Genomic DNA, 230,167 nt, shown 5'->3' with positions numbered 1-230,167 from the left:
CAGGCGGCGCGGGCCGCTCGCCGGGTCGAGGGTGCGGTCCGCGCGGACGTTGGGGTCCACGACGAGCACCGAGTGGCGGGCCGCCGCCCGGGCCGTCGCGAGGACGCCCGCGCGGGCCGGGGCCACGACCGCGGCCAGACCGCCCGCGTACACGGCGGAGAAGTCCCCCGGCCGGACCTCGACGGAGCCCAGCGCGAAGGTGGCGGTGTCCTGGAGGTGGAAGTGGTAGCGCGTCCCGTCCGGCGCCGGGTCCGCGACCGCCAGCGCGGTCGGCCGGGGGGAGTGCCCGCAGCGGCCGAGCTCCACGCCGGAGGAACGCAGCCGCCGTTCGTTGGCGCGGCCGAACGCGTCGTCGCCGAACGTGCCGGCGAACACGGTGCGCACCCCCAGCCGGGCCAGCCGCACCGCCACGTTCGCTGGCGCCCCTCCGGGGCGCGGCAGCAGCGCGCCGCCGGGCTCCGGCACGAGGTCGGTCAGGGCCTCGCCGACGACGAGGACCGGGGCCTCACCCGCCCGGACGGCACCGCTCACGGACACACCACGATCTTGCGGCCCAGGCCGGCCGCGAACCGCTCCATGGCCTCGGGATACCGCTCCAGCGGCAGCCGGTCGCTGATGAAGACGGCCGGGTCGAGGACGCCGGAGGCGAAGAGGGCGGCGGCCCGCTCGAAGCTGTGCAGCACGGCCATCGAGCCGGTGACGGTGATCTCCTGGTTGTAGATCCGGTACGGCTCGATGACGGCGGTCGTCGCGTAGTCGGCCACGCCGAACTGGAGGAACGTACCGCCCTTCGCGACCCGGCCCAGACCGTCCTGGATGGCCGCGGCGTTGCCCGTCGCGTCGACGACCACGTCCCAGCCGCCGTCCCGATCCAGCGCGGCGGCCGTCGCGGCGGTGCCGGAGACCCCCAGCAGGTGCGCGGTGGCCAGGCGGTCGGGGTTGACGTCGACGACGTCGACGGTGGCGGCCCCGGTGCGCTTGGCCAGCTCCAGCATCATCAGCCCCATGGTGCCCGAGCCGTAGATCAGCACCTGCGCGCCGAGGGTGCCGCTGAGCACGTCGTAGCCGCGCACCGCGCAGGACAGCGGCTCGATCAGCGCGGCGTCGCGGGCGTCGACGTGCTCGGGCAGGCGCACACAGTTCGCGACGGGCGCGACGGCGTACTCGGCCGCCCCGCCCGGCACGGTGACCCCGATGGCCGCCCACCGGTCGCAGAGATTGCCGCGGCCCGCGCGACAGAAGCGGCACTCGTGGCACGGCAGCGAGGGGTCGACCGCGACCTGGTCGCCGACGGCCAGCTCCGTCACCTCCGCGCCGAGCGCGACGACCTCGCCCGCGAACTCGTGCCCCGGGACGATCGGCAGGGTGGGTGCGAACTCGCCCCGCAGGATGTGCAGATCGGTCCCGCACAGTCCGCACGCGGCCACCGCGACGACCACGTCACGGGGTCCGGGCGCGGGGTCGGGGAGCGAGGTGACCGACACCTTGCCGGGCGCCTCGACGATCGCTGCCCTCATTTGACGGCTCCAAGGGAGAGGCCCTGGACCAGCTTGTCCTGGGCGGCGAAACCGGCGGCGAGCACCGGCAGGGACACGACGACCGAGGCGGCGCACAGCTGGGCGAGGAACAGGCCCTGGCTGGTCACGAACCCGGTCAGGAAGACGGGCGCGGTCTGCGCGGTGACCCCGGTCAGGACCCGGGCGAACAGCATTTCGTTCCAGCTGAAGATGAAGCAGATCAACGCGGTGGCCGCGATGCCCGGCGCGGCGACGGGCGCGACGATCCGGACCAGGACCGTCGGCAGCCGTGCCCCGTCCACCTGCGCCGCCTCGATGATCGACACCGGTACGTCGGCCAGGAACGACTGGAGCATCCAGACCGCGATCGGCAGGTTCATCGAGGTGTACAGGACGACCAGGAGCCAGATGTTGTCGAGCATCCCGGCGTTCTTCGCGAACAGGTACACCGGCAGCAGACCGGCCACCGCCGGCAGCATCTTCGTGGACAGGAAGAAGAACATCACGTCGGTCCACTTGCGGACCGGCCGGATCGACAGCGCGTACGCCGCAGGCAGCGCGAGCACCAGCACGAGCAAGGTGGAACAGACGCTCGCCGTCGTCGAGTTGATCAGCGGTGGCCAGGGATCGACGCCCCCTCCGGCGCCGAAGAACGCACGGTACGCGTCCAGGGTGAGGGCCGCGCCCAGCGACGGCGGACTGGTCGCCGCGTCCGGCTCGGAGTGCAGCGAGGTCAGCACCATCCAGGCGGCCGGCAGGCAGAACAGGATTCCGGCGCACCAGGCGACCAGACCGAGCCGGGCCGAGCGGCGCCGGGCCCGGCGGGCCGCCGGGGGGAGCGCGTGACGCGTGGCGGGGGGCACGGGGGCGAGCACGGTCATCGGCGGTTCACCTCTTCGTCGAACAGGGACGAGACCACCCGCAGCGCGAACGTGGCGATCACGATCGTCCCGATCACGACGAGCACGCCGGCCGCCGAGGCCAGTCCGTACTCGTGGGCCTGGTAGAACGTCTGGTAGATGGTGTACGGCAGGTTGGCGGTGCCGAGGCCGCCCGAGGTGATGGTGAACACCGCGTCGAAGTTCTGCACGATGTGGATCGAGCCCAGCAGCACCCCGAGTTCGAGGTAGCGGCGCAGGTGCGGCAGGGTCACGTAGCGGAACATCTGCGGTCCGGACACCCCGTCGAGCCGCGCCGCCTCCATCACCTCCTGCGGCCTGCTCTGCAGCCCCGCCAGCAGGATCAGCATCATGAACGGCGTCCACTGCCACACCAGCGCCGCGACGACGGCGAGCAGCGGCATGTCCGAGATCCAGTCGGGCTGCGCGGGTGCGCCGTCGCCGAAGAGCCCGGCGATCCAGCTCCACGTCCCGTTGAGGAGTCCGTACTCCGGGTTGTACAGGGCGTGCTTCCACAGCAGCGCCGCGGAGACCGGGACCAGCAGGAACGGCGTGATCATCAGGGTGCGGACGATGCCCCGGCCGCGGAAGGTCCGGTCCATGAGCAGCGCGAGCAGCAGCCCGAGGAGCACGGACGCCAGGACCACGCCGACGGTCAGGACGACGGTGGTGAGGACGGACTCGCGCAGGGCGGGATCGGTCACCACCGTCCGGTAGTTCGCGAACCAGCTGAGCCGCCGGGCGTCCGGGTCCAGCGAGTTCCAGTCGAAGAGCGAGATCACCAGTGTGGCCACGAAGGGCAGTTGGGTGACGCAGATCAGGAACACCAGGGCGGGCAGCAGGGGCGCGCGCGTCGCCCACGCCACCGCCCGGCCCGGGCCCGTGGCGCGCCTCGCCGGCCCGGCGGGCCGGGGCCGGCCCGCCACCGGCGGCGGGGCGTTCACGGTGGTGCGCGCCGACGTCGTCACCGGTACTCCTCCGCGACCTTCTCGGCGAGCGCCTGGCCCTTCGCCAGGGCCTCGTCGACGGACTGACGGCCCGCGATGGCGGCGCTGATCTCCTGCGAGACCTTCGTGCCCAGGTCGGTGAACTCGGGGATGCCGACGAACTGGATGCCGGGCGCGGGGCGTTCCTGCACGCCCGGGGCGTCCGGACGGGCGGACGCGATGGCCCGCAGGGTCACGTCGGAGAAGGCCGCCGACGCCTCCTTGTACCGAGGGTCGCGGTAGGTGGACGCCCGCTTGCCGGCCGGGACGTCGGCCCAGCCGACCTGCTCGCCGACCAGCCGCTCGTACTCCTTGCCCGAGGCCCAGGAGATGAACTTCCAGGCGCTGTCGGACTTCTTCGATGCCTTCTGGATGCCCCAGGCCCAGGTGTACAGCCAGCCCGAACTCTCCGTCCGGTCGACCGGGGCCTGCACGTATCCGATCTTCCCCCGCACGGGGGAGTCCTTCGCCTCCAAGGAGCCGGCGGCGGCGGTCGCGTCGTACCACATGGCCGTCTTGCCCTGGGTGAGGCTGTTCAGGCACTCGGCGTACCCGGCCTGGGGAGCGCCCGCCTCGCCGTGCTCGCGCACCAGGTCCACGTAGAACGAGGTGGCCTTCCTGAACTCCGGCGCGGTCAGCCGGGGCTGCCAGTCCTTGGTGAACCAGGTGCCGCCCATGGTGTTCACCACGGTCGTCAGCGGGGCCGTGAGCTCGCCCCAGCCGGGCAGCCCCCGCAGACAGATGCCCTTCATCCCCGGCTTCGCGCCGTCCACCTGGGCCGCGAGGCCGGCGACCTGCTGCCAGGTCGGGCGTTCCGGCATGGTGAGGCCCTTGGCCGCGAAGACGTCCTCGCGGTACATGAGGAAGGACGACTCGCCGTAGAACGGCTCGGCGTACAGCTTGCCGTCGGCGGCGGTCAGGGACTTGGTGAGCGGCGGCAGGACGTCCGCCTGGTCGAAGGCGGCGTCCCGGGCGACGTACGTGTCGAGGGCGTGCAGCCAGCCGTTCTTGGCGTAGACGGGCACCTCGAAGTTGCTGACGGTCGCCACGTCGTACTGGCCGGCCTGGTTGGCGAAGTCCTGGCTGATCTTGTCGCGGACGTCGTTCTCGGGCAGCACCGTGAAGTTGACCTGGATCCCGGTCTCCTTGGTGAAGTGCGCGGCGGTCAGCTTCTGCAACTGCACCATCTGCGGGTTGTTCACCATGAGGACGTCGAGGGTGTCGCCGTCGGCGGACGAGGCGCCGCCGGCCCCGCTGCAGGCGGCGAGGAGCGCTCCGGCGAGGCCGACCGCCGCGACGCGGACGCCGAGGGCACGCCGTCGGCCGCGGGACAGGTCACGGGGAGGACGGGGAGGACGGGGGACAGGCATGGCGGACTCCTGCGAGTGGCTGCTGCGGGTGACGGGGAGGGGTGAAACGCATCGGATCGGATCTGAACGGAACACAAGGGAAGGAAGGGGAACGCAGTTGAACGGATCGGAAGGATGTGCAACGAAACGGAATGGATCGGATCAGGTCGGACCGGAACCGAATCGGTGAGGGCGGCGGTGACCGCTCAGACCCGGATGACCTGCGGGCCGAGCAGGGAGTAGCGGTGTGCCTCGGTCGGCGACAGGCCGGTGTCGGTGACGATCGCCTCGACGTCCCGGACCTCCGCGAACCGACAGAACCCGGTGACGCCGAACTTGGTGTGCGCGCCGACCAGGACCTGGCGCCGGGACCCGCGCACGGCATGCCGTTTGACCTCGGCGACCGCCGGGTCGGGGGTGGTGAGGCCGTGCTCCCGGGAGATGCCGTTGGCGCCGACGAAGCACAGGTCGAGGACGAGGCCGGCGAGCGTCCGGGACGTCCAGGGGCCGACCGTCGCGAGCGTCCCGGGCCGGAGCCGGCCGCCGAGCAGCAGGACCGTGGCCCGCTCCGCGTCGCTCAGGGCGTGCGCCACCGCGAGGGAGGCGGTGACCACGGTCAGCGGGCGGTCGCGGGGGAACGCGCCGGCGATCAGCAGCGGGGTGAAGCCCTCGTCGACGAAGACCGTCTCCGCGTCGCCGAGCAGCCGCACGGCCGCCTGGGCGATGCGCTTCTTCTGCGGGACGTTGCGGGTGGTGCGCTCCACGAGGGTCGTCTCGAAGCCGGCGCTCTCCACCGGCCGCGCGCCCCCGCGACTGCGGCGGACGAACCCCCTCCGCTCCAGCGCGCGCAGATCGCGGCGGATCGTCTCCCGGGCGACGGAGAACTGTTCGGCGAGCCGCGCCACCTCCACGGCACCCGACCCCCGGATGATCCCGAGGACCCTGCGTCGTCGCTCCTGGGTGTCCACGCCGTCGCCACCGCACCTTCCACCAGCCTTGTGCATCATGCCCGTTCGGGCCCGGTGGGATGTTTGTACTCGGGCTCCGGCAGCACTGACCAGGCTGTTCGAGGCGCGCTTCCTGCCCGTTCCTGCCCGCGCGCCCGACGGTGTCCGCGCAGGTCACGACGGTCGCGGTGGGTGGCGCGGGGCGTCGTGCCGCCCGTTTGCGGGGGAACGGCGCCCACGTGGTGCCCGGTTGCCCGAACGGGCAGGCGGACGCCGCCGCGCGTTCTGGGCCATTCTGCCGATGTGCGCCGGGCGGCCCGGGCCCGATCATGGTGCGGCGTCGGGCCGTTCAGGCGATCCATGAGGCCCCGGAAGCCCGACCCGGGACCTTCCCCGCCACGAGAGAAGGAGTGCGCTGTGACATCGGAGGAGCGGCGCCGGGCGATCCTGACACAGGCCCGGCACGAAGGCGTCGTGCAGGTGACGGCTTTGGCCGCGGGTTTCGCGGTCTCCGTGGAGACGGTACGGCGCGACCTGCGGATCCTGGAGGACCACGGGATGGTACGGCGCACGCACGGCGGCGCGCATCCGGTGGAGAGCGCCGGGTTCGAGACGACACTGGAGGCCCGGACCGCCCGCCACGTGCCGCAGAAGATCCGGATCGCGCGGGCCGCCGCCGGACTGCTCGGGGCGGCGGAGACCGTCTTCGTGGACGAGGGGTTCACCCCGCAGCTCATCGCTCAGGAGCTGCCCGAGGACCGCCCGCTCACCGTCATCACGGCCTCCCTCACCACCGCCGGCGTGATGGCCGCGCGCGACCGGGTGCAGGTGCTGCTGCTCGGCGGCCGGGTGCGGGGCGGGACGCTCGCCACGGTGGACCACTGGGCCACCGAGATGCTGGCCGGCTTCGTCGTCGACCTCGCCTACATGGGTGCCAACGGGATCTCCCGCGAGTACGGGCTCACCACCCCGGACCCCGTTGTGGGCGAGGTGAAGGCCCAGGCGGTGCGCTCGGCCCGGCGCCGCGTCCTGGCCGGGGTCCACACCAAGTTCGGGGCGGTCGGCTTCTGCCGGTTCGCCGAGGTCCGCGACTTCGAGGCGATCGTGACCGACACCGCACTGCCCGCGACGGAGGCGCACCGCTACTCGCTGCTGGGGCCGCAGGTGATCCGGGTGTAGCGGGTGCCAGGGGGCCTCGGCCGCCCGCGGGGGTGCTTGCGGGGGCGCCCTGTGGCGCGTCCTCGGGGCTGCCCGGAGAGTGCCCCCGGGCAGTGCGGGGCCGGTCAGACGGCCGTGACGGCGTAGGCCCAGCGCGGGTTCGGCTGCAGGGGCAGCTCCGGCACGGGTTCGTCCGGACGGCGGCGCCGGTCGAGCGCCCGGGCGATGCCGAGCAGCTCCCGTGCCTCGGCCTCGGCCGCCGGGCCCTCGGCGCCCGCCGCGACGGTACGGGCCCGCCGCAGCCACGCGAGGCACTCGGGCGAACAGCAGGGCCGGAGCCGTTCGGTCCGGCCGATCGTCCGGCCACGGGGGAAGCGGCAGCCGGAGCGCCTGCACCTGCGATCGATCATCGACTGTTCCAATCCGTCAGGCTGGAGGAGAGCGCGAACTCGGGCCCGTGCCGGGCCGGGTGGCGGCCGGGGCGGGGCGCGGGGGTGCCGGAGGGTGCGGCGACGGCGGGCCCGGGAGCGCGCCGCGGCGGCGCCGTACCTCGTGCGCACCGCGGGGTCGTCGTACTCGGCGAGGCGGCGGCGCCCTCGCCCGCCGCGTGGCGGCGGAACATCCGGGGCGGCCCTCGGCCGTGACCTCAGCGTAACGCACACCCGCGGGTCCGCATCCCTCGCTCAACGGGCATATCCATGGCTCTGGTTGGTTAGGCTGTACGGCGCCCGGGTCCGACGCATCGGGCAACTCGACGCATGAGGAGCGCATCCCATCGCCGCCACACCCCGCCTGGCCGAACTGCTCCGCCGGCATCGGCAGTCGGCCCACCTGACGCTCGAACAGCTCGCCGAGCTCTCCGGTGTCAGCGCCCGCACCCTCTCCGACGTGGAACGCGGACGGAGCAAAGGCCCCCGGCACCGTACCGTCGTCGCCCTCGCGGACGCCCTCGCGCTCGACCCGTCCGCCCGGAGGAGGCTCGTCGAACTGGCCCGCGACGGGCGCCTCCAGGACCGGTGGGCCAGCCCCACCGGCCTGTGCGAACTACCTCCGGGCGTAGGCGACTTCACCGGACGCGACAGCGAACTCGACTGGACGGAGCGGCTCTTCACGGACGAGCGTCCGGAGGACGATGCCTTCGCGGGACTCGTCACCGGGCCCGCCGGTCTGGGCAAGACCACGTTCGCCGTGCACGTCGGGCACACCCTGCAACCGCACTTCCCGCACGGAGTGTTCTTCGTCGACCTCTTCGGCATGTCCGCCCGCCCGCTGCCCCCGGAACAGGCCCTGGCGACGCTGCTCGGCGCCCTCGGCGTCCCCGAGCAGCAGATCCCCGCCGACCCCGGTGAGGCCGCCGCCCTGTACGGGGCGCGGCTCGCGGAGCGGCGCGTGCTGGTCGTCCTCGACAACGCCGCCTCGGCGGAACAGGTCCGCCCGCTCCTGCCGTCCGGCGGCCGGGGCCGGGCCCTGGTCACGAGCCGCCGCCTGCTGGGTGGCCTGGCCGGGGTGCGCCGCCTCGGCCTGGGCCCGCTGCCCCTGGCCGACACCACCCGGCTGCTGGCCGGCATCACCAGCGACCGGGGTGCCCCGGACGCCGCCCCGGTGCTCGGCCGGCTGGCCGAACTGTGCGGGGGGCTGCCGCTCGCCGTGCGGATCGTCGGCAACCGGCTGGTCAGCCGCCCCGCGTGGAGCGCGGCCGATCTCGTCCTGCGGCTGTCCGACGAGGAGGGCCGGCTCGACCAGCTGAAGGCAGGGGACCTGCGGATCGCCACCGCCTTCGGCATGTCGTACGAGCAACTGGCTCCGCCCGCACGCCGGATGTTCCGTCGGCTGGCCCTGCTCACGGGTCACGACTTCGACCCCGCCCTCGCCTCGGTCGTCGCCGGGACCACCGTCGAGGACGCCTGGGACGTGCTCGACGAACTCATCGACCTCGGCCTGCTCCAGGACACCGGGGCGGGCCGCCACCGCTTCCACGACCTGGTCGGACTGTTCGCCCGCGAGCGGCTCCGGGCCGAGGACCCGGCACCCGAGCGGGAGGCGGCCGCCGCGCGTACGACGTCCTGGCTGCTGCGGATGGCCACCACTGCCGGGCGCTGGTTCGAATCGGCCGACGGCCGCCCCCGGCGGCCCGACGCCGACCTCGTCGGGCTGACCACCGAGGAGGCCGCCGACCAGTGGCTGCGCGCCAACGTGGACAACTGGCTGGGCGCGCTCGCGACGGCGGCCGGCGAAGGCCGCCACGCCGACGTCCTGGAATGCTCGGAGGCACTCCACTGGTACTCCGACCGCTGGATGCACGCGGCGCACTGGCACGAGGTCTTCACCCGCGGAGTGGACGCCGCCGTCGCCCTCGGCGACCCGGTCCGGCAGGCCCACCAGCTCAACTCCCTCGCCTGGGTCCACCTGCTGCCACGGGACGACCCGCGGACCGCACTGCGCTACTCGGAGGAGGCCCGGGTGCTCGCCGAACGCGCCGGATCGACCGCCCAGCGCGCCGCCGCGCTCCACAACGCCGGTGGTGCCCTGCGCCGGCTGGGGCGGCTCGACGAGGCCACCGAGGCGGAGACCCGGGCGGCCGAGTCGTTCCGGGCCGTCGGCGACCTGGACTCCTACTGCCAGTGCCTCGGCGCCCTCGGCACCTGCCTGCGCGACGCGGGACGGCACGCCGAGGCGCTGCGGAGCTACCTCGACCTGTCCGCCCTGGTCGCCGATCCCGAATCGGGCGTGCGGCCGAGCGTGGCGACGCTGATCCGCCCGATCGCGCTGGCCCGTGCCGGCGAGTGCCTGGGCCTGCTCGGACGCCGCGCCGAAGCCATCGCGCGGACCGAGGAGGCGATCGACCTGATGGAGGGGGCCCGGCTGCCCGTCCCGCAGGCCACCGCCCTGCGGACCCTGGCGTCCCTGCTGGCCGAGGACGGCCGGGCAGCCGAGAGCGGACGCGCGTACGCCCGGGCGGCCGAGGTGTTCGACGCGATCGGCGACGCGGAATCCGCCGACCGCTGCCGCGATCTGGCGGCCCCGGCCCCCTGACCCACCGCGTCCCGCTCCCGGTGCCGGTGCCGGTGCCGGCCGCGGCGGACACCGGCACGCGGATGCCGGCGCGCGCAAGTTCTGCGTGTTGTTCTGCGTGGTCCCCGAGCGGCCCGGCCCGTTGACTTGAGGCACCGGACGGGCCTGTGGACGGCGCGTCCCCCACCCCCGGGAGGGCGCGTGTCGACCATCGGGAACATCGTGCTCGTGCACGGCGGCTTCGTCGACGGATCGGGCTGGCGGGGCGTCCACGCCGAGCTCGCCGGGGACGGATTCCACGTCCGGGTCGTCCAGAACCCGACGCTCTCGCTCCGCGACGACGTCGCGGCCACCCGGGACGTGCTCGACGCGCTCGACGGCCCGGCCGTCCTCGTGGGGCACTCCTACGGCGGGGTCGTCGTCACGGAGGCGGGCATCCACCCGAACGTCGCCGCCCTCGCGTACGTCGCCGCCTTCGCCCCCGACCGCGGCGAGTCCGCCGGAACCCTGCTCGCGGCCCCGCCCCTGGACGCTCCGCAGCCGCCGCTGCGGACCCGGCGGGACGGCGCACTGCTCCTGGACCGCGACCGCTTCCACGAGGCGTTCGCGGCCGACCTGCCCGCTCGGCGGACGGCGTTCATGGCCGACGCGCAGGTCCCCTGGGGCGTGGCCGCCGTCGGCGGTGTGGTCACCGAACCGGCGTGGCGGCACCGGACCAGCTGGTACCTGGTCGCCACCGAGGACCGCGTGATCCCGCCGGCCGCCCAGCGGGCCATGGCCCGCCGCGCCGGCTCCACCGTCGTAGAGGCCATCGGCAGCCACGCCCTCCACGTCGCGCAGCCGGCCGCGGTCGCGGACCTCGTCCGCGAGGCCGCCGGCTGCTGAGCGCGCTCCCCCTTCCAGGGCCCCCGGGCGCCGCCCCGTCCCGCCCGGCCTTCTCCCCGCCACTCCTACCGTCGCTTGCAGGTGAACCATGATCGACCTCACCCGGATGACCTCCCCCCTCACCCCCGCGGCGGCCGCCATCGTGTCCGCCGCCGGATCGCCCGCTCCCACCGCGGCCGGCCCCGCCTCCGCGATCCCGGCCGGACAGCCCGCCGGGCTCGTCGGGCGCGCGGCCGAACTGGCCCTGGTCGACAGGCTCCTGACCGAGGCGACGACACGCAGCGCCGCCCTGTTACTGACCGGCGCCGCCGGAGTCGGCAAGAGCGCGCTGCTCGACACCGCCGCCCGCCGCGCCGAAGCCCGCGGCTTCCGAGTCGTACGAGCCGCCGGGGCACGCTTCGACCGGCACGTCGGCTACGCCGGCCTGAACCAGATCCTGCTTCCGCTCGCCTCCGAGCTCGACCTCCTCCCGGCGCGGCAGGCCCGCACGCTCCGCGCCATCCTGGGACTCGTCCCCGGCGCTCCGGACGAACTGCCCGCCGTCGCCCACTCCCTACGGGAACTGCTGTTCCGCGTCGGCGGCGCCCGCGGCCCGCTGGCCCTGATCGTCGACGACTTCGCGTGGCTGGACCGCCCCAGCGCCGCCGTCCTGGGGACCGTCGCCCGGCAGACCGGCATCGCCAGCCTGGCGATGCTCGCCGCCTCCCGCCCGGACCCGGCCCTGCTCTGCGAGACGGGCGCGCGCACGCACGAACTGGCACCCCTCGACCGGAAGTCGGCCGCCCGACTCGTGGCCGAACGATCCCCCGACCTGACCCCCACGGTTCGCCGCAGGCTCCTCGCGGAGGCCGGCGGCAACCCCCTCGCACTGCTGGAACTCCCCGCGTCGCTGAGCGTCGCGCAGCGCACCGAGCGACGCGCCCTGCCCGCGCTCCTGCCGCTCACCGATCGCCTGCGGACCGCCTTCGCCGAACGGGTCGGAGCCCTGCCGGAACCCACGCGCAGGCTGCTCCTCCTCGCCGTCCTCGACGATACGGGGGACCTGCGCACCCTGTCCCGGGCCTGCGGCGAACCGGGCACCCCCGCCGCCCTGGCACCTGCCGAGAACGGGGGGCTCGTCCGGGTCGACGCCCACGCCGGCCGTCTCGTCTTCGGGCACCCGCTGACCCGGTCGGCCGTCATGGAACTCTCCACCGGCGCCGAACGCCGCTGGGCCCACCGGACGCTCGCCGAGGTGCTTCCGGACGGATCGGCCGGCCGCGCCCTGCACCTGGCGGGCGCCACCGTCGGACCCGACGAGCGGGTGGCGCGCCTCGTGCACGACGCGGCCCACACCACCCTGCGCCGGGGCGACGCCGCCGGCGCGGTCGCCGCCCTGCTGCGGGCCGCCGAACTCAGCGGCTCCGACACCCGCAGGGGGCGCAGGCTCGCCGAAGCGGCCTGCCTGAGCGCCACCGCCACCGGCGACCTGCGCACCGCACGCGTACTCCTGGACGACGCCGCGGCCCTCGATCCATCGGGCGCGACGTCCCCGGCCGCGGCGGCGGCCGCCGCCGGTGAACTCCTCCACCGTGACGGCGACGCGGACGGCGCCCACCGGCTGCTGGTCGGCGCCGTCACCGGTCATGTCCCGGCGACCCCGGCCGACGCGGTCATGCTGCGCGAAGCCCTCCACATCCTGCTGGCGGTGTGCGCGGCCGACGGACGCCCCGAGCTGTGGCAGGCCTTCGACACCGTCCTCGGTCAGGCCGCCCCGCACGTCACCGACCCGCTGCTGCCGCTGCTCCGGGCCACCATCGGCGATCCGGTGCACGCGGCCCGGCCCGAACAGGCCCGGCTCGACCGGCTCGTCTCCGGGCTCCACCAGCAGGCCGATCCCACGCTGATCGTCCGCGTCGCAGCCTGCGCCGGCTACGTCGACCGGCTCCCCGACTGCCGCGCCGCCCTGCGGCGCGTCGTCGACGCCGGCCGCGGCACGGGGCCCGTGGCCGCGGCCGTACCGGCCCTCCTGCTGCTCTCCGACGATGCCTACGCCACGGGGCGTTGGGACGAGGTCGCGGAACTCACCGAGGACGCGCTGCGCCGCTGCGCCTCCCACGACGACCGGCTCCAGGCCTGGAACGGGCGCGTCCACCAGGGTCTGCTCGCCGCCGCCCGCGGCGATGACGAGGGCGCCCGGGGCGTCGCCGACCGCCTCGCCTCCTGGAGCAACCCCCGCGGCCTCGGCGCGCTGCGCGTCCACTCCGCCCACATCAAGGCCCTGTCCGCGCTGGGCCGCGCCGACTTCGAGAGCGCCTACCGGCATCTGGCGCCGTTCGTCCCGGCCGGGTGCCCCGCCCCGCACGTCCCGCACCTCCTGCGGCTGGTCTGGGACTTCACCGAGGCGGCGACTCGCACCGGCCGGCACGCCGAGGCGGCGGTCCTCCTGACCGGCCTGCGGGACGCGGGTGTCCCCGCCCTCTCGCCGCGGCTGGAGATGACCGTACGGGCGGCGACCGCGCTGGCCGACCCGAACGGCGTCGACCGCACGCTGTTCGACCGGGCCGTCGCCACCCCCGGGGCGGAACGCTGGCCCTTCGACCTGGCCCGGATCCGCCTGGGCTACGGCGAGCGCCTGCGCAGGGCGCAAGCGTCCGTGGCGGCCCGCCCCCACCTGGAGGCCGCCCTGAGCACCTTCGAGCGGCTGGGCGCGGTCCCGTGGAGCGCCCGCGCCGCGGGCGAGCTGCGGGCCAGCGGCCAGGCACCCGTCCCGGCCACGGCCACCGCGCGGGCCGAGGCGCCGCTCACCCCGCAGGAGTGGCAGACCGCCCAGCTCGCCGCCACCGGCCTCAGCAACAAGCAGATAGCCGCCCAGCTCTTCCTCTCCCACCGGACCGTGGCCGCCCACCTGCGCGGCGCGTTCCGCAAGCTGGACATCACCTCGCGCGGCGCCCTGCGCGACGCTCTGGGCGGTCTCCCCACCCCGTCCGGGAACGCCCCGGACACCGGTAACCGTCCTTTCTAGGTCATTCGGTCGAAGCCGGCCCAGGCCACCGCCGCCTACCGTGGAACGACCGGGAGACCCGCGACGCGCCACCCGCGCGGCGGCCCCGTCCATGCCGTTCAGTGCCGGACAGCGCTGCAGGAGAGAGGCGAAGGACGTGCGAAGGATGACCTGGCGGGACCTCGCCTGGCTGGCCGAGGCGGCCGACGCCCCGGCAGCGTGCCTGAACGCGTGGGCGAGCGACCCCCGCGCGCCCTACCCGCTGTCCACCGGCCGCGTCTTCGACGTCGTCTCGGTCGACCAGCGGGTCGGCATCGAAGCCTTCGACCAACTGCTCCGAAAGGGCCGGCCCTTGGGGCCCGTCGTGCTGGACCACCGGGCCCGCCGGACGGGATTCCTGCTGCCCCCGGACAGCCGGGCCGACTTCACCCGCCGGCTCGCCCGCGGCGCGGGCGCGGTCCCCGCGGTCCGCTATCTGGGGCAGGGCTCCGTGCTGGTCGTCCCGGGCCCCCGGTCCGCCTGCGACGACCGCTACGCGTGGTTCCGCGCCCCGGCTCCGCAGGCACCGGCCGGCCCGCTGATCCCGGTCGCCCTGGCCGCCGCGCTGCTCGCCGCCGTGGAGGCACTGGGCTGCGCCGATCGGCTCGGCGAGCCCTCCGGCCACGCGTCCGCGTCCGCTCCGCGCGGTCCCGAAGGGGTGTGGGCACGGGCGGGCTGAACCGCCGCCGCGGGGAGGCACCGGCGGCGCGTCCGGGCTATAGGTCATTCTGCCGAAGCACGCCGTGCCGGAACGGGGCTAGCTTCTCACCTGCCCCACAGGGCACTTCCCCACCACAGGAGCCAGGACATGAGCCCCTTGAAGAACGTCGTCCTCGTGCACGGCGGTTTCGTCGACGGATCCGGCTGGCAGGCCGTGCACCGCATCCTCACCCGTGAGGGATTCCACGTCGGCGTCGTGCAGAACCCGACCCTGTCGTTGGAGGGCGACGTCGCGGCCACCCATCGGCTCCTCGACTCCCTGGACGGACCGGCCGTGCTGGCCGGGCACTCCTACGGCGGTGTCGTGATCACGGAGGCCGGGCTGCATCCCAAGGTCGCCGCGCTCGCCTACGTCGCGGCCTTCGCGCCCGACAAGGGCGAGTCGGTCGGCACCCTGAGCGCCGATCCGGAGCCGGGCGCACCCGTCCCGCCGATCCTGCCGCCGCGCGACGGCGTCCTGCTCCTCGACCGTGACCGGTTCGCCGAGGCGTTCGCGGCGGATCTGGCGCCGGACGACGCGCGGTTCCTGGCCGACGCGCAGGTCCCCTGGGGTGTCGAAGCCGTCAACGGGGCGGTGGGGGAGGCCGCTTGGCGGATGAAGCCGAGCTGGTACCTGGTCGCGGGCGAGGACCGGATGATCCCCCCGCAGGCCCAGCGTGCCATGGCGGAACGGGCCGGGGCCGCCGTCACCGAGGTCCCCGCCAGTCACGCCGTCCACGTGTCGCGTCCCGAGGCCGTGGCCGAGCTGATCAGGCGGGCGGCGCACGCCCGGTCCTGACCGGGTACCCCGCCCCGGACGGGGACCGCGTCTCACGGCGGGGCGATCCGGGTGAGCGCGTCCCGCAGCCCCGCCCGCGAGGTGATGTGCAACTTGGGGAAGACGTTGCGCAGATGAGCCGCGACGGTACGGGGGGACAGGAACAGCCGGGCGGCGATCTGCTTGTTGGTGAGCCCGGTCGCCGCGAGCTGGGCCACCTGCCGCTCCTGCGGGGTCAGCGGCGCCCCGCCTTCCTTTGGCGCGATCACGCTCGTGACCTGGACTCCGCTCGCCCGGAGCTCGTTGGCCGCGCGGGCGCACCACGGCTGGGCCCCCAGCCGTCTGAACGTGGACAGCGCGGCCTCCAGATGCGACGCGGCGGCCCCGCCCGCCTTGGCCCGGCGCAGCCGCTCCCCGTACGCCAGGCAGACCCGCGCCCAGTCGAACGGCCAGCGTTCCGCGCCGGGGGCCGCGATGGCCGCCTCGAACAGCGCGTCGGCGGCACCGTCGGTGGCGACCATGGCCGCGGCGGCGTCGGCCATCATGGCGAGCCGAGGAGAGAGCGACGGGACGGCTGACGCCCTGATCGCCGCGATGTGCTCGGCTGCCTCCGTCTGGTGCCCGGTGCGGGTCGCCGCCTCGGCGAAGTCCCAGAACAGCCACAGCGTGTGCGGCATGGGCGCGGGCAGCCGGCCCGGTGCGCCGAGTGCGCGCAGCTGCCGGTAGGCCCTGTCGAAATCGGCGTCACCGAGCGCGGACAGCGCCCGGATGTGGGAGGCGTACACGTGGAGCGCTCCGAGCCCCCGGGGGGTGCCCCAGCGGTCGATCCGGTCGGCCGTCCGGGTCGCCTTGGCGTCATCGCCGCGGGCGGCCGCGTGGAGGCCCCTCAGGTACTGCCCGGAGCAGCCGAGGAGGTGGTAGTCGTGTTCCTCGCACCAGCGCAGTGCGGCGTCGGTGAGCTCGGGCAGCTCCTCCCACTGGCCGCTGGTCCAGGCGTCGTTGGCGAGCAGGAAATGGGCCTCGATGGCGGTGGCGACGGCGCCTCCGTCGCGCCCGCCGTCGGCGACGCGGCGGAGCGCGCTGCGGCAGTGGGAAAGGCGGTCGACGTAGGTGCCGGCGATGGCGGTGCGCACGATGCGCCGGGGGTCCGTCTCGCGGGTGAGGCCGTGGATGAGGACGTCCAGGACGTCGATCACGGCCGGTGAGGTGCGGCCCGGGTCGCCGAAGGCGCCGCGCAGCACGTTCAGGAGCGGGTCGGGGGTGCGCCGCAGGACGTCCGAGACGGAGCTGTCGAACGCCGGCCAGTGGTCGGCGCGGCCGCTGAAGAAGCACACCATGAGCAGGGTGTGCAGGGCCTCGCGCAGAATGTAGTCGTCGGCGCCGCCGGCGTGGGCGTGGGTGCGGATCGCGCCGGCCAGGAGCCGGTGGGCGGTGTCCGCGTCGCCGTCGCCGTTCAGGAGCCGGCTGGCCGCCGCGGTCGCCGCGGCCAGCGAGTCCGCGCCGACCGGGTCCGCGGAGCGCGCGTGGTCCAGCAGGGCGTGTACGTTGCGCAGGTCGCCGGTGATGTTGGCGCCGAGGCACGCCGCCTCGGCGAGCATGCGGGCCTTCGTGGTCCCGGAGCCGCTGAGTTCGGAGGCGCGGAGCAGGGCGGTGAGGGCGCCGACGGCGTCGCCGCGCCGCAGGGTCCGGTAGGCCACGTCGTGCAGGAGGACGGCCACCTCGTCGTCGGTGCCGACCGCGGCGGCGGCCAGATGACGGACCCGGCGCTCCGAGCCTTCGGGGAACTCCTCGGCGAGGTCGAGGTGCAGGCGTCGGCGTTCGGCGGCGGTGGACAGCTCGATCACGGCGGAGCGGGTCAGCGGGTGCCGGAAGACCAGCCGGCCGGTGGTGGCGTCCACTCGGACCAGGCCCGCGCGCTCGGCCGGCCCGAGCCGGGCGAGGACGTCCGGGCCGTCGACGGCGCGCTCCAGGACGTGCAGGTCGCCGGGGCCGTCGAGGACGGCGAGCAGCAGGAGTTCCTGGGTGGGGCGCGGCAGGGCGGCGACCCGTACGGAGAATATTCTCTGCAGGCGCTCGGACAGCGGCAGCACGGCCGGCAGCGGTCCGCATTCCGTCTGCTGGGCCTCGTTCAGCGGTACGGGGAGTTCCAGGAGTGCCAGCGGGTTTCCGGCGGCTTCGGCGACCAGGCGCCGCCGGACTCTGGCCGCCATGGCGGGGAAACGATCCGCCACCAGGGCGGTCGCGGCCTCGTCGTCCAGGGCACGCACCTCGTGGGTGGGGATGCCGGTGCTGCTCAGAAACGATTCGTCACCGGTTCTGGAGGCGGCGAGCAGGACCGGGGAACCAGAGCGGGCCTGGCGGGCCACGGTCCCGAGCACCATCGCGCTGGGGCGGTCGAGCCAAGCAGGGTCGTCGATGACGAGCGCGAGGGGCTCGCCCTCGGCGGCGGCGAGAGCGAGCAGGGCGTGCACGGCGTTGGAGATGGCGAGGAGTTCGGGCGGCTGCTCGTCGGACAGACCCTGGACGGCCTTGAGTGTCGCCGCCTGCCGGGCCGGCAGGCGCGGGACCGCCGCGGCGAGCGGCTGCAGGAGCTGGGCGAGCCCGGAGAAGCCGAGGCGCTGCCCGAACTGTGCGCCCGCGATCCGAACGACGGTGTATCCGGACCGGGCGGCCCGCCGCGCCGCGGTGTCCAGCAGGGCGGTCTTGCCGACACCGGCCTCGCCCGTCAGCATCAGCGCGGTGCGCGTCGAGCCCGGGGCGAAGAGGTCGGAGAGGAGGGCGAGTTCGGCGGCCCGACCGACGAGACGGTCGGCGTCCGGCGCGAAGTCCGGTTCCGTGGAAGGCTCCTGATGGTTCGGCGTCGATGGCTCGGAGCGCTGCATGGCGGCCATCCAATCAGCTTGAGCCGGATCGAGGGCATGGCGGAAGGGATTTCCGGGACGCGTGGCTGCGGGGCAGTGAACCGCGATGTCTCCTGGCTGCGAGGCGGGTGGTGGGATCGGTGAGGCGGGTCTTCCCCAGCTCGCCGAATCCTACCGGAGGAGGAGTGTTCACTGAATGTTCGTGACTCATTCGTCTTATGTCCATGGGGTGTTCATGAATCCCGGGACGCGGACGCGCGGACCCGTGCAAGCGGTGTGGGCGAGCGGTGCCGGTGTCGACGCGGCGGCAGCCCGATTCAGCTCCACCACCGTGGTCCGGTCCAGCCATTCGACGCCCACGCCACCCGCCCCGGCGTCCTCCTGGGGGAACATCTCGCGCAGCAGCACCCGCCGCCCGCGTCCGTCCGCGGGTGCCGGCGTCCCGAGCGCCTTGAACCGCGTGCCGGGTGTGAACACCACCCGCAAGGGGCCGTACGGATCGACCCAGTCCGTACGCCGGCCGGTGAGCGACCAGGCGACCAGCCCCGGGCCGGGGGCCGCGAGCGCCGTGGGGGACGCCGACGCGCTCCAGAACCCGTGGTCCACGACGGCCGGGGCGTCCCGGTAGCCCCGTGCCAGCGCCTCGCCGACCTCGGTCCGTACCGCCACCGGCCCTCGATGGGTCGGCAGCCTGCGCAGTCCGGACGCCACGCACCGGGCGAGCGCCAGATGGGCGCCGGGCCACCCCTCGATCAGCGGCGGTTCCACCCGCTCCCACTCGCCGGTGAGGTACAAGCGGACCGCGGCCAGGTCGGCGAGCACGTCGACGGCGCCGCCCCGGCACCCCTCCCGCCAGGCCCACTCGACCGGAAGCATCTCGTCCACCTCCGCCATGGCCCGCCGGAAGCGGGCCCCGTACCGCTCCAGGAGCCGCAGCCGGTCCCGGGCCAGCCCGCGGCCGCCGTGCGTGACGATCCGGGCGGTGGCGCGCGGCGCGGGATGGGGCCGGACATCTGGAGCGCCCCCGGGACGGGGAGCAGCGATCGGCGGGGGTGTGCCCGCCTCCTGGCCCAGGGGCCGCTTCGTCCCGTTCATCGCGTCGCCTCTTCCTGGGATTCCTGGGCGCGGAGGGTGGCGGAAGCGGCTGCCCCGGCGCCGGAGGCCGTTTCGACGACTGTAGGAACGCCGCCCCGGGACGCGGCAGGCGCACGGCGCGGACCCGCGCGAACGGGCACTCCATCCTTCCTCCTCGGGCCCGGATCGCCCCGGCCGGCCCCGGACCGGCCGCACCGCGTGTAGGCCAAGCCTCCCCGACGAGACAGCAAGAAGTGTCGAAGCGCCTGAAAAATCCGAACTCCAGCTGGGTCATTTGACCGAAGCCACACCACCGGTCATGGCCGTACGGTGCCGATGTAGCCCGAAGCCCACGCTCGGGCCCGTCGCCCCGCCGACGGGGCCGGTGCGCGCGCGTATCGGTTCTCTCCTGAGGATTGCTGAAGTGACTCTGACTGTGACGGAAACTCAGACAACGGGACTGGCAACCGCGTTGGCCGTTCCGATCCGAGTCGCCCTGAGGGCGAGCGACGCCATTCTGGAACACGCGGCCGGCGCCTATCTCGCGTCGCGTTCAGGGGTGCGCATCGTCCCCCGTGACGGACTCCCCGACGCGGACGTCTCGGTCCTGCTGCTGCACTCCCTGAACGACGACTGGATACGGGTGCTGCGGCAGGACGCGGCGCGCGCCGGCGGGCGCCCGGTCCCGGTCGTGGCGATGGCCGACAGTGTCAGCGAACAGCACCTCGCTCTCGCCGTCGAGTACGGCCTGACCAGCTTCCTCTACCGGAGCGCCTCCAGCCTCGACCAGCTCCTCGACGCCACCGTCGAGGCCAGCTCCGGCCGCAGCCGCTTCCCCGACGAGCTCGTCGGCCACCTGATAGCCGAACTCGCCCACCAGCAGCGCCGACTGACGATGTCCCAGTTCGCCCGTCGAGGTGGTCTCGCCCCCCGTGGCATCGAAGTGCTGCGGATGCTGTCCGAAGGGCTGAACACCCTGGAGATATCCGAGCGGATGAGCTACTCCGAGCGCACGATCAAAGGCATCATCCACGAGGCCGTGAAGCAGTTGAACTGCAAGAACCGGACGCAGGCCGTGGCCCGTGCCGTCCGGGCGGGCATCCTCTGAGCCCGCTTCCCCTACCCATGGACGTCCAGCGAACGGTGCATCACATGAACGGGACCATGCTCAGAGGCGCCGCGGTGACGGCGTCCGCCCTCACCGCGTTCGGCTTCGCCGCCGCTCCCGGCGGCGCCGCCGAACCGGCACTCCTCAGCCACTACTACGACTCCGGTACGGAGATCGTCCCGACGCCCGGGACGGCCTGCGGCCCCGGCGGCGACGCGATCAGCGGCAGGGCGACGTTCGGGACCCGGGCCGGTGACGTGTGGCGGGGCACGACGGCCTACACCTACTGCCTCTACCCGGAGGCCACCCCCGGCCGCTACCGCTATGTCGGCGTGGAGACCCTGACCGGCTCGGCCGGCGCGTGCGGCCGGGGCACGTTCACGTGGATCGGCCGGGGCTCCACGACGGAGGGCGGCACCTGGCACATCGCCGTGGGCTCGGGCACCGGCGACCTGACCCGGGCGCGGGGCAGCGGCACGAACACCGCGACGACCAGTCCGACATGGGAGAACTACGGCACCTTCAGCGGCGTGTTCTCCTGCTGAGCCACGCGAACCCGCCGCCGTTCGGCCGCGTCACCCGCCACCCGCCAGGGCCTGGCAGCGGAGGGTCGCCTCGGTGTCGCCGACGGTCTCGAAGACCCCGGCCGCCCGCGCGTACGCGGCACGGCTCTCGGCGGTCCGGCCTTCGGCCGCCAGCAGCGAGGCCAGCAGCTCCAGCGCGCCGGCCTGCCGGAAGTCGGACATCTGGAGTGCGTCCATGGCGTCGATCCCGTCGACGAGGGCGCCGATCGCCTCCGCCCGTCGCCCGAGCTCGCCCAGACAGCGCCCTCTGCGCAGCAGCACCACGGACCGTGAGTGCGCGGCGATGCTCGGCGTCATCCCCGACCCAGGATCGTCCAGCAGGGCCAGCTGCTCCCGGCACCGCTCCAGCGCCTCGGTGTGCCGTCCCTCGTCCAGGAGGCAGTCGGCGATGTTGCCGAGACACTGCACGTAACAGTCGGCGTCGCCGACCGACTTGAACATGTCCGCGGCCCGCGCCGAGGCGGCACGGGACTCCTCGGTCCGGCGGAGCAGCCGCAACGCCCAGGCGGTGTACGCGTGCGCCCAGGCGATCTGCGCGGTGGCGTCGGCCCGGGTGGCCAGCTCCCGCGCCTCGGCCGCGTACCGGAGCACGCCGTGCGGCGCGCTCGGCGGCACCCACTGAACCCAGGCCAGATAGTTCAGCTGGGCCGCCTGCTGTTCCAGGTCCCCGAGGGCGTCGGCGGCCTCCGCGCCCCGCGTGAACACCTCCTGCCAGTGCGGCCCGTGTGCCCAGCGCTCGGAGAACCAGTGCATCGACTCGGCGCAGTCGAGGACGAGCGCGTACTCTCCGCGCGCGGCCGCCGCCCGCATCGCGCCCAGCCAGTTGTCCACGTTCGCCCGCAGCCACCAGTCGGCCTCCTCCTGCGACGAAGGCCCGGGCCGGTCGGGCTCCGCGACGTCGTGACCGGGCTCGAACCACCGCCCGGACCGGGTGGCCGTCGCGAGCAGCCAGGTCAGGACCCGGCCGGTCAGCGCCTCGCGTTCGGCCTCGCTCTCCTCCTCGCGGAGCCGTTCGCGGGCGAACAGCCGTACCAGGTCGTGAAAGCGGTAGCGGCCCGTGCTGCTGTCGTGGAGCAGGCCGAGGTCGACGAGTTCGTCCAGGGCTTCCCAGGCGTCCGCGTTCGACACCCCTCCGGCGACCGCCGCGAGCGCGACGTCCAGATCCTGCCCCGGCACCTCCGCGAGCCGCCGGAACATGCGCCGCGCGGACTCCCCCAACTGCTCGTACGACATGCCGAAAGCGCGCGCTATCTTCAGGTCGCCCGCCTTGAACTGCTCCAGCCGGTGGTTCTCGTCGGCCATCCGGGCGGCAAGCTGGGCGGCGTCCCAGCCGGGCCGGCTCAGCAGCCGGTTGCCGATGATGCGGAGCGCGAGCGGCAGCCCGCCGCACAGCTCGGCGAGCCGGGGGAGGGCCGACCGCCCTTCGCCCGTCGAGCGGTCGCCGAGGATGCGGGCGAGGAGTTCCGTCGACTCCGCGGGCAGCAGCGGGCCGAGCACGAGCCTGCGGACACCCTCCAGGCCCGGCAGCAGGCGCCGGGTGGTGATCAGCACCCGGCCGGGGCCGCCCCCGGGGAGGAGCGGCCGGACCTGCTCCTCGGCGGAAGCGTTGTCCAGGACGATCAGGACCCGCTTCTCGCGCAGCCGCGCCCGGTACAGGGAGGCCCGCCCCTGGAGATCCCCGGGGATCTGCCGCTCCGCGACCCCGAGGGCGCGCAGCAGGAGGACCAGGGTGTCGCCGGCGGTCAGCGGCTGCGGGGCCGACCCGTGGAGGTCGACGAAGAGGACGCCGTCCGGGAAGCTCGCGCCGATGGAGTGGGCCGCGTGGACGGCGAACGAGGTCTTGCCGAGCCCGGCGGATCCCGTGACGAGCCCCGTCACGCCGACCCCGGGCGAGCCGGTGCTGCGCACCAGCTCGTTCACCCAGTCGATTTCACGCGCCCGTCCCGTGAAGTCCGATACTGGTCCGGGCAGTTCGCACAGGGCGACCGGGTGCTTCCGGTGGTCCCGCAGGCGTCCCTCGCGGGCCAGCTCGACGAACTGCTTCCGCGTCTCCTCGTCCAAGGCGAGGGCGTCCGTCAGGGCGGCCACGGTCCGCTGCTGCGGGCCCTTGCTCTGCCCGCGTTCCATGTCCGAAAGGCTGCGGGCGCTGACGCCGGACGCCTCCGCCAACTGCTCCAGCGTCAGGCGTGCCGCGCGCCGATGTCCGCGCAACACCTCAGCGAATACTGGTCGTTGTGAAATGGAGCACCTCCCTCTCCGCGGGGCGGAGCGCGCCCGCCGAACGGATGAATCTGCGGGCAAGACGTTAGAATCCGGGCGGGCTCCGTCGCTTCCGTCATGTGACGTACGCCCGGCCGGACACGTCGTTCGGCGCGGCTCGGGCGCGCTGCGTGAGGGGATGCGATCGACCTGTCCGGCGCCGAAGGCCGCGGCACCCTGATCGGCCGGGCCCCGGACCTGGCTCGCTTCGACGCCCTCCTCGCCGAACTTCCCCATCATGGCGTTCCGTCGGCGTTGGCGGGTGCGCCGGGAGCAGGGAAGGCGGCGCTGCGGGCCGCCGTCACCGCCCGCGCCGAAGCCGTCGGCGTACGGGTCCTGGTCCGCCACTCGCTCGTGCGGTCGGCGGTCGTGGAGCTGTCGACCAGCGCCGAACGGCGCGGTGTCCACCGGGCGCTGGCGGAAGCCTGGGCGACCGTGACGGAACAACGGGCTCGGCACCTGGCGGAGGCCGCGGACCTCAGCGCCCGCCGCGGCGACGGCCCCGACACCGGGTCGGCGCTGGTTCGCGCCGCCGAACTGAGCCCGGAGGGCGCCGCGTACGCCCGGCGACCGGCGGAGGCGGCGTACGTGGGGGCGGACCTCACCGGTGACGTGCGCGACGTACCGGCCCTGCGGGAGGACGCCCGGCAGGTCTTTCCCGACACGAGGTCTCCGGCGGTCGCCGTCGCCGCCGCCCTGCACCTGCTGAACGCCTACGGCGACCTCGACACCGCCCACCGCCTGCGGACCACCTTCGCCGATCCGGCCAGGGCCCGCCCCGAGGACTGGGCCCGGCTCGACGCCGCCGTGCTCACGCTGCCCGGCACGTCGGACCCCGTCCGGATCGTCCGGGTCGCGACGGCCGGCGCGTACGCGGACCGTCGTGCCGGCCTGCGTGCACGCCGCGTCCGGCGAGTACCCGGCGGCCCGCGCCGTCCGGCCCGGCGCTGACACCGCAGCAGTGGGAGATCGCCCCTCCGGCGGCGTCGGGCCTGACGAACAAACAGATCGGGGAGTGGCCGGGGCTGTCCCCGAGGACCGTGTCGACCCGTCTCCACCCGCTCTTCCCGAAGCGGGGCATCACCACCAGGGCGGCCCTGCGCGACGCGCTGCAGCCGCTGGCCGGCCCCACGGCCACCGGCCCGGTGGGGCCGTGAGCCCCCTGGGCCGCCTCGGCCGCCGTGGGCGGTGGTGCGGACCGACCCGTCGACCTGGAGGGCGAGGACGTCGGGCGGGCACGATGGCCGGTGGGGCGAAGTCGACGCGGGCGCGGGCGAGGGCGAGGCCGTCGACGTCGAGGGCGGCGGTCAGCGCGCCCTCGACGCCGTCGCTGTCGTCGCCGTCCTCACGCTCCCCGCTCGGTGCCCACCACACGCAGAGCGGCGAGTACCAGCGCACGGGTCACGGTCACGATCTCACCGATCCGCACCTGCTCCCGGGGGCCGTGCGCGAAGCGCACGTCACCGGGGCCGAACTGCAGCGTCGGGATGCCCGCCCCCGCGTACAGCCGCAGATCGCTCCCGTACGGCGCGCCCCGCTCGGGCGGCCCGGGCCCGCCCGTGACATCGGCGCACGCGCCACCTACCAGGGCGGCGAGCGGGTGCCCGGCGGGCAGCCGCCCACTGGCGAACTGCCCACCGGGCCACGTCACCACGGCGGGACGGGAACGCAGCCACGGGTCCGCCGCGCACGCCTCGGCCACGCACGCCTCCAACTCGGCACGCGCCCCGGCCGGGTCCTCGCCGAGCCGCACTCCGAGGCGGCCCTCGGCCACCAGCAGATCGGGCACGCTGCTCGCCCAGTCGCCGGCCCGGACGGTGCCCACCGACAGCGGGTACGGAACGGGGTACCCGGCCATCAGCGGGTCGGCGCGGGTGTTGCGGCGCTCCTCCAGCCGGGCGAGCGCGCGGTGCACCGGCAGGTACGCGTCCACGGCGCTCACCCCCTCGTAGGGCGTGCTGCCGTGGGCGGCCCGACCGGGCACGGCGACGCGGAACGTCAGCGCTCCGGCGTTCGCGGTCATCAGGGCACCACCGGTCGGCTCCGTGATGACGCAGGCGTCCCCGGTGTGACCGCGCTCCAGGGTGCCGAACGCCCCCAGCCCGCCGTCCTCCTCGCTCACGACGAAGTGCGCCGCCACCTGGCCGCGCAGCCGCACGCCCGCCGCCCGGATCGCGGCCAGCGCTCCGAGGATCGCCACCAGGCCCGCCTTCATGTCGCACGCCCCGCGGGCGTACACGACATCACCCGCGACCCGGGGCCGGAACGGATCGCCCTCCCACCGAGCCGGGTCCCCGGGCGGGACGACGTCCACGTGGCCCTGCAGGATCAGGGTCGGACCGTCGCCCCGCCGCGGTGTGCCGCCCACCAGACCCCACGCCTCGGTGCGCGGGGCCTCGCCGCCGGGGAAGCCGGGACGGGCGCGCAGCGCGGCCAGGTCCATGGACCACAGGTCCACATCGAGACCTCGCCGCTCCAGATGCCCGGCCAGGACGTGCTGCAGATCGGATTCGGCGGCGCTTCCGGTCACGCTCGGGACGACCAGGAGCTCACGCAGCAGTCGCGCGACCTCCGCCTCGTCCACGGCGGCCAGGGCCGCAGCCTCCACCGCACTCACCCCTGCCGCCATCCGTCCGCCCCTTCCGCTCGCCCACACCGTCGGCCACCGCTCACCACCGTCTGCCCTCCGGGCATCCCGGTCAAGACCGTCAGCCGACGCCCTTCAGGCGCACGGGTATCCGGCGCCAGCCCATCGCGATGAAGGAGGCCACCTGGCGCAGCTCGCCCGGGTCGACGGCCAGGGCCACGTCGGGGAAGCGTTCGAACAGGGCGGGCAGCATCGTCCGGGCCTCCATCCGCGCCAACGGAGCGCCGATGCACCGGTGGACGCCGATGCCGAACGCCAGATGGTCCTCGCCGCCGCGCGCCGCGTCGAAGGCATGCGCGTCAGGTCCGTGCCGGTGCGGGTCCCAGCCGGCGGCACCGTAGGTCGTGATGATGGCGTCACCGGCCGGGATGGTGACCCCGGCGATCTGCAGATCCGTCACCGCGAACCGCAGCGGCACCGCCGACAGCGGCGGATGGACCCGCAGGGTCTCCTCGATGACGGCGTCCCAGTCGGTCTCGCCCGCACGGACCGCCGCCAGCTGCGCAGGGTCCCGCAGCAGGGCCACCGCCGCGTTGCCGATCAGGTTGACCGTCGTCTCGAAGCCCGCGCCGATGACCAGCAACATCGTGTTCATCACCTCCTCGTCGGTCGGGCCGCCCTCGGTGTCCCGGGCCTTGAGGAGGTCGCTGGTCAGGTTCTCACCGGGGTGCTCCGTCCGGTACGCGATCAGCGCCGATCCCAGCGCGGCGACCTGACTCTCGATCAACTTGCCGTGTTCCGGGCCGGCGTCCGGCGTCCCCACGATCGTGGCCATCAAGTGGCGGATGTCGCCCAGCAGATGGTCGGGCACGCCGACCAGCTCGCAGATGATCCGCAACGGCAGCGGATAGGCCAACTCCTCGATCAGATCGACCTCCTCGTCCGGACGGGCGGCGAGACCGTCCATCAGTTCGGTGGTGATCGACTCGACCCGGGGGCGCAGCAGCTCGGTGCGCCGGTGGGTGAAGCTCGGCGAGGCCAGGCTGCGCAGCCTGGCCCGCTGCGTTCCGTAGGTGGCGAGCATGGAGTCCACCGCCGACCAGGTGTAGATCCACCACCAGGAAGGGTTGTCCGGGTACTGGGGCCAGAGGTTCCAGTGCCGCCGGGCGTCCCGGCTGACGTTCGGGTCCAGGATCAGAGTCCGCAGGACCTCGTGCCGGGTGGGCGCCCAGGCGGGCAGGCCGCCGGGCAGTTCCACGGGGACGATCGGACCGAGGTCCCGCAGCCGGGCGGTCTCGGCTTGGATGTCGGCACCGACCGGGTCGATGACGATGCGCTCTCTCGTTGTCACGAGGATCTCCAGAGGGTTCGCGGGAGCGGAACACGAGGGGCGGCCGCGGCCGTCGGCGCCGGATTCGCCGCTCAGTACACAGCAGGAACACGCGCCGTCACAGGCCGGGACGAAGTCCCTGCCCGAACCGCCCCGGATTGATTGCTCGCTCGTACGTCGGCCCTCGACGAACAGCCGCCGCATCGGCTCGGGGAAGATGTCACTGATGCTCCGGGAGGCGCTGAAGCATGCCCGCGCCCTGTCGCCGTGCCCGCGGCCCCGAGGTCCTGAGGCCCCGGCGGTCTGCCGCCCTGACGCATCGGGCGACCTGTCTGCCCGGTCGGACACCCCGCCCCCAACATCCTCAGTGGGCCTGCCCGCTCGGCCTAGATTCGGGGTCGTGCCCCAGCTCAGCTCGCATCCGGCGGGCGGCGGGCATCTCTGAAAGGGAACCCATGCGTCTGATGAAGGCTCTCTCGGGATTCGGCATCGCCGGGCTGCTCACCGCCGCCGGCGTCGCCATGACCGCGACCCCGGCGGCAGCCGAGCCCCCGCGGAACTCCTACGTGGCGACCTACTGGTCCGGCACCTCGCAGGGCGCGCAGACTCTGTGCGGCATCGCCCGCACGTCGTTCGCCGGCGGGGACCCGAGCGGCTACTACTGGTGCGACAACCTCCGGCAGGAGGGCGGCAGCTGGGCCATGAACCTGTGGGTGCGCCGCTGACCCGTCGCTGAGCGCGGGCGCCGCCCGCGCCCACCGACCCGGCAGACCCCGGCGAGCCCGCCGACCGTCGAGGCGGCCGGGGAGGATCTCGGCGAGCCGCCGTACCTGTCCGGCATCGATCCGCGCTCCTCCCGGAGCCTCCTCGCGCTTCGATCGGCGACCGGACAGGATCGCCGGGGCGTGACGAAGACGCCGAGTCCAGGTCTCGCGAGGAGGCTCCCGACGGCAGCCACGGACACCGAACGGGCCCGCGGAAGAAGGCTCGCGCCGCCACTGGCGCGGAGTTGCCGGTGGCGCCCCGGGATTCCCCTTCGCCCGACAGGGCGGCACAGGTGTACGAATCGGCCCGGGCGGTCGAGGCCGTCGGCGTCGGCATCAACCTGCTGCCGCACGCCGTCCGCGAGCTCTCCGAGCTCGGGCTCGCCCGCGAGCCGGCTTCGGTCGCGCTCCCACCGCAGCGCCTGAGCTACCGCGACCGTACGGGCGAGAGGCTGTGGGAGGAGCCGCTGGGAACCGACCCGCTATCACTGGCCGCTGCCGCCAACGGTCCTGGTGTTCTCGTACCGCATCCGCAGGTACGGGACCGGATGCCGGGTGGCACGGCCGCCCGCGCGTACGGCGCCTCAGGTCCCGCCCCACAGGGGGACCGCGTCGAGGGGGTCGTTCTTGCTGGTGTCGATGGTGCCGTCGGGCCGGTTGTAGACGTCGTCGGCGAGGGTGGAGCCAGGCGTCCAGTCGCCGGCGGTGTTGCGTTCGGCGAGTGGGACCTTGGCTTGCTTCATGCCGGTGTCGGGACCGGCGCGCAGGCTGTGGCTGGTGACCTTGAGCCCGTTGATGACGGACACCTCGGCCGCGGCGGCGCGCGCCTTGACCATCTCGTTCACGGCGCGGCCGGTCAGGAACAGCTTGCGGACCTTCGCGTCGGTCCGCCGTTTCAAGTTCCCGATCTTGGTCAGGGCGCGGAAGAGCGGCTTGTCGGGCAGGTGGGCGGCTTCGCCGCCGGCCGGGTTCTGCTCGGTGGCGCTGGGCTCGCGCAGTTCGCGGAGGTCGGCGAGCCAGGCCCGGACCCGGGTGACGATCCGGGTGAGGTAGGCGAGCAGGGAGTCCGGACTGCAGGGAACGTGCGCGGCGTGGGCCTTGCCGCTGCCGCGCTCCATCAGGTGGCCGAAGTACTCGGCGAGGTTCGCCGTGGTGGTGGTCGGCTGCGCGAGGCGGCCGTTCTGCTTGCACCACGCTGCGTACCGTCTGCGGGTGGTGTCGAGGTGGTAGCGGGTGTTGCGCGCGCCGCGGCCGTCGAGCCGGTCCTTCACCGCGGCCGAGAAGGTCAGGTCCTGCCTGGTGAAGGCCGGCACATCCCCCGCACGGGGTGGCAGTTCGCCGTCGAGGAGGAGGGTGTGCCGGGGCACCCGGAAAGCGGGCCCGACGGAACCGGCACCGCCCGGCGCCGGTTCCGCCCCGCCGACCGGTTCGGCGTCGATGAACCGCTACTTCGCCGACTTCATCCCCGCAGCCGTACGGGTATCTCCTGCCAGCCAACCGCAATGAATGACGCCATCTGGCGCAGCTGTTCCGGCTCGACGGCCAGGGTCATGTCCGGGAAGCGGTCGAAGAGGGCGGGCAGGACCGTGCGGGCTTCCATCCGGGCCAGCGGCGCGCCTATACAGCGGTGGACTCCGACGCCGAATGCCAAGTGATCATCTGCGCCCCGAGTGGCGTCGAAGAGGCCGGCGTCGGGACCGTACTTGTGCGGGTCCCACCCAGCCGCACCGAACGTCGTGATGATGGCGTCCCCGGCCGGGATCGTCACGTCTGCCACGGTCACATCCCGCACGGCGAACCGCAGTGGCATCGCGGCCAGGGGCGGATGTGCTCGAAGCGTCTCCTCGATCACCGCGTCCCACTCCACCTTGCCCTCCCGGACCTTCACGAGCTGGTCCGGGTCGCGCAGCAGGGCCACGATCGCGTTGCCGATGAGGTTCACCGTCGTCTCGAACCCCGCTCCGATGACCAGCATCAGCGTGTTCATCAGTTCTTCCTCGGTGAGCGGCGCCCCCTGATCGTCCCGGGCCCTGATCAGCTCAGTGGTCATGTCGTCGCCCGGGTTCTCGGTCCGGTATGCGACCAAGGCATTCGACAGGAATTTACGCTGTTCGTCTATGAACACAGGGTCGTCGGCGCGGATGACGGCGTTCATCAGCTTGCGTATGGGGCTGAGCAAGTGGTCGGGCACGCCGAAGAGCTCGAAGATCACCCGCATCGGCAGCGGATAGGCAAGGCCCTCGATCAGGTCGACGACCTCGTGATCTCGGGATTCCAGGCCGGTCAGCAGTTCAGCAGAGACCTCATCGACGCGGGGGCGCAGTGCCTCGGTGCGCCGCTTGGTGAAACTGGGAGCAACCAGGGCACGCAGCCGGGCGCGATAGTCGCCGTAGGTCGCAAGCATGGAGTCGACGGCACACCAGGACCGAAGCCAGCCCCAGTTGGGATGCTCGGCGAACTGCGGCCACAGGTTCCAGTGCTGACGGGCGTCTCTGCTGACGTCAGGATCGAGGATGAGCGCCTTCAGAGTGTCGTAGCCGGTTGGCGCCCAAGCGGGGATGCCGCCGGGCAGTTCCACAGGTACGACGGGGCCCAAGGCACGTAACCGGGCGGTTTCGGCCAGGATGTCGGCCCCGGTGGGATCGAGGGTGATGCGGTCGGTCGAGGCCACAAGGTCTCCAGGCAGCTTGATTGGTTTGGAAGGTGGGAGCTGATTCGCCCTAGCCCTGTCGCCAGTACACATTGCGAGCCAAGGACGTCCCAGGGTGAGCGCCGAACGTGTGCCTCAACCGCCCTGCCGACTGCACGGTCGGGCGATGGACTGGGATGAGGGAGATCGGCGAGAAATCTGGCATGACCGGGGGCCAAGCGCCAAGAACGGCATGGCCGAGCTCGCCGGGGTCGGATGCGAGAAGCAGTGCCAGCGGTTCCTCCTCAGTCATCCATTGCGGATGGCGGGCGTGACGTTCTTCGACGAGGCAGTCCTTCAACACCCCAAGCGACGGCTGAACGTCGCCTTCTTGCGGTGCTGCGGCCCGATGCGCAGGGCATCCTGGGGAATGTGGGCGTCAGGACGCCGTCGGAGAGGCGCCCTGGGTGACCGCGCCGGCGTCCGCCTGGTGGCACACTCCGCAACGTCTACCTCGGCCGGCCCACCCCTGATTCCAGCCGAAACGCGCCACAGGAAGCCGAATCCAGCTGTAGCCGCGGAATGACCCTCGCCTGACGACTGACCGGATGAGGCCGACCGATCTGGTGGCCGGCCCGCCAGAGGGCACGAATCTAGCTCCGCATATCCGGATTCAATTGCTTCGCTTCAACCCGCAGACGGACAGCGGATACTCTGAGAGATTCTCCGTTCACGACAGATGGCTCTCCGCGCTGCTGCTCAGTCTGGTGCAGTCCAGGGCCTTCCACTGAAAACCGTCTGCAAGGAGAGCGTTGTGGGCATTGAGATTCGGACTCAAGTGGACCCTCCCGGCGCTGACGCAGATGATCCCAGGCCTCAAGTCTCGCTGGATTGCCTATTTTCGATGTGCGGACGTCAGGGCTCCGCATGGAATGCGGTGACGGCATCCGCACCCAAGTATGCCCCCCCACTTCCCGATGGGGAACCGACTGTGCCCTTCTGTGCTCCACGGATCGGATGACGCGTCAGTCGGAAGGAAGGCGTAGTAGCTTTTCTTTCGAACCATTCGGACCAGAGAAGTGAGGGTAAATGAAGATGAAGCGAGCACTGGCTGCGCTGGGGCTTACGGGAGCGGCTGTCGTCGGGACCCTGGCGATGACCGCGACTCCGGCCGCGGCCTCGTATAACGAATACATCGGGACCTACTCCACGTGGGGTCAGTGCCAGTCCAATGCCAACTGGTGGAACGAGCATGCGCTTCAGGGCCACTACTACTACTGCGCTGCTCGCGAAGCCGGCGGTGTAAATCTGTGGCGAAACGTGCAGTAGCCAGTGGCGGTCCGCTGAGCTATTGCTGAGCTAGGCCGTCTCTTCCGGATCTTGGTTCCGGCGGGCTTCGCCCGCTGCCGCCCGCGCACATATTGGCGAGATGGACAAAGCCGAGGCGAGCGGTCAGGTGTGGAGGGACGAGGTCCGAGCGCGTCCGACGGCTGAGCAGGATCGGGATGCTCCGGCCCGGCTTGTCGAGGCGGACGCGGACTCCTTCGAGGTTGATCTGTACGAGCGCGCAGCAGATCCCCAGGTGTTACTGATCGATCGCGCCCAGAGGTCGCAGGCAAGGGTGCCCACAACCGGCTGCGGAAGTGGGCTGCCCACGGCACCTGGGAGAAGGTCTTCACGGCGTTGCTCGCCGGGGCCGACGCCGAGGGCGACCTGGACTGGGTCGTCGCGGTCGACTCCACGATCGTGCGGGCACATCAGCACGCCGCCGGGGCCCGTCAAAACGGCCCCGGCCGGCGAGCCGGACGACCATGCCCTCGGACGGTCCCGCGGCGGGCTGGCCACCAAGATCCATCTCGTTGCGGACAGTTGCTGCCGCCCGCTCGCTCTCGTCCTCACGCCCGGCCAGGCCGGTGACGCGCCCGCATGTCCCAAGGCTATGGCCCGCTTACGGGTGCCCCGGCCGGCCGGCCGGCCCAGAACCACACCGGAGAGGGTGCTGGCGGACGAGGCATATTCGTCCCGCGCGATCCGCACCCATCCCCGTCGACGCGGGATCCAGGCGGTGATCTCGCAGCCCGCCGACCAGGCCGCGAACCGCAAACGGCGCGGCCGCCACGGTGGCCGTCCGCCGGCCTTCGACCGCGAGGCCTACAAACAGCGCAACACCGTTGAGCGGTGCAGCACGGTCACGATCTCGCCGATCCGCACCCCCTCGTCACCTGGTGTCTCATCCCGCATTGCCATCTCCGAGGACCGTGACACACGGACCGTGGCGAAGGTTGACTTGGGGCATGGAGATATCCCTGATCGGCCGTGAGTCCGAGATGAGGACGCTTGCGGACTTCCTGGCCGACATCCCCCGCGCCGGCGGAACCATGGTGGTACTGGGGGATCCGGGGGTCGGCAAGACAGCCCTGCTCACGGAGGCCGCCGGTCGGGCCGGGGCCGGGCGGATGAGCGTGCTGCGAACGGTCGGGGTCGAGTACCGGGCCGAGACCGGATACGGCGCGCTGCGGCAACTGCTGACGTCGTCGCCGGCAACGCGGACGGCCGCTGTCCGCAGCCCCGCCCTCGCAGCGGCGCTCGGCTTCCAGCACGGCACCATCACCGGCGATCTCGGGCACGAACGGCTGGCGGACGAGGTGGTGTCGCTGCTCGCGGATCGTGCCGGCGGGCGATCCGTGCTCCTCGTCGTCGATGACGCGCAGTGGCTGGACCGGGCCAGCGCGGACGTCCTGGCCAGGGTCGCCCGCCTCTTGGCCCCCGGCATCGGGATGCTGACCGCGGCCCGCGCCGCGCATGAGAGCTTCTTCGACCACACCGGACTCCCGCTCCACGAGGTGGGCCCGCTCGACGCGGCCGCAGCGGAGGGGCTGCTGGTCAGCCGCTACCCGGCGCTGGCGCCCCGGGTCCGGCAACGCCTGATGGCCGATGCCGAAGGCAACCCGCTGGCATTGCTGGAGCTCCCCACCACGCTCACCGGTGTCCAACTGGCGGCAGCGCACGCACTACCCCCGCGCCTGCCGCTCACCCAACGCCTGCGGGCCGCGTTCGCCTCTCGGATCAGTGCCCTGCCCGCTGCCACCCGGCACCTGCTGCTCGTCGCGGCGTTGGAAGGCAGCGGCAACGCGCACGTCGTCCGCCGGGCCGTGGCGGGCAGGTGCGGCATGAAGTACTGGGCCGCCGCCGAACGGAGCCGACTGGTGCACACCGACGAAACCACCGGGCGTCTGGAGTTCCGGCACCCGTTGATCCGATCCGCCGTCGTGGAACTCTCCACCGGCGAGCAGCGCCGCAGTGTGCACCGTGTGCTCGCGGAGGCATGGACCGGAGTTCTGGAACAGCGGGCCTGGCACCTCGGCCGTGCCACGGTCGACCCCGACGAGCAGGTCGCCGCCCTCCTCGAGGAAGCCGCCGAGCTCAGCGCCGGACGGGGCGACGGGCCCAGTGGAGTGGCGGCGATGGTACGTGCGGCGGACCTGAGCCCCGACGGGTCCGCGCGGGCCCGTCGGCTCGCCAAGGCCGCCTACCTCGGAGCCACGCTCACCGGGAACCTGCGCGACGTCCCGCGGCTGCTCGGCGTCGCCCGGCAGGCAGCTCCCGGTCCTGACTCCCTGCCCGCCGCCGTCGCCACGTCGATCCACCTGCTGAACAGCTACGGCGACATCGACACCGCGCACCGGGTGCTCAGCGGTGCGATGGACGCGCATCGCCCGCGGCACGACGTGGTGGACGCCACGCTGTCGGATGCCCTGTTCACCCTGCTGATGGTGTGCTTCTACGGCGGCCGGGCCGACCTGTGGCCGGCCTTCGATCAAGCGCTGGCGAAGCTCACGTCACCACCGGAGCTGCTGGAGGTGACCCGAGCGACCTTCGGCGACCCCGCGCGCGCCGACGCCGGGGCACTCGCCCGTCTGGACGCCGAGGTCGGATCGGCGCTGGCCGCGGCCGACGCCGTGCAGGTCGTGCGGGTCGGTATCGCGGCGTCGTGCGTCGACCGCCTCGGCCCTCTGGAAGCATCTCTGCGCCGCATCGGTTACGGCGAGCGGGCATCCGACAACGTCTTCCCCGCCATCCAGGCGCTCGTGCTGCTCTGCCACCACGCCTGGTTCGCGGGCCGGTGGGACGAACTGCGCGGCGCCGCCCGCGACGCGCTGGAACTGAGCGAGGAGTACGCGTACACGCTGCGTTCATGGCCCGCGGCCTACCTCGTGGCCAACGTGACTGCTGCCAGGGGTGACTTCGCCGCCGCGCGCCGCTCGGCGGACCGGATGGACCAGTGGGGAGGGACCCGCCGTGCGCACACCGTCCGCCACTACGCCGCGCACGTCCGCACGCTGATCGCTTTGGGCGAGGGAGACTTCGAGTCGGCGTACCAACACGTGACCTCCATCGCGCCCGCCGGGTCCTTCCCGCCGTTCAACCGGATGGCTCTGTGGGTGCTTCTGGACACCGTGGAGGCAGCGGTACGCTCCGGCCGCCACGACGCGGCGCGGCGCCATGTGCACGCGGCCCGTGAAGCGGGTCTCGAACGGACGTCGGAAAGGCTGCACTTCGTCCTCCTCGGCGCCGAGGCCCTGGCCGCCTGCAGTGACGCGGAAGCCAAGCTGCGCTTCGAGGCCGCCCTGTCGGTGGAGGGCCGTCAACGCTGGCCGTTCGAACTCGCCCGCATCCATCTCACCTACGGTGAGCGGCTGCGCCGCGGCCGTGCACCCGCGCAGGCGCGCGGGCATCTCACCATCGCCGCCGAGACGTTCACCGGACTGGGTGCGACACCCTGGGCGGACCGCGCCCACAAGGAACTCCGCGCATGCGGAGGTTCGGTACGCGGGGCAGGAGCCGGAGGAAGGGGGAGCGCTCTCACCCCTCAGCAGCGGGAGATCGCCCACCTCGCCGCAGCGGGGCTGACCAACAAGCAGATCGGGGAGAGGCTCTTCCTCTCCCCGCGCACTGTATCGACGCACCTCCACGCGGTGTTTCCCAAGCTCGGTATCAGCTCACGCGCCGCCCTGCGCGACGCGCTGGCCTCACTCGAACGCATCTGAACCGGACCGGCGCCTACTCCGCCTCCTGCTCCGGGGCCCAGGTGCCCTCGACGGGGACGCTTGCCGCCGCGGCGATCCGGTCACGGGAGGCAAGTCGGCGGCGCGCCCTCGCCGGGGGGACTCCGGGACCCGTGACGGACGCTTCGCGGGCGGTGCTGCGCAGAACTTCTGCGTGCTCTTCTGCATGGTCCACACCGCGTCGGGTGGCTTCACTGGAGGGCATTGGACAGGCGCTGGGCCTGTCTCAGGGCGGCGGGAGTGAACATGGTCGGCATCAGGAACATCGTGCTGGTGCACGGAGGGTTCGTGGACGGCTCGGGCTGGCAAGGCGTCCATGAGCAGCTGACCTCGGACGGCTACCGGGTGCACGTCGTGCAGAACCCGACCCAGTCGCTGGCCGGTGACGTGACGGCCACGCACCAGATCCTCGACGCCATCGACGGACCGGCCGTGCTGGTCGGACACTCCTACGGCGGCGTCGTCATCACCGAGGCCGGCAACCACCCCAACGTCGCGGCCCTCGTCTACGTCACCGCGTTCGCCCCGGACAAGGGCGAGTCGGTCAACACCCTGATCGCAGACCCGCCGCCCGGCGCACCGGTGCCGCCGATCCTTCCTCCGCGGGACGGGGCCCTGTTCCTGGACCGGGCCAAGTTCGCGGATTCCTTCGCCGCTGACCTGCCCGCCGCCCAGGCCGCGTTTCTGGCCGACTCCCAAGTCCCCTGGGGAGTCGCGGCACTTGAAGGCGCCGTCTCGGAGCCGGCCTGGCGGACCAGGCCCGCCTGGTACCTGGTGGCCACCGACGACCGCATGATCCCGCCGCCCGCGCAGCGCGCCATGGCCGAGCGGATCGGCGCCGTCGTCTCCGAGACCCCCGGCAGCCACGCCGTCTACGTCTCCCGGCCCGCCACGGTGGCCGCCGTCATCACCCAGGCCGCCGAAGGCCGGGACGACAACGCCTGACGCCCCCGCCACCATTCCCTTGCCCCCGGACGGCACCCTCCGTCCCGGGCGCACCGTTGTCCAGATGAGAGAGATGCCCATGCCATCCCACCCCACGTTCACCCGCCGAAGAGTCCTGGCCACCGGGGCTGCCGCCGCGGCGTCCGCCGCGGTCCTCACCCCGCATGCCGCCACAGCCGCCGGCAGCCACGACGCACCCGGCCGCAAGCCGACGATCGTGCTGGTCCACGGCGGCTACGCCGATTCGTCCTGCTGGAACGCGGTCATCCAACGCCTCCAGAGCAAGGGTTACGACACGATCGCCGGATCGAACCCGCTGCGCGGCATCCCCACCGACGCCCCCTACATCGCCAGCCTGCTGGACTCCGTCGACGGGCCCGTCGTGCTGGTGGCGCACTCCATGGGCGGCACCGTCATCACCAACGCCGCCGCCGGCAAGGACAACGTCAAAGCGCTGGTCTACATCGCGGCGTTCGTCCCGGACGTGGGCGAGAGCCAGGCCGATCTGATCGCCAAGTTCCCCGGCAGCGAGGTCCAGGCGGTGAGCGTCCCGGTCCCGTACACGAAGGCGGACGGCACCACCGGCACCGATCTGTATCTGAGCAGGGACGGCCAGGCAGCCTTCGCGGCCGACCTCTCCCCGTCCGAGTTCCGCCTCCTTCAGGCCACCCAACGCCCCTTCGACGTGGCCTCCTTCACCTATCCGACGCAGGCCGCCGCATGGCGGACGATCCCGTCGTGGGGGCTGGTCGCCGGCCGCGACCGGACGATCCCGCCCGCGACCGAACGCTGGATGTACCAGCGGGCCCGATGCCGCAAGATCGTCGAGGTACCGTCCTCGTCGCACGTCGCGATGATCAGCCACCCCAGAGCCACCGCGCAGCTGATCGAGGAAGCGGCCCGCGCCACCCGGTGACCACCCGGCTCCGGCCCGCACCCGGGCCGGAGCCCGCATCCGCGCGGCCCACGACACCGGAGAGGAACCGACCGGCGAGCCGGGCGATCCGCTGATCCGGGCCGCCGCGAGGGACCTGGCAGCGTTACGCCGAGGTCCTGATGACCGGTTTCGGTCTGGCAACGGGCCCAGCGGCGCACACGACGGCCATGACGGACGGCCAGGTGCGGCGCACCTGGCCCAGCCCCACCAGCTCAGCATCACCTTGAGGAAGTGCCGGGTCTGGGCGACGGCGGCCCGCACCTCGTCGCGCCCGCGGGCCACCGTACCCCGGACGGGCATGGATCGAGGTCCGCCCGGGCCGGGTGCAGACGGTGCCACGGTCGGTGGCCGCGGCGCCGACGCGACGGAGGATCAGCGGTTCTCTTCGGCGGCCTGCTCGATGAGGCGTTCGACGACCTTCGGGTTGCTGATCATGACGATATGCGAGGCGCCCTTGACCTCGACGACGTTCTCGGCGCCGGCCCGCCGGTACTCCCATCGCTCGATGGCGGGCGGGATGGCCTTGCCGGCGACCACGCCGTAGGAGGGGCTGGTGCGCCATGCGGCGGGGCCGGACGACTCGCCGAAGGCGGAGAGGGCGAACGGCCGCTGCCCGGCGAACATCAGCTGGGCCTCCGTGCGGGAGACGTCGGCGGCAGCGCCTCGACGTTCGGGTTTCCGGCCGCCGCGTTGGTGATCACCGCGCCGCCGTAGGAGTGGCCGACGATCACGATCGGCCCCTGGACCGAGGCGAGGACGCTGCGGATGTAGATCGAGTCCTGGGCGATGCCGCGCAGCGGGTTCGCCGGGGCGATGACCGGACAGCCGTCCTTCTGCAACCCCGAGATGACTCCGTTCCGGTCGGACGCGTCGGCGAAGCCGCCGTGCACCAGCACGATCGTGGGCTTGGGCGGGCGCGGGCGCGGGTGGCGGTCGTCGGCGGCGACCGAGGCCGCAGGGGCCAAGGTGGCGAACGCCGCGGCGCCGGCCAGCGTGCGGGCGGCGGCGCCCGGAGCGAACTTGCGGTTCCCGCGCGGGGATCTCACCGTGTTCTCCGTGCTCGGGGGTGGCCGCCGCCGGCAACACCGCGGCCGACGGCGGTTGAAGGCCCCGCATCCGCCGCCCGGCCATGCGGGGCCGGGCGGATCGGTGCCGGAGCACGCGGCCGAAGGCCGCGGTCAGCCGTTCGCGGCCTTCTTGATCAGGTCGGCGACGACCTCGGGCCGGGACACGTAGATCGCGTGGCTGCCCGGGGTCTCGGCCACGGTGGCGCCGATGCGCCGGGCCATCGCGGTCTGCGCGGCGGGCGGGATCATCCGGTCCTCGGTGACGTGCAGGTACCAGCTGGGCTTGGTCTGCCAGGCGGCCTTGGTCACCGTGCCACCGAGGGCGTCGAGTCCCCAGGGCACCTGGGAATCGGCCATGAACGCGGCGTCCTGGGCGGAGACGTCCGCGGCGAATGCCTCGGCGAACCGGCCGCGGTCCAGGAAGAGGGAGCCGTCCACCGGCGGCAGGATGGGCGGCTGTGGCCCGTCGGCGGGGAAGCCGCCCAGCAGCGTGTCGACGGATTCGCCCTGGTCGGGGGCGAACGCCGTGACGTAGACGAGGGCTTCGACCTTGTCGTGGTTGCCGGCCTCGGTGATGACCGCGCCGCCGTACGAGTGGCCGACGAGGACGACCGGGCCGGGAATGTCGTTGAGTACGCCGCGGGTGACGGCGACGTCGTCGGCGAGCGACTTGGTCGGGTTCTGCACGATCCGCACGTCGAAGCCGTCAGCGGTGAGCACGTCGTACACGCCGCGCCAGCCGGCCCCGTCGACGAAGCCGCCGTGGACAAGAACGATGGTCGGGCTCATGGTTCCTCCTTGATTGTCGGACGCGGGCGACGCTACGGACCGGCGTCCGGCGGTGAATCCGTCAGACGACTGAGCCGGTCAGGCGCCGATCCCGGATCCTCGTACATGGTGCCGACAGGCGACGCACCCCGTAGGGTCACCACGTGCCTGAATGGATAACGAGCAGAGCCCTGGTGGGGCGTGCGCGGGAGCTTGGCGAGTTGCGCGTCTTCCTGGACGGCGTGGCGAAGGACGGCGGCTGCCTGCTGCTCGTCGGCGAGGCGGGAGTGGGCAAGACCTCGCTCCTGGCGGTCGCCGCCGACCACGCCGCCGCAGCCGGCATGCGGGTCCTGCGGGCGTCCGGTGTCGAGTTCGAGGCGGAGGTCGGCTTCGCCGGCCTCCATCAAGTGGTGGCTCCCCTTGCCGCCGAACTGGCCGCGCTCCCAGCCCCGTCGCGGCAGGCGATCAGCGTCGCCGTGGGCCTGGCCGAGGGGGCCGCGCCGGACCGGCTCGCACTGACGAACGCACTGCTCACCCTGCTGTCGGAGGCTGCCGGCCGGGACGCGTTGCTGGTGGTCGTCGACGACCTGCAATGGCTCGACCATGCGAGCGCCGTCCTGCTCGGCACTCTCGCCCGCCGCCTGGCCGGGTCGCGCATCGGGCTGCTCGGCGTCGTGCGGACCGGCGAGGGCGGCGTGTTCGAGGACGCCGGACTCCCAGAGGTCACCGTCGGACCGCTCGCCGCCGCCGACGCGACGGCACTCCTCACCGAGGCATTCCCCGAACTCCCTCCCCGTGCCGCCCAGCAGGTGATCGCAGAGGCACAGGGCAACCCCCTGGCACTGATCGAGCTCCCGGCGCACACCGGGCCCGGCGACGCCGACCCCCCGTTCGGCCGCACCCCCGTCGGCCGGCGCCTCCAACTGACCTTCGCCCGGCGGATCCAGGGACTTCCCGACCGGACACGCGCCCAGCTGCTCCTCGCCGCGCTCGACGGGTCCGGCGCCCTGTTCCCGGAGATCGCGCCCGCCGACCTCGAACCGGCCGAACACGCCCGGCTGATCCACATCCATCCGCTCACCCGGAGCATCCGCTTCCGGCATCCGCTCACCCGCTCCGCCGTCGTCGAGCTGTCGACCCAGGAAGAACGCCGCGACGTACACCGGCAGCTGGCGGACCGGCATCCGGCCGACTCCGAACGCCGCGCCTGGCACCTCGCCGAGGCCGCATCCGCGCCGGACGAACACATCGCCCAACTGCTGGAGGAGGCCGCGCTCAGGACGAAGCGGCGCGGCGACCCGGTCGGCGCCATCGGCCTGTTGCTACGCGCGGCCGAGCTGAGCCCGGGACCGGACGCGCACCACCGCCGGGCCATGTTCGCGACCTACCTCGGCGCCGACGTCACCGGGGACCTCACCGACCCGCGGGCGCTCGTCGCCCGACTCCCCGGCCAGGGCCACACGGTGACGACCGCCGTGGCAGCCGCGGCCTACATGGTCAACAGCGGCGGCGACATCGACACGATCCACCGCCTCCTGCTCGGTGCGCTGCGCAACGCCGCCCGGCCGATCGCGGCCTGGGACGCCCCGCTGAGCGAGATCGTCTACGTCATGCAGGCGAACTGCGCTTTCGGGTCCCGCGCCGACCTGGTGGGCGACTACCGCGCGGCGCTCGACCGGATCGGCCTCGCGCCTCCGGGCATCCTCGACCTGCTGGGGAACACGTTCCTGGAGCCCGCGCTCCGGGCCGGCCCCTCACTGGCCGCACTCGACGAGGCGATCGCCGGCATCGGTGAGCAGGCCGACCACGCCCACGCGGTGCGCCTGGGCATCGCGGCGCTGTACGTGGACCGGCTCACCGGATGCCGGACCGCGCTGTGGCGGGTGGTCGAACACGGCCGGGCCGGCGGGGCGATCGCGTCCGCGATCAAGGCGTTCGCGCTCCTGGGGTTCGACGGCGTGCTCAGCGGCGACTGGGACGCCGTCCTCGAACTGGCTGACGAGGGCCTCGCCTTCACCACCCGGCACCACTACCGGCTGCTCGGCGGCTTCCTGGAGTACGCCCAGGCGATGGTCGCCGCCGCCCGCGGCGACCGTGAGACCGTCCGGCGCCTCGCCGACGGCCTCGTGGCCTGGGCGGCACCGAACAGTGTCGGCTTCGTGCTCCAGCTCGCCGCGCACGCCAAGGCTGTCGACGCCCTGAGCCACGGGGAGTTCGAGTCGGCCTACAGGCACGCGGCCGAGATCTGCGCACCGGACATCGTGCCCACGCACAAGCCCGCGGCGCTGTGGGTCCTCCTCGACCTCGTCGAGGCCGCCGTCCGCGCCGGCCGCAGTGCCGAGGCACGCACACATGCCGACGACATCCGAAACTCGGGCGTCGCCGAGATCTCGCCGCGCCTGGCGATGGTGGCAGCCGCAGTGGAGGGGATGACCGCCCCGGACCCTTCGTTCCGTGAGGCGTTCGACGCCGCGTTGGCGACCCCGCGAGCCGACCGCTGGCCGTTCGCACAGGCACGGATCCGGCTCGCCTACGCCGAACGACTGCGGCGCGCCAAGGCCCAGTCCGAAGCCCGGCACCACTTGGCCAACGCCCTCGACACGTTCGAGCGGCTCGGTGCCGCCCCCTGGGCAGCGCGGGCGCGAACCGAACTCCGCGCGACCGGCACGCCCTCCGCGCACCCAGCCCCCGGGCCGGCCACCGCGCTGACCCCGCAGGAGCGCGAGATCGCCGAGCTCGCCGCCACGGGCCTGACGAACAAGCAGATCGCCGCACGGCTCTACCTCTCACCACGCACCGTGAGCAGCCACCTGTACCACGTCTTCCCCAAGCTCGGCGTCACCTCGCGAGCGGCCCTGCGGGACGCCCTCGCCCACTCGCCGCTCTCGCCCGACTGACGAAAGCCGAGATACCGGGCAGACCTGCCGGGCAAGGCCCTGCCTTCCTGCCCGGCACCCACCGCGATCACCCGACCGAGACTCCCGTTCGACGAACCGTCACCAGCGCCAGCACCCTCGACGGACCGTGACGGCGCGGCCGGCGCACTCAGCGGCTGGGGAGCGTAGAAGGAGCATGGGCGGCGCCGGGCCCGCACTGCACGGCCGAAGACCGGCGATTGTGCTGCGGTCAGGGTGTCGTTGGCGACCAGGACGTCGTCGTCGGCAGCCGCGGTCAAGCCAGACCCCGCGAGACGGGCACGTCGACGAAGGTGCCGACGGTCCGCCGAAGAGCGGGTCCGGTCACCTCCATCTGTGCTCGCCGCCGTGGCAGCCGTACAGGCCGCAGGTGAGCGGCTCGTCGTCGACGTCGAGCGCGGTCTCACCGGTGCGGCGGGGCAGAAGCACGATCCGGTACGGGCCCCCGGTCTTCCACAGCGCCCACCCATCACGGCCCGATGGCCGCGCGCCGGCGGCTCCGTTCCGGGGCGTACGGTCACGCCTCTGTGCCGGTCGCGGGCCGGGGCTTTCGAAGGCTGATGAACTCCTTGGCCCGCTCGACGCGTGAGCGGTGCGGGCCGCCCGTCGTGGTGCACCGGGCGTCAGCGCCCTGGCCGCAGCCGGGACAGGCCATCTCGTACACCCGCCACGGGGGCGGCGGCTTAGGTTGGTTCCGCTGCCGTTCCCTGCGTGCGTCGATGATCGGCCGGAGCCGCTCGTCATGGGGCACGTGCCGCACCTGACGGGTGTGGCTCACGTTGTCGACGACGCGCTCCTGGCCGCTGCCCGCTCGGCAGCGTGGACAGCTGGTTTTGATCCAGTGCCGCCGCGCGACCGCCGACCCGGCACTCCTGGGGCTCGGTCTCCCGCCTGCGGACGCCGAGCTGCTGGAGACCGGGTGGTCCGTCGTACGCACCGCCGACGTCGACGTCCTGCGCCCCTGAGAACCCGCTCATCGAACGGAAGGAAGCACGCACACCCCGTGCTCGACGTCGAGAAGCACTCCATGGAGATCTGGACTCTCTACGGCCACCACCGACTCGGCCGGACCTTCGACCTGCCGGAGCTGGACGGCTGGGCCTGGGACATCCCTCGTAGGCACGGGGTGCAGATCACAGGACTGAGCGAGTACGGCGTCGGACCGGGCGAGCACAGCCGGGGAACGCCCATGCGGCCGGGCCTGGTGATCGGCTACGGCACAGTCCGGCCGCGGCAGATGACCCTGCCCCCACCAGCACTCTGCTGGTGGTCGCCGGCCTGCCCCGGCCGGGGAGTGGCTGGCCCGCCTGCGAGAGCACACCGACAAGCCGGTCAAGTACCTTGTCCTGTCGCACTACCGCGCCGTACGCGTCCTGGGTGCGAGCGCCTTCGACGCCCAGGTCGTCATCGCCCACCACCGAACCCGTGACCTCATCGCCGAACGCGGCCGGCAGGACAGGGCTTCGGAACTCGGGCGCATGCCACGGCTGTTCAAGGAGCCCGGCTCCGTCTCGCTCAGCTGGTGGGGCTGGGCCAGGTGCGCCGCACCTGGCCGTCCGTCATGGCCGTCGTGTGCGCCGCTGGGCCCGTTGCCAGACCGAAACCGATCATCAGGACCTCGGCGTAACGCTGCCAGGTGTCGGGCGCGATGTCGTGGGTGCGGTCGGCCACCGCACCGACCATGTACAGAAAGGCGTACACGTCGGCGGCGGCGAAGTCTCCACGGACCGCGCCGGCCGCCACGGCGCGCTCCGCCAGGCCCTCGACGAGCCGGGCGAGATCGTCGCGCATCCGGGCGACCGGCTCCGCCTCCACGCTCGCGTTGGCGAGGACGACCTCCAGCGCCTGGTCTCCGGCCCGCCACCGCGCCGCCTCCAGGAGGTAGTGGCGCAGGGCCTGTCCGGGGTCCGGCTGCTGTGCGGATGCCGAGGCGAGGTGGAGGAACGTGGTGAACCGTTCGGTGAAGAGGGCGTCGATCAGCGACTGGAGGTCGGGGAAGCGCCGGTATGTCGTGGCGACGCCGATGCCTGCCTCGCGCGCGATCTCGTTCAAGGGCACCGTGGCCTGACGCCGCGCGAACATCCGGGCGGCTGTCCGCATGATGAGTCGGCGGTTTCGTTCCGCGTCCGCTCGCAGTGGGCGGTCCGTCTCCCGGGTCACACGGGGACGCTTTCCGTCGCCGCGTGCCGACGCAGGCGTCCCGCCAGCAGCAGCAATCCCGTGACGGCGCTCCACAGCAGCCAGGAGTAGACCCCGCCGCGCTCGAAGGCCCCGGCCGTGCTCGGCGACACGCCCACCAACGCCTCGCTCAGCAGACCCAGGACGCCCACCGCCACGCTGCAGGCGCGGTACACCGGCGGCAGCCCCAGATTCCGCAGAGCGCCCGCCAGAATGGCCACCGAGTTCGCGCAGAGGATGCCGACCGCAGCGGCTCCGCCGTGGATGAAGAGGCGGTAGTCCGGGCCGTCCGCGGAGCCGTGGAACAGCCCGACCAGCACCATGGCCGCACCGTGCGTGACGGCCAGGGCGACGAAGACGCGACGGGCACGCCCGGTGACCAGGCGGGACAGGAGCACGATGCCGGTCGCGAACAGTAGCCCTTCGAGCGCGAACGACGCGTTCATCAGAGGATGCAGCGGAGAACAGAGCTCACGGCCCTGGAACTTCGCACCGCAGTCGGGCACGCCGAGATCGCTGATGTAGTTGGCGGCGTAGCTGTAGGGCGGAGCGGTCCAGGCGGCCGCGGCGACCGCCTCGGCGGCGATCCACTGCACCGTGTTCACCACCAGGATGACCGCTCCCAGTGACAGGAAGGCATGGCGCGACATTCGACCTCTTCTCGTCAGGTCCTTGGAGCGATCACCCTACCCCTAAGTGGATTGATTAATCCACTTAGGGGGTGGGGCGGACCATCCTGGGCGTGTCACCAAGGCAAGGCCGGCACTCGGGAGGGGTGCGCGGCCGCGCTGGCCGGCAGGTGCCGGTGCCTCCCACGGAACGGCGTCCGTTCGACAGGTGCTTGGAAGACGACTGACAGGGCTTCGACAGCTTCTGTCGGCCAAGCTCGGGAGGAACCGATTCCCCAGCGATCCCGACGGGTCCCCACCGAGGAGCCGCCGCACGGGCCTGTACGCCGTCCTCGGCGTGGACGCGGCCGCCGTCCGGTACTGCGCCGCGACCTGTCGGCCAGATCCGTGGCAGCCGCGGAAACGGCCGTCGAACCGAAGCGACAACAAGAAAGCGAACTGACCGTGGAGCGAGCAGTGCCCGTCCTCGCCCGTACCGGGATCACCGTGATCCCGGTACGGCGCTCCGTACCCGCCCGCGACGGCGGGGCCTCCGCCGTCGCGGCCCCGCCCGCCGGACCCTCCGGTGCCGGCCCTGGTGGGTCCGGTGCCGCCGTGCCGACGCTCACCGAGGAAAGCGCTCGGACGCAGGGCGTCGATGTCACGATGCCCGGCGCGACCGCCACCAGCGACGCCTACCGGAAGTCCCTCCAGGTCTCGATCGACACGAAGGGGAACTGACATGCGCAGGGTCGAGCACGTGATGGGGTTCCCGGTGTCGCTGCGGATCGACGACGCGGACGTGCCCGAGGGGGTCGTGGACGGGGTGTTCGCGTGGCTGAGGGAGGCGGACGCGCGGTTCAGCCCGTTCGACCCCGACAGCGAGGTGTGCCGCCTCGACCGGGGGGAGACCGGGCCGGACGGCATGAGTGCGGACCTCAGGGAGGTGCTGGAGCTGGCGGAGCGGTACCGGGTCGAGACGGGGGGCGCCTTCGACGTACGGCTGCCTGGGCGGGGGCTCGATCCCTGTGCCGTGGTGAAGGGGTGGTCCGTACAGCGGGCGGCGCTGCTCCTGCGGGAGGCGGGGGTCCGGAAGTTCTGCCTGAACGCGGGGGGTGACGCGGTCGTCGCCGGGGGGCCCTGGCGGGTGGGGATACGGCATCCCGAAGCCGCGGACCGGATGTGCGTGGTGCTGGAACTCACCGACGCGGCGGTGGCCACCTCGGGACGGTACGAGAGGGGGGACCACATCGTCGACGGGCGTACGGGGTTGCCCGCGACGGACCTGCTGAGCCTGACGGTCGTCGCCCCGACGCTGACCGAGGCGGACGTGACGGCGACCGCCGCGTTCGCACTCGGCACGGAGGGCATCGCCTGGGCCGCCGGGCGGGCCGGCTGCGAGGTGTTCGCCGTCGACGACCGCCGGCGGGTCCGCAGGAGCAGCGGCCTGCCCGTCTACCGGACCGGGGAGTCCGAGGGAGCAGAGGACACCGGGGGGCCCGAAGAGATCGCGGGGAGATCCGGGAGATCCGGGAGATCCGGGAGATCGAGGGGACCAGGCGGGCAGATGTGACGGAACTCGACCTCCCCGCGGCTCCGCCCGTCGTTCCGGAATCCGGGCCGACGCCCGCGTCGCCCCGCGTTCTTGCGGGAGCGGCCACCGGCTTACCGGCCATGGCGGACCGCGCACCCCGCGTGAGCCGTCGCTCCCTCCTCGCCGCGAGCGGCGCAGGCGCCGCCGCCGAGGAGACCTCGGAGGCCGTGAACGAGGGCGAGCCGGAGTTCGAAGGCCCGATCCCGAAGCTCCCGCCGGACAGCAAGACCACCTCACTGCGCGGCGCGAAACGACCTGCCCCGTACCATCAACGCCACGGACCCCTTCTGCTCCGGAGACACGGCGGCGGACGGCCTGCTCGCAGTGGAATGGACCGCACCGACGCGACCCGGCCGATCCGGGCGTCCATCAGGACCGCCGTCGATCTGGACGCCTTCAACCCGGGACGTCGGGGCAACCCGCCGCCCGGCCCGGCCCGTGCTTCGCCATGATCGGCGACGCTGGGGACCGGACTCGGCCCCACGGCGCGCGGTGGCGGCTGCTGTCGCTTCCTCAGCAGGGGCGGAAGGAACTGATCTTGTCGTTGATCCACCAGGGAAGTGTGGCCCACCATTCCCAGGGACCGATCCGGAACTCCAGCCCACCGTAGCCGGGGTGCTCGTAGAAGCAGATGGAGTAGGACGAGTCGTTGACGATCGAGGAGACCTGGTCCTGGTACTGACCCATGTTCGAGTTGACGTTGGGCATGTGGAAGGGGAGGGAGTAGCCGCCGTAGTTGTCGTCCCGCCGGAGACACAGGCTGCGCCCGTCTCCCATGCAGCCCGCGGCATCGGCGGGGGACGCGTTCACGAGGACACCGGCCGAGGCGGCGAGGACGGAGGCGGCGCCGAGCAGCGCCAGCCGGGACTTGAGGTGCGAGAGGACGGAAGTCCTGCCTTCGACGCTGGAGCGCATGACTGCCTTTCTGCCGAGGTGCTGTCCGCTTGCCCGTACCTGACCAGTACGGGCAAGCGGACAGAGTGGAGAGGCCTGCTCCGGGCCGGTCGGGCATGACGGGTCCGGAGCGCGTGCTGTCGTACGGATCCGCTCCGGTCAGCAGGGGCGGTAGGACGAGATCTTGTCGTTGATCCATCCGGGGATCGTGGCCCACCATTCGCCGGGGCCGATCCGGAATTCGAGGCCGCCGTAGTTGGCGTGCTCGTAGAAGCACAGGTGGAGGTCGGTGCTGTTGCCTATGGAGGACACGCTGTCCTTCGCCGGGCCGGTGAGGTTCGCGATCTGCGAGGGCGCACCGCCGGGGTACACCGGGATCGAGTAATTGGGGTTGGCGTAGATGAAGACGCCGGACAGGGCGCCGGCCGGAGCGGTGGTCGCCGCAGCAGCCGTGGGCGCGGTCGCCACCAGGCCCGCCGACGCCGCCAGGACTCCCACGGCACCTGCCGTGACCACACGCTGTCGGAACTTCCTCAACAGTGGCATGAACGTGTCCTTTCCTTGCGGGCAGGAGCCCGAAGCGAAGCGCATCGGACCCAGGGGGCGGGCGTGTGCCATGGCGCGATGCTGCATGTTCTTGCTGAAAGCATCGGAAAGAATTTTCTCCAACCGGAGCCAGGAAGACAAGAGTTCGGACTGAGGTTCGCCGTCGACACTGACGGCCGGACGTGCCGGCCTGGTCCACGAGTCGTAGGGCGATGCGAGACCCGGGCCGGAGTGGGCGGTCCGCCAGAGGGAGCCGGCCGGCGAGGTGGCGACCGCGATCAGGTCACGGACCGCCTCGGGGGCAAGTGGAGCCCGGCCGCGGTGCACGGCGGCGATGACGATGTCGACGAAGTCGAGGGCGGTGAGCTCGAAAGCGCGCAGCCCTTCGGAGGTCACTCCGCGGTCCAGGCCTCGACGCCCACCAGGACGTCGACACCATCAGGGCACTTCTGCCCGACGTGGACGACGAGGCGGTCGACCTGGCGTTCGGCGAACGCGCCGAGGCGTTCATCCCGATCTTCCGCGAGCAGCGCGCGGGTCCGACCCGGCGATCACGGCCGCCGTCATGTACCGCGTGGTCACCGACGGCGACACCGGGCAGGTCCGGTACTGCAGCGGCCCGGACGGTGAGGCGATCCCCCGTGTCAAACGGCTACGTCACCCCGTCCCCGCTCTCCGGAGCGGGGACGTCGACTTCCTGACCGACTTCGCCATGGATCCCATGGGGCGGTGGCGCCACGTCGACAGCGACAAGGGCAACAGGATCGTGCGGTACGTCATCGACGTCGAGACCGGCGTGTTGACGCCCACCGGACGGGAGTCTCCCCAGCCCGCCCTGGACATGGTGGTGCTCCGTGGTCCACGCCCGGCCGTTTGAGGGCCGCCGCGCCCAGCGGCGCACGGGAAGCCTGCCGATGCCTCAACGGCGTTGCGGCAGGCATCCGGTCACACGGTGCCCGGCAGAGCGCCGAGCTGCTGCATGAGCGAGAACAGGTTCGCCACGCCCCAGTGCTCGGTGATCTTTCCCTCCCGGACCCGCATGGCGTCCACGGTGTCGAAGCGGATGCGCCGGCCGGTGGGCGCGATACCGAAGAACTCGCCCCTGTGCGTGCCGTGGTAGGTCTTGTAGGTCGTCACCAGGTCACCGTCGGCCGCCTGCCAGTGGATGTCCGCACGGAAGTCGGGGAATGCCTGACGGAGCACCTGATAGAGCTCGCGCGCGCCGGCCTTGTCGGGAGTCCGGCCCGGCTGGGGCGTGTGGTCCAGGAAGTCGTCGGCGAACAGCTCGTCGAAGAGGGCGAAGTCACCACCGCCCTGCACCTCTTGGGTGTTGCGGCGGACGACGGCCTTGGCCGCCGCACTGAGATCGTTGTCGCTCATGCGGATCCTTCTCGGACAGGCGCGCTCGCGTGGTACGCGGGTCGACAGCGGAGTCGGTCACGGGGCGGGGCCCCGAGGGTGAGTACCGTACCGGTCGCTCAGCGTGACGGACGTGTTCCGACATGCGCCTCGGCGTCAGCGACCTCGGAGAGACCGCTCCGTCGACGGGTGCCGGTGCGCCGGAGGGCGGGCCGAGCGGACCGGCCGCCCGGTCGTCAGCCTTCGGACTCCCGTTGGGTCCGCAGTGCGACGACCTGCATGTCCAGCGCGAACTCGAAGCGTTCGTCGAAGGTGCCGGTGTTGACGTAGGTGGCGGCTTCGCGCAGCGCCGGGTAGGCGGGGTCGTCGAACACCGTGGTGTCCTCGGGGGTCGAGAGGGACTGGGCCTGCTGCTCCTGGGTGATGCCGAGGATGAGGTAGAAGAGGGTCCAGTTCGCCCAGGCGGCGGTGCGGGGTGGGAAGCCGGCGTCGAGGAGGGTCTGGATCATCGTGTCCGCGAACCGGTAGGTGTTCGTCTCCGTCGTGGACAGGCCGGCCAGCAGGCGGGCCGCGTCGCGCCGGGCGAGGATCGCCCCCCGGCACCAGCGGGCCAGAGCCCGTACGCGGTCCTCCCAGGGGCGGGGCAGGGCGGCCGTGTCCAGGTCGGCGAGGACGGCGTCCGACATCAGCACCAGCAGGCGCTGCTTGTTCTCCACGTGCCAGCGCACGGTGTTGTGCTGAACGCCGAGGCGGTCCGCGACGGCGCGCATCGTCACCTTCTCCAGCCCCTGCGCGTCCAGCACGTCCAGTGCCGCGTCGACGACGGCCGTCCGGCTGATGTTCATGGTGCCCTTCTCTGCCGTGCCTCGTACCCCGCGGGCAATATACAGCGCCATCGCGCCACCTCTTGTCCAATGGACAAGAGGTGGTTATTGTCCATTGGACAAGAGAGAGGAGGACGAGATGGTGAGTGGCCTTCAGTCCCTCCGGGATCCGTCCGCCGAAGCGACTTCCGCGCGCGAGATGCGGGTGTTCGTGCGCCAGGTGCGGTGGGAGGCCGACGGTGTCGTCTCGGTCGACTTCGCCCGCCCCGATGGGCAGCCGCTGCCCCCCTGGCGGCCGGGTGCCCACGTCGAGCTGGCGCTGCCGACGGGCGTCGTGCGGCAGTACTCGCTGTGCGGATCCCCGCAGGACCGCTCCGCGTACCGCATCGGGGTGCTGCGCGAGCGTGCGAGCCGGGGCGGATCCGAGTACGTGCACGCCTTCCTGCGGCCGGGGCAGAGCGTGCGGTTGCGCGGCCCGCTCGACAACTTCGACTTCCGGCGGGAGGAGTCCTACCTCTTCGTCGCGGGAGGAATCGGCATCACTCCGATTCTGGCGATGGTCCGGCAGGCCGCCGCGTGGGGCCTGCCCTGGAAGCTCCTCTACGGCGGCCGGACCGCCGCCTCGATGGCGTTCACGGACGAGTTGAGCACCCATCAGAGCAGGGTTCACCTGTACCCCAAGGACCGGACGGGCCGGATTCCGCTGGCGCAGTGGTTGGACCGTCCGCGCCCCGGCACCGCCGTCTACGCCTGCGGACCCGAGTCACTGCTCGGCGCGATCGAGGAACGGGCCTCGCACTGGCCGCCCGGGTCGGTCCGCCTGGAACGGTTCAGGGCACGCCCCAAGCCGCCGCGCGACAACATGGACGTCGAGGTCGTGTGCGCCCGCTCGGACCGCACAATGCTCGTACCCGCGGACACGAGCATCCTCTCCGCACTCCAGCACGAGGGCCTGCCCGTGACGGGCTCCTGTCGCGAGGGCGTCTGCGGCACCTGCGAGACACGGGTGCTCGAAGGTGAGCCCGACCACCGCGACGACATCCTCACCGCCGAGGAACGGGCGCACGGCGACCGCATGTACCCCTGCGTGTCCCGGGCGCGGAGCCGGCGCCTGGTGCTCGACGTGTAGGACGCACACGACTCGAATCCCCGGAAGGGCCGCCATGAGCATCAGCCTGGAACGCGGCGTCCGCACGGCCGCCGACGACTACACCCCCCTCTCCATGGACCGCGTACGCGAGGTCATCGGACACCCGCCACCCTTCATCGCCGACAAGAAGGACACCCGCATCGGCGAGTTCACCGCCCGCTTCATCGCGCACAGTCCCTTCTTCTGCCTCGCCTCCTCCGACGAGGCCGGGAACCTCGACATCAGCCCCAGGGGCGACCCGCCCGGCGCCGTGCGGGTGCTCGACCCGTGGACCCTGGCCATCCCCGACCGGCCCGGCAACAAGCTCGCCGACACCTTCGAGAACCTCACCCGCAACCCGGGGATCGCCCTGGTCTTCCTCGTCCCCGGGCTGCGGGAGGTCGTCCGGGTGAACGGGACCGCCTTCATCAGCGACGACCCCGATCTGCTGCGCGCCCTCGGTGCCGACGGCAAGCCGGCCGTGCTCGCCATCGTCGTGCGCGTACAGGAGGTGTTCTCCCAGTGCGGCAAGGCTCTGATCCGCTCGCGGCTGTGGGACGGCGACGCACGACGCCTGGCCGAAGCCGTCCTGCTCGGCGGCGACTTCTACACCATGACCGTGGCAGAGAACGCCGCCAAGATGGCCGAGAACCTCGGCGACCAGCTCGGCGAACTCACCGAGATCGCCGAACACCACTACCGCACCACGCTGTACTGAGGCCCCGTGCCGGCTCCCGGTAGCGGTCAGTGATCTCCTCGGCCTGGCCGGCCGGCAGTGGACCGCCGTGGTCCGAGGCCCGGCCGTCGGCCCGGTCCAGAAAGTGCGAACGGACACCGTCGGCGTCCTTCCCGGCAGACGGCGCACACGGCCGGGGACGTGGTGGTGTTCTGACTCCTGTCGGCGGCCCTTGATCTGCGACGCTGCCGCCTATGCTGAAGTGGCCCACAACGGGGCGGAGTTGCCCCGCCGCGCAGCCGTGGTTGCCGGTCGAAGGTGCTGGGGCGCCGGTAGGGGCCACAGGCAGGCGGGGGAGGATTCACCGTGATCGGACGTACGGAGACGGTCGACGGGGGCGTCGAGCTGACCCGGGCCGCGCAGGCCGGGGACTCGACCGCGCTGGGGCTGCTGCTCGAGGAGCACCGGGCAGGTATGCGCGCCGTGGCCCTGAGCATCCTGGGCCCGGGCCCCGACGTCGACGACGTGGTCCAGGACGCGGCCGTGGTCGCCCTGGTGCGCATCGCGGAGCTACGGGATCCGCGGGCCGTCGGGCCATGGCTGCGGATGATCGTCCGCAACCGGTGCCGGACGCTGCTGCGCGGCGTCGTGCCTGTCGGGTCCGTCGACGCGCTCCACCCGCGGCACCCGGATCCCGGCCCCGAAGAACTGCTCGATCGCCACGCCATGGGGGACTGGGTCTGGGAGGCGGTCGAGGAACTCCCGGATACGCTGCGACTGCCACTGGTGCTGCGCCACTTCACCGACGGGGTCACCGCCTACGACCGCATCGCCCAGGTCTGCGGCGTACCGGTGGGAACGGTCCGCAGCCGGCTGAACCAGGCACGGGCCAAGCTGACCGGAGCCCTCGCGGCCACGGCCGACCGGGCGCACGGCGATGCCCGCACGCGCACCGCGGAGAGCTGGGACGAAGCCCGCCACACCCTGGACGAGGCCGTCGCCGGGCACTTCGGCCGGGTCCTTGCGCAGGGCTGGTCCCCTGAGGTCGCCCTGATGAACGGCCGCACCCGGTTGGGCGGGACTGATCTGCTCACCCGCGGTATGGAGGGTGATCTGGCCGCCGGCGTGCGCCAGAGGCCGGTGAACGTCGCCGCCGGGCGGACCCTGACGGTGTGGGAGATGGACCTGCTCAACCCGGCCGACGACCCCGACCACTGTCCCGAGTCCGTGGCCTGGGTCATGACCCGGACGGGCGGCAAGGTGACGCAGCTGCGCCTTTTCCATCCGACTCCGCTCAAACGGCCCGCCATGCCGGAACGTCCGACCGGCTGAGCCCCGGACCGGCCGCGGACTGTATGACGCGCGTCACAGCCCTGCGATCGAACTTCTCCTCCGCCCCCGCGTCTAGTCGGTGTCATCGCCCCACCACACAGAGCGGGAACACTCCATGGCACCTCTCCACGGGCCCCTGGCCGAAGGCGTCCACACCCTCAAGCTGTCGGACGTCGTCCTGCGCTACCACGTCCACGGCACGGGACCGGTGTGCCTGGCGCACCCCGGCGGTCCCGGCATCGACTGGGAGTACCTGCGCGTTCCGGAGCTGGAGCGGCACCTGACCATGGTCTACGTCGAGCCGGCCGGAACGGGCGGATCCACCCGCCTGTCCACCCACCCCCACGGCTACACCCGCGAGCTCTACAGCCGCCATCTCGCCGAGTTGATCGCGCAGTTGCCGGTCGACAGGGTCCACCTGCTGGGCCACTCGCACGGCGGTTTCGTCGCCCAGTACCACGCGGTGCACCGCCCGGAGAGGCTCGCCGGGGTGGTGCTGTACGAGAGTGCCCCGGTCACCGGGGCCGAGCACGGCGAGGAAGTCGCGCGACAAGTCGGGGAGTTCGCCGCCCGGCATGCCGGCCGCCCGGAACTCCCCGCCGTGATGGCGGCCTTCGGGTCCGTCCCGGCGATCGGCGACGACGCGGCGATGGTGGCAGCCGCCCGGGGGATCGTGCCCGCGTACGTCGCGGACTACTGGGCGGACCAGCCCCGTTGGAACCAGTTCCGCCAGGCGCTGCGGGCGACGTACATCTCCGGACGCGACGAGCACGGCCGTCCCGACCTGTTCGACGACCGCGAGGCGCTGGCCACCCTGCGGCTGCCCGTACTGGTCGTGGTCGGCCGCCATGACGTCGTGTGCGGGGTCAGGTGGGCCGAGGAACTGCACAAGCTCATCCCCGGCGCCCGGCTGCTGGTCCTCGAACACAGCGGTCACTTCGGGCACCTGGAGGAACCCGACCTGTTCGCTCGCGGGGTCGCCGCCTTCGTCACCGGCTGCCGCTGACCCCTGTCACGCCGCCTGATGACCATCCTGAGCGGGGAAGGAAACGCCGGCGACCGGCCCACCCGGTCGTGCTTCCAGGCCGTGATCATCGGCTCGATCGACGCCCACTGCTCGTCCGCCGAGTCACTCGGGTACGGCTCTCTCCTCACGCTCCGCACCTCGGCATGGACATGCCCTTCAGAGGTAGCTCACGCCGGTCAGCTGTTCGGCCTCCGCCCAGAGCCGATGGCCCGTCCCGGGGTCGCCCGCTTCGGCACCGATCCGGGCCTCCCTCACGTCGCGGCCACGCATCTCCTGGTAGCCGGAGGGACCGAAGAACTGTCCGCCTCGCACGTCGGGCGCGGTGGCGGCATGGAGCAGCGGCGACGAGCGCCGGCACCTCTTCGACCTCGCCCGCGCCGCCCGGCGCCCGGTCCGAGCCCATCCCCACCGCAGCGCCGAACGCGTCCCGGAGAGCACCCGGCGCCTGCTGCATGTCCTGGCCACCCCCGGCCCGGTGCTCGGCCGCCACCTCGACGTCCTCGCCTGGAACCCGCTCGCCGAAGCCCTGCTGGGCGATCCGGCGGACCGGCCCCCGGCGGATCGCAACACGGTCTCGGTCCTGTTCCGGGAGCCCGAGGCACGCATGCTCTGCCCGGGTTGGGAGAACATGGCCCGCCAGTACGTGGCGATGTTGCGCGCCGCCGTCGCCGATGACCCGGACCATCCGCGTGCCATGGCGCTCGTCGGCGAGTTGAGCATCCACAGCGCCGCCTTCCGGCGCCTGTGGGCCAGGCATGACGTGCGGGAGAACGTCCATGGGACCACGCTGTTCCAGCACCCCGAGGTCGGCGGAATCACCCTCGACTGGGACACCTACCCCTTGCCCGGCGATCCTGGCCCGGTCCTCCTGGTCTTCACCACCGAACCCGGAACCACGGATGCGGGGCGCCTCCAGCTCCTCGCGTCACTGTGGGCGACCCGCGACACAGCCCCCCGACGGTCTGCGGCCGATGAGATTCGCCGGCAGCCCGCGTGAGCGAGGTGCGGCCTCATCCGTCCGTGGCAGGACATCGTTGAGAACCACCAGGAAGAACTGCGCTCGATGCCAACGGGCCGCGGCGGCACGTCTCATCGGGACGAAGGCCCCCGGATGACACCAGGGTTCCCGCGAGGTCTCCGGTTCTCGTACTCACGGCGGGCCGGTGGGCGGTGCGACGGCGAGGGGTCGTAGCGCCTTGTGCACCGTCCCGGTCGCGGCGCCGTGACGGAACACCGTGATGGGAGCGTCGAGTTCGCCGATCACAGAGAGCGTTTCGCCGTCGTGGGTGCAGGCGAGGTGGGTGAAGGCGAGGTGGCGGGGCCCGGTGCCGGGCGGCAGAGCCTCCTCGCTGACGCGCTCGTCACCTGACATGGCGCTCTGGGGCCCCTGTATCGACGTTCGTCCAGGGCTTGTGGCCCCGGCATGGTGTCTCCATGCACCCCCGAGCCCCCAACTATGGTGTCCCACCACATACGCCACCGACCTGCGCGTTTCTACGGTGTGGCGACACGAACTCGTCCCCGTCACCCCGCTCGGAAGTGGTGCACATGGCCGCCGCAACTCCCGCCCCCGCGTCCCCCACACCCCCCGGCTCGCTCAAGCGCATCGTCGCCGCGAGCCTCATCGGGACCACCATCGAGTGGTACGACTTCTTCTTGTACGGGTCCGCCGCCGCGCTGGTCTTCAACAAGCTGTTCTTCCCCGGGTCCGACCCGCTCGTCGGGACGCTGCTCTCGTTCCTGACGTACGCCGTCGGGTTCGCCGCGCGGCCGCTCGGGGCGCTCGTGTTCGGACACTACGGGGACCGGCTCGGGCGGAAGAAGCTGCTCGTGCTGAGCCTGCTGATGATGGGCGGGGCGACGTTCGCGATCGGGCTGCTGCCCACCCACGCCACCGTCGGGTCCGCCGCGCCCGTGCTGCTCACCGCGCTGCGGCTGGTGCAGGGATTCGCGCTCGGCGGCGAGTGGGGCGGCGCCGTGCTGCTCGTGTCGGAGCACGGGGACGCCAAGCGGCGCGGGTTCTGGGCCTCGTGGCCGCAGACCGGCGCGCCCGCCGGGCAGCTGCTCGCCACCGGGGTGCTGTCCGCGCTCACCGCGCTGCTCTCGGAGTCCGCGTTCACCTCGTGGGGCTGGCGGGTGCCGTTCCTGCTCTCAGGCGTCCTCGTGATCGTCGGCCTGTGGATCCGGCTGTCCGTCGACGAGTCGCCCGTCTTCAAGGCCGCCCTCGCCGCCGCCGAGGAGCGCAAGGCCGACTCGTCCGCCACCACCCAGACCGAGAAGATGCCGCTGGTCGCCGTGCTCCGGCACCACTGGCGTGACGTCCTGATCGCCATGGGCGCCCGGATGGCCGAGAACATCTCGTACTACGTCATCACCGCGTTCATCCTCGTCTACGCCACCACCCAGGTCGGCCTCACCAAGCAGACCGCCCTCAACGCCGTCCTCATCGGCTCCGCCGTCCACTTCGCCGTCATCCCGCTCTGGGGCGCGCTCTCCGACCGCATCGGCCGCCGCCCGGTCTACCTGATCGGCGCCGTCGGCGTCGGCCTGTGGATGTTCCCCTTCTTCGCCCTCATCGACCGGGCGACCTTCGGCAGCCTGCTGCTCGCCGTCACCGTCGGCCTCGTCCTGCACGGCGCGATGTACGCACCGCAGGCCGCGTTCTTCTCCGAGATGTTCGCGACCCGGATGCGCTACTCCGGCGCCTCCATCGGCGCCCAGTTCTCCTCCGTCGCCGCCGGAGCCCCCGCCCCGCTCATCGCGACCGCGCTCCTCGCCGACTACGACAGCTCGACCCCGATCGCCCTCTACGTGATCGCCGCCGCGCTCCTCACCGTCGTCGCCATCGGCTGCGCCCGCGAGACCCGCGACCGCGACCTCGGCGACGTCACCGGCGAGGCCGCCGCCCGCACCGCGGGGCCGGTCCGCGCCGACGCCTGACGCGTACGGCGAAGGGCCCCGTTCCGGTCGTACCGGAACGGGGCCCTTCGCCGTACGCCGACCGCGTCAGGGCTTCTGCGGCTTCTCGCAGATCACCTTGTCGCGCGGCGTGTAGTGGGTGTTGTAGCTCTCCCGCTTGACCTCCTGGCCGCCGTTCTTGAAGACCCGCTCGACCTTGATGTCGAAGCCCTCAAGCGGCTCCTGCACCTCGCACTTGGCGCTGGAGTCGCGGCGCTCCTTCGGCTGCGTGATGTTGGTGCGCGGGCCCGCGACCGCCTCCACCGAGTCGTACTTCTTCGTGCCGAGGAAGCTGACCGTCACCGACTTGTCCGTCGAACTCGCCTTGATGTAGATCGGCTTGCCCGAGTCGTTGCGGAACTTCAGGTCCAGGGTGCCCCACGCCACCGTCGCCTCCCGGCCCGCCGGGTAGCGCTCGATGTAGAACGAGTGGGCGCCGTGCTCGACCGGCTTGACGCCCGCGAAGAACAGCGCGTTGTACATCGTCGTCGCCACCGCCGAGACACCGCCGCCGGGCGCCTTCTGGTACTGGCCGTCCATGATCATGGTGCCGTCGACGAAACCGTTCTCCTTGGTCCGCTCGCCCACCGTGCGGTTGAAGCTCCACACGTCGCCGGGCTGCACCACGGAGCCGTTGATCAGCTCGACCGCGCGCCCGATGTTGGTCGTACGGTACGGGGCGGACGGGAAGTTCACCGTGAACGTCGACATCTGCTCGGTGATGCCCTGCGCGGCCAGGCTCTTCGAGGTGACCTTCGGCTCGGTGACCTTGGTCGTGACCGCCGCGGTACGGGCGGTCGTGCCCTGCTTCGTGAGCAGCGGCTCCACCGCCTCGCCCAGCGCGTCCGCCGTGACCTCGCGGCCCGCGCGGCCCTCGCGCTCCACGACCACCTTGCCGTCGCGGACCCCGAGCTGCGCCTCGACCGGGGCGCCGGTGAAGGTGCTCAGCGGACGGGCCACGTCGGGATCGCGCATCAGCGCCTTGGCGTCGAGGGACGGGGTGAGCCGGCCGTTCGCCGCCTTCACGTCCAGGTGGTCGCCGAGCGTCGCCGCCGGGATCGACAGTCGCTTGTCGCCCGCCGTGAGGGTCACCGGAGCCGAGACCGCCGGGTCCGCGAACTCCTTCACGAACCGCGACACCTCGGCCTTGCCGACCTTCGGCTCGGTCACCGAGACCGGCAGCACCACGGGGGCGGCGCCCGACGGGGCGACCCCCGTCTCGCCGCCCGACCCGACGGCGGGGCCGGTGCCCGGGTAGGCGGCGCGCAGTGCCTCGACGGCCTTGTCGGTGTCCAGCTTCCGGCCCTCGCGGGGCTCGGTGACGACCGGCTTGCCGTCCTTGAACGCCACCGACCCCTCGCGTACGGCACGGTCGTGCTTCTTCGCGGTCTCCGCGACCGCCGCCCCGGCCTTCGTCGCGTCGAACGAGACCACCGGCTCGACATCGCGACTGCCGGAGGAGAACAGCCGGCCGATCACCGTGAACGGGTCGCGCGCCGGGTCCGCCGCGCGCTGCGCGGTGGCCGCCACGTCGACCGTCAGCCCGGCCGCGGCCGGGTCCACCGTGGCCCGGGTGTCACCGATGGTGACCGGGATCGGCGCCTTCCAGGCGTCGGGGGCCGAGGCGCTGAGCCGGGCGGCGGCCTCGGCACGGCTCAGGCCGCCGATGTCGACGCCGTTCACCTTGGTGCCCGCGGATATGTCGTCACCGGCGGTGACGAGCCCGGCGACGTACAGTCCGCCGGCGACGGCCGCGACCACACCGGTCGCGATCGCCGCCGTGCGTATGTGGCCGCGGCGCCCGTGGGAGCCCGCGGCGGCGGTGCGGTCGTTCGTGGAGCGGCGCACACAGCCTCCCGGTGCGGTGAGGAGTCGGATGACTCGACGGAAAGATTCGGAAAGATTCGGCAAGATTCGAACGGAGCCGACGGAGCGGACAGGGCTCGACAGGCTCGGTCGGGGGCCGTGACCGGCCCTCCGGACGCCCTCGGACGCCGCCGCCCCGAGACAGGGGGCGCCCCGGAGATCCCCGGGGCGACATGACGCCGCCGGGGTGCGGGGCATCTCTCGACCGTACGCCGAATGGGGGTGAAAGATCCAGATGGTCCCATTTATTACTGCGGTGACACTCCTCTCACCTGCCCCGGAGCCGACGGATTAAGGTGGCCCGGTGCCCCCGCCCCCCACCGGCCCCCAGGCCCCGACCGCCCCCACCGGCCCCACCGGCCCCGCGTCCGTCGACCGCGCGCTCGCCATCCTCGACGCCGTCGCCGACGCCGACCGGCCGCTCGGGGCCAAGGCGCTCGCCAGGACCCTCGGCTGCGCGCTCTCGACCGTCTACCACCTCACCGGCCCGCTGATCGCACGCGGCCATCTCGCCCGTACCCCCGAGGGGTACGTCCCCGGGCCCCGGGTCCCCGCCCTGCACCGCGCCTACCAGCGCCACCACGGCCTCGGCGGCGGCCCCGTCGCCGAACTGCTCGGGCACCTGCGCCGCACTGCCGGGGCGGAGGCGTACTTCACCGCCTACCGCGACGGCACCATCACCGTCGTCGACACCACCGCGCCGCTCACCGACACCGGGCACCCCTTCACGCCGGGCCCCGAGGCCCGCGCCCACGCCACCGCGCACGGCAAGGCGCTGCTCGCCGAACTGCCCCGGGCCGCCCGCCGCCGCTACCTGGACGACCACGGCATGGCCCGCTTCACCGACCGTACGATCACCAGCCCCGAGCGCTTCGAGGCGGAGCTGGCCCGGGTGCGCGAACGGGGCTTCGCCGTCTCGGTGGGGGAGGCGGACCCCGCGTACACCTGCCTCGCGACCACCCTCCCGCCCCCGCCCCCGGACCCGAGCGGCACCGCCCACGGAGGCGCACCCGCCCCCGGTGCCGTGCTCGCGCTGTCGCTGTCCCTGCCGACCGGCGACTTCCGGCGGCGGCACGGCGAGCTGCGGGCCGCCCTCGCCCGCGCCGTACCCCTCTTCACCGCCGTGATCCCGACCCCGCGGCCGTGATCCCCGATCCCGCCGCGTGATCCCGACCCCGCGCCCGCGATTCCGACCCTGCCGGAATCCCGCGCCGCAGCGGTGGCCGGGCGGCGGTCCTGCCGCCACCATGGGCGCATGATCTTCATCGCCGTACGTTTCACCGTCCGCCCCGAGCACGCCGACGGCTGGCTCGACCGCGTCGCCGACTTCACCGCCGCCACCCGCGCCGAGCCCGGCAACCTGTTCTTCGACTGGTCGCGCAGCGTCGACGACCCGCACCAGTTCGTGCTCCTGGAGGCGTTCCGGGACGCCGAGGCGGGCGCCGCGCACGTCGCCGCCGACCACTTCAAGGCCGGACTCGCCACCATGGGCGAGGCCATCGCCGCGACCCCCGAGATCATCAACGTCGAGGTCCCGCAGCAGGGTTGGGGCGAGATGGGCGAACTCGCCCGCTGAACCGGGCCCCCGGCCCCGGCCGCCCCGGCCGCCGCACCCCCGGCTGCGGGTGCGCCGCCCCGCCGTACCCGCGAGACTGGACGGACACGACGTTCCACGTCTGCGCCGTCCACGCCGCCCTGGCGTGCCACGGCGTTCCGCGTCGGAGGGGGCGTCCACGATGCCGCTGCGACAGCCGTCCGGGACCGCGCCACCGCGCCGCTGGACGGTCCTCTATCTGCTCTTCGTCGCCTGCGTCACCGTGGCCTACCTCCAGGTGCCGTCCCGGCACACCGTGCTGTGGGCGCTCATCGGGCTCAGCGGTGTCGCCGCGCTGCTCACCGGCGTCCGGCGGTACCGGCCCGCCCGCCGCTGGCCCTGGCTGGTGCTGGCCGCCGCCAACGTCACCTTCGTCGCCGGGGACACCGCGTACAACGTCCTGGAAGCCTTCTTCGGCGAGGACCGGCCGTTCCCGTCCGTCGCCGACGCCTTCTACCTCGTCACCTACCCGCTCTTCGCGATCGGCCTGTACGGGTTCATCCGCCGCCGCGCCGCCGGGCGGGACCTGGCCGTCGCGCTCGACGCGCTGATCCTCACCTCGGGGCTCGCGCTGCTCTCCTGGGTCAACCTGATCACCCCGCTGGCCACCGACCCCTCCATGTCGTGGATCCAGAAGACGATCTCCATCGCCTATCCGCTCGGCGACGTACTGATGCTGGCCATGCTGGCGCGGCTGCTCGTGCCCGGCGGACTGCGCTCCCGGGCCGTGCAGTACCTCACCGTCGGCACCTGCGGGATGCTCTTCTCCGACGTGGCGTACGGCCTCCAGCAGGTGCGCGGCACCTGGGAGGTCGGCACCCCGTGGGACCTCGGCTGGGTGGTGTTCTTCACCGCCTGGGGCATGGCCGCGCTGCACCCCTCGATGACCGGCCTGACCGAACTGGCCCCGGAACCGGCGCCCGGCATGGCCGAGCGGCGCCTCGTGCTGCTCGCCGTCGCCTCGCTCATCGCGCCCGTGCTGCTCCTTTTCCAGTCACTGCGCCAGGCCCCCGACCACGACATCGGCGTGATCGCGATCTTCTCCGCGATCATGTTCCTGCTGGTGCTCGTACGGCTCTGGGGCATGATGGCCGACCATCGCAGGGCCGAGGCGCGCGAGCGCAGCCTGCGGGTCGCCGCGGCCTCGCTGGTCGCCGCCCTGAGCCCGCGCGAGGTCGCCGCGGCCGTCGAGACCGCCGCCGCCACCCTGTTCGGGCCCGGGGCCGCGCACCAGATCATGCTGCTCGCCCGCGACCGGCGCGGCCGGCTCGCCGCCGTGTCGACCGGGCGGCGGCCGTGGCACGTCCAGGTCACGGAGCTGACCGCGCCGGGCGGACCGCCGTGGCCCGAACTGCTCGCCCAGGGCAGCCGGTTGCTCCCGGCGGGCGCCGGGGAGACCCCCCGGCCGGGGCCGGTAGGACCGCCAGGACCGGCCGAACCGCCGGGACCGGCCGAAGCCCCTGCCGCCGGACCGACCGACCCGCCCACCCCCGCCCGCCTCGACCCCGCCCTCGCCGCCGCCGTCGCCCCCGAGACCCACGCCCTGCTCTGTCCGCTCGCGCTCCCGGCGCCCGCCGGGGACGAGCCGCTGCTCGGGGTGCTGCTGCTCGCCGGGACCGAGAAGAAGCTCGCCGAGATCGCCGGGCCCGCCCAGTCGCTGGCCTCGCAGGCCGCGCTCGCCCTGGAGCGGTTCGGGCTGAGCGAGGAAGTCAGCCGCCGCACCAGCGAGGCGTACTTCCGCACCCTGGTGCACAACACCTCCGACGTCATCCTCATCGTGGACGACGACGACACCGTCCGGTACGCGAGCCCCTCGGCGGAGAGCATGTTCGGCCACGCCCTGCTCCCCGGCACCCCGCTCACCGAACTCCTCGCCCCCGGCGACGCCGCCGGCGCCCTGCGGATCCTCGCCGACGTGCGGGCCCGGGGGAACGCCGACGCCCGCGACGACTGGAAGCTGCGGCACGGCGGCGCCGCCGACCTGGAGGTCGAGGTCCGGTGCAGCGACCTGCGGGCCGAACAGACCGTGCACGGCCTGGTGCTGACCCTCCGCGACGTCACCGAGCAGCGGAAACTGGAGCGCGAGCTCACCCACCGGGCGTTCCACGACTCGCTCACCGGACTGCCCAACCGGGTGCTGCTCCTGGAGCGGATCGAACGGGCGCTGCTGCGCGGCCGCCGCGAGTCCACCCTCACCTGCATGCTCTTCGTCGACCTCGACGACTTCAAGGTCGTCAACGACACCATGGGCCACTCGGTCGGCGACGAGCTCCTGGTCGCCGTCGCCCGGCGGCTCGGCGCGGTGCTGCGGCTCACCGACACCGCCGCCAGGCTCGGCGGCGACGAGTTCGCCGTGCTGATCGAGGGCGCCAGGGAACCCGGCGACGCCGAGGCGCTGGCCGCCGAGATCGTCCGTACCCTCAGCCGGCCCTTCCAGCTCACCGACGGCGCCGTGTCGGTGTCCACCAGCGTCGGCGTCGCCACCGTCCTCGACAGCGCGCACGCCGAGGAACTCCTCGGCCACGCCGACCTCGCCCTGTACGCGGCGAAGGCGGCCGGGAAGAAGCGCTGGCGGCGGTTCCGGCCGGAGCTGCACTCGCGGCTCGTCGACCGGCACGAACTCCAGGCGGGCATGGACACCGCCATCGCCGAGCACGCCTTCGCGCTGCGCTACCAGCCGATCGTCGAGGTCGACGACGCCTCGCTCGCCGGGTTCGAGGCGCTGATCCGCTGGCCGCACGCGCGGCGCGGGATGGTGCCGCCCGACCAGTTCATCGCCCTCGCCGAGGAGAGCGGCCACATCATGCCGCTCGGCGCCTGGGTGCTCGACCACGCGGCCCGTGACATCGCCCGCTGGCAGCGCGCCAGGCCCCGGACACCCGCGCTGCGCGCCAGCGTCAACGTGTCCGCCCGGCAGTTCCGCGACCCCGGGCTGCTCGACGTGGTCCGGCGCACCCTGCGCACCACCGGGCTCGCGCCCGGCTCGCTCGTCCTGGAGCTCACCGAGTCGGTCCTGATGCGGCGCGACGAGCAGATCGGCACCACCATGCGGGCCCTGAAGGACCTCGGGGTGTCCATCGCCATCGACGACTTCGGCACCGGGTTCTCCTCGCTCAGCTACCTCCGCGAGTTCCCCATCGACGTGCTCAAGGTCGACAAGACCTTCATCGACGACATCACCACCGACCGGCAGCAGGTCGCCCTCGTCGAGGGCATCGTGCGGATCGCGGAGATCCTCGGCCTCCAGGTCGTCGCGGAGGGCATCGAGAACGAGGACCAGCGGGCCCTGCTCGCCGACATGGGCTGCCGCTTCGGGCAGGGCTATCTGTTCGCCCGGCCGATGACCGCCCACCAGGCCGAGACGTTCCTGCACCGGACGCCGCCGGCCGTCGACGGGCGGCGGCCGGGACACCTCGACGGGCGGCGCCCCGCCGCCCCCGCCGTCACCGCCACCCCCGCCGGGGCGGGGGCCACCGCCTCCACCGCCTTCTCCCGTTCCGCCGCCGCCCGGGCCAGGAGCGCGGGCCCCGGGCGCACCGCCGCGCCGTCCCACGCGTCGGCCGCCGTCGCCGCCCGCAACGCGCCGCGCTGGCAGGACCTGGAGCGGCTCAAGCGGACCAGCCCCATGTGCGACGCCGTGATCGACGCCGTCGACGGGCGGCGGCTGCGGGTCGGCGACCACTGGCTGATCGACTTCGCGTCCTGCAACTACCTCGGTTTCGACCTCGACCCGGAGATCATGGCCGCCATCGACCCGCAGGTCCGCGCCTGGGGCACCCACCCCAGCTGGTCCCGGCTGATCGGCAGCCCCCGCCTCTACCCGCGCATCGAGGAACGCCTCACCGAACTCCTCGGCGCCCCCGACACCCTGCTGCTGCCCACCATCACCCTGATCCACCAGTCGGTGATCCCGCTGCTCGCCGCGGGCGGCCGGGTGTTCGTGGAGGCACAGGCGCACCGCACCATCTACGACGGCTGCGTCGTCGCCCGCGGCCAGGGCGCCGAGCTGCGCCGCTTCCGCGCCGACCAGCCCTGGGAGCTGGAGCGGATGCTGCGCGAGACCCCGGCCGGAGTGCCCCGGCTGGTCTGCATGGACGGCGTCAACAGCATGACCGGCAACTTCCCCGACCTGCGCGGCACCGCCGGGATCTGCCGCCGCCACGGGGCGCTGCTGTACGTGGACGACGCGCACGGTTTCGGGGTGATCGGGGAACGCGGTCCGGGCGAGACCAGCCCGTACGGCGCGCGCGGCAACAGTCTGGTGCGGCACCTCGGCGAGAGCTACGACGGGATCGTCCTGGTCGGCGGCTTCTCCAAGGCGTACTCGTCGCTGCTCGCCTTCCTCGCGGTGCCGCGCCGCCTCAAGGACCACCTCAAGGTGGCCGCCGCCCCCTACCTGTACTCCGGTCCCTCGCCGACGGCCTCGCTGGCCACCGCGCTCGCCGGGCTCGACGTCAACGAGCGGCGCGGCGACGCGCTGCGGGCCGACCTGCACCGCAAGACGGCGCTCGTCCTGGACCATCTGCGGGCCCTCGGCGTCGCCACGCCCAACACCGACGGGCTGCCGATCGTGGAGATCCCGCTCGGCGACGCCGCCGATCTGACGGCGGTCGCCGGATATCTGTGGGACCGGGGGATCTATGTGACCCTCGCCGGCTATCCGCTGGTGCCACGCGACCGGGTGGGCTTCCGCATCCAGCTCACCGCCGCCAACACGGACGAGGAGATCGGTCAGTTGAACGACACACTCACCGGGCTCGCCCACCGCTTCCCGCTCCAGCGCCCGTTGTCCGTGACGGGCGCCCCGCCGCGACCGGGGGAGTCCCGGTGACCGGCCCCGAGGTCCGGCACAACCAGGACGCCGACTGGGACGCCTGGCCCGTCGCCGCCTATCTGGCCGAGAACTACCGGGAGTTGCACCACATCGACCGAGGGGTGATCACTCACCACTCCGGCTTCTACCGCCGCTTCCCGCCCGGCGGCCTCGCCCGCACCCTCGAACTCGGCGCGGGCCCCAACCTCTACCCGCTGATGCTGGCGGCCGCCGCCAGCCGTCACATCGACGCGCTCGAACCCGGCGCCGCCAACAGGGAGTATCTGTACCGGCAGTTGACCGGCGGCCCCGACGCCTCCTGGCAGCCGTTCTACCAGCTGTGCCGGGCCCTCGACCCGGCGCTCCCCGCCACCCTCGACGAGGCCCTGGGCCGGGTCCGGGTGGTGCGCGGCGACGCCGAGGACCTGACCGACGGCGGCTACGACGCGGCCTCGATGAACTTCGTCGCCGAGAGCGTCACCGAGGACCCCACCGAATTCACCACGCTCTGCGCCGCGTTCACCCGCGCGGTACGGCCCGGCGGGCACCTCGTCGCCGCCTTCATGGAACGCATGCCGAGCTACCGCATCGGCGAAGGCCCGTACTGGCCCGCCCTCCCCGTCGACGAGGCCGTCCTCCACGAGGTGTTCGGGCCGCTCACCACCGACCTGCGGATCAGCCGCCTCGCGAAGGACCGCACCCTTCCGGAGTACGGCGACACCGGCATCCTGCTGCTGACCGCCCGCCGCCCGCCGTGACCGGCCCCGTGACGGTAACCGCCTCAACCCGCCTCCCGCTCCGGTCCCGCACCCACGGCGTGTAGTCGGCGAGCGACGATCCCGGCGTCCCGTCGTACAGGTTGTGGTCGAACGCCCACAGCAGATCGCCCAGTCCGCAACTGTCGAACTGGTGGAACGCCGCCGCCATCACGCCCGGCCGGTACGCCGCGACCTGCTGGCCCGCGCTCTCGCCGTCGATGTGCCGGAAACCCTCCGCCCGGGCCACCGCCACCACCCAGCGGGCGGAGGACCAGGCGCGGACCGTGGCGTCGGACGCGGTCGGCAGCCGGGCCGGGTCGGCCGGGGAGCAGCCGTTGTCGACCGGACTGCCGGTGCCGTCGACCAGCGCGGTGGTGACGACATGGACCCGGTCGCCGTGCCCGATCAGGCCGAGGACACGGAACAGGCCGATGCCGCGCCCGATCAGCCGGGCCGTGTGGTCGTCGTCCAGGTGGTGGGAGACGGCCCTACGGTAGTCGGACGGGTAGTAACCGGCGCCCGGCACCAGGACCTTGAGCTCGGCCCGCGGCGCCAGCTCGCCGAACAGGCCGAGCTGCCAGTCGACGGCGTCGGCCAGCTCGCCGAGGTACCACTCGTACCAGCGGGTGACCTGGTCCTCGCCGAACGGCGCGCCCCGGTAGGTGGTTTCGCCGGGCCGCCAGCCCGGGTACGGGCTCGCCGCCTGGGCGTGCGGGTCGTACGCCCAGAACGAGCCGGTGGCGCGGCCGTCCGACACCGCACGGGGATAGCCGAGTTCACCGTTCTCGTCGATGCCGACCCGGATCGCCGCGACCCCGTCCAGGCCGATCCGCTCCGCGACCCGCCGGACGTAGCGGCCGACCTCGTCCCGTACCGGGGCGCTGAACACGATGTTCGGCACGGCCGTCGAGGTGTCCCCGTACTGGTCGCGCCACACCGACTCCGGGTAGGCGTCGGCCAGCCAGTCCGGCGGATGGTTCAGACCGAGCCCGGCCTCCACCTCAAGACCGGCGTCCCGGAAGGTCCGCAGCCGGTCCCTGACCTCCCGCGCGTACCCCTCGTCGTACACCCCCCGCTCCGGCTCGAAGCGGGCCCAGTCGATCTGCAGATGCGCGATCCGCAGCCCGTGCGCGTACTCCTCGGCGGCCCGCTCCGGCGCCGTCTGCAAGGTGCCGAACCGGTGCCCGGGCCCCGCCGCCGCCCCCGCCGTCCCGCCGCCCCCGACGGCCTGCCGGAACACCCCGAACCCGGCCGCCACCAGCGCGAGCACGGCGAGCACCACCAGCGCCCCGGTCAGCCCGGCGGACCAGGCCCGCCGCCGCCCCGCGCTCATGGCAGCAGCTCCCGGTACAGGGCCGCGTACCGGGCGGCGAACCGCTCCGGCCCGAAGCGCTCCTCGACCGCCGCCCGGCCCCGCTCGGCGAGCACCTCCCACGACCGCGGCTGACCGAGCAGCCACGCCAACTGCTGTCCCGTGCGCCGCGCGTCGCCCGCCGGGGCCCGCAGCACCGCGTTGCCGAAGTCCGCGAACTGCGGCAGATCGCTCAGGATCACCGGCCGTCCGGTGGCCAGCGCCTGGAGCACCGTGAACGGGATGTCCGCCTTGCCGCCGATCGTCGTCGGCGGGAACAGCAGCACGTGCGCCGCCGTGATCAGGTCCCGCATGTCGTCGACGTAGCCGCGCACCTCGACCGCCCGCAGCCCCGCCGCCGAGGCCCGCTCCCGCAGCGCCGCCGCCAGACCGTGCCGGTCCTGCCCGGGCCGCCCGCGCATCGCGAGCACCAGCCGGAACTCCGCCCCCGCCCGCACTGCCTCGGCCGCCGCGTCGATCGCCGTCTCCGCGCCGCCCCCCGGATCGTGATGCCCGGCGTACAGCACCATGGGCAGTCCGGCGGGCCGCGGCCGGGACGGCCAGCGCTCCAGCGGGAGCATCGGCGGGATCACCCGTACATCCCCGAAGTCCGCGGCCCGCAGCCGCCGCGCCATCGACTCCGAGAGCGCGACCGTGGTGCCGAGCGGCCGGGTCCGCGCGAGCAGCCGCGGGTCCATCACCCCCGGCACCGTGTGCACCACGGGCCGCGCGCCGAGCAGCACCGGCCGCAGCCAGGAGAACGCCGGGAACGTCCGCCCCACCGTCAGGAACGCGTGCACCAGATCGCAGCGGCGCGCCGCCACCGCCCCGGCCAGCGCCGCCTGCGCCCGCTCGGGCAGGTGCGGCATCCCGTCCCACGACAGGATCCGTACCGCACGCCCGCCAAGGCCGTACGGCGGCGGCCGGCCGCGCCGGTGCGGCCACTGCGCGAACCAGGTGAACTCGACGTCGGGCAGCGCCCCGAGCACGTCCGACGCGAGCCGCACATCGGCGCCGTCCGCCCCGTCCAGCGGACTGCTGGTCAGGAGGAGGACGCGGGGCCGCCGCGGGCTGACACTCATCCCGGCCCCACCCCCGTGCCCACCGCGGCCCGGACCGCCGACAGCGGCGGCACCGGCGGCAGCTCGTACAGCGCGAGCGTCCCGTAGGTGTGCCCGCGCACCGCGAACAGCAGCCGCGCGCCGGCGGTGAGCTGCCGCACCTCGTTCACCGGCGAACGCCCGTACCCCTGCTCGATCACCTTCCACGGCACGATCAGATAGTCGGCGCGGTGCGCGGCCCGTTCGGCGGGCGTGACCCAGTGGCCGAGCCGGTAGCGGTCGCTCAGCGCCCAGGAGGTCACGCCCCTGGTCTTCTGCCCGTCGACGGTCACGATGCCGCTGCCCGCCGGGACGTGCGCCCGCAGATAGGCGCTCAGCTTCACGAACCCGTCGTCCGGTGTGCCGCGCTCCCGCGCGTACACGACGGCGGGCGCCACCAGCGCCGCCACGATCACGGTGACCATCATGGCCCGCGGCGCGGGCCGGGCGCGCGGCACCCGTACGGTCACCGCGAGCGCCACCAGGTTCGGCACGAACAGCAGGTACAGCGCCTGCTCCTCCAGGGTCCCGATGCCGAGCGCGTAGCCGAGGGTGACGATCGCCGAGGCGTGGAACAGCGCGAGCAGCCGGTACACCGGCTCCCGGCGGCGCAGCAGCAGCACCAGCGCCACCGGCGTCAGGGCGAGCAGCAGGTAGGTGGTCGCGTAGCCGGGGAGTTCGGCGGCGAGCCGCCCGGCGAGCGACGGTGTGCCGGGGGAGTTGAACCCGGTCTCCTGCGTGATCCCGAGGAGCCGCCGCAGGCCGTACGTCTTCTCGTCCCAGAACTGCGGGAAGTGGCCGGATCCCGCCACCACCGACACGTACACCGCGTACGGCACGACCGTGCCGCCGAGCGCCACGGCGGTCAGCCGGCGCGGCGGGCCCCAGCCGAGCAGCAGCGCCAGGAGCAGCGGCAGGACGGTGATGAGCGTGGAGTGGTCCTTGGTCAGGATCGCGAGGCCGAACAGCAGCCCGCCGAGCAGCGCGCGCGGCCGGTCCCGGCCGGACGCCCCCGGGCGGCACAGCGGGATCAGCACCAGGAGTCCCGCGAGCACCCACATCATGGTGCCGGTCTCCAGGAGCACCCGGTTGTTCTGCCGGATCGCGAACTGGTCGAGCGCGAAGACCAGTCCGGCCACCGCCCCGGCCGGGACCGACCGCACCCGCGCCACCAGGACCACCAGGAGCGCCGCCGTCACCCCCGCGAGCAGCGCGTTGAGCACCCGGAGCGAATGCACCTCGGCGATCACGTCCTGGTGCTCGCCGACCAGCCGCATCCAGCCCGCCTCCAGATAGAAGAAGCCGGGCGGATGCAGGAAGAACAGCCCTTCGCTGGTGCTCGGGAAGCCGCCGTGCCCGGCGCTGCGGCCCAGCTCCTGGTAGATCAGCTCGTCGACGAACACATCGCCCGCCCGGCGCACCAGGACCAGCCGCAGCGTCACCGTGAGCACCGCCGCGCCGAGGGCGTACCCCCACAGCGGCACCCGGCGGGCCGGCCGCCGGTGCGTGGGTGGCGGTTCCGCCGGGCGCGGGGCGGTGGTCCCGGCCACCGGCGGGGCCTCGGAGCGGCTCATGACGCACCTCCCGGCGCCGGGCTCGCCGCCCGTCGCGGCAGCGCCGCCCCGGCGGGCAGCGCGTACACCTCGGGGACCAGCGGGACCGTGCCGTCCGGGAAAAGGCCGGGGAACTGGGTCCGGTAGCCCCGCAGCAGCTCGGCCTTGGCGTCGAGCCGGTCGTCGAACCGGCCCTCCCGCGCACCGGCCCCTGCCGAGGCCCCGGCCCCCGCCCCGATCGCCGTCCCGGTCCGTGTGTTGTACGGAAAGTCGCTGTAATAGAGGACCGGCAGCCCGGTCAGCTCGGCCGCCGTCCGCACCAGGAGATGGTCCGCGTGCCCGCCCACCCCGAGCGGCGCGAACAGCACGCCACGGCCCGGCGCCAGCAGGTCCCGCACGGTGTGCGTGACCAGGCGCAGCGTCCCCGCGTCCCGGGGCGAGATCCCGCCACGGACCAGATGCAGCCGGTACGTGGGGTAGATCTGGCCCAGTTCCGGCACGAGCCGCGCCGCCCGGCGGCGCACCGCGCCCGGCGCCGGGTCGCGGCGGAACAGCCCGTCCACGAACCCCGCGTGGAACCGGGCGACGCCCAGCCGCCCAAGCACCGCCCGGTCCTCGGCGCGCCGCTCCGCGTACAGCTCCGCCGCGTCCACCGCGCCGCACAGCCGCAGGAAGCGGCGGGCCGACAGGGTGTACGGCGGCGGCCCGGCCTCCGTGAACACGGTGAGGACCGTCACCCGCACCGGGAGCGCGGCACGCGGATCGAGCAGGGCGGTGAGCAGCGCGCCGCAGGAGAGGACGGCGTCGTCCGGATGCGGCGAGAGCACCAGGACCTCACCGGGGGCACCGGCGCCGGCGGCCCCGGCCGCCCGGCGCGGCGCCGCGAGCGCGGTGACCGCGGCGAGCGTCCCGGCCGCGGTCAGCGCGGCGACTGGGGTGTCTGCCATGGCACTCTCCGCTCCTTCCGGGGCCGCCGCGGCCGGGCGGGGCCCTCCACCAGACGGCGGGTCAGCGCCAGATAGCGGCCCGTCATCTCGTCCCACGTGTAGTGCTGCGCGGCCAGCCCGGCCTGCCGCCCGAGCCGTCGCCGCAGCGCCGGATCAGCCGCCAGGGCCCGCATCCGCTCGCCGAACGCCGCCGTGTCGAACGCCGGTACGGCCACGTCGCCGCCGCCCCGCATCCAGCGCAGCGCGGGCAGGTCGAAGTGCAGTACGGGCTTCCCGTACGACATCCCTTCGAGCGCGACCAGACCGAAGGTCTCGTGCCGCGACGGCAGCACCAGGAACGCGCTGTCCCGCAGCAGCCGCCGCTTCAGTTCCTCGTCCGCGTACCCCACCCAGCGCACCCCGGGGCCGAACTCGGCGAGCCGCTGCGCGAGCCGCCGTTCCTCGGCGGCGGTGCCGCTGCCCGCGAGCACCAGTTCCATCGGCGGCCGGGTGGTCGCGTAGGCGTCGAGCAGCAGGTCGAGCCCCTTGACCCAGGCGTCGATCCGGCCCAGGAAGAGAATCGAGTCGCCGCTGCCGAGCCGGGCGTCGTCGAGCTGCCGCGGCTCCACCCCGTTGGCGATCACCTGCACGTCGGCGTGCGGGCTGAGCCGCTTCACCGCCGAGGCGTCGGCCTCGTTCAGGACCACGATGTGCCGGTAGCAGCGCAGCCCGATCCGCTCCACCAGGAAGAACGGCACGTGGTAGCGGCGCCACAGCGCCTCCGCGCTGCGACCCTGGTCGATCCCGACCACCGGGGCGCGCGACACCAGCGGCAGGAAGCTCGTCGAGAACGGCGGCGTGAAGCTCTCCAGCCACACGTCGTGCGGGATCCGGCGGGCCGCGAACGGCAGCAGCGCGAGGAACAGCAGCTGCCCGGCGCGCGGCCCCGCCCGGCACACCGGCAGCCGCACATAACGCACCCCGCCGCGCAGCTCGCTCCCGGCCGAACGGCCCGCCGTCACCACGGTCACGTCGTACTCGGCGGCCAGCCGCCGGGCCAGCTTCTCCACCACCAGAGCGCCGCCGCCCCGGTAGTCGGAGTTCTCGGCGTCGTCGTAGATGGACACCACCACCCGCTTGCGGGGCGGGTCGTCGGGCGGCTCCGGTACGGGGCCGGGACCGGCGCCCAGGACCTGCGCGAGCGCCCGTTCCGCGAGCTCGGCGGGCGGCCGTTCGCCGTCCAGCCGCACCACCCGGGGCAGCCGCGCCGCCCAGTCCCGGTGCCGGGCCCACCACACGGCGGGCGAGCCGGTCCGCCGCTCCCAGCCGCGCCCCGTCAGCGTGCCGGGCCGGGTCTCCGGCAGCAGGGTCAGGTCGTAGCGCCCGGCGAGCGCCGCGAACCGGCGGGCGGCCCCGTGCCCCGGCGGCAGATCGAACTTCACCAGACCGTCCAGCGGCCCCCGGTCGGTGAGCAGCACGCTCGGCCGGCCCCGGGCCACGACCGCCAGGCCGAGCCGGGCCACCCGGAGCCGAAGCGCCAGCTCACCGGCGTCCAGCAGCCCATGGGCACGGCGGAACCACGATCCCCGGCGCTCGGGACGCGTGGCCCGCCGGCCCGGTCCGCCCGGTTCCCCCGCATCCCTCACCCGTGGGGGAACCGGGAACCATCGGCACAGCACACAGCCGTAGCAGTGCACGGTCGCCACCGCGAAACCCCGCCGCCGCAGCAGCGCGGCGAGCGCCCGCACCAGGGACGACTTCCCGGTGTGGTCGGGGCCGGAGACGGCGACGAGAAGTCCCGTACGAGGACGAGGGCGGGTACGGATACCCGTACGGGTCCGGGCCTGGGCAGCGGCGACGGTGCGGGGGCCGGGGCTGGCGCTCGGGCTCGGGTCGCGGCGGGGGCCGGGTGCCGGGTCGCCGGGGGTCCTGGTCACGGCACCGCCCTCCGCCGTACCCGCTTGGTGATCACCAGCGGCACCCGGAGTCCCGCCTCGCGCACGGCCGCCCGGGCTCGGCCACGGGCCAGCAGATGCCCCGCGTGCTCGGCCCCGGCCCGCAGCGAGGTTCCGACCGGCAGCGGCAGCGGGAGCGGTACCGGCTCGCCCCGGTCGAGCCGGTCCACGGCCTCCCGGGCACACGCCAGGGCCCGGTCCGCCCCGTCGGCCCAGCCCTCGCGGGCCGCCTCGGCGCGCGCCTCGGCGATCAGCCCGGGGCGGGCCAGGGCGCGGAGCGCGAGGAGTTCGGACAGGTCGAAGGTCAGGTTCTGGAACAGCGCGTGGGCCAGCCAGATCCGCAGCCGGTCGGCGGGCGGCGGGACGAGCCATAGGCCCTCGGTGGTGGGCACCGCCCGGTCGAAGAGCCGCTCCGCCGGGACCACCGGCACCCCGAACCAGCAGACCGCGCGGTGCAGATGGGCCGCGGGTCCGGTCGGCGGCGCGAGCAGCACCTTGCTGGAGCGCTCCAGCCAGTAGGTCTCCCGGCGGACCGACCAGCCCGCGAGCGCGTCCTGCGCCCGCCGCCAGGAACCGGCGGGCACCACCAGGTCGAAGTTGCCGTACACGTAGTCGCCCGACAGGTCCGCCTTGATCAGCACGACGGGGACGCCCGCCGCGTCGAGCCGGGCCGTGGCCTCGGTCAGCCTGCGGCGGAACAGGGCGGTGGCCGCCGCCACTTCGGTGCCGGTGGCGGCCAGCCGGTCCGGGTAGGCACGGGCGAGGACGCCCTCGACCTGGTTGCGGCGGGCGAGCGCCAGAGCGGCCCCGAGCTCCGCGTCGGTCGCCGGACCCGGGCGCCCGTGCCAGACCGCGTCGAGCAGGATCCGTGCCGCCGGATCGCCGGGCCCGTCGTGTTCCCCGGGCCCGTCGTGTTCCCCGGGCCCGCCGTGCTCCCCGGGTTCCGTGGACGGCGCCGCCGTCTCGCCGGTCGGGTCGCTGCGCCGCCCGAAGAACCACCGCAGGACGACCGCGGTGACCGCGAGCGCCACCCCGAGCCAGGCCACCGGCAGCGGCCGCAGCAGGACCAGGGCGGCGGCGACGCCGAGGAACCACAGCGCGGTGACGGGGACGGCGAGGCGCGCGCCGGATCCCGCCCCGGCACCGGCACCCTCGTCGCCGTGGAGACCGAAGCCGTACCGGCGCGCGTGGCGCACGGTGAACAGGGCGAGCGCCGCGAGCGTGCCGCACATCCCGCCGACCGCCATGCCGAGGACCCCGGCCGCCGACCAGCCGGCCGCGAGCCCGGCCACGTACCCGAGCAGCCCCGCGATCAGCGGGCGCAGGCAGCCGTAGTCGTTGACGGCCTGGCAGAAGGTGACGAGCAGGGTCAGCGCGCCGAGCGCGAGACCGGTGACGGCGGTGAGCGTGAGCAGCGTGCCGACCTGGTCGTACCCGGCGGGGAAGACCCGGTCGAGGATGCCCTGCGGGACGGTCGCGGCGATCGCGGTCAGCGGCACGGCCACCGTGAGGTACATCCGCAGCGCCGCGCCCGCGAGCGGGGTGCCCGCGCGGCGCCGGGACAGCGCGGGCAGGAACGCGATCGACACCGCGCCCGCGAGGAACAGCGGCACCCGGCCCAGCATCACGGCGGCCTGGTAACTCGCCGCCGCCGCACGGTCGGTGGGCAGCACCGCCACCAGGATCACGTCGACCGCCGCCATCAGCGCGACCACGCCCTGCAGCGAGGCCACCCCGACCGCCCGCCGCCACAGCGCGCGGTTCGCGGTCGTCGCGAGCCAGGCGTCCGGGCGGGTCACCGGACCGTCGGCGGCCGGACGCCCGGCAGCAGGGCCGCGGCGCGGCCGGAAGAAGGCGTACGGCAGCACCGCCACCGCGAAGGCGGCGAGCGCCCCCGGCGCGCCGAGGCCGAGCACGGCGACGAACAGCAGGCCCACGGCCAGTTTGAGGACCGCCTCTGCGGTGGTCAGCAGGCCGAGGGTGCGCAGCCGTTCGGTGCCCTGGAGCCAGCCGGCGCTGACCCGGGTGACATAGATGAGGAAGGTCGCCGCGGCGACCACGAGCGCCGTCGGCGCGCTCGCGAACTGCCCCGCCACCGTGGCCACCACCAGCGCCGCGAGCAGCCCGCCCGCCACCCCGGTGACCACGGCGAACCGCACCGCCTCGGTCCGTTCGGCCTCCGACCGGGCCCGCGCCAGGGCCTGCGCCAGCATCCACGGCACGGTGACCACGGCCACCGCCGCCGCGCACACCACCAGGCCCTGCCCGGCGGCGAACACGGCGTAGTCGGCCACGTCCAGGAGCCGGGTGAGCGCGAGCGCGTACGCATAGTTGAGGACACCGACCGTGACGGCGGCGGTGGCGATCCAGCGCGCCCCGCGCACCGCCGTGACCTCGTCCGGCGGGACGGGCGCGCGGCGGGCGACGGGCGCGGCGGAGGTCATGACCCGTTCGCCTCCGGGCCGGTCGAGGGTGTCCGCGCGGTGTCCGTGCCGCTGCCGCCGCCGCTGCCGCTGCCGGGTGCCGTGCCGGGTTCCGGCACCGGTGCGGGGTCCGTGAGGCGCCGGGACGGCCCGCCCACCAGGACGTCCCGGGCCCCGGCCAGGGTGACGGTCGCGTCGGCGACACCGAGCCGGGCGAGCGCGGTGAGCGCCTGGACCTCGTCGCAGCCGTGCAGCAGCACCTGGAACGCGTCGCCCTCGCGGTGCCAGGTGTCGGTCTGGCGCAGCGCGTCGCGGGCGGCCCGCTCGGTGGCGTCGGCGTCGGGCGGGGTGAACCGGGACAGCACGGCGAGGTCGTTCGCCCCGCGCCGGGACCGCCGGTGCCGGTGCACCCGGTGCACCTCCTCCAGGACGACCTGGGCGAGGCGTTCGGCGCTGGCGTCCCAGGAGAAGGCCGCCGCCCAGGCCCGGCAGCGCGCGGCGGCCCGGGCGCGGGCGGCCGGGTCGGCGAGTTCGCCGAGCGCCGCCGCGACGCCGTCGACAAGTCCGGTGACGAGATCATGGGTGCGGCCCTGGGCGGTCCCGGTACGTGCGGGGTCGCCGATCAGCCAGCCGTTCACGCCCGGCTGGATCGCGTCCCGCAGCCCCGGCACGTCGTACGCGAGCGCGGGCGTGCCGACCGCGTTGGCCTCGATCACGGTGAGGCCCCAGCCCTCCGCCGCCGACGGCACCACCGTCAGCCAGGCCCGCCGGAACAGCTCCGCGCGCCGCGCGTCGCTCACATGGCCGTGGAAGGTCACCGCGTCCGCCACCCCGAGCCGCCCCACCAGCGCCCGCAGCGCGGCCAGTTCGGGCCCGTCGCCGCACAGGTCGAGCCGAAGCCCGGGGAACCGCTCGCGGAGCGCGGGCAGCGCCCGTACCAGCAGGTCCACCCGCTTCTGCGGCACCAGCCGGCTGACCACGGCCAGCGTCGGCGGGTCGGCTGCCGAGGGCCGGTCGGAGGCCGCGGACGCGGGGGTGCCGTCGGGGGCCGCCGGGGCACCGGCCGGGCAGCCGTTGGGCACGATGTGCAGCGGGTTGCCGAAGCCGAGTTCACGGCGGGCCCCCTCGCGGGTCGACGGCGACACCACGACGATCGGCCGCCCCCGGTAGACCCGGCGGCTGACCTGCTTCTCCAGGACCCGCCCGACGGCGCTCAGCGGGCCCCCGAAGCGTACGGCGAACTGCTCCTGGTGGACGTGGTGGATGACGCACAGATCGGCGGTCCAGCGCGGGGTGAACAGCGGCGAGAAGAACGGGATGCCGTTCTGGAAGTCGAGCACGGCGTCGTAGCCGTGCCGGTGGCGCAGCAGATGACCGGCCGCCGCCGCGTACACCCCGAAGGTGCCGCCGCCGCGCACGATCCGGATGCCGTCCCGGACCTCGCGCGCCGCCGCGCCCGGATAGCGGGCCGACACGAACGTGACGTGCGCCCCGGCCGCCGCGAACCGGCGGGCGATCTCGTGCGCGTACGCCTCGGCGCCGCCCGCCTCCGGATGCCACGGGTCACGCCAGTTGAGGAAGGCGATGTCGAGGCGGGCGAGCCGGTCGAGGGCGGTTCCGGCGCCGGGAACGGCGTCACCGGCGGGGCCAGGGGCGGGGGCGGTGCCGGGGGCGGGCTGGTGGGTCACGGAGTTCATCGGTGCTCACCTCGCCAGCGAGATCCGCAGCAGATCGGCCATCGAACGCAGCCCGTCGCGCCGCGCCGAGAACGTGGAGCCCGCCCGGTCCGTCCACTCGACGGGCACCTCGACGACATCACGCCCGGCCTTGACCACCTGGGCGAGGAGTTCGACGTCGAAGGCGAAGCCGTCGACGTGGCAGTCGCGGACGATCGAGCGGGCCAGCGTCCCGGGGAAGAACTTGAACCCGCACTGGGTGTCGGCGATCTCCGGCAGCGTGAGCCGCGCCAGCGAGCGGAACAGCGCGCCGCCGCCCCGGCGCAGGGTGCCCTGCTCGACGGCGAGGTGCGCGCCCGGCGCGTGCCGGGAGGCGATCACCGCGCCGTGGCCCGCGCGCAGCAGCCGCATCACCCGGTCCAGGGTCTCCACGGGCGTGGCGTTGTCGGCGTCGGCGAAGCCGATGAACCGGGCCGCCGAGGTCTCGATGCCCCGGCGCACCGCCGCGCCCTTGCCCCGGTCGCCGCAGCCGATCACCTGGAACCCGACCCGCCCGGCCGGGCCCGCGGGCCCGTCGGCGGTGAAGGCGTCCAGGGCGTCGAGGGTGCCGTCGACGCTGTTGTTGTCGACCACGACGACGGCCGACGACCAGGGGCGGTCGGCCAGGAAGCGCAGCGTGGCGGCGACGGTGCCGGGCAGCCGTCGGCGTTCGTTGAACGCCGGGATGATCAGCTCCAGTTCGACCGGCGGCCGGGTCAGCGAGCGCGGTGCGGGAGCGTGCGGGTGCGCGGTGGTCATCGCGCCTCGCCTCCTCGGAGGGGGGCGCGGCGCGGAGCGGGTCGCGCGGGGATCAGGGCGGGGATCAGGGCGGGGACGAGCCTGGCGGCGGGGCCGGTCGCGGTACGGGACGCGGTACGAGGTGCGGTACGGGCCCTGGGGCCGGTCGCCGGGCCGGGTGCCGGATCAGGTCCGGCCGCTGGTCCGGCCGGGCTCGCGGCGCGGCGCCGCCCGCGCGCGGTGTGCGTCCGGGCGGCGCGGGAGCGCCTGCGCCGGGGTGCGCAGCGCGGCCGGGCGGCCCCGACGCGGCGACGGCACAGCCGGGCCGCGTCGCGCACGCGGTCGGAGGCACGCCGGGCGGGGTGGACCGGGTGCCCCGGACGCGCCACGGCGGCGGCCGGGCCGTAGCGGGAGGTGCGGGTGCACGGCGAGCGGCGGCGCGCGTCGGCGGACGGCCAGTCGGTCACCCGGCGCAGCGGATGCGGGGCGGGTGCCACCGGCGCTCGGCTGATGGGGAGGGAGGTCATGACGCGCCTCTTCCGACAACCGACCCTGCCGAGGGTCTGTGGTGGGCGAGCGTGCCTCGCCGTGCGCGAAGCACTGACTTCCACCCTTAATGCCGGGTATGTCCCTTGTCAACCTCTGGGGCCGGGCCGTGATCCCGACGGGCCCCTCCCGACGGCCCGCCGGACGCGCCGCCCGCCGTCCCGCCCCTCACCCCGCCCGGAGCCGTACGGCGGGCCGCATCCGCTGGAGCATCGTGTGCGGGCGCTCCTCGATCAGGGTGCCCAGGATGCGGCCGCCGTCGCGGAGCGTGCGGGACGCCGACGGGCCCTGGTGGCGCGGGAGTTCGAGACTCGGGACCTCCGCGATCCGCAGACCGTAGTGCAGTGCGTGGGTGACGAGCTCGGCGCCCAGCTCCACCCCGTCCGGACGCAGATCGAGCAGACCGACGAACTCGCGCCGGAACGCGCAGAACCCGTACCAGAGATCGGTGAGCCGCTGCCCGTACAGCTGCCGGGCGAGCCGCAGCAGCGCGCGGTGGCCGAGCCGCCGTACCAGCGGGTAGTCGGCCGGGTCGCCGCCCGCGATGAACCGGGAGCCCTTGACGAAGTCGAAGCCGCTCTCCAGATAGTGCAGGTAGTGCGGGATCTCCTGCGGCGACATGCTGCCGTCGGCGCCCATCAGGACCAGATGGTCCCCGGTCGCGGCGAGCAGCCCGGCGTGCGGCACCTCGCCGCGTCCGGTGTCCCAGGGGCCCAGCCTGCGCACCCGCACCCCGTCCGGCGCGGCCCGCCCGGCGCCGCCCGCACCCCCGCCGACCAGGACCACCTCGCGTACCGCCCCGGGCAGCCGGGCGAGCAGCCAGTCCGGATCGCGGTCGCCCGGCCGGATCGTCACCACCAGGCTCGCCGTGGTGACGGCGGCGGGGGCGGCACCCGGCCGGCCGGGCAGCCGGTCGGTGGCGCGGCGCAGCGGATGCGGCTCGCCGTCGCGGGGGTTCTCGGGGCCGGTCATGGGGCGTCCTCCGGGAGGTGCGGAGTTCCGTTTCCGTGGACGACTTTCAGGATCCGGCGCGCGCCGCCCCCAGGTCAAGCGCCGCCGACGGCGCCCGGCGGCCCGTCCGCCGCTCCGCCCGCCGCTCCGTCCGGCGGGGCGGGCCGCGGTCCTGCGGCGGCCACCGCCCGGGAATACAATTCCGGACATGGCCGGGCGCATCGAGGACTACGCCCTCATCGGTGATCTGGAGACCGCGGCCCTCGTCGGACGCGATGGCTCCGTCGACTGGTGGTGCGCTCCCCGGTTCGACTCACCCGCCAGTTTCGCGGCCCTGCTCGGCGGCCCCGAGCACGGCCGCTGGCTCCTCGCACCGGTCGGCAACCGCCGTTGCGGCCGCCGGGGTTACCGAGGCGACACCCTGGTCCTCGACACCGTCTGGGAATCCGTCGGCGGCACCGTGCGGCTCACCGACTTCATGCCGCCGCGCCGACGGGGCGGCCCGTGCCTGGTGCGGATCGTGGAGGGGATCGCCGGACGGGTCGAGATGCGGGGCGAGTTGAGCGTCCGCTTCGACCACGGCGGCGTCGTGCCCCGCACCCACGCGCCCGACCGGCGCACCGTCGTCAGCGTCGCCGGACCCGACGCGACCCGGCTGCACTGCGGACCCGGCGCGGGGGAGCCGGACGTCACCCCGGCCCGAACCCGCTTCGCGTTCCCGGTGGAAGCCGGGCAGCGGGTCGTGTTCACGCTCGGCTGGCACCCCTCGCACGCCCCCGCGCCCCCGCTGCCCGACGCGTCCGCCGCCCTCGGCGGCACCCTCGCGTTCTGGACCGACTGGGCGGCCGGCCTGCGCTACGAGGGGCCCGCCAGGGACGCCGTGATGCGCTCCCTGATCACCCTCAAGGCCCTCACCTACGAGCCGACCGGCGGGGTCGTCGCCGCCGCCACCGCCTCCCTGCCCGAGCACATCGGCGGCCGGCGCAACTGGGACTACCGCTTCTGCTGGCTGCGCGACGCCACCTTCACGCTGTCCTGTCTGCTGCGCGGCGGCTACCGGCGCGAGGCCGCCGCCTGGACCGACTGGCTGGTGCGGGCGGCGGCCGGTGACCCGGCCGACCTGCAGCCGCTGTACGGGGTCGCCGGACAGCGCCGACTCCCGGAGACGCACGCCGACTGGCTGCCCGGCTACGAGAACTCACGCCCCGTCAGATTCGGCAACGCCGCCGCGGCCCAGTTCCAGCTCGACATCTACGGCGAGGTGCTCGGCACCCTCTACTCCGCCGTCCGCGCCGGGGTCCCGATCGACGGCCAGGTGTGGGAGCTGATGGCCGCGCTCCTGGACCACGTCGCCGAGCACTGGCGCGAACCCGACGAGGGCATCTGGGAAGTCCGCGGCCCGCGCCGCCAGTTCGTCCACTCCAAGGTGATGGCCTGGGTCGCCGCCGACCGCGCGCTGCGGCTCGCCCGGGTCGCGGGCCTGCGCGGCTCGGCCCGCCGCTGGCAGGCGCTGCGCGGTGAACTGCGCGCCGACATCTGCCGGTTCGGCTGGAGCGACGAGCGCGGCGCCTTCACCCAGTACTACGGGAGCCGCCGGGTCGACGCGACCGCCCTGCTGATCCCCGTGCTCGGCTTCCTGCCCGCGACCGACCCCCGCGTCCGCGCCACCGTCGACGCCATGACGGGCCTCACCGACCGAGGCTTCCTGCGCCGCTACGACGAGGCGCCCGACGGCGAGGTGCACGAGGTCGACGGCCTCGCGGGCGCCGAAGGGGCCTTCCTCGCCTGCACGTTCTGGTACGCCGACGCGCTCGCCCTGACCGGCCGCCCGGCCGAGGCCCGTACCGTCTTCGAGCGGGTCCTCGACGTCCGCAACGACGTCGGGCTCCTTGCCGAGGAATGGGACCCGGCGGCGGGCCGCCAGCTCGGCAACATGCCCCAGGCGCTGAGCCATGTCGCCCTGGTGAACACGGCGTTCGCGCTCGACGGGACCCGCCGCAGGACCCGGATCACCGCCCAGGCGCCCGCCCGCCGCCCGGCCCTGGCCTGACCGCGCCGCCGGCGCCCCGGCGCCCGCCAGGGCCACCGGCCGCCCCCCGGAGGACCCCCGGGCCACCGCCCCGCACGGTCACCGAACGTCACTGATCGCCACCGGACGCCACCGCGCGCACCCCCGCCGGACCCCGGCCCGCGACCCCGGCCGCCCGGGCATCGTCGTTCGGGTGACTCCAGCGGGCGCCACCGCGCCCGGCGGGGTCGAATCGAGCCATGGCACCCTTCGACAGGCCCCGTACCGACGGCTCGCCGCCGCGCATCGACGCCGCTTCCACGTGGTGGTACGCCGCCGTCGCCGGAGAGGCCGCCGGATCCTTCAGCGCCCGTGTCCGGATACGCATGCGGCGGGTCAGTCTCGCCGCGATCATGCTCCTCACCCTGGCCTACGCCGGACTCGTGCTCGCCACGACCGGCCGCCGCTGGGGCGACGCCGCCGTCGCCGGGCGGCTCACCGACCCGGCCGTCGCCCGCTTCCTGCGCGACCACCCCTCGCTCCAGGGCCTCGGCACCCTCTCGCTCGCCCTCGTGCTGCTGCTCGTCGTCGCGCTCGCCGTGCTCCGCAAGCGCTACGCGGCCCTCACCGCCGCCCTCGGCAGCCTCGCCGCCGCCCTGGTCGCCGCCGAACTGCTCCAGCGCTACGCCCCGGGCCCCCGCTTCCTCGACGCCTCCGGCGTCGCCGTCGAGAGCGGCTTCCCCAGCAGCCCCGCCGTCCTGGCCCTGGGCCTCGCCCTCGCCCTCGGCCTGGTCGTGCCGTTCCGGCTGCGCGGCGTCGCCGTCGGCCTCGGCGCCCTGTGGGCCGTCGCCCTCGGCGGTCTGAGCGTCGCCACCGGCCGTCACCGCCCCGGCGACGTCATCGCCGCCGACCTCCTGGTGCTCGCCGTCTTCGCCGCCACCGTCGCCCTGCTCGCCCGCCGCGGCAAGGTCCGCCCGGCCTCCCGGCGCGGCCTGCCGCCGCAGCGCCTCCTCGTCCTCGTCCCGCTCGCCCTGCTCGCGCTCGGCGGGCTCGCCCTCGGCGGCTGGCTGCTCACCGGCTGCCTGCCCGGCGCCGGACCCTTCCCCGTCGAGCTGCCCAGGACCGCCCACCGCTGCGGCCAGGCGCTCGCCGCCGGGACCGGCGCCGCCGTCGCGCTCGCCCTGCTCGGCCTGCTCCGCCACGTCGACATCGACCCGGGCCCCGCCCCGTACCGGATCTCGCACCCCGTTCCCGAGGACCCCTTTCCCGAGGACGCCGATCACGAGATATCTTGATGTCGAGCAATCTTGAGACGCAGACGCAGACGTGGAGCGGAGCACATCCGGTGACTGACTCGACCATCATCTACACGCACACTGACGAGGCGCCCGCGCTGGCGACCTACTCGTTCCTGCCCGTGATCCAGGCGTACGCCTCGACCGCCGGCATCAACGTCGAGACGCGTGACATCTCGCTGGCCGGGCGCATCATCGCCTCCTTCCCCGAGCGTCTCGAGGAGGGCCAGCGCATCGCCGACGCCCTCGCCGAGCTCGGTGAGCTGGCCAAGACCCCCGCGGCCAACATCATCAAGCTGCCGAACATCTCGGCCTCGATCCCGCAGCTCAAGGCCGCCATCGCCGAGCTCCAGGCACAGGGCTACGCGCTCCCGGACTACCCGGACGACGCCCGCACCGACGAGGAGCGCGACATCCGCGCCCGCTACGACAAGATCAAGGGCTCGGCCGTCAACCCGGTCCTGCGTGAGGGCAACTCCGACCGCCGCGCGCCCGGCGCCGTCAAGAACTACGCCAAGACCCACCCGCACCGCATGGGCGCCTGGACCTCCGAGTCCAAGACCGAGGTCGCCACCATGGGTGTGAACGACTTCCGCTCCACCGAGAAGTCGGCCGTCCTGGCCGCCGCCGACACCCTGCGCATCGAGCACGTCGCCGCCGACGGCACCACCACCGTGCTCCGCGAGTCCGTCCCGGTCCTCGCCGGTGAGGTCGTCGACGCCTCCGTGATGCGCGCCGCCGCCCTGCGCACCTTCCTCGCCGAGCAGGTCGCCCGCGCCAAGGCCGAGGGCGTGCTGTTCTCCGTGCACCTCAAGGCCACCATGATGAAGGTCTCCGACCCGATCATCTTCGGCCACGTCGTGAAGACCTTCTTCCCGGCCACCTTCGCCAAGTACGGCGAGGTCCTCGCCGGTGCCGGCCTGTCCGCCAACGACGGCCTCGGCACCGTCCTCAAGGGCCTGGACACCCTCCCGCACGGTCTCGGCGACGAGATCAAGGCGTCCTTCGACGCCGAGCTGGCCGACGGCCCGGCGCTCGCCATGGTCGACTCGGACAAGGGCATCACCAACCTGCACGTGCCGTCCGACGTCATCGTCGACGCCTCGATGCCGGCCATGATCCGCACCTCCGGCCACATGTGGGGCCCGGACGGCCAGGAGGCCGACACCCTCGCCGTGCTGCCGGACAGCTCCTACGCGGGCGTCTACCAGGCCGTCATCGAGGACTGCAAGGCGCACGGCGCCTTCGACCCGGCCACCATGGGCTCCGTCCCGAACGTCGGCCTGATGGCGCAGAAGGCCGAGGAGTACGGCTCCCACGACAAGACCTTCGAGATCGCCGCGGCCGGCACCGTCCGCCTCGTCGACGCCGCGGGCAACACGGTCCTGGAGCAGGAGGTCGCCGAGGGCGACATCTTCCGCGCCTGCCAGACCAAGGACCTGCCCATCCAGGACTGGGTCAAGCTCGCCGTCACCCGCGCCCGCGCCACCGGCGACCCGGCCGTCTTCTGGCTGGACGCCGAGCGCGCCCACGACGCCCAGCTGATCGCCAAGGTCGAGCAGTACCTGCCGCAGCACGACACCGAGGGCCTGGAGATCAAGGTCCTGTCCCCGGTCGAGGCCACCAGGTTCTCCCTGGACCGCATCCGCCGCGGCGAGAACACCATCTCGGTCACCGGCAACGTGCTCCGCGACTACCTGACCGACCTCTTCCCGATCCTGGAGCTGGGCACCAGCGCCAAGATGCTGTCGGTCGTCCCGCTGATGGCGGGCGGCGGCCTCTTCGAGACCGGCGCCGGCGGTTCCGCCCCGAAGCACGTCCAGCAGCTCGTCAAGGAGAACTACCTGCGCTGGGACTCGCTCGGCGAGTTCTTCGCGCTGGCCGCCTCCTTCGAGCACCTGGCCGGCACCACGGGCAACGCCCGCGCCCAGATCCTCGCCGACACCCTCGACCGCGCCACCGGCACCTTCCTCAACGAGGACAAGTCGCCGACCCGTCGCGTCGGCGGCATCGACAACCGCGGCAGCCACTTCTACCTGGCCCTGTACTGGGCCCAGGAGCTGGCCAAGCAGACCGAGGACGCGGACCTGGCCAAGGCGTTCGCGCCGCTCGCCGAGACCCTCGCGGCCAACGAGGCCACGATCGTCGAGGAGCTGAACGCCGTCCAGGGCGCCCCGGCCGAGATCGGCGGCTACTTCCAGCCCGACCCGGCCAAGGCCGCCGCCGTGATGCGCCCGTCGGCCACCTTCAACGAGGCCGTCGCGTCCCTCGCCTGAAGCACCCCCGGCACCCGCCCGACGGGGGTCTCGCACCCCCGTCGGTGAAGGCGCGATGACGCGCCGGTGACCCCCCGGCCGCCCCGGACGGAACCCCTCCGTCCGGGGCGGCCGTGTCGGTGGCGCATCCGCCGTCCGGGTGTGAGTCTGGAGGGATGAGCTGGGCATCATGGACGACCGCCGGTGTCTACACCGGGCGTGGCGGGGTGCTGACCGTCGAAGCGGGTGTGCTCACGGGCGATCTGACCGTGCACACCACCTACATCGACGGTGAGGCACGTGTGGCCGTGCAGTACAGCGGCGCCTCCGACTGGTTCACCATGTCGGGAAGTCCGGTTCCCTGCGGATCGGAGGAGAACAGCCGGGACCTGCACGACGCGGTCGTCGCGGCCGTACGGGAAGGGGGCGGGGCCACGGTGCCGACCCTGCCGCACCTGTCGGGGTAGCCCGCGGGTGGCCGTACGGGCGTCCGTACGGCACGGTGTTCCCGGCAGGAACCCGGCAGAAAACTGTTATGCGGACCGCCCCCGGCGGTCTCCTGATCGTGGCCCGCACCCGGCGGGCCCCGGACGACAGGCCCCAGGGGAGCACCACACATGCACAGCGACGTGCACAGCGATGTCCACGGCGACGAGCACCGCGACGGGCACCGGGACGAGAACGGCACCGCCGCGCTCGTCGAGGCGGCGCGGGCCGGTGACGCGCTCGCCGAGGACGCGCTGGTACGGGCCCACCTGCCGCTGGTCTACAACATCGTCGGCCGGGCCCTGGACGGCCACGCGGACGTCGACGACCTGGTCCAGGAGACGATGGTCCGCGCCCTCGACGGGCTGCCCGCGCTGCGCGACCCCGGCCGCTTCCGGTCCTGGCTGGTCGCCATCGCGCTGAACCGGGTACGGCGCCGCTGGCACGAGCGCCGCCGGGCGCCGCTGCCCGGCCTGGAACGGGCCGCGGCCCTGCCCGACCCGGCGGGCGACTTCACCGAGCTGACCATCCTCCGCCTCGGCCTCACCGGCCAGCGCCGCGAGGCCGCCGAGGCCACCCGCTGGCTCGACGAGGACGACCGCGAGGTGCTCTCCCTGTGGTGGCTGGAGGCCGCGGGCGAACTGACCCGCGCCGAACTCGCCACCGCTCTGGAGATCCCGCCCGCGCACGCCGCCGTCCGCGTCCAGCGGATGAAGGGCCGCCTGGAGACCGGCCGGGCGCTGGTACGGGCGCTCGCCGCCGCACCGCCCTGCCCCGGGCTCGCCGACACCACCGCCGCCTGGGACGGCCGGCCCTCCCCGCTCTGGCGCAAACGCCTCGCCCGCCACCTCGACGGCTGCGCCCGCTGCGCCGCCGGCCGCTCCGGGCTCGCCCCGGCCGAGGGGCTCCTGGTGGGCCTCGCGCTGGTGCCGCCGCTGCTCGTGTGGGCGGGGCGGGGGAGCGGGGGCGCACCGGCGATGGCGACGGTGGCGGCGGACGTGGTCCCTCCCGGGCCGGGGTCCGGTCCGGGTCCGGGACCCGGCGCGGGTGCGGCCGCGGGCGGGCGGCGCGGGCTGCTGCTCGGCGGCGGCGCGGTCGTGGCGCTCGGCGCCGCCGTGCTGCTGCTCATACCCGGCGGCCCCACCGAACCCGACCGCGCGCTCACCCGGCCGGTCGTCACCACCCCGCCGTCGAGCACCCCCGCCGCGACCACCCCGCCGCCGCGCGCCCCGTCCCCGACGCCCACGCCCCGCCGCAGCACGGTGCCGCCACCGCGCCCGAGCCCCGAGGCGGAGGTCACCCGGCTGGTCAACCGACACCGGGCGGCGGCCGGCTGCGGCCCGCTGAGCGTCGATCCCCGGCTCTCGGCGGTGGCCCGTACCTTCGGCGCGGACATGGTCGAGCGCGGCTATCTCGCCCACACCGACCCCGAGGGCACCGACTCCGGCACCCGGCTGACCCGGGCCGGATACCCCTGGGGCGCCTGGGCCGAGAACCTGGCCCAGGGCCAGCGCCGCCCCAAGGCGGTCGTCGACGACTGGCTCGCCGACCCGCCGCACCGGGCCAATCTGCTGAACTGCCGCTACCGGCACACCGGCGTCGCCGCCGTGCCGGGCCCGGACGGCACCGTCTGGGTGCAGGAGCTCGCCGCCCCGAGCGGCCCCTGACCCGGTCATGCGGGGGGGGCAGGCCGACGGGTCAGCGCCGGGTGGCGAAGTCCTGCACCCACCAGGGCCCGTTCGCCGTCAGGTTCACGCCGACGCCGAGGTCCCGGAAGGAACAGTTCAGGATGTTCGCCCGGTGCCCCTCGCTGTTCATCCACTCCGCCACCGCCTGCGCGGGCGACCGCGGCCCCCGGTGGATGTTCTCGCCCCAGGACGACCAGTCGTACCCGGCCGCCGTGATCCGGTCGCCCGCGTCCCGCCCGTCCCGGCCCGCGTGGGCGTAGTAGTCGCGGGCCGCCATGTCGTCCGCGTGCCGCTGGGCGGCCGACCGCAGCCTGCCGTCCGCCCGCAGCGCCGGGCAACCGCCCTTGCGGCGCTCGGCGTTGACCAGGTTCACCACCTGCGTCACATACTGCCCGGCGGTCGTCGCGGGCGCCTCCCGCACGGCCGCCACCGGTACGGCCGCCGGGCCCGGGTCCGGGCCGTCGGGGCCGCCCGTCACATACACCCCGGTGAGCAGGGCGAGCGCCGCCGCGAGGGTGCCCACGAGGGCCGTCCCGGCCCGGAACGAGGGCCCGCGCCCGCCACCGGGCGGGCGGACGGGCCGCGGGCCCTCCCGCCGGTGTCTGCCCCGGCCGGTCCGCCGGTCCCGCCGCTCGGTGCCGTGGCCACCGTCGTCGCCGTGGTGCCGCATGGAACTCCGCCCTCTCGTCCGTCGAGGCCGCCGGATCCGGTGCCGGAAGGGCCACCGGGACGACGGCGGTCATACTTTCCGGTCGCGGAGAGCGCGACACTCCTCGTCAATCCTGCGGGTCAACCTCCTGCGGCACCACCGCGACCGGGCACGGCGCCAGATGCAGCGCCGCGTGCGCCACGGAACCGATCCGGGAGCCCAGCGCACCGCGCCTGGCCCGGCGCCCCACCACCAGGAGCTGCGCCGCGCCCGCCCCGGAGAGCAGCACCTGCCCGGCGCTGCCGAGTTCCACGTGCTCGGTGACCGGCACGTCCGGGTGACGTTCCCGCCACGGCGCGAGGGCCTCGCGCAGCGCCTTCTCCTCGTACGGGACGAGCCCGCCCGCCTCGTCGGCGAGCCGCAGCGACCCCGGGCTGTACGCGAACAGCGGCGGCAGGCTCCACGCCCGCACCGCGCGGACCGAGGCGCCGCGGGCCGCCGCCGTCTCGAACGCGAAGCGCAGCGCCGCCGCGCTGTCCTCCGGCGTGCCGTGCTGGCCCACCAGGACCTGCCCGCCCGACGCCTCGGCGGCCTGTTCGGCGGGCAGATCGTCCCGGGCGCGCACCGCGACCACCGGCACCGTCGCCTCCGCGATGATCTGCTGGCCGTACGAGCCGAGCAGGAATCCGGTCACCGCGCCGTGGCCGCGCGAGCCGAGCGCGAGCAGTTCGGCCCGGCCGAGGGTGCCGAGCAGCGCGGCGACCGGGGCGTCCCCGATCAGCTCGGTGTCGAGGGAGAGCTCCGGGTGGCGTGCGGTGAGCGTGGCCGCCGCCCCGCTCAGCACCTCGCGGGCGGCCCGCTGCTGGGTCGTCGGGTCCTGGACCAGCGGCAGGTCGAGCGGCTCCCACCGCCAGGCGTGCACGAGCCGCAGCGGCAGGCCCCGCCGCAGCGCCTCCCGCGCGGCCCAGTCCGCCGCGGCGAGGCTCTCCGGGGAACCGTCCACTCCCGCGACGATCTCACGACTCATCAGGCTGCCTCCGTCGGTGCGCTGTGGGGCCCGCCGTGCACGGAACCCTCGCCTCCAGCTTGGGCCATCGGACCCCCTTCCGGCAGGGCCGGACGTCCCGACGTGGCCGAAGCGGCGCGCTGCCGGCCGCACCGCGCGCGGCTCACACCAGCAGGGTGAGCCGGGCGTGGCTGCCGTTGAGGTAGTGGTCGCCGATGTCCCGGAGCCGGTGGTCCGGCGCGACGGACGCGGTCAGCGCCCTGACATCGCGCCAGAAACGGTCGAAGCCCGGCCCCTGGAGCCGTGGTTCGGCGCCGGTTTCCGTCGCCGGGTCCACCAGCTGGAGGATCCGGGTGGTGATGTCGAGCGCCGCGCGATGGGCGACCGTCTCGGCCGCCGCCACCAGGACGGCGATGTCCGCGCGTTCCTCCACGCCGAGCAGCCGTCCGGCGGCGAGCCCGTGGGCCAGCGCCTCCGTCGCCCGCTCGACGACGGTGGCGGCGGTGTGCGCGGCCGTCGCCAGCTCGCCGTACGCGAGGAGCAGGTACGGGTCCCCGGCCGGGAGTTCGGCGCCGGGTCCGGGCCCGGCCTGCCGGGCCCGGCTGATGTCCCGGGCCTCGGCGAGCGCGCCCTCGGCGATGCCGAGCCCGACGTGCACCAGGAGCAGCCGCAGGGCGAGCGGGGCGAGCGTCGCGTACGGGGCGATGGCGTGCTCGTCGCGGGGGAGCGCGCCCAGCACGTCGGCGGCCGGGACCGGCACCTGGTGGAAGGCGACCGTGCCCGCGCCGACCAGCCGCTGGCCGACCCGCTCGGCACCGGCCTCGGCCCGTACCGCCGGGTGTGCCGGGTCCACGAGCAGGAGCAGCAGGTCGCCGGTCTCGGTACAGCGGGCGCCGACCACCAGCCGGTCCGCCACCGCGACGCCGGAGGCGAACGCCCGCCGCCCGTCCAGGAGATACCCGCCGCCACCGGCCGGGGTCGCCGTGAGGGCGGGCCCGCCGGTGTCGGGCCGGGGCGGCTCGACCGCTCCGGCGAGCAGCCAACGGCCGCGCACGGTACGGGAGTCGAGCGCGTCGGCGGCGGAGCCGGGGGTGGCGGGGCCGGTGTCCTGGGCGAGGAACCGGGAGGTCCAGGACAACACGGTGTGGTGGGCGAGGAGTTCACCGACCGAGCCGTCCGCCGCCGAGAGTTCCCTGATCACCCCGCAGGCCGTCCGCCAGACCCCGGCGGGCCCGTGCGGCCCCGGCGCGGTCAGCAGCGCGGGCAGTCCGGCCTCCTGCAGCCGGGCCGCCTCGTCGTACGGGGCGCGTCCGGCCCGGTCCCGGGCGGCGGCGTCCACGGCCAGGTCGTCCGCGAGTTCGCGGGTGACCCGGAGCCAGATCTCGTCGTCGGCGGGACGGTCGGAGGTGGGGCGCATCACGGACTTCTTCGGCGTTCTCACGTCACCTCACAGGATCCCTAGTATCCCCACTGGATTAGTAGGGATAGTGGCAGAGGTGCCGCCGGGGCCCCAAGAGCCGTCCGCATCGCGGACGATGACGTCTCGCGGGCTGGGCAAGGAAGTGAACTCGGCGCCGTCAGGGGTTGGTCCAGGCCGCCGGGTCCTCGGCAAGGGCCACCACGTCGGCCGGCAGTCGCGCCGCCGCGATCTCGGCCAGCGAGACACCGTCGAGCACCTGGCGGACATTCGCCCGCAGCGCGACCCACAGCGTGAGCAGCGACTCGGCGGGACCGGTGTACGTCAGTTCCGGCGGCCGCACCCCGCGCACCGACACCAACGGGCCCTCCACGCACCGGATCACATCGGCGACCGAGATCTCCGCCGCGGGCTTCGCCAGCCAGTAGCCGCCGTTGCCGCCGCGCTGGCTCTGCACCAGGCCGCCCTTGCGCATGTCGCCGAGGATGCCCTCCAGGAACTTGTGCGAGATGCCCTGGCAGTCGGCGATCGCCTCGGCCTTCACCGGACCGCTGTCCTGGGCGGCGGCGAGCTGGAGGGCGGCCCTCACCGCGTAATCGGCCCTGGCTGAAATGCGCATACGCGCATTATGCATAGCCGTCCGGTACCGCACCCTTGACGCCGGAACCCGGTGCTCCCACACTCGGGGTCGGGAAACCCGAGCGAACAGGTAGGGAAGCATGGCAGCCGCCGCAGCACCGGACCGGGCACACACCGCCCGCCCGCCGCGCCCGCTCGCCCTGACCTCCCGGCGCCACATCGACCTGCTGCGGGTCTGCAGCGCGGTCTGAGCCGCCGCCAGGACCCGCCCCGGACCGCCGCCGTGCCGGACGAGCCCTTCCGCCGCCGCGCCGCCGCACCCCCACCCGCGCGGAATCCGGCCACCGCGTCGGTCGCTGCCGGCCCTCCCGGCCCTCCTCTCCGTACCTCCCGCCGCCTCCGGGCGGGCGCCGCCCCGCGCCCGCGCCGCGACCCGGCACCGAGCACCCAGGGAGCACCATGTCCGTCGCCCGTCCCGCCCTCGCCGCCGCCACCCTCGCCACCGGCACCCCGCCCGCCTTCCGCGGCCGGATCGGCCGGGACGTCCGCAGCGGCCACTACCCCGTCCCGCACCGCTACCGGCTCCACCTGGCCCCCGGCGAACCCGGCTGTCTCGCCGTCGCCGTCACCCACAGCCTGCTCGGCCTCGACGACACCCTGCCGCTCCAGCTGCTCCCGGCGCTGCCCGACACCCCCGACGGCGGCTACACCGCGCTGCGCCCGCTGTACGAGGCGAGCGCCCACCTCTACCGGGGCCCGGCCGCCGCGCCCGTCCTCAGCGACGGCTGGACCGGCCGGATCGTCTCCACCCACGTGCCCGACATCCTGCGCGACCTCGCCCTGCGGTTCGGCGGCGACGGGCCAGGACTCCTCCCGGCGGACCGGGCGGACGAGCTGCGCGCCGTCGCCGACCTGTGCGCCCGCAGCGTCAACGCGGCCGCCCAGCGCGCCGGAGAGCTCGGCCTCGACGACACCGCCGCCCACCACGACCCGCTGACCGTCCTGTTCGCCGCGCTCGGCTCGCTCGAACGGCGCCTCGGCAGCCACCCGTACGTCCTCGGCGACCGCATCACCGCCGCCGACGTCACCGTGTGGACGACCCTCGTCCAGCTCGACACCGTGCACCGCTGGCACCTCGACGCCGCCGCCATGGAACGGGTCGCCGGCCACCCCGCGCTCTGGGCCTACGCCGCCCGGCTCGCCGCCCACCCCGCCTTCGCCCGCCACCTCGACCTCGACGCCCTCCTCGACCGGCACCGCGCCCACTGCCGGGGCCGCGAGGCCGCCGGAGCCGCCATGCGGATCGTGGACTGGCCCGCCCCGCGCCCCTGACCCGGCACCCCGGTCGCGGAGCGTGACCGTGCGGGTCGCGCCGGTGCCCGGCCGCCCCCACCATGGGGTGACCGGGGGGCCGGGCGAGACCCAGGAGGACCGATGCTGCTCCCCGACCGCGCCGCGATCGACCGGCTGCTGCGGAGCTACCACGCGCTGGAACGGCAGGTCGTCGCCCGGCCGTCCGACCTCGTCGCCCGCAGCCGCTTCGAGGACACCACGTACACCCTGTGCGTCCTCATGGGCGAGCGCAGCGCCCGGGCGGCGGTGCGGGCCGCCGAGCACTACACCGCCGCGCCCGCCCCGGCGCCCGCTCCGGCGCCTTGATGGCGCCCGGAGGGGTTCGACGGGCACCGGCCGGGGTATCCGCCGGATAGCGTCACGTCACGTACGGGCACGGCGAGTCGGGCGGGAGGTGTCGGCGATGGACGGTGCACAGCTCTCGCCGCGCGAGCGACGGATCCTCGCTGAGATCGAGCAGGACCTGGGGGCCGACACCGGCTTCGTCCGGGCCCTCGGCAGCGGCCGCACCCGGCTGCGCCCCGGCACCGGCCGCCTCCTCGGCCCGGCCACCATGGTGCTCGCCCCGGTGACCCTGATCCTCTTCGTCATGGCCGTGGCGGGCCAGCACCCGGCCCTCGTCTGGTCCTTCGCCGTCGCCTGGGTCCTCACCCTGGTGTGCGCCCTGCGCCTGCTGCTGCGCTGGTCGCACCGCCACCTGACGGGCGACGAACGCCCCCGCCCGGACGAGGACGAACGGGCACACCCCTGAGGGGTGTGCCCGGCGCTCCCGGTCAGTTGCCGCGGGCCCCGAAACGGCGCCACAGCCACAGTGAGAGCGCCGCGCCGAGCGCCGCCCCCACCAGGGCCAGGGGCAGGCCCGCCGCCGTGCCCGACGGCGTCGCCCCCTTCGCCGCCGCCCCGGCCGGAGCGGCGTGCTCGTCGGCCGCCGACGCGGCCCGTACCGCCCCGTCCGCCGTCCGCCCGGACTCCTCGCCCGGCTGCGGACCCGCCTGCGCGCGGACGTGCGCCGGGTCCGTCCCGGCCGCCCGGGCAGCACCCGAACGGGACCGCACCCGCTCCGTCGCTGCCGCCTCCCGGGTGTCCCTGCCCGGCTTGAGTGAGCCCACCGGCTGCACCCGGCCCGACGCGTCGAAGCCCCAGTCGAGCAGCTCCCGCGCCTCCTCGTACACGGCGAGCCCGCCACCGCCCTGCGGGTTCATCACCGACACCACGAGCGTCCGCGCCCCCCGCTTCGCCGCCGCGATCAGGGTGTTGCCCGCGCCGCTGGTGTAACCGTTCTTCACACCGATCAGACCCGGATAGCGGCCGACCCCGTCCGCGCCCGTGAGCAGCCGGTTGGTGTTGGCGATCCCGTACGACCAGCCGCCCGCCGGGAAATCGGCGTACGGCGTCGAGCAGTACCGGGTGAACTGCGGGTCCTGCAGCCCGGCCCGCCCGAAGACCGCCAGATCGTACGCGGACGACACCTGGCCCGGCGCGTCGTAGCCGTCCGGCGACACCACGCGGGTGTCCCGGGCCCCCAGGGAGCGGGCCTTCGCCTGCATCCGCCGGGACATCGCGTCCCAGCCGCCGTTCATCGACGCGAGCACGTGCACGGCGTCGTTCCCCGAGCTCAGGAACACCCCGTTCCACAGGTCCGACACCTTGTACGTGTAGCCCTCCTTCACGCCCACCATGCTGCTGCCCTCGCCGATCCCGGTCAGCTCCTCGTCCGAGACCGTGTGCCGCTCGTCCGCGCTGTGCCCCGGCAGCGCCGTCAGCGCGAACAGCGTCTTCAAGGTGCTGGCGGGCGGCAGCGGCTTGTGGGCGTTGCGCGCCGCGAGCACCTCGCCGGTCGACGCGTCGGCCACCACCCAGGCGACCGCCGACACCGAGGGCAGCGCGGGCGCCCCGCGCAACGGCTGGACCTGGGTGCCCGACCGGTCGAGCCGGGCGGGATCGACGAAGGAGCGCACGGGCGGCGTGGGCTCGGCGGCGACGGCCGCGGCAGCGGGCACCGGCAGGGTGATCAGCAGGGCCGAGGCACCGGCGGCGGCAAGACGGACAGCTGGCGTGACGATCATTCAGCCACCGTAGGAACCCGCACCGGCCGCCGCAGGACGGAGTGCGCCGACCGGCCCAATCGTGTCGCGACGGTCCCGCCGAACGGGCGCGTGGCGGGACTGTCGGTGGGACAGGGCATCCTGGTGACGTGTCCTCACTCCCGTACCAGAGCAGGTCCGTTGCCACCCCCGGCGCCGCACAGCCGCCGTCGGTCGAACACATGGTCGTCTGCGGCGACGACGTCCTCGCCCACCGTCTCGCGGCCGAGCTGCACGAGATGTACGGCGAGCGCGTCACCCTGCTCGTCCCCGGGACGAGCACTCCCGCCGACCGGCCCGCCGCGACCGGCACCGGACGGGCGCTGGCGCTGTTCGGCCGGGTGACCGCCGCCGTCGCGCGGACGGCCGCGGCGGGCGGCCCCGCCGGCGGCTCCACGGGCGGTCCCGCGGGCGGCGCCGCCGGGTCCGCGCCCGCCGAGACACGCACCATCCGGCTGATCGAGACCACCGAGATGGACGACACCGCCCTGCTCGACGCGGGCATCGAGCGGGCCGCCGCGCTCGCCCTCGTCTTCGAGGACGACGAGCGCAACATCCGCGCCGCGCTCACCGCCCGCCGCCTCAACCCGCGCGTCCGCCTCGTCATCCGGCTCTACAACCGCAGGCTCGGCCAGCACCTCGCCACCCTCCTCGACCAGGCCGCCGCCGTCGCCGAACCCGGCCTCGACCCGGACAAGCCCGACGCCACCACGACCGTGCTCTCCGACGCCGACACCGCCGCCCCCGCGCTCGCCGCGACCGCCGTCGCGGGCAGCCGCAAGGTCATCCAGGCCGGGGGCCTGCTGCTGCACGCCGTGGACCGCACCCCGCCCGCCCCCGGCGAGGTCGCCGACCCCGGCCTGTGCACCCTCGCCCTGCTCTCCGCCACCACCACCGACCCGGCCGGCTGCGAGGGCGCCGAGGGCAGCGGCGCACTCGGCCCGCGGCTGCTGCCCGACGACGCCGAGATCGCCGCCGCCACCGGACGCGGCATCGTCGCCCTGGAGACCGTCCGCTACGAGGGCCCCGCCCAGTCCACCGGCTGGCTCAGCGGCACCGGCCTCCCGGTCGGCTCGCTGTTCTCCCGCCGTCTGCGCTGGTCGCTCGCCGGAGTCCTCGTCGCGGTCCTCGCGCTCACCGTCGCCTCCACCCTCACCACCGGCGACCACCCCCTGCACGCCGCCTATCTGATCCTGCTCGACATCTTCGCCATCGGGGACCCGGCCGTCGGCGAGCACACCAGCCGCCAACTCCTCCAGATCCTCGCCGGATTCGTCGGACTCCTGCTCCTCCCCGTGGTCATCGCCGCCCTCCTGGAAGCCTTCGGCACCTTCCGCAGCGCCACCACCCTGCGCCGCCCGCCGCGCGGCCTCTCCGGCCACGTGGTGCTGCTCGGCCTCGGCAAGGTCGGCACCCGGGTGCTCGCCCGGCTGCGCCGCATGAACATCCCGGTGGTCTGCGTCGAGGCCGACCCCGAGGCCCGCGGCCTCGCCCTCGCCCGCCGCCTCCGGGTGCCGACCGTCATCGGCGACGTCACCGAGGAAGGCGTCCTGGAAGCCGCCCGGATCCACCGCGCCCGCGCCCTGCTCGCCCTCACCAGCGTCGACATCACCAACCTCGAAGCCGCCCTGCACGCCCGCACCATCAGCCCCGGCCTGCGGGTCGCCCTGCGCCTGTACGACGACGACTTCGCCACCGCCGTCTACCGCACCCTGCGCGCCGTCCACCCCGGCTCCGTCACCCGCAGCCGCAGCGTCTCCCACCTGGCCGCGCCCTCGTTCGCCGGGGCGATGATGGGCCGCCAGATCCTGGGCGCCATCCCGGTCGAACGCCGGGTGCTCCTGTTCGCCGCGCTCGACGTCGCCGACCATCCGCTGCTCGCCGGACGCACCGCCGCCGAGGCGTTCGAGCGCGGCGCCTGGCGGGTGATCGCCCGTGGCGAGGCGGGCGTGCCGCTGGACCGCTCCGGCTACGGGGCGGTGTCGGAGGTCCCCGCCCGGCATGTGCTCGGGCCCAGGGACCGGGTGGTGGTCGCCGCCACCCGCCGCGGCCTCGCCGAACTCCACGGCCGCTACCCCCGCAACCCGGCGTCCGTGACCCCCGAGGGGCAGGCGGCGGCGCCGTCGGCGCCGGGGACGGCCGCACCGGTGGCGCCCGGGGCGACCGGGGCGCCTGAGGACGCCAACTCCTGACGCTCCACCGCCGGTTCACCCGCCCGGCCCTATGATCTGCCCGTCCGTGGACCGCGCGCCGCCCGCGCCGGCCCCCTGCCGCGCCGTCAGGAGCCCCCGCCATGACCGTCACGCCGCACCGCCTCGACCCGACCGGCGGCTGCCCGCACGCGGACAACGCCCGGCTGCTCGCCCGGGGCGCGGTGACCCCCGTGCTGCTGCCCGGTGACGTCGAGGGTGTGGCCGTGCTGGGTCATGACGCCCTGAAGGACTTCCTCGGCAGCGCCGACGTCGCCAAGGGGCCACAGCACTTCGCGGCCCTCGCCGAGGGCCGGATCCCGGTCGGCTGGCCGCTGACCACCTTCGCCACCGTGCCGGGCCTCACCACCGCCGACGGCGCCGACCACCGGCGGCTGCGCTCCCTGGTCGGCAAGGTGTTCACCCCGCGCCGGGTCGAGGAACTGCGCCCCCGTGTCGAGGAACTCACCGCCGGGCTGCTCGACGACCTCGCCGCCGCGGCCGAGGCGGGGGACGGCGTCGCCGACCTGCGCCGCCACTTCGCCCTCCCGCTGCCCCTCGGCGTCATCTGCGAACTCCTCGGCGTGCCCGCCGACCTCCAGGACCGGATGCACGACTGCTCCCGGCTGATCGTCGCCACCGACACCGGCCCCGAGGAGACGCTCGCCGCCCACCGGGGGCTGATGGCCCTGCTCGCCGCCGTCACCGCCGACAAGACCGAGGACCCGGGCGACGACCTGCTCGGGGCGCTGATCGCCGTCCGCGAGGAGGACGGCGACCGGCTCAGCGAGCAGGAGCTGATCGGCACCGCGATGCAGCTGGTCATCGCGGGCCACGGCACCACCCTGAACCTCGTCACCAACGCCGTCCGCGCGCTGTGCGCCCACCGGGACCAGCTGGCGCACGTGCGGGAGGGGCGCGCCGACTGGGCCGACGTGGTCGAGGAGACCCTGCGCTGGGACGGCCCGATCAGCTTCTTCCCGTTCCGCTACCCGGTGCGCGACCTGACCGTGGACGGCACCGTGATCCCCCGGGGCACGGCCGTGCTCGCCGGGTACGCGGCGGCGGGCCGCGACCCCCAGGCGTACGGCCCCGACGCCGCCCGCTTCGACGTCACCCGGGGCACGGCGGGCCGCCACCTCTCCCTCGGCCACGGCGCCCACTTCTGCGTGGGTGCCCCGCTGGCCCGGCTGGAGGCCACCATCGCCCTGGAGGCCCTGTTCACCCGCTTCCCGGACCTCGGCCTGGCCGCCCCCGAGGAGGAACTGCCCCGCCTCGCCAGCTTCGTCAGCAACAGCGTGGACAGCCTCCCGGTCCGCCTCGACGGCCCGGGACCGGCCTGACGGGAATCAGCCAGGCGGCGGCTCGCAGTGCCGAACTACCGCTCCCCGTAAGGCATTTCGGGTCCACGCACGTTTGACTCGGCTACGGTGGCGGGAGATTCCACAGCGAGGCGGACAGGGGGAGGACGCATGGTGTGGGACGAGTGGGAGCGGGCCAAGACGGCCGCGCGGGACCGCCAGGACGTCGCGACGCGACTGAACCAGGCCCCGGCCGCGGGAGCCACCGGGAACAGTGATCTCGTGGTGTTCCACGACGATCTGGGCGCCGTCGGGCACGAGGCCGCCATTCTGCACGGGGAGCTCAAGAAGCGGGCCGACATCGCCGGGGCCGGCATCGATCAGAACGGGGCCGGCTCCACCATGCGGGCCGCCGCCGCGCTCAAGAGCCACAACCTGACGCTGGGGGCGGAGCTAGAGCTCACCGTCGAGGTCTGGACCTCGCAGGTGAAGCACGTGCTGCAGGCGTGCGCGCACATCTCGAACCACCTGGACTACAGCAGGAAGCTGCACGCCCAGGAGGACGCGAAGATCGCCGCCGAGTTGCGGGGGCGGACCGGCCCGCCGTCCGTGTCCGAGCTCGACGACCACTTCACGTAGGGAAAGGGGCCGGACCCATGGGGGTTCTGACGTACACGGATCTCATGGCCCTGGACCTCACGGGCCTCGGCACCGCCGCGGCCGACTGGCGGACCGCGGCGGGCGAGCTGGCCAAGCTGGAGGGCGACGTCCGCGGCGGACTCGTCAAGAAGTCGGCCGAGGCCCGCTGGGAGGGTGTCAACGCCGCGGTGACGAGGGAATTCGTCGGCAAGACGGCCAAGGAGTTCGCCGACCTCCAGCGGGAGGCGGACAGCATCGCCAACGTCCTCGCGGACGCGTACACCGAGTTGGCGCTGTACCAGCGGCAGGTCCGGGAACTCACCGAGGACGCCGCCAAGGGCGACCCCTCCCACAAGCCGCCGGACCTCGGACTCGCGGTCCTCGCGGGCGCGGACGGCACGGTCATCGTCACCGAGACCATCTGCCCCGAGGGCGGGACGGACCAGCGCACCAAGGACCGCATCCGGTGGTACCGGGACACCCTGAACGGCATCATCCGGCACGCCGCCGAAGTCGACGCCGCCGCCGCCCGGGCCCTGCGCAACAGCCATGGCAGCGACGCGCAGAACCCGGGCCACGCCTGGTACGCCTCGCTCGACGGGGAACAGGTCCCGCGCGCGATGGAGCTCGCCGCCCTCGGCAAGGGCGCGAATCCGGAGCAGCGGGCGGAGCTGCGCCGACTGTGGGAATCGCTCAGTCCGGGGGCACGGGCGCAGCTCTGGCTGGCCCGGAAGGACGAGCTGATGGCGGCCGGCATCCTGAGCCCGGCCGCGCAGCAGATCGCACCGGACCCCGGTGCCGGTGACTACGACTCCGAATCGGACGGGTTCGACGACTGGAAGACCCAGCAGAAGATGAGGCTGCTGATCCAGGCCGCCGACTTCAAGGGCATGACGGACGCGGCCCGCCACATGTCGCACTACCTCGGCAACAGCGGCACGCCCATGAACCTGCCGGTGGACAAGATGATGGCGGACGTGCCCGAGTTCAAGCTGTACATCGACAACATCGTCCGGACGAACCAGGACGACTGGCGCGCTCAGGCGCTGGAGGAGTTCCGGAAGAACGGCGGGCAGCCGGTCGCCTTCCCGGTCGAGGCCAAGGCGCCCGAGGGCGGCTTCTACTTCTCCAAGGAACTCGACCAGAACTGGTTCTACGCCGTGGGCGGGACCAACGCCGATGTCACCGGGGTCGTCACGGTGGTCGCCGACGAGAACGGCAATCCCCGGGTCGGCATCGACTACCAGGCCAATGTCTGGGACCGCTACAACTGGGACAAGGACAAGGGCGTGAAGATCGGTCCCCTCTCGATCCCCGACGGGGACATGGCCGAACTGCACCGGGCCGGAGTCGCCCAGGAGTTCGACGTGTCCGGCAGCAGCGGGGTGCGGTACTACGAGCTGGGGACCGCCGAGGCGAGCAACCAGGAGCAGCTCCCCGGTCCCGGCGACAGCAGGGACGGCCGGACCGATCCCACCCGGGAGCAACAGCAACCGCAGAACCGGCCGCCGGCGGCCGGTGACGGGCGGGGCGGGGGCCGGTGACCGGATCGTCCACCGGCGGTACGCGCCGCCGCCCCGGGCCGCTCGCGGTGCGGGCCGCGGCGGGCGTGCTCGCCGTCCTGCTCGGCGCGGCGGGGTGCGCGGATCCGTCCGGGTCCGGGGGCGGCGGCGACGGAGGGCACACCGGCCGCGGCTCGGGAACGGGCTCGGACTCCCGCTGGGCGGCCGGCATCACCCCGGAGTGGATGAGCCGTCAGCTGCGCCTCCGGGTGCCGGACACCGCACGGTCGGCGAAGGCCGCGTACGAGGTCGACTCCCGCTTCGACACGGCTCTGCTCACCTTCACGCTGACCCGGGTCGAGGCGGAGACCTACCTCAAGGAGAACCCCCCGGACGGACGGTGGCTGGAGCCCGTGGCCGCCACGGACGTCCCGCCGCACGACTTCGCCCACTTCGGCGTCCCGGAGCCGGAGACCCTCAAGGACGGGGTGCGCTACGGATACGTCTGCCCGGGCTCGGCGACGCCCGAGCCCCCCTCCAGCCTGCCCGACGTGTACGACGCGCCCCAGAAGCGCTGTGCGCTGCTCTACGCGCACGAGTACGCCCCGGACCGCACCCGCGTCTATCTGAGGGCGCACTATGAACCCGGTCAGGGACCGGCCCTGCCGGGCAGTCCCTGACCCCGGCCCCGCCGCCGGTCAGGCGGGCATGCCCCGCTGCGCGGTGGGGGAGGCCCGCAGGGAGGCGACCAGACGCAGCAGCCGGTCCTCGTTGCCCGAGAGACCGGCGGCCCGCAGGGCGGCGTCCGCCTCGGCCATGGGGTGGGTGAGCATCGCCGCCGCGTACGGTTCGAGGCGCGGGTCGGCGAGCACCGCCTGGGTGGACTCGAGCAGCCGCAGATATGCCTGGGCGGCGGCGCGCTCACTGCCGGTGACGGTGTTCATGTCGGGCTCCCTCTCGACGGTCTGAGGCTGTCTCACCCCCACCCTCTCGCACGGGTCTGACAACGGGCCCGCGACCGGCGCCGTGGACCGGTCCTCAGCCCGCCGCGTCGCCGTCGAGCAGCGCCGCGAGCCGCTCCAGGAACACCCGCTGACCCGGCACCAGGAGCGGCTCCGCCGCCGTCAGACCGAACCAGCCGACCCGGTCGATCTCGGGGAACTCCCGCAGCACGCCGGAGCCGCGCGGCCACTCCATCGTGAACGTGCCCGGCACCACCCGCTCGGGGTCCAGATCGGCGGCCACCGCCCAGATCGTCACCAGCTTGCCGCTGCTCTGCCGGGCCTCGCCGAGGTCCCGCCAGTCGCCCTCCGGCGCGGGCAGCCCCAGCTCCTCCTCGAACTCCCGCCGGGCCGCGTCCCGGGGCGCCTCGCCGGGCTCGTACTCGCCCTTGGGGATCGACCAGGCGGCCTCCTCGCGGGCGGCCCAGAACGGCCCGCCCATATGACCGAGGAGGACCTGCGGGGCGCCCTCGGGCGTCCGGCGGAACAGAAGGAGACCGGCACTGCGCTTGTCGGACATGCGCCCAGTGTGCCGGAATCCCGGCGGCTCATGGCGCCCGCACAGCTCGTTCATGGGAAACCCGGGTGAACTGTCCGCGCACCCGCAACGTGTGCCTCATGAGTTCCCGGGCACCCGTACCCCTGTCGAAGGAGAAGTCACCCATGGCGGACACCACGCGCCGACGCACCGTCCTCGCGGCGGGCGCCGCCGCGCTCGCGGGCACCACGCTCGCGGCCTGCGGCACCGACAGCGCCGACGGCACCGACAAGCCCGACAAGGCCGACAACACCGGCGGGAGCGCCCCGGCCACACCCGGCGCGCCCGGCGCGCCCACGACCGAGAGCCCCGCCACCGGCGGCGGCAGCACCGGCACCGAGCTCGGCGGCACCGCCGACATCCCCGTCGGCGGCGGCACCGTCTTCCCCGACGCCAAGGTCGTCGTCACCCAGCCCACCGCGGGGCAGTTCAAGGCGTTCTCCGCCGTCTGCACCCATCAGGGCTGCTCGGTGTCCGGCGTGACCGACGGGCACATCGTGTGCCCGTGCCACCAGAGCATGTTCAAGGTGAGCGACGGCTCCGTCACCGGCGGCCCGGCGACGCGCCCGCTGCCCGCCGCCCCGATCACCGTCAACGGCGACCGGATCATCCTCGGCTGAGCCGTACCTCCACCGCGCCGCCCGCCGGATCCACCCGCGCCGCCCACCACGCCGGGTGCCGCAGCGAGCGGTGCGGCGCGAGCAGGGCGGGCAGCCGCCGCTCGTGCAGCAGCCGGTCGCCCTGGCGGACGGTCAGGACGGGCCCGAGCAGCCGCTCCGACGGCCGGAGCAGCAGGACCGGCGGCGCGCCGGAGCCGTGGCGGTGGCCGGGCGGGTCGAGGCGGCCCGGGGTCAGCCAGGCCAGCGCCCCGGCCGGGTGCAGCGCGGGCCCGTGACCGGGCCAGGGCGCGCCCGCCAGCCGGGCGAGGACGGCCGGGGCCACCGCCCGCCCCTCCGCCGCGGCCGCCACCGCAGGCTCCACCCCGCGCAGCAGATTGCCCACCGCGAACACCCCGGGCACCGAGGTGCGGAACTCCCGGTCCACCTCGGGCCCCCGGGTGTCCCGGGCCAGCGACACCCCGCCGCCGCGCGCCAGTTCGTGATCGGGCAGCCAGTCGCCGGTGAACACCACCGTGTCGCAGCGCAGCAGTCCGGTGCGCCCGTCCGCGCCCCGCACCACGACCCCCGACAGCCGTCCCCGGCCCACGAGTTCGAGCACCGTCGCCCCGCGCAGCACCGGCCCCGGCAGCCGGGGACCGGACGGCCGGTCGGCGACCACCGCGACCACCGGCACCCCCGCCCGGCGCAGCGTGAGCACCGCGCTCCGGGCCACCGGGTCCGAGCCGACCACCACCGCGCGCCGCCCGATCCGCTCCCGGCGCAGCCCGAACAGCTCGACGGACTGCTGGAGTTCCCCCGTGCTGTACACCCCGGCGGGCCGCGATCCCGGCACCAGCCGTGCGCTGCGCGGCCGTTCGCGCGCCCCGGTGGCGAGGACCACCGCCCGCGCGGTGATCCGTTCGGGCCCGGTCGGCGCCGTGACCTCCACCGTGCCGGGCCCGGCCCACCCGGTGGCGCCGACGCCGGTACGGAGCACCGCCCCGGCCCGTACCGCCGCCCGCACCGCGCGCCGGGCGTAACCAGGACCGGTGAGACCGCCGAAACCGCCCCGGCCGCAGTGCCGGGGCACCCCGCCCGCCAGCGGCTCCCGCTCCAGGACCTCGACCCGGCCCGCGCCCGCCGCCGCGAGCCGGGCGGCCGCGGCGAGTCCGGCCGGGCCGCCGCCGATCACCAGGACGTCGACCGTACGGTTCACCGCACCCCCTCCTCGAACAGCGCCCGCACCCGCGCCCCGCAGGAGAACCCCTGGCAGCGCCCGGCCCTGGCCCGGGTGCGCCGCCGCAGCCCGTCGAGCGAGGCGGGCGGCACGGTGGCGGCCAGCGCGTCCCGGATCTCACCGAGGGTGACCCGCTCGCAGTGGCAGACGAGCGTGCCGTACGCCGGATCGCGGGCGATCAGAGCGGCGTCCCGGTAGGGGCGCGGGAACGCCTCGCCGAGGTTCGGCATCCGCAACCGTGCGAGCGGCCGTTCCGGGCCGAGGTCGAGGCCCGCGTCGGCGAGCAGTCCGACCGTGTGGCGGCCGAGGGCGAGCGAGGCGGTCAGGCCGGTGGAGCGGATCCCGCCGACGGTGACGTACCGCAGCTCGGGGTGGGCCGCGATCCGGTAGTCCTCGGCGCCGGTGGCCGCCCGCAGCCCCGCGTAGACGGCGGTGACCTCCTCGTCCAGCAGCGCGGGCAGGATCCGGCCGCCCTGCTCCCGCAGCCCGGCGAGCCCCTCGGCCGTCGACTGGGTCGCGGCCTTGTCGGGCAGGTCCTCGGCGGTCGGCCCGAGCAGCACATTGCCGTACACGGTCGGCGCGATCAGCACCCCCTTGCCCAGCGGCCCCGGCACCGGCAGCAGGATGTGCCGCACCAGCGGGCGGGCGAACTTGTCGAAGACGACCAGCTGGCCGCGGCGCGGGGTGACGGTGAAGTCGGTGCGCCCGAGCAGGGCGTCGAAGGCGTCCGCGTACAGTCCGCACGCGTTGACCAGGAACCGGGTGCGCAGCACCCCGCGCCGGGTGACCAGGCGGTGCGGTGCGTCCGGGCCGCCCGGCCGGACCTTCTCCACCGGGCAGCCGAGGTGCAGGTCCACCCCGGAGCGCACGGCCTGGGTGGCGAAGGCGAGCGGGGTGGTCCACGGGCAGATCACCGACTCGCCGGGCACGTCGAGCGCGCCGAGCGCCCCCGGCCCCAAGTGCGGCTCACGGGCGTACAGTTCGGCGGCACCGAGCGGCCGGGTGCCATGATGCCCGTTGCGTACGGCCTTGTCGGCGAGGCCGGGCAGCCGGTCCAGCTGGTCCTGGTCCCAGGCGACGAGCAGGGCGCCGACCGGTTCGACCGGGATGCCGGTCTCGGCGGCGTACGCGGCCAGGAGCCGGCCGCCCTCGCGGACCAGCCGGGCCTCGAGCGAGCCCGGTACGGCGTCGAAACCGGTGTGCAGGATCGCGGTGTTGGCCTTGGAACTGCCCTCGCCGATGTCCTCGCGCGCCTCGACCAGGGCCACCCGCAGCGAGTGGCGGGCCAGTTCGCGGGCGATGGCGCAGCCCACCACGCCCGCGCCGACGACCACGACGTCGTACCCGCCGCCGGGCGCCGGACCGTCCGGCAGCGGGGCCCGCCGGGTGACCACCCCGGCCCTGGCCCACTCCCCGGCCCCGGCCCGAACCGCCGCTTCAGCTCTGGGCCCGGTGCCGTCCGCGCCCCCGCTCCCGCCCCCGTCCGTACGCGCGCCCACCCGCCCGCTCACGCCCCCGCTCCGGGACCGGTCGGCCGAGGTCCGGCCGTCGCGTCCCGGCCGCCGTCGAGCACGGTCGCCACCGCCGCGCGGAAACGTTCCATGCGCGCCTCCGCCTGGTCGGCGGAGATCCGCGGCTCGTACACCGCCGACGGCTTCCCGTCCGGTACGGCGTCCCGGACGGCGAGCCCGGGGGAGTGGCCGAGCCGGGCCACGGCCGCCGCGCCGAGCGCGGTGGCGTCGGGCAGGGCGGAGACCTCCACCGGGCGCTGGAGCAGATCGGCCTGCGTCTGCATGAGCAGCGCGGAGCGGGTGAGGCCGCCGTCGACCCGCAGCGTGCCGAGCGGTGTCCCGAGGTCGGCCGCCGCGGCCCCGGCCAGCTCGGCCACCTGCGCGGCGATCCCCTCGCAGAGCGCCCGCACCAGCTGTCCGGGCCCGGTGTCCAGGCCGAGCCCGGTGAGCGAGCCGCGCGCGTCACCGCGCCACCAGGGCGCGGCGAGGCCCGCGAGCGCCGGTACGAAGGTGACGCCGCCCGCGTCGGGCACGGCGCCGCCCACGGTGTCGAGGTCCCCGGGCCCGGAGATCACCCCGAGTCCGGTGAGCCAGCGCACCGCCGACGCCGCCGTGAAGACCTGCCCGTCCAGGCAGTAGTCGGTGCGTCCGGCGAGCCGCCAGGCCACGCAGGCGACGAGCCCGCTGTCGCCGCGGCGCGGCACGGACCCGGTCGGGGCGAGCAGGAACGCCCCGGTGCCGTAGGTGCACTTGGCGGTCCCCGGCTCGGTGACCCGCTGGGCGAGCAGCGCGGCCTGCTGGTCGACGAGGAGCCCGGTGAGCGGGAGCGGCGGGCCGAAGGCGGTGGTGGTTCCCACCGGGGTGTCGCAGTCCACGACGTGGGGCAGCCGTTCGCCGCCGAGTCCGTACAGGTCGAGGGCGCGCGCGGACCAGGTCGTGGTGTCCAGGTCGAGCAGTCCGGTGCGGCCCGCGGTGGCCGCGTCGGTGACGAAGGCGCCGGTGAGCCGGTGCACCAGCCAGGAGTCGCTGGTGGTGACCACGCCCGCGCCGGTGGCGCGGCGGCGGATCCAAGCCATCTTGGGCGCGGCGAAGTAGGGATCGAGCGGCAGACCGCTGATTCGTGTCAACTCAGGTGCGTGCGGGGCGAGTTCCTCGCACACCGAGGCGGCCCGGCGATCCTGCCAGACGAGCGCGTCGGTGAGCGGTTCGCCGGTCGCCGGGTCCCAGGCGAGCACGGTCTCGCCCTGGTTGGCCAGGCCCACGGCGACGACCGGCTCCGCCGCGTCGGCCAGCGCGGCCCGGCCGGCCGCGACCACGGAGCCGTACAGCTCACGGGGGTCGGCCTCGACGAGGCCGCCGGGCAGCGGGCGGGTGCGCACCGGGGTGAAGCCGGTGCCGATGACCCCGCGTTCGGGGCAGACGACGAGGGCCTTGGTGCCCGACGTGCCCTGGTCGACGGCGAGTACCGGGCCGGTCATGGCTGCGACTCCCTGGCGTTCACGGGTTCCCTCGATGCTCGACGAACGGCGATCTTGGTCCTGATCGCGGAACGGGTCAGCCTGACGGTGCGGGGGTGTTCCGTCAAGGCGCCGACGGAGAACCTGTCACCTCGCGACCCGATGCTGACATTGGATCAAAAACAGTCGCTGGCCGGATAGTTGCGATCACCCAACAAAGTGGATCGGTCACTTCGGGCGACCTCTATAGTGATCGCCGATCAACGGCCCGGTCCGGCCGGGAATTCTCCCAGGGGACTGACCACCCCTCCGCCCACCGCACCGAGGAACCATGTCGCCCACCCACCGCCCGGCCCCCTGATGGCCGCGCAAGGCTTCCGCCCGGTCTACCACCCGGCGGGCCACGACCACGCCCTGCGCGGCGCCGTCCAGGAGCTGCGCACCGGCCGCTGGGTGGCGATGGCCCGGTTGCTGGACGAGACCTCGGGCTGGCCCGGCTGGACCCGGCGCACCCAGGTGCTCGCGGCCGTCGCCGCGGGCACCGACGTGGTGGAGGCCTGGCGCACCGAGGACCCGAACTCGGTCGCCGCGGACGTGATGCACGCGCGCGTGGCCGTCGAGCGCGCGGTGCGCGCCCACCGCACCACCCACGCCCGCACCCGGGAACTCTGGCAGGAGGCGTGGACCGCCTGCCTGGCCGCCGCCGACCGGGCCCCCGCCGATCCGGTGCCCTGGGTCTGCCGCCTCGCCCTCTCCGTGCTCGACGCCCAGCAGCGCATGGAGGAGCACCGGCTCGCCCCGCCCGCGCCCATGCTGCCGCCAGGACCCTGGGGGCTGCTCGCCGAGGCCGAGAAGCGCGACCCGTACAACCGCGAGGCGCACCACCGGATGCTCCAGTTCGTCTACGCGCGGCGCCCGGGACCGCTCTCCGAAGCGGTGAACTACGCCCAGTGGGCGGCCACCTCGGCACCCGTCGGCTCCGCCCTGCACGCCCTGCCGCTGTACGTACGGGTCGAGCGCTACCGGCGCGAACGCGGCCATGAGCGCGCCCTCGACCTGCACTGGGTCGCCGAGGACGCGGTGCGCGACGCGGACCGGGCGATGGACGCCTGGTTCCTGTTCTGCGCCACCGAGGAGGCCAGCCTGCTCGACCTCAACCACCTCGCGCACGCGCTGTACGGGGCGCTCAAGTTCCCCGACGCGGCCCGGGTGTTCGAGGCCCTCGGCCCGTACTGGACCCCGCAGCCCTGGTCGTACCGCACCGAGCGGCCCGACGACCGGGGCCCCGCCGAGGAGGTCTTCCTGCGGGCCCGCTCCCGCTGTCTGACCGGCCCGGCGGCCCGCGGCGGGCCCTGAGCCCCGCCGCTCCCGCCGCCCGTCCCACCCCGCCGGTCCCACCGGCCCCGTCTCCGTCCGCCGCCGTGCGCCCCCCTCGTACGGCGCGGTCCGTCCCCCGATCCGTCGTCCTTCCCCCCGGAGGAACGCATGTCCCGCACCACCGCTCCCGCCGACGCGATACGCAAGCCGCCCCCGCAGACCCCGGCCCCCCGGGACGAGGAGGCCCGGCTGCGCGAGCTCGGCTACCAGCCGGTCCTGGCCCGCCGGATGGGCGGCTTCGGCAACTTCGCGATCAGCTTCTCGGTCATCTCCGTGCTCTCCGGCTGCATGACCCTGTACGGCTTCGGCCTGGGCACCGGCGGACCGGCCGTGATGCTGTGGGGCTGGGCGGGCGTCGGCCTGTTCGTGCTCTGCGTCGGCCTCGCGCTCGCCGAGGTCACCAGCGCCTACCCGACCTCCGGCGCGCTCTACTACATGGCCGACCGGCTCGGCGGCCGCCGCTGGGGCTGGTACACCGGCTGGCTGAACCTGCTCGGCCTGCTCGGCGCCATCGCGGGCATCGACTACGGCGCCGCGCTGTTCACCGGCGCCTTCCTCAACCTCCAGTGGGGCTTCGACCCCACCCCGCAGTCGACGTTCCTGATCTTCCTGGCGATCCTGCTGGTGCACGCCGTGCTCAACCTCAACGGCGTCCGGCTGGTCAGCCTGCTCAACTCGATCAGCGTCTGGTGGCACCTCGGCGGCGTCGCCCTCATCGTCGGCGCGCTCGCCATCGTCCCCGCGCACCACCAGTCGGCGGAGTTCGTCTTCACCGAGTTCGTCAACGACACCGGCTGGGCCAACCCGCTCTACGTCGCCGCGATCGGCCTGCTGCTCGCCCAGTACACCTTCTCCGGCTACGACGCCTCCGCCCACCTCTCGGAGGAGACCGCCAACGCCTCGGTGGCCGCCGCCAAGGGCATCGTCCGGTCCATCTGGGCGTCCTGGATCGCCGGGTTCGCGCTGCTCGCCGGACTGACCTTCGCCATCCAGGACTACGCGGGCACCCAGAACACCGCGACCGGGGTGCCGCCCGCCCAGATCCTGCTCGACGCGCTCGGCGAGGGCGGCGCCAAGGCGCTGCTCCTCGTGGTGATCGTGGCCCAGCTGTTCTGCGGCAACGCGGAGGTGGCCGCGGCCAGCCGGATGGTCTTCGCGTTCAGCCGGGACAACGCCCTGCCGGGCTCGGCCCTCTGGCGGCGCGTCAGCAGCCGTACCCACACGCCCGTTCCGGCGGTCTGGCTGTCCGTGATCGTCGCCGCGCTGCTCGCGGTGCCCTCGCTCTACTCGGCGACCGCCTACGGAGCCGTCACCGCCATCAACGTCATCGGCATCACGCCCGCGTACGCGATCCCGATCCTGCTGCGGCTGCGCGCGGGCGACCGATTCGTGCCCGGCCCCTGGAGCCTCGGCCGCTGGAGCAAGCCGATCGGCTGGATCGCGGTCGTCTGGGTCGCCCTGGTGACCGTGCTGTTCTGCCTTCCGCAGCGCTCGCCCGTCACCGTCGACACGATGAACTACGCGGTGATCGCGCTCGCGGTGGTCCTCGTGCTCGCCAGCGTCTGGTGGTACGTCGCCCGCCGTTCGTACGGCACCCCGCAGGCGTACGGCAGCGCCCGCGAGGAGGCGGAGATCGCCGAGGGCATCGTCTGAGCCGGAGCGGCACCCCTCGCCCGGGCGGATCCGCCCGGTGGGGTCGTGGGGTGTGGGGGGCGGTCGGCGGGCCCTGGCGGAGGCCACGCCGGTCCGGTCGTGGGACCGTGTGCCGAGCCGGGGCTCAGCCGCCGAACTCGTAGGTCCAGGCCCCGGTCCTGCCCGCCACGTCGATGTCGGTGACCTCCAGGGCGTGCCCGTGCTGGTCGCTCACCACCCGGTGGACGCACAGCCGGGGCGCGCCCGGCCCGCCCGCGGTGCCCGGCGCCCTGACGGCCTCGGGCGGCCCGTCGGAACCGGCGGGCGCCCCGTCCGGCGCGGGACGGGGCGACACCCCGATCGACTCCCGGTGGACCGTGCGCAGCCCCGCCTGGTGCATCCAGTGGTAGAGCAGCCGCAGGTCCGGCTGCCGGTGCCGCTCACCGATCCGCCGGTAGCGCCCGAGCTGCGGTATCTCGTCCAGCGCGGGCCGGGAGAACCAGGTCACCGCGCGCTGCAGCGGTTCCCCCGCCGGGCTGAGCACCGCGTGCCGGTGCACCAGCGTCGGTTCGCCCGGCGCGAGCGCGAGCCGCCCCGCGAGCGCCACAGGTGGCGCCTCCCAGGACAGTTCGGCGCGCACCAGCGCGTCGGCGGCCCGCGGTCCGCCCGGGAAGGTGCGGCCGCGCGGGGTGGCGGTGTGCGGCCGCGGCTCGTGCCCGGCGTCGGCGGCATAGGTGCCGCGCCGGTCGGTCACCACGAGGCGTTCCTCGCGCAGGAGTTGCAGGGCGCTGCGCACGGTCTGCCGGTTCACGTGGTAGCGGTGAGCGAGCAGCCGCTCGGACGGCAGCCGGGTGCCGGGGGAGATGCGGCGCTGGGTGAGATCGTCCCGCAGTGCGCAGGCGACCCTGAGGTAGAGCGGAAGCGCCGCCCTCGACCCGTGCTCAACAACGGGCTCGGCCATGTCTCGGACCCTCTCTGTCGTGCATGGTTCAACCATTGCTCGGTGTGACCACCCGAGTCGTGTGGGTGATCAATTCCTATCATTGGTCTAAACCATTCTGGAAGGCCCGTCGCCGAGAGTGGCCGAAACGAGAGCCGGGCCGTGTAATGGATCGCACCGGAACAGTGGTGGCAGTGGCGGTGGGAGAGGCGGGTGAGGCCGGATGGCGACGCCGTCCGAGCGGGCCGAGAAGGGCAGGGCCGCCCGCAAGCGCGTACCCCGTTCCTCGCACGGCCGCTGGATCCCCTCCTCGCAGCGCCCCGACCCGCTCGCCGTCCTCGACCGCCAGTGCGTCGACCGGGTCCCCGAGCTCGTCCCCATCCGCTACGGGCGGATGGCCGTCTCGCCCTTCGCCTTCCTGCGCGGCGCCGCCGCCGTGATGGCCGCCGACCTCGCCGCCCAGCGCGGCACCGGACTCGACGTCCAGCTCTGCGGCGACGCCCACCTGCTCAACTTCGGCCTCTACGCCTCACCCGAACGGACGCTGCTCTTCGACGTCAACGACTTCGACGAGACCCTGCCAGGACCCTTCGAGTGGGACGTCAAACGGCTCGCCGCCTCCGTCGCCGTGGCCGCCCTGCAGAACGGCACCACCAAGGACAAGGCCCGGCGCGCCGCCCAGGTCGCCGCCGAGGCGTACCGGCTCGCCATGCGCGAGCTGGCCGCACTCGGCGAACTCGCCGTCTGGTACGAGCGGATCGCCGCCGAGGACCTGGTGCCCCTGGTCCGGGCCGTCGACCGGGGCCGCGTCGAGCACGGCCTCGCCCGCGCCCGGCGCCGCACCAGCCTCCAGGCCCTCGGCAAGCTCACCGAGCAGGACCCGGCGGGCCGCCGCCGGATCGTCGACGACCCGCCCCTCCTGGAGCGCACCACCGACCTCGACCGGGTCAGCATCGGCAAGATCTTCAGCGACTACCGCAGCTCGCTCGCCGAGGAACGCCGGGTGCTGCTCGACCGGTTCCGCTTCGTCGACGCCGCCCGCAAGGTCGTCGGCGTCGGCAGCGTCGGCACCCGCTGCTTCATCCTGCTGCTCCAGGGCCGGGACGACGGCGACCCGCTCTTCCTCCAGGTCAAGGAAGCCGGCCGGTCCGTCCTCGAGCAGTACCTCGCCCCCAGCGTCTTCCCGCACCACGGCCGCCGGGTCGTCTGCGGCCAGCGGCTCACCCAGGCCGCCAGCGACATCTTCCTGGGGTGGATGACCGGACCCGAGCAACGCCACTTCTACTGGCGGCAGTTGCGCGACATGAAGGGCTCCGCCGAGGTCGAGACGATGTCCCCCGCCGCGCTGCGCGACTACGCCAGGCTGTGCGGCCGGGCCCTCGCCCGGGCGCACGCCCGTACCGGCGACCGCATCGCCATCGCCGCCTACCTCGGCCGCGGCGACGTCTTCGACCGGGCCATCGCCGACTTCGCGCTGCGCTACGCCGGGCAGAACGCCGACGACTACGCGGCGCTCAGCGCCGCGATAGCCGCCGGAGTGGTGACGGCGGCCCCGGGCGTCTGAGCCCGGGGCGCACCGCCGCCCCTTCAGCCGTGCGCTCAGCCGTCGGTACGGCGCAGCGGCGGCGCCGCCGGGGTGTCGGCGGCCGGACCGAACAGCACCGCCCGCACCACCGCGGGCGCGAACAGCGCGGTCATCGGTTTCTCCAGGGCGAGCGCCGACCGGAACACGCTGCCGACCACCGGGTCGCCCGCCGCACGGTCCTGCACCCGCGCGACGTACCAGCCGGTCAGCCGCTCGGACAGCAGCGTGCGGGTCGCGTTCCCGACCACGCCCGGCATCTTCTTGTCGGCGCCCGCCGAGATGTCCCACGCCTGCCGTGAGGCGTCCAGGAGCGCCTTCTGCACCCGCCGGGTGGTCGGCGTGCGCCGGGTGTCCGCGAGCGCCCCGCGCAGCGCGACCGCGCACATCGCGGCCACCGCCATGCCCTGCCCGTAGATCGGGTTGAAGGTGCACAGCGCGTCCCCGGTCGCCAGGAACCCGGCGGGCCGGCGCCCCGGAGCGTCGTACCGGCGGCGGACGTTGGCGGTGTTGCGGGCCCCGAACACGGGGGACAGCGGCTCCGCCTTCGCGATCCAGTCCGCGACCACCGGGTGCGGCAGCCGCCGCGCGTACTCCTCGAACCGGTCCTCGTCGGTGGTCGGCCGGTCGTCGCGCAGCCCCGACAGCGTGACCATGTGCCGCCCGTCGCCGAGCGGCACCACCACACCGCCGTACACCTGCCCGGGGTTGGGCACGATGTAGTAGCCGAGGGTGTCGGTCGACGGGTCCGGTTCCGGCGTGCGGAAGACCCGCGAGGCGTACGCGAGCCCGGTGTCCAGGGTCTCCTCGGCCGGGGCCTCGGCCCCGAGCGCGGCCAGCCACTTCGGCGCCCGGGTGGTCCGCCCCGAGGCGTCCACCACCAGATCGGCGGCCAGCTCGTACGGCTCCTTGTGGGCGTCGGCGCCACGGCGGCGCAGCAGCACCCCGCGCACCCGGTCCGCGTCACCGACCAGGCCGACCGCCTCGGTCGCCTCGATCCGCTCGATCCGGGGATCCGCGAACACCCGCTCCCGCACCAGCCAGTCGAGCTGGTCGCGCGGCCCCGAGTAGAAGCTCGCGGTGGCGGTCGACCGGGTGAACCAGCGCCCGGCCTGCCACTGCACCATGTCCGCCGGGATGCCCACCTTGGGCGCGCCGAGCGCGTGCAGCTCGGCCACGAGACCGGGCAGCAGTTCGTCGAAGGCCCGCTGCCCGCCCTGGATCAGCGCGTGGATGTGCCGTCCCTGCGGCAGCCCGGCACGCCCGTCCGGCTCCTCGGGGAAGCGGTCGCGCTCGACCACGGTCACTCGTTCGGCGTACTCGCTCAGCACTCGCGCGGCCAGCAGACCCGCGAGACTCCCTCCGACGACCACCGCGTGACGTCCGGTGGTACGGGGTCCCAACTCGTCGGTCATCCTCGCCCCTTCGCGTATGGGATGACGTGGACCCTCCGGCCCACGCGGTCCGATCGCGACCAGTATCCACCGCAAGGTGACCGAACGGTCACGGAATGTGACGCGAGGGGAGGGATGCGCTCGAAGGGGTGGCGGAGGAGGGTGATGCGATGGGGCGGGAGATGCGCCGGGCCCGGAGCGGTGGGACGCACGGCGTCAATCCGGGGCCCTCCGGGGCCCTGCGGGGATGCGGCTCCGGCCTGTGCCTCCGATGCCCCGGTCCGCGCCGTGGGCCTCTCGACCCGTTACGGCTCCGGCGTCCCGGCCGCCTCGGGCGCCAGCTCGCGCAGCGCCCCCGTCAGCCACTCCACCCAGAACCGCTCCAGCTCGATCCCGCCGCGCAGCACCAGATGCCGCAGCCGGTCCGGCTCCGTCACCCGCCGGTGCGGCGGGAAGTCGCGGTCCTCGATCTCCCGGTACTCCGCCAACTGCTCCTGGTGCAGCACCAGATGGCGGGCCAGCTCGGCCCGCAGGTCGGTGCCGCCGACCGCCGCGGCCGCCCGCATCCGCAGCAGCAGCGCCGAGCGCATCGGCTTCGGGTCCTCCGGGGTGTCCACCCAGGACCCGAGCTCCGCGCGCCCGGCCGGCAGCACCTCGTACTCCTTGCGCTGCCCGCGCGCCGGGACGGCGGACGGCAGCTCCCTGATGTGGTCCGCCGCCTCCAGCTTGCCCAGCTCGCGGTAGATCTGCTGGTGCGTGGCAGACCAGAAGTAACCGATCGACCGGTCGAAGCGGCGGGTCAGTTCGAGCCCGGAGGACGGCTTCTCGAGCAGCGCCGTCAGGATCGCGTGCGGGAGGGACATGCACGCATCCTAGGTTCGGCCGACGGCGGGCCGGCCCGCGCCCGCCGCCGCAGTCGCCGTCACCGTCGTGATCTCCGTACGGCTCACAGGGTCGCGGCGAGCCGGGTGCCCTGGTCGATGGCCCGCTTCGCGTCCAGCTCGGCCGCCACGTCCGCGCCGCCGATGAGGTGCGCCGGGCGGCCCGCGGCGATGAGCTCCTCGTACAGCCCGCGCCGCGGCTCCTGGCCGGTGCACAGCACGACCGTGTCGACCGGGAGCAGCTGCTGCTCGCCGTCGACCGTGAGGTGCAGGCCGTCGTCGTCGATGCGGTCGTACGACGCGCCCGCGGTCATCGTGACGCCCCGGTGCTTCAGCTCGGTGCGGTGGATCCAGCCGGTGGTCTTGCCGAGGCCCGCGCCGACCTTGCTGGTCTTGCGCTGGAGCAGGTGGACCTGGCGCGGCGGCCGGGCCCGCTCGGGGACGCGGAGCCCGCCGCGGGAGGCGTACGAGGTGTCGACGCCCCACTGGCGGAAGTACGTCTCGGGGTCCTGGCTCGCGCCCTCGCCGCCGTCGGTGAGGAACTCGGCCACGTCGAAGCCGATGCCGCCCGCGCCGAGGATCGCGACCCGCTCGCCGACCTCGACCTTGTCGCGCAGCACGTCGAGATAGCCGACCACGCTCGGGTGGTCGACGCCCTCGATCTCCGGGCGGCGCGGGGTGACGCCGGTGGCGACCACGATCTCGTCGTAGCCGTCGAGGTCGGCGGCGTCCACCATGGTGCCGAGCCGCACGTCGACCCCGCGCTCGGCGAGCTGCACGCGGAAGTAGCGCAGCGTCTCGTCGAACTCCTCCTTGCCGGGCACCTGCTTGGCGATGTTCAGCTGGCCGCCGATCCGGTCGGCGCCGTCGAACAGCGTGACGGAGTGGCCGCGTTCGGCCGCGGCGACCGCGCAGGACAGACCGGCCGGGCCCGCGCCGACGACGGCGACCCGCTTGGCGAGCCGGGTGGGGGAGAGCACCAGCTCGGTCTCGTGGCAGGCCCGCGGGTTCACCAGGCAGGAGGTGATCTTGAGGTTGAAGGTGTGGTCGAGGCACGCCTGGTTGCAGCCGATGCAGGTGTTGATGGCCTCCGCGCGGTCGGCGACGGCCTTCGCGACGAAGTCGGGGTCGGCGAGGAACGGGCGGGCCAGCGACACCATGTCCGCGCGGCCGTCGGCGAGGATCTCCTCGGCCACCTCGGGGGTGTTGATGCGGTTGGAGGTGATCAGCGGCACCGACACCGCGCCCATCAGCCGCTTGGTCACCCAGGTGTAGGCGCCGCGCGGCACGGAGGTGGCGATGGTGGGGATCCGGGCCTCGTGCCAGCCGATGCCGGTGTTGATGAGGGTGGCGCCCGCGGCCTCGATCTCCTTGGCGAGCGCGACCACCTCGTCGAGGGTGGAGCCGCCGGGCACCAGGTCGAGCATGGAGAGCCGGTAGACGAGGATGAAGTCGGTGCCGACCCGCTCGCGGATCCGGCGCACGATCTCCAGCGGGAAGCGCGTCCGGTTCTCGTAGGAGCCGCCCCAGCGGTCGGTGCGCTGGTTGGTGGCGGCGGCGATGAACTCGTTGATCAGGTAGCCCTCGGACCCCATCACCTCGACGCCGTCGTAGCCCGCCTCCTTGGCCAGTTCGGCGCAGCGGGCGTAGTCCTCGACGGTCCGCTCGACCTCGGCGTCGGAGAGCTCGTTCGGTACGAAGGGGCTGATCGGCGCCTTGATCGCGCTCGGCGCGACGAGGCCCTCGTGGTAGGCGTACCGCCCGAAGTGCAGGATCTGCATCGCGATCCGGCCGCCCTCGGCGTGCACCGCGTCGGTGATCAGCCGGTGCTCGGCGACCTCTTCGGCGTTCGTCAGCTTGGCCCCGCCGTCCCACGGCCGCCCGGCCTCGTTGGGCGCGATGCCGCCGGTGACGATGAGCCCGACACCGCCGCGGGCGCGCTCGGCGTAGAAGGCCGCCATCCGCTCGAAGCCGCGCTCGGTCTCTTCGAGGCCGACGTGCATCGACCCCATGAGCACCCGGTTGGGCAGCGTGGTGAAGCCCAGGTCGAGCGGGCTCAGCAGATGCGGGTACGGGGTGGTGGTCGGGTCCATCGGAGCCATGTGGGGCGCCTCCTCGCGCGGGATCGTCACGGTCTGTTGTAGACGACCCGCAGAGTCTTCTGCAACAAGTTGCATAAGCGGGGGGGCGTGGATGTGCGCGACACCACAGTGGGGGTGGGGCGGGAGCGACCGGCCGACCGACCGGACGGCTCCGGCCCGGACGCCCCGAGGCGCCCGGGCCGGAGCCGTCACCAGGGGCCGGTCAGGCCCCGAGCCGATCAAGGCCCCCCTGTTCTTTGGCCTACTCCTTGCGGTAGGCGTACGCCTCCGAGGCCGCCGCCACCACCGCCGCCAGGTCCGCGCCCGTCGACGCCGTCACCAGGGCCGCCACCGCGCCCTCCACGAACGGCGCGTCGACCAGCCGCGCCCCCTCCGGCAGCTCGTCGCCCTCCGCGAGCAGCGCCTTCACCGTGAGCACCGCGCTGCCCAGATCGACCAGCAGCGCCACCCCGGCGCCCTGGTCGGCCGCCTCGGCGGCCCGCGCGATCAGCTCGGCGCTGGTGCCGAGGCCGCCGTCCGGGGTGCCGCCCGCGGGCACCACCGTGGCCGTGTCACCGCCACCGGCCAGGCCCTTGGCGAGCTCGGCGACCGCCGTCGCCACGGCCGCGCTGTGCGAGACGAGGACGATCCCGACCCGCCCGGCGCCGCCGCCCGGGGCGGCGGTCATGAGGCCACCCCCGCCGCGCCCTCGGCCCCGGCCGTTTCCGCGAGCGTCGCGAGCAGCAGCGCCGACGAGGTCGCCCCCGGGTCCTGGTGCCCCACCGACCGCTCACCCAGATAGCTCGCCCGCCCCTTGCGCGCCCGCAGCGGTACGGTCGCCAGCGCCCCGGCCTCCGCCGCCTTCCGCGCCGCCGCGAACGACGTGCCGAGCGCCTCGGCCGCGGGCACCAGCGCGTCCAGCATCGTCTTGTCGCCCGGCTGCGCACCGCCCAGCTGCGCCACCGCCGCGACCCCGGCCGTCAGCGCCGCCGCGAGCTCCGCCCGGGACGCCCGCTCCGCCTCGCCGAGCGCCTTGCCGGTCCGGCGGAGCAGCGTCCCGTACAACGGCCCCGACGCCCCGCCCACCGTGGAGATCAGCTGGCGTCCGGCGGTCATGAGCACCGCGCCCGGCGTGCCGGGCGGCTCCTTGTCCAGGGTCTCCGCCACGGCCGCGAAACCGCGCCGCAGATTGGCCCCGTGGTCGGCGTCGCCGATCGCCGAGTCGAGCTCGGTGAGCAGGTCGGCGTTCCGGTCGACGGCGACGGCCGCCGCCGCGAGCCAGGCGCGGAAGAACTCCGCCCCGTACGTCTCCCGGTCCGCGTCCGCTCCCGGACCCGGCCCCGTTCCGGCGTCGCCCGCCCCCGGCCCGGTCACCGCGCCCGTACCCGTACCCGCATCCGTACCCGCATCCGTCATGTGTTTCCTCACCGTCCCCAGCGCAGCGCGGGCGTCGCCACCGGCGCGTCCCACAGCCCGAGCAGTTCCTCGTCCGCCTCGCACAGCGTCACCGAACAGCCCGCCATGTCCAGCGAGGTCACATAGTTGCCGACCAGCGTCCGGGCCACCGGCACCCCGCGCTCGCCGAGCGCCCGGTGCACCTCGGCGTTGAACCCGTACAGCTCCAACAGCGGTGTCCCGCCCATACCGTTGACGAGCGCGAGGACCGGTCCGGTCGGCCGCAGATCGTCCAGGACGGCGTCGACGACGAAGTCCGCGATCTCCCGCGAGGTCATCATCGGCCGCCGCTCACGGCCCGGCTCGCCGTGGATGCCGATGCCCAACTCCAGCTCGCCGTCCGGCAGATCGAAGGTCGGGGAGCCCTTCGCCGGGGTCGTGCAGGCGCTGAGCGCGACGCCGAGACTGCGCGACCGGGCGTTCACCCGGCGGGCCAGCGACTCCACGCGTTCCAGCGGCATGCCCGCCTCGGCCGCGGCGCCCGCGATCTTCTCCACGAACAGGGTGGCCCCGGTGCCGCGCCGCCCCGCCGTGTAGAGGCTGTCGGTCACCGCCACGTCGTCGTCGACGAGCACCTTGGCGATCTGGATGCCCTCGTCCTCGGCCAGTTCGGCGGCCATCTCGAAGTTGAGCACGTCGCCGGTGTAGTTCTTGACGACGAACAGGACCCCGGCACCGCTGTCCACGGCGGCCGCCGCCCGGACCATCTGGTCCGGGACGGGACTCGTGAAGACCTCCCCGGGGCACGCGGCCGCGAGCATCCCCCGGCCCACGAATCCGGCGTGCAGCGGTTCGTGCCCCGAGCCGCCGCCCGAGACGAGGGCCACCTGCCCGGCGACCGGCGCGTCCCGCCGCATCACCACCCGGTTCGCCACGTCCACGGTCAGGTCGGGATACGCGGCGGCGATGCCGCGCAGCGCGTCCGCGACCACGGTCTCCGGAACATTGATCAGCATCCTCAAGGGTGTCTCCTCGTGTGCCGGGAAGGGGCGCCGCCCGGCCGCCCCCTCCTGGCAGTATCCGCCCCGTGGCGGCCGAGGTCACGCGGATCCGGCCCCCAGGACCGGCGAGGCGACGGCGAAGTCGCCCGGGTCGACCCCGCCCTCCTTCGTGTCGTCGTTGGCGAAGACGAAGGACTCGATGGGGACGCCGCGTTCCAGGCTGAGGGCCTGGACGAGCTCCTGGACCACCACGGTCTCCAGGACCACGCGCGGCGCGGGCGCGGTGACCGGCAGCCGTACGACGTGCAGGTCGCCCTCCGGCGGCACGGTCCTGGTGGTGACGAGGAGGGTGGTGTGGCCCGCCCCCGCCAGCGAGTGGGCCAGGTCGATCTCGCGGCCGTCACCGAAGACCAGGTGCAGGGTGTTCCCGGCGGACTCCATCTCGCCGTGCAGGTAGTTGCGGGTGGCCGAAGCCGCCGCCGGCATCCTCGGCACCTCGCGCAGCAGCAGCGCGGCCTCCTCGGCACTCGTACGCGAGGCGCCGGAGGCGACGCAGTCCGCCGCGACACACCCGGCGGCGCGCACCCGCAGCCGCTCGACGGCGGTCGAGGCCCGGGCGCGGACCGTGCGGGTCAGCTCCGCGACATCGGCCCACGGGTCCTCCGTACGGCCGGAGAGCCGGCCCGCGATGAGGTCGAGCGCCAGGACGGTCCCGGTGAAGCCGATGGTGGAGGCGTACGAGTCGGACTCGTTGCCCAGGCCCACGGTCAGGTCCGCCAGCTCGCCCAGCGGGGACGGGGCGACGTTGAGCACGGCGAGCGTGCGCGTCCCGGCGGCGGCCCGGAACGCGGCGATCGTCTCCGAGCTGCGGCCGGACTGGGAGACCCCGATCAGCAGATCGGTGTCGAAGCCGGTCAGGCCCTCCTCGATGTCGCTCGCCAGCACGCGCTGGGCCGGGAGGCCCGCGCGGCGCAGCGTGTCGACGGGCACGGCGAGGGCCGCGTACGAGGCGCCGATGCCGGTGAACAGCGGGCGGCGCGGGGCATCCGCGCCGTGCCCGGAGAGGGCGGGGAGACCGGCGAGCTGGGCGCGGACGGTGCGGGCGATGCGTTCGAGCGCGGCGCCCTGGTCGTCCTGGCCGTCATGGAAGGTGATGCGGGAGGCGGACATGGGGTCTCCTCGTGAGGGGGGAGGGCAAGAGAGGCAAGGGAGGCAAGAAGGGGCGGGCGGGATGTGGCGTACGGGATCAGGGGGCCCGGTCCGGTGTGGGACCGTCCGAGGCCGCGGCTTCGGCCCCGGTCCCGGTCCCGGCCCCGGTTCCGGCGTCGGCCTCGGCTCCGGTCTTGGCTCCGGTCTTGGCCAGGGCGTCGGCCGCGGCCGTGGTCTCGGCCTCGGCCTCGGTGCCGGGCGTGGGGGACATCGTGTCCGGCTCCGGACGTTCCCGGCCCGGGGTCGGCAGGTCGAACCTGACGATCGCGAAGCGGAAGATCACGTAATACAGGGCCGCGAAGGCCAGTCCGATCGGAATGAGCAGCCAGGGTTTGGTGGCGATACCGAAGTTGACGACGTAGTCGATCGCGCCCGAGGAGAAGCCGAAACCGTCGCGGATGCCGAGGGCGTAGGTGACGGCCATCGACACTCCGAACAGCAGGGCGTGGATCGCGTAGAGCACCGGGGCGACGAACATGAAGCTGAACTCGATGGGTTCGGTGACGCCCGTGACGAAGGACGTCAGCGCCACGGAGATCATCATGCCCTTGACGGCCGTACGGTTCTCCGGGCGCGCGGTGTGCGCGATGGCGAGGGCCGCGGCGGGCAGCGCGAACATGTAGATCGGGAATCCGCCGGTCATGAACTGTCCGGCGCTGGGGTCCCCGGCGAGGAAGCGGGCGATGTCGCCGTGCACCTCGGCGCCGGTGGCGGGGTTGACGTAGCTGCCGGCCTCGAACCACGGGAAGAACGAGAAGAAGTGGTGCATCCCGACCGGGATCAGCGCGCGGACGACCAGTCCGAACAGCCCCGCGCCCCAGGCGCCGGTGCCCACCAGCCACTCACCGAAGTGGAAGAACCAGCTGCCGACGGTCGGCCAGACGACGCCGAACACCAGCCCCATCCCCACCCCGGCGAAGGCGCTGAGGATCGGCACCAGACGCCGGCCGCCGAAGAAACCGAGCCAGTCCGGCAGTTTCGTCCGTGAGAAGCGCTGGTAGAGCAGGGCGCACACGAGGCCCATGACGATGCCGCCGAGGACCTTGGCGTCGAGCGGTTCGCCGTCGACGCCCTTGGGGAAGGCGGGGCTGGCCAGCACGTTCTTGAAGACCAGATAGCCGACGGCCGCCGCGAGCGCGGTGGAGCCGTCCGCCTTCTTGGCGAATCCGATGGCCACGCCGATCGCGAAGAGCAGCGGCAGGTTGTCGAAGACGGCCTGGCCGCCGGAGGACAGGATCATGCCGAGCTTGCGGATCAGCTCGGGGAACTCGGGCCTGCCGAGCAGGTCCTCCTTGCCGAGCCGCAGCAGGATGGCCGCCGCGGGCAGCACCGCGACCGGCAGCATCAGGCTCCGGCCGATCCGCTGCAGCACGGCCATCACGCCACCACGGGAGCGTTTCTTCGCTTGGGCGCCACTCATCCGATTTCCTCCATCGAGCACTCCATCGAGCACGGGGGCGGCATCACCGGACTCCGGTGGCACCGAGAGCGGGCCCGGCCAGGCCACAGGCGCCGCATCCACAAGGTATGCAGTGGTCTTTAACTGGTCAACACTGGTATTGAAATCTTCGGTATCTCGGGACTTCCGGCGGGGATGTCGTGCGGGTCGGTCCGTCGGCGGAGGGCTTTGGTCCCCGGGATCCTTGGGGTCCCCGGGACCTGTGGCAGGTCCGCAGTCGTCCAAGTGGTAGACACTGGTATGATCGAGGGTCGTCGAACCGGAGGTCTCCCGTGCCCGACCAGCCCGCCGCACCGCCGCGGACACCCCAGCGCACCAGCGGCGCGGCCCCGCTCTGGGCCCAGGCGGCGGAGCTCATCCGGCAGGAGATCGCCCGGCGCCCGCTGCCGCCGGGCAGCAGGCTGCCGTCCGAACGCGACCTCTGCACCCGCTTCGACATCTCCCGGGTCACCCTCCGCAAGGCCCTGCTGCACCTGGTCGACGAAGGCATGCTCACCGCCTCGCACGGCCGTGGGTGGTTCGTCGCGGGCGGCACCACCGGCTCCCGCGAGTGGCCCAACGACCTGGAGTCGTTCACCGCGACCGCCCGCCGCAAGCACATGACGCCCAGCTCGCTGGTGCTGCGCCTGGAGACGCTGCCCGCATCGCTCGACGACGCCGAACGGCTCGACGTACCCGCCGGAACCCCGCTGATCGTGCTGGAACGCATCCGGCTCCTCGACGACGTCCGGGTCGCCGTCGACCGCACCCTCGTCGTCGCCCGCCTCGCGCCCGGCCTCACCGACGTCGACTTCGCCACCGCCTCGCTCTTCGAGCAGCTCGCCGCCCGGGGCGTCGAACTGGACCGCTCGGAGGTGACGATCGAGGCCCGCGCCGCCGGAACCGGTCTCGCCGGACACCTGGGCATCGACACCGGGGCACCCGTCCTCGCCCTCGACCAGACCGTCTTCACCCGCGACCAGCGGCCCGCGCTGCTTTCGCTGGTCGAGTACAGCGGTGAGCGCTACCGGCTGCGCACCGCCTTCCCGGCGAGCTGACCCACGGGCCCAGGGGTGTCCGGCGCGTCCGGCGCTGCGGAACCGCGCGGTCCCGCACCCGCCGCCTCCCCCATGGTCCCGCCGCGACCGCCGCGCGCGGGCGACCGGAAGTCCCCTTCCGTAAGGCCGATGGCCCACCGGCAACGGGCGCGAGGACCCGCGGACGGTCCCGGACGTGGCGCGCCCCCGGCGACGGCGGGATCCTGGGAGGGGGATCCTGACAGGGGAGAGGGCCACGCGGTGTCCGCGCGTGACCGAGGGCACGAGGAGGCGGGCCATGACCCGGCACCTGGAGTGGAAGGTCGGCGTCGACCTGGTCGAGGAAGGCGGCAGGACCACGGCGGAGGCCCGCCTGGACACCGGCACGTCGACCGTCACCGGCCACGGCACCGCCCACCGCAACCCGGCGGACGCCGACATCCCCGCGATCGGCGACGAACTCGCCGCCGGCCGGGCCATGAAGGACCTGGCCGGACGCCTGATGCGGGCGGCCGACCGCGAGATGGAAGCGGCCGGCGCCGACACGGTGCCACGCCGCACGGGCCCCGGCTACGGCTGGCCGGAGGCGGTCGACTGACGGCCCGGCGACGGGCAGGAGAGCCGCGCAGGGAAACCGGGCGGCCCCGCGCCCCCGCGTCCTAGGTCGTGTCCGGAAAGTAGCGCCGTCCGCCCGCCAGGGCGGGGCTCGCGGCGTCTGGTGCGTGCGATCGCAAGGCGGAGGGTCGCCCTCGTACTGGGCGTACGTGGGCGATCCCGACAACGCGGCGAGCGTGCGTGCCAGGCGTCGCGAGCCAGGCGGGACTTTCCGGACACGACCTAGCCCTGGCCGCCGTGCGCGGGCTGCGCCTCCGGCACCGGGCGGGCATCGGCGGCGGTCCGCTCCGCGTCCTCGTACGCGAGCCGGTCCACGACCTCCACCACCCCGTCCACGTCCTCGCACAGCCGCACGAAGATCGGGGCCAGGCTCTCGCGCGGCAGGCTGCCGGTCAGGGTGACCCGGCCCTCCGACACGTCGACGTGCAGCGACGCGGGGGAGAGCCGCAGGATGCGGGTGACCACGTCCTCCACGATCTCCTCCTGGATCGCCCGGTCCCGCCGCAGGAACAGCTGGAGCAGATCGGTGCGGCTCAGCACCCCGATCAGGCGCCCGTCCGCGTCCACCACCGGCAGCCGCTTCACCCGGTGCCGCTCCATGTGCCGGGCCGCCTCCACGGCCGTCCAGGACGGGCGGGCGGTCACCACCGGACTCGACATCATCGCCTCGGCCGTGCTCGGGCCGTCCTTGGCGGTGTGCCGCCGGAGCAGGTCCGCCTCGGAGACCACGCCCACCGGACGGTTCTCCGCGTCGACGACCGGCACGGCCGTGATGCCGTACTCGTCGAGCAGTCGGGCGATCTCCTTGAACGGAGTCCCCGGCTGCACCGCGATCGCGGTCGGCGTCATGAGGTCGGCGACACTGCGGTGCCTCATCGTTCGTCCCGTCCTTCTGTCGACTCCTCCGTCCATGATCCCCCATGCGCGCGTGCCGCCGGGACGCGCGACGACCCAAGGGGAGGGAGTGACGGAAGAGGTTGCCCGATGTCACCCGTCGGCCACGAAGCGGCTGGTCAGAAGCGGCCGAGGCGCCCCGTACGGGCCCCGCGCCCAGCCCCGCGCCCGGGCGCCCGCCCGGCGCTCACGGGGCGAACACCCCCCGCAGACACGCGTCGAGCGCCGCCCGGTCCGCCGGGTCGAACCGCGCCCCCAGATAGCCGTCGGGCCGGACCAGAAAAGCCGTCGGCGTCGGTACGGCGAAGCCGCGGGCGAACCCGCCCGCCGCGTCCCGGTACACCGCCAGCCCCACCGCCGCCACGGCGATCGACACCTCCTCCGGTGCCGCGCCCGGCAGCACCACGCACGTCTCCACGGCCCCGCCCGACAACTCGGCCGCCCGGTCGGCCAGCCGCCGCAGCTCCCCGGCGGCGGCCGGCCCGTCGCCCTCCGGGTGCAGCAGCAGGACGTGCCCGCGGTCCCGCAGCAGCTCGTGCAGCCGCAGCGGCGCGGCGACCAGCGGATGCGTGAGGCCCGTGCAGTCCGGTACGCGGTCCCCGGCCCGTGGCCCGGGACCCTCGCCGTCGGCGGACGGACCCGCGCCGCCCACGACCGGGCTGCCCCGGTAGCCGAGCAGCAGCTGCGCCTCGCGGAGCATCAGGGTCTCCGGGTCCGCCGGATCGGCCTCCATGCCCTGGACGGCGTGGCGCACGGTCCGCCCCACCACCTCCTGCCCGACCGGATGCCGCTCGGCGTCGTAACTGGCCAGCAGCCCCGGCGCCGCCCGGCCCTCCACGGCGAGCGCCAGCTTCCAGGCGAGGTTGTAGGCGTCCTGGATGCCGGTGTTCATGCCCTGCGCACCGGTCGGCGGATGGATGTGGGCGGCGTCGCCCGCGACGAACACCCGGCCCTCGCCGTACCGGTCCACGAGCCGGTGGCTGATCCGGAACACCGAGGACCAGCGCAGGTCGGACGCCGTCACCGGCCACGGCGACAGGCGGTCGAGCACGCCCTGGAGATCGCTGAGCCACGGTTTGCGCCCGCCGTGCTCCAGACCGTGCGTCACCCCGTCCGCGCCCTCGGTGCCCTCGTCGGCCCGCCCGCCCCGCTCCGGCGGTCCGGCGGGCTCGTCGGGCCCGCCGGACGGCACGTTCATCGACACCCGGTAGCGGCCGCCGGGCAGCGGCACGGCCACCAGCGTCTCCCCGCCACCGGCCCCCGGGCTGCTGCCCCCGGTGCGGTCCGCCGCGCCGCCCGGCCGGTCGGTCCTGCTGGCGCGCACGCTGTAACCGGGCGTCACGTCCCAGTCCAGACGCACGTCCCCCAGCATGTACGCCGACGGGAACGCACCGCCCTCGAACGCGAGACCGAGCCCCTTGCGCACCGCGCTGTGCGCGCCGTCGCAGCCCACCAGATAGCGGCAGCGCACCTCCTCCTCGGCCGGTGTGCCGCCCGCCACCGCCCGCACCAGCCGGGCGGTCACCCCGTCCGCGTCCTGCGTGAACCCGACCAGCTCGGTGACCCGTTCGACCCGGGTGCCGAACCGGGCGAGCGTCTCCGCCAGGATCCGCTCCGTCTCGTACTGCGGCAGCGCGGCGAACCGGTACGGGACCTCCGCCGGGAGCACCAGATCCGTCCTGGCCCGCTCGACCCCGTCCACGTACACGAACTGCCCCCGCAACGGCACCGCCGCCTCCAGGGCCGCCCGCACGCAGCCCATCCGCTCCCAGATCTCCAGGGTGCGCGGCTGGACGCCGACCGCCTTGGCGTACGGCAGCCGGGCGGGCAGCCGGTCGACGATCCGCACCGTGACGCCCCTGCGGCGCAGCTCGGCGGCGGCGGTGAGGCCGACCGGGCCCGCGCCGACGACGAGCACGTCGAGGACGGACGGCGGCGCACCCCGATGGGAGCGGCTGTGGGTGTCGCTGTGGCTGCGCATCGCGACGTCGCCTCCTCGCGGCCGGCCCCTCCTCCATGGTCGGCCGCCGCTCCGCCCGGCGCACCCCAGCCCGCCGGGCGCGCATCGGGCCCGGGCTCGGTGCCCGGGCTCAGGCCAGGGCGAGCACCTCGCGCAGGGCCGCCACCGCGTGGTCACGGTGCTCGTCGAGCCATTCGAGGGCGGCCCGCAGGTCTCCCTCGCGCAGCGCCGAGAGCACCGCCCGGTGCTCGTGCACCGCCTGCTGCCGGTGTGCCTCCGCCGTGTAGTACAGCGCGCGGTACGCGTCGGTCGCGTCCCACAGGGTACTGATCAGCCGCACCAGGCGGGGCATCCCGGAGGCGTCGACCAGGGTGAAGTGGAAGCGGCGGTTGGCCTCGGCCATCGCCGTGACGTCCTCGGCCCGCGCGGCCCGCTCCACGTCCCGCTGGAGCAGCTCCATCGTCTCGACGAGGTCGTCGGGGCCGCGCGCGAACGCGGCACTGACCGCCTCCGTCTCCAGGAGCCGCCGGATCCGGTAGATCTCCTCCAGGTCGGCGAGCGACAACTCGGCCACGAAATAGCCCCGGTGGACGTGGTGCACCACCAGGCCCTCGGCCTCCAGGGTCTTCAGGGCCTCGCGCAGCGGGACCCGGCTCACGTCGAGCCGCGCCGCCAGGGTGTCCTGCCGGATCGGGTCGCCGGGCCGCAGCTCCCCGCTGGTGATGGCCCGGCGCAGTTCCCCCAGGACGAACTGCTGGGCGGTCGGTGGCCTCGTCCGCTCCGTCGTGCCGCTCATCGCTGCCCCTCTCCCTGTCCCCGCGTACGTCCCCGTCCGCGTCCCCGTGTCGGTGCGCGCGCCGGATCCTCCTGGCGCGTGACGTCCATCTTGCTACGCGCCGCCGACAGCCCGTCCGGCCTGTGGAAAACCTCCGCGAGCCCGGTCAGGACCTCGTCGGTGTGCTCGCCGAGCCGGGGCGGGGCGGAGCGGTAGGAGGCGGGCGTCGCGCCGTACGTCACCGGGTGCGCGACCTGGCCGGGCCCGGCCGCGTCGGCCGGGAGACGGGCGCCGAGGCCGAGCCGGTCGGCCAGCGCGAAGGCGCCGGCCAGGTCGTTGATGGGCCCGCACGGCACCCCGGCCGAGGTCAGCTCCGCGCACCAGGCGTCGGCCGTCCGCTCGGCGAGCCGCGCGGACAGCGCGGCCGTCAGCTCCTCGCGGTGCGCGACCCGGGCCGAGTTGTCCGCGAAACGCGGATCGTCGGCGAGGCCCGGCAGCCCGAGCCGTACGCACAGGGTCCGGAACTGGCGGTCGTTGCCGACCGCGAGCACCAGCGGCCGGTCGCTCGCCCGGAACACCTCGTACGGGGTGATGCTCGGGTGCCGGTTGCCGAGCGGCCCGGGCACCGTCCCGGTGGCGAGATGGGCGGCGGCCTGGTTGGTGAGCGCGGACAGCAGCGAACCGAGCAGCGACACCTCGATCCGCTGACCCTCGCCGGTGCGTTCGCGGTGGCGCAGCGCGGCGAGCACCCCCATGCCCGCGTGCAGCCCGGTGATGACGTCGACGAGCGCCACCCCGGCCTTGGTACCGGGGCCACCGGGCTCCCCGGTCACGCTCATCAGCCCGCCCATGGCCTGCACCAGCAGGTCGTAGCCCGGCAGCGCGGCGCCCTCCGCCGAGCCGAACCCGGTCACCGAGCAGTACACGAGCCCGGGGTTGGCCGCCCGGGACTCCTCGTAGCCGAGCCCGAGCCGGTCCATCGTGCCGGGCCGGAAGTTCTCCACCAGGACATCGGCCCGCGCGACCAGGGCCCGGGCCGACGCCAGATCCGCCGGATCGGTCAGATCGAGCGCCACCGAGCGCTTGTTGCGGTTCACGCCGAGGAAGTAGGTGGCCTGCCCGTCGGCGAACGGCGGCCCCCACGCACGCGTGTCGTCACCGGAGCCGGGACGCTCGATCTTCACGACCTCGGCGCCGAGGTCCGCGAGGAGCATCGTCATGTATGGACCGGCGAGGACCCGCCCGAAGTCCGCGACGACGATCCCGGACAGGGCACCGGGCGTGGTGGTGTCCGCCGCCTCCGGCTGCTGCGCGTGCATCCCGCTCTCCCTCGTCGGCGGTTGGATCCAATATCCGAGGTCATGGACATCGGATATTGGATCCAGCCGGACGCTAGAGGGCGGGCGGCGGATATTCAATACTGGATCCAATATCCAATCTGGGGCTAGGCTGCCGCTCGCCGATTCGCCACCGCCGCCAGGAGGCCCGCCCGTGAAGTCGTCGCCGCAGCCCACGCGTTCCGCGCAGTCCGCCCCCGTCCACCCGCTCGACCTGCTCGCGATCGACGGCCTGTTGACCGACGAGGAGCGCGAGATCCGCCGCACCGTGCGGACCGCCGCCGACCGCGAGCTGCGCCCCTACGTCGCCGAGTGGTTCGAGACCGGCGAGCTGCCCGCCCGCGAGCTCGCCCGTACCCTCGGCGGTCTCGGTGTGCTCGGGATGCATCTGGAGGGCTACGGCTGCGCGGGCACCAACTCCGTGGCGTACGGCCTGGCCTGCATGGAGCTGGAGGCCGTCGACTCCGGGCTGCGCTCGCTCGTCTCCGTACAGGGCTCGCTCGCCATGTACGCGATCTGGAAGTTCGGGTCCGAGGAGCAGAAGGAGCGGTGGCTGCCGGGGATGGCGGCGGGTGAGTACATCGGCTGCTTCGGGCTCACCGAGCCCGACGCGGGCTCGGACCCGGGCGCGATGCGCACCCACGCCAAGCGCGACGGTTCCGACTGGGTGCTCAACGGCACCAAGATGTGGATCACCAACGGCTCCGTCGCCGATGTCGCCGTGGTCTGGGCGCGTACCGAGGACGGTGTCCGCGGCTTCGTGGTGCCCACCGACACCCCCGGCTTCAGCGCGCCGGAGATCACCCGCAAGCTCTCCCTGCGGGCCAGCGTCACCAGCGAACTCGTCCTCACCGACGTGCGGTTGCCCGCCGACGCCCTGCTGCCCGGGGCCCGTGGCCTGTCCGGGCCGCTCGGCTGTCTGAACGAGGCCCGCTTCGGCATCGTCTTCGGCGCCCTCGGCGCGGCCCGCGACTGCCTGGAGGCGGCGATCTCCTACGCCGCCGACCGCACCGTCTTCGCCCGCCCGCTCTCCTCCTACCAGCTCACCCAGCAGAAGCTGGCCGACATGGCGGTGGAGCTGGGCAAGGGGATGCTGCTCGCCGTCCACCTCGGGCGCCTCAAGGACGCCGGGACGCTCGTCCCCGAGCAGATCAGCGTGGGCAAGCTGAACAACGTCCGCGAGGCCATCGCCATCGCCCGCGAGTGCCGCACCATCCTCGGTGCCAACGGCATCACCCTGGAGTACCCGGTGCTGCGCCATGCCAACAACCTGGAGTCGGTGCTGACCTACGAGGGCACCAGCGAGGTGCACTCCCTGGTCATCGGCAAGGCGCTCACCGGCGAGCAGGCGTTCCGCTGACCCGGCGGGCCGGGGGCCGCGGGCCGGGCCACGGGCTCAGCCCGCGGTCACCCGGGTCGTGAACGCCCGCAGGTTGCCCATCATCCGGTCCACCTGCTCGTCCAGGGTGAGCGACTCCTCGTGCCGCGGACCGCGCAGCTTCGGCTGCCGCTTGCCCCGCACGTACAGCGGGCAGGCGAGGTCGGCGCAGATGTACGTGCCCACCGTGTTGCCCTCCCGGCCGCGCGCGCCGGCCAGCGGCGCCGACAGCAGCGTCACGCCCGACGAGGCGTGCGAGGTCAGACAGATCTGGCACATGCTGGACTTCATGGCGCTGGTCCGGCCCACCGCGGGCACCCGCAGCGTGATGCCGAGGGGCCCCTCGGCGCCCGGCACCACCAGGTGCGCGCGCAGCGGGGCGGCCGGGTCGACCCAGCCGAGGAAGTCCAGGTCGGCCCAGGGCAGCTCGGCGAAGTCCAGCGGCAGTTTCATACGAGACGCCTCGCCCTTCGTGCAGTTCACGAAGGACGCGCGGATCTCTTTCTCGGTCAATGGTTCCACGCACCCGACCGTACACATGATCATTGCCCCGGGCATCCGAATAGATCCGCCCCCGGGCCGATCCGACCCCGGCGACCCCGCCCCGGTCCTCGGTCAGGCCACCCAGTCCGGCAGATCCGGTTCGGCGAACGGCGCGGGCGCACCCGCCAGGGCCGCCGCGAGCCGCTCGGCCGCCGGCTCGTACACCTCGACGGGCAGCGCGTACGGGATCCGCAGCCGGTGCTCGTGCGTCCCCGGGTCCACCCCGAACCTGGATCCGCCCTCCACCCGCACCCCGTGCCGCAGCGCCCGCGCGGCGAGTTCCGCCGCGATCGGGCGGCCGAGGTCCAGCCACAGGCACAGACCGCCGGGCGGCAGCGTCCAGTGCCACTCCGGCACATGCCGGGCGAGCGCCGTCACCAGGGCCTCCCGGCGCCGCCGCAGTTCCTCGGCGCGCGGCGGGAGCAGCGTGTCGAGCCGTCGCATCAGCGCCACCGCCACCAGCTGGTCGAGCACCGAGCCCGCCAGGTCGTGGGTGATCCGCAGCCGCGCCAGCTCGGTCACCACGCGCGCGGAGGCCCGCGCCCAGCCGACCCGGAGCCCGCCCCAGCAGCTCTTGCTGAGCGAACCGATGCTGATGAGCTGTTCCCCGGTGCCGGGCCCGGCGGACGCGGCGAACGGATCGGGCGGCGGCACGTCGAGCCCGATGTCCGTCAGTGTCTCGTCCACCACCAGCCAGGTCCCGGTGGCCCGCGCCGCCCGCGCCACCTCGCGCCGCTGGTCGGGCGGCATCAGCCGGCCCATCGGATTGTGGAAGTCCGGTACGAGATAGGCGAGCCGCGGCGCGGTCTGCCGCAGCGCCGCGTCGATCAGGCCGCTGTCCCAGCCCGCCTCGGTGACCGGCACCGGCGTGATCCGCATCCGCCGCCCGCGCATGGCGTCCAGGGCGTTGGGGTACGAGGGGTTCTCGGCGAGCACCCGGTCACCGGGCCCGCCGAGCAGCGCCAGGGACAGCGCGAGGGCCTGCTGGGCCCCGGTGGTCACCAGGATCTGTTCGGGCCGGGTGGGCAGCCCCTTGGCCGTGTAGCGGTCGGCGATCGCGGCGCGCAGTTCCGGGATGCCGTACGGGTGGTAGCCCTGGCTCGACGCGAAGCGCGGCAGCTCCGCGGCGGCCTCGCCGAGTGCGTCGGTGAGCAGTCCCGGCGGCGCCTCGGGCGCGGCGAGGGCGAGGTCGATGAGGGTCCCGGAGTCGTCGCGGAGCGCGGCGGGCCCGATCGGCGCCTGCCCCTCCGGCAGCTCGGTCCAGGTCCCGGCGCCCTGCCTGCTGTGCGCGTAACCGCTCTCCCGCAGCAGGTCGTAGGCGGCGGTCACGGTGGTCCGGCTCACCCCGAGGGCCACCGCGAGCTCGCGTTCGGCGGGCAGCCGCATCCGCAGCGCGACCCGGCCGTCGAGGAGCGTCTGCCGTACCGCCCTGGCCAGTTCGCGATAGCCGAAGCGGCCTTCGACGGGCGGCGTGAGCAGGGCAGCCAACTGCCGCCCGCTCAGCGTGCGGTCCGCCGGGGTGACCACACTGCGGACCACTCGACCCTCTGCCATGCCAATCACTCCTCATTGGCTGTGCTCTCCAGGCCAATGAGCCTACAGACTCAGGTCAATGGCCTGAAGACCCGGGTGGTACCAGGACCGGGTCCATCGGGCCGACCACCGAGAGAAGGAGCGATCCCATGTCCGGACACTTCACGGACCGCGACGAGCGGAACTGGCAGCGACGGGCCGAGGAGCAGGCGGCCACGCCGCTGGATATCGGATCCTGGATCCGATCCTTGCGTTCCAGACGCCGGTCCCGGCACCACGAACGGCGGCCCGTGGGCTGCACCACCGTCTCCGGCGGCACGGCCTACGGACCGCCGTCCACTCAGATCAGCGGCTGACCCGCGGGCGCGCCCGGCGCCGGGGGCGAGACCGACCCGGCGCCCGGGGGCGTGTTCAGGCCGCTCTCCGAGGCGGCGGCGGAGTCCGAGGCCGAGTTCGGGACCGATGTCTCCGTCGACGGCGACGAGAGCAGTGAGGGCGACGACGGCGACGACGACGGCGTGGCCGGTGACGACAACGACGCCGAGGGGGACACCGAGGACGCGGACGCCGAGGGTGACGGCGAAGGCGTCGGGCTGGTCGTCGACTCCAGCGGCGACGGGCACGGCGACGGCGTCACACCGTCGACCGGCTCCGGGGTCTCGTCACCCGTGACCGTCACGCACGGCAGTGGCGTGGTCGGCGAGGTGGACGGGGACGTCGAGGGCGACGTCGAAGGCGACGTGGAGGGCGACGTCGACGGGGAGGCCGACGGGGAGGTCGAAGGAGAGGTCGACGGCGACTTCGACGGCGTCGGGGTCGGCGGCGGCGGGGGAGTGGTGTGCTGGTCGTGGTGGTGGCCCTGGTCGCCCGGCTTGCGGGCGATCCAGCGGTCGGTCTTCGGGTCGTAGATGACGAAGACGTTGATGATCGTCACCGACGGCTGCACATAGACCACATTGCTCGTCCGGTAGCCGGGCCAGGCCGTGCCGACCTGCTTGGGCGCGTTCTGGGCGACCGGCGGGGTCAGCGGATTGCCGCAGGCGCACCGCACCCGGGGCACCCCGTGGTCGTCGACCAGGACCGCGGTGCCCGCCTGGAGCACCGACTGGAACGGCGCGGCCTTCCCGCCGGTGAACCTGTGGTTGGTGACCCTGGTGTCCACCCGGAGCTGAACCGACGTCAGGGAGCGCAGATAGCCCGGGACTTCGTTCGCCGTGATGCCGAGCGTGGTCGCGAAGGCCGCGTTCTTGGCGGGCTCGTCGGAGAGGAAGCGGATCTGCTGCTCCACGTCGCAACTCGCGGTGAGGTGTGTCCCGCCGTACAGTCCGGGCGCCGAACCCGACACGCTGCGGGTCGTGTTGGCCGTCGTGCCGGTCTCGCTGGGCAGCGCGGGCGGTGAGACGGTCGGATTCTGCGTACGGGCCGTGGAGCGGGTGAACGGGTCGGGCCCGCTCGCCGAGGTGTTCTGCAGGAACACCTCGCGGCCGCCCGAACCGGCCTGGTTGCCGCCGTCGTTCCCGCTGTCGCGGGTGGTGAGCACGACGACGAGCGCCACGGCCGCGACCACGGCCGCGGTCAGCGAGGCCACCTTGGGGACGGAGCGCCACCAGGGGCCGCCGCCGCGACCGCCGTCGCCCGGGCCCCCGCCCGTACCGCCGCCGGAGCCACCGCCTCCCCCTGAGCCACCGCCACCACCTCTGGAGTCACCGCCTCCGGCGGAGCCGCCACCGCCCCCGCTGCCCGACGGGAGGGTCGGTGGCGGGGGTTGCGGCGGGGGAGTGCTGGGATACGCGGGGCGCGTGCTGGGTCCGGAGACGGGCCCAGGGGGCGGGCCGGTGGGCGGGACCGAGGGCGGGCCGGACGGCGGGTGGGAAGTCACGTTTATTCCCTTTCTTCCGTTCCGCGCCCATTGTGTGCGCCGATCCGGGGGCGTCCGCAAGCGGACGGCGGCCGCCGGTACTAGCGTGGGCAGCGTGAGCACCCCGCCCCCCGCGCCACCCGGCAAGGCCCCGACCACCGCCCCGGCGGGCCCCTGGGCGCACGGCGCCGCATGGGCCCTCGGCGCTGTCGTCGCCGCCTTCGCCGCGATGGCCGTCACCGCGGGCCTCGGACTCTGGGCCGCCGGAGCGGCCGATCTCCCCGGCGGCGCAGGCGCGTTCATCGCCGTCCTCGCCGCCGTCGTGGTGATGGCCGCGGGCGGCCAGGTGTCGCTGTCCGGCGACGCGGGCGCCCTCGCCGGGACCGAGGCCGAACTGACCGCGATGCCGCTCACCGTCACCCTGGTGGGCGCACTCGTCGCCGGAAGCGTCTTCCTGCGACCGCTGCGCCACCACGCCGTCGCCTCCGGCCGTACGCTGCTCGGCGTCGCCGTCCCCACCGTGCTGCTGTGGCTCGCCGGACTCGGCGGCCTCTGCGCGCTCGCCCGCCACGACTTCCCCCTCACCCTCGGCGGCGACACCACGGGCGACGGCGGGGACCTCGGCGACCTCTTCAAGGACCTCCTGAACGCCGCCGACCCCAAGGTCGGCTTCACCACCGACGTCGGCCCCACCCTCGGCTACGGCCTTCTGTGGATCCTCGGCGTCCTCGTCGTCGCCCTGCTGGTCTCCCGCCGCACCCCGCTGCCCGCCCGGCTGGTCCGCCACCACCAGGCCGTCCGCCCCGCCGCCTCCGCGATGCTGCTCCTGCTCCTCGCGTACGTGGGCGTCGCCCTCGTCATCGGTCTGGTCGTCGCCGCCACCAAGGGGCACGCCGCCGAGACCCTCGCGGTGCTGCTGCTCGGGCTGCCCAACGTGGCCTGGCCGGCCCTCGGCGTCGGCATCGGCGGCTCCTGGGAAGGCCGGGCCGACGGGCCGTTCGGGCTGCCGATGCCGCAGATCCTCGACCAGGTGCTGCGCGGCGGGAACGGCGGTAAGGACCTCTCCACAGTCGACCTCTCGAACCTCGCCTCCTACGACGGCCGCGCCTGGTGGCTGCTGGTGATCGCCGCCGTCCTCGTCCTCGCCGCGGGCTTCGTCACCGCCACCCGCTCACCGGCCGGCGTCCCCGCCTGGCGCCACGCCCTCCACCTGGGCGTCGCCTTCGCCGTCACCCTGCTGGTCGTCACTCCGCTCACCCTCGTCGAGGCCCGCTTCGGCCTCTCCGTCCTCGGCATCGGCGACCTGGGCGCCCTCGGCGCCGAAGTCGTCCTGCGCCCGCACATCTGGGCCACCGTCGGCCTCGGCCTGCTCTGGGGCCTCGTGGCGGGCTTCCTGGGCGCCCTGCTCGCCACCGGGGTACGGCGCAAGGGCGAGGCCCCGAAGGAGCCCGGGAACGCGCGCACGGGCCGCTGAGCGGCCCGGACTCCGGGTGCCGGTCCCCTCGTGCCCGAGCGGCGTCAGCAGGCCCGCCCGGAACCGCGCGCCTCAGAAGGCACGGTGAAACACCGGGCGTGCCCACGCGGGCGGCTCCGTGGACGGTGGTGGCGGCGCCGGCACCGGCGGCGCTGGTTGCGGCGTGGGGGCGGGGGCGTGGTGGGCCGTCAGGGCGGCCTGGAAGTCCGTGGCGAAGTCCAGGCAGCTGTCGTAGCGGTCCTGGGGGAGCTTGGCCAGCGCCCGTGCGAGCACCGCGTCGGCGGCCTCCGGCAGACCCTCGCGCAGCTCGGCCAGGGACGGCGGCGGATCCTCCTTGTGGGCGTCGAGCAGAGCGTCGTCGCTGTCGCGGCGGAACAACGGGCTGCCGGTCAGCGTCGCGAAGGCCACGCAGCCGAGGCTGTAGATGTCGCACCGGTGGTCGACCGGCTCGCCCTTGATCTGCTCGGGCGCCATGTAGTCATGGGTGCCGACGATATGGCCGTACGAGGTCAGCCCGGTCTGCGACAGCGCCTTCTTCGTGATGCCGAAGTCCGTCAGGTACACGTGCTCCGGATGGTCGCGGTCGATGCCCTCGGCGACCAGGATGTTGCCGGGCTTCACATCCCGGTGCACCAGACCGTGCGCGTGCGCGGCGTCGAGCGCGGACGCCACTTGGAGGATGATCCGGGCTGCCGTGGCCGGATCGAGCGGCCCGTTCCGGTTGAGCACGGCCTGGAGATCCCGCCCGGGCACCCACCGCATCGCGATGAAGAGCGTGCCCTCCCACTCGCCCGCCTCGAACACCGGCACGATGTGCGGATGGTCGATGGCCGCCGCGACGTGCTGTTCGTGGACGAACCGCTGCCGGAAGGTGTCGCTCCGGGCCAGCGCCGGGTCGAGCAGCTTCAGCGCCACCGTACGGCCGAGCTTCAGGTCGTGGGCGCGGTAGACGACCGCCATGCCGCCGTGGCCGATCTCGGCCTCGATGACGTAGCCGGCCACCCGCGTCTCGGCCATGCCCGTGCCCGCCCCGGTGAACGACGACCCCCACGGCGTGCCCATCAGCGCTCACGGAACCCGTCGGCGTCGGGCCCGCGCCCCCGGAACGAGTGGGGGGCGACCTGCGTGGGTGTCGGGGCGGGCCCGTCGGGCGTCCCGGCGAACGCCGCCACCTGCGGCCAGGACACGGGATCGCCCGGGGCCCCGCCGGAGCGCCCGCCCGACGGGTAGCCACCCGGGGCGGCGGGCCCGGCGGGTGCGGCGGACGGCGCCGCCGAGGCGGCGTAGGTGCTCAGCGTGGTGCCGTCGCAGAACACCCAGCGCGCCTGGTCGACGTCGTACAGCCAGACGGACTCGCCGTCGACGACCATCCCGACCCGCAGCCCCCGGGTGAGCCGCCGGAACCCCGCGCCGTCCGTGCGCCCGGTCGCCAGGTCCTCGGCGGCCACCCGGTAGCGGGCGAGCGCCTCCTCGGCGCGGGCGATCAGCGGACGCGGATCGGCGGTACCCGCCGTCGCGCCATGGGCGGCGGGCGGATCGTCGGGTACGGAGACGAGCAGCCTGGCGTCCACCCAGGCGGTCCAGCCGTTGGAGCACAGCACCTGGCCCCAGTCGCCGACCCGGTCGGTCAGCCGTACCGGCAGGAACGCGTCGAGCGGCTGCGCGGGCCGGGCCGGGTCGGGCGACTCCCAGGTGGGCAGCCCGTCGCGCGGCACCACATGCGTGGGCCGGAAGTCCGGCAGCTGACCGGAGCCGAACCCCGCCCCGTACCCGTAGGACTCCGCACCGGCACCGGCACCCGCGGGCGCGCCGGAACCGGCACCACGGGCACCCGTACCGTCACCGGCGTTCGAGCCGTACGCGGGGACGGGTGGCGGCGGCACGGAACCGGACATCCGGCCGGCCTCCGACGCCGGGGGACGCGCGCCGTACTCGGGCACACCGTGTGGGGACACCACGACATCTACCTCCGCATGACGACGGGCTCGTGGCGGCGCAGCAGCCGGGCCACGACAAGACCGAGGACGACACAGAGCACCACCAGCATGCCCATGTCGAAGACCCACGCGCCGACCGTGTGCCGCATCAGCGGATCGGCCGTCTTCTCGCCCGGCACGGTCGCCCCGATGTCGATCGTCGCGCCCATCGCGGCGAACGCCCACCGCGACGGCACCAGCCAGGCCAGCTGCTCCAGGACCGGCGTCCCGCGCACATTGAGCAGCGCCCCGCAGAACACCACCTGGACGATCGCGAGGAGGACGAGCAGCGGCATCGTCACCTCCTCCTTGCGCACCAGGGCGGAGACGAACAGGCCGAGCATCATCGCGGTGAACGCGAGCAGCGCCACCGCGAGCGTGAGCTCCACCAGCGGCGGCAGCAGGACGCCCGAGCCACCGGGCACGTTCAACGGGACCCCGATGAGGGCCACGAGCGTCAGCACCACCGCCTGCACGACGGTGATCAGACCGAGCACGACCACCTTGGACATCAGGTACGCGGAACGGGACAGGCCCACCGCCCGCTCCCTGCGGTAGATCGTGCGCTCCTTCACCAGCTCGCGCACCGCGTTCGCCGCGCCGGTCAGGACCCCGCCGACACACAGGATGAGCAGCACGTTCAGGGTCGACTCGGGGTTGAGCCTGCCCTCCGAGAGCGCCCGGGCCATCGCGCCCATCACGAACGGCAGCGCCACCATGATGACCAGGAAGGTCCGGTCGGCCGAGAGCGCGGCCGCGTAGCGCCGCACCAGGGTGCGCAGCTGCGACCACCAGCTCTGCGCCTTGGGCGGCGGCGCGGGGGCGGTGCCGGGGAGGGGCTGGTGTGCCGCCTGGCCGGGGACCGCGTCCTGATCCGGCCGTACGGGAGCCGGGCGTACGGAATCGGGCCGTGCGGAATCGGGTCGTGCGGGATCCGGTCGTCCGGAGTCCGGTCGTACGGACGGTTCGTCGACGTACCGGTACTGGAAGCGTGAGGCCCGGAACTGCCCCGCCCAGTCACGGTCCCGGTCGTTCTCGAACGCCTCGAACGCCTCCGGCCACTGGGTGTACCCGAAGAACTCCAGGGTGTCGGCGGGCGGCCCGTAGTAGGCGACCCGGCCGCCGGGGGCGAGGACGAGCAGCCGGTCGCACACGTCGAGGCTGAGCACGCTGTGGGTGACCACGACGACCGTGCGGCCGTCGTCCGCGAGCCCGCGCAGCATGTGCATCACGGAGCGGTCCATGCCCGGGTCGAGCCCGGAGGTCGGCTCGTCGAGGAAGAGAAGCGAGGGCTTGGTGAGCAGCTCCAGGGCCACGCTCACCCGCTTGCGCTGCCCGCCGGAGAGGCTGTGGATGGGCTGCCCGGCCCGTTCCTGGAGGCCGAGTTCGCCGATCACCTCGTCCACGCGCGCGTGCCGCTCGGCGGGGTCGGTGTCCTCGGGGAAGCGGAGTTCGGCCGCGTAGCCGAGTGCCCGGCGCACGGTGAGCTGGAGGTGCAGGATGTCGTCCTGCGGGACGAGACCGATCCGGCGGCGCAGTTCGGCGTAGTCGCGGTAGAGGTCGCGGCCGTCGTAGAGGACGGTGCCGCGGTCGGCGGGACGCTGTCCGGTGAGCGCGCCGAGCAGGGTCGACTTGCCGGCGCCGGACGGGCCCACCACGGCGAGCAGGGTGCGCTGGCCGACCGGGAAGGACACCCCGTCGAGCAGCGTCTTGCGCCCGTGGTCGACGGTGACGGCCAGTCCCTGCACGTCGAGCGAGACCTCGCCGGTGTCGGTGAACTCGACCAGCCGCCCGCCGAGCAGGCAGAACGCGCTGTGCCCGATGCCGACGATGTCGTCCTCGGTGACCCGGGCCTCGTCGACGGGGCGCCCGTTGAGGAAGGTGCCGTTGTGACTCGCGAGGTCATGGATCCAGTACGTGCCGTCCGGCGCCGCCCGCAGCTCCGCGTGCCGACGGGACACCGTCAGATCGTCCACGACCAGGTCGTTGTCGTGATCGCGCCCGATCCGGACACTGTGCACCGGCAGCGGCCGGACCGCCGTGGGCCGCCGGAAGGTGCCGGTGAGGGCCGGATGCGAGACGGAGGCGGGTCGGGGCGGGGGAGCGGGGGCGGGTTCTGGCCGTGCGGGTGCGGGTGCGGGTTCCGGGTGTACGGGTGCGGGTGGCGGCGGCGGGAGCGGCGCGGGCGGCAGGGGTGCGGGCGCGGGCGGTACGGGGGGCGGGACGACCGCCGTCGGGGCCGGGGCGGGGCCGGGCGAGAGCACCGCTCTCGGTCCGTCGTCGGGGTGCCCGAAGCGGACGACGGTGCCCGCACCCACCTCGCTCACCATGATCCGCCTGGTGTCAGCGAAGGTGCCGTTGGTGCTGCCCTCGTCCTCCAGGGACCAGTGGTCGGCGACCGGGCGCAACAAGGCGTGGTGCCACGACGCCCGGGCGTCCGCGAGCACGAAGTCGCTGCTGGGGTCGCGTCCGATGTGATAGACGCGGCCCGGGTCAAGGGTGGTCGCGTCCCCGTCGATCTCCAGGACCAGCACGGGTGCGACGGGCGCGACGGGCCGCTCTCCCATGGCTGAATCTTAACGTCGTGGGCCGCTCCCCGCCCGCGAGGGAGCGCCGGTATCGTGGTCCGCCGCCCACCCCGCCGAGGCGCCCGCGAAGGAGGAACCACCCGTGCCCAGAGGTGTCACCACGCGCCGGCCCCGTACCCGCGCGGCGCTGCTCGAAGCGGCCCTCGCCACCTTCGCCGAGCACGGCTTCCACGCCGCCTCGATCGAGCAGATCTGCGAGCGCGCGGGCTTCACGCGCGGCGCCTACTACTCCAACTTCGCCAGCAAGGAAGAACTCTTCCTGGCCCTCTTCGACGAGCACGGCGAGCGGATCGTCCGCCGCCTCGCCGAACGGATCGACGCCCTCGCGCCCGAGGACTACACCCTGGCGGGGCTCGCCGGACTCGCCGCCCGGGTCGAGCCGGAGGAACGCGACTGGTACCTGGTCAGCATGGAGTTCACCCTGCACGCCATCCGCGACCCGCAGGCCGCCTGGGTGCTCGCCCGGCACGACGCCCGGCTGCGCGCCGAACTCGCCCGCGGCCTGGAGCTCGTGGTGCGCCGGACCGGGCGTGAACTCACCGTGGACGCCGACCGGTTCGCCCGGCTCGTGGTCGCCCTGCGCGAGGGCGCGCAGGCCCAGAGCTATGTCGAACCGGCCGAACTGCCGCCCGGCACCCTCGAACGCGACTTCCTGGCGCCCCTCCTGCAGGCCGTCACCCGGCCCGCCGGGACCGACTGACCGCCGCAGCCCGTCAGTCGAAGAGCCCCGGGTCCGAGGCCGTGATCTGGTCCCACAGCGGCCTGGCCTGGAACCAGCCCGCGAGCGGCGTCCCCACCTGCGAGCGGGTGAGCAGCGCGGTCTCCCGGTCGATCAGCTGCGGGGTGCCCGCCGCCATCGCCAACAGCTGCGCCTGGCAGGAGCGTTCCATCGTCACGAACCACCAGACCGCCTCCGCGACCGTCTGCCCGACCGTGAGCAGCCCGTGGTTCTTCAGGATCACCGCCTTGTACGCGCCGAGCGCCTTGGCGACCCGTTCCCCCTCGTCGGTCTCGTTCACGAGGCCCCGGTAGTCGTCGTAGATCCCGTGGTCCTCGAAGAACGCGCAGGCGTCCTGGGTGATCGGATCCAGCGGAACGCCCAGACTGGAGAACGCCTTTCCGTGCAGCGAATGCGCGTGCGCGGCGGCGATCGCGTCCGGCCGGGCAGCGTGCACCTGGGCGTGGATCACGAACGCCGCCCGGTTCACCGGCCGCCGCCCGTCGAGCACCCGCCCCTCGTGGTCGACCCGGATCAGATCCGACGCCCGGATCTGCCCGAACGCCATCCCGAACGGATTGACCCAGAAGGTGTCCAGATCCTCCGGATCCCGCACCGTGATGTGCCCGGCGACCCCCTCCGAGAACCCGAACCGCCCGAAGATCCGGAATCCGGCGGCCAGTTGCTCCTTGCGGTACTGCCGCTCCGCCGCGACCGACTCGAACACCGGGGGCAACGGCAGCGTGACCCCCTCCGGCAACGGCCCCACGGCGGCGGCGAGGGCGGGCGGCAACGGGCTCATGGAAACCTCCGGATGTATACCGACGGGTAGGCTGTGCGCGCCCGCCAGAAGATACATCGCTGTATCCGTTTCGCCCAGGGGGTCTGTGCGTCTTGGGTTTCCGGCGGGGCTTGCGGACGGTGGTGGGCTGTCGCTAGCGTCGGCGCGGCCGGATGGAAAGCGCTTGCTGGGAGGGTTTGTCGTGCCCACCGACACCCACGTCCTCGTCTACAGCCGCACCGCGGGCTACCGCCACGACTCCATACCGGCGGGCGCCGCCGCCCTCGTCGAGCTCGCCGCCGGCGCCGGGGGCACCGCCGAGGTCACCGAGGACCCCGCCGCCCTCACTCCCGACCGGCTCGCGCGCTGCGCCGCCGTGGTGCTGCTGTCGACCACCGGTACCGTCCTCACCGACCCGGCGCGGACCGCCCTGGAGGCGTATCTGCGGGGCGGCGGCGGACTGCTCGCCGCGCACGCCGCCGCCAACGCCGAGCCCGACTGGCCGTACTACGGCGAACTCCTCGGCACCCGCTTCGCCGGTCACCCGCCGCTCGGGCCCGGCACCGTACGGATCCTCGACCCCGGCCACCCCGCCACCGCCCCGCTGCCGAAGCGCTGGGAGTGGACCGACGAGTGGTACACGTACACCCGCGACCCCCGGCCCACCGGCGTCCAGGTCCTCGCCGTGCCCGCCGACAGCGACGCCCGCCCCCTCGTCTGGTGCCGGGAGGCCGTGCCGGGCCGCCACGGGCGGTTCCTGTTCACCGCGCTCGGGCACACCCCGGAGGCGTACACGGACCCCGGCTTCCGCGCCCATCTGGCGGGCGCTCTGCACTGGGTCACCGGCCGCTGACCCACCGGCGCCGGGCTCCGCCGCACGGCGACGCCGGACCGCGTCCCGATTTGCGGGCCGTGCCGGGCCGCGAAAGGTTGACCCTGGGGAGTCGCGCGGGGGTGCCAGGCCAGGAGGAGACGACATGGGCATCGCCACCGTGAACCCGGCGACCGGCGAGACGCTGCGGACCTACGAGGCGCACGGCCCCGCCGAGGTCGAGCGCCGCCTCGACGCGGCGCACGAGACGTTCCGGCAGTACCGCACCACCTCGTTCGCCGAGCGCGCCCGGCTGATGCGGGCGGCGGCCGCCCTCCTCGACGAGGACACCGAGGACATCGCCCGCACCATGACGGTCGAGATGGGCAAACCGATCGTGGCCGCCCGAGCGGAGGCCGCCAAATGCGCCAAGGCCATGCGCTGGTACGCGGAGCACGCCGAGGCGCTGCTCGCCGACGAGCACCCGGCCGAGGACGACGTCCGCGACGCGGGCGCCGACCTCGCCCGGGTCCACTACCGGCCGCTCGGCCCGGTGCTCGCCGTGATGCCGTGGAACTTCCCGCTCTGGCAGGTGATCCGCTTCGCCGCCCCCGCCCTGATGGCCGGGAACACCGGCCTGCTCAAGCACGCCTCCAACGTGCCGCAGACCGCCCTCTACCTCGGCGAGCTGTTCCGCCGCGGCGGATTCCCCGAGGGCTGCTTCCAGACCCTGCTCATCGGTTCCGGCGCCGTGGAGGGAGTGCTGCGCGACCCCCGGGTCGTCGCCGCGACCCTCACCGGCAGCGAACCGGCGGGCCGTTCCGTCGCCGCGATCGCGGGCGACGAGGTCAAGAAGACCGTCCTCGAACTCGGCGGCAGCGACGCCTACATCGTCATGCCCTCGGCCGACCTGCCCGGCGCCGTCAAGACCGCCGTCACCGCCCGCGTACAGAACAACGGGCAGTCCTGCATCGCCGCAAAGCGCTTCATCGTCCACCGGGACGTCTACGACGACTTCGCCGAACGCTTCACCGCCGCCATGAACGCCCTCTCCGTCGGCGACCCCCTCGACGACGACACCGACGTCGGCCCGCTCGCCACCGAACAGGGCCGCGCGGACCTCGAAGCCCTCGTCGACGACGCCGTGGCGGCGGGCGCCACCGTCCTGTGCGGCGGCGGCCGCCCCGCCGACCAGCCGCGCGGCTGGTTCTACCGCCCCACCGTGCTCACCGGCATCACCCCGGCCATGCGCGTCCACCACGAGGAGACCTTCGGCCCGGTCGCGACCCTCTACCCGGTCGCCGACATCGAGGAGGCGGTGGCCGTCGCCAACGACTCACCGTTCGGCCTGAGCTCCAACGTCTGGACCCGGAAGGACGAGGACGTCGCCTTCTTCGTACGGGACCTGGAGGCGGGCGGTGTCTTCGTCAACGGCATGACCGCGTCGCACCCGGCACTGCCGTTCGGCGGGATCAAGCGCTCCGGCTACGGCCGAGAGCTGTCCGGCCACGGGATCCGGGAGTTCTGCAACGTGACGACGGTGTGGCAGCGGGCTTGAGCGGGCCTGGCCCGGCGGGTGGATCCAAGATCCAATACCTCGGATCCGAAATCCTGGATCCGAGGTATTGGATACCGGATCTTGGATCCGAGACTGCGGATCCAATGCGTCGGATCCGAGATCCTGGATCCAGTGCGTTGGATCCGATACGTCGGATCCAAGATTCGGTATCCGGCAGCGCGGATCCACTATTTCGGAGCCGGTATCCGGTATTTCGGATCCAGGACTTCGGATCCAGGACTTCGGATGTTGGATCCAGGATGTTGGATCCGAACCCACGCGACCGCCCGTACTCCACCGGCCCTACTCCACGGCCCCTACTCCTCCCCGCGCGTCCATGACAGCAGCCGTTCCGCCGACCACGTGTTGATCACCCGCTCCGCCGCCACCCCGCACTCCTCCGCCCGCGCGCAGCCCAGGATCTGCCACTCCAACTGCCCCGGCGCGTGCGCGTCCGTGTCCACCGCGAAGTGCACACCCGCCGCCACCGCGAGCCGGAGCAGCCGCCGGGGCGGGTCCTGGCGCTCGGGGCGGCTGTTGATCTCCACCGCCGTGCCGGACTCCGCGCAGGCCGCGAAGACCCGTTCCGCGTCGAACTCGGACTCCGGGCGCAGCCGCCCACCGGCCACCAGCCGCCCGGTGCAGTGCCCGAGGACGTCCATCAGGGGGTTGCGGACCGCGCGCTCCATCCGGCGGGTCATCGACCGGGCGTCCATCCGCAGCTTGGAGTGCACCGAGCCGACCACCAGGTCCAGTCGGTCGAGCAGTTCGGGCTCCTGGTCGAGCGAGCCGTCCTCCAGGATGTCGCACTCGATCCCGGTGAGCAGCCGGAACGGCGCCCATTCCTCGTTCAGCCGCGCCACCACGTCGAGTTGCTCCCGCAGCCGGTCGGGCGACAGACCGCGCGCGACCTTGAGGCTCGGCGAGTGATCGGTGAGCACCGCCCACTCATGGCCGATCCGGGCCGCCGTGCGGCCCATGTCCTCGATCGTGCTGCCGCCGTCGGACCAGTCCGAGTGAAGGTGGCAGTCGCCGCGCAGCGCGGCCCGCAGTTCCTCACCGCCCTGCACCTCGGGCATCGGGATCTCCCGCTCCAGGCGCTCCAGATACTCCGGGACCCGCCCTTCGAGGGCTTCGCGCACCACGGCCGCGGTTTTCGGGCCGATGCCCTTCACCGCCTCCAGGGTTCCGGTGGCGGCCCGCCGGGCCACCTCCTCAGGCCCGAGCGCGGTGACCGCGGCCGAGGCCGTGCGGAAGGCGCGTACCCGATACGCCGGGGCCAGTGAACGCTCCAGCAGGAAGGCGATCCGTTCCAGCGCCGCCACCGGGTCCATCGTCCGCACCACCTCTCGCCCGCCGCAGCCGCCCTAGACGCCCGCGCCCGACCCCGTACCAGCGCCCGACCCCGTACCGGAACTCGACGCCCCGGACCCCGCCCCCTGCTCCGGCGTGCCGAACGCCGGTCCCGCCGGTCCCGGCCCGATCTCGCACCACACCGCCTTGCCCTCGCCGCGCGGCTCCACGCCCCACCGCACCGCGATCGCGTCCATCAGGAGCAGTCCGCGCCCCGAGGTCGCCGCCTCGCCAGGGGTGCGGCGGCGCGGCCAGGCGCTCGAACGGTCCTGCACCGAGAGCCGTACCCGCCGCACCGGTTCAGGCAGCACCTCCAGGGTGAGGACCGCGCCGCCCTCGGTGTGCAGGAGCACGTTGACCAGCAGTTCGCCGGTCAACAGCTCGGCGTCGTCGGCGAGTTCGGGCATGCCCCAGTCGACGAGGGCCTGCCCGACGGCGGCCCGCGCGTCCGACAGGCCCTGGGGATCGGCCTGGTGGATGTACTGGTGGATCCGCGGCGCCTTCGGCGTCCCCGGGTCCGGGCTGCGCCGCAGCACCAGCAGCGCCACGTCGTCGCCCGAACCCCAGCGCTCCCACAGGCGTTCGGAGAGATGGTCGGCCAGCGCCTCCGCCTGCGGCGGCCCGCTGCTCACCGCCTCGGCGAGCGCCGCGAGCCCCGCCTCGATGTCCGTGCCGGGCTGCTCCACCAGACCGTCCGTGCACAGCACCAGCGTCTCACCCGGCACCAGGTCGAGCCGGGTCTCCGGGAACTCCTCGTCCCCGAAGACCGTCGCGAGGCCGAGCGGCAGCCCGCCGCGCAGTTTCGGCCGGCCCACCCGCCCGTCGGTGTGCCGGATCAGTGGCCCCAGGTGCCCCGCCCGTACCCCGCGCACCGTCCCACCCGTGAGGTCGACCTGGGCGTACGTGCAGGTCGCGAAGCGGTTGGTGTCGAGCTCGGCGAGAAACCGGGAGGCCCGGGCGAGCACCGTCGACGGGGCGTGGCCCTCGCCCGCGTACGCCCGCAGCGCGATCCGCAGCTGGCCCATGATCGCCGCCGCGTGGGTGTCATGGCCCTGGACGTCGCCCACCACGACGCCGACCCGGCCGCGCGGCAGCGGGATCACGTCGTACCAGTCGCCGCCGACCTGCCGTCCGCTCCACGCCGCGTGGTAGCGCACCGCGATCTCGCCGCCGGTGATCTCCGGGATCCGGCGCGGCAGCATCGTCGCCTGCAGCCCGGTGGCCAGTTCCCGCTCCTCGTCGAACAGGATGGCGCGCTGGAGGGACTGCGCGACGATCGCGGCGAGACCGAGCAGCAGATTGCGTTCGTCGGCGTTGAAATTGCTGCGCCGCCGGTAGAACAGCGCCATTCCGCCCAGTGACCGGGCCTGCGCCACCAGCGGCAGGTAGCAGGCCGAACGGAACGGCATCCGGGCCACGTACGGCGCCAGTTCGGGGAAGTCCTGCGCGAGCGTCGGGAACGACGGCACGAACCGCGGCCGTCCGCTGAGCACGACCTCCGCGAGCGGCAGACCCCGGTCGAGGCGCCGGGTCCTGAAGTCGTCGAGACCGTCCATCGACTCGCCGCTCAGCGCGATCAGACTCAGCGAACCGTGCTCCACCAGCCCGAGCGCCAGACCCTCCGCGCCGAGCCGGGCGAGCCCGCCGGGACCGGTCAGCGACGCCGTCACGTCGTCCACGGTCACCGCCCGCGACAGCGCGTGCGTGGTCCGCTCCACGATCGTCGTCTGCACCTCGCGGCGCTTCTCCAGATCGAGCACGAACGCCGAATGGGTCACCTCGGCCGTCGCGTCCCGCACGATCCCCACGATCCGGTGCGCCATCCCGCCGCCCCGGCGCAGGATCCTGGCCTGCACATGCGTCCATTGGGGTGTACCGTCCGGCCGGTCGAGCCGGACGTGCGCGGTGTACGAGGAGCGCCCGCCGGTGATCGCGTCCCGGATCACCCGCTCCAGGCGCTCCCGCTCGACCGGACTGAGCCCGCGCACCAGCGTCGCCGGGCGCCCGTCGAACGCCCCCGGGGCAACACCGAAGACCAGCAGTCCCGCGTCGTCGACATCGATGGTGCCCGTGTCGAGATCCCAGTCGAAACTGCCGGTGCGGTTCATGGCGAGGCGCTCGGTCGGCCCGATCTCGCCGCCGCGCGCGGTCCGCTCGTCGTCGGTCATCCCCCCCATTGTCGAACCGGCACCCCGCGCACGCCATGGCGCGGACGCCGCCACGCGGACGGATTCGGCAGAATGGGCCGGTGCAGCCGCCCCGCCCCGCCACCCCCCAGCCCGCGAAGCCCGGGGACGTCCGCCCGATCGCCGACGCCGACATCCGCTCGACCGCCGATGCCGATGCCGACTCGGCCGCCCGGGCGGGCGTCCCGGCCGCGCCGCCGCGCTACCGCGTGCTCGGCCCCGCGCAGGCCCTCGGTGCCGACGGCAGCCCCGTCGCCCTCAGCGGCACCCGGCTGCGCGCGCTGCTCACCGCCCTCGCGGCGGCCGGCGGGCGGGCCGTCCAGCCGGACGCGCTGATCGCCCAGGTCTGGGCCGACGACACCGACGACGACCGGCTGGCCGCGCTCCAGGCCCTGGTCGGACGGCTGCGCCGGGCCATCGGCCGGGCCGCCGTCGACTCGGGCCCCGGCGGCTACCGGCTCGTCGTCGAACCCGCCGGCATCGACCTGTTCCGCTTCGAGCGGCTGGCCGACGCGGCCGTACGGGAACTCGACGCCGGACACCCGGGGCGCGCCGCCGACCTGCTCGACGAAGCCCTCGGCCTGTGGCGCGGCCCCGCCCTCGCCGACCTGCCGGGACACACCGACGACCCGCTCGCCGTCCGGGCCGAGCGGCGCCGCGACCGGGCCCGCCGCGACCGGCTCGCCACCGACCTCGACCTCGGCCGCGCCCAGGACACCCTCGTGCCGCTCGCCGCCCTCACCGCCGAGCACCCCCTCGACGAATCCCTGCACGCCCTCCGCCTCCGCGCCCTGCGCGCCGCCGGACGCCCGGCCGAGGCGCTGGCCGCGTACGAGAGCGTGCGGCGCGCCCTCGCCGACCGGCTCGGCACCGTACCCGGACCCGAACTGAAGCAGCTGTACGGGGAGTTGCTGACCGGCGACGCGCCGCAGCCCATCGCCGCCCGCAGGCCGGTCCCGCTGCCACCGACCTCGTTCCTCGGCCGTGACGAGGAACTCGACGCTCTGGCAGGCGCGTTGGGCACGGCGCGCCTGATCACCCTGACCGGCCCCGGCGGCGTCGGCAAGACCCGCCTCGCGCTCCAGGCCGCGGCGGCGCGTGACGGCGACGTCAGGGTCGTCGAACTCGCCTCCGTACGCGAGGAGTCGGACGTCCCCGCCGCCGTGCTCGCCGCCGTCACCTCCGGCGACACCCAGGTCTGGGGCGGCTCCACGCTCCCCGAATCAGGCCCCCGCGACCCGCTCACCGCGCTCGTCGAGCACTGCGCCCGCCGCCCCATGCTGCTGCTCCTCGACAACTGTGAGCATCTGATCGGGGCGGCGGCCGCACTGACGGCCGCCCTGGTCGCCCGCTGTCCCGGCGTGACCGTGCTTGCCACCAGCCGTGAGCCGCTCGGTGTGCCGGGGGAGCGGCTGTGGCCGGTGGACCCGCTGGGCCGGGACGCGGCGATACGGCTGTTCGGCGAGCGCGGCGCGGCCGTGCGTCCCGGGTTCCGGGTGGCGGACGATCCGGCGGCCGCCGCCGAGATCGTCCGCCGTCTCGACGGTCTGCCGCTGGCCGTCGAACTGGCCGCCGCCCGGCTGCGGATGCTCACCCCGCGTCAGATCGCCGACCGCCTCGACGACCGCTTTCGGCTGCTCACCTCGGGCTCGCGGACCGTTCTGCCACGCCAGCAGACGCTGCGCGCGGTCGTCGACTGGTCCTGGGAGCTGCTCGCCGAGGGGGAGCGGGCGGTGCTGCGGCGGCTCGCGGTGTTCCGGGGCGGCTGCGACCTGGCGGCGGCCGAGGCGGTCTGCGCCGACCCCGGCCGGGGCCCGGACGACGAGGGCGCGGACCGAGAGGTGCCGGTCGCCGACGTCCTGGACGCCGTCGGCGCGCTCGTCGACCGCTCCCTTGTCGTCGCCACCCCGGCCGAGAGCGGCGCGATGCGCTACCGGCTCCTGGAGACCGTTGCCGAGTACGCCGCCGAACGCCTCGACGAGGCGGGCGACCGCGCCGCCGCCGAACACCGCCACCTCGTCCACTACCGCGAACTCGCGAGGCTCGCCGACCCCGAACTGCGCGGTCCGCGCCAGGCCGCCGCGATGCTCCGCCTGGAGACCGAGCACGACAACATCCGGGGCGCCCTGCGCACCGCCGTACGGCTCGGCGCGGAGCAGGAGGCGCTGTGCCTGGTGCACGCCATGAGCTGGTACTGGCAGCTCCGCAACCACCAGTACGACGCCCGGACCTGGGTCCGCGAGGCGATCGCGCTCGGCCCCGACCCGTTCGCGCCGCCCGTGCGGCCCGCCGAACCCTTCCAGGGCCGCTGCGGCGACGTACCGCCGCCGTGGTCGGGGGAGCGGCTGTGGGAGGCTCGGCGCGGCGGGCGACTGCTCGCCGTCGCCACCGAGAGCGGCGGCGGCTCCGACGCCCTCGATCAGGCGGCCGTCCGCGCCAGGCTCGACGCCGTCATCGCCGCCTACCGCCCGGGCCTCCCGCAGACCTGCCGCCACCCCGGCGTCATGTGGTTCTTCGCCCAGCTGATGACCGGCCGGTTCGACAGCCTCGACGCGGCCCTCGGCGCACTGGCCGACGCCGCCCGCGCGCACGGCGACGGCTGGGACCTCGCCTTCGCGCTGCTGCTTCGCGCCAAACTGCTCGGCGGCCGGGCGGACGACGCCCGCCGGGCCCTTGCGGGCTTCGAGGCCGCCGGGGACTCCTGGGGCATCGCGGAGGCGCTCGCGGCGCGCGGCGAGACCTTCGAGCGGGCCGGGCGCACCGCCGAGGCCGCCGCCGCGCCCTATCTGATCGTCACCCAGTTCGCCACCGCCGCCTGGGCGCACGCCTCGCTCGGCGCCGCCGACCGGGCCGCCCGGCTGCTCGCCGCGTACGACACCCACCGTGCCACGCCCACCGGCGCGGGCATCCGCCCGCTCACCGCCCGCACCGAGGCCGCCGTCCGCGAGTCCGCCGAACGCGCGGTGCGGGCCGCGCTGCCCCCGGCGGAGTTCGCGGCACGGTACGAGGAGGGGCGCGCCCTCTCGCTCCTTGAGGCGGCGGCGCTGGTACGGGACTGAGCGCGGCCCCCATGGCTACGGCCGCCCGGTGAGCTTCGGCCCTGGCCTGGCGGCTACGCGTCCCGCAGGGCGAGGCGTTCGCTGGCCTCCGCCAGGTCCTCCGGGGTCGGGGCGTCGTCCTGGGTGAGGCGGCGGCGCCAGTAGCCCGTGAAGTCGATCGCGCGCCGGTCGACGCCCCGCTCGGCGACGAGATGGCGGCGCACCGCCCGTACCGTGCCCGCCTCCCCGGCGAGCCACGCGTACGGCGCACCCGTCGGCAGCGCGGCGGCCGCCCGTACCGCCGCGACCAGGGAGTCCTCCCCGTACAGCCAGTGCACCGTCAACTCACCGGCTGTCGGCAGCGGCTGGCGGTCGGCCGGGTCCGGGACCTGGACGAAGGCGACCGCGCGGCGGCCGGGCGGCAGCGCGGCGACGACGGTGGCGAGCGCCGGGAGCGCGCAGCCGTCCGCGACCAGCAGCGCCCAGTCCCCGGCGGCCGGATCCACCGGGGCGGCGAACAGCGCAGAGGGACCGAACATGCCCAGCACGTCCCCGGCCCGGGCACGGCGCGCCCACCGGGTGGCCGGGCCCTCGTCGGCGCCCTCGCCCGTACCGTGCAGGAAGAAGTCGATGTCCACGGTCCCGGCGACCGGATCGTGCGCCCGGATCGTGTAGCCGCGCATCCACGGGCGGCGCGCCTCAGGGATCGCCCCGTACGCCGCGTACCAGCGCATCACGTCCCCGTTCCGGTCCGGCGCGGGCAGCTCGGGCTCGTCCTGCCCCGGGCGCGGGAAGTACAGCTTCACCTGGGTGTCGGGTCCGGCGAGCGGCACGCCGCACAGGGACGGGTCGCCGAGGGTCACCCGGATCATGCGCGGGGTGACCGGCCGGACGGCGGTGACCCGCACCCGGCGCAGCGGGAAGGCGGCGGACGGCGCCGGGGCACCCGGACCGTTCGGATCCGTCGGACGGGGCGGGCCGGTCGGCTCCATCGGCATCGGGTGGGGCTCGGCCGGGTTCGTCGGGTGGGGGTCGGTCGCCATGCGGGTGGGCTCCTGTTCGTTCGGGCGGCCGCCAGGCCCGGACGGCGGCGGCTCGCGCCCCACCCTCCCGGCCGCCGTCGACACGGCACCGACACGACACCGGCGCGCCACCGACATGCGGGCGGCCGGGCCGGACACGAGAATGGCGAGTGCCACCCGCACATCGGAGGAGGCGGCATGAACGGTGACACCGGAAAGACATCCCGGGGGGACCTCCCGACGCCCGACAGGCTGTTGCACGCGGGCTCGGAGGGCAACTTCACGGCCGAGGACCTGGTCCTCGCCTCGGGCCGTGACGTGACGCCGAAGAACCTGGCCTGGGCGGAGCGCCGCATGGCGGAGAAGGGGCGTGCCTCCCTGGACGAACTGCTGCCCTGACCGCCGGGGCGCACGGCGGGCGCGTCCGGTCCCCGAACGGCCGCCCGCCGCTTCGATGTGCCCCTTCGACGCCCCCGGGGCCGGGCACCCGCGCTCAGTCCAGCGGGCAGACCGGGCTCAGGGCCTGCAGGTTCTCGATCCCGCCGCGCAGCTTCTCGGCGTTCTGCAGGGCGGCCGTGACATCGGGATGCATGTTGCCCGGAGGGGTCTCCGCCGCCTTGGTGTCGGCCTTCCCGTTGAACGTGACGGCCTGTTGCCGCAGTACGGACAGCACCGCGGCGTCGTCGGCCTTCCCGGCGGCGCTGCTCATGCCGTCGGCCAGCTGACGGTACGCGGCGGCGAGGTCCTGCGGTGTCCGCACGTCTCTGGCGGTGAGCGTGATGTTCGCGGCGACCGCCTCGGAACAGCCCGCGGGCTTGCTGTCACTCGTGGCGACCACGACGGTCACCGTGGTCGCGGCGACCACCGTGACGGCGGCGGCGGTGATGCCGGCCTTGGTGGTGAGGGTCGCGGCGAGTTTCCCGAAGGCGCCGGTGACCTTGCCGCCGGTCGCCGTGACCGTGGTGGTGACCGTCGGCGACAGGACGACCAGGGCCGCGGCCACGGCCGCCTTGTCGCCCTGCAGGAGGTTCCGGGTCTGCTCCTCGGCCCTGACGTAGTAGGCGTGGTCCTTGCCGAGGCCGCCGTGCAGGGCGGCGAACCGGCCGAGACCGTAGAGCTCCAGGGCGACCGAAGGGGACCCTGCGGTGAGCGCGGCGGGCACGGCGACCCGCACGAAGCGTGAGGTCAGCGCCCACTGCCGGCCGGCGTTCAGCCCTCGCGCGACGATCAGCAGCAGATGCGGGTCCGGTCGGCCCGGCAGGGTCTCGCGCCGGGCGAACGCGGCCTGCAGCCCCTCCGCCGCGATGGCGGGCGGGGCCGGATCCCAGCCCAGGTCCCGCACCGCGACCGCCGCGTCCCGGGTGATCGCGTAGCCGTCGCCGACGGCGACGACCAGCCTGCGGTCGAGCAGCTCCCGCTCGCTGCCCGCGTCGCCGGGGTGTCCGGTGACCGGCGCGAACCACACCGGGGCGAGCGGAGTCCCGAACGTGGCCAGCGCCACCAGGACCCGCCGGGCCGGTTCGCTCAGGGCGACCGCCAGCGCCGCCGCCTGGTGCCGGGGACTCAGCTCGGCCGGGTCGAAGGCGGGTGGCCGGTCGTGCGGCCCCCGGTCGACCCGGTCACGCCAGTCGTCCGATGCCTTGATGAAGCGGGCGTAGAGCAGCAGCCGCTGCGGTCGTCCTTCCGACATGCCGTACGCGAGGTCGAACTGGAGGTTCCGCAGACCCTCCGGGCCCAGTTCCAGGCCCAGTTCGGCATTCAGCAGCTCGATCGCGGCGGCCTCGGACAGCGGCTGCACGTGGTGGGCGGCCGCCGGGTCGGGCAGCGTCCGGTACGGCGAGGTGAACAGGAAGGTGCAACCGGAGAAGGTCTGCGCCAGGCGGCGCAGGTCGGCCTCGGCCAGCGCGCAGTCGATGACGGTGATGTGCGCGTCGCGCACGGTGGCGACGGCCTGGCGGAGTTCGGCCTCGTCGACCTCGCGCAGGAAGCGGTGGCCGAAGAAGACGGCCGCCAGCCGCTCGTACAGGGTCGCCAGGGTCGCGTTCTCCCCGGTGCGCGGGCGCAGCACATGACCCCGCGTCCCGCGGGCGCGCAGGCGCTGGTGCACGGCGTCCGCGATCGCGCTCCGGCCGACGCCCTCGTCCCCGTACAGCTGGACGCTCCTGCCCTCGGTCAGCTGGGAGACGACGGTCTCCACCAGTGCCCGGCGGCCGAACAGCCGGACGTCGGCGGGCGCCGGAAGCAGCTCGGGCCGGTACGCGGGAAGCGTCGTGAGACTGGGGACCTGGGCGTATCCGCCCTCCTGGAAGACCAGGTTGACGGTGTTGTCGCCCTGGTTGACGATGCCGTGGTTGACCTCCACCACGGCCTTGCGGGCGCCCGGCACGGAGGCGTCCGCGCCCACCGCGCCCACCGCGCCCGGCCGCCCGGCCCGGTCCTCCGGCGGGGTCCCGGCGGTGCTCATCGGCCCACGATGTTCGTCGCGCCGTCCCCGGTGGAGACGATGCCCGTCACGTCCCCGCCCACGGTCACGGTGCGCGCACCGGCGGCCTCCGCCCCCGGCGCGGGCAGCAGGGCCGCCAGCTCCGCGCGCAGCTCGGGGGAGTCCCGCAGCGCCCGCCGGATCCGCAGGCGCAGGGCGGCCACGGCGTCCTCGTCGTCGCCCGCCTCCGCCAGGTCCGTCACCGCCGCCTCCAGCGCCGGACGATCCGGGCCGCTGCGGCGCAGCCGTTCGAGCAGACGCTGCCCGAGGCGCACGGTGGCACCGGCGGCCTCGTCCTCGGCCCGGGTCAGCACGGCGGCGCCGTAGGCGCTCACCGCCGCGCTGATCGCCGGGACGGTCTGACCCAACAAGATCTCGATCTCGGACACGGATACCCCCGTAGTCGTGTCGGCGCGTGTGACGCACCGGAAGGCGACTGCCCATCGGTGCGGCGGCTGACTTCTGTGTACCGAGAACCTTCGGGCGCCGAACCTCCCGCCCGCACATTGGCGCGAAAACGCAGGGGTGACCGCGCCCGGCCCGCGCAAGGGCCTTCCGCATTTATGGAACACGTTCTACCGTGGCGCCGCACCGCGCGGAGCACTCAGTCACGGGAGACGCCATGCATCTCGAGTACACGCCCGCCCAGCACCGCCTGCGCGCCGAGCTGCGTGCCTACTTCGCGGAGCTGGTCCCCGAGGACGTCCACGCCCGCTACGCGGACCCGGCCGCGCAGAAGCGCTTCTACCGGGAGACCGTGCGGCGGCTCGGCACGGACGGCTGGCTGGGCGTCGGCTGGCCCACCGAGTACGGCGGGCGCGGTCTCACCCCGATGGAGCAGTTCATCTTCTTCGACGAGGCGGCCCAGGCGGGCGTCCCGCTGCCGCTGATGGCGCTGAACACCGTCGGGCCGACGATCATGCAGTTCGGCACCGACGAGCAGAAGGACTTCTTCCTGCCGAAGATCCTCTCCGGCGAGATCGACTTCGCGATCGGCTACAGCGAACCCGACGCGGGCACCGACCTCGCCGCCCTGAAGACCCGCGCGGTGCGCGAGGGCGACGAGACCACTGGGCACTACGTGGTCAACGGGCAGAAGATCTGGACCACCAACGGCGACACCGCCGACTGGGTCTGGCTCGCGGTCCGCACCGACCCGGCCGCGCCGCCGCACAAGGGCATCACCATGCTCCTGGTGCCGACCAGCGACCCCGGCTACTCCTGCACCCTGATCAACACCCTCGCCTCGCACGACACCACCGCCAGCTACTACGAGGACATCCGGGTGCCCTGCTCGCGCCGGGTCGGTGCCGAGAACAAGGGCTGGCGGCTCATCACCAACCAGCTCAACCACGAGCGGGTCACCCTCGCCGCGCACGGCACCATGGCCATCCGTGCCCTGCACGACGTGCAGCGCTGGGCCGCCGACACCAAGCTCGCCGACGGTCGCAGGGTCCTCGACCTCCCCTGGGTCCGCCGCACGCTGGCCCGTACCCACACCCGGCTCGACGCCATGAAGCTGCTCAACTGGCAGATGGTCAACGCCGTGCAGCAGGGCACCCTCACCCCGCAGGACGCCTCCGCCGTCAAGGTGTACGGCTCCGAGGCCCGCCGCGACGCCTACGCCTGGCTGATGGAGATCACCGGCGCGGCGGGCGCCCTCAAGGAGGGCTCGGCGGGAGCCGTGCTGCACGGCGAGCTGGAGCGCGGCTACCGCTCGGCCGTCATCTTCACCTTCGGCGGCGGCAACAACGAGATCCAGCGCGAGATCATCTCGTGGATCGGCCTGGGCATGCCCCGCGTCCGCCGCTGACCTGTACGGGTGTACAGGCATACGCGTGTACGGGTCCGCCGACCGCTGCGGCGGGCCCGCGTCGGCTAGCCCCGTGCGGCCCGCAGGCCGTCCACGATCAGGGTCAGGATCCGGGCCGCGCGCTGTTCGCCGCCGTGGGCCGGGTCGATCCGCCACAGGACGCCGAGCTGGAGGAGCACGTCCTCGGGGTCGAGATCCGGCTTGAGGCTGCCGTCCGCGGCGCCCGCCGCGAGGAGCAGGGCGATGGCGGCGACGAAGGGGCGGTAGTGCTCGTCGTCGAGTCCGCCGGCGGTCGCCGCGTGGATCACCTCGGCGACCCCGAACTTGAGCCGGCCGTAGTGCGCGACCTCCTCGAACCACAGCCGCAGGGCGTCCAGCGGCGGGTGCTCGGCGAGGAGCGCGGGGGCGCGGTCGATCAGCCGCTGGATGTCGTGCCGGTACAGCTCCATGACCAGCGCTTCCCGGGTCGGGAAGTGCCGGTAGAGGGTGCCGATGCCCACCTGGGCCGACCGGGCTATCGCCGTCAGTGACGCGGAGCCCGACGCGGCGAGCGCCTCGCGGGCGGCGGCAAGGATGCGCTCGCGGTTGTCGACGGCGTCCTTGCGGGTCGGCTTCGCCGGGGGGTTCGCGGGCGGATCGGCGGTGGGGTCTGCGGTGGGGTCCGTGGGGGGCGGGGTCATGGGCGGGGATGTCCCATCGGGTCGGCGGCGGCGGCGAGGCGGGCGGGTCGCGTCGTGCGGGTCGTGCGGATCGTGTCGACTTGTTAAGCGGAGGGCCCTCCGTTACGTTGGGGAAGTGTCGCGGAGGCCCCTCCGTTTCATTCTGGCACAGCCACCCCGACCCGTGGAGGACACGTCATGGCCGAGCTCGTTCTGGTCACCGGGGGCACCGGCTACATCGGCGGCTGGTGCATCACCGAACTGCTGCGCCGCGGCTACGACGTGCGCACCACCGTCCGCTCCCCGCAGCGGGAGAAGGCCGTCCTCGACGCCGTCTCGACCGAGGTCGACCCGGCCGGGCGGCTGAGCTTCGCCGTCGCCGACCTCACGGCGGACGACGGCTGGGACCTGGCGATGAAAGGCGTCGACCACGTCCTGCACGTCGCGTCCCCGCTCGGTGCCGCGTCCGACGACCCACAGGCCCTCATCGGCCCGGCCCGGGACGGCGCCCTGCGCGTGCTGCGCGCCGCGACCGGGGCGAACGTGCGCCGCGTGGTGATGACCTCGGCCGCCAACGCGGCCAGCCCCTCCTCGTACGCCACTGAAGGCGTCACCGACGAGACCCTGTGGACCGACCCCGACGACCCCACCCTCATCCCGTACCGCCGCTCGAAGACCCTCGCCGAGCGCGCCGCCTGGGACTTCATGGCGGACCACGACGGGCCCACCGAACTGACCACGGTCCTGCCCGGCGCGGTCTTCGGGCCCGTCCTGACCGCCGACACCCTCGGCTCGGTCGGGATCGTCGCCCGCATGATCACCGGCGAGATGCGCGGCGTCCCGCGCATCGGCCTGGAGGTCGTGGACGTACGCGACCTCGTCGACGTCCACATCCGGGCGATGACCGCACCGGCCGCCGCCGGGCAGCGCTTCCTCGCCACGGGGGAGTTCCTGTGGATGGCGGACATGGCCCGCACCCTGCGCGACGGCCTCGGCGAACGCGGCCGACGTGTCTCCACCCGGCAGATCCCGGACTTCGCCGTCCGCCTGGTGGCCCGCTTCAAGGACCCCTCGCTGCGCGAGATCACCCCGGCCCTCGGCCGCCGCAACCGCCACACCACCGAGAAGGCCCGCACGCTGCTCGGCTGGGAGCCGCGCCCGGCCCGCGAGACGGTCCTGGACTGTGCCAATTCGCTGATCGCGCACGGCGCCGTGGGCTGACCCGCCGCCCCCGACGGGCGCGCCAGGCACCGACGGACCGCCGTCCCCTGAAGGCGGAAGTCGAGCCCACGCGCGCGTGCCCTCAGCGGGCCGCCCGCAGCTCCCCGTACAGCTCGGGACCCGGTACGGCGCGCGCGGGCCGCTCCCGCTCCGCCCGGCGGACCAGCTCGATCAGCCGCTCGTTCACCGGCACCTGTATCCCGTGCTCGGCGGCCAGGGCCACGATCTCGCCCTGGAGCGAGTCGATCTCGGTGGGGCGGCCGTCGCGCAGGTCCTCCCACATCGAGGAGCGGGCGGCGGCGTCGATCCGCAGGGTGGCCGCCGCGACCCGGCGGAAGAGCGCGTCGGGCAGTCCGAGCAGGTACGGGGTGACGGCGGGCGCGGTGGGGCCGAGGCGGGCCGGTGCGACGCCCGCCGCACGGAACACGGCCAGCGCCTCCCGCTGGCAGAGCGCCAGACAGCGGCGGTACGCCCGCTGCCCCAGCTGCTCGCGCAGCGGGAGCCCGGACAGCGCGTTGATCGCGTTGTTGAGGTTCAGGAGCAGTTTGGCGTGCTGCACCTCGGCCATGTCGGGCCGGGCCTCGGCGTCCAGATCCGCCGCGCCGAGCGCCGCGTGCAGCGCCGGATCAGGCTCCGTCATCAACACCCCCGGCATGCCCTGGTGCACGGTGCCGGGCGCCGAACGCACCACGTTGTACGGGACCATCCCGGCCAGCACCCGCCGCCCCGGCAGCACCGCGCGCAGCGCCGCCGCGTTGCGCAGCCCGTTCTGGAAGCTGACCACGACGGCCTCGGGGCCCAGGTGCGGGGCGAGTTCACGCCCGGCGGCCTCGGTCGCCGCGCTCTTCACGGTGACCAGGACGTAGTCGGCCCCGGCCGCGGCCGACGCGTCGGTCGCCACCGTCAGCCGCTCGGGCGCGAGACGGACCGGCGGCCGGGCGAAGTGGGTGAGGGTGAGGCCCTGTTCCCGCAGGGTCGCCATCGCCGCGGGCCGCCCGATGAGCGTCACCTCGAACCCGGCGGCGGCGAGGGCGCCGCCGAGATGGCAGCCGATGCTCCCGGCTCCGAGGACGGCGAAGCGAGGCCGAGGCTGCGGCATGAGGGCTCCTGGGGGCGAATTGGGTGGGTGGGTGGGGCGGGTGGGGCGGGCGGGAACGTGAGGCGGCGGGCTGCGAGATGCAGTGTGCCTGGTGGGGCGGAAGGTGACGAGATCGGGGTCGGCCGGGAGGCGCCCTCGGGTTCTCCGGTCGCCGACATTGCCTTTCCGTGCCATCCATTGCAACGGCTCGTTGCGTTTATTCGTCACCCCATTGCATCGAAATACCGCGCCTTACCTGCTGTTATGCATTCTCGATGATTGACCGATCATTGAACGCAACGTAGCGTTCGTGGTCATACGAACAAGGCGACGTGAAACGAGGAACGGCCATGAGCACAACCCCGCACACCGTCACCACCCTGCCGGCCACCCGTCCGGCCGGTTGCCCCTTCGACCCGCCCGCCGAGCTGCTCGACGCCCGCGCCCACGGCCCGATCAGCCGCTACGTCCATCCCGGCGGCAAGTCCGGCTGGCTGATCACCGGCCACGAGCTGGTCCGCTCGGTGCTCGCGGACCCCCGCTTCAGCTCCCGCAAGGACTTGATGAACGTGGTCGACTTCGAGCTGCCGCCCGCCCCGCCCGGTGAGTTCCTGCTCATGGACGAGCCCGACCACAGCCGCTACCGCAAGCCGCTGGTCGGCAAGTTCACCGCGCGCCGGATGCGGCTGCTCACCGAGCGGATCGAGCAGATCACCGCCGACCGGCTGGACGCCATGGAGCGGACCGGGCCCACCGCCGACCTGGTCACCGCGTTCGCCAAGCCGATCCCGACCATCGTCATCTGCGAGATCCTCGGCGTCCCTTATGAGGACCGCGACTCCTTCCAGGAGCAGATCGACACCTTCATGAACGGCGAGACCGGTGACGAGGAGCTGATCGCCGCCTACACCGCCACCCAGGAGTACCTGGCGCACCTGGTCGCGGCCAAGCGCGCCGCCCCCACCGACGACGTCCTCAGCGAACTCACCGCGAGCGACCTCACCGACGAGGAGCTGAAGGGCATCAGCCTGATTCTGCTCGCCGCCGGTTTCGACACCACCGCCAACATGCTCTCGCTCGGCACCTTCGCCCTGCTCCAGCACCCGGAGCAACTGGCCGCGCTGCGCGCCGAACCCGCCCTGACCGACCGGGCCGTCGAGGAGCTGCTGCGCTATCTGACCGTCGCCAAATCATTCATGCGGACGGCCACCGAGGACGTCGAGGTGGGCGGTCAGCTGATCGAGGCGGGCACCACCGTCGTGCTCTCGTACCACACCGCCAATCGCGACCCCGAGCGCTTTCCCGACCCCCACGCCCTCGACCTGCGCCGCGAGTCCGGCGGGCACCTCGCCTTCGGCCACGGCAGCCACCTCTGCCTCGGCGCCCAACTCGCCCGCATCGAGATGCGGGTCGCCCTCCCCGCGCTGCTCGACCGCTTCCCCGGCCTGCGGCTCGCCGTACCGCCGGAGCAGGTGGCACTGCGCCCCGAGACCGCCGACATCTACGGCGTGAAGAGCCTCCCCGTCACCTGGGACGCCTGACCCCCGGACCCGAGCGCGGGCCGTCCCACCGCGCCCGCGGCTCCCACCAGGGCGTTTGGCACACTGACATGATCCGCACGGCAGCGGACATGCCATGGCCACGGCATCAGCCGCAGCCATGACCACGGCCGACCGGCCCGAACTCCCGAGGAGCCGCGCCCTTGAGCGTCCCGACCGTCACCGACACCGTGCCCGGACAGCTGGACCTCGCGGGCCCGGTGGGCAAACTGCTCCACCGGCGCCCGCTGCACCACAGCACCGTGATGCAGTCCCTCGCCTTCGACCCGGTCTCCGGCGACCTGTTCGTGCTCCAGGCGATGGACGGCGGGGTCAGACTGGCCGACGAGGCAGCCGCCCTCACCTACGACACCCGCAAGGAGCGCGGCGACCTCTGCCTCACCCGGCTCACCCCGGCCGGGACGATCACCGGCCACATGTTCCTGCGGGGCTTCGGACACGGCGTCAACCTGGGCGTGGAGCACCGCGACGGCGCCCTCCACCTGTGGACCGAGGCCGTGTCCCTGCCCAACAGCAAGCGGGAGGGCTACGGCAGCGCCGTCGTCGGCTTCCGCTACGCCGACGGCGACATCGTCGACTCCGGCACCGCCCGCCACACCCCGCCCTGGAGCCCCGACCCGGCCGCCCGCTTCCTCACGCCCACCGTCGACCACGGCGCGGGCGAGCTGATCGTCCGCTTCTCGCTCGGCGGCGCCACCCACTGGGAGCGCCACGAGCTGGCCAGGGCCGCCGCGGGCGACTGGAGCGCACCGCTCCAGCGCCTCACCCCCGCCCTGCCCGCCGGGACCTTCCAGGGGTACGCGTCCCACGCCGGGGTCCTCTACACCCTCCAGGGCGACGCGTACGGCGCCGCCAACCCTGTCCCTGGCAACACCTGGCTGACCGCCTTCTCCTGGGCCACCGGCGCCCGCCTCGACCGTCAGCCGCTCACCGCCGCCCCCGGTCTCACCTGGCGCGAGCCGGAGGGCCTGGCCGTCGCCGTCCGGGACGGTGTGCCGTACCTCCACATCGGCTACGCCTGCGAGGACCCCGGCCCCCGCACCTGCACCGTCCTGACGCTCTCCGGCGCCCCGGAGACCGACGGCGTCAAGGTCCTCACGGACTGGCAGCCGCTCGCCCTCGCCCCCGGCGTGACGGCCGATCAGCATCCGCCGCGCGCCCGGCTGATCAGCCTCGCCGGGCAGACCACCCTCCAGTTCGGCGGCGGGGTCAAGGGAACCTTCACCGCCGACACCGTCATCGGGGCCCTGCCCGACACCCTCACGCCCAGTGTCACCGCCCGCGCCACCGTGCCCTGCGGCGCCCCGGCCGGGACCGCCGGGCCGGTCGTCGCCCGCGTCGAGGTCGGCACCGACCGCGCGGTCCGGCTCTACGGGGCCCGCGCCGCCGCGCCGATCGGCTGGGCACAACTCGACAGTTTCAGCGCCGCCTGGCGCTGAAACCCGTCCCTGCCCCGGCCTTTCCGGGATCCCGGATCCCGGATCCCGGATCCCGGATCCCGGATCCCGGATCCCGGATCCCGGATCCCGGATGTCGGATCCCGGATGTCGGATCCTGGATGTCGGATCCTGGATCCGATCCCGGACCTCCCCGCCGCCCCCGCCGTCACCCTCCGCCTCGCTCGCCCCGCCCGTCACACCGTCCCAGGAGCGTCCCGCCCATGAGCACCACCCACCACGGACACCACCGCCGTCGCAGCGTCCTCGGCGCCGCCCTCGGCCTGCCCGCCGCCCTCACCGTCGGCGGCCTCGCCGCCGCGAGCCCGGCCGCCGCCGCGCCCGGCACCGTCGACGCGGGCGCCTGGACCCCGCTCGTCCTGGAGCCCGCCGTCACCCCGAACCCGGGCGCCGCCCCCGAGGTCCGGCTGGTCACCATCGCCGGGACCACCTTCCTCCAGGCCCGCGGGCTGATCAGCGGCAACCTCACCGGCGACCTGCGGATAGGCCGCCTCGCCGACGGCTTCACCCCGCCCACCAGCCACGTCCGCGCCACCGCCACCCGCAACAACAGCCAGGGCGTCAACGCCTGCCGCTTCGAGATCAACCCGGCCGGTTCGGTCACCCTGTTCGGCGCCACCACCGGCAACCCGATCACCTGGGCGCAGTTCGACTCCGTCCAGACCGTCTGGCACTGACCACCCCGCACCGAGCCGCTTCGCGCCCAACCGTTCCCGCCCGCCCCTCGCCGCCCTAGCCTGGAGGCATGGCAACCGGCCGCACCACACGCGACGCCGACCCGGGGCTCTTCGGCCCCGGATCCGTCACCTGGCAGCTGCACGCCGACCCGGTCATGTGGATCGGCGGGGTCCGCGCCCTGTACCTGCAGGCGCTGCACCCCGTCGCCGTGCGCGGGGTCATGATCAACAGCGGTTTCCAGGAGGACGCCTGGGGCCGTCTGATGCGCACCGCGAGCTTCGTCGGCACCCTCACCTACGGGACCACCGACGCCGCCGAGGCGGCCGGCGCCCGGGTCCGCAAGATCCACCGGCTGCTCGGCGTCGACGACCCGGAGCTGCTGCTCTGGGTGCACTGCGCCGCCGTCGACTCGTACCTCCATGTGCTGCGCCGCTCCGGCGTCCCGCTGACCGACGCCCTGGCCGACCGCTACGTCGACGAACAGCGCGTCTCCGCCCGGCTCGTCGGCCTCGACCCCGCCGGGGTCCCCGACAGCACCGCGGCCCTCGCCCGCTACTTCACCGACATCGGACCCCGGCTCGCGGGCGGCGCCGACGCCCTGACCGTCTTCGACTTCCTCCGCGAGCCCCCCGTACCGCCCGTGCTGCGGCCTGCGCGCGAGCTGGTCTGGCGGCGCGTCGCCACCCTCGCGTACGACACGCTGCCCGACCACGCCCACCGGCTGTACGGGCGTCCCGCGCCGCCCGCCGCCACCGTCACCCGGCGACTGTCCGCCACCACCGGACTGCTCCGGCGGATCCCCGGCAGACTGCGCTGGCGCGTGCCACCTGGGCACATCCCGCGCGCGATGGACCGGCTCGGCCCGGACAGCCGCCCCGCGCCGTTCAGTCTGTCGGTCCGGGCCGCCATACTGGACGCGCCGGAGCGGGAGCGGCACCACCACGGGGCACACGGGGGCGACAGCACGACATGGCGGACACCGACACCAGGCTGATCCAGGGCCGGTACCGGCTGCACGAGGTGATCGGCCGCGGTGGCATGGGCGAGGTGTGGCGGGCCACCGACGAATCGCTCGGCCGCCGCGTCGCGGTCAAATGCCTCCGGCCGCTCGGCCAGCAGCGCGACCCGGCCAATCTCGCCGTGCTCCGCGAGCGGTTCCGGCGCGAGGCGCGGGTCGCCGCCGCGCTCCAGCACCGCGGCATCACCGTGGTCCACGACTTCGGCGACTCCGACGGCGTGCTCTTCCTCGTCATGGAACTCCTCGAAGGCCGCAACCTCAGCCAGCTGCTCACCGACAACCGCAAGCGCCCGCTGCCCGTCGACGAGGTCGTCGACATCGCCGAACAGGTCGCCGACGCCCTCGCCTACACCCACCGCCAGGGCGTGGTGCACCGCGACCTCAAGCCCGCGAACATCGTGCGGCTCGGCGAAGGCACCGTGAAGATCTGCGACTTCGGAATAGCGCGTCTCGGCGCCGACATCGGCTTCACCTCCCGCCTCACCGGCACCGGCATCGCCATGGGCACCCCGCACTACATGAGCCCGGAACAGATCGGCGGCACCGAGGTCGACCACCGCAGCGACCTCTACTCGCTGGGCTGCGTGCTGTACGAGATCGCCACCGGCGTCCCCCCGTTCGACCTGGAGGACACCTGGGCCATCCTCATCGGCCACCGCGACACCGTGCCCGCCCCGCTGCGCACCCTGCGCGCCGAACTCCCCGGCTATCTCGACCTGCTGGTCCTCGACCTGCTCGCCAAGACCCCGGACGCCCGGCCCGCCGACGCCGCCGAACTGCGCCACCGGCTCGCCTCGGGCCGCACCAGCGGCGCCTGGCCGCTGCTCCCGCCCGCCCCGCCCGCGCTGCCCGGCTGGGCCCGCGGCATCGGCCGCGGCCGGCCCGCCGTCTCCACCCTCGCGGGCCGCCCGGTGGCCTTCGAGGGCACCCCGGGCCACGATCCGGCGCACGAACCCGCCTACCCGTCCGCGCCGTACGCGCACCACGGCACGCACGGCAGCCACGCCGCCGACACCACCGCGCACGCCACCGGCCACGCGCCCGCGTACGACCCGGCCGCCGCGCCCTCCGCCCTGCTGACCCTCGCCTGGACCGGACCCGCGGCCGCCGGAGCCACCGCCCCGACGGCCCACGGCGCCGGACCCACGACCGGTGCCCCCACCGGGGACGAGCCGCGCCGCGAACTGGTCGCGATCCTCGCCGGACGGCACCGGGCCGGGCTCGGCCTCGGCCGCCTCGGCCGCTGGCAGGAGGCCGCCGACCTGCTCCGTACCGTCGTACGGGACCGGGACCACGTCCTCGGCACCGACCACCCCGACACCCTCGCCAGCGGCTACGAACTCGGCTTCGCCCTCACCCGGCTCGGACTGCCCGCCGAGGCGCTGCGGCAGTACGGCCTGGTGGCCGAGGGCCGGGCCCGCACCCTCGGCGCCGACCACCCCGACACCCTCGCCGCCCGCCAGGAGACCGGGTACGCGCTCGGCGGCCTCGGCCGGCACGCCGAGGCGTGCGTGGTGTACGAGCAGGTGCTCGCCGTCCGCGAGCGCACCATCGGCCCCGACCACCCGGACACCCTGCGCTGCCGCCACAACCTGGCCTTCACGCTCGGCCGGGTCGGCCGGGTCGCCGAGGCGTACGCCACCGCCCGCGAGGTCACCGACGCCCGCAGTCGCCTGCTCGGCCCCGACCACCCCGACACCCTCACCACCCGCCACGAGGTCGGCCAGGCGCTCGGCCGGCTCGGCCGCTGGTCCGACGCGCTCACCCAGTACCGGCAGGTCGCCGACGCCCGCGCGGGCGTCCTCGGCGCCGACCATCCGGACACCCTCGCCGCCCGCTACGAGACCGGCATCTGCCTCGGCCGGCTCGGCCGCGCCGAGGAGGCGGGCACCCTCTACCGCGCCCTTGTCGACGCCCGGACCAGGACCTCGGGGGCGGACGACCCCGAGACCCTGCGCGCCCGGCACGGACTCGGCGTCAACCTCGGCCGGCTCGGCCGCTGGGAAGAGGCCCTGACCGAGGCCCGCGCGGTGCGCGCCGCCCGGGTCAGGGTGCTCGGCGCCGACCACCCCGACACCCTGGCCAGCCGCCGCGAGGCCGCCATCGCGCTGGGCTGGCTGGGCCGTTGGCACGAGGCGCTCGCCGAGCACCAGGAGCTGACCGAGACCCGCACCCGGCTCTTCGGACCCGACCACCCCGCCACCCGCGCGGCCCGCGCCGACGAGACCCACTGCCGGGAGCGGCTGGCGGGCGGCGCGCGCTGACCCGCGCCCCGCCGCACCTCGCCCGCCACACACTGCCCGCCGCACACTGCCCACACCGTCCGCCCCGGCCCGTACGCCCTCTGGTGGCGGTGCCGGTCAGGTGTTAGCAAGAGCCATGACCGCACCCACGCCCGCAGCCGCCCCCGTACCCGCGCCCGGTCCTGGCCCCGCACCCGGCCCGGATTCCCCGGCCGCGCCGCAGGGCTCGTACGACGCCGTCATCGTCGGCGGCGGCCACAACGGACTCGTCGCCGCCGCCTACCTCGCCCGCGCGGGCCGCCGGGTCCTCCTCCTCGAACGGCTCGGGCACACCGGCGGCGCCGCCGTCTCCACCAGCCCCTTCGCCGGGGTCGACGTACGGCTCTCGCGCTACTCCTACCTGGTCTCGCTGCTCCCCGACACGATCGTGAAGGACCTCGGACTGCGCTTCGCCGTCCGCAAGCGGTCCATCTCCTCGTACACCCCGTACGCCACCGCGCACGGCGGCTCAGGACTCCTGGTCGGCGGCGGCCAGGACCGCACCCGGGCCTCGTTCGCCGCGCTGACCGGCTCCGACCGCGAGTACGACGCCTGGCGGGAGTTCTACGGGCGCACCGCGCGGGCCGCCCGGCGGATCTTCCCCACGCTCACCGGGCCGCTGCCGACCCGGGCGCGGCTGCGGGCGCTGGTGGACGACGACGAGACCTGGGAGATGCTGGTCGAGCAGCCCATCGGGGCCGCCGTGGAGAAGTGGTTCGCCGACGACCTGGTGCGCGGAGTGGTCCTCACCGACGCCCTGATCGGCACCTTCGCCGACGCCCACGACCCCGGCCTGGCGCAGAACCGCTGCTTCCTCTACCACGTGATCGGCGGCGGCACCGGCGACTGGGACGTGCCCGTCGGCGGCATGGGCGCGCTCACCACCGCACTCGCCGAGGCGGCCAGGGCCGCCGGGGCGACCCTGCTGACCGGCCACGAGGTCACCCGGATCGAGACCGACGGCACCCGCCCCGAGGTCACCTGGCGCACGACGGACGGTGAGGGCGTGGTCGGCGCCCGGCACGTCCTCGTCAACGCCTCCCCGCAGGCGCTCGCCGGCCTCCTCGGCGAAACCCCCGCCACGCCGCGGGAGGCGGTCGTCGAGGGCTCCCAGCTCAAGGTGAACATGGTGCTCACCCGGCTGCCCCGGCTCCGCGACCGCTCCGTCGACCCGCGCGAGGCGTTCTCCGGCACCTTCCACATCGCCGAGGGGTACGGGCAGCTCGCCACCGCCTACGCCGAGGCGGCCGCCGGACGGCTGCCCACCGCCCCGCCCGCCGAGATCTACTGCCACACCCTCACCGACCCGAGCATCCTCGGCCCCGAGGCCGCCGCCCGCGGCTACCAGACGCTCACCCTTTTCGGTCTCCACGCGCCCGCGCGGCTGTTCACCGCCGACCCTGAAGGCAGCCGGGACGCCCTGCTGCGGGCCACCCTCGACCAGCTCGACGCCGTGCTCGACGAGCCGATCACCGACTGTCTGGCCCGCGACGCCGACGGCCGGCCCTGCGTCGAGGCGAAGTCCCCGCTCGACCTGGAACGCGAACTGCGGCTGCCCGGCGGCCACATCTTCCACCGGGACCTCTCCTTCCCGTTCGGCGAGGACACCCCCGACCGCGCGGACCGCGCCGACCGTCCGGACCGCTGGGGCGTGTCCACCGGACGGCCCAACGTCCTGCTCTGCGGTGCGGGCGCCGTGCGCGGCGGCGGGGTGAGCGGGGTACCCGGCCACAACGCGGCCATGTCGGTGCTCGACGGAACGGCGGGTTGACGCCGAAGCCGCCCCGGCCAGCGGCGTGAAGCTGATCTATGAGGGCGGTTAAGAAATCCTCGATGGACCGCGGGCCCGACGTGCGGGAGATTTCATTCAGGGATCTTGGGCGTTTCACCGTGCCAGGACCCGGGACATCACAGGACGCGTACGTCGGGAGCCGTGACATTGAAGGCGCTGGTCAAGCAGAAGGCGGAGCCGGGACTCTGGCTCACGGACGTGCCCGAGCCGCAGGCGGGCCCCGGTGACGTACTGATCAAGGTCAAGCGGACCGGGATCTGCGGCACCGACCTGCACATCCGCTCGTGGGACGGCTGGGCGCAGAAGACCATCGCCACCCCGCTGACCCTCGGCCACGAGTTCGTCGGCGAGGTCGTCGAGACCGGCCGCGACGTCGCCGACATCGCCGTCGGCGACCTGGTCAGCGGCGAGGGCCACCTGGTCTGCGGCAAGTGCCGCAACTGCCTGGCCGGCCGCCGCCACCTGTGCCGCGCCACCGTCGGCCTCGGCGTCGGCCGCGACGGCGCGTTCGCCGAGTACGTGGTGCTGCCCGCCGCCAACGTCTGGGTGCACCGGGTGCCGGTCGACCTCGACGTCGCCGCGATCTTCGACCCGTTCGGCAACGCGGTGCACACCGCGCTCTCCTTCCCGCTGGTCGGCGAGGACGTGCTGGTCACCGGCGCGGGCCCGATCGGCATCATGGCCGCCGCCGTCGCCAAGCACGCCGGCGCCCGCCACGTCGTCGTCACCGACGTCAGCGAGGAGCGCCTGGAGCTGGCCCGCAAGACCGGCGTCTCGCTCGCGCTGAACGTCGCGGAGAGCAGCATCGCCGAGGGCCAGCGCACCCTCGGCCTCAAGGAGGGCTTCGACGTCGGTCTGGAGATGTCGGGCAACCCGCACGCCATGCGCGACATGATCGCCAACATGACCAACGGCGGAAAGATCGCCATGCTCGGCCTGCCGAGCGAGGACTTCGCCGTCGACTGGGCGAAGATCGTCACCTCGATGATCACCATCAAGGGCATCTACGGCCGCGAGATGTTCGAGACCTGGTACGCGATGTCGGTGCTCCTGGAGGGCGGCCTCGACCTGTCCCCGGTGATCACCGGACGCTACGCGTACACCGACTTCGAGGCGGCCTTCGACGACGCCGCGTCCGGCAAGGGCGGCAAGGTCATCCTCGACTGGACGACCGTCTGACCGGGTCGGCCACCGCACCGCCGCCCCTCCCGACCGTACGTACGCACTCCTCAGGAGCCCTCACCATGTTCGACTCCGTACGCGACGACATCCGCGCCACCCTCGAAGAGATCCGCCAGGCCGGGCTGCACAAGCCCGAGCGGGTCATCGGCACCCCCCAGTCCGCGACCGTCGAGGTCACCTCCGGCGGCCGTCCCGGCGAGGTGCTGAACTTCTGCGCCAACAACTACCTCGGCCTCGCCGACCACCCCGACGTGGTCGCCGCCGCCCACGCGGCCCTCGACCGCTGGGGCTACGGCATGGCCTCGGTGCGCTTCATCTGCGGCACCCAGGAGGTCCACAAGGAGCTGGAGGGACGCCTGTCCCGGTTCCTCGGCCAGGAGGACACGATCCTCTACTCCTCCTGCTTCGACGCCAACGGCGGCGTCTTCGAGACCCTGCTCGGCCCCGAGGACGCGGTCATCTCCGACGCCCTCAACCACGCCTCCATCATCGACGGCATCCGGCTCTCCAAGGCCCGCCGCTTCCGCTACGCCAACCGCGACATGGCCGACCTGGATCAGCAGCTCAAGGAGGCCGCCGAGGGCGGCGCCCGGCGCAAGCTGATCGTCACCGACGGCGTCTTCTCGATGGACGGCTACGTCGCCCCGCTCGACGAGATCTGCGACCTGGCCGAGCGCTACGACGCCATGGTCATGGTCGACGACTCGCACGCCGTCGGCTTCGTCGGCCCCGGCGGCCGCGGCACCCCCGAGCTGCACGGCGTGATGGACCGCGTCGACATCATCACCGGCACCCTCGGCAAGGCCCTCGGCGGCGCCTCCGGCGGCTATGTCGCGGCCCGCGCCGAGATCGTCGCGCTGCTGCGCCAGCGGTCCCGCCCGTACCTCTTCTCCAACACCCTCGCCCCGGTGATCGCCGCCGCCTCCCTCAAGGTCCTCGACCTCCTGGAGTCCGCCGGTGACCTGCGCGAGCAGCTGCGCGCCAACACCGCGCTGTTCCGCCGCCGGATGACCGAGGAGGGCTTCGACATCCTCGCCGGCGACCACGCCATCGCCCCGGTGATGATCGGTGACGCCTCCGAGGCGGGCCGCATGGCGGAGCTGCTCCTGGAGCGCGGGGTGTACGTGATCGGGTTCTCCTACCCGGTGGTGCCGCAGGGCCAGGCCCGCATCCGGGTGCAGCTGTCCGCCGCGCATTCGTCGGATGATGTGAACCGGGCTGTGGACGCGTTCGTCGACGCGCGCGCCGCCCTGCGAAACTAGGGGCATGATCGAAGCGCGGCGGCTGCACATCCTCCGGGCGGTGGCCGACCACCGTACCGTCACGGCGGCTGCCGCCGCGCTCTATCTCACCCCCTCCGCGGTCTCCCAGCAGCTCGCGGCACTGGAGCAGGAGACCGGCCACCGGCTCGTCGAGCGCGGCGCGCGGGGCGCCCGCCTCACCCCGGCCGGGGAGATCCTGCTCAGCCACGCCAACGCGGTCCTCGCCCAGCTGGAGCGGGCCGAGGCGGAGCTCGCCGCGTACGGCTCCGGTGACGCCGGTACGGTCACGGTCGCGGCCTTCGCCACCGGCATCGGCCTGGTGGTGGCCCCCGCGATCGGCGCGCTCGCCCGCAGCGCGCCCGGCATCCGGGTCCGCGTCCAGGACGCCGAGGGCGACGAGAGCCTGCTGATGGTCCTGGACCGGCAGGTCGACGTGGCGGTGGCCGTCGAGTACCGGGGCGCGCCGGGCGCGGACGACGCCCGCCTCACCCGGGTCCCGCTGTACGCGGAGCCGTTCGACGCCGTCCTGCCGCTCGACCACGCGCTCGCCGCGCGCGAGCGGACCGCGCTCGCCGACCTCGCCAAGGACCCCTGGATCGGCCAGTCCACCGGCAATCCCTGCCTCGACGTGACCGTCCTGGCCTGCGAGTACGCGGGCTTCGCCCCCCGCTTCGAGCACGCGTCCGACGACTTCCGCGCCGTCGTCGCCCTCGCCGCCGCCGGGGCGGGCGTCGCCCTGGTGCCCCGCTCGGCTCTGCGGGGAACCGACCTCACCGGCGTCGTCGTCCACCCCGTCGACGGTGTCGCCCCCACCCGCCGCGTGTTCGCCGCCGTCCGCCGGGGCGCCGCCGACCACCCTCTGATCCGCCCGGTCCTGGAAGCCCTCCGGGAGGCGGCGACCCCGAGCGGAACGGAGCCGGCGGGGCGATGAGACCGGCGGACACGGACGAGCTCCGGTCCCGCCGGGTCAGTCCGCCGACGCCGTCCACCCTCGCGCCTCGATCCGCGCGCGGTCCCCGGGCCTGGACTCGTCGAACAACACACCCGCCCGCCCGTCCAGGACCCGCAGCTCGGTGACGTAGACGCCACGGCCCCGACGGCGGCCGTCCGTCGTGCACCGCCAGCGGAGCCGGAGCGGGGTGGCGGACCAGCGGGTGAGGTCGGCGCTGAGGGTGTGCCAGGTGCGGCCGGACCAGCCGGTGAGGGTGGCGTCCGGGTGGTTCCGCGGTGATGCCGGGCGGGCCGTGGTGGTGAAGGGGACCGGGGTCCAGGCGTCGTCACCGGCCGCCTCGGCACGGGCCTCCAGGACGGCCGCGTCGGCTGCCTCGGTGTCCCACCAGACCGCGCAGCCCAGCCGGGCCGCGCCGGTCGGCGCGGGCAGCGCCAGGGTGGCGGTGGTGGCGTCGGACATCCCGGAGAACCAGGCGGTACGGCCCCGGGGCGGGCGCACCGGCACCGCCCGGGCGAGCGCGTCGGCCGTCGCCTCCCGGGGCGCCGAGCCGGAGCGCCAGGTCCGCACCGGATGGACGGAGTTGCCGAGCACGATCAGGAAGGAGTCGGTGCTGGGGTCGAGCACCAGGCTGGTGCCGGTGAAGCCGGTGTGGCCCGCGCTGTGCGGGGTCGCCATCGCGCCCATGTACCAGCGCTGGTCCAGCTCGAAGCCGAGCCCGTGCGCGTCGCCGGGGAACGCGGTGTTGAAGTCGGTGAACATCAGCTCCACCGACGCGGGGGAGAGGATCCGGGCCTCGCCGTACGCCCCGCCGTTCAGCAGGGTGCGGGCGAGCACCGCCAGGTCCCAGGCGTCGGCGAACACCCCGGCGTGCCCGGCGACCCCGCCCATCCCGTACGCGTTCTCGTCGTGCACCTCGCCCCGCACCATGCCGCGGTCGAGTCCCGACCACGGCGGCCGGGCGTCCTCGGTCGCGGCGATGCCGGGACGCCACGAGAGCGGGGGATTGAAACGTGTGCGGTGCATCCCGAGCGGAGCGGTGATCTCGTTCCGGAGCAGCGCATCGAGTCCGTGACCGGTGATCTCCTCCAGGATCAGTTGCAGCGTGATCAGGTTCAGGTCGGAGTACCGGTAGACCGTGCCCGGCCGGTGCGTGGGCACCTCGTCCCACAGCCGCCGCAGCCTGCCCTCCCGGGTCGGCTCCTCGTACAGCGGGATCCAGGACCGCAGCCCCGAGGTGTGGGTGAGCAGCTGACGGACCGTGATCTCCCGCTTGTAACCGGCACCGGCACCACCATCAGCACCGCCGCCTTGCCCGAACTCCGGCAGGTAGTCGACCACCGGCCGCTCCAGGACCAGCCGCCCGCGCTCGATCTGCTGCACCGCGAGGATCGACGTGAACAGCTTCGACACCGACGCCAGATCGAAGACGGTGTCCTCGCGCATTGGGACCTGCCGGTCGGCGGGCAGCTCGACCCCGGTGCCGGTCTTCTCGTCGTACGCGGAGTAGCGCACCGCCATGCCGATCGGCCGGTGCAGCGCCACCGTCCCGCCGCGCCCGGCGAGCAGCACCGCCCCCGCGTACCAGGGGTGGGCGGGGGCGGGGCGCAGGAACGACTCCGCCTCGGCGACAAGGCGGTCCAGGTGCGCGGGAAGCAGTCCGGCCCGCTCGGCCGAGCCGCGCCGCAGCGTGGTCCGCCGCGCGGGACCGAACCGCGGTCCGCCGGAGGCGCCACCCCCGGACCCCGCCGCGCCCGGCACCGCCGCCCGCCCGTCACCCGACGCACCGGTCGCACCCCGCCCGGCCGACGCCGCCGCGCCCGGCACCGTACCGCTCATCAGCACGCCTCCCAGGGCGATGACCCCGCCGCCGAACGCGCGGCGGCCCGGACCGTCCGTCCCGTCCCACCCTTCCTCAGACCGGGCCGGAAGGAAACTCGGCGAAGAATCTGACACTGCATCAGAAAATCTCTTCCCTCGGTACGGCGGCTGCGGCATCCTGCCGCCCATGCAGACGGAGCTGAGTCGCACCCTGGGGATCGAGCACGCCATCTTCGGCTTCACGCCCTTCCCCGCGGTGGCCGCCGCCATCACCAGAGCCGGCGGGTTCGGCGTCCTCGGCGCCGTGCGCTACACCGCCCCCGACGACCTCGCCCGCGACCTCGACTGGATGCAGGAGCACACCGACGGGCTGCCCTACGGCCTCGACGTGGTGATGCCCGCGAAGAAGGTCGACGGGGTCTCCGAGGCCGACGTCGAGGCCATGATCCCGGCCGAGCACCGCGAGTTCGTCCGGGCCACCCTCGCCAAGCACGGCGTCCCCGAACTCGCCGAGGGCGAGGCGTCCGGCTGGCGCATCACCGGCTGGATGGAGCAGGTCGCCCGCGGCCAGCTCGACGTCGCCTTCGACTACCCGATCAAACTCCTCGCCAACGCCCTCGGCTCACCGCCCGCCGACGTCGTCGCCCGCGCCCACGACCACGGCGTCCTCGTCGCCGCCCTCGCGGGCAGCGCCCGGCACGCCCGGCACCACGCCGACGCGGGCATCGACGTCGTCGTCGCCCAGGGCTACGAGGCCGGCGGCCACACCGGCGAGATCGCCTCCATGGTGCTCACCCCCGAGGTCGTCGAGGCGGTCGCCCCGCTGCCCGTGCTCGCCGCGGGCGGCATCGGCAGCGGCGAGCAGATCGCCGCCGGGCTCGCCCTCGGCGCCCAGGGCGTCTGGCTCGGCTCGCTCTGGCTCACCACCACCGAGGCCGAGCTGCACTCCCGGGCGCTGACCGCCAAGCTGCTCGCCGCCGGTTCCGGCGACACCGTCCGCTCCCGCGCCCTGACCGGCAAGCCCGCCCGCCAGCTGCGCACCGAGTGGACCGACGCCTGGGACGACCCGGCGGGCCCCGGCCCGCTGCCGATGCCGCTGCAAGGTCTGCTCGTCGCCGAGGCGGTCTCCCGGATCCAGAAGTACGAGGTCGCCCCGCTGCTCGGCACCCCGGTCGGCCAGATCGTCGGCCGGATGAACTCCGAGCGCAGCGTCCAGCAGGTCTTCGACGAGCTCACCCGCGGCTTCGAGCAGGCCGTCGACCGCATCAACCGCATCGCCGGAAGGAGCTCCCATGAGTGACAGCCCCAACGGCTTCTGGGCCCAGGCCGCCGCCGAACCCGACCGGATCGTGATCACCGCTCCGGACGGTGAGCAGTGGTCCGCCGGACGCCTGCACGCCGCCGTCAACCAGCTGGTCCACGGACTGCGCGCGGCCGGACTCCAGCGCGGCGACTCCTTCGCCGTCGTCCTGCCCAACGGCATCGAGTTCTTCACCGCCTATCTCGCCGCCGCCCAAGCCGGGTTCTACCTCGTCCCGGTCAACCACCACCTGGTCGGCCCCGAGATCGCCTGGATCGTCGCCGACTCCGGCGCCAAGGTGCTCATCGCCCACGAACGGTTCGCCGAGGCCGCGTCGGCCGCCGCGGACGAGGCAGGGCTGCCCGCGAGCCACCGGCACGCCGTGGGCGCGATCCCCGGCTTCCGCCCGTACACCGCGCTCCTCGAAGGGCAGCCCGGCACCCCGCCCGACGACCGCACCCTCGGCTGGGTGATGAACTACACCTCCGGCACCACCGGCCGCCCGCGCGGCATCCGCCGCCCGCTGCCCGGCAAGGCCCCGGAGGAGACCTACCTCGGCGGCTTCCTCGGCATCTTCGGCATCAGGCCGTTCGACGGCAACGTCCATCTGGTCTGCTCGCCGCTCTACCACACCGCCGTGCTCCAGTTCGCGGGCGCCGCCCTGCACATCGGCCACCCCGTCGTCCTGATGGACAAGTGGACGCCCGAGGAGATGCTGCGGCTCATCGACGCCCACCGCTGCACCCACACCCATATGGTGCCCACCCAGTTCCACCGGCTGCTCGCGCTCCCGCAGGAGACCAAGGACCGCTACGACGTGTCCGCGATGCGGCACGCCATCCACGGCGCCGCGCCCTGCCCCGACCATGTCAAGCGGGCCATGATCGAGTGGTGGGGGACCTGCGTCGAGGAGTACTACGCGGCCAGCGAGGGCGGCGGCGCCTTCGCCACCGCCGAGGACTGGCTGAAGAAGCCCGGCACCGTCGGCCGCGCCTGGCCGATCAGCGAACTCGCCGTCTTCGACGACGACGGCGAGCGGCTCGGCCCCGGCGAACTCGGCACCGTCTACCTGAAGATGAACACCGGCGGCTTCCGCTACCACAAGGACGACGCCAAGACCGACTCCAGCCGGATCGGCGACTTCTTCACGGTCGGCGACCTCGGGGTGCTCGACGAGGACGGCTATCTCTTCCTCCGCGACCGCAAGATCGACATGATCATCTCCGGCGGCGTCAACATCTACCCCGCCGAGATCGAGTCCGAACTCCTCGCCCATCCGGCCGTCGCCGACGCCGCCGCCTTCGGCATCCCGCACGCCGACTGGGGCGAGGAGGTCAAGGCCGTCGTCGAGGCCGCCGAGGGGTACGAGCCGGGGCCCGAACTCGCCGCCGCGATCCTCGCCCACTGCGAGCGCCGTCTCGCCGGGTACAAGCGCCCCAAGTCCGTCGACTTCATCGACCACATGCCCCGCGACCCCAACGGCAAGCTCTACAAGCGGCGGCTGCGCGACCCGTACTGGGAGGGCCGCGACCGGCAGCTCTGACCCGGCGGGCCACGGACGCCCGACCCGACGCGGCGGCAACCCGCCTGACCCCGACTCGAACTGACGCCCTATCATTTCTGTGCCTCGCGGCGAGCGGAAGGCATTCCTCCCCTTTGTGGCAGGATTCAGGGCATGAGTTCGAGTTCCGCAGCCCTGACACGACAATGGACCACCTGGGGCCCGGTGGTCGCCGCCGTAGGTCTCGCCGCGGGCTGGGGGCGGGACCTACCGGGCTTCGCCGTCGCGCTCATCACGGTGCTGCTCTTCGCCGCCGTCCTCGCCGCGGTCCACCACGCCGAGGTCGTCGCGCACCGGGTCGGCGAACCCTACGGCTCGCTCGTCCTCGCCGTCGCCGTCACCGTCATCGAGGTCGGCCTGATCGTCACCCTGATGGCGGGCGGCGGTGAGAAGACCGCCACCTACGCGCGGGACACCGTCTTCGCCGCCGTCATGATCACCTGCAACGGCATCGTCGGCCTGTCCCTGCTGGTCGGCGCGCTGCGCAACCGGGTCGCCGTCTTCAACGCCGAGGGCTCCGGCGGCGCCCTCGCCACCGTCTGCACCCTCGCGACCATGACCCTGGTCCTGCCGACGTTCACCACCAGTCACCCCGGACCCGAGTTCTCCACCGCGCAGCTCGCCTTCGCCGCCGTCGCCTCGCTCTGTCTGTACGGCGTGTTCGTCGCCGTCCAGACCGTCCGGCACCGCGACTACTTCCTGCCGGTGCCGCGCCCGCGCCCCGACGGCAAGGAGTCCGAGGACGAGCACGCCGACCCGCCGACCTCCCGCGAGACCTGGTTCAGCCTCGGTCTGCTCGTCGTCGCGCTCGTCGCCGTCGTCGGCCTCGCCAAGCTGGTCTCGCCCACCATCGAGGACGGCGTCGAGTCCGCCGGGCTGCCCAAGGCCGTCGTCGGTGTGGTCATCGCCCTGATGGTGCTGCTCCCCGAGACCCTGGCCGCCGTCCGCGCGGCCCGCCGGGACCGGATGCAGACCAGCATGAACCTCGCGTACGGCTCCGCCATCGCCTCCATCGGCCTCACCATCCCGGCCATCGCGCTGGCCTCCATCTGGCTCGAAGGACCGCTGGTGCTCGGCCTCGGCCCGCTGCACATGGTGCTGCTCGTGCTCACCGGCGCGGTGAGCGCCCTGACCGTGGTGCCGGGCCGCGCCACGCTCCTCCAGGGCGGCGTCCACCTCTCGATCTTCGCCGCCTTCGTGTTCCTGTCGTTCAGCCCCTGACCGGACGGGGGCCGCGCCTCGACGGCGCCCGGGGCGACGGCCGCCCCGGGCGCCGTGCTACTTGACCCGGCGTCCGGGGCGCCCGAGGATCTGCGGTCATGGAACGAGCCCTGCTCACCCGCACCGTCGACGGCGTGCTCCGCGCGAGCGCCGAGCGCGTCCCCGGGCGCACCGCCGTCCGCTACGGCGACCGCGCCTGGACGTACGCCGCACTGGACGCCGCCGTCACGGCGGCCACCGCCCTGCTGCGCGACCCGGAGCGGGGCGCCGGTCTCGCCGCGGGCGACCGGGTGGCGACGTACGCCCACAACTCCGACGCCTATCTGATCGCCTTCCTGGCCTGCGCCCGCGCGGACCTGGTGCACGTGCCGGTCAACCACCATCTGACCGGCGACGACCTGGACTATCTGCTCCGCCAGTCCGGCAGCGCGCTCGTGCTCGCCGACCCGGCGCTCGCCGACCGGGTGCCGGACGACATCCCGGTACGCGCGCTCCGCGACACCGAGGACTCGTTCCTCGCCCGGCTCACCGCCGCCGACGCGGCGACCGCGGCCACCGCGCCCGGGCCCGGCCCGTACGACCCCGACCGTCCCGGCCGTGACCCCGGCGCCCTCGTCCAGCTGCTCTACACCTCCGGCACCACCGCCCTGCCCAAGGGCGCGATGATGACCCACCGGGCCCTGGTCCACGAGTACGCGAGCGCCATCGACGCGCTCGACCTCGGCGAGGACGACCGGCCGGTGCACTCGCTGCCGCTCTACCACTCCGCGCAGACCCATGTGTTCCTGCTGCCCTACCTCGCGGTCGGCGCCGAGAACACCATCGTCGACGGACCCGACCCGGCGGTCCTCTTCGACCTGATCGGATCCGGCCGCTGCGACAGCCTGTTCGCGCCGCCCACCGTGTGGATCGGGCTCGCCCAGCACCCCGAGTTCGCCACCCGTGACCTGACCGCACTGCGCAAGGCGTACTACGGCGCCTCGATCATGCCGGTCCCGGTCCTCGAAGGACTGCGCGCCCGGCTGCCGGGACTCGGCTTCTACAACTGCTTCGGGCAGTCCGAGATCGGCCCGCTCGCCACCGTGCTCGGCCCCGACGAGCACGACGGCCGGCTCGACTCCTGCGGCCGGCCCGTCCGGCACGTCGAGGCCCGGATCACCGACGAGCACGGCAAGGACGTGCCGGACGGCACCCCGGGCGAAGTCGTCTACCGGTCACCGCAGTTGTGCACCGGCTACTGGGAGAAGCCGGAGGAGACCGCACACGCCTTCCGCGACGGCTGGTTCCGCTCCGGCGACCTCGCGGTCCGGGACGCCGAGGGCTACTTCACGGTCGTCGACCGGGTGAAGGACGTCATCAACTCCGGGGGAGTGCTGGTCGCTTCCCGGCAGGTCGAGGACGTCCTCTACACCCATCCGGCCGTCGCCGAGACCGCCGTCGTCGGTCTGCCCGACCCGCGCTGGATCGAGGCCGTCACCGCCTTCGTGGTGACCAGGGCCGAGGTCACCGAGACCGAACTCCTCGCACACGCACGGCAGAAGCTGGCCCACTTCAAGGCCCCCAAGCGGATCGTGCTGGTCGACGCGCTGCCCCGCAACGCCTCCGGGAAGATCCTCAAGCGGGAGCTGCGCGACCGGTTCGCCGCCGCCGCGAGCGACGCCGGTGCCGGTGCCGGTGCCGACGCCCGCACGGACGTCAGCGGGCCTCCCGCAGGTCCACGATCCGCTTGATCTTGCCGACCGAGCGCTCCAGGGTCTCCGGATCCACCACCTCCACCGCCACCGACACCCCGATGCCGTCCTTGACCCCCGCCGCGATCGCCCGGGCCGCCGCCGCGCGCTGCTCGGGCGTCGCCTCCGGGCGGGCCTCGGCCCGCACCGTGAGCGCGTCCAGCCGGCCCTCCTTCGTCAGCCGGAGCTGGAAGTGCGGGGCCACGCCCGGGGTGCGCAGCACGATCTCCTCGACCTGGGTCGGGAACAGGTTCACCCCGCGCAGGATCACCATGTCGTCGCTGCGGCCGGTCACCTTCGCCATCCGCCGGAACACCCGCGCGGTGCCCGGCAGCAGCCGGGTCAGGTCGCGGGTGCGGTAGCGGATCACCGGCATGGCCTCCTTGGTGAGGGAGGTGAACACCAGCTCGCCCTCCGCGCCGTCGGGCAGCACCTCGCCGGTGACCGGGTCGACGATCTCCGGATAGAAGTGGTCCTCCCAGATGTGCAGCCCGTCCTTGGTCTCCACACACTCCTGTGCCACGCCGGGGCCCATCACCTCGGAGAGCCCGTAGATGTCGACGGCGTCGAGCGCGAACCTCTCCTCGATCTCCCGGCGCATCTCCTCGGTCCACGGCTCGGCGCCGAAGATCCCCACCTTCAGGCTGGTGGCGCGCGGGTCGACGCCCTGCCGCTCGAACTCGTCGAGCAGCGTGAGCATGTACGAGGGCGTCACCATGATGATCTCGGGCCGGAAGTCCTGGATCAGCTGCACCTGGCGGGCGGTCATGCCGCCGGACGCCGGGATCACCGTACAGCCGAGCCGCTCGGCGCCGTAGTGCGCGCCGAGGCCGCCGGTGAACAGGCCGTAGCCGTACGCCACATGGACCTTGTGGCCGGGCCGCCCGCCCGCCGCGCGGATCGAGCGGGCCACCACGTCCGCCCAGGTGTCCAGGTCCCGCTGGGTGTAGCCGACCACGGTGGGCCGCCCGGTGGTGCCGCTGGAGGCGTGGATCCGGCGGATCTCGGACTGCTCGACGGCGAACATCCCGAACGGGTAGTGGTCGCGCAGATCGCTCTTGGCGGTGAACGGGAAACGGGCCAGATCGGCGAGCGAGCGGCAGTCCTCCGGCCGGACCCCGGCCTTGTCGAACGCCTCGCGGTAGAACGGCACCCGGTCGTAGGCGTGCCGCAGCGTCGCCCGCAGCCGCTCCAGCTGGAGGGCCGCCAGCTCCTCGCGCCCGAGCCGCTCGCCCGCGTCCAGCAGTTCCGTCATCCGCCCGCTCCCTCGCCTCGCGCCGTCCGGTGACCAGCCTCGTACCGCCCTGCGGACCGCCCCGCGTACCGTCCCGCAAAACGGGCGACCGATCATTCGGTAGATCCTTGCGGGCCCAGTAAAACCGGCCGCCCCCGGGCCTTGGCAAGAGGTCGGGGCGGGTTTTCTCGTCCGTGCGCCCCTCTCGTACGCCCGCCCGAGCGGTGGCGCGCTCCCGCCGCCCGACGAAGATCACACCATCGGGTGCGATTGCGCCCCGGGGGGCGCGAACGGTGCTCGGCGGGGGAAAGGGGACCTGAAGATGATGCCGTCCGGCTTCCCTCCCCACCCCCGGACGAAATGGAACACGAACCCCCATGCCCGTCCTGTGCCGTCCCGCCGTCGCCGTGCCCGAGCACGTGATCACCCAGCGAGAGACCCTCGACCTGGCCCGCACCCTGCACGCGGGCCACCCGTCGCTGCCGCTCGTCCTGCGGCTGATCGGCAACACGGGCGTCGAGAAACGGCATCTGGTGCAGCCCATCGAGCGCACCCTCGCCCACCCCGGCTTCGAGGCGCGCAACGAGGTGTACGAGACCGAGGCCAAGGCCCGCGTCCCCGCCGTGGTCCACGAGGCACTGGCCCACGCCGGACTCGCCGCCGCCGACATCGACCTGATCGTCTACGTCTCCTGCACCGGCTTCACGATGCCGTCGCTCACCGCCTGGATGATCAACAACCTGGGCTTCCGCCCCGACACCCGCCAGCTCCCCATCGCCCAGCTCGGCTGCGCCGCGGGCGGCGCGGCGATCAACCGCGCCCACGACTTCTGCGCCGCCTACCCGGGCGCCAACGCGTTGATCGTCGCCTGCGAGTTCTGTTCGCTCTGCTACCAGCCCGCCGATCTCGGCGTCGGCAACCTGCTCTCCAACGGCCTCTTCGGCGACGCCGTCGCCGCCGCCGTGGTCCGCGGCTCCGGCGGCACCGGCATCCGTCTCGAACGCAACGGCTCCCACCTGGTGCCCGACAGCGAGGACTGGATCGCCTACAAGGTCCGCGAGACCGGCTTCCACTTCCTGCTCGACAAGCGGGTCCCCGGCACCATGGAGCAGCTCGCGCCCGCCCTCGTCGACCTCGCCGCACGCCACGGCCGCGACGCGGGCCGCCAGGACTTCTACCTGATCCACGCGGGCGGCCCGCGCATCCTCGACGACCTCGGCAAGCACCTCGACGTGCCCGCCGACATGTTCCGCTTCAGCCGGGCCACGCTCACCGAGTACGGCAACATCGCCAGCGCCGTCGTCCTCGACGCGCTGCGCCGCCTCTTCGCCGAGGACGGCGGCCCGCGCCCCGGCGCCACCGGCATCCTCGCCGGATTCGGGCCCGGCATCACCGCCGAGATCTCCCTCGGCAGCTGGACCACGGACCCGGCGACGCCCGAACGGCCCGCGGCCCGCACCCTCGGCATCCCGGCCCAGGCCCCCACCCCGACCCCCTTCCCCACCCCCCTCCCCACCACAGCGGCGGTGACCTCATGACGACGACCCCCCTCACCGATCTCAAGGACGAGCCCCGGATCCACTTCTGGGCCGTCCCCGACCTCACCGGACTCGACTTCGACCCGCTCCTCGCCCGCCTCCTCCACGAGGACCCGGTCACCCGCGTCCGGCTCCCCAACGGCGAGGGCCACGCCTGGCTCGTCACCCGCTACGAGGACGTCAAGTTCGTCTCCGCCGACCCCCGGTTCAGCCGCCAGGCCGTCTACGGCCGCTCCATCACCCGGGTCGCCCCGCACTTCATCCCGATGGAAGGCGCCGTCGGCTTCGCCGACCCGCCGGACCACACCCGGATGCGCCGGGTCGTCGGCCGCGCCTTCAGCGCCCGCGCCCTGGAGACACTGCGCGGCCACGCCCAGAGCGTGATGGACCGGCTCCTCGACCGGGTCGAGGAACACGGCCCGCCCGCCGACCTGATGGCCCTGGTCAACCGCCCGTTCCCGCTCGCCATGGTCAGTGAACTGATGGGCGTCCCCGAGGGCGACCAGCCGCTGATGGGCCGCTGGACCGACGGCATCCTCACCGCCGGCGCCGGACGCGAGGCCGGAGAGCGCGCCAAGGCCGACATGGCACGCTACTTCACCGAACTCATCGGCCGCAGCCACGGCACCGGACAGGAGTTCCTCGCCGCCGTCCTCGCCGACGCCGTCGACGAGGGCACCCTCGACGAACAGGAGGCCGTCGGCCTCGCCGTCCTCATCCAGATCGGCGGCGCCCACGCCGTCCGCAACAACAGCGCCAACATGATCTACGCGCTGCTCACCCACCCCGCCCAGCTCGCCCGGCTGCGCGCCGAGCCCGCCCTGCTCCCGCAGGCCATCGAGGAACTCCTCCGCTACATCCCGCACCGCAACGCGGTCGGCCTCTCCCGGATCGCCCTGGAGGACGTCGAGGTCGGCGGCGTCCGCATCCCCAAGGACGAGGCGGTGTACGTCTCCTACCTCACCGCCAACCGCGACCCGGCCGTCTTCGCCGACCCGGAGGAGTTCGACATCGGCCGCGCCGACAACCCGCACGTCTCCTTCGGCTACGGCCCGCACTACTGCCCCGGCTCCATGCTCGCCCGGATCGAGTCCACCATCCTGCTCGAATCCCTGTGGACCCGCTTCCCCGACCTGCGGCTCGCCGTCCCCGAGGAGGACATCCGCTGGCAGCGCGGCGCGCTGATCCGCGGCCCCGAGACCCTGCCCGTCGTCTGGTGAGAGGAACCACCGCCCCGTGACCGCGACCGCCATCGGACCGGGCGGCGGCCTCATCGTGCCGCCCGGCCACGGCAGGACCCTGACCACCGCAGCCCAGCACGTCACCTTCAAGGTGACCGGCGAGCACACCCGTACCGCCTCCACCTTCGAGGTCGTCGTCCCGCCGGGATTCGACGTCGGCGCGCACGCCCACGGCCACAGCGAGGAACTCTTCTACGTCCTGGAGGGCGAGCTCGACGTGCTCGCCTTCGAACCGCTGGTGCGCACCCGCGACAGCTGGCGGGAGTGGGAGTCCGCCTCCGGGCAGCGGGCCGTCCGCGCCACCCCCGGCACCCTGATCCTGGTGCCGCCGGGCTGCCCGCACGCCTTCGCCAACCCCACCGGCGCCCCCGTACGGATGCTGTTCCAGGCATCGCCGCCGCCCGACCACGAGCGGTACTTCGAGGAGCTGATGGACATCCTGAACTCCGCGGGCCCCGGCGGCCAGGTCGACCACGAAGCCATCGAGCGGCTGCGGATCCGCTACGACATCGACCAGATCACCCCACTGCGCCACGACGCCGGGGTACGGGCCGAGCCCCGCGCCCCGCACGCCGCGAACGCCGTCACCCCCGAGAGAGCCGCCACCCCATGACGGAACCCCCGAGACCGCCCCACGGCCCGGTCGTCCACGACTGGGCCGTGGGCCCGCTGCCCGGCACGGACTTCGACCCCGTGCCGTACCGGCTGCTCCACGAGGAGCCGGTGGCCCGGATCCGGCTGCCGCACGGCGAGGGCCACGCCTGGCTGGTCACCCGCTACGAGGACGTCAAACTCGTCTCCGCCGACGCCCGCCTCAGCCGCGCGCTCACCGTCGGCCGCCCCATCACCAGCACCACCCCGCACACCCTCGCCCCGGCCGGCGGTGTCGGCCGGGCCGACCCGCCCGACCACACCCGGCTGCGCCGCCTCATCGCCCCCACCTTCGGCCGCCGCCGGATCACCGAGCTGCGCGAGCACACCCGGCAGGCCGCCGAGGCCCGGGCCCGCGTCCTGCTCGACACCGGCCCGCCCGCCGACCTCGCCGACGACTTCGTCGGCCCGCTGTCCGCCACCGTCGTCGCCGAACTCCTCGGCGTCCCGGCCGCCGATCTCGGCCGCGTCGACACCTGGCGGGCCGGACTCCTCGCCCACGACACCACCGCGGCGGCGGGCGAATCCGTGAAGAGACAGATCGCGGGCTACTTCGCCGACCTCGCCCGGCACCGCGCCGACCACCCCGCCGACGACCTCGTCAGCGAACTCGCCGCGGCCCGCGCCACCGGCGCCCTCAGCACCCCCGAACTCGTCTCGATGGCCGTGATGCTCACCCTCAACGGGCTCGACGCGGTCCGCAACATCGTCGCCACCATGGCGTACCTGCTGCTCACCCACCCCGGCCAGACAGCGCGGCTGCGCGCCCGGCCCGCCGGGCTGCCCCGGGCCGTCGACGAACTGCTCCGCTTCATCCCGCAGCGCAACGGCGTCGGCATGCCCCGGATCGCCACCGCGGACATCGAGGTCGGCGGGGTCACCATCCCCGAGGGCGACGCCGTCTACGTCTTCTACCCCGCCGCCAACCGCGACCCCGCCGTCTTCACCGACCCCGACCGGCTCGACCTCGACCGCGACGAGGGCCCGCACCTCGCCTTCGGCCACGGCGCGCACTACTGCGCGGGCGCCCAACTCGCCCGTCTGGAGGCCGAGATCATGCTCGGCACCCTGCTCCAACACTTCCCCGGCCTCGCCCTCGCCCGACCCGCGGACACGATCGCCTGGCGCACCGGCTCCGTCAACCGCGGCCCGGAACACCTGCCCGTCACCTGGTGACCGAACCGCCGCCCGCCCCCGCCACCGGCGAGAATTCGCTCGCGGGGGCGGCCCGGTCGGTGGTGAGGTGCACGCCATGGATCTCATCGCACTGCGCACCCTCCACGACCGCCAGCTCCGCATCGCGGCAGCACCCGAAGGGCCCGGCTCGCGCGTCGAGCGGGACGGCCTCGTCGTCCGTACGACAGGACCGGCCCACGCCTGGAACGGGGTGCTCTGGTCAGGACTCGGCCCGGCCGACGCCGACGCGGCCATCGCCGCCCAGATCGCCCACTTCCGTGCGGCAGAGCGTTCCTTCGAATGGAAGCTGTACGGCCACGACGGGCCCGCCGACCTGCCCGGGCGACTCCTCGCCGCCGGATTCGTCCCCGACGAACGGGAGACCGTGATGGTCGCCGAGGCCCGCACGGTGGCCGCGCCCGTCCCGCTCCCCGACGGCGTCACCCTGGCGGCCGTCACCGACGAGGAGGGCGTACGGAAGGTCGCCGACGTGCAGGCGAGAGCCTTCGGCGCCGACTCGTCCGAGTCCGCCCAGCGGATGCTCGACCAGCTGGCGGCGGCGCCCGGCACCATCGTGGCCGTCCTCGCCCTCGCCGACGGCGTCCCGGTCAGCTCCGCCCGGCTCGACCTCACCCCCGGCACCGACTTCGCGGGCCTGTACGGCGGCGGCACCCTCGCCGAGTGGCGCGGCCGCGGCCTCTACCGCGCCCTGGTCGCCCACCGCGCCCGGCTCGCCGTCGACCGCGGCTACCGCTACCTCCAGGTCGACGCCCGCGACACCAGCCGCCCGATCCTGGCCCGCCTCGGCTTCGCCGAACTGACCACGACGACGCCGTACCTGTACGAGTTCTAGGACCCGGCCCCGGCGGCGTACGGGCCGGTCAGCGGGCCCAGTGCGCCGGGCGGGTGAAGCCGTCCGGGAGGCGGGTGGCCGCGTCGCCACGGGCCGCGTTCAGCTGCGGCTGGGTCAGGAACAGGGCGCCGGTGAGATCCGCGCCCGACAGGTCCGCGTCCCGCAGGTCCGCGCCGATCAGATCGGCCAGCGAGAGGTCCGCCCCGGTCAGATCGGCCGCGATCAGCAGCGCCCCGCGCAGGTCGGCGCCCCGCAGCCGGGCACCGCGCAGCCGCTTGCCGATCAGGTCGGCGCCGCGCCGGTTCTTCGGCTTGCCGCCGGCCGCCGCACGGACCAGTTCACTGGCGCGAAGCAGCAGCGGGTTCACCTCGGCCCGCACCGGCGCCACGTCCAGCTTCTCCAGGGCCGCCGCGTCGCCCTCGGTCAGCGCCGTCACCCGGGCGAGCGCCCGGTCCAGGTCGGCGTGGAGCGGCCGGGCGGCCGCGAGGGCGCGGGCCTCGGTGAGATAGCGCAGCAGCTCGTACAGCTGGCGCACCACCGGGAACACCTCGTACATCTGCCGCGCGCTGCCCGGCTCCGTACGCCAGGACACCCCGCCGAAGGTGACCTGCGAGACGTGCTGACCGGCGCCGAAGCAGTCGTAGACGGTGCAGCCGGGGAAACCGGAGTCACGCAGCCGGGTGTGGATGCCGCAGCGGAAGTCGTCCTGGAGGTTGCGGCAGGGCTCGCCCGATGCCTTGTCCACGGCGAAGTCGTGCGACCGGGCGAAGGGCAGCGCCACACAGCAGAGCCCGAAACAATTGGCGCAGTCCCCGCGCAGCTCGTCGGGGGAGAGCGGTGCGGCCGGACGGGTCTGGGACACGGCGGAACGGGTTCCTTCGCTGGTGGGGGCGGACGTTCCACCGTATCGCGCCCCGGCGGTGTCCCGTCGGCCGCGCCGGGCCGACCGGCGGTGCACGCCTTCGGTGAAATCGCTTGCGGTGCCCGGCGTCGGGTGATCATGATCGGCCGCATGGACCGCTTCACCTCGTACGACGGCACCCGACTGCGCCACCGGACCCTCGGCGACGCGCCGGGGGACCCGCTGATCGTGCTGCCCGGCGGCCCGATGCGGAACGCCGACTACCTCGGCGACCTCGGCGGGCTCACCGCGCACCGCACGCTGCTGATCCTGGAGCCCCGGGGCACCGGCGGCAGCGAGACGCCCGCCGACCCGGCGAGCTACCGCTGCGACCGGCAGGTCGCCGACGTCGAGGCGTTCCGCGCGCACCTGGGCCTCGACCGGATCGACCTGCTCGGGCACTCGGCGGGCGGCAACCTGGCCACCCTGTACGCCGCCGCGCACCCCGAGCGCGTCCGCTCCCTGGTCCTGGTCACCCCGGGCACCCGCGCGGTCGGCGTCGAGACCTCCGACGACGAGTGGGACGCGGTGGCCGAGACGCTCTTCGCCGACCGGCCCTGGTACCCAGCGGCGCGCGCCGCGCTCGAATCGATCGGCCCGGACACCTCTCCCCAGGAGGAGGCCAGGATCGTCCTGCCGTTCGGGTACGGCCGCTGGGACGAGGCCGCCCAGGCGCACGCGAGCCGGATCGACCAGCAGGTGAACTGGCCCGCCGCACAAAGCTTCTACGCACCCGGCGCCTTCGACCCGGAGACCACCCGAGCCGCGCTGCGCGCGCTCACCGTGCCCGTCCTCGTCCTCGCGGGCGGGTACGACCCCGGGCCCGCCCCCGCCAAGGCGGCGGAGCTCGCCGCCTGCTTCCCGGGCGCCGAACTCGTGGTCCAGGAGGGCGCCGGGCACTTCCCGTGGGTCGACGACCCCGGGGCGTTCGTCCGCCCGCTCGCCGCCTTCCTCGACCCCGAGGTGTCCACGGTCACCGTCGACGGGGTGCGGCTCGCGTACCGGGTGTCCGGTCCGGTGGACGCGCCGCCGCTGGTCCTGGTCCATGGGCGGGGCGCCGACGGCGCCGACTGGGCACCGGTCGCGGCCGAACTGGCCGCGGAGCGGCGGGTGTACGCGGTCGACCTGCGCGGCCACGGGCTGAGCGACCGTCCCGGCCGGTACGGCTTCGCGGACCTCCGCGACGAACTCGGCGGTTTCATGCGGGCGTTGGGCCTCGCCGGGGCCACCGTGGTGGCGCACTCGATGGGCGCCGCCGCCGCGTACCTGCTGGCCCAGCGCGAGCCCGGACTGATCGGACGGCTGGTCCTGGAGGACCCGCCGGTGTTCGTGCCGCTCGACCCACGGCGCGGCCCGGCCGGGCCCCCGGAACCGGGGGCCGCCTTCGACTGGGCGGTGCTCGACGCCACCAACGCCGACCTGAACGACCCCGACCCGGCCTGGCGGGACGGGCTCGGTGCGATCACCGTGCCCACCCTGGTCCTCGGCGGCGGCCCGGACAGCCATCTGCCGCAGGCGCAGCTGGCCGACGAGCTGCGGACGTTCGGCGTGTAGCGACGGCGGGCGGCGACGGGGCCGGGCGGTCGCGGAACGGTCAGGCGGAGCGGTCGGCGTCCGTGGCCACCGTACGGGCCCAGCGGTAGTCCGCCTTGCCGCTGGGCGAGCGCTGGATCTCGTCGGTGAGCACCAGCTGGCGCGGCACCTTGTATCCGGCGAGCCGGGTGCGGCAGTGGCTCTGGATCGCAAGCAGGTCCAAGGGGGCTGCCCCGTCGCGGAGTTGGACGACGGCCGCCACATGGCTGCCCCAGGTGGCGTCCGGAACCCCGGCGACCAGCGCGTCGTACACGTCGGGGTGCGACTTCAGGGCCTGCTCCACCTCCTCCGGGTACACCTTCTCGCCCCCGGTGTTGATGCACTGCGAGCCCCGGCCGAGGACCGTGACGATGCCGTCCTCGCCGACGGTGGCCATGTCGCCGAGCAGCACCCAGCGTTCGGCGCCCTTCTGGAAGAAGGTCTCGGCGGTCTTCGCCGCGTCGTTGTAGTAGCCGAGCGGCACATGGCCGCGCTGCGCGAGCCGGCCGACCTCGCCGACCGCGACTGGTTTGTGGGTGGCCGGGTCGACCACCTGGGTGCGCTCGTTGACGTGCAGCCGGAAGCCCTTGGCCGGTCCCGAGTCGTCGGTGGCCCGGCCGTTCGAACCCGACTCGGACGAACCGAAGTTGTTCAGGAGCAGCACGTTCGGGGCGAGCGCGCGGAACTGGTCGCGGACGGTGTCCGACATGATCGCGCCGGACGAGGAGAGGCTGAACAGCGAGGACAGGTCGGTGCCCTTCAGCGGCCCGTGCAGGGCGTCGATCAGCGGCCGCAGCATCGCGTCGCCGACCAGCGACACGCTGGACACCTTCTCCTTGGCGATGGTGCGGAGCACCTGCTCGGGCACGTACTTGCGGTGGATCACCACCCGCTGCCCGTAGTTGAAGGCGATGAAAGAGGTGAGCGTCGAGGTGCCGTGCATCAGCGGGGGAGTGGGGAAGAAGGTGATCCCCGCACCGCCCGCCGCGACCCGCTCGGCCAGCTCCTCCGGCCGCTTCACCGGCTCCCCGCTCGGGTCGCCGCCGAACAGGCCCGCGAAGAACAGGTCCTCCTGGCGCCACATCACGCCCTTCGGCATGCCGGTGGTGCCGCCGGTGTAGATGATGAACAGGTCGTCGGGCGAGCGCGGTGCGAAGCCCCGCTCCGGCGACCCGGCCGCCACCGCGTCCGCGAACTCGACGCAGTCGAGGGCGGCGGCCGCGGCGCTGTCCTCGGGCGGGGTCCCCACCCGCACGAGGTGCCGCAGCTTCTCCGTCCGCGGCAGCGCGCCCGCGACCCGCTCGGTGAACTCGGCGTCGAAGACGAGTCCGGCCAGGTCGGCGTCGCGGTAGAGGTAGACCAGCTCCTCCTCCACGTAACGGTAGTTGACGTTCACCGGCACCAGCCGGGCCTTCAGACAGGCGAGCACCGTCTGCAGGTACTCGGTGCCGTTGTAGAGGTGGAGCCCGAGGTGCTCGCCGGGCCGCAGGCCCGCGTCGATCAGGTGATGGGCGAGGCGGTTGGCGGCGGCGTCCAGTTCGGCGTAGGTCAGCCGGGTCTCCGCGCCGGTGCCGGGGTGGTCGACGTAGACCAGCGCCTCGCGGTCCGGGACCACGTCGACGACCGATTCGAACAGGTCGGCAAGGTTGTACTCCACCGTTCCTCCTGATCCTGGCCCGAGCTGACCCCCGTCGGTCACTGGGCGGTCATTAGAGCGCCGAAGCGCGGAGGGGGGAAGGGGGTGCGCAGAAGAATCTGACTGAGTGTCAGAAAACTATTGAACTGATCCCGGCACTCCTGCAACCTGTTCCAGAAATGCGTACGGGACCGCGTACGGGAGTCGGGAGACGTCAGACATGGCCAAGACGCCTGAGAGCGCCAGCACCGAACACCTCACCGTCCGGCGCGAAGGCGCCACCCTCGTCCTCACCCTGAACCGCCCCGAGGCGAAGAACGCCCTGTCGCTGCCCATGCTGGTCGGGCTGTACGACGGCTGGCTCGCCGCCGACGAGGACGACACCGTCCGGTCCGTCGTCCTGACCGGCGCGGGCGGCGTGTTCTGCGCGGGCATGGACCTCAAGGCCCTCGCCGGCGGCGGCATGGCGGGCGACCACTACCGGGACCGGATGACCGCCGACCCCGATCTGCACTGGAAGGCGATGCTGCGCCACCACCGGCCGCGCAAGCCGGTCATCGCCGCCGTCGAGGGCCACTGCGTGGCCGGCGGCACCGAGATCCTCCAGGGCACCGACATCCGGGTGGCCGGCGCCACCGCCACCTTCGGGCTCTTCGAGGTCCGCCGCGGTCTGTTCCCGATCGGCGGCTCCACCGTCCGGCTGCCCCGCCAGATCCCGCGCACCCACGCCCTGGAGATGCTGCTCACCGGGCGCGCCTACACCGCCGAAGAGGCCGCCGCCATCGGCCTGGTCGGCCGCGTGGTGCCCGAGGGGACCGCCCTCGACACCGCCCTGGAGATCGCCGAACAGATCAACGCCTGCGGGCCGCTCGCCGTCGAGGCCGTCAAGGCGTCCGTGTACGAGGCCGCCGAGCTGACCGAGCAGGAGGGCCTGGCCGCCGAACTCAAGCGCGGCTGGCCGGTCTTCGCCACGGCCGACGCCAAGGAGGGCGCCCGCGCCTTCGCCGAGAAACGCCCGCCGGTCTACCGCCGGGAGTGACGCCCCGGCCCCGCGCCTGCCCCGGCCCGCCCCCGGGCCACGGCCGTGCCCGGACCGCCGCCGCGCCCGGACCGCCCGGCCCGGACCACCAGGCCCGGACTTCCCGCCCCCGACCGCCCACTCAGGAGCCGCCATGACCTCCGCCCCGGAAACCCTCCGCGCGCCGCTCGTCGTCGAGTTCCCCTTCACCCGCTCCCTCGGACCCGTCCAGTCCGCCTTCCTCACCGGCCTGCGCGAGCGCGTCCCGCTCGGCGTCCGCACCGAGGCGGGCCGGATCCTCGTGCCGCCCGTCGAGTACGACCCCGAGACCGCCGCCGAGCTGCGCGAACTCGTCGAGGTCGGCGCCACCGGCACCGTCACCACCTGGGCCTGGAACCCTGAACCGCGCCCCGGCCAGCCGCTCGACACCCCCTTCGCCTGGGTGCTCGTCCGCCTCGACGGCGCCGACACCGCGCTCCTGCACGCGCTCGACGCGCCGGGCCCGGACGCCGTGCGCACCGGGATGCGGGTCCGGATCCGCTGGGCCGCCGAACGGCACGGCGCCATCACCGACATCGCCTGCTTCGAGCCGTCCCAGGACGGGACGGCCGGGGCCGGTGAGGCGGGCGACGCGGGGGCACCCCGTACCCACGACGGCGTCTTCGACGCCCCCGTCACCGGCATCGTCGCCCCCGCCCGGCTCGACTACACCTACAGCCCGGGCCGCGCCCAGACCGCCTATCTCCAGGCGCTGACCGAACAGCGCACCGTCGGCGAACGCTGCCCGTCCTGCGCCAAGGTCTATGTGCCGCCGCGCGGCGCCTGCCCCACCTGCGGCGTCGCCACCACCGACCGGGTCGAGGTCGGCCCGCGCGGCACCGTCACCACGTACTGCATCGTCAACATCAAGGCGAAGAACCTCGACATCGAGGTCCCCTACGTCTACGCCCACATCGCCCTCGACGGCGCCGGGCTCGCCCTGCACGGCCGGATCGGCGGCATCCCGTACGACCAGGTCCGGATGGGTCTGCGGGTCGAACCCGTGTGGACCGAGGGCGGCCGCTACCCCGACCACTACCGGCCCAGCGGCGAGCCGGACGCCGACTACGACACGTACAAGGAGCTGCTGTGAGCGCTGCGCACCCGGGCCGCGAGGTGGCGGTCGTCGCCTTCGCCCAGACCGGCCACACCCGCCGCACCGACGAGGTGTCCGAGGTCGAGATGCTGATGCCGGTGCTGCACGACGTGCTCCGGCAGACCGGCCTGAAGACCTCCGACATCGGCTTCACCTGCTCCGGCTCCTCCGACTACCTCGCGGGCCGGGCCTTCTCCTTCACCATGGCCCTCGACGGCGTCGGCGCCTGGCCGCCGATCTCCGAGTCGCACGTCGAGATGGACGGCGCCTGGGCGCTGTACGAGGCATGGGTGAAGCTGCTCACCGGCGAGACCGACACCGCGCTCGTCTACGCGTACGGCAAGTCCTCGCCCGGCTCGGTGCGCGACGTGCTCACCCGCCAGCTCGACCCCTACTACGTGGCCCCGCTCTGGCCGGACTCCGTCGCCCTCGCCGCGCTCCAGGCCCAGGCGCTCGTCGACGCGGGCCACACCGACGAACCGGCGCTCGCCGCCGTCGCCGCCCGCAGCCGCGAGGACGCCACCGCCAACCCGCACGCCCAGCTGCCCGGCGCCCGGCCGCAGGGCGACTACGTCGTCGCGCCGCTGCGCACCGGCGACTGCCCGCCGATCGGCGACGGCGCCGCCGCGGTGATCCTCGCCGCCGGGGACCGGGCCCGTGAACTGTGCGCCAGGCCCGCCTGGATCACCGGCATGGACCACCGGATCGAGGCGCACGCGCTCGGCGTCCGCGACCTCACCGACTCGCCCTCCGCCCGGCTCGCCGCCGAGCGCGCCGGGGCCTTCGAACGCCCGCTGGACACCGCCGAGCTGCATGCCCCGTTCAGCTCGCAGGAGGTCGTCCTGCGGCGCGCCCTCGGCCTCGGCGACGACGTCCGGGTGAACCCCTCGGGCGGCGCGCTCGCCGCCAACCCCATGATGGCCGCCGGGCTGATCCGGATCGGCGAGGCCGCCGCCCGGATCCACCGCGGCGCCTCCGACCGCGCCCTCGCGCACGCCACCTCCGGGCCCTGCCTCCAGCAGAACCTGGTCGCCGTCCTCGAAGGAGACCCCCGTGGCTAGGACATCGAAGGAGCCGGTGGCCGTCGTCGGCGTCGGCCAGACCAAGCACGTCGCCGCCCGCCACGACGTCTCGCTCGCCGGTCTGGTCCGCGAGGCCGCCGTCCGCGCGCTCGCCGACGCCGAACTGACCTGGGCGGACATCGACGCCGTCGTCATCGGCAAGGCCCCCGACTTCTTCGAGGGCGTGATGATGCCGGAGCTGTACCTGGCCGACGCGCTCGGCGCGGTCGGCAAGCCCATGCTCCGGGTGCACACCGCGGGCTCCGTCGGCGGCTCCACCGCGCTCGTCGCCGCCAACCTGGTGGCCGCGCGGGTGCACCGCACCGTGCTCACCCTCGCCTTCGAGAAGCAGTCCGAGTCCAACGCGATGTGGGGCCTGTCGCTGCCGGTGCCCTTCCAGCAGCCGCTGCTCGCGGGCGCCGGCGGCTTCTTCGCGCCCCATGTCCGCGCCTACATGCGGCGCACCGGCGCGCCCGACGCGATCGGCTCCCTGGTCGCGTACAAGGACCGCCGCAACGCCCTGAAGAACCCCTACGCCCACCTCCACGAGCACGACATCACCCTGGAGAAGGTGCAGGCGTCCCCGATGCTGTGGGACCCGATCCGCTACTCCGAGACCTGCCCGTCCTCCGACGGCGCCTGCGCCATGGTGCTCACCGACCGGGCGGGCGCGGCCCGTTCGCCCCGGCCGCCCGCCTGGATGCACGGCGGCGCGATGCGCAGCGAACCCACCCTGTTCGCGGGCAAGGACTTCGTCTCGCCGCAGGCGGGGCAGGACTGCGCCGCCGACGTCTACCGGCAGGCCGGGATCACCGACCCGCGCCGCCAGATCGACGCCGTCGAGATGTATGTGCCGTTCTCCTGGTACGAGCCGATGTGGCTGGAGAACCTGGGCTTCGCGGCGGAGGGCGAGGGCTGGAAGCTCACCGAGGCCGGGGTCACCGAGCTCGACGGCGACCTGCCGGTGAATCCCTCGGGCGGTGTCCTGTCCACCAATCCGATCGGCGCCTCCGGCATGATCCGCTTCGCCGAGGCGGCGCTCCAGGTCCGCGGCCAGGCGGGCGAACACCAGGTCGAGGGCGCACGCAGGGCGCTCGGACACGCGTACGGGGGAGGTGCGCAGTTCTTCGCGATGTGGCTCGTGGGTGCCGAGCCGCCGTCCTCCTGAGGGGTGTCGGCGCCCGGGACGGCTCGCTACGCTGAGGCTCCTGACAGGCGCGGAGCGTGACGCGCGCGGGCACGCGAGAGGAGCACGACGTGGCGGAGAGCACCACCATCACCGGTCTGGCGGGGCAGGAGATGCCCGACCTCGACCTGTCCGGGGCGGACTGGAGGTCCGGCAGCCAGGGGGTCGGTGACGTTCAGATCGCGTTCGTGGAGGGCTTCATCGCGATGCGCAACGCCCGCAGGCCGCAGGCGCCCTCGATCGTCTTCACCCCCGCCGAGTGGCGGGCGTTCGTGGTCAACGCGCGCGAGGGCGAATTCGATCTGACGTGACCGAAAGGGTGGTGCGCGCCCGGCGCGCACCACCCCCCTCGGTCACGCGCACCCGCCCGAACGGCCGCGCCACCGAGCTCCGTAGCACGGTTTCACACAACCACCACAATCCTGCTCCCAGATGCGGCATCGCGGCGTACGCTGGGCCTTTCTTGGGGCGACCGCCCCGGATGCACCCCTGTGCGCCGGGCGTGCGCCCCCGGCGTGGGGGGTGGACGATGGCAGCACACACCGGCGGACCGACCGGTCGAGGCTTCGGCCTCTTCGAACGCGAGGCCGAACTCGCGGCGGCAGAGGAGGCGTTGAACCTCCTCGTCGGGATCCCCACCGCCCCGGGCCCGCCGGGCACCGCCCCGGGCGGCACCCACGAGCGGCCCGGCCGCGTCCCGCAGCCCCGCCAGGTCCCCGGCACCCCCGCACTGCGCCTGGTCCCGGACGGCCGCGCCACGCACCCGGAAGCCCGGGACCCGGAAACCCAGGACCCGGCGGGCGGGCCGCGCGAGCCGTCCGTGGTACGCGAGCCGTCCGTGGTACGGGAGTTCCCGGCGGTACGGCAGACCCGCGGGCCCGCCGACCCCGGCGCCGGGCCCACCGGCCGCACCCTGCGCCGCGGCGGCGTGCTCGCCTTCGCCGCACCCGCGGGACTCGGCAAGACCACCCTGCTCACCGAGGTCCGCCGCCGCGCCGCCGCCAAGGGCTGCACCGTCCTGTCCGCGCGCGGCGGCGACCAGGAGCAGCGGGTCGCCTTCCATGTCGCCCGCCAGCTCATCCAGCCCCAGCTCGCCGGTGCCTCCCGCACCGAACTGCGCGAACGGCTCGGCGGCTGGTACGACATCGTCGGCCCCGCGCTCGGCCTGTGCACCGCCGCCGAGGGCGCGCCGCCCGACCCGCAGGGCCTGCGCGACGGACTCGACTGGGTCCTCACCCATCTCGCGGTGCGCCGCGCCCCGTTGGTCGTCGTCCTCGACGACGCCCACTGGGCCGATCCCGAATCCCTCGGCTGGCTCTCGGCGTTCTCGCCGCGCGCCGAGGAACTGCCGATGCTGCTCGTCGTCGCCTACCGGCCCGACGAACTCCCCGACACCGGCGAGGAGTTCACCGGCCGCCGCTCAGGCCAGCGGCCGCTCGGCCTGGAACCTCTCACCTCCGACGCCATCGCCCGGCTGGTCCGCGACCGGGTCGGCGACCACGCCGACGAGACCTTCTGCCAGGAGTTCTGGGCCGTCACCTCCGGCAACCCCTTCGAGGCCGTCGAGCTCGCCGCCCGCATCCGCGACCGCGGCCTCGAACCCACCGCCGACCGCGCCCCCGCCCTGCGCGACCTCGCCGCCGCCGTCAAGGGCAGCGGCCTGATCGCCCAGATCGAACGCCTCGGCCCCGCCACCGTCCGGCTCGCCTGGGCCTGCGCCGTCCTCGGCACCGAGATCTCCCCGCAGCTCGCGGGCGCCGTCGCCGGACTCGGCGGCGAGGACGTCGCCCGCTCCGCCACCCTGCTCAGGGACGCCCGAGTCCTCGCCGCGCCCGCGTCCGGCGGTCCGGCAGCCGGACCGGCACCGGGCGACGACGCCACCGACAGCGGCACCGACACCCTCGAATTCGTCCACCCGCTCATCGCCACCGCCGTCTACGACGCCATCCCGCCCGCCACTCGGGTCGCCCTGCACGGCCAGGCCGCCTGGTGCGTCGTCGACGCCGGACTCGGCCCCACCGCCGCCGCCCGCCACCTCGTCGAGACCCACCCCGAGGGCGACCCCTGGGTGGTGCAGCACCTGCGCGCCGCCGCCCAGGAGACCCTGCGCGCCGGAGCCCCGGACACCGCACGCCGCTACCTCGCCCGCGCCCTGCGCGAACCCCCGGACCACGACGAGCGGGCCGCCGTCCTCTTCGAACTCGGCTGCGCCTCGCTGCTCACCGAACCCGCCACCACCGTCAACCACCTGCGCGCCGCCCTGGAGGAGCCGGTCGGCGACGCCGCGCTCCGGCACGGCATCGTCTACCGGCTCTCCCAGGTGCTCGCCCACAGCGACCGGCTCGTCGAGGCGTCCGAACTCCTCGACCGGGAGGCCAGGCTCACCACCGACGCCCGCAGCAAGCTGCGGATGCAGGCCGAGAAGTTCATGTGGGACGCCTTCCGTGCCGACGAACCCGACTCGCCCGCCCGGTCCCGCAGGCTCACCCGCTTCGCCGACCGGCTCACCGGCCGCGACCTCACCGAGCGCTACATCATCGGCCTGCGCGCCTGGGACGCCACCCTGCGCGCCGAACCCTCCGCCGTCGCCCTCGGCCACGCCGAACGGGCCCTGGCCGGCGGACTCAGCTGGGCCGACGAGAGCCGCGGCTTCGAGGTTCCGGTCCTGGTCGCCCTCACCTTCCTGTACGCCGACCGGCCCGGCCGCGCCGAGGAACTCTTCGCCGCCGGGACCGCCGAGTTCGAACGCCAGGGCTGGCGCGGCGCCCATCTCTCCTTCGCGTACACCCTGCTCGGCTACATCCGCTACCGGCGCGGCCGCCTCGTCGAGGCCGAGGACTTCGTCCGCGCCGGACTGCGGCTCGCCGAGCGGGTCGGCCCGCGCACCCCCGCCCAGTGGTACGCCACCGGGGTGATGATCGAGGTGCTGCTCGCCCGGGGCCGTACCGCCGAGGCCGAGCGGGTCGCCCGCACCCACGACTTCGGCGAACCGTTCCCGGCCGCCGTCACCTTCCCCGACTCGCAGACCGTCCACGGCGAACTGCTGCTCGCCCTCGGCCGCACCGAGGAGGCCGCCGCCGAGCTCGCCGCCGTCGGCCGCCGCCTGGACCCGCGCGGGATGCGCAACCCCGCCTGGTGCCCCTGGCAGCTGCACCTCGCACTCGCCGAGGCGTGCGAGACGCCCGAGCGGGCCCGTACCACCGCCCTCGCCGCCGTCGAACGCGCCCGCCAGTACGGCGCCCCCTCCGCCATCGGCCACGCCCTGCGGGTCACCGCCGAGGTGTCCGGCGACGCCGACCGGATCAAGCTCCTGGAGGAGTCCGTCGACTGGCTCGACCGGTCGCCCGCCGCCTACGAGCTGGCCCGCTCGCTCGTCGCCCTCGGTGTCGCGCTGCGCCGCACCGGCCGCGTCCAAGAGGCCGCCGAGCACCTCTACCGCGGCCTGGAGACCGCCGAGAGCTGCGGCGCCGACGGCCTCGTCGAGGACGCCCGGGCCGCGCTCGCCGCCGCCGGGCTCCGCCCCCGCACGCTCCGCCCGGCCGGCACCGACACCCTCACCGCCCGTGAGCGCACCGCCGCCGACCTGGCCGCCCGCGGCGAGGACCCGGGCACCGCGCTCGGCGTCGACCGGGCCACCGCCACCCGGCTGCTCTCCGCCGTGTACCGCAAGCTCGGCACCGACCGGGCCGGTCTCGCGGGCGCGCTGCGGGCCCTCGGCGGCACCGCCGGATGAGCCCGGCCCCGGCGCGCCGCACCGCGCGCCGGGGCACGTACCATGGCGGTATGTCCTTCCTCCGCCGCCGTAGCGCCGCCACACCCGCGGGCCCGGACTTCGACGTCCTGGCCATGGACCCCGGGGACTGGCCCGGCAATCTCGGCGCCGGTCTCCTCCCGGCACCCGACGGCAGCTGCCAGGGTGTCTTCCTGCGCTACGACCTGTTCGGCGGCCGCGGCCCCGCGATGATCATCGGCAACCTCCCGGAGGGCTCCCCGGCCCGCGAGCTGGCCGACGGACAGGTCCCCTTCGAGGTCGCCCAGCTGCTCGCCGCCCTGGAGAACGACGAGCCGGTCGAGGTCCAGAGCCGCGAGGACATCCCGGTGATGCAGGGCGACAACCTGCTCATCGTGCGCCGTCTGAAGCTCTCCGAGAGCCGGATCTCCTGCGTCCAGTTCGACCGCAGCGACAACGTCCTGGTCACCATCGCCAGTTGGGACCGCCCGATCACCGACGACCTCTACGCGCTGCTCAAGCCGCTGCCCGCCGAGCTGTTCCAGCAGGGCTGACCGGGAAGGGCGGGGGCCGATGAGCGCCGTACGCGTCGACAGCTGGATCTGGGCCGTGCGGCTCACCAAGACCCGCTCCCAGGCCGCCACGGCCTGCCGGGCCGGACACGTCAAGGTCAACGGGGAGCGGGCCAAGCCCGCCCAGCCCGTGAAGCCCGGCGACGAGGTACGGGTCTTCCACGGCGGCCGGCAGCGGATCGTCGAGGTCAAGCAGCTGCTCACCAAGCGGGTCGGGCCGCCCGCCGCCGCCGAGGCGTACGTCGACAACAGCCCGCCCCCGCCGCCGCGTGAGGAGATCCCGGTCGCCGCGGTCCGCGACCGGGGTGCCGGGCGCCCCACCAAGCGCGACCGCCGCGACCTCGACCGGCTGCGCGGCCTGCACCCCTGACCGGGCCGGGCCGCGCACCCGGCCCCGCTGTGCGTCCCCGCGTCCCCGCGTCACCGCGGCTCAGCCCACCGGCGTGCCGAACAGCGCCGTGAGCCGGGCCGCCGAGGTGCCGAGCCCCTGCGGTCCGCGCCGCGCCACCGTGCTGCCCGCACCCCGCCGGACGTCCTGCGCACCGTAACGCCGGACCTTCCGGTGCCAGTTGAGGACCCCGGCCAGCCAGTCCTCCAACTCCCGCAGGTATGCCTCGAACTCCGCCCGGCCGGTCGCGTCGACGCCGAAGTCCGCGTACAGCAACGGCACTTCGTACCGCTTCAGATGCTCGTACTGGCTGAGCCTGCCCCGCATCAGGTCGTGGACCATCCGCATCGCCGTCGGGTAGTCGCAGTCGAAGAACTTCTCCACCACCAGGACGGCGTTGTGCACCTCGCCCTCGACCTCGATCTCCTTCTGGTACGAGAACAGGTCGTTGACCAGCGCCCCGTAGTCCATCACCGCGCCCTCCAGGGCCCGCACGGTCCCGCTGCGCAGCAGCTCGGGCGGCAGCGAGTCGGACCGGCGCAGCCGGGCGAGCAGGGTGGTCAGCTCCGAGCCGAAGGTCGAACGGCGCATCTCGATGTAGTCGACCGGGTCGGGCACCCGGTGCTGGGCGGAGTTGTGCAGCTCCCACAGCCAGCTGTCCAGCATCACCTCCACGGCCTCGCGCAGCCGCGCCACGGCCGACGCCTCCATCGGCGCGACCGTGCGCGCCCACAGGTCGGCCAGCGAACGCTCCAGCGCATTCAGCGCGTAGGCCGCGGCCGTCGCCGGATCGGCGTACGCCAGAAGGGACTTGAGCCGGTCGGTCTGCTGCCTGGCCCCGGGCAGATTGCGCGAGCGGCCGAACACGATCGGGTAGTAGTCGTCCGCGTAGGTGCCCCAGGTCAGCCAGCCGGTGCTGATCTCCAGGTCCACCAGGTCCCCGTCCGGGTCGATCCCCGCCGCGCACAGCGCCAGGTCGAAACCGGCCATCATCCGCCGGTCCCAGATGTCGTCGAGCAGCCCCATCCGCTCCGCCCAGTCCTCCGAGCGCCGCTTGACCTCGGCGTGGTGCGGGCTGACGGCCAGCGGGTAGGGCAGCTCGAACTCGGGCAGCAGCGAAGGGCCGACCTCCTGGAACGGCACGTGGCCGAGGAAGCGGGACCGGCTCGCGCCGGGGCGGCCGAGCAGATTGCGGATGTCGAAGGCGGAGGTGCCGACCACCCCCGGTGTTCCGCCCGGCAGCCCGCCCGGCGCTCCGCCCGGCAGGCCACCGCTCGTGGGCGCTCCGGCCAGGCCCTCGTTCATGTAGCGGCTGGAGCGCAGGTGCCACTCATGGCCGCCGGACTGCCAGTCCTGCAGGCCCTTCACATACGCGGCGATCGCGGCGGCCTCCGCCGGGCCGAGGCCGTGCTCGACGCAGAGCGCGGGCACCTCGGTGAGCGCCGTGTTCTCGAACTGGTGCAGCCGTGACGTCAGCAGGTCGTTGACCGCGTCCGCCGCCTCCTGGGTCGTACAGCCGAGGAAGGTCTCCAGGACGAGCACGCCGTTGCTGTTCTCGCCCTCCTTCTCCACCTCGCGCTGGTACGAGAAGAGGTCGTTGCGCAGGTGCACCGCGTCCGAGAAGGAGTCGCGCAGCACCCGCAACGGCCGTGACCAGGCGACCTGATGGGGCACCTCGGCGCCCGCCGCGTACTCCACGAGCCCCGCCGACCAGGGCGCGCCGCCCACCTTGCGGCGCATCTCGATGTACTCCACCGGATTGGCGATCCGGCCCTCGTCGATGTTGTCCAGCTCCCACAGCGACTCGTACAGGAGCGCCTCGGTGGCCTCGGCGAACCGGGTCCGCCATCCCTCGGACATCGCGGGCACGGTCCGGCGCCACAGGTCGGCGAGCCCGGCCTCCACCGGGTTGGTCGGCTCGGGCATCCCCGCCGCCGGGTCGGCGGGCATGAACAGCGGCAGCCGGTCCAGATACGCCTTGCCCGCGGCCCGGTTGGGGACGCGCTTGAAGACTTCGAGGAAGTGGTCGTCGAAGAAGAACACCCACGTGTACCAGTCGGTGACCAGGGAGAGCGTGTCCTCGTCGCAGTCCGGGTGGGTGTAGGAGCAGAGCAGTGCGTAGTCGTGCGCCTGGAGGTCGGCCTCCTCCCAGATGCCCGAGCCCTCCAGCATCCCCATCGACCGCGCCCAGTCGCACGTGTGGGTGCGGGCCGCCGCCAGATGGGGATTGAGCCGGGCCGGATACGGAACATAGAAGTCCGGCAGAGTGAAGGGCTGAGCCATGCCAGGAGGGCCTTTCGGTGAGCGTCGGGCGGTCGTCCGGCCGAGCATTACCCCTCGGGACCGGGACCGACGCGGACACCGGAATAGTCATATGAACGCCATGATGTGCGGGCCGGACCGGGGTCTCCGCCACGGTCCGGCCCGCACCCGCCGGATTTCGGCCGAACCCGCTCAGGCCCGGGAAACCCGCACGTCAGCGACCTTCACAAAGGCCACCCGGTGGCCGAACTGGATCTCGTAGTACTCCTCCTGGCCGCGTACGACTGTATGACCCGTGGTGTCGAACGTGGGAGCGAAGAGGTACTCGCTCGGGGTACGGCCCCCCACCACGTACCGCTGCCCGGCGAGCAGCCGGTACGGCAGCGGCGCCACCGCCTGCACCGGCACACCCGCCGGATACGCCGCCGCCTCCGGATAGGCCCGCCCGTACACCGGCACCGACTCCAGACCCTCCTTCGGGGTGAGCACGAGACCCCGCGCGTTCACCGCCGTGGGCTCCCGGCGCGGATTGAGGAACCACGCCCGCTGCCCGAGGTACCAGATCGCCGTCCAGTCGCCCCGCCGCTCCGCCACCGCGAAACTCTGGCCGGTCGACGCCCGCGCACCCGTGTCGTTCACCCCGGTCGTCGCCGCCTGCCCGTCCGGCCGCAGCCCGATGTCCGCCACCAGCGGCGCGTCGGCGCTCGGCGCGGTGTGCAGGCGCACCGCACCGCTCCCGTGCGGCGCGCACGCCTCCCCGGCGGTCACGCACCCCGTGTACACCGGCTGATGCGCCGCGTAGTCCGGCCGGATCGTCACCACCCCGGCACGCGCCCCCGCGCTCGGTTCGATCGGCCGCCCGAGGAGCCGGAAGTAGTGCGCCCAGTCCCAGTACGGGCCCGGGTCCGTGTGCATCCCCTTGATGGTGGTGGCCGTCGTCCCCGGCACATTGTCGTGCCCGAGGATGTGCTGCCGGTCCAGCGGGATGTCGAAACGCTTCGCCAGATATCTGACCAGCCGCGCCGACGAGCGGTACATCGCCTCCGTGTACCAGGAGTCCGGCGACGTCAGGAAACCCTCGTGCTCAAGACCCACCGACTTGGCGTTCACGAACCAGTTGCCCGCGTGCCAGGCGACGTCCTTCAGGGGCACGTGCTGGGCGATGTGCCCGTCCGAGGACCGCAGCGTGTACTGCCAGGACACATACGTCGGGTCCCGCACCAGCTTCAGGGTGGTGTCCCAGCTGCCCTCGGTGTCATGGATGACGAGGTAGTCGACCGACTGCGAGACCGGCCGGTCCGCCTTGTCGTGGTTGCCGTAGTCGCCGTCCCCGAACTCCTCGTACGGCGCCGGGACCCACTCGCAGGCCACCGACCGAGGGCACTCCACCGGACCCTTCGCGGGCGCCCGCAGCCCCAGTGCCGCCAGCTGCCCGGTCGCCGGGACCACCGCCGGATCGGCCGCGAGCACCACCCGCTGCCCCGAGTCCGTGGTCCTGGCCTCGCCGGTCCGGATCACGTCGAACACGTCGTTCGCGTAGGCCGCGGCCGTCGCCGTGTCGTCCGCGCCCGAATAGCGGGCCACCGCCCCGTACCAGTCCGCCGGATCGGCGCTCGCCGCCCGCCCCGACTCCCGCTGCGCCGCCGCGAGCAGCGCCGCGCCCCCGTCGATGTTCGCCCCCGGATCCGTCCGCAGCGCCTCGGCCGACCGGCCCGACAACGCGGCGGCCCGCACCAGCGTGCGCAGCCGCTCCGACGACGGGGCGGCGGCCGGTCGCGTGGCCGCGCCGGTCCGGGGCGGCCGCGCGTCGTCACCGCGCGCGTCCTCCGTACCGTCCGCGTGGTGCGGGGCGTCCGCGAGCGCCGTCGCCGCGTCCGTCAGGTGCATCGGCCCGTAGCCCCCGGTCACGCTCGGTGCCCCGCCGTGGGTGTCCCAGCGCGACTGCAGGTACGACACCGCGAGCAGCACTTTCACCGGCACCCCGTGCCGCTCCGCCGCCCCCGCGAACTGCCCCTGCAACGACCCCGCCCGCGCCACCCCCGCCCCGGCCGGCGGCGCCCCGGCGAGCAACGGCAGCAACAGGACGGCGGGCGCGGCACGCCGAAGGAACGGGGAACGGAGCAAAGCGGCCTCCATGACGGTGCGGACCCGGGCGTACGGGACCCCGGGACCGGGCGGCGTGCGGAACCGAATCCGTACAGGGGTAGCGGCTCCCGGACGCCCCGTCAATCACCCCGGACACCAGGCGATTTCGCACGTCAGCGCGGCCGTCGGCGGAGCCGCGGCGGCAGCGGCGCGGAGTTTCATCAGGGCGGCGCGTCCGCCTGCGGCGCGTCAGTGGTCTCGACCGGTGGCCACGACAATCCGGTTGGCCCACGGCCCCGGCCCGGCCATCCTGATCCCATGGGGAACAGAGCCAATGTCGTGGTGGTCCGCGAGAACGGGACGCACGAGCTGTACCGGACCGGCTGGGCGGTCGGTCTCGACCTCGATCTGCTGGACGGGCCGACGGCGCTGCTCGCCCTGCTGCCCGGCCTCCGCCGGGACGACTGGTGGCTGGACGACCTCATGGCCGAGGGCGGTGTGCTCCTCGACCTCGGCCGGAAGGTGCTCGTCTTCTTCACCCGGGAGGGCCCGAGCACCGAACTGCGCCACCGCGCGGCCACGCTCGACCTCATCCGGGCCGGCTGGCCGGGCTGGGAGATCCGCCCGTCGTACGAGGGCGCGGCCGAACTGCGCGGGTACGTCGGCCTCGACCCGGAACACGTCCGGCGCCGTGCCGCGGGCCCGGCCCCGGCCCCGTTCCTGGCCCCGGACGACGAGGAACTGCTCGGCCCCGATCCGGGCGGTGTGCTGGTCACGGTCGGCCAGGACCGCTGCCACCTCGCGTCGGACGCCTTCGACCACCCGGTCCGAGAGGGCCGCGCACTCCTCGACCGGCTGGCCGACGCCCCCGAGCACGGGATCTGCCGCCTCCATGTCTCCTCCGGCGTCCACCTCGACCCGGAGCGCCGCCACCTGGGCTGGTGGTCCCTCTCCGCCACCCCGGGCGCGCACCAGGTCCCGGACCTGTGGCCGGGCTGGACGGTGGAGTTCTGGCGCGACCGCTGGCAGCGGCACGCCCGGACCGCCGGCCGCTTCGACCCGGCGCCGTTCGACGACGGCGAGCCGCCCCGTGCGTCCGTGCGCGCCGCGGCGGCGGAGCGCCGCGCGGCCCGCGCCGCCCGGGGGTGACGGACCCGGCCTAACGCGTGCCGACCGCCGCCCGCACCGCCCGGCGCGCCATCGCGCAGTCGTCGTGCAGGCGCCGCAGCAGCAGCCGCTGCTCCTCGCCGGGCGACACCGTGCCCGCCGGGACCGGGACCGAGCCCGCGGGCGGAGCCTCCTTGATGGTGCGCTGGACGGCGGTCTCGTAGGTACGGATCTCCCTGGTCAGCACGATCATCAGGTTCACCAGGAAGGCGTCACGCGACGCCGGGCCCGCCTGCTGGGCCAGCTGGCTGATCTGGCGCCGGGCCAGCGGCGCGTCACCGAGCACCGCCCACAGCGTCGCCAGGTCGTACCCCGGCAGGTACCAGCCCGCGTGCTCCCAGTCGACGAGCACCGGACCGGCGGGCGACAGGAGCATGTTGGACAGCAGCGCGTCACCGTGACAGAACTGCCCCATGCCCTGGCGGCCGCCCGCGTGCGCCAGGCCCCGCATCAGCTTCTGCAGGTCGTCCCGGTCGCGGTCGGTGAACAGACCCAGTTCGTGGAAGCGCGCGATGCGCGCCCCGTAGTCGAGCGGAGCGTCGAACGTCCCGGCCGGCGGCCGCCAGGCGTTCAGCCGGGCGACCGCGCCGAGCACGGCCCGGACGTCCGCGCGGGGCGGTGCCTCGACCGGGTGGCGGGTCAGTGCCGCCGCCCGTCCCGGCATCCGCTCGATGACCAGCGTGCAGTTCTCCGGGTCCGCGGCGATCAGCCGCGGCGCGCGCACCGGGGGACGGTGCCGGACGAACGTGCGGTACGAAGCTATCTCGTGCCGGAACCGCTCGACCCACGCGGGCGACGGGTCCAGTAAACATTTCGCCACCGCCGTCGTCCGGCCGGTCGTCCCGACCAGCAGGACCGAACGCCCGCTGCGGCGCAGCACCTGCACCGGGTTGAACTCGGGGCAGATCCGGTGGACGGACGCGACGGCCATGCGCAGTTGGGCGCCCTGCGGGCCGGACAGGTCGATCCTCCCGCTGGGCGGCTGGACGGTGCTGCCCGCCCAGCGCCTCGGCCGCACCGCCCCCTGGACGGGGGCGGGCGCGAGGTACGGTCCGGAACCGGCCGGGATGGTGCGGTGGAGCGGCCGGGGCGGGGCGGACACGGAGGACGATGCTGTGTACATGGGGTGACAGATCCCTTCGTGCGCCGACGAGTTGCGTGCGTCGCCCCGCCCGCCGGGCCGGTCCGCACCCTGGGGAAGTGGGCCGGTCGACGGGACGGGGTGGCGCGTTCCTACCTGACACCCGGGCGCGGGTGGCGGAACATCGGGCGCACCCTGGCGAACCCTGGCGAATAGTCGCCAGGCCTGTGACAGGGGGCTACTGTCAACTCAGCCGAGAACCTGGGGGCTTAGACGTGACCGGACAGACCAACACCCGCCTGGCGGACCTCTTCGGCCTCGCCGGCTGGTCCAAGGGCGAACTCGCGAGAATGGTGAACCGGCAGGCGGCGGCCATGGGCCACCCGCAGCTGGCCACCGACACCTCGCGGGTGCGGCGCTGGATCGACATGGGGGAGACCCCGCGCGATCCCGTGCCCCGGGTGCTGGCAGCGCTGTTCACCGAGCGACTCGGCCGTGTCGTGACCATCGAGGACCTCGGTTTCGTACGACACGGGCGCGCCGGTAAACGGCAGGACGTCAGGAACGACGACAACCCTGACGGGCTGCCCTGGGCGCCCGAGCGTACGGCAGCGGTCCTCACCGAATTCACGGGAATGGACCTCATGCTCAACCGACGCGGCCTGGTGGGCGCGGGTGCCGCGCTTGCCGCCGGCTCCGTACTCACCAACGCCATGCAGGACTGGCTCCACGCCGACCCCGCACCGACCGGCGCCGCCCCCCGCGCCATCGATCCCCTCCACGCCGACCCCGCCGGGTACGACCGGTACGAGGCCGCCCCCATCGGGTCGGAGGAGATCGAGGCCCTGGAGCACTCCGTGGAGGTGTTCCGCGCCTGGGACGCCTCCCGGGGCGGCGGCCTCCAGCGCAAGGCGGTCGTGGGCCAGCTCAACGAGGTGGGCGGCATGCTCGCCTACCACCACCCCGACCACCTCCAGCGCAGGCTGTGGGGGGTGGCCGCCAACCTGGCCGTCCTGGCCGGCTGGATGTCCCACGATGTGGGTCTCGAACCCACCGCCCAGAAGTACTTCGTGATCGCCGCGCACGCCGCCCGTGAGGGCGGCGACCGGCCGCGCGCCGGGGAGGCGCTGTCCCGCGCCGCCCGCCAGATGGTGCACCTGGGCAGGCCCGACGAGGCCCTGGACCTGATGAAGCTCGCCACCTCCGGCTCGGGGGAGCGGCTGCTGCCCCGTACCAAGGCGATGTTCCACACCATCGAGGCGTGGGCCCAGGCGTCCATGGGCCGCGGCCAGGCGATGCGCCGCACCCTCGGCGAGGCCGAGGAGCTGTTCGTGTCCGACCGGGGCGAGGACAAGCCCAGCTGGATGCAGAACTTCGACGAGGCCGACCTGCACGGGATGCAGGCGCTGGCCTACCGCACCCTCGCCGAGCACGACTCGGCGGCGGCGGTCCCGGCCCAGCGGCACGCCCGCCTGGCGCTCGACCTGCGCCGGTTCGGCCACGACCGGTCCAAGCTGTTCGACCACATCTCGATGGCCTCGGCCTGCTTCATCGCCGACGACCCCGAGCAGGCGGACCGCTACGCCCGGCTCGCTCTGGTCTCCATGGGCGACACCAGCTCGCACCGCACCTGGGACCGGCTGCGCGAGATGTACCGGCTGACCGGGCAGTACTCCGGCTACAGCAGGATCGACCACCTGCGGGAGGAGATCGCGACCGCGCTGCCCAAGGCGCCGGCCAACCGCCCCCGGACCGGAGAGGCGTGAGCCGGCGGACCACGGGGCACCGGGCACGGCCGAAAGAAGGAGCAGGGCGGGAAAGGAAAGGAGCAGGCCGGTCGGCCTGCTCCGGAGAAACCCGTTCCGCGGGTACGGCTCAGCGGCCGACCCGGACCACCATCACACAGGCGTCGTCCTCGCGGGGGCCCTCGCCGAACTCCTCCACCACCGACCGGACGCAGTCCTGCGCGTCGCGGGCCGTCGCGAGCCGCGGCGCCAGCGCGAGCAGCCGGTCCGTGCCGTCCTCACCGGCGGGCGCGCCCGCCGTGCGGGTCAGTCCGTCGGTGTGCAGAAGGAGCAGGTCACCGGGGAGCAGCCGGGTCTCGGCCTCGTCGTACCCGGCCCCGGTGGTCGCGCCGAGCAGCACGCCCTCGGGCCGGGCCAGCGGGCGTCCCGTCCCGTCCCGGAACAGCAGCGGGGCGGGGTGTCCTGCCTGCGACCAGGTGAGCAGCTGGGACGCCGGGTCGTAGCGGCAGCACAGGGCGCTGCCGAGGGCGGGCTGGACGGAGGTCTCCAGGAGCTGGTTGAGGTGCCCCATCAGGGCGCCCGGCCGGATCCCGGCCACCGCCATGCCGCGCAGCGCGCCGAGGAGCATGGCCATCGAGGAGGTCGCGGCCACCCCGTGGCCGGTGAGATCGCCGACGGTGAGGAGCGCGTCGCCGTCCGGCAGGGCCAGCGCGTCGTACCAGTCGCCGCCGATCAGGCCGGTCGACGCGGCCGGCAGGTAGTGCCCGGCGACGTCGAGCGGTGCGGGGCCGTCGTGGGCGAAGCGGAGCGAACCGCGCCACGGCGGCAGCACGGCCTCCTGGAGTTCGACCGCGACCCGGCGTTCGGTGTGCTCGATGTGCTGGTGGCGCTGGAGGCTGTCCCGGCTCTCCCGCACGGCCCGCTCGCTGCGGCGCAGTTCGCTGACGTCGCGGACCACCGCCCACATGGAGGCGGTGCAGCCGTCGGTGTCGAGGACCGGCTCGCCGGTCATGTGCACGGTGCGGACCCGGCCGTCGGAACGGACGATCCGGAACTCGCCGTCGATCGGCTTCCCGTCGATCAGACAGTCCGTCACCATCGCCTGGAGCAGCGGCTGGTCCTCGGCGAACACCATCGACGGCAGCTCGTCGAGCGACATCGGACCGCTCTCCGGCTGGCGCCCGAAGATCTGGAACAGCTCGTCGGACCAGTGCACGTCGTCGGTGAGCAGATCCCACTCGGCGCTGCCGACCCGGGAGAGCAGCGAACCGGAGAGCCGTGGCGCGGGGACGGTCTCCAGGACGGCCTCGGCGTAGGCGGCGGCCGTGTCGGTGACGGCGGGGCCGGGCAGTCCGGCCTTCAGCTGCCCCAAGTGGGCGCCCAGGTCGTCGAGTTGATGCACGGCGAGATCGCAGAGGGCGCGCTGCCAGCGGTTCTGCGGGTCGTCCTCGTCCGCGACGGCGTCCCTGCGCACCGCGTCCACCTCACCGCGGAGCCGACGCGTCTGCGAGATCAGCGCGTCCACCGCGCCGGGCTCCGGCGGTTGGGCGGGACGGTCCGCGAACAGATGGGACGGCATGTCGTACTCCGATGCAGGCGACGTGGCGCGGCCAAGTCTGGGAAGTGAAACCCGGGTACGACTTTCGCACAGCCCGGGACACCTCGTAAGGGATTTGGCAACACTCGATACGGTGGTGCTTCTGACATATGCCAACGGCCCACAGGGTGACCAGCCGACATTCGGCCACACCGGCACGGGTTACGGTGCTGGTGTGGCGAGCGACGAGGTGAACACCATGGGTACGGCGATGCTGCTGGCCGCGGCTCCGGCCGGAAAGGGCCGGGCCATGGACGCGACGTCCGTGCTGCCCGCGCTCGCGGCGGTGCCCCCCGGGGCCCTCACCGGTACGGACACGGCCACGATCGTCGAACTGGCGGACCCGCTCGACCCGCAGACCGTCCTCACCCGGCTGCGCGCCGCCGCGGCCGCGCCGGGACCGTTCACGCTCTGCCTCGCGGGCCAGCTCCAACTCGACCGCCGCCAACGGCTGCCGCACCTCGCACTCGCCCGCAGCACCCCGACGACCTTGCGCTACACGGGACTTCCCTGGCACTGGCTCGGCACCGAACTCGCCGCCCGCCGCCCCGGCACGACCGTCGTCGTGGCCGACCTCGCCGTCGACGCCGACCTCTGGCAGCGGCTCACCGAGGACCCCGGGGCGCTGGGCCTCGGACCCGCCGTCCCGCTGTTCGCCCGGCTGACCCCCTTCCCGCGCCGGGGCACCCTCACCACCCCCGACTACCTGCGGCACTTCGCGACCCGCTGGCGCGGCGGTGCCCGCCCGCCGCTCGCCGAACTGCACACGGAGGCGGCGGCGGTCACGGCCGAGACCGAGGAGGGCCGGCGGCCGGTGCCCCAGGTGTTTCTGACACCGCATCAGGACATGCCCGCGCCGGTGGAGCGGGTGCCGGCCGCCCCGGAGGCCGTACGCGGTACGAGCGCGGTGCCCGTCCCCGTACCGCCGCCCGCTCCTTATGCCCAGGCCCCGGCTGCGGCCTCGGCCGCCGCACCGCCCGTCCCGCGGCCGCCCGCGCCACGGCCGGAATCCGACGGTGTACGGGAACGGGTGGCCGCCGAACCGCTCGCGGTGCCGGTGCCGGGGACGGGGCCGGGTCCCGGAGTTCGTGCCGGTGCCGCTTCCGGGGAGGTGCCGAAGGCGCACCCGGTACCCGCGGAGCCGGTACCCGTACCTGCCCCTGTCCCCGCCGCCGTACCCGCATCCGTACCCGTACCCGCATCCGTACCCGTGTCCGTACCGCCGAGGCCGGTACGGGCGCCCGCCGCGCCGCCCGGGCCGCCGCGGCCGGGCACCGAGGTGGACCCGCACCCGGCGATACTCGACGCGGCGATGGCCGGCCGGCACGCCGAGGCCGCGGCCGTCGCGGCCGCCTGGGAGAGCGACGCGCTGCGCCGCTTCGGACCGCGCTCCGGCGAGGCGCTGCACTGGGTGGAGGTGCGGGCCGACCTGGCGCGGCTCGCCGGGGAACCGGCCCGCAGCTGCGAACTGTGGATCGCCGCCGCGCAGGCCAGGCTCGGCATGAGCCAGGCCCCCGGCGAACCGGACGTCGAGGGCGCCGTCGACCGGGCCCACCACCAGTGGGAGCAGATCGAGGACCCGGCCAGGGCCCGCGCCCTCGGCCCCGCCCTCGTCGCCCTGCGCCGCGCGGTCCCCGGCCGGCACGCCGGGGCGCTGGCCGCGCTGCAACGCAGAATGGGCGGCTGACCCTCTCCACCGGGCCCGCCCGGCCCGCCCGTGGTGGCATCATCGACCCATGACCGCCGCCGCCCCACGGGCCGCCACCGCGCCGCTCGCGACCGAGCGGCTGCTGCTGCGCCCGGTGCGGACCGGGGACCTGGCCGTGCTGACCCGGCTGTGGACCGATCCGCAGGTGCGGCTGCACCTGGGCGGACCCGTGATCGAGTCGGTGATCCGGATCCGGCGGCAGCGGATCGTCGGGGCGCCCGGGTACCACGCCGTCGAGCGGGTCTCCGACGGCGCCGTGCTCGGCCTCGTCACGGTGGAGGCGGCCGGGCACGGCGGCGAGACGGAGGTCTCGTACCAGTTTCTGCCCGAGCACTGGGGGCAGGGGTACGCGCGAGAGGCGGTCGCCGCCGCCGTGGCGCGGGCCCTGACGGCCGCGCCGACGGTCGTCGCGGTCACCCAGGAGGCGAATCTGCCGTCCCGCCGCCTCCTGGCGGCGATCGGCATGACCCACGCCGCGTCCTTCGTGGAATGGGACGCCCAGCAGGTGCTCTACCGGTGCGAGGGCCCGCTCAGAACCGGGCGTGCGTCGTGATGTCGGACGCGAACTGCTCGATCAGCTCCGCCGTCACCGTCGGTCGGCACTGGCCGAGCGCGTCCAGATAGTCCTCGGTCGTCGCGCCCGGCGCGACGGCGGGCCCGGCACCCGGAGCGCCCAGGTCACGCTCGAAGGAGTTCTGGGCCGCGATCCTCGCCGCGTGCTCGATGTCGGCGGGGGTCAGCAGATCGCTCGCCGCGACAAGCGCGTCCACGTCGACCTCGGGCCGTGCGCCGGTGTAGCGGGACCAGATCGCGGCCCGGGCCGCCTTGTCCGGGGTGCCGATCGGGATCAGGTAGTCGAAGCGGCCCGGGCGCAGGAACGCCGGGTCGATCGAGCGGATCGAGTTGGTGGCGCAGACCAGGAGCCGTTCGTCGCACTCTCTGAACCCCGGTATCAGCTTGAGGAGTTCATTGGTCACCCCGTGCATCCCGCCGGGCTGCACCGGTTCGGTGCGGACAGGGGCGATCTCCTCGACCTCGTCGATGAAGACCAGCACCCGGTCGAGCTCGGCGATCCGGGCGAAGGCGGAGCGCAGGGCCGCCGCCAGATTGCCCTCGTCGGCGAGCCGGGAGGGCAGGATCTCGACGAACGGCCAGCCGAGCCGGGAGGCGATGGCCCGGGCGAAGGTGGTCTTGCCGGTGCCCGGCGGGCCGAACAGGCCGATCGCGCGCGGCGGCCGCACACCGTGCCGGGCGGCCCGCTCCGGTTCGGCGAGCGGCAGCACGACCCGCCGTTCGATGAGGTCCTTCTCCCGTTCCATCCCGGCCACCTTGGCCCACAGGTCGGTGGGCAGCACCCGGCCGCCGAGGTCGTCGAGCAGTCCCGCGGCCGGGCCGTGCAGCGGCTCGGTCTTCTCGAAGTAGGCCACGGCGGGCTGCCGGGTGTAGCCCGCGTTGAGCAGTCCCTCGCCGAGCAGTTCCTCCTCGGGCAGCACGTACGCGATGCGCGCGACCCGGGCCGCGACCAGCCGCCGCTCCAGTTCGACCAGGAGCGCGCTGGCCAGACCGCGTCCGCGCCAGGCCGAGTTGATGGCCACCCGCATCACCCAGGCGCGTTCGCCCGCGACGCAGGCGAGGGCGGCGCCGATCGGGGTGCCCTGGTGGACGGCGACGACGGCCGGCTGGCGGGAGGTCAGCGCGCCGATGCACTCGGCGACCGAGAACACCGACTCCTGGCCGAGTTCGGCCGTGGTGTCGATGAGGTGGACGACCGCGGCGAGATCGCTCTCGCGGTAGTCGTGGATGAGCCAGTTCACCGGTGGTACCGCCCCTCGTCGTGCGTGCCGCACGCCGTGCGCCGCGTGCTGTGCACCGCGCTGTCGTGCCTGGTGACGGCGAGGCTAGGCGGGCCGGTGGGGGCGGGTCCTGCGCCGCCGTGCACAAGCGGGCGCCGCGCACTGCGCCGTACCGGCGCTATGCGGACGCGGGGTGAGGTGGGGCGGGGTGGGGTGGTGAGGGAAACGCGCGAGCCCCCGGGAGACAGCTCCCGGGGGCTCGCGCGGTGTGTGCCGTGTGCCGTCAGGCTCGGCGGGCCTTGGCCTCGGTGGGCCTCATGGGGCCTCAGTAGGCCACGGCCGCCTTCGGGTTCGGGCCGTGCGCGTTGTCGTGCGCGTCGCCCTCGGTGGCGAGGAAGACGATGAGGATGATCGCCCCCACGAGCGGGATGAGGTCGATCAGGATCCACCAACCGGAGCGGCCGGTGTCGTGCAGGCGGCGCACGGTGACGCCCAGACCCGGCAGGAGGACCGCGAGGCCGTAGATCGCGTAGAGCAGCGGGTAGGTGCCGAGCGCGGCGTCGATGACCGCGACGATGATCAGCGCGAGGATGTTGAAGAGCGCGAACATCCAGAATTCCTGGCGACGGGCCCGCCCGTTGAATACCGCGTACTTCTTGAGAACGTCGATGTACCAGTTCACTTTTGTCCCCCCGAGGACGTGGTGGTGAGAGGGATTCTGCCCCCGTGGGGCAAGATTTACGCAGAACTTATGTGGCTCAAACGGTGCTGGTCAATTCGTTACCTGGCAGTGGCCGTTCACAGACATGGCTGCGACACGAGTGAACGGCGCCTCCTCCTCTGGTGAGGGGGGACGCCGTTCTTCGAGATGGGTGGATCAGGTGGATTTGCGGATCATGGCGAGGGTCGAATAGTGCTCAGGTCGCCGTATCCGCGTGTTATGTCCTTCTCTTGCTCATGAGGATCCCGCCCGCGGTGAGCGCGAACAGGCAGACGCAGGCGCCGGTGATGACGTTGCTGAGGATCGCGCCGGTGCCGGCGTCCCGGGAGACCACCCAGGGAGAGACGATCAGCCACGCACCGAGCAGCAGGACGACGAAGTTGAGGTCCTGGGACCGCTCCGGAGCCATCGACATGCAGAGGCCGAGGCCCGCGAGGGCGATGCCGACGACCAGGTTGCTGATGGCGAGCTCCGGCTTCGCCGCGGAGAAGTGGACCGTCCACGCGGAGACCGCGGCGTAGAGTCCGGCGATGATCACCAGCTCCTCGACCGCTGCCACACCTCGGGTCTCAAGCACGCGGGCATAACGATCCCGCATTTCCGAGGCATCCGGATGTCCCCTGATGTCGCCGGGACGGTGAGAGACGTCGGCCATACGACTCGCCTCCTTCTGGCGTTCCGCACATCTGACCGCGTTCACGGCATCGTGCCGCGCTTTCATTGTGCACTTATCTTGCCTTTATGTGTAGATCTGCCCGATAAGGGATCCATACAGAGATCGAGCCCGCGGGATGGGCGGAACTGACAACTCCGCGTGCTGTTCAACAAAAATTAAGATCGCTGTCGATAAAGATCAAGAAAATACGGGTGCGAAAGGGGAGAAGTCGGCCTCGGGACCCCCTCTTCCGGCTCTTTCCGTCCGCCGGGCGTCCGCACGTCACCGGCCCCGCCCCGGCGTAGCCTGGAAGTGGCCTCGGGGGTCGCACGTTCACCGCCGGGAGGCGGACGACGATGACCGGAATCGTGTCCAGGAGCTTCGACTCCGCAGACGAGACCCGCCCCTTCGAGGGCGGCAAGGGCAGACTCGATCTGCTCACCACGGACAGCGGGGCGGTCGGCCGCGCCGTGTTCGAGTCGGGCTGGAAGTGGTCGGAGCACGTCAAACCGATCGCGGGCACCGACAGGTGCATGGCCCATCACGTCGGCTATGTGGTCAGCGGCCGGATGCAGGTGGTGATGGACGACGGCGAGTCCGTGGAGCTCGCCCCCGGCCGGTTCTACGAGATCCAGCCCGGGCACGACGCCTGGGTGCTCGGCGACGAGGCGTGCGTGGCCCTGGACTGGGTCGGGTTCGTCGACTACGCGAAGGGCGCGGGCGGCTGACCCGTTCGCCGGTCCGTCCGCGCCGGGTGCGCGGGTGGGTGCGGGGCGCGCCGAGGCACCGGGCGAGCGAACGGGTGCGGGACGCGCGTCAGGCGTGGCCGAACCGGACGCCGTCCCACGGCACCCGGTCGACCGGGAAGGAGTACGGCGAGCGCCCCCCGAGCGTGCGCGGCAGGGCCGCCTCGATCACCGGGGCGACCCCCTCCACCTCCCACAGCCAGGCACCGAGCGCGTCCCGCAGACCGTCCGCGACCCGCCGGTGCGAGGTGAGCCCCACCAGGTTCTCCAGTTCGTACGGGTCGGCCGCCAGGTCGTACAGCTCGCTCTCCCGGTAGCGGTCGGAGCCCGGCGCGTGCCAGGCGTCGGCGCCGTCGGGCGCGGTCACCACGTACTTCCACCGGTCCGTCCGCAGCGCGCGGCCGATCACATCCTCGCTGAGCTGCACGAACACCGAGAACGGGCGGTCGGGTTCGCTGCCACCGCCGACCAGCGGCCGCAGCGAACGCCCCTGCACCCCCGCGGGCACCTCGATCCCCGCCGCGTCGAGCAGCGTCGGCATCAGGTCGACGGTCGACACCGGCTGCCGGATCCGCCCGCCGCCCCGGAACCCGGGTCCGGTCAGCACGAACGGCACCCGGACCGACGCCTCGTGCGCCGAGCGCTTGTACTCGCCGTTGCGGGTCCTGAAGTGCGAACCGTGGTCGGCCGTCCACACCAGCACCGTGTCGTCCTCGATGCCCAGGCTTCGCAGGCTGTCCCGCAGCCGCCCCACCCCCTCGTCGACCCGCTTGATCTGGCCGAGATAGCCGCCGAGATGCCGGTGCGCCCCACCCTGCGCCGCCCCCGGGCTGAGCGCCGCCAGATCCGGCGGCAGCCAGCGCCCCTCGAACCGCTCGCGGTACCCGGCAGGCGCCGGGTAGTCGTCGGTGGCGTTCTGGTGGTGCGGCTCCAGGAGCGAGAGGAACAGCAGGAAGGGGCGGTCGTGGTGATCGGCGACGAAGCGGACGGCGGCGTCGATCAGCCCGTCCGACCGGTACCCCGGCAGCCGCACCGGCTCGCCGCCCTCGTCGTACACCACCGTCCGGTACGCGTCCGAGGTGAACTCGAGCCGGTCGGAGGCGAGCCAGCGCGCATAGCCGCCGCGCCGCGCGGCGGGCACCGGGCCGTCGGGGTGCTCCTCACCCGCCAGATGCCACTTGCCGAGATAACCCGTCACATACCCGGCCGCGCCGAACGACTCCGCCAGGGTGGGCACCTCCGCCCCGAGCGCGATCCCGTTCCGGAACACCCCGGTCGCCGTCGGGAAGCGCCCGGTCTGCAGCGCGGCCCTGGCCGGCGCGCACACCGGATTGGTGGTGATCGCCTGCTCGACCAGCGTGCCCTCGCGGGCGAGCCGGTCGAACTCGGGCGTCACCCCGGCGGGGTTGCCGTGCGCGCCCGTGGTGTCCCATCGCTGCTGGTCGGTGAGGACCACGATCACACGGGGGCGGGTGGTCGGCATACGGATCCCTTCGGCGTGGACATCGTTGGCTCCTCAATTAATTTCGCAGAGGAAGGAATGTCCGCACCAGAGGCCCGCACAAGATCGGCCATGGCCGGATCCGGGTCAGCTCCCGGGAACGACCGGGGTGCTGCTCCGGCCCCCGGCGCGCCCGCTCAACTCGGCGTCCAGGGTCTCCTGCGCCTCCCGCATCGACGCGGCGTACTCCGGCTCCCCGAGCCGCCGCCACATCTCCGCCTCCGGCACGTCCTCCACGTGCGCCGTCACCCACCAGATGTTCCCGAACGGGTCCTTCACCCGGCCGCCGCGCTGCCCGAAGGCGTTGTCCGACAACGCGGTGACGACCTCGGCACCGGCCGCGAGCGCGCGGGCGAAGGCCGCGTCCGCGTCGGCGACGAACACCCGCAACAGGCTCGGCGTCACCGGCCATTCGGGCCGCCGGTCGAACGCCAGCAGGACGGTGTCGCCGACCCGGATCTCGGCGTGCCCGATCTGCCCGTCCTCGGTGCGGACCCGGGCGAGCTCCGCACCCTCGAACGAGGCCGTGACGAAATCGAGGAAGGCTCCGGTGTCGTCGGTGACGATCCAGGGGGCGACGGTGGTGTACCCCTTCGGCGTGACATCGGCGCGGGGGCTTGTCTGCTCGGACATGGCGGTTCCTTGGGGCGAGGTGGTCGAGGTACGCCGTGACGGCGGCTGCCGCACACCGACGACGGTAGGCGGCAACTAGGCCGGATCCTGTCCTGGATGGAGCGGGAGCAGTCGGTGTCGTCGCCCGGTCGGGGGACGACGGGCGACGGCTCGCCGTGCGCGGCTTGCTGTAATCAGGGATCACCCCTTCCGAGACGAGGCATGGATGAGCCCAACTCCCCCTGCTCCCCGCGGCCGTCGGCCCGACGGTGCCGCGATCCCCGTGCCGAACCCCGGCGAACCCGCCGGGTCGCGCGCCACCGGCGACGGGCGGCGCGAGACCAACGCGGCCGCCGTGCTGCGGACGGTCCTCGACCACGGCCCGCTCGCCCGCAGCGCCGTGGCCCGGCTCTCGGGGCTCAGTCCGGCGGCGGTGTCCCGCCAGGTCACCGACCTGCTGGGACACGGACTGCTGCGCGAGGCGCGTGAGGTGCGTGATGCGCGTGAGATGGGCGATCGGGTGGGGGAGGGGGCCGGTGCGGGTACGGGCGGGGGCGGCGCCGTGCTCCCGGGCGCCCACGGGTCCGGCAGCCCCGGGCGTCCGCAGATCCCCGTCGACCTGCACGTCGACACGGCCGACGGGCCCGTCGCGGGCGGCGTCCACCTCGGCGTCCATGTCTCCACCCTCGGCCTGCTCGACCTGCGCGGCCGGGTCGTCGCCCGGCACTCCGTCGCCCACGCGGACGCCGACCCGCGGGTGCTGCCCGCCACCGTCGCCCGCGAGATGCGGGCCTTCCTCGACGCCGAGCTCGGCGCCCGCCCACTGCTCGGCATCGGCGCCGCGCTCGGCGGCTGGGTCGACCCCGACCGGGGCATGGTCGTCCGGCACGACGCGCTCGGCTGGTACCACCGCCCGCTCGCCGCCGAACTCGCCCGGGGGCTCGGCGGACCGGCCGTGCGCGTCGACAACCACGCCCGCGCCGTCGCCAAGGCCGAGATCCTCTTCGGCCGGCCCGAGGCACGCCGCAGCCTGGTCCACCTCTTCGTCGGCAATGTCGTCGACGCGGCCCTCGGCATCGCCGGGGTCGTCCACCAGGGCCCGGGCTCGGCGGCGGGCGAGGTGGCGCACCTGCCCGTGCCCGACTCCAACGCCCCCTGCCGGTGCGGACGTTCGGGTTGTCTCGCCGCCACCGCGTCCAACCGGGCGGTCGGCGAGACCGCGTACCGCCGGGGCATCGTCCCGGAACCCGACGCGTTCCTGCTGGTGGACGCCGCCGCGACCGGCGACCGGCGCGCCGACCGGCTGCTCCGCGAACGGGCCAGGGCGGTGGGCCGCGCGGTGGCCCTGCTGCTCGACGTGCTCAACCCGGACCTGGTGGTCGTCACCGAACTGGCCAGCCTGCTCGAACCGAGGTACCTGGAGGAGATCCAGGGCGCCGCCGTGGACCTCTCGCACGTCTGCGACGACCCGGGCCGGATCGTCACCCCGTCCGCGGGACCGGCCGTGATGCCGGTCGCCGCGGGCACGGTGCTGCTCAACCCGCTGTTCCGCAACCCGCTCCAGAGCGTGCCGGGACGAGGGCCCGCCCGCCTCCGGCCCGAGCGGTCGAAGCGCCCCGCGTCAGGGAGTTGACGTCGCCCGCCGGTGCCGGACCGGTACTCACCCGAAGTGGACCCCTGGCACCCGGATCGAGCGCGACGGGGGAGTCCTCGAAGGTGCTCGGCGGACCGGCTCCGGCACGGAACGCCGCCAAACGCCGCTAGGTCGTGTCCGGAAAGTCCCGCCTGGCTCGCGGCGCCTGGCACGCACTCCCCCGTAGCCCTTCGGGCACGGGAGGTACCCCCAGCCGCGTTGTCGGGATCGCCCACGTACGCCCAGTACGAGGGCGACCCTCCGCCTTGCGATCGCACGCACCAGACGCCGCGAGCCCCGCCCTGGCGGGCGGACGGCGCTACTTTCCGGACACGACCTAGCGGATCGCGCTGTAGGCGTCCGTCACACAGTCCGCCGCGCACCCCGCCCGCTCGTACGCGTGCCGGAGCGCCGCCGCGGCGTCCTCCCAGACGACCTCGTCGTAACCGAAACGCTCGTCCGCGAGCCGTACGACGTCCTCGACCGTCACCACCGCCGGTTCCCCCCGCCCGGCGGCGTCCCGGGCCTGGGCGACGGCCAGTTCGGCGGAGCGGGCGAGCGCCCTGCCGTACTCGCGCCAGGCCATCGCCCGCGCCCGCCGGGGCAGCAGCGGCCGCACCGACCGGCCCTGCGAGAGCGCGCCCACGGCGATGAGGGCGGCGCCGACGAGGAAGATCAGGCTGCCGACGAGGACGCTGGCGTTGAGGTTCACAAAGCGACCCTTCCCCACCGTGAAGCACCCGAACCGGCCCGGTCGGCGCCCGGCCGCCACCCCGCGCCCCGGGGCACACGCCCTGCGCCCGCCACCGTCCACCACGAGCTCCCCGCGTCCGTCATCCGCGCGCGTCCAGATACGCCGACAGCTCCGCCGCCCCCGCCAGCATCGCCCGCCCCCGGGCCGTGAGCCGCGCCCGCCAGTCGGCGAGCGTCGCCTCCAGCGGGGCCACCCCGCCCGCCGTCCGCACCTGCTCGATCAGCGGGGCGATCCGCTCCAGCGGGTGGCCGCCGCGCCGCAGTTGACGGGCGAGCCGGGCGTCCCGTACGTCCGCCGCGTCGAACACCCGGTACCCGGTCGCCGGATCGCGGCGCGGCCGGACCAGACCCGCCCGCTCCCACGCGCGGAGCGTCGCGGGCCGTACGCCGAGCCGACGGGCGAGCGGCCCGATGAACGTGGCCCCCGGCGAGGCCGCGGCGTCGGCGCCCGGCTCCGGCGCCAGTTCACGCAGCGCGCCCGCCACGGCCCGCAGCGTCCGGCGGTCGTCGAGCAGCTGGACATGGCTGTCGTCGATGAGGCCGTACGCCCCGTCCGCGTCGCCCGCGTGGACGGCCCGCATGATCGCGGTCGCCGTCGCATGACCGTGCCCGGGCAGCAGCGCGAGGAAGACGCGCAGGGCCTGGGCGTGGAGCGGCGTGTACACGCGGTAGCCGTGCGCGGTCCGGTCGGCGGGCGGGAGGATCCCGGCCTCCTCGTAATTGCGCACCGCCTGGGTCGACAGACCGTGCGCCCGCGCGAGATCGACCGGCCGTAGCCGCCTCCCCGTTTGAGGGTTTTCAGGCATCGATCCCGCTCCCACCTGCACCATCCGCGCCAAAGTCTCCACCGAACCTTCAACGATAGCGTGGAAGGCATGACGACCGAGAACGTGACCACAGCTGCCCCCGACCGCGCCCCCGGCCTCCTGGAACCCCTCGACGCGGCGGCCGTCCTCCGGCTCCTGCCCGGCCGGCCCCGGCTGCTCGCCCTGGGCGAACCCACCCACGGCGAGGAGACCCTGCTGCGGCTGCGCAACGACCTCTTCCGGGAACTCGCCGCGCACGGCTACCGGACCATCGCGCTGGAGAGCGACTGCCTGCGCGGCCTCCTCGTGGACGACTACGTCGGCCACCGCGGCGGCACGCTCGACGACGTGCTGGCGGGCGGCTTCAGCCACGGCTGGGGCAGCTGCGAAGCCAACCGCGAACTCCTCACCTGGATGCGGGAGTTCAACGAGGACCGGCCGGAGGCCGACCGGTTGCGCTTCGTCGGCTTCGACGGCCCGCTGGAGATCAGCCACGCCGAGAGCCCCCGCCACGCCCTCACCGCCCTCCACGACCACCTCGCGGCCCGCGTCGACGCCGACCTGCTGCCCTGCACCGCCGACACCCTCGACCGGCTGATCGGCGACGACGGGCGGTGGACCGATCCCGGCGTCATGGGGGACCCGGCCCGCTCCGTCGGACGCACCCCCGACGCCGACCGGCTCCGGCTGCTCGCCGACGAACTGAACCTGCTGCTCGACACCCAACTCCCCGACCTGGCAGCCGTATCGACGCCGGAGGAGCTGAACAGGGCCCGGCTGTACGGGCGTACCGCCGTCGGACTGCTGCGCTACCACCACGCGATGGCCGACCCGACACCCACCCGACTGCCCCGACTCCTCGCCGTGCGCGACCAGATGATGGCCCGGAACCTGCTCGACGCCACCGAGCGCGGCCCCGTCTTCTGCTACGCCCACAACTCCCACCTCCAGCGGGAGCGCAGCTCGATGCGGATGGGCGGCGAGCCCCTGACGTGGTGGAGCGCGGGCGCCCTCGTGAGCGCGCGGCTCGACGCCCGGTACGCGTTCCTCGCCATGGCCCTCGGCACCATCCGCCACCAGGGCGTGGACGCGCCGCCGCCGGACACCCTCGAAGGGTTCCTGTACGGGCTCCCGGAGCGCCCCGCCGCCGCCCTCGTGGACTCCCGGCGCCTCTCCGGTGCGCTCGCCGCCGCCCACGGAGCCGCGTACGGGGCCGGGCACCCCGTACCCCGGGTGTCCCCTTGGTTCGGCTACGGACCGCTCGACCCGGCCCAGCTCGGGAGCACCGACGGCCTGGTGTTCGTGCGGGACGCGGTGCGGGAGCGGAACGAGTAGCGCGCCGGGCGGCAGGCACGGGGGTGCGGGCCCCGGGGGTCCGGGCGCCGGCGGTATGGGCCCAGGCGGAACGGGCCTCGGCGCTACGGGCCCGGGTGCGGCGCGGTCTGCGGGTTTCCTGGGGGAGGGAGTCGGACGCGGGGTCTTGGCTGACAGTGGTGACACGTGTAAATTCGGCAAGGTCAGCTCATGAGAAGTACCGAGAAACGGCCGCCGCACCCGGCCGGACCAGGAAGGCACGCCCATGTCCCTGGAGACTCCGCAGGACGCCCTGGAGAGCCCCCTCGTCACCACCACCCGCGGGCCCGTCCGCGGTGAGCGCCGCGCCGACGGAAGCAGCCGCTTCCTCGGCATCCCGTACGCGAAGCCGCCGGTCGGCCCGCTGCGCTTCGCCGCCCCCGAGCCGCCCGAGCCGTGGACCGAGCCGCTGGACGCCACCGCGTACGGGCCGACCGCCCAGCGCAGGCCGTTCGCCGAGGTCACGACGATCCCCGAGCCGTCGGTCCCCGGCGAGGGCGTGCTCAACCTGAACGTCTTCACGCCCGCCGCCGACCCCGAGGCCGGGCTCCCCGTCCTGGTCTGGATCCACGGCGGCGGGTACGTCGCGGGTTCGGCCGCCAGCCCCTGGTACGACGGCGCCGCCTTCAACCGCGACGGCGTCGTCCTCGTCTCGCTCGGCTACCGGCTCGGCATCGAGGGCTTCCTGCACCTGGAGGGCGCCCCGGACAACCGTGGCGTACGGGACTGGGTCGCGGCCCTGGAGTGGGTCAGGGACAACATCGCCCGCTTCGGCGGCGACCCGGCCAAGGTCACCATCGCCGGGCAGTCGGCGGGCGGCGGCGCCGTCCAGACCCTGCTCGCCGTGCCGTCCGCCCGCGAGCTGTTCCGCGGCGCGCTCTCGGTGTCCGGCGCCGTCATGCGCCCCGACGGCCCCGAGGCTGCCCGGGCCGCCGCGCGCCTGTTCACCTCCCGCACCGGCCTGCCCGCCACCGTCGCCGCGCTCCAGGACCTCTCCGACGACGAGCTCCTCGACCTCCAGGACCGGCTCGGCGCGCCCGGGCCCGACCGCGAGGGACTGCCGCCGATGCTGTCGCTCGTGCCGTTCGCCGACGGCGAGCTGATCCCCGAGCCGGTGCTCGACGCGCTCACCGAGGGTGACGCGGGGGCGGGCGTGCCGCTGCTGCTCGGCTTCACGGCGCACGAGTTCAACATGATGCCCGCGCCCGGCCCGGGCGGCCCGCCGCTGCCGCTGCTGCTCGGCGGACTCGGCCTGGTGGGCGAGCGGGCGGAGGAGTTCACCAAGGCGTACGCGGACCTCGACCCGGCCGTGCTCTTCGGCCAGGCCATCACCGACGTGACCTTCCGCGCGCCCTCCCTGGAGGTCGCGGAGGCCCGCGCCGCCCGCGAACAGCCCACCTGGCTCTACCAGTTCGAGTGGGAGGCCCCGGTGATCGGCCAGGCGTACCACTGCCTGGACCTGCCCTTCGCCTTCGACCTCCTCGACGCTGAGAACGTCACGGCCGTCGCGGGCCCGCACCCGCCGCAGTCCCTCGCCGACGCGATGCACCGCGCCTGGGTCGCCTTCATCACCGACCAGGACCCGGGCGCCGACTGGCCCGCCTACACCACGGAGACCCGCGCCACGAAGATCTGGGCGGAGACCCCGCGCACGGAGAACGACCCGCTGGCACAGGTCCGCGCGCTCTGGCACGCCTGATCCGCACGGACCCCGCGGCCCGGCCGGAGCCGGCCGGCTCGACGTACGGCGGCCCACCCCTTGCCGGGGGTGGGCCGCCGTACGAGCAGGGCGGATCCGGTCACCCCGGCGCCGCCCGGAACGGCCCCGTACGCGCCTTCGGCGGGGGTGCCGCCGTGCCCCGGGGGAGGGGTGCGACGGGAGCGGTGCCCACCGGCCGGGCGGGCGGCGACAAGCCCGTACACAGACCCTCGAAAATCCCCCTGACCTGGTGTTTTCCCGTCGAACCCCTACCCTTGCGGCAACAGTCGGCGAGCGGGGGGAGGGCTCCTCGTGGGCGAGAAGGATGTCACGTACGACGCCGCGCACATCCAGGTACTTGAAGGGCTTGAGGCGATCCGGAAACGGCCCGGCATGTACGTCGGGTCGACCGGGACGCGCGGGCTGCACGCCCTGTTGTCCGAGGTGGTCGAACGCGCGGTGGCGGAGGTGCTGCGCGGCCGGGCCACGTATGTCGAGGTCACCCTCACCGCCGACGGCGGCGCGCGGGTCACCGACGACGGTGAGGGCATCCCGGTCGCGGCCGCCGGTCACACCGGCGGCATCGCCCTGGAGGACCTGCTGACGACGGTGTACGCCGGGCAGGACCGTGGCCGACGGGTGTACCTGGGGCCGTTCGGGCTGGGCCTCTGCGTGCCGAACGCCCTGTCGCGGCGACTCGCCGTGGAGGTGCGCCGCGAAGGGGCGCTCTGGACCCAGGAGTTCGAGCGCGGCACGGCGATCGGCCCGCCCGTCGCCGCCGGACCGAAGGACCGGCACGGCACCACGGTCGCCTTCCTCCCCGATCCGGAGATCTTCGAGGTCACGGAGTTTCGCTACGAGACGATCGCGGACCTGTTCCGTCAACTGGCCTCGTTCAATGATGAGTTGGACCTGCGGCTGATCGACGAGCGGCCGTCAGGAGACGGACGGTACGGGGCGCCCGCCGCCCGCGCGGAGCGCTTCCGGTTCCAGGGCGGACTGAGCGCGTACCTTGCCCACCTCGACCCGGAGGCGCCGTCCCCTGGCGGGGTCGATCCGGTCGCCGTCCACTGGGAAGGCGCGGTACCGGGAGTCGTCGGGCCGCTCTCGGTCGACGCCGCCATCCGTTGGCGCGGTGTGGGCGACGGCCGGGGAGTCCTGAGCTTCGTCAACTCCCTTGCCACCAGGGAGGGTGGAGTGCACGAGCAGGGCCTGCGGGAGGTCGTCGCGGGTGCGCTCACCACGTACGCACGACAGCACGGGCTGCTCCCGGCCACCGCCCCCGGCCTCGACGCGGACCGGATCCGGCGAGCCGTGACCGCGATCGTCTCCGTGAAGCTCGACGCCCCGGAACTCGCGGGGGCCATCCGCGAGAGGCTGGCCGGTGAGCCGGTACGGCAGGCGGTCGCCGACCGGGTGAGGGACGCGCTCGGGCGGTGGCTGGCGGAGGATCCGGTACGGGCCTCGGCGCTCCTCGGACGGCTCATGCGGCCCTCGGCCGCGGCGGACGGTCAGCCCGCCGTCGCGGCCCCGGCCCCGGGCGCAGACGCCGACCCCGACTCCCGGTCCTTCTCCGGCTCGGGCCCCGACTCCGGCTCGGGCGGCGCCGCGTAGGAGTGGACGGTCACCCGGACGGGGCCCCACTGCTCCTCGGACGTCGACAGCCGCTGCCAGCCCAGCCGTTCGTACAGGGCGATCGCCGCCCGGCCCGAATCCGCCACGTCGAGCACCGGGCGCAGACCGAGTCGCCGGGCCTCGGCGGTGGCCGCGGCCATCAGGCGGACCCCGGCCCGGTGCCCGCGCGCCTCCGGTGCGACGAAAAGACGTCCGATCATCGCGGCCGACTCCGGTGCCGCGCCGCTGTGTTCGCTCCACGCGAGCGGCGCGAGGTCGTCCTCGCGGTACCGGGTCAGCGTGACGTGCCCGACGATCCGCCCGTCGAGCTCCGCGACCCACGCGCCGAGCGCCGTCTCGACCGGACCGCACCGCACCCAAGGGACGGGCTGGGCGGGCCAGTTCACCGGGTAGCCGTCGGTCCGGTGGATCCCGGCGAGAATCGCGACGCAGGTGTCGAGGTCGTCGTCCGTGCGCGGCCGCACCCGGAAGTCGCCCTCGCGCCGGGTCCGGTCCATCGCCCCGGCCGCCCCCGTGGCCCCCACTGTCCCGGTCATCCCCGCTCCTCCGTCGTACTCCGGTCGCCGCGCCGCTGCCGGCCGACCTTTCCGCCATCCTGTCATGATCGCTTCCGGCACCGTGGTCGGTGGTCGGTGGTCGGCGATCGCCGATCGAATATCGGCGCCGCGGCCCGGGATAGCATCCGCACCACCGGACGGCCGCCGCCCGGCGGGCCGGAACGACCGGAACGAAGGGACCGCCGCCGCCATGCTCAAGCGCTTCGCCGAACTGTCCACCCCGCTGGTCGCCGACGCGTGCGTACGGCTCGGCGTGCCGCTGCGCGCCGCGCCCGCCGGAGTGGTCCCGGTCCTGCCGGGCCGCCGCATCGCGGGCCGCGCGCTGCCGGTCCGGCACTACGGCAGCGTCGACGTCTTCCTGGAGGCGTTCACCAGCCACGCCGCCCCCGGCGACATCCTGGTCATCGACAACGAGGGCCGCACGGACGAGGCGTGCATCGGCGACCTCGCCGTCCTGGAGGCGGAGACGGCCGGCGTGACCGGCGTCGTCGTCTGGGGCCTGCACCGGGACACCCCCGACCTCCTCGCCATCGGCCTCCCGGTCTTCTCGTACGGCGCCTTCCCGCCCGGCCCGGTCCGCCTCGACCCGCAGCACCCCGACGCCCTGCGCAGCGCCCGCTTCGGCGACCACACGGTCAGCTCGGCGGACGTCGTCCTCGCGGACGACGACGGGGTCCTCTTCGTCGCCGCGGACCGGATCGAGGAGGTCCTCGGCACCGCCGAGGAAATCTTCCGCACCGAGCGGAACCAGGCCACGCGCATCAGGTCCGGAGAGACCCTGCGCGACCAGACCCGGTTCACCGAGTACCTGGAGCGGCGCGCGGCGGACCCCTCGTACACCTTCCGCGCGCACCTGCGGCGGATCGGCGGGGCGATCGAGGAGTGAGGGGACGGCCGGGGCCCTCATCCCCGGCGGCCCCGGCTTCCTGGGCCGGGTCACCCACGGGGCCGCGGGGCGCCCCTGGTTCACCAGCGTCCGGGGCAGGCGCCGGAACCGACGCCGTGACCCGCGGCGTACGGACCTGACCGATCCCGCCGCCAGGACCCCGCCGTGCCTGCTCAGCCCGCCCGGAAACCGATCGTCCCGTCCGGCAGCACCGCCTCCACCTCGGCGCCGTGCTCCACCGTGCGGCTCACCGTGCAGTGCTTCTCGTGCGTGAGGCGTACCCCGCGGGCGAACACCTCCGCCGCGCGCGGGTTGTTGTCCGGGAGCTCGAACTCGTAGCTGACCCGGATCCGGCCGATCCGGCCGTCGTCCTCGGGGCCGGCCACGCCCTCCACCACGATCCGCAGGTCGTCGTGGTCGACGGCGCGGGCGGTCCGGTCGATGACCAGGCCGCCGCAGCCGCCCATGGCGGCGAGGAGCAGTTCGACCGGGGTGAACGAGGGCTGGGCGTCCGCGTCGTCCGCGGTGGCGATGCGGACCTCCGCGCCGCGGTCGTTGCGGGCGACCCAGGTGCGGTATCCGGTGCGGACGGTTTCGATCCGGTATGCGTCGGCCATGGCGGCACGTACTCCTCGGGCAGTGGGGGTGGTCGGAGGCGGGTGGTGGTGGTCGGCCTCCACGCGCGCGGGTAGGTACGCGCGCGCGTGCGGGCCGCCGCCCATCCCATCACCCCTCGGCGGGCGCGGCCGGTGCGGGCACGCGCGCGTGCGCCTGGCGTACGACGTCGGCCCAGGCGTCGGCCACCGTGCCCCACACGTCACGCAGCCGGGGTTCCCGCGTCCGTACGGCCTCGATCGCGTCGTCCGGATCCAGCCCGTCGGCCCGCACCTGCTCCGCGTCCGTCGCCGCCCAGAGCGCGACGGTGTCCGAGAGCACCTCCGGATGGAACTGGGTGCCCCAGGCCACGTCACCGATCCGGAACGCCTGGTACGGGCAGTCGTCGCCGCCGAGCAGCGGCACCGCGCCGGGCGGCAGCGCCCCGATCTCGTCCCAGTGCCACTGTGCGGCCGCAGCGCCCTCGGGCACGGAGGCGAACACCCGGTCGGCGGCGACGGCGGGCAGTCGGCGTACGGGCGTGACGCCCAGTTCGGGACCCTGTGGGCGGCGGACAACGCGGCCGCCGAGGGTCTGGGCCATCAGCTGACCGCCCAGGCAGATGCCGAGCAGCGGCAGCGCGGTCCGGCCGTGCACCGCCTCACGGATCAGCGTCCTGACCCCGGCCAGCCAGGGCGCGGCGGCGTCGTCCTCGCAGTTGGCGGCCCCGCCGAGGACGAGGAGACCGGCCATGCCGTCGAGGGTGCCGGGCAGTTCCTCGCCCCGCCAGGGGTGCAGCACCCGCAGCGCGAACCCGGCGGCGCGCAGCCGTTCACCGACGATCCCGGGCCCGGCGCCGTCCTCCTGCTGGATCACCAGGACGGGCCCGGGCGACGCGGCCCCCTCGCCGCCGGACTCGCCGCCGGACTCGTCGACGGCCTTGCCGACGGACGCGGTCTCGGCCACGGAGTCCGTCTCGGTTCCGGTCACGGGTATCGGCACGGTCGTGACACCTTTCTGTCGCTGCGCGGGGTGCGGCGGGCGCGGGGGAGCGGTGCGCGTCCCCAGAGTGACCGAGGAATCGTTTCTGCGTAGCGCGTTTCCCGGACTGTACGACGACTGTCACGACGGCCGCCCTGAGTACCCGGGGCACCGGCGGCTGAGTACCGCGTCCGATGTCGCGGCCGCCCGGCCCTGCTGAACTGACGTCATGACCGAGCCGACCGCCACCGCCGCCCGCACCGCCGTCGCGACCGTGCGGCCCCGCGTCCCGCTGGGCACGGTGACCGCCACCGGCTCCGCCCTCGCGGTGGCCCTGCTGCCCGTCGTCGCGGGCGCCCTGCTCGCCCGCTCGATGGGCGGCGACCCGATGGTCTCCGTCAACGCCCTGATCGCGGGCGGCGGCCAGCGCGCCCGCATCTCCCGCACCCAGCTCCGGGGCGCCTGGCACCGCTCGGCCCCGCACCTGGTACGCCGTCGCGCCGCCGCCCACGGCCCGCGCCGTGCGGACCGTACGGGCTGACCCGAGGGCAGGGCCGGGTCAGGGCCCGGCTCAGCCCAGCCAGGCCCCGTCACGCATCACGACCCGGCCGCTCAGCTCCGGGGTGCCGTGCCAGGCCCGTACGGTCCGGGGCGTGACACTCAGGTACACGTACGGGGCCGTCTCCGCGCGCGGGTCCCAGCCGAACCGGGCGGCGAACGCCTCCGCCGGGGCGGTGGGGACCTCGGCGGCCGGATGGCACCGGGCCTCGCCCTGGAGCAGCACCACGTCATAGGCGTCCGGCAGGGCGAGGCGCACCCGTGGTTCGGCGCGGGCGTTGCGTACGGTCGCGGAGTTCGCCTTGGTGCACATCCAGACGGACCGGCCGTCCCAGCGGTACCAGAGGGGCACTTGGTGCGGCCCGTGGTCGGGGTGGGACGTCGAGACCCAGATGTCGCGCTCGGCGGCGAGCCGTTCGAGGGTGTCCCGTACGCGCTCCGCCGTGTCACGGCGAACGATCTTCGTGGCTTCCATGGACGCCGACCCTAGCCAGCGACGTCGCCGCGGACATGAGGCGCAGGTCCTAGACCGGGAGGCGGAGCGGAGCCTCGTCCCGTCGTCCCGCCTGTCCGGCCGCCCCCGCCTCTTTCCGGTCGCTTGCCGTATCGGCAAGAGTAATTGCCGTTCGCTGCCACCCGGCCCGACCCTGGCGGGGCAGATCCCCCCCCGAGGTGAGAGGCGGACCATGACCGCGACGACGACCCCACCCCCGCAGGCCGTGGCGAGCGCGCGCAGGCGGTGGAGCGTGCTGGCGGTGTGCTGTCTGAGCATGTTCCTGGTGGGTCTGGACACCACGATCGTGAATGTGGGACTGCCCGCCATCGGTCGCGGTCTTGGGGCCGGGCTCGGCGCCCTGGAGTGGACGGTCGACGCGTACACCATCGTCCTCGCGGCCCTGCTGATCTCCTCCGGCGCCCTGGCTGACCGCTTCGGGCGGCGCCGGGTGTTCCGTACCGGACTCGTCGTGTTCGGCGTCGCGTCGCTGCTCTGCGCGGTGGCGCCGTCGGTGAGCTGGCTGCTCGCGGCGCGGGCGGTCCAGGGCGTGGGGGCGTCCATGCTCAGCCCGGTGGCCCTCGCGATCGTGGTGAACACGATGCCGGATCCGAGGGAGCGGGCCCAGGCGATCGGGGTCTGGGCGTCCGTGTTCGGCCTGAGCATGGCCCTCGGGCCGGTCGTCGGCGGTGCGCTCGTCGCCGGGCTCGGCTGGCGCGCGCTGTTCTGGATCAACGCCCCGGTCATCGTGATCGCCCTCGTGCTCACCGCCGTGTTCGTGCCCGAGTCGCGCGGCGCGCGGGCCCAACGGCTCGACCTTCCGGGGCAGTTCCTGCTGTGCGTGATCGTCGCCGCCGGGGTCGGCGTTCTCATCGAGGGCCCCCGGATCGGCTGGACCTCGCCGCTCGCACTGGCCGCCTACGCCGTCCTGGCCCTGGCGACCGCCGTGTTCGTACGGACCGAGTCGCGCGCCCCCGAACCGCTCGTGGACCTCCGGCTGTTCCGGGGCCCGCTGTTCCGCGGCGCCGTCGTCGGGGCGGTGGCCGTCTTCGTCGCGCTCAACGTCACCCTGCTGCTCGGCACCCTCTATCTCCAGCACGGCCGGGGCCTCTCGCCGCTCGCGGCCGGTGCGGTCACCCTGCCCATGGCCGTCGGGGCGACGGTCTGCGCCCCCTGGTCCGGGCGGCTCGTCGGCCGCCACGGAGCCACGGCGCCGCTCGCCGTGGCCGGGATCTTCCTGGCGGCGGGCGGCGCCTGCCTGACCGGCCTCGACCAGCGCACCGACCTGCGCCTCCTGCTGACCGCCTACCTGCTCATTGGCATCGGATTCGGCTTCGCCAACGCGCCCCTCACCCACACCGCCGTCAGCGGGCTGCCCCGCGAACGCGCGGGCGTGGCGGGCGCGATCACCTCCACCGCGCGCCAGATGGGCGCCGCGCTCGGCATCGCCGTGGCGGGCGTCCTCGTCGCCCACGCCGATCCGGCCGGGCTCGGCGTCGCCTCGCGTCCCGGCTGGGCCGTCGTCGTCTGTTGCGGACTCCTGCTGCTGGTGCTCGCCGGGGCGGCCCGCCCCCGGCCCGCCGGGCCATCGGCGACGGGCGCGGTGGGCACACGGGCTGAGGGTGGGCAGGCGAGATGACCGGTGTGCCGGGAACGCCCGACTCGCCCCCGTGGCCGTCGACTTCGGACCACCGGGCGGCCCGGCGGCAGGCGCGAAAATGAGACCTAGGTCACGGGCCTCGCCGTACATCCCTCCGGTCCTCGCGCGCATCTTCTGTGCGCGGGGTCCGTGCGGGCTCCGCGCACCACCAAGGCTCCTCACCCATAGGGCAGAACATTTTGATATCCACGACACTGCGCGTACGTCGCGCCGTGACGGTCACGGCCACGGTCGCGACCTCGGCCGTCCTGGTCGGCGCCTTCGGCGTGGGCCAGGCCCAGGCCGCCGCCCCGCCCGCGCCGTCGATCACCGCCCCCGGCGGTTTCGTCATGAACAACGGCACGGGTGCGGCGCTGTTCGGGAAGGCCGCGGACACCCGTCGGTCCACCGGCTCCACCACCAAGATCATGACGGCGAAGGTCGTGCTGGCCCAGCGGGGTCTGAACCTCGACACCAAGGTCACGATCGACAAGGCGTACAGCGACTACATCGTCGCCAAGGGCGCTTCCTCCGCCCGCCTCATCGTCGGCGACAAGGTGACGGTCCGCCAGCTCCTCTACGGCCTGATGCTGCCGTCGGGTTGCGACGCGGCCTACGCCCTCGCCGACAAGTTCGGTACCGGCACCACCCGTGCCGCCAGGGTGAAGTCGTTCATCGGCAAGATGAACGACGAGGCCCGGCGGATGGGTCTGCGGAACACCCACTTCGACTCGTTCGACGGGATCAGCAACGGGTCGAACTACTCGACCCCGCGCGACCTGACGAAGATCGCGAGCGGTGCGATGCAGAACGCCACGTTCCGCACCATCGTCAAGACGAAGTCCACGACGCAGAAGGTGACCACCCGGACGGGTGGCTACCGGAACATGGCGTGGACCAACACGAACAAGCTCCTGAGCACGTACAGCGGCGCGATCGGTGTCAAGACCGGCTCGGGCGCGCAGGCGAAGTACTGCCTCGTGTTTGCGGCCACCCGTGGCAACAAGACGGTCATCGGCGCCGTCCTCGGCGCGCCGAACGAGACCAACCGGGCGGCTGACGTGAAGAAGCTGCTCGACTACGGCTTCAAGCGCTAGCGAACGGCCGCGGGGGGGGGGGGGGGGCGCCCCCCCCCCGCCCCCCGGGCGCCCCCCCCCCCCCCCCCCCCCCCCCCGGGGGGCCCCCCCCCCCCCCCCCCCCCCCCCCCCCCGCCGAGCACGTGCTCGGCACC

The 230,167-nt window shown here is 74.1% G+C and carries 188 protein-coding genes and 3 pseudogenes (1 of these 191 cut by a window edge); 99 read left to right on the top strand and 92 right to left on the bottom strand.

All coding sequences use genetic code 11. From position 1 onward, the window contains the following. From ACIPXM_RS20600 to ACIPXM_RS20575, 6 genes are all read right to left on the bottom strand, one after another. Positions 1 to 537: the 5' portion of a PfkB family carbohydrate kinase gene (locus ACIPXM_RS20600; RefSeq protein ID WP_401657321.1), read on the bottom strand. 372 nt of this gene lie to the left of the window's left edge; 537 of the gene's 909 nt are visible here — the first part of the coding sequence; the start codon lies at positions 535 to 537; its stop codon lies off the left edge, out of view. Further along, positions 528 to 1,517: a zinc-dependent alcohol dehydrogenase family protein gene (locus tag ACIPXM_RS20595; protein WP_401657319.1), complete on the bottom strand. Its 990-nt coding sequence runs from the start codon at positions 1,515 to 1,517 to the stop codon at positions 528 to 530. Before ACIPXM_RS20595 ends, ACIPXM_RS20600 begins: the two co-directional genes overlap by 10 nt. Then, positions 1,514 to 2,398 carry a carbohydrate ABC transporter permease gene (locus tag ACIPXM_RS20590; RefSeq protein ID WP_401657317.1) on the bottom strand — a complete coding sequence of 295 codons (885 nt, stop codon included), beginning with the start codon at positions 2,396 to 2,398 and terminating at the stop codon, positions 1,514 to 1,516. Before ACIPXM_RS20590 ends, ACIPXM_RS20595 begins: the two co-directional genes overlap by 4 nt. Further along, entirely contained in the window at positions 2,395 to 3,384 is a 990-nt protein-coding gene (locus ACIPXM_RS20585; protein WP_401657315.1) for a carbohydrate ABC transporter permease, read from the bottom strand. Before ACIPXM_RS20585 ends, ACIPXM_RS20590 begins: the two co-directional genes overlap by 4 nt. After that, complete coding sequence (locus ACIPXM_RS20580; protein WP_401657313.1) at positions 3,381 to 4,772, bottom strand: ABC transporter substrate-binding protein; 1,392 nt, start codon at positions 4,770 to 4,772, stop codon at positions 3,381 to 3,383. Before ACIPXM_RS20580 ends, ACIPXM_RS20585 begins: the two co-directional genes overlap by 4 nt. Before the next feature lie 185 nt (positions 4,773 to 4,957). After that, positions 4,958 to 5,755, bottom strand: a complete 798-nt coding sequence (locus tag ACIPXM_RS20575) for a DeoR/GlpR family DNA-binding transcription regulator (RefSeq protein ID WP_401657430.1) — start codon at positions 5,753 to 5,755, stop codon at positions 4,958 to 4,960. Positions 5,756 to 6,058: 303 nt separating this feature from the next. Here ACIPXM_RS20575 and ACIPXM_RS20570 point away from each other — a divergent pair, with 303 nt between their 5' ends. Beyond that, a complete protein-coding gene (locus ACIPXM_RS20570) occupies positions 6,059 to 6,877 on the top strand; it encodes a DeoR/GlpR family DNA-binding transcription regulator (protein WP_401657311.1) in 819 nt (272 codons plus the stop codon). Between the two features lie 104 nt (positions 6,878 to 6,981). Here ACIPXM_RS20570 and ACIPXM_RS20565 read toward each other — a convergent pair whose 3' ends face one another. After that, a complete protein-coding gene (locus ACIPXM_RS20565) occupies positions 6,982 to 7,266 on the bottom strand; it encodes a hypothetical protein (RefSeq protein ID WP_401657309.1) in 285 nt (94 codons plus the stop codon). A gap of 364 nt (positions 7,267 to 7,630) precedes the next feature. Between ACIPXM_RS20565 and ACIPXM_RS20560 the strand changes: the two genes are divergently transcribed. The 5 genes from ACIPXM_RS20560 to ACIPXM_RS20540 all read left to right on the top strand — a co-directional run bounded on the left by ACIPXM_RS20560 (position 7,631) and on the right by ACIPXM_RS20540 (position 15,273). Continuing rightward, the gene (locus ACIPXM_RS20560) at positions 7,631 to 9,889 is read left to right on the top strand and encodes an ATP-binding protein (protein ID WP_401657428.1); all 2,259 of its coding nucleotides are present in this window, start codon (positions 7,631 to 7,633) and stop codon (positions 9,887 to 9,889) included. A 180-nt stretch (positions 9,890 to 10,069) separates the two neighbouring features. Beyond that, on the top strand, positions 10,070 to 10,753 hold the full coding sequence (locus tag ACIPXM_RS20555; RefSeq protein WP_401657307.1) for an alpha/beta fold hydrolase: 684 nt from the start codon (positions 10,070 to 10,072) through the stop codon (positions 10,751 to 10,753). A gap of 88 nt (positions 10,754 to 10,841) precedes the next feature. Then, entirely contained in the window at positions 10,842 to 13,757 is a 2,916-nt protein-coding gene (locus ACIPXM_RS20550) for an ATP-binding protein (protein WP_401657305.1), read from the top strand. Positions 13,758 to 13,902: 145 nt separating this feature from the next. Beyond that, a complete protein-coding gene (locus tag ACIPXM_RS20545; protein WP_401657303.1) occupies positions 13,903 to 14,454 on the top strand; it encodes a bifunctional DNA primase/polymerase in 552 nt (183 codons plus the stop codon). A 129-nt stretch (positions 14,455 to 14,583) separates the two neighbouring features. Beyond that, entirely contained in the window at positions 14,584 to 15,273 is a 690-nt protein-coding gene (locus ACIPXM_RS20540) for an alpha/beta fold hydrolase (protein ID WP_401657301.1), read from the top strand. A gap of 32 nt (positions 15,274 to 15,305) precedes the next feature. Here ACIPXM_RS20540 and ACIPXM_RS20535 read toward each other — a convergent pair whose 3' ends face one another. Together ACIPXM_RS20535 and ACIPXM_RS20530 are read right to left on the bottom strand one after the other, a co-directional pair. Further along, positions 15,306 to 18,143: an AAA family ATPase gene (locus tag ACIPXM_RS20535; protein ID WP_401657299.1), complete on the bottom strand. Its 2,838-nt coding sequence runs from the start codon at positions 18,141 to 18,143 to the stop codon at positions 15,306 to 15,308. A 186-nt stretch (positions 18,144 to 18,329) separates the two neighbouring features. Beyond that, entirely contained in the window at positions 18,330 to 19,208 is an 879-nt protein-coding gene (locus ACIPXM_RS20530) for a hypothetical protein (protein WP_401657297.1), read from the bottom strand. A 538-nt stretch (positions 19,209 to 19,746) separates the two neighbouring features. On the opposite strand from ACIPXM_RS20530, the gene ACIPXM_RS20525 reads away from it, so the two are divergent. Together ACIPXM_RS20525 and ACIPXM_RS20520 are read left to right on the top strand one after the other, a co-directional pair. Next, positions 19,747 to 20,295: a LuxR C-terminal-related transcriptional regulator gene (locus ACIPXM_RS20525; RefSeq protein ID WP_401657295.1), complete on the top strand. Its 549-nt coding sequence runs from the start codon at positions 19,747 to 19,749 to the stop codon at positions 20,293 to 20,295. A gap of 44 nt (positions 20,296 to 20,339) precedes the next feature. Next, on the top strand, positions 20,340 to 20,840 hold the full coding sequence (locus ACIPXM_RS20520; protein ID WP_401657293.1) for a DUF3224 domain-containing protein: 501 nt from the start codon (positions 20,340 to 20,342) through the stop codon (positions 20,838 to 20,840). A gap of 30 nt (positions 20,841 to 20,870) precedes the next feature. Here the strand turns inward: ACIPXM_RS20520 and ACIPXM_RS20515 are convergent, their stop codons facing one another. Further along, on the bottom strand, positions 20,871 to 23,375 hold the full coding sequence (locus tag ACIPXM_RS20515; protein WP_401657426.1) for a helix-turn-helix domain-containing protein: 2,505 nt from the start codon (positions 23,373 to 23,375) through the stop codon (positions 20,871 to 20,873). An 18-nt stretch (positions 23,376 to 23,393) separates the two neighbouring features. Here ACIPXM_RS20515 and ACIPXM_RS20510 point away from each other — a divergent pair, with 18 nt between their 5' ends. Then, positions 23,394 to 24,089 (top strand): hypothetical protein, encoded by a 696-nt coding sequence (locus ACIPXM_RS20510; RefSeq protein WP_401657291.1) that lies wholly within the window; start codon positions 23,394 to 23,396, stop codon positions 24,087 to 24,089. After that, positions 24,086 to 24,172, top strand: a pseudogene (locus ACIPXM_RS20505) (hypothetical protein); the annotation flags it as partial. The gene ACIPXM_RS20510 and the pseudogene ACIPXM_RS20505, both read left to right, overlap by 4 nt. 311 nt (positions 24,173 to 24,483) lie before the next feature. Here the strand turns inward: ACIPXM_RS20505 and ACIPXM_RS20500 are convergent. Then, on the bottom strand, positions 24,484 to 25,767 hold the full coding sequence (locus tag ACIPXM_RS20500; protein ID WP_401657289.1) for an ArgE/DapE family deacylase: 1,284 nt from the start codon (positions 25,765 to 25,767) through the stop codon (positions 24,484 to 24,486). 79 nt (positions 25,768 to 25,846) lie between these two features. After that, entirely contained in the window at positions 25,847 to 27,076 is a 1,230-nt protein-coding gene (locus ACIPXM_RS20495) for a cytochrome P450 (RefSeq protein ID WP_401657287.1), read from the bottom strand. A 434-nt stretch (positions 27,077 to 27,510) separates the two neighbouring features. Here ACIPXM_RS20495 and ACIPXM_RS20490 point away from each other — a divergent pair, with 434 nt between their 5' ends. Then, complete coding sequence (locus tag ACIPXM_RS20490) at positions 27,511 to 27,780, top strand: hypothetical protein (RefSeq protein ID WP_401657285.1); 270 nt, start codon at positions 27,511 to 27,513, stop codon at positions 27,778 to 27,780. Positions 27,781 to 28,403: 623 nt separating this feature from the next. Here ACIPXM_RS20490 and ACIPXM_RS20485 read toward each other — a convergent pair. Together ACIPXM_RS20485 and ACIPXM_RS20480 are read right to left on the bottom strand one after the other, a co-directional pair. Further along, a complete protein-coding gene (locus ACIPXM_RS20485) occupies positions 28,404 to 29,186 on the bottom strand; it encodes a hypothetical protein (RefSeq protein ID WP_401657283.1) in 783 nt (260 codons plus the stop codon). A 92-nt stretch (positions 29,187 to 29,278) separates the two neighbouring features. Then, positions 29,279 to 30,490, bottom strand: a complete 1,212-nt coding sequence (locus ACIPXM_RS20480; protein ID WP_401657281.1) for a cytochrome P450 — start codon at positions 30,488 to 30,490, stop codon at positions 29,279 to 29,281. Positions 30,491 to 32,071: 1,581 nt separating this feature from the next. Between ACIPXM_RS20480 and ACIPXM_RS20475 the strand changes: the two are divergent. The 4 genes and pseudogenes from ACIPXM_RS20475 to ACIPXM_RS20460 form a co-directional block, all read left to right on the top strand. Further along, a pseudogene (locus tag ACIPXM_RS20475) lies at positions 32,072 to 32,630 on the top strand (IS5 family transposase); the annotation flags it as partial. A gap of 112 nt (positions 32,631 to 32,742) precedes the next feature. Further along, entirely contained in the window at positions 32,743 to 35,496 is a 2,754-nt protein-coding gene (locus ACIPXM_RS20470) for an AAA family ATPase (protein WP_401657279.1), read from the top strand. Between the two features lie 264 nt (positions 35,497 to 35,760). Next, the gene (locus ACIPXM_RS20465; RefSeq protein WP_401657277.1) at positions 35,761 to 36,459 is read left to right on the top strand and encodes an alpha/beta fold hydrolase; all 699 of its coding nucleotides are present in this window, start codon (positions 35,761 to 35,763) and stop codon (positions 36,457 to 36,459) included. Positions 36,460 to 36,538: 79 nt separating this feature from the next. Continuing rightward, positions 36,539 to 37,375, top strand: a complete 837-nt coding sequence (locus tag ACIPXM_RS20460) for an alpha/beta fold hydrolase (RefSeq protein ID WP_401657275.1) — start codon at positions 36,539 to 36,541, stop codon at positions 37,373 to 37,375. A 393-nt stretch (positions 37,376 to 37,768) separates the two neighbouring features. Here ACIPXM_RS20460 and ACIPXM_RS20455 read toward each other — a convergent pair whose 3' ends face one another. The 3 genes from ACIPXM_RS20455 to ACIPXM_RS20445 all read right to left on the bottom strand — a co-directional run bounded on the left by ACIPXM_RS20455 (position 37,769) and on the right by ACIPXM_RS20445 (position 39,252). Continuing rightward, the gene (locus tag ACIPXM_RS20455) at positions 37,769 to 38,020 is read right to left on the bottom strand and encodes a hypothetical protein (RefSeq protein ID WP_401657273.1); all 252 of its coding nucleotides are present in this window, start codon (positions 38,018 to 38,020) and stop codon (positions 37,769 to 37,771) included. Next, on the bottom strand, positions 38,020 to 38,442 hold the full coding sequence (locus tag ACIPXM_RS20450) for an alpha/beta fold hydrolase (RefSeq protein WP_401657271.1): 423 nt from the start codon (positions 38,440 to 38,442) through the stop codon (positions 38,020 to 38,022). The genes ACIPXM_RS20455 and ACIPXM_RS20450 overlap by 1 nt, the downstream gene beginning before the upstream one ends. A gap of 132 nt (positions 38,443 to 38,574) precedes the next feature. After that, complete coding sequence (locus ACIPXM_RS20445) at positions 38,575 to 39,252, bottom strand: alpha/beta fold hydrolase (RefSeq protein ID WP_401657269.1); 678 nt, start codon at positions 39,250 to 39,252, stop codon at positions 38,575 to 38,577. A 143-nt stretch (positions 39,253 to 39,395) separates the two neighbouring features. On the opposite strand from ACIPXM_RS20445, the gene ACIPXM_RS20440 reads away from it, so the two are divergent. Further along, on the top strand, positions 39,396 to 42,128 hold the full coding sequence (locus ACIPXM_RS20440) for an AAA family ATPase (protein WP_401657267.1): 2,733 nt from the start codon (positions 39,396 to 39,398) through the stop codon (positions 42,126 to 42,128). A 797-nt stretch (positions 42,129 to 42,925) separates the two neighbouring features. Next, positions 42,926 to 43,111 (top strand): hypothetical protein, encoded by a 186-nt coding sequence (locus ACIPXM_RS20435; protein WP_401657265.1) that lies wholly within the window; start codon positions 42,926 to 42,928, stop codon positions 43,109 to 43,111. 550 nt (positions 43,112 to 43,661) lie between these two features. Here ACIPXM_RS20435 and ACIPXM_RS20430 read toward each other — a convergent pair. Then, entirely contained in the window at positions 43,662 to 44,204 is a 543-nt protein-coding gene (locus ACIPXM_RS20430; RefSeq protein ID WP_401657424.1) for a TetR/AcrR family transcriptional regulator, read from the bottom strand. Positions 44,205 to 44,302: 98 nt separating this feature from the next. After that, positions 44,303 to 44,974, bottom strand: coding sequence for a DUF998 domain-containing protein (locus tag ACIPXM_RS20425; RefSeq protein WP_401657263.1), 672 nt, complete (start codon positions 44,972 to 44,974; stop codon positions 44,303 to 44,305). A 423-nt stretch (positions 44,975 to 45,397) separates the two neighbouring features. Between ACIPXM_RS20425 and ACIPXM_RS20420 the strand changes: the two genes are divergently transcribed. From ACIPXM_RS20420 to ACIPXM_RS20410, 3 genes are all read left to right on the top strand, one after another. Then, positions 45,398 to 45,673, top strand: a complete 276-nt coding sequence (locus ACIPXM_RS20420) for a hypothetical protein (protein WP_401657261.1) — start codon at positions 45,398 to 45,400, stop codon at positions 45,671 to 45,673. Between the two features lies 1 nt (position 45,674). Then, positions 45,675 to 46,505, top strand: a complete 831-nt coding sequence (locus tag ACIPXM_RS20415) for an FAD:protein FMN transferase (protein ID WP_401657259.1) — start codon at positions 45,675 to 45,677, stop codon at positions 46,503 to 46,505. 122 nt (positions 46,506 to 46,627) lie between these two features. Then, complete coding sequence (locus ACIPXM_RS20410) at positions 46,628 to 46,978, top strand: hypothetical protein (protein ID WP_401657257.1); 351 nt, start codon at positions 46,628 to 46,630, stop codon at positions 46,976 to 46,978. Between the two features lie 61 nt (positions 46,979 to 47,039). On the opposite strand, the gene ACIPXM_RS20405 is transcribed toward ACIPXM_RS20410, so the two are convergent. Further along, a complete protein-coding gene (locus ACIPXM_RS20405) occupies positions 47,040 to 47,441 on the bottom strand; it encodes a peptidase inhibitor family I36 protein (RefSeq protein ID WP_401657255.1) in 402 nt (133 codons plus the stop codon). Between the two features lie 138 nt (positions 47,442 to 47,579). Further along, positions 47,580 to 48,362: a hypothetical protein gene (locus ACIPXM_RS20400; protein ID WP_401657253.1), complete on the bottom strand. Its 783-nt coding sequence runs from the start codon at positions 48,360 to 48,362 to the stop codon at positions 47,580 to 47,582. Positions 48,363 to 48,540: 178 nt separating this feature from the next. Between ACIPXM_RS20400 and ACIPXM_RS20395 the strand changes: the two genes are divergently transcribed. Beyond that, positions 48,541 to 48,843: a hypothetical protein gene (locus ACIPXM_RS20395; protein ID WP_401657251.1), complete on the top strand. Its 303-nt coding sequence runs from the start codon at positions 48,541 to 48,543 to the stop codon at positions 48,841 to 48,843. A 68-nt stretch (positions 48,844 to 48,911) separates the two neighbouring features. Here ACIPXM_RS20395 and ACIPXM_RS20390 read toward each other — a convergent pair whose 3' ends face one another. Together ACIPXM_RS20390 and ACIPXM_RS20385 are read right to left on the bottom strand one after the other, a co-directional pair. After that, complete coding sequence (locus ACIPXM_RS20390) at positions 48,912 to 49,346, bottom strand: ester cyclase (protein WP_401657249.1); 435 nt, start codon at positions 49,344 to 49,346, stop codon at positions 48,912 to 48,914. A 215-nt stretch (positions 49,347 to 49,561) separates the two neighbouring features. Continuing rightward, a complete protein-coding gene (locus ACIPXM_RS20385; protein ID WP_401657247.1) occupies positions 49,562 to 50,170 on the bottom strand; it encodes a TetR/AcrR family transcriptional regulator C-terminal domain-containing protein in 609 nt (202 codons plus the stop codon). A gap of 118 nt (positions 50,171 to 50,288) precedes the next feature. Between ACIPXM_RS20385 and ACIPXM_RS20380 the strand changes: the two genes are divergently transcribed. The 4 genes from ACIPXM_RS20380 (at position 50,289) to ACIPXM_RS20365 (ending at position 54,292) form a co-directional block, all read left to right on the top strand. Beyond that, positions 50,289 to 51,278 carry a PDR/VanB family oxidoreductase gene (locus tag ACIPXM_RS20380; protein ID WP_401657245.1) on the top strand — a complete coding sequence of 330 codons (990 nt, stop codon included), beginning with the start codon at positions 50,289 to 50,291 and terminating at the stop codon, positions 51,276 to 51,278. 34 nt (positions 51,279 to 51,312) lie between these two features. After that, complete coding sequence (locus ACIPXM_RS20375) at positions 51,313 to 51,996, top strand: MSMEG_1061 family FMN-dependent PPOX-type flavoprotein (RefSeq protein WP_401657243.1); 684 nt, start codon at positions 51,313 to 51,315, stop codon at positions 51,994 to 51,996. Positions 51,997 to 52,320: 324 nt separating this feature from the next. Then, positions 52,321 to 53,286 carry an RNA polymerase sigma factor gene (locus ACIPXM_RS20370; RefSeq protein ID WP_401657241.1) on the top strand — a complete coding sequence of 322 codons (966 nt, stop codon included), beginning with the start codon at positions 52,321 to 52,323 and terminating at the stop codon, positions 53,284 to 53,286. Between the two features lie 115 nt (positions 53,287 to 53,401). Beyond that, complete coding sequence (locus tag ACIPXM_RS20365; RefSeq protein ID WP_401657239.1) at positions 53,402 to 54,292, top strand: alpha/beta fold hydrolase; 891 nt, start codon at positions 53,402 to 53,404, stop codon at positions 54,290 to 54,292. A gap of 177 nt (positions 54,293 to 54,469) precedes the next feature. On the opposite strand, the gene ACIPXM_RS20360 is transcribed toward ACIPXM_RS20365, so the two are convergent. Beyond that, on the bottom strand, positions 54,470 to 54,625 hold the full coding sequence (locus ACIPXM_RS20360) for a hypothetical protein (RefSeq protein WP_401657237.1): 156 nt from the start codon (positions 54,623 to 54,625) through the stop codon (positions 54,470 to 54,472). 10 nt (positions 54,626 to 54,635) lie between these two features. On the opposite strand from ACIPXM_RS20360, the gene ACIPXM_RS20355 reads away from it, so the two are divergent. Then, complete coding sequence (locus tag ACIPXM_RS20355; protein ID WP_401657235.1) at positions 54,636 to 55,310, top strand: XRE family transcriptional regulator; 675 nt, start codon at positions 54,636 to 54,638, stop codon at positions 55,308 to 55,310. Positions 55,311 to 55,463: 153 nt separating this feature from the next. Here the strand turns inward: ACIPXM_RS20355 and ACIPXM_RS20350 are convergent, their stop codons facing one another. After that, complete coding sequence (locus ACIPXM_RS20350; protein ID WP_401657233.1) at positions 55,464 to 55,685, bottom strand: beta-propeller fold lactonase family protein; 222 nt, start codon at positions 55,683 to 55,685, stop codon at positions 55,464 to 55,466. Between the two features lie 176 nt (positions 55,686 to 55,861). Between ACIPXM_RS20350 and ACIPXM_RS20345 the strand changes: the two genes are divergently transcribed. Next, positions 55,862 to 57,253: an MFS transporter gene (locus ACIPXM_RS20345; protein ID WP_401657231.1), complete on the top strand. Its 1,392-nt coding sequence runs from the start codon at positions 55,862 to 55,864 to the stop codon at positions 57,251 to 57,253. Positions 57,254 to 57,319: 66 nt separating this feature from the next. On the opposite strand, the gene ACIPXM_RS20340 is transcribed toward ACIPXM_RS20345, so the two are convergent. Continuing rightward, complete coding sequence (locus tag ACIPXM_RS20340; RefSeq protein WP_401657229.1) at positions 57,320 to 59,119, bottom strand: VanW family protein; 1,800 nt, start codon at positions 59,117 to 59,119, stop codon at positions 57,320 to 57,322. 322 nt (positions 59,120 to 59,441) lie between these two features. On the opposite strand from ACIPXM_RS20340, the gene ACIPXM_RS20335 reads away from it, so the two are divergent. The 4 genes from ACIPXM_RS20335 to ACIPXM_RS20320 all read left to right on the top strand — a co-directional run bounded on the left by ACIPXM_RS20335 (position 59,442) and on the right by ACIPXM_RS20320 (position 66,302). Then, positions 59,442 to 60,284 (top strand): IclR family transcriptional regulator, encoded by an 843-nt coding sequence (locus ACIPXM_RS20335; RefSeq protein WP_401657227.1) that lies wholly within the window; start codon positions 59,442 to 59,444, stop codon positions 60,282 to 60,284. A 108-nt stretch (positions 60,285 to 60,392) separates the two neighbouring features. Next, a complete protein-coding gene (locus ACIPXM_RS20330; RefSeq protein ID WP_401657225.1) occupies positions 60,393 to 60,713 on the top strand; it encodes a putative quinol monooxygenase in 321 nt (106 codons plus the stop codon). Between the two features lie 160 nt (positions 60,714 to 60,873). After that, a complete protein-coding gene (locus tag ACIPXM_RS20325) occupies positions 60,874 to 65,562 on the top strand; it encodes an aminotransferase class I/II-fold pyridoxal phosphate-dependent enzyme (RefSeq protein ID WP_401657223.1) in 4,689 nt (1,562 codons plus the stop codon). After that, positions 65,559 to 66,302: a class I SAM-dependent methyltransferase gene (locus ACIPXM_RS20320; RefSeq protein WP_401657221.1), complete on the top strand. Its 744-nt coding sequence runs from the start codon at positions 65,559 to 65,561 to the stop codon at positions 66,300 to 66,302. The genes ACIPXM_RS20325 and ACIPXM_RS20320 overlap by 4 nt, the downstream gene beginning before the upstream one ends. Here the strand turns inward: ACIPXM_RS20320 and ACIPXM_RS20315 are convergent. The 10 genes from ACIPXM_RS20315 to ACIPXM_RS20270 form a co-directional block, all read right to left on the bottom strand. Beyond that, on the bottom strand, positions 66,220 to 67,635 hold the full coding sequence (locus ACIPXM_RS20315; protein ID WP_401657219.1) for a beta-galactosidase: 1,416 nt from the start codon (positions 67,633 to 67,635) through the stop codon (positions 66,220 to 66,222). The two genes, ACIPXM_RS20320 and ACIPXM_RS20315, sit on opposite strands and share 83 nt — an antisense overlap. Further along, on the bottom strand, positions 67,632 to 68,735 hold the full coding sequence (locus ACIPXM_RS20310; protein ID WP_401657217.1) for a glycosyltransferase family 4 protein: 1,104 nt from the start codon (positions 68,733 to 68,735) through the stop codon (positions 67,632 to 67,634). The genes ACIPXM_RS20315 and ACIPXM_RS20310 overlap by 4 nt, the downstream gene beginning before the upstream one ends. Continuing rightward, on the bottom strand, positions 68,732 to 70,327 hold the full coding sequence (locus ACIPXM_RS20305) for a hypothetical protein (protein ID WP_401657215.1): 1,596 nt from the start codon (positions 70,325 to 70,327) through the stop codon (positions 68,732 to 68,734). The genes ACIPXM_RS20310 and ACIPXM_RS20305 overlap by 4 nt, the downstream gene beginning before the upstream one ends. Continuing rightward, complete coding sequence (locus ACIPXM_RS20300) at positions 70,324 to 71,253, bottom strand: PIG-L deacetylase family protein (RefSeq protein ID WP_401657213.1); 930 nt, start codon at positions 71,251 to 71,253, stop codon at positions 70,324 to 70,326. Before ACIPXM_RS20300 ends, ACIPXM_RS20305 begins: the two co-directional genes overlap by 4 nt. Beyond that, a complete protein-coding gene (locus tag ACIPXM_RS20295; RefSeq protein ID WP_401657211.1) occupies positions 71,226 to 73,169 on the bottom strand; it encodes a glycosyltransferase family 4 protein in 1,944 nt (647 codons plus the stop codon). The genes ACIPXM_RS20300 and ACIPXM_RS20295 overlap by 28 nt, the downstream gene beginning before the upstream one ends. After that, the gene (locus ACIPXM_RS20290) at positions 73,166 to 75,631 is read right to left on the bottom strand and encodes a lipopolysaccharide biosynthesis protein (RefSeq protein ID WP_401657209.1); all 2,466 of its coding nucleotides are present in this window, start codon (positions 75,629 to 75,631) and stop codon (positions 73,166 to 73,168) included. The genes ACIPXM_RS20295 and ACIPXM_RS20290 overlap by 4 nt, the downstream gene beginning before the upstream one ends. Beyond that, positions 75,628 to 77,307 carry a glycosyltransferase family 4 protein gene (locus ACIPXM_RS20285; protein ID WP_401657206.1) on the bottom strand — a complete coding sequence of 560 codons (1,680 nt, stop codon included), beginning with the start codon at positions 77,305 to 77,307 and terminating at the stop codon, positions 75,628 to 75,630. Before ACIPXM_RS20285 ends, ACIPXM_RS20290 begins: the two co-directional genes overlap by 4 nt. 6 nt (positions 77,308 to 77,313) lie before the next feature. Then, positions 77,314 to 78,084, bottom strand: coding sequence for a glycosyltransferase (locus tag ACIPXM_RS20280; protein WP_401657204.1), 771 nt, complete (start codon positions 78,082 to 78,084; stop codon positions 77,314 to 77,316). Then, the gene (locus ACIPXM_RS20275) at positions 78,081 to 78,590 is read right to left on the bottom strand and encodes a hypothetical protein (RefSeq protein ID WP_401657202.1); all 510 of its coding nucleotides are present in this window, start codon (positions 78,588 to 78,590) and stop codon (positions 78,081 to 78,083) included. The genes ACIPXM_RS20280 and ACIPXM_RS20275 overlap by 4 nt, the downstream gene beginning before the upstream one ends. 187 nt (positions 78,591 to 78,777) lie before the next feature. Continuing rightward, on the bottom strand, positions 78,778 to 79,581 hold the full coding sequence (locus ACIPXM_RS20270; RefSeq protein ID WP_401657200.1) for a glycosyltransferase family 2 protein: 804 nt from the start codon (positions 79,579 to 79,581) through the stop codon (positions 78,778 to 78,780). 187 nt (positions 79,582 to 79,768) lie between these two features. On the opposite strand from ACIPXM_RS20270, the gene ACIPXM_RS20265 reads away from it, so the two are divergent. The 5 genes from ACIPXM_RS20265 to ACIPXM_RS20245 all read left to right on the top strand — a co-directional run bounded on the left by ACIPXM_RS20265 (position 79,769) and on the right by ACIPXM_RS20245 (position 87,271). Further along, positions 79,769 to 81,610, top strand: a complete 1,842-nt coding sequence (locus tag ACIPXM_RS20265; RefSeq protein ID WP_401657198.1) for a glycoside hydrolase family 15 protein — start codon at positions 79,769 to 79,771, stop codon at positions 81,608 to 81,610. Positions 81,611 to 81,828: 218 nt separating this feature from the next. Further along, positions 81,829 to 82,863 (top strand): phosphoesterase, encoded by a 1,035-nt coding sequence (locus ACIPXM_RS20260; protein ID WP_401657196.1) that lies wholly within the window; start codon positions 81,829 to 81,831, stop codon positions 82,861 to 82,863. Between the two features lie 50 nt (positions 82,864 to 82,913). Beyond that, on the top strand, positions 82,914 to 85,139 hold the full coding sequence (locus ACIPXM_RS20255; RefSeq protein WP_401657194.1) for an NADP-dependent isocitrate dehydrogenase: 2,226 nt from the start codon (positions 82,914 to 82,916) through the stop codon (positions 85,137 to 85,139). A 155-nt stretch (positions 85,140 to 85,294) separates the two neighbouring features. After that, positions 85,295 to 85,585 carry a hypothetical protein gene (locus ACIPXM_RS20250; protein ID WP_401657192.1) on the top strand — a complete coding sequence of 97 codons (291 nt, stop codon included), beginning with the start codon at positions 85,295 to 85,297 and terminating at the stop codon, positions 85,583 to 85,585. Positions 85,586 to 85,735: 150 nt separating this feature from the next. Next, on the top strand, positions 85,736 to 87,271 hold the full coding sequence (locus ACIPXM_RS20245) for a sigma-70 family RNA polymerase sigma factor (RefSeq protein ID WP_401657190.1): 1,536 nt from the start codon (positions 85,736 to 85,738) through the stop codon (positions 87,269 to 87,271). A gap of 31 nt (positions 87,272 to 87,302) precedes the next feature. Here the strand turns inward: ACIPXM_RS20245 and ACIPXM_RS20240 are convergent, their stop codons facing one another. The 4 genes from ACIPXM_RS20240 to ACIPXM_RS20225 form a co-directional block, all read right to left on the bottom strand. After that, positions 87,303 to 87,962, bottom strand: coding sequence for a CAP domain-containing protein (locus tag ACIPXM_RS20240; RefSeq protein WP_401657188.1), 660 nt, complete (start codon positions 87,960 to 87,962; stop codon positions 87,303 to 87,305). Positions 87,963 to 88,068: 106 nt separating this feature from the next. Continuing rightward, positions 88,069 to 88,968, bottom strand: a complete 900-nt coding sequence (locus ACIPXM_RS20235; RefSeq protein WP_401657186.1) for a universal stress protein — start codon at positions 88,966 to 88,968, stop codon at positions 88,069 to 88,071. Between the two features lie 142 nt (positions 88,969 to 89,110). Continuing rightward, complete coding sequence (locus ACIPXM_RS20230) at positions 89,111 to 90,364, bottom strand: acyl-CoA dehydrogenase (RefSeq protein WP_401657184.1); 1,254 nt, start codon at positions 90,362 to 90,364, stop codon at positions 89,111 to 89,113. A 160-nt stretch (positions 90,365 to 90,524) separates the two neighbouring features. Next, entirely contained in the window at positions 90,525 to 90,983 is a 459-nt protein-coding gene (locus ACIPXM_RS20225; RefSeq protein ID WP_401657182.1) for an RrF2 family transcriptional regulator, read from the bottom strand. A 419-nt stretch (positions 90,984 to 91,402) separates the two neighbouring features. Between ACIPXM_RS20225 and ACIPXM_RS20220 the strand changes: the two genes are divergently transcribed. The 3 genes from ACIPXM_RS20220 (at position 91,403) to ACIPXM_RS20210 (ending at position 93,047) form a co-directional block, all read left to right on the top strand. Further along, positions 91,403 to 92,275, top strand: coding sequence for a glutathione S-transferase C-terminal domain-containing protein (locus ACIPXM_RS20220; RefSeq protein WP_401657180.1), 873 nt, complete (start codon positions 91,403 to 91,405; stop codon positions 92,273 to 92,275). A 102-nt stretch (positions 92,276 to 92,377) separates the two neighbouring features. Next, positions 92,378 to 92,602 carry a DUF5133 domain-containing protein gene (locus ACIPXM_RS20215; protein WP_401657178.1) on the top strand — a complete coding sequence of 75 codons (225 nt, stop codon included), beginning with the start codon at positions 92,378 to 92,380 and terminating at the stop codon, positions 92,600 to 92,602. Positions 92,603 to 92,699: 97 nt separating this feature from the next. Then, a complete protein-coding gene (locus ACIPXM_RS20210; RefSeq protein WP_401657176.1) occupies positions 92,700 to 93,047 on the top strand; it encodes a DUF3040 domain-containing protein in 348 nt (115 codons plus the stop codon). Positions 93,048 to 93,069: 22 nt separating this feature from the next. Here ACIPXM_RS20210 and ACIPXM_RS20205 read toward each other — a convergent pair whose 3' ends face one another. Beyond that, complete coding sequence (locus tag ACIPXM_RS20205) at positions 93,070 to 94,362, bottom strand: D-alanyl-D-alanine carboxypeptidase family protein (RefSeq protein ID WP_401657174.1); 1,293 nt, start codon at positions 94,360 to 94,362, stop codon at positions 93,070 to 93,072. Between the two features lie 200 nt (positions 94,363 to 94,562). Here ACIPXM_RS20205 and ACIPXM_RS20200 point away from each other — a divergent pair, with 200 nt between their 5' ends. The 5 genes from ACIPXM_RS20200 to ACIPXM_RS20180 all read left to right on the top strand — a co-directional run bounded on the left by ACIPXM_RS20200 (position 94,563) and on the right by ACIPXM_RS20180 (position 100,691). Then, entirely contained in the window at positions 94,563 to 96,572 is a 2,010-nt protein-coding gene (locus ACIPXM_RS20200) for an NAD-binding protein (RefSeq protein WP_401657422.1), read from the top strand. 101 nt (positions 96,573 to 96,673) lie between these two features. After that, the gene (locus ACIPXM_RS20195; RefSeq protein WP_401657172.1) at positions 96,674 to 97,912 is read left to right on the top strand and encodes a cytochrome P450; all 1,239 of its coding nucleotides are present in this window, start codon (positions 96,674 to 96,676) and stop codon (positions 97,910 to 97,912) included. 129 nt (positions 97,913 to 98,041) lie between these two features. After that, positions 98,042 to 98,509, top strand: a complete 468-nt coding sequence (locus tag ACIPXM_RS20190) for a hypothetical protein (RefSeq protein ID WP_401657170.1) — start codon at positions 98,042 to 98,044, stop codon at positions 98,507 to 98,509. A gap of 17 nt (positions 98,510 to 98,526) precedes the next feature. Next, the gene (locus tag ACIPXM_RS20185) at positions 98,527 to 100,053 is read left to right on the top strand and encodes a hypothetical protein (RefSeq protein ID WP_401657168.1); all 1,527 of its coding nucleotides are present in this window, start codon (positions 98,527 to 98,529) and stop codon (positions 100,051 to 100,053) included. Then, complete coding sequence (locus tag ACIPXM_RS20180) at positions 100,050 to 100,691, top strand: hypothetical protein (RefSeq protein ID WP_401657166.1); 642 nt, start codon at positions 100,050 to 100,052, stop codon at positions 100,689 to 100,691. Before ACIPXM_RS20185 ends, ACIPXM_RS20180 begins: the two co-directional genes overlap by 4 nt. An 18-nt stretch (positions 100,692 to 100,709) precedes the next feature. Here ACIPXM_RS20180 and ACIPXM_RS20175 read toward each other — a convergent pair whose 3' ends face one another. Both ACIPXM_RS20175 and ACIPXM_RS20170 read right to left on the bottom strand, forming a co-directional pair. Beyond that, complete coding sequence (locus tag ACIPXM_RS20175; RefSeq protein WP_401657164.1) at positions 100,710 to 100,955, bottom strand: hypothetical protein; 246 nt, start codon at positions 100,953 to 100,955, stop codon at positions 100,710 to 100,712. A gap of 94 nt (positions 100,956 to 101,049) precedes the next feature. Further along, a complete protein-coding gene (locus ACIPXM_RS20170) occupies positions 101,050 to 101,532 on the bottom strand; it encodes an NUDIX domain-containing protein (protein ID WP_401657162.1) in 483 nt (160 codons plus the stop codon). 143 nt (positions 101,533 to 101,675) lie between these two features. Between ACIPXM_RS20170 and ACIPXM_RS20165 the strand changes: the two genes are divergently transcribed. After that, positions 101,676 to 102,170, top strand: coding sequence for a Rieske (2Fe-2S) protein (locus tag ACIPXM_RS20165; RefSeq protein WP_401657160.1), 495 nt, complete (start codon positions 101,676 to 101,678; stop codon positions 102,168 to 102,170). Here ACIPXM_RS20165 and ACIPXM_RS20160 read toward each other — a convergent pair. The 3 genes from ACIPXM_RS20160 to ACIPXM_RS20150 all read right to left on the bottom strand — a co-directional run bounded on the left by ACIPXM_RS20160 (position 102,157) and on the right by ACIPXM_RS20150 (position 106,375). Next, positions 102,157 to 103,365, bottom strand: coding sequence for an FAD-dependent oxidoreductase (locus ACIPXM_RS20160; protein WP_401657158.1), 1,209 nt, complete (start codon positions 103,363 to 103,365; stop codon positions 102,157 to 102,159). The genes ACIPXM_RS20165 and ACIPXM_RS20160 overlap by 14 nt on opposite strands. Beyond that, the gene (locus tag ACIPXM_RS20155; protein ID WP_401657420.1) at positions 103,362 to 104,780 is read right to left on the bottom strand and encodes an FAD-dependent oxidoreductase; all 1,419 of its coding nucleotides are present in this window, start codon (positions 104,778 to 104,780) and stop codon (positions 103,362 to 103,364) included. Before ACIPXM_RS20155 ends, ACIPXM_RS20160 begins: the two co-directional genes overlap by 4 nt. 113 nt (positions 104,781 to 104,893) lie before the next feature. Further along, a complete protein-coding gene (locus tag ACIPXM_RS20150) occupies positions 104,894 to 106,375 on the bottom strand; it encodes an FGGY family carbohydrate kinase (RefSeq protein WP_401657156.1) in 1,482 nt (493 codons plus the stop codon). A gap of 339 nt (positions 106,376 to 106,714) precedes the next feature. Between ACIPXM_RS20150 and ACIPXM_RS20145 the strand changes: the two genes are divergently transcribed. Next, positions 106,715 to 107,710, top strand: a complete 996-nt coding sequence (locus ACIPXM_RS20145; protein ID WP_401657154.1) for a hypothetical protein — start codon at positions 106,715 to 106,717, stop codon at positions 107,708 to 107,710. A 129-nt stretch (positions 107,711 to 107,839) separates the two neighbouring features. Further along, entirely contained in the window at positions 107,840 to 109,384 is a 1,545-nt protein-coding gene (locus ACIPXM_RS20140) for an amino acid permease (RefSeq protein ID WP_401657152.1), read from the top strand. 124 nt (positions 109,385 to 109,508) lie between these two features. Here ACIPXM_RS20140 and ACIPXM_RS20135 read toward each other — a convergent pair whose 3' ends face one another. Then, a complete protein-coding gene (locus ACIPXM_RS20135) occupies positions 109,509 to 110,324 on the bottom strand; it encodes a GntR family transcriptional regulator (RefSeq protein ID WP_401657149.1) in 816 nt (271 codons plus the stop codon). 202 nt (positions 110,325 to 110,526) lie between these two features. Between ACIPXM_RS20135 and ACIPXM_RS20130 the strand changes: the two genes are divergently transcribed. Then, a complete protein-coding gene (locus ACIPXM_RS20130; protein WP_401657147.1) occupies positions 110,527 to 111,867 on the top strand; it encodes a DUF2252 domain-containing protein in 1,341 nt (446 codons plus the stop codon). 35 nt (positions 111,868 to 111,902) lie between these two features. Here the strand turns inward: ACIPXM_RS20130 and ACIPXM_RS20125 are convergent, their stop codons facing one another. From ACIPXM_RS20125 to ACIPXM_RS20090, 8 genes are all read right to left on the bottom strand, one after another. Continuing rightward, the gene (locus tag ACIPXM_RS20125) at positions 111,903 to 113,300 is read right to left on the bottom strand and encodes an FAD-dependent oxidoreductase (protein WP_401657145.1); all 1,398 of its coding nucleotides are present in this window, start codon (positions 113,298 to 113,300) and stop codon (positions 111,903 to 111,905) included. Positions 113,301 to 113,584: 284 nt separating this feature from the next. Continuing rightward, positions 113,585 to 114,142 (bottom strand): PadR family transcriptional regulator, encoded by a 558-nt coding sequence (locus ACIPXM_RS20120; RefSeq protein WP_401657143.1) that lies wholly within the window; start codon positions 114,140 to 114,142, stop codon positions 113,585 to 113,587. An 83-nt stretch (positions 114,143 to 114,225) separates the two neighbouring features. Beyond that, the gene (locus tag ACIPXM_RS20115; RefSeq protein ID WP_401657418.1) at positions 114,226 to 116,253 is read right to left on the bottom strand and encodes an FAD-dependent oxidoreductase; all 2,028 of its coding nucleotides are present in this window, start codon (positions 116,251 to 116,253) and stop codon (positions 114,226 to 114,228) included. Between the two features lie 250 nt (positions 116,254 to 116,503). Further along, the gene (locus ACIPXM_RS20110) at positions 116,504 to 116,929 is read right to left on the bottom strand and encodes a PTS-dependent dihydroxyacetone kinase phosphotransferase subunit DhaM (RefSeq protein WP_401657141.1); all 426 of its coding nucleotides are present in this window, start codon (positions 116,927 to 116,929) and stop codon (positions 116,504 to 116,506) included. Next, entirely contained in the window at positions 116,926 to 117,657 is a 732-nt protein-coding gene (gene dhaL, locus ACIPXM_RS20105; RefSeq protein ID WP_401657139.1) for a dihydroxyacetone kinase subunit DhaL, read from the bottom strand. The genes ACIPXM_RS20110 and dhaL overlap by 4 nt, the downstream gene beginning before the upstream one ends. Before the next feature lie 8 nt (positions 117,658 to 117,665). Continuing rightward, on the bottom strand, positions 117,666 to 118,658 hold the full coding sequence (dhaK, locus tag ACIPXM_RS20100) for a dihydroxyacetone kinase subunit DhaK (RefSeq protein ID WP_401657137.1): 993 nt from the start codon (positions 118,656 to 118,658) through the stop codon (positions 117,666 to 117,668). Between the two features lie 78 nt (positions 118,659 to 118,736). Next, positions 118,737 to 119,807 carry an SIS domain-containing protein gene (locus tag ACIPXM_RS20095; RefSeq protein ID WP_401657135.1) on the bottom strand — a complete coding sequence of 357 codons (1,071 nt, stop codon included), beginning with the start codon at positions 119,805 to 119,807 and terminating at the stop codon, positions 118,737 to 118,739. Between the two features lie 76 nt (positions 119,808 to 119,883). After that, positions 119,884 to 121,266: a PTS transporter subunit EIIC gene (locus tag ACIPXM_RS20090; protein ID WP_401657133.1), complete on the bottom strand. Its 1,383-nt coding sequence runs from the start codon at positions 121,264 to 121,266 to the stop codon at positions 119,884 to 119,886. Positions 121,267 to 121,577: 311 nt separating this feature from the next. Between ACIPXM_RS20090 and ACIPXM_RS20085 the strand changes: the two genes are divergently transcribed. Both ACIPXM_RS20085 and ACIPXM_RS20080 read left to right on the top strand, forming a co-directional pair. Beyond that, positions 121,578 to 122,342 (top strand): GntR family transcriptional regulator, encoded by a 765-nt coding sequence (locus ACIPXM_RS20085; RefSeq protein ID WP_401657131.1) that lies wholly within the window; start codon positions 121,578 to 121,580, stop codon positions 122,340 to 122,342. A 277-nt stretch (positions 122,343 to 122,619) separates the two neighbouring features. Then, positions 122,620 to 122,919, top strand: a complete 300-nt coding sequence (locus tag ACIPXM_RS20080) for a DUF1876 domain-containing protein (RefSeq protein ID WP_401657129.1) — start codon at positions 122,620 to 122,622, stop codon at positions 122,917 to 122,919. A gap of 239 nt (positions 122,920 to 123,158) precedes the next feature. On the opposite strand, the gene ACIPXM_RS20075 is transcribed toward ACIPXM_RS20080, so the two are convergent. From ACIPXM_RS20075 to ACIPXM_RS20060, 4 genes are all read right to left on the bottom strand, one after another. After that, positions 123,159 to 123,812 carry a CBS domain-containing protein gene (locus tag ACIPXM_RS20075; protein WP_401657127.1) on the bottom strand — a complete coding sequence of 218 codons (654 nt, stop codon included), beginning with the start codon at positions 123,810 to 123,812 and terminating at the stop codon, positions 123,159 to 123,161. A 205-nt stretch (positions 123,813 to 124,017) separates the two neighbouring features. After that, on the bottom strand, positions 124,018 to 125,811 hold the full coding sequence (locus ACIPXM_RS20070; protein ID WP_401657125.1) for an FAD-dependent monooxygenase: 1,794 nt from the start codon (positions 125,809 to 125,811) through the stop codon (positions 124,018 to 124,020). Positions 125,812 to 125,920: 109 nt separating this feature from the next. Next, positions 125,921 to 126,586: a GntR family transcriptional regulator gene (locus tag ACIPXM_RS20065; RefSeq protein WP_401657123.1), complete on the bottom strand. Its 666-nt coding sequence runs from the start codon at positions 126,584 to 126,586 to the stop codon at positions 125,921 to 125,923. Continuing rightward, a complete protein-coding gene (locus ACIPXM_RS20060; RefSeq protein ID WP_401657121.1) occupies positions 126,583 to 127,884 on the bottom strand; it encodes a CaiB/BaiF CoA transferase family protein in 1,302 nt (433 codons plus the stop codon). The genes ACIPXM_RS20065 and ACIPXM_RS20060 overlap by 4 nt, the downstream gene beginning before the upstream one ends. Before the next feature lie 172 nt (positions 127,885 to 128,056). On the opposite strand from ACIPXM_RS20060, the gene ACIPXM_RS20055 reads away from it, so the two are divergent. Further along, the gene (locus tag ACIPXM_RS20055) at positions 128,057 to 129,262 is read left to right on the top strand and encodes an acyl-CoA dehydrogenase family protein (protein ID WP_401657119.1); all 1,206 of its coding nucleotides are present in this window, start codon (positions 128,057 to 128,059) and stop codon (positions 129,260 to 129,262) included. Positions 129,263 to 129,298: 36 nt separating this feature from the next. Here the strand turns inward: ACIPXM_RS20055 and ACIPXM_RS20050 are convergent, their stop codons facing one another. The 3 genes and pseudogenes from ACIPXM_RS20050 to ACIPXM_RS20040 form a co-directional block, all read right to left on the bottom strand. Continuing rightward, positions 129,299 to 129,802: an FBP domain-containing protein gene (locus ACIPXM_RS20050; RefSeq protein ID WP_401657117.1), complete on the bottom strand. Its 504-nt coding sequence runs from the start codon at positions 129,800 to 129,802 to the stop codon at positions 129,299 to 129,301. Between the two features lie 93 nt (positions 129,803 to 129,895). Next, entirely contained in the window at positions 129,896 to 131,377 is a 1,482-nt protein-coding gene (locus ACIPXM_RS20045; protein WP_401657115.1) for a PLP-dependent aminotransferase family protein, read from the bottom strand. A gap of 481 nt (positions 131,378 to 131,858) precedes the next feature. Then, positions 131,859 to 133,235, bottom strand: a pseudogene (locus ACIPXM_RS20040) (DUF6777 domain-containing protein); the annotation flags it as partial. 94 nt (positions 133,236 to 133,329) lie between these two features. On the opposite strand from ACIPXM_RS20040, the gene ACIPXM_RS20035 reads away from it, so the two are divergent. Beyond that, the gene (locus tag ACIPXM_RS20035; protein ID WP_401657113.1) at positions 133,330 to 134,688 is read left to right on the top strand and encodes a streptophobe family protein; all 1,359 of its coding nucleotides are present in this window, start codon (positions 133,330 to 133,332) and stop codon (positions 134,686 to 134,688) included. A gap of 72 nt (positions 134,689 to 134,760) precedes the next feature. Here the strand turns inward: ACIPXM_RS20035 and ACIPXM_RS20030 are convergent, their stop codons facing one another. The 3 genes from ACIPXM_RS20030 to ACIPXM_RS20020 form a co-directional block, all read right to left on the bottom strand. Next, positions 134,761 to 135,705: a serine/threonine-protein kinase gene (locus ACIPXM_RS20030; RefSeq protein ID WP_401657111.1), complete on the bottom strand. Its 945-nt coding sequence runs from the start codon at positions 135,703 to 135,705 to the stop codon at positions 134,761 to 134,763. A gap of 44 nt (positions 135,706 to 135,749) precedes the next feature. Further along, positions 135,750 to 136,583: a hypothetical protein gene (locus ACIPXM_RS20025; protein ID WP_401657110.1), complete on the bottom strand. Its 834-nt coding sequence runs from the start codon at positions 136,581 to 136,583 to the stop codon at positions 135,750 to 135,752. A 68-nt stretch (positions 136,584 to 136,651) separates the two neighbouring features. Further along, a complete protein-coding gene (locus ACIPXM_RS20020; protein ID WP_401657108.1) occupies positions 136,652 to 139,231 on the bottom strand; it encodes an FHA domain-containing protein in 2,580 nt (859 codons plus the stop codon). A 103-nt stretch (positions 139,232 to 139,334) separates the two neighbouring features. On the opposite strand from ACIPXM_RS20020, the gene ACIPXM_RS20015 reads away from it, so the two are divergent. After that, the gene (locus ACIPXM_RS20015; RefSeq protein WP_401657107.1) at positions 139,335 to 139,952 is read left to right on the top strand and encodes a TetR/AcrR family transcriptional regulator; all 618 of its coding nucleotides are present in this window, start codon (positions 139,335 to 139,337) and stop codon (positions 139,950 to 139,952) included. Positions 139,953 to 139,965: 13 nt separating this feature from the next. On the opposite strand, the gene ACIPXM_RS20010 is transcribed toward ACIPXM_RS20015, so the two are convergent. Beyond that, a complete protein-coding gene (locus ACIPXM_RS20010) occupies positions 139,966 to 140,772 on the bottom strand; it encodes a class II aldolase/adducin family protein (protein ID WP_401657105.1) in 807 nt (268 codons plus the stop codon). A 181-nt stretch (positions 140,773 to 140,953) separates the two neighbouring features. Here ACIPXM_RS20010 and ACIPXM_RS20005 point away from each other — a divergent pair, with 181 nt between their 5' ends. After that, positions 140,954 to 141,604: a ThuA domain-containing protein gene (locus ACIPXM_RS20005; protein WP_401657103.1), complete on the top strand. Its 651-nt coding sequence runs from the start codon at positions 140,954 to 140,956 to the stop codon at positions 141,602 to 141,604. A 124-nt stretch (positions 141,605 to 141,728) separates the two neighbouring features. Next, positions 141,729 to 143,120 carry an NADP-dependent succinic semialdehyde dehydrogenase gene (locus ACIPXM_RS20000; RefSeq protein WP_401657101.1) on the top strand — a complete coding sequence of 464 codons (1,392 nt, stop codon included), beginning with the start codon at positions 141,729 to 141,731 and terminating at the stop codon, positions 143,118 to 143,120. 317 nt (positions 143,121 to 143,437) lie between these two features. On the opposite strand, the gene ACIPXM_RS19995 is transcribed toward ACIPXM_RS20000, so the two are convergent. Together ACIPXM_RS19995 and ACIPXM_RS19990 are read right to left on the bottom strand one after the other, a co-directional pair. Beyond that, positions 143,438 to 144,454 (bottom strand): PHP domain-containing protein, encoded by a 1,017-nt coding sequence (locus ACIPXM_RS19995; protein ID WP_401657099.1) that lies wholly within the window; start codon positions 144,452 to 144,454, stop codon positions 143,438 to 143,440. Positions 144,455 to 144,487: 33 nt separating this feature from the next. Continuing rightward, the gene (locus ACIPXM_RS19990) at positions 144,488 to 146,641 is read right to left on the bottom strand and encodes a SpoIIE family protein phosphatase (protein WP_401657097.1); all 2,154 of its coding nucleotides are present in this window, start codon (positions 146,639 to 146,641) and stop codon (positions 144,488 to 144,490) included. 80 nt (positions 146,642 to 146,721) lie between these two features. On the opposite strand from ACIPXM_RS19990, the gene ACIPXM_RS19985 reads away from it, so the two are divergent. Further along, positions 146,722 to 149,718 (top strand): BTAD domain-containing putative transcriptional regulator, encoded by a 2,997-nt coding sequence (locus tag ACIPXM_RS19985; protein ID WP_401657095.1) that lies wholly within the window; start codon positions 146,722 to 146,724, stop codon positions 149,716 to 149,718. Between the two features lie 53 nt (positions 149,719 to 149,771). Here ACIPXM_RS19985 and ACIPXM_RS19980 read toward each other — a convergent pair whose 3' ends face one another. Further along, a complete protein-coding gene (locus ACIPXM_RS19980) occupies positions 149,772 to 150,740 on the bottom strand; it encodes a siderophore-interacting protein (RefSeq protein ID WP_401657093.1) in 969 nt (322 codons plus the stop codon). Positions 150,741 to 150,917: 177 nt separating this feature from the next. Between ACIPXM_RS19980 and ACIPXM_RS19975 the strand changes: the two genes are divergently transcribed. Next, positions 150,918 to 151,118, top strand: a complete 201-nt coding sequence (locus tag ACIPXM_RS19975) for a hypothetical protein (RefSeq protein WP_401657091.1) — start codon at positions 150,918 to 150,920, stop codon at positions 151,116 to 151,118. Positions 151,119 to 151,212: 94 nt separating this feature from the next. On the opposite strand, the gene ACIPXM_RS19970 is transcribed toward ACIPXM_RS19975, so the two are convergent. Further along, complete coding sequence (locus ACIPXM_RS19970; protein ID WP_401657089.1) at positions 151,213 to 153,183, bottom strand: ATP-binding protein; 1,971 nt, start codon at positions 153,181 to 153,183, stop codon at positions 151,213 to 151,215. Beyond that, positions 153,180 to 153,590 carry a hypothetical protein gene (locus ACIPXM_RS19965; RefSeq protein ID WP_401657087.1) on the bottom strand — a complete coding sequence of 137 codons (411 nt, stop codon included), beginning with the start codon at positions 153,588 to 153,590 and terminating at the stop codon, positions 153,180 to 153,182. Before ACIPXM_RS19965 ends, ACIPXM_RS19970 begins: the two co-directional genes overlap by 4 nt. Positions 153,591 to 153,823: 233 nt before the next feature. Here ACIPXM_RS19965 and ACIPXM_RS19960 point away from each other — a divergent pair, with 233 nt between their 5' ends. After that, positions 153,824 to 155,014: an acyl-CoA dehydrogenase family protein gene (locus tag ACIPXM_RS19960; RefSeq protein ID WP_401657085.1), complete on the top strand. Its 1,191-nt coding sequence runs from the start codon at positions 153,824 to 153,826 to the stop codon at positions 155,012 to 155,014. A 65-nt stretch (positions 155,015 to 155,079) separates the two neighbouring features. Here ACIPXM_RS19960 and ACIPXM_RS19955 read toward each other — a convergent pair whose 3' ends face one another. Then, positions 155,080 to 155,694 carry a TetR/AcrR family transcriptional regulator gene (locus tag ACIPXM_RS19955; protein WP_401657083.1) on the bottom strand — a complete coding sequence of 205 codons (615 nt, stop codon included), beginning with the start codon at positions 155,692 to 155,694 and terminating at the stop codon, positions 155,080 to 155,082. 177 nt (positions 155,695 to 155,871) lie between these two features. Here ACIPXM_RS19955 and ACIPXM_RS19950 point away from each other — a divergent pair, with 177 nt between their 5' ends. After that, positions 155,872 to 156,894, top strand: a complete 1,023-nt coding sequence (locus ACIPXM_RS19950) for an NAD-dependent epimerase/dehydratase family protein (RefSeq protein ID WP_401657081.1) — start codon at positions 155,872 to 155,874, stop codon at positions 156,892 to 156,894. Positions 156,895 to 156,976: 82 nt separating this feature from the next. Here ACIPXM_RS19950 and ACIPXM_RS19945 read toward each other — a convergent pair whose 3' ends face one another. Next, positions 156,977 to 157,993 carry a 2-dehydropantoate 2-reductase gene (locus ACIPXM_RS19945; protein WP_401657079.1) on the bottom strand — a complete coding sequence of 339 codons (1,017 nt, stop codon included), beginning with the start codon at positions 157,991 to 157,993 and terminating at the stop codon, positions 156,977 to 156,979. A 329-nt stretch (positions 157,994 to 158,322) separates the two neighbouring features. Between ACIPXM_RS19945 and ACIPXM_RS19940 the strand changes: the two genes are divergently transcribed. From ACIPXM_RS19940 to ACIPXM_RS19900, 9 genes are all read left to right on the top strand, one after another. Further along, complete coding sequence (locus ACIPXM_RS19940; protein ID WP_401657077.1) at positions 158,323 to 159,513, top strand: cytochrome P450; 1,191 nt, start codon at positions 158,323 to 158,325, stop codon at positions 159,511 to 159,513. Positions 159,514 to 159,674: 161 nt separating this feature from the next. Beyond that, entirely contained in the window at positions 159,675 to 160,970 is a 1,296-nt protein-coding gene (locus ACIPXM_RS19935) for a hypothetical protein (RefSeq protein WP_401657075.1), read from the top strand. A gap of 221 nt (positions 160,971 to 161,191) precedes the next feature. Beyond that, a complete protein-coding gene (locus ACIPXM_RS19930; RefSeq protein WP_401657073.1) occupies positions 161,192 to 161,665 on the top strand; it encodes a hypothetical protein in 474 nt (157 codons plus the stop codon). Positions 161,666 to 161,733: 68 nt separating this feature from the next. After that, positions 161,734 to 162,660 (top strand): oxygenase MpaB family protein, encoded by a 927-nt coding sequence (locus ACIPXM_RS19925; RefSeq protein WP_401657071.1) that lies wholly within the window; start codon positions 161,734 to 161,736, stop codon positions 162,658 to 162,660. Then, the gene (locus ACIPXM_RS19920; protein ID WP_401657069.1) at positions 162,636 to 164,948 is read left to right on the top strand and encodes a tetratricopeptide repeat protein; all 2,313 of its coding nucleotides are present in this window, start codon (positions 162,636 to 162,638) and stop codon (positions 164,946 to 164,948) included. The genes ACIPXM_RS19925 and ACIPXM_RS19920 overlap by 25 nt, the downstream gene beginning before the upstream one ends. A 115-nt stretch (positions 164,949 to 165,063) precedes the next feature. After that, positions 165,064 to 166,737 carry a phytoene desaturase family protein gene (locus tag ACIPXM_RS19915; RefSeq protein WP_401657067.1) on the top strand — a complete coding sequence of 558 codons (1,674 nt, stop codon included), beginning with the start codon at positions 165,064 to 165,066 and terminating at the stop codon, positions 166,735 to 166,737. 168 nt (positions 166,738 to 166,905) lie between these two features. After that, on the top strand, positions 166,906 to 167,937 hold the full coding sequence (gene tdh, locus ACIPXM_RS19910; protein WP_401657416.1) for an L-threonine 3-dehydrogenase: 1,032 nt from the start codon (positions 166,906 to 166,908) through the stop codon (positions 167,935 to 167,937). A gap of 65 nt (positions 167,938 to 168,002) precedes the next feature. Beyond that, complete coding sequence (locus tag ACIPXM_RS19905) at positions 168,003 to 169,202, top strand: glycine C-acetyltransferase (RefSeq protein WP_401657065.1); 1,200 nt, start codon at positions 168,003 to 168,005, stop codon at positions 169,200 to 169,202. A gap of 4 nt (positions 169,203 to 169,206) precedes the next feature. Further along, positions 169,207 to 170,133 carry a LysR family transcriptional regulator gene (locus ACIPXM_RS19900; protein WP_401657063.1) on the top strand — a complete coding sequence of 309 codons (927 nt, stop codon included), beginning with the start codon at positions 169,207 to 169,209 and terminating at the stop codon, positions 170,131 to 170,133. Between the two features lie 36 nt (positions 170,134 to 170,169). On the opposite strand, the gene ACIPXM_RS19895 is transcribed toward ACIPXM_RS19900, so the two are convergent. Then, positions 170,170 to 171,990 (bottom strand): serine hydrolase, encoded by a 1,821-nt coding sequence (locus ACIPXM_RS19895; protein ID WP_401657061.1) that lies wholly within the window; start codon positions 171,988 to 171,990, stop codon positions 170,170 to 170,172. A gap of 169 nt (positions 171,991 to 172,159) precedes the next feature. On the opposite strand from ACIPXM_RS19895, the gene ACIPXM_RS19890 reads away from it, so the two are divergent. The 4 genes from ACIPXM_RS19890 to ACIPXM_RS19875 all read left to right on the top strand — a co-directional run bounded on the left by ACIPXM_RS19890 (position 172,160) and on the right by ACIPXM_RS19875 (position 177,784). Next, positions 172,160 to 173,272 (top strand): NAD(P)H-dependent flavin oxidoreductase, encoded by a 1,113-nt coding sequence (locus ACIPXM_RS19890; protein WP_401657059.1) that lies wholly within the window; start codon positions 172,160 to 172,162, stop codon positions 173,270 to 173,272. After that, a complete protein-coding gene (locus ACIPXM_RS19885; protein WP_401657057.1) occupies positions 173,265 to 174,815 on the top strand; it encodes an acyl-CoA synthetase in 1,551 nt (516 codons plus the stop codon). The genes ACIPXM_RS19890 and ACIPXM_RS19885 overlap by 8 nt, the downstream gene beginning before the upstream one ends. Positions 174,816 to 174,947: 132 nt before the next feature. Further along, on the top strand, positions 174,948 to 176,054 hold the full coding sequence (locus tag ACIPXM_RS19880) for a calcium:proton antiporter (RefSeq protein WP_401657055.1): 1,107 nt from the start codon (positions 174,948 to 174,950) through the stop codon (positions 176,052 to 176,054). A 98-nt stretch (positions 176,055 to 176,152) separates the two neighbouring features. Beyond that, positions 176,153 to 177,784, top strand: coding sequence for a fatty acyl-CoA synthetase (locus ACIPXM_RS19875; RefSeq protein WP_401657053.1), 1,632 nt, complete (start codon positions 176,153 to 176,155; stop codon positions 177,782 to 177,784). Here the strand turns inward: ACIPXM_RS19875 and paaK are convergent. Beyond that, positions 177,750 to 179,039: a phenylacetate--CoA ligase PaaK gene (paaK, locus tag ACIPXM_RS19870; RefSeq protein WP_401657051.1), complete on the bottom strand. Its 1,290-nt coding sequence runs from the start codon at positions 179,037 to 179,039 to the stop codon at positions 177,750 to 177,752. The two genes, ACIPXM_RS19875 and paaK, sit on opposite strands and share 35 nt — an antisense overlap. 356 nt (positions 179,040 to 179,395) lie before the next feature. On the opposite strand from paaK, the gene ACIPXM_RS19865 reads away from it, so the two are divergent. From ACIPXM_RS19865 to ACIPXM_RS19845, 5 genes are all read left to right on the top strand, one after another. Beyond that, positions 179,396 to 180,556, top strand: a complete 1,161-nt coding sequence (locus tag ACIPXM_RS19865; RefSeq protein WP_401657049.1) for a type III polyketide synthase — start codon at positions 179,396 to 179,398, stop codon at positions 180,554 to 180,556. Then, a complete protein-coding gene (locus ACIPXM_RS19860) occupies positions 180,553 to 181,776 on the top strand; it encodes a cytochrome P450 (RefSeq protein ID WP_401657047.1) in 1,224 nt (407 codons plus the stop codon). The genes ACIPXM_RS19865 and ACIPXM_RS19860 overlap by 4 nt, the downstream gene beginning before the upstream one ends. A 16-nt stretch (positions 181,777 to 181,792) precedes the next feature. After that, on the top strand, positions 181,793 to 182,410 hold the full coding sequence (locus ACIPXM_RS19855) for a cupin domain-containing protein (protein WP_401657045.1): 618 nt from the start codon (positions 181,793 to 181,795) through the stop codon (positions 182,408 to 182,410). Further along, positions 182,407 to 183,624, top strand: a complete 1,218-nt coding sequence (locus tag ACIPXM_RS19850; RefSeq protein ID WP_401657043.1) for a cytochrome P450 — start codon at positions 182,407 to 182,409, stop codon at positions 183,622 to 183,624. The genes ACIPXM_RS19855 and ACIPXM_RS19850 overlap by 4 nt, the downstream gene beginning before the upstream one ends. Before the next feature lie 76 nt (positions 183,625 to 183,700). Then, a complete protein-coding gene (locus tag ACIPXM_RS19845; RefSeq protein ID WP_401657041.1) occupies positions 183,701 to 184,477 on the top strand; it encodes a GNAT family N-acetyltransferase in 777 nt (258 codons plus the stop codon). A 28-nt stretch (positions 184,478 to 184,505) separates the two neighbouring features. Here ACIPXM_RS19845 and ACIPXM_RS19840 read toward each other — a convergent pair whose 3' ends face one another. Beyond that, positions 184,506 to 185,339, bottom strand: coding sequence for a pentapeptide repeat-containing protein (locus ACIPXM_RS19840; protein WP_401657039.1), 834 nt, complete (start codon positions 185,337 to 185,339; stop codon positions 184,506 to 184,508). 150 nt (positions 185,340 to 185,489) lie between these two features. Here ACIPXM_RS19840 and ACIPXM_RS19835 point away from each other — a divergent pair, with 150 nt between their 5' ends. Next, complete coding sequence (locus tag ACIPXM_RS19835) at positions 185,490 to 186,932, top strand: alpha/beta fold hydrolase (protein ID WP_401657036.1); 1,443 nt, start codon at positions 185,490 to 185,492, stop codon at positions 186,930 to 186,932. Between the two features lie 40 nt (positions 186,933 to 186,972). Here ACIPXM_RS19835 and ACIPXM_RS19830 read toward each other — a convergent pair whose 3' ends face one another. Next, positions 186,973 to 188,607: an acyl-CoA synthetase gene (locus ACIPXM_RS19830; protein ID WP_401657034.1), complete on the bottom strand. Its 1,635-nt coding sequence runs from the start codon at positions 188,605 to 188,607 to the stop codon at positions 186,973 to 186,975. A gap of 199 nt (positions 188,608 to 188,806) precedes the next feature. Here ACIPXM_RS19830 and ACIPXM_RS19825 point away from each other — a divergent pair, with 199 nt between their 5' ends. The 8 genes from ACIPXM_RS19825 (at position 188,807) to ACIPXM_RS19790 (ending at position 197,658) form a co-directional block, all read left to right on the top strand. Beyond that, a complete protein-coding gene (locus tag ACIPXM_RS19825; RefSeq protein ID WP_401657032.1) occupies positions 188,807 to 189,625 on the top strand; it encodes a crotonase/enoyl-CoA hydratase family protein in 819 nt (272 codons plus the stop codon). A gap of 133 nt (positions 189,626 to 189,758) precedes the next feature. Further along, complete coding sequence (locus ACIPXM_RS19820) at positions 189,759 to 190,736, top strand: Zn-ribbon domain-containing OB-fold protein (protein WP_401657030.1); 978 nt, start codon at positions 189,759 to 189,761, stop codon at positions 190,734 to 190,736. After that, a complete protein-coding gene (locus ACIPXM_RS19815) occupies positions 190,733 to 191,800 on the top strand; it encodes a thiolase domain-containing protein (RefSeq protein WP_401657028.1) in 1,068 nt (355 codons plus the stop codon). The genes ACIPXM_RS19820 and ACIPXM_RS19815 overlap by 4 nt, the downstream gene beginning before the upstream one ends. Continuing rightward, positions 191,793 to 192,968 (top strand): thiolase domain-containing protein, encoded by a 1,176-nt coding sequence (locus ACIPXM_RS19810; RefSeq protein WP_401657026.1) that lies wholly within the window; start codon positions 191,793 to 191,795, stop codon positions 192,966 to 192,968. The genes ACIPXM_RS19815 and ACIPXM_RS19810 overlap by 8 nt, the downstream gene beginning before the upstream one ends. A gap of 89 nt (positions 192,969 to 193,057) precedes the next feature. Then, positions 193,058 to 193,297 carry a DUF397 domain-containing protein gene (locus ACIPXM_RS19805; protein WP_401657024.1) on the top strand — a complete coding sequence of 80 codons (240 nt, stop codon included), beginning with the start codon at positions 193,058 to 193,060 and terminating at the stop codon, positions 193,295 to 193,297. 218 nt (positions 193,298 to 193,515) lie between these two features. Beyond that, positions 193,516 to 196,719: an ATP-binding protein gene (locus ACIPXM_RS19800; RefSeq protein ID WP_401657022.1), complete on the top strand. Its 3,204-nt coding sequence runs from the start codon at positions 193,516 to 193,518 to the stop codon at positions 196,717 to 196,719. 50 nt (positions 196,720 to 196,769) lie between these two features. After that, the gene (locus ACIPXM_RS19795; RefSeq protein ID WP_401657019.1) at positions 196,770 to 197,270 is read left to right on the top strand and encodes a hypothetical protein; all 501 of its coding nucleotides are present in this window, start codon (positions 196,770 to 196,772) and stop codon (positions 197,268 to 197,270) included. Positions 197,271 to 197,289: 19 nt separating this feature from the next. Next, complete coding sequence (locus ACIPXM_RS19790; protein WP_401657016.1) at positions 197,290 to 197,658, top strand: RNA-binding S4 domain-containing protein; 369 nt, start codon at positions 197,290 to 197,292, stop codon at positions 197,656 to 197,658. Positions 197,659 to 197,718: 60 nt separating this feature from the next. On the opposite strand, the gene ACIPXM_RS19785 is transcribed toward ACIPXM_RS19790, so the two are convergent. Both ACIPXM_RS19785 and ACIPXM_RS19780 read right to left on the bottom strand, forming a co-directional pair. Beyond that, positions 197,719 to 199,959: a germacradienol/geosmin synthase gene (locus ACIPXM_RS19785; protein ID WP_401657013.1), complete on the bottom strand. Its 2,241-nt coding sequence runs from the start codon at positions 199,957 to 199,959 to the stop codon at positions 197,719 to 197,721. Between the two features lie 171 nt (positions 199,960 to 200,130). After that, positions 200,131 to 202,074 carry an N-acetylmuramoyl-L-alanine amidase gene (locus ACIPXM_RS19780; protein WP_401657010.1) on the bottom strand — a complete coding sequence of 648 codons (1,944 nt, stop codon included), beginning with the start codon at positions 202,072 to 202,074 and terminating at the stop codon, positions 200,131 to 200,133. A 267-nt stretch (positions 202,075 to 202,341) separates the two neighbouring features. Here ACIPXM_RS19780 and ACIPXM_RS19775 point away from each other — a divergent pair, with 267 nt between their 5' ends. After that, a complete protein-coding gene (locus tag ACIPXM_RS19775) occupies positions 202,342 to 203,172 on the top strand; it encodes a hypothetical protein (RefSeq protein WP_401657007.1) in 831 nt (276 codons plus the stop codon). A 10-nt stretch (positions 203,173 to 203,182) separates the two neighbouring features. On the opposite strand, the gene ACIPXM_RS19770 is transcribed toward ACIPXM_RS19775, so the two are convergent. Continuing rightward, positions 203,183 to 204,313, bottom strand: a complete 1,131-nt coding sequence (locus tag ACIPXM_RS19770) for an aminoglycoside phosphotransferase family protein (protein WP_401657004.1) — start codon at positions 204,311 to 204,313, stop codon at positions 203,183 to 203,185. A gap of 233 nt (positions 204,314 to 204,546) precedes the next feature. On the opposite strand from ACIPXM_RS19770, the gene ACIPXM_RS19765 reads away from it, so the two are divergent. Continuing rightward, complete coding sequence (locus ACIPXM_RS19765; RefSeq protein ID WP_401657001.1) at positions 204,547 to 206,037, top strand: hypothetical protein; 1,491 nt, start codon at positions 204,547 to 204,549, stop codon at positions 206,035 to 206,037. A gap of 109 nt (positions 206,038 to 206,146) precedes the next feature. On the opposite strand, the gene ACIPXM_RS19760 is transcribed toward ACIPXM_RS19765, so the two are convergent. Beyond that, positions 206,147 to 207,595, bottom strand: a complete 1,449-nt coding sequence (locus tag ACIPXM_RS19760) for a PP2C family protein-serine/threonine phosphatase (RefSeq protein WP_401656999.1) — start codon at positions 207,593 to 207,595, stop codon at positions 206,147 to 206,149. Between the two features lie 193 nt (positions 207,596 to 207,788). On the opposite strand from ACIPXM_RS19760, the gene ACIPXM_RS19755 reads away from it, so the two are divergent. Continuing rightward, a complete protein-coding gene (locus tag ACIPXM_RS19755; protein ID WP_401656997.1) occupies positions 207,789 to 209,300 on the top strand; it encodes a hypothetical protein in 1,512 nt (503 codons plus the stop codon). Between the two features lie 49 nt (positions 209,301 to 209,349). After that, positions 209,350 to 209,874 (top strand): GNAT family N-acetyltransferase, encoded by a 525-nt coding sequence (locus ACIPXM_RS19750; protein WP_401656994.1) that lies wholly within the window; start codon positions 209,350 to 209,352, stop codon positions 209,872 to 209,874. Here the strand turns inward: ACIPXM_RS19750 and ACIPXM_RS19745 are convergent. From ACIPXM_RS19745 to ACIPXM_RS19735, 3 genes are all read right to left on the bottom strand, one after another. After that, positions 209,852 to 211,135 (bottom strand): ATP-binding protein, encoded by a 1,284-nt coding sequence (locus tag ACIPXM_RS19745; RefSeq protein ID WP_401656992.1) that lies wholly within the window; start codon positions 211,133 to 211,135, stop codon positions 209,852 to 209,854. The genes ACIPXM_RS19750 and ACIPXM_RS19745 overlap by 23 nt on opposite strands. A 304-nt stretch (positions 211,136 to 211,439) precedes the next feature. Next, positions 211,440 to 211,796, bottom strand: coding sequence for a DUF805 domain-containing protein (locus ACIPXM_RS19740; protein WP_401656990.1), 357 nt, complete (start codon positions 211,794 to 211,796; stop codon positions 211,440 to 211,442). 256 nt (positions 211,797 to 212,052) lie between these two features. After that, on the bottom strand, positions 212,053 to 212,412 hold the full coding sequence (locus ACIPXM_RS19735; RefSeq protein ID WP_401656987.1) for an SPW repeat protein: 360 nt from the start codon (positions 212,410 to 212,412) through the stop codon (positions 212,053 to 212,055). A 434-nt stretch (positions 212,413 to 212,846) separates the two neighbouring features. Here ACIPXM_RS19735 and ACIPXM_RS19730 point away from each other — a divergent pair, with 434 nt between their 5' ends. After that, entirely contained in the window at positions 212,847 to 213,218 is a 372-nt protein-coding gene (locus ACIPXM_RS19730; protein ID WP_401656985.1) for a cupin domain-containing protein, read from the top strand. A gap of 88 nt (positions 213,219 to 213,306) precedes the next feature. Here ACIPXM_RS19730 and ACIPXM_RS19725 read toward each other — a convergent pair whose 3' ends face one another. Continuing rightward, entirely contained in the window at positions 213,307 to 214,719 is a 1,413-nt protein-coding gene (locus tag ACIPXM_RS19725; RefSeq protein ID WP_401656982.1) for a sulfatase-like hydrolase/transferase, read from the bottom strand. 105 nt (positions 214,720 to 214,824) lie between these two features. Then, complete coding sequence (locus ACIPXM_RS19720) at positions 214,825 to 215,370, bottom strand: VOC family protein (protein ID WP_401656979.1); 546 nt, start codon at positions 215,368 to 215,370, stop codon at positions 214,825 to 214,827. Between the two features lie 262 nt (positions 215,371 to 215,632). Between ACIPXM_RS19720 and ACIPXM_RS19715 the strand changes: the two genes are divergently transcribed. Next, entirely contained in the window at positions 215,633 to 216,982 is a 1,350-nt protein-coding gene (locus ACIPXM_RS19715) for an ROK family transcriptional regulator (RefSeq protein WP_401656977.1), read from the top strand. 337 nt (positions 216,983 to 217,319) lie between these two features. Here ACIPXM_RS19715 and ACIPXM_RS19710 read toward each other — a convergent pair whose 3' ends face one another. After that, complete coding sequence (locus tag ACIPXM_RS19710; RefSeq protein ID WP_401656975.1) at positions 217,320 to 217,694, bottom strand: hypothetical protein; 375 nt, start codon at positions 217,692 to 217,694, stop codon at positions 217,320 to 217,322. Between the two features lie 121 nt (positions 217,695 to 217,815). Further along, complete coding sequence (locus tag ACIPXM_RS19705; RefSeq protein WP_401656973.1) at positions 217,816 to 218,541, bottom strand: TioE family transcriptional regulator; 726 nt, start codon at positions 218,539 to 218,541, stop codon at positions 217,816 to 217,818. Between the two features lie 69 nt (positions 218,542 to 218,610). Between ACIPXM_RS19705 and ACIPXM_RS19700 the strand changes: the two genes are divergently transcribed. From ACIPXM_RS19700 to ACIPXM_RS19690, 3 genes are all read left to right on the top strand, one after another. After that, on the top strand, positions 218,611 to 219,876 hold the full coding sequence (locus tag ACIPXM_RS19700) for an erythromycin esterase family protein (RefSeq protein ID WP_401656970.1): 1,266 nt from the start codon (positions 218,611 to 218,613) through the stop codon (positions 219,874 to 219,876). Positions 219,877 to 220,120: 244 nt separating this feature from the next. Beyond that, positions 220,121 to 221,593, top strand: coding sequence for a carboxylesterase/lipase family protein (locus tag ACIPXM_RS19695; RefSeq protein WP_401656967.1), 1,473 nt, complete (start codon positions 220,121 to 220,123; stop codon positions 221,591 to 221,593). 312 nt (positions 221,594 to 221,905) lie between these two features. Then, positions 221,906 to 223,207: a DNA gyrase subunit B gene (locus ACIPXM_RS19690; protein ID WP_401656965.1), complete on the top strand. Its 1,302-nt coding sequence runs from the start codon at positions 221,906 to 221,908 to the stop codon at positions 223,205 to 223,207. Here the strand turns inward: ACIPXM_RS19690 and ACIPXM_RS19685 are convergent. Continuing rightward, on the bottom strand, positions 223,105 to 223,764 hold the full coding sequence (locus tag ACIPXM_RS19685; RefSeq protein ID WP_401656962.1) for a GNAT family N-acetyltransferase: 660 nt from the start codon (positions 223,762 to 223,764) through the stop codon (positions 223,105 to 223,107). The genes ACIPXM_RS19690 and ACIPXM_RS19685 overlap by 103 nt on opposite strands. 211 nt (positions 223,765 to 223,975) lie before the next feature. Here ACIPXM_RS19685 and ACIPXM_RS19680 point away from each other — a divergent pair, with 211 nt between their 5' ends. Then, positions 223,976 to 224,671, top strand: coding sequence for an RraA family protein (locus ACIPXM_RS19680; protein WP_401657414.1), 696 nt, complete (start codon positions 223,976 to 223,978; stop codon positions 224,669 to 224,671). Positions 224,672 to 224,844: 173 nt separating this feature from the next. Here the strand turns inward: ACIPXM_RS19680 and ACIPXM_RS19675 are convergent, their stop codons facing one another. After that, positions 224,845 to 225,288 (bottom strand): OsmC family protein, encoded by a 444-nt coding sequence (locus tag ACIPXM_RS19675; RefSeq protein WP_401656959.1) that lies wholly within the window; start codon positions 225,286 to 225,288, stop codon positions 224,845 to 224,847. 109 nt (positions 225,289 to 225,397) lie between these two features. Then, complete coding sequence (locus ACIPXM_RS19670; RefSeq protein WP_401656957.1) at positions 225,398 to 226,267, bottom strand: type 1 glutamine amidotransferase; 870 nt, start codon at positions 226,265 to 226,267, stop codon at positions 225,398 to 225,400. 208 nt (positions 226,268 to 226,475) lie between these two features. On the opposite strand from ACIPXM_RS19670, the gene ACIPXM_RS19665 reads away from it, so the two are divergent. Beyond that, positions 226,476 to 226,787 carry a hypothetical protein gene (locus ACIPXM_RS19665; RefSeq protein ID WP_401656955.1) on the top strand — a complete coding sequence of 104 codons (312 nt, stop codon included), beginning with the start codon at positions 226,476 to 226,478 and terminating at the stop codon, positions 226,785 to 226,787. A gap of 30 nt (positions 226,788 to 226,817) precedes the next feature. Here ACIPXM_RS19665 and ACIPXM_RS19660 read toward each other — a convergent pair whose 3' ends face one another. Beyond that, a complete protein-coding gene (locus ACIPXM_RS19660) occupies positions 226,818 to 227,279 on the bottom strand; it encodes a pyridoxamine 5'-phosphate oxidase family protein (protein WP_401656953.1) in 462 nt (153 codons plus the stop codon). 211 nt (positions 227,280 to 227,490) lie between these two features. Between ACIPXM_RS19660 and ACIPXM_RS19655 the strand changes: the two genes are divergently transcribed. Both ACIPXM_RS19655 and ACIPXM_RS19650 read left to right on the top strand, forming a co-directional pair. Further along, positions 227,491 to 228,936, top strand: coding sequence for an MFS transporter (locus ACIPXM_RS19655; RefSeq protein ID WP_401656951.1), 1,446 nt, complete (start codon positions 227,491 to 227,493; stop codon positions 228,934 to 228,936). Between the two features lie 269 nt (positions 228,937 to 229,205). After that, entirely contained in the window at positions 229,206 to 230,033 is an 828-nt protein-coding gene (locus ACIPXM_RS19650) for a D-alanyl-D-alanine carboxypeptidase family protein (RefSeq protein ID WP_401657412.1), read from the top strand. Positions 230,034 to 230,167: the final 134 nt, after the last annotated feature.

This window comes from Streptomyces sp. NPDC090025 (assembly GCF_044748125.1).
Classification (GTDB): Bacteria; Actinomycetota; Actinomycetes; order Streptomycetales; family Streptomycetaceae; genus Streptomyces.
The sequence above is the reverse complement of the archived record's forward strand: the minus strand, read 5'-3'. Positions and strand labels throughout refer to the sequence as shown.

Bases quoted from the DNA above. Each gene is read 5' to 3' on its own strand.
- ACIPXM_RS20350 (WP_401657233.1), bottom strand. From the start codon at position 55,685: ATGTCAGGTGACGAGCGCGTCAGCGAGGAGGCTCTGCCGCCCGGCACC.
- ACIPXM_RS20095 (WP_401657135.1), bottom strand. From the start codon at position 119,807: ATGTCCGCCTCCCGCATCACCTTCCATGACGGCCAGGACGACCAGGGC.
- ACIPXM_RS20240 (WP_401657188.1), bottom strand. From the start codon at position 87,962: ATGCGGCACCACGGCGACGACGGTGGCCACGGCACCGAGCGGCGGGAC.
- ACIPXM_RS20220 (WP_401657180.1), top strand. From the start codon at position 91,403: ATGTCCGTCGCCCGTCCCGCCCTCGCCGCCGCCACCCTCGCCACCGGC.
- ACIPXM_RS20265 (WP_401657198.1), top strand. From the start codon at position 79,769: ATGGCCGGGCGCATCGAGGACTACGCCCTCATCGGTGATCTGGAGACC.
- ACIPXM_RS20580 (WP_401657313.1), bottom strand. From the start codon at position 4,772: ATGCCTGTCCCCCGTCCTCCCCGTCCTCCCCGTGACCTGTCCCGCGGC.
- ACIPXM_RS20280 (WP_401657204.1), bottom strand. From the start codon at position 78,084: ATGACCACCGCGCACCCGCACGCTCCCGCACCGCGCTCGCTGACCCGG.
- paaK (WP_401657051.1), bottom strand. From the start codon at position 179,039: ATGACGGAACTGCTGGACGCGGGCGAGCGGCTCGGGCGCGAGGAGCTG.
- ACIPXM_RS19960 (WP_401657085.1), top strand. From the start codon at position 153,824: ATGCATCTCGAGTACACGCCCGCCCAGCACCGCCTGCGCGCCGAGCTG.
- ACIPXM_RS20290 (WP_401657209.1), bottom strand. From the start codon at position 75,631: ATGACCTCCGCCGCGCCCGTCGCCCGCCGCGCGCCCGTCCCGCCGGAC.
- ACIPXM_RS19685 (WP_401656962.1), bottom strand. From the start codon at position 223,764: ATGACCGGGACAGTGGGGGCCACGGGGGCGGCCGGGGCGATGGACCGG.
- ACIPXM_RS19680 (WP_401657414.1), top strand. From the start codon at position 223,976: ATGCTCAAGCGCTTCGCCGAACTGTCCACCCCGCTGGTCGCCGACGCG.
- ACIPXM_RS20215 (WP_401657178.1), top strand. From the start codon at position 92,378: ATGCTGCTCCCCGACCGCGCCGCGATCGACCGGCTGCTGCGGAGCTAC.
- ACIPXM_RS19800 (WP_401657022.1), top strand. From the start codon at position 193,516: ATGGCAGCACACACCGGCGGACCGACCGGTCGAGGCTTCGGCCTCTTC.
- ACIPXM_RS20275 (WP_401657202.1), bottom strand. From the start codon at position 78,590: ATGACCTCCCTCCCCATCAGCCGAGCGCCGGTGGCACCCGCCCCGCAT.
- ACIPXM_RS20120 (WP_401657143.1), bottom strand. From the start codon at position 114,142: ATGTCCCTCCCGCACGCGATCCTGACGGCGCTGCTCGAGAAGCCGTCC.
- ACIPXM_RS20465 (WP_401657277.1), top strand. From the start codon at position 35,761: ATGGTCGGCATCAGGAACATCGTGCTGGTGCACGGAGGGTTCGTGGAC.
- ACIPXM_RS19665 (WP_401656955.1), top strand. From the start codon at position 226,476: ATGACCGAGCCGACCGCCACCGCCGCCCGCACCGCCGTCGCGACCGTG.
- ACIPXM_RS20130 (WP_401657147.1), top strand. From the start codon at position 110,527: ATGGCGACGCCGTCCGAGCGGGCCGAGAAGGGCAGGGCCGCCCGCAAG.
- ACIPXM_RS20175 (WP_401657164.1), bottom strand. From the start codon at position 100,955: ATGAACACCGTCACCGGCAGTGAGCGCGCCGCCGCCCAGGCATATCTG.
- ACIPXM_RS20270 (WP_401657200.1), bottom strand. From the start codon at position 79,581: ATGACCGGCCCCGAGAACCCCCGCGACGGCGAGCCGCATCCGCTGCGC.
- ACIPXM_RS20325 (WP_401657223.1), top strand. From the start codon at position 60,874: ATGCCGCTGCGACAGCCGTCCGGGACCGCGCCACCGCGCCGCTGGACG.
- ACIPXM_RS20030 (WP_401657111.1), bottom strand. From the start codon at position 135,705: ATGGCCGAGACGCGGGTGGCCGGCTACGTCATCGAGGCCGAGATCGGC.
- ACIPXM_RS20520 (WP_401657293.1), top strand. From the start codon at position 20,340: ATGAACGGGACCATGCTCAGAGGCGCCGCGGTGACGGCGTCCGCCCTC.
- ACIPXM_RS20045 (WP_401657115.1), bottom strand. From the start codon at position 131,377: ATGGCAGAGGGTCGAGTGGTCCGCAGTGTGGTCACCCCGGCGGACCGC.
- ACIPXM_RS20020 (WP_401657108.1), bottom strand. From the start codon at position 139,231: ATGGGAGAGCGGCCCGTCGCGCCCGTCGCACCCGTGCTGGTCCTGGAG.
- ACIPXM_RS19725 (WP_401656982.1), bottom strand. From the start codon at position 214,719: ATGCCGACCACCCGCCCCCGTGTGATCGTGGTCCTCACCGACCAGCAG.
- ACIPXM_RS19905 (WP_401657065.1), top strand. From the start codon at position 168,003: ATGTTCGACTCCGTACGCGACGACATCCGCGCCACCCTCGAAGAGATC.
- ACIPXM_RS19925 (WP_401657071.1), top strand. From the start codon at position 161,734: ATGGCAACCGGCCGCACCACACGCGACGCCGACCCGGGGCTCTTCGGC.
- dhaL (WP_401657139.1), bottom strand. From the start codon at position 117,657: ATGACGGATGCGGGTACGGATGCGGGTACGGGTACGGGCGCGGTGACC.
- ACIPXM_RS20000 (WP_401657101.1), top strand. From the start codon at position 141,729: ATGGGCATCGCCACCGTGAACCCGGCGACCGGCGAGACGCTGCGGACC.
- ACIPXM_RS20540 (WP_401657301.1), top strand. From the start codon at position 14,584: ATGAGCCCCTTGAAGAACGTCGTCCTCGTGCACGGCGGTTTCGTCGAC.
- ACIPXM_RS20235 (WP_401657186.1), bottom strand. From the start codon at position 88,968: ATGAGTCGTGAGATCGTCGCGGGAGTGGACGGTTCCCCGGAGAGCCTC.
- ACIPXM_RS20365 (WP_401657239.1), top strand. From the start codon at position 53,402: ATGGCACCTCTCCACGGGCCCCTGGCCGAAGGCGTCCACACCCTCAAG.
- ACIPXM_RS19920 (WP_401657069.1), top strand. From the start codon at position 162,636: ATGGCGGACACCGACACCAGGCTGATCCAGGGCCGGTACCGGCTGCAC.
- ACIPXM_RS20110 (WP_401657141.1), bottom strand. From the start codon at position 116,929: ATGACCGCCGCCCCGGGCGGCGGCGCCGGGCGGGTCGGGATCGTCCTC.
- ACIPXM_RS19730 (WP_401656985.1), top strand. From the start codon at position 212,847: ATGACCGGAATCGTGTCCAGGAGCTTCGACTCCGCAGACGAGACCCGC.
- ACIPXM_RS20330 (WP_401657225.1), top strand. From the start codon at position 60,393: ATGATCTTCATCGCCGTACGTTTCACCGTCCGCCCCGAGCACGCCGAC.
- ACIPXM_RS20065 (WP_401657123.1), bottom strand. From the start codon at position 126,586: ATGAGCGGCACGACGGAGCGGACGAGGCCACCGACCGCCCAGCAGTTC.
- ACIPXM_RS19845 (WP_401657041.1), top strand. From the start codon at position 183,701: ATGGATCTCATCGCACTGCGCACCCTCCACGACCGCCAGCTCCGCATC.
- ACIPXM_RS19970 (WP_401657089.1), bottom strand. From the start codon at position 153,183: ATGAGCACCGCCGGGACCCCGCCGGAGGACCGGGCCGGGCGGCCGGGC.
- ACIPXM_RS20310 (WP_401657217.1), bottom strand. From the start codon at position 68,735: ATGAGTGTCAGCCCGCGGCGGCCCCGCGTCCTCCTCCTGACCAGCAGT.
- ACIPXM_RS20545 (WP_401657303.1), top strand. From the start codon at position 13,903: ATGACCTGGCGGGACCTCGCCTGGCTGGCCGAGGCGGCCGACGCCCCG.
- ACIPXM_RS20185 (WP_401657168.1), top strand. From the start codon at position 98,527: ATGGGGGTTCTGACGTACACGGATCTCATGGCCCTGGACCTCACGGGC.
- ACIPXM_RS20145 (WP_401657154.1), top strand. From the start codon at position 106,715: ATGGCCGCGCAAGGCTTCCGCCCGGTCTACCACCCGGCGGGCCACGAC.
- ACIPXM_RS19660 (WP_401656953.1), bottom strand. From the start codon at position 227,279: ATGGAAGCCACGAAGATCGTTCGCCGTGACACGGCGGAGCGCGTACGG.
- ACIPXM_RS19995 (WP_401657099.1), bottom strand. From the start codon at position 144,454: ATGGACCCGGTGGCGGCGCTGGAACGGATCGCCTTCCTGCTGGAGCGT.
- ACIPXM_RS20115 (WP_401657418.1), bottom strand. From the start codon at position 116,253: ATGGACCCGACCACCACCCCGTACCCGCATCTGCTGAGCCCGCTCGAC.
- ACIPXM_RS20010 (WP_401657105.1), bottom strand. From the start codon at position 140,772: ATGAGCCCGTTGCCGCCCGCCCTCGCCGCCGCCGTGGGGCCGTTGCCG.
- ACIPXM_RS20300 (WP_401657213.1), bottom strand. From the start codon at position 71,253: ATGGCAGACACCCCAGTCGCCGCGCTGACCGCGGCCGGGACGCTCGCC.
- ACIPXM_RS19720 (WP_401656979.1), bottom strand. From the start codon at position 215,370: ATGTCCGAGCAGACAAGCCCCCGCGCCGATGTCACGCCGAAGGGGTAC.
- ACIPXM_RS19955 (WP_401657083.1), bottom strand. From the start codon at position 155,694: ATGACCCCGCCCCCCACGGACCCCACCGCAGACCCCACCGCCGATCCG.
- ACIPXM_RS20390 (WP_401657249.1), bottom strand. From the start codon at position 49,346: ATGAGCGACAACGATCTCAGTGCGGCGGCCAAGGCCGTCGTCCGCCGC.
- ACIPXM_RS19860 (WP_401657047.1), top strand. From the start codon at position 180,553: ATGACGACGACCCCCCTCACCGATCTCAAGGACGAGCCCCGGATCCAC.
- ACIPXM_RS20315 (WP_401657219.1), bottom strand. From the start codon at position 67,635: ATGAGCGCGGGGCGGCGGCGGGCCTGGTCCGCCGGGCTGACCGGGGCG.
- ACIPXM_RS20460 (WP_401657275.1), top strand. From the start codon at position 36,539: ATGCCATCCCACCCCACGTTCACCCGCCGAAGAGTCCTGGCCACCGGG.
- ACIPXM_RS20595 (WP_401657319.1), bottom strand. From the start codon at position 1,517: ATGAGGGCAGCGATCGTCGAGGCGCCCGGCAAGGTGTCGGTCACCTCG.
- ACIPXM_RS20535 (WP_401657299.1), bottom strand. From the start codon at position 18,143: ATGGCCGCCATGCAGCGCTCCGAGCCATCGACGCCGAACCATCAGGAG.
- ACIPXM_RS20425 (WP_401657263.1), bottom strand. From the start codon at position 44,974: ATGTCGCGCCATGCCTTCCTGTCACTGGGAGCGGTCATCCTGGTGGTG.
- ACIPXM_RS19880 (WP_401657055.1), top strand. From the start codon at position 174,948: ATGAGTTCGAGTTCCGCAGCCCTGACACGACAATGGACCACCTGGGGC.
- ACIPXM_RS20225 (WP_401657182.1), bottom strand. From the start codon at position 90,983: ATGCGCATTTCAGCCAGGGCCGATTACGCGGTGAGGGCCGCCCTCCAG.
- ACIPXM_RS19940 (WP_401657077.1), top strand. From the start codon at position 158,323: ATGAGCACAACCCCGCACACCGTCACCACCCTGCCGGCCACCCGTCCG.
- ACIPXM_RS19700 (WP_401656970.1), top strand. From the start codon at position 218,611: ATGACGACCGAGAACGTGACCACAGCTGCCCCCGACCGCGCCCCCGGC.
- ACIPXM_RS19950 (WP_401657081.1), top strand. From the start codon at position 155,872: ATGGCCGAGCTCGTTCTGGTCACCGGGGGCACCGGCTACATCGGCGGC.
- ACIPXM_RS20565 (WP_401657309.1), bottom strand. From the start codon at position 7,266: ATGATCGATCGCAGGTGCAGGCGCTCCGGCTGCCGCTTCCCCCGTGGC.
- ACIPXM_RS20530 (WP_401657297.1), bottom strand. From the start codon at position 19,208: ATGAACGGGACGAAGCGGCCCCTGGGCCAGGAGGCGGGCACACCCCCG.
- ACIPXM_RS20455 (WP_401657273.1), bottom strand. From the start codon at position 38,020: ATGTTCGCCGGGCAGCGGCCGTTCGCCCTCTCCGCCTTCGGCGAGTCG.
- ACIPXM_RS20575 (WP_401657430.1), bottom strand. From the start codon at position 5,755: ATGCACAAGGCTGGTGGAAGGTGCGGTGGCGACGGCGTGGACACCCAG.
- ACIPXM_RS19885 (WP_401657057.1), top strand. From the start codon at position 173,265: ATGAGTGACAGCCCCAACGGCTTCTGGGCCCAGGCCGCCGCCGAACCC.
- ACIPXM_RS20135 (WP_401657149.1), bottom strand. From the start codon at position 110,324: ATGGCCGAGCCCGTTGTTGAGCACGGGTCGAGGGCGGCGCTTCCGCTC.
- ACIPXM_RS20090 (WP_401657133.1), bottom strand. From the start codon at position 121,266: ATGAGTGGCGCCCAAGCGAAGAAACGCTCCCGTGGTGGCGTGATGGCC.
- ACIPXM_RS19945 (WP_401657079.1), bottom strand. From the start codon at position 157,993: ATGCCGCAGCCTCGGCCTCGCTTCGCCGTCCTCGGAGCCGGGAGCATC.
- ACIPXM_RS20550 (WP_401657305.1), top strand. From the start codon at position 10,842: ATGATCGACCTCACCCGGATGACCTCCCCCCTCACCCCCGCGGCGGCC.
- ACIPXM_RS20415 (WP_401657259.1), top strand. From the start codon at position 45,675: ATGCGCAGGGTCGAGCACGTGATGGGGTTCCCGGTGTCGCTGCGGATC.
- ACIPXM_RS20375 (WP_401657243.1), top strand. From the start codon at position 51,313: ATGAGCATCAGCCTGGAACGCGGCGTCCGCACGGCCGCCGACGACTAC.
- ACIPXM_RS19790 (WP_401657016.1), top strand. From the start codon at position 197,290: ATGAGCGCCGTACGCGTCGACAGCTGGATCTGGGCCGTGCGGCTCACC.
- ACIPXM_RS20490 (WP_401657285.1), top strand. From the start codon at position 27,511: ATGCGTCTGATGAAGGCTCTCTCGGGATTCGGCATCGCCGGGCTGCTC.
- ACIPXM_RS20285 (WP_401657206.1), bottom strand. From the start codon at position 77,307: ATGAACTCCGTGACCCACCAGCCCGCCCCCGGCACCGCCCCCGCCCCT.
- ACIPXM_RS19785 (WP_401657013.1), bottom strand. From the start codon at position 199,959: ATGGCTCAGCCCTTCACTCTGCCGGACTTCTATGTTCCGTATCCGGCC.
- ACIPXM_RS20060 (WP_401657121.1), bottom strand. From the start codon at position 127,884: ATGCACGCGCAGCAGCCGGAGGCGGCGGACACCACCACGCCCGGTGCC.
- ACIPXM_RS20250 (WP_401657192.1), top strand. From the start codon at position 85,295: ATGAGCTGGGCATCATGGACGACCGCCGGTGTCTACACCGGGCGTGGC.
- ACIPXM_RS20080 (WP_401657129.1), top strand. From the start codon at position 122,620: ATGACCCGGCACCTGGAGTGGAAGGTCGGCGTCGACCTGGTCGAGGAA.
- ACIPXM_RS19895 (WP_401657061.1), bottom strand. From the start codon at position 171,990: ATGAGCGGTACGGTGCCGGGCGCGGCGGCGTCGGCCGGGCGGGGTGCG.
- ACIPXM_RS20445 (WP_401657269.1), bottom strand. From the start codon at position 39,252: ATGAGCCCGACCATCGTTCTTGTCCACGGCGGCTTCGTCGACGGGGCC.
- ACIPXM_RS19760 (WP_401656999.1), bottom strand. From the start codon at position 207,595: ATGCCGTCCCATCTGTTCGCGGACCGTCCCGCCCAACCGCCGGAGCCC.
- ACIPXM_RS20205 (WP_401657174.1), bottom strand. From the start codon at position 94,362: ATGATCGTCACGCCAGCTGTCCGTCTTGCCGCCGCCGGTGCCTCGGCC.
- ACIPXM_RS20230 (WP_401657184.1), bottom strand. From the start codon at position 90,364: ATGCGCCCCACCTCCGACCGTCCCGCCGACGACGAGATCTGGCTCCGG.
- ACIPXM_RS19795 (WP_401657019.1), top strand. From the start codon at position 196,770: ATGTCCTTCCTCCGCCGCCGTAGCGCCGCCACACCCGCGGGCCCGGAC.
- ACIPXM_RS19850 (WP_401657043.1), top strand. From the start codon at position 182,407: ATGACGGAACCCCCGAGACCGCCCCACGGCCCGGTCGTCCACGACTGG.
- ACIPXM_RS20070 (WP_401657125.1), bottom strand. From the start codon at position 125,811: ATGCGCAGCCACAGCGACACCCACAGCCGCTCCCATCGGGGTGCGCCG.
- ACIPXM_RS20570 (WP_401657311.1), top strand. From the start codon at position 6,059: ATGAGGCCCCGGAAGCCCGACCCGGGACCTTCCCCGCCACGAGAGAAG.
- ACIPXM_RS19990 (WP_401657097.1), bottom strand. From the start codon at position 146,641: ATGACCGACGACGAGCGGACCGCGCGCGGCGGCGAGATCGGGCCGACC.
- ACIPXM_RS20165 (WP_401657160.1), top strand. From the start codon at position 101,676: ATGGCGGACACCACGCGCCGACGCACCGTCCTCGCGGCGGGCGCCGCC.
- ACIPXM_RS20125 (WP_401657145.1), bottom strand. From the start codon at position 113,300: ATGACCGACGAGTTGGGACCCCGTACCACCGGACGTCACGCGGTGGTC.
- ACIPXM_RS20500 (WP_401657289.1), bottom strand. From the start codon at position 25,767: ATGGCGGCAGGGGTGAGTGCGGTGGAGGCTGCGGCCCTGGCCGCCGTG.
- ACIPXM_RS20245 (WP_401657190.1), top strand. From the start codon at position 85,736: ATGCACAGCGACGTGCACAGCGATGTCCACGGCGACGAGCACCGCGAC.
- ACIPXM_RS19835 (WP_401657036.1), top strand. From the start codon at position 185,490: ATGGACCGCTTCACCTCGTACGACGGCACCCGACTGCGCCACCGGACC.
- ACIPXM_RS19780 (WP_401657010.1), bottom strand. From the start codon at position 202,074: ATGGAGGCCGCTTTGCTCCGTTCCCCGTTCCTTCGGCGTGCCGCGCCC.
- ACIPXM_RS20170 (WP_401657162.1), bottom strand. From the start codon at position 101,532: ATGTCCGACAAGCGCAGTGCCGGTCTCCTTCTGTTCCGCCGGACGCCC.
- ACIPXM_RS20380 (WP_401657245.1), top strand. From the start codon at position 50,289: ATGGTGAGTGGCCTTCAGTCCCTCCGGGATCCGTCCGCCGAAGCGACT.
- ACIPXM_RS20385 (WP_401657247.1), bottom strand. From the start codon at position 50,170: ATGAACATCAGCCGGACGGCCGTCGTCGACGCGGCACTGGACGTGCTG.
- ACIPXM_RS19930 (WP_401657073.1), top strand. From the start codon at position 161,192: ATGAGCACCACCCACCACGGACACCACCGCCGTCGCAGCGTCCTCGGC.
- ACIPXM_RS20210 (WP_401657176.1), top strand. From the start codon at position 92,700: ATGGACGGTGCACAGCTCTCGCCGCGCGAGCGACGGATCCTCGCTGAG.
- ACIPXM_RS20345 (WP_401657231.1), top strand. From the start codon at position 55,862: ATGGCCGCCGCAACTCCCGCCCCCGCGTCCCCCACACCCCCCGGCTCG.
- ACIPXM_RS19770 (WP_401657004.1), bottom strand. From the start codon at position 204,313: ATGTACACAGCATCGTCCTCCGTGTCCGCCCCGCCCCGGCCGCTCCAC.
- ACIPXM_RS19820 (WP_401657030.1), top strand. From the start codon at position 189,759: ATGACCTCCGCCCCGGAAACCCTCCGCGCGCCGCTCGTCGTCGAGTTC.
- ACIPXM_RS20405 (WP_401657255.1), bottom strand. From the start codon at position 47,441: ATGCGCTCCAGCGTCGAAGGCAGGACTTCCGTCCTCTCGCACCTCAAG.
- ACIPXM_RS19825 (WP_401657032.1), top strand. From the start codon at position 188,807: ATGGCCAAGACGCCTGAGAGCGCCAGCACCGAACACCTCACCGTCCGG.
- ACIPXM_RS19865 (WP_401657049.1), top strand. From the start codon at position 179,396: ATGCCCGTCCTGTGCCGTCCCGCCGTCGCCGTGCCCGAGCACGTGATC.
- ACIPXM_RS19705 (WP_401656973.1), bottom strand. From the start codon at position 218,541: ATGCCTGAAAACCCTCAAACGGGGAGGCGGCTACGGCCGGTCGATCTC.
- ACIPXM_RS20470 (WP_401657279.1), top strand. From the start codon at position 32,743: ATGGAGATATCCCTGATCGGCCGTGAGTCCGAGATGAGGACGCTTGCG.
- ACIPXM_RS20075 (WP_401657127.1), bottom strand. From the start codon at position 123,812: ATGAGGCACCGCAGTGTCGCCGACCTCATGACGCCGACCGCGATCGCG.
- ACIPXM_RS19875 (WP_401657053.1), top strand. From the start codon at position 176,153: ATGGAACGAGCCCTGCTCACCCGCACCGTCGACGGCGTGCTCCGCGCG.
- ACIPXM_RS20190 (WP_401657170.1), top strand. From the start codon at position 98,042: ATGGTGTGGGACGAGTGGGAGCGGGCCAAGACGGCCGCGCGGGACCGC.
- ACIPXM_RS20590 (WP_401657317.1), bottom strand. From the start codon at position 2,398: ATGACCGTGCTCGCCCCCGTGCCCCCCGCCACGCGTCACGCGCTCCCC.
- ACIPXM_RS20150 (WP_401657156.1), bottom strand. From the start codon at position 106,375: ATGACCGGCCCGGTACTCGCCGTCGACCAGGGCACGTCGGGCACCAAG.
- ACIPXM_RS19900 (WP_401657063.1), top strand. From the start codon at position 169,207: ATGATCGAAGCGCGGCGGCTGCACATCCTCCGGGCGGTGGCCGACCAC.
- ACIPXM_RS19915 (WP_401657067.1), top strand. From the start codon at position 165,064: ATGACCGCACCCACGCCCGCAGCCGCCCCCGTACCCGCGCCCGGTCCT.
- ACIPXM_RS19750 (WP_401656994.1), top strand. From the start codon at position 209,350: ATGACCGCCGCCGCCCCACGGGCCGCCACCGCGCCGCTCGCGACCGAG.
- ACIPXM_RS20025 (WP_401657110.1), bottom strand. From the start codon at position 136,583: ATGTCCGGTTCCGTGCCGCCGCCACCCGTCCCCGCGTACGGCTCGAAC.
- ACIPXM_RS19655 (WP_401656951.1), top strand. From the start codon at position 227,491: ATGACCGCGACGACGACCCCACCCCCGCAGGCCGTGGCGAGCGCGCGC.
- ACIPXM_RS20200 (WP_401657422.1), top strand. From the start codon at position 94,563: ATGGTCGTCTGCGGCGACGACGTCCTCGCCCACCGTCTCGCGGCCGAG.
- ACIPXM_RS20260 (WP_401657196.1), top strand. From the start codon at position 81,829: ATGGCACCCTTCGACAGGCCCCGTACCGACGGCTCGCCGCCGCGCATC.
- ACIPXM_RS20140 (WP_401657152.1), top strand. From the start codon at position 107,840: ATGTCCCGCACCACCGCTCCCGCCGACGCGATACGCAAGCCGCCCCCG.
- ACIPXM_RS19695 (WP_401656967.1), top strand. From the start codon at position 220,121: ATGTCCCTGGAGACTCCGCAGGACGCCCTGGAGAGCCCCCTCGTCACC.
- ACIPXM_RS19975 (WP_401657091.1), top strand. From the start codon at position 150,918: ATGAACGGTGACACCGGAAAGACATCCCGGGGGGACCTCCCGACGCCC.
- ACIPXM_RS19775 (WP_401657007.1), top strand. From the start codon at position 202,342: ATGGGGAACAGAGCCAATGTCGTGGTGGTCCGCGAGAACGGGACGCAC.
- ACIPXM_RS19980 (WP_401657093.1), bottom strand. From the start codon at position 150,740: ATGGCGACCGACCCCCACCCGACGAACCCGGCCGAGCCCCACCCGATG.
- ACIPXM_RS19675 (WP_401656959.1), bottom strand. From the start codon at position 225,288: ATGGCCGACGCATACCGGATCGAAACCGTCCGCACCGGATACCGCACC.
- ACIPXM_RS19890 (WP_401657059.1), top strand. From the start codon at position 172,160: ATGCAGACGGAGCTGAGTCGCACCCTGGGGATCGAGCACGCCATCTTC.
- ACIPXM_RS20305 (WP_401657215.1), bottom strand. From the start codon at position 70,327: ATGAGCCGCTCCGAGGCCCCGCCGGTGGCCGGGACCACCGCCCCGCGC.
- ACIPXM_RS20195 (WP_401657172.1), top strand. From the start codon at position 96,674: ATGACCGTCACGCCGCACCGCCTCGACCCGACCGGCGGCTGCCCGCAC.
- ACIPXM_RS20515 (WP_401657426.1), bottom strand. From the start codon at position 23,375: ATGGGGAAGTTCGGCGAGGAGGGCGTCGAAGCGAGCCAGGTCCGGGGC.